General features: G+C 72.6%; 195 protein-coding genes, 8 tRNA genes, 7 pseudogenes and 1 riboswitch. Of the genes and pseudogenes, 102 read left to right on the forward strand and 108 right to left on the reverse strand.

Going from position 1 to position 227,628, the window contains the following annotated elements; translation table 11 throughout:
- Positions 1-180 precede the first annotated feature (180 nt).
- Positions 181-744 (forward strand): GNAT family N-acetyltransferase, encoded by a 564-nt coding sequence (locus tag ACIOJE_RS10930; protein WP_400775150.1) that lies wholly within the window; start codon positions 181-183, stop codon positions 742-744.
- A 17-nt stretch (positions 745-761) separates the two neighbouring features.
- Here the strand turns inward: ACIOJE_RS10930 and ACIOJE_RS10935 are convergent.
- Positions 762-1,175, reverse strand: a pseudogene (locus ACIOJE_RS10935) (LuxR C-terminal-related transcriptional regulator); the annotation flags it as partial.
- An 87-nt stretch (positions 1,176-1,262) separates the two neighbouring features.
- On the reverse strand, positions 1,263-1,598 hold the full coding sequence (locus ACIOJE_RS10940; protein ID WP_400775497.1) for an NUDIX domain-containing protein: 336 nt from the start codon (positions 1,596-1,598) through the stop codon (positions 1,263-1,265).
- Here ACIOJE_RS10940 and ACIOJE_RS10945 point away from each other — a divergent pair.
- Positions 1,547-2,329: pseudogene (locus ACIOJE_RS10945) on the forward strand (IS5 family transposase); the annotation flags it as partial. The gene ACIOJE_RS10940 and the pseudogene ACIOJE_RS10945 overlap by 52 nt on opposite strands.
- An 18-nt stretch (positions 2,330-2,347) precedes the next feature.
- Here ACIOJE_RS10945 and ACIOJE_RS10950 read toward each other — a convergent pair.
- Together ACIOJE_RS10950 and ACIOJE_RS10955 are read right to left on the reverse strand one after the other, a co-directional pair.
- Positions 2,348-3,112: a maleylpyruvate isomerase family mycothiol-dependent enzyme gene (locus ACIOJE_RS10950; protein ID WP_400775152.1), complete on the reverse strand. Its 765-nt coding sequence runs from the start codon at positions 3,110-3,112 to the stop codon at positions 2,348-2,350.
- Positions 3,113-3,174: 62 nt separating this feature from the next.
- A pseudogene (locus ACIOJE_RS10955) lies at positions 3,175-3,369 on the reverse strand (IS5/IS1182 family transposase); the annotation flags it as partial.
- A 103-nt stretch (positions 3,370-3,472) separates the two neighbouring features.
- Here ACIOJE_RS10955 and ACIOJE_RS10960 point away from each other — a divergent pair.
- Entirely contained in the window at positions 3,473-4,177 is a 705-nt protein-coding gene (locus tag ACIOJE_RS10960) for a hypothetical protein (protein ID WP_400775154.1), read from the forward strand.
- Positions 4,178-4,287: 110 nt separating this feature from the next.
- Here ACIOJE_RS10960 and ACIOJE_RS10965 read toward each other — a convergent pair whose 3' ends face one another.
- Positions 4,288-4,746 (reverse strand): hypothetical protein, encoded by a 459-nt coding sequence (locus ACIOJE_RS10965; RefSeq protein ID WP_400775157.1) that lies wholly within the window; start codon positions 4,744-4,746, stop codon positions 4,288-4,290.
- A 339-nt stretch (positions 4,747-5,085) separates the two neighbouring features.
- Here ACIOJE_RS10965 and ACIOJE_RS10970 point away from each other — a divergent pair, with 339 nt between their 5' ends.
- Complete coding sequence (locus ACIOJE_RS10970) at positions 5,086-5,655, forward strand: peptide deformylase (RefSeq protein ID WP_280673499.1); 570 nt, start codon at positions 5,086-5,088, stop codon at positions 5,653-5,655.
- Between the two features lie 295 nt (positions 5,656-5,950).
- Here ACIOJE_RS10970 and ACIOJE_RS10975 read toward each other — a convergent pair whose 3' ends face one another.
- Entirely contained in the window at positions 5,951-8,407 is a 2,457-nt protein-coding gene (locus ACIOJE_RS10975; RefSeq protein ID WP_400775501.1) for a sodium-translocating pyrophosphatase, read from the reverse strand.
- Positions 8,408-8,785: 378 nt separating this feature from the next.
- Between ACIOJE_RS10975 and ACIOJE_RS10980 the strand changes: the two genes are divergently transcribed.
- Complete coding sequence (locus ACIOJE_RS10980; protein ID WP_218205006.1) at positions 8,786-9,268, forward strand: inorganic diphosphatase; 483 nt, start codon at positions 8,786-8,788, stop codon at positions 9,266-9,268.
- A gap of 296 nt (positions 9,269-9,564) precedes the next feature.
- Here the strand turns inward: ACIOJE_RS10980 and ACIOJE_RS10985 are convergent, their stop codons facing one another.
- The 3 genes from ACIOJE_RS10985 to ACIOJE_RS10995 all read right to left on the reverse strand — a co-directional run bounded on the left by ACIOJE_RS10985 (position 9,565) and on the right by ACIOJE_RS10995 (position 14,186).
- Complete coding sequence (locus ACIOJE_RS10985; RefSeq protein ID WP_400775160.1) at positions 9,565-11,649, reverse strand: SpoIIE family protein phosphatase; 2,085 nt, start codon at positions 11,647-11,649, stop codon at positions 9,565-9,567.
- 678 nt (positions 11,650-12,327) lie between these two features.
- Positions 12,328-12,996: a response regulator transcription factor gene (locus tag ACIOJE_RS10990; RefSeq protein ID WP_280673507.1), complete on the reverse strand. Its 669-nt coding sequence runs from the start codon at positions 12,994-12,996 to the stop codon at positions 12,328-12,330.
- Positions 12,993-14,186 (reverse strand): sensor histidine kinase, encoded by a 1,194-nt coding sequence (locus ACIOJE_RS10995; RefSeq protein WP_400775163.1) that lies wholly within the window; start codon positions 14,184-14,186, stop codon positions 12,993-12,995. Before ACIOJE_RS10995 ends, ACIOJE_RS10990 begins: the two co-directional genes overlap by 4 nt.
- Positions 14,187-14,339: 153 nt before the next feature.
- On the opposite strand from ACIOJE_RS10995, the gene ACIOJE_RS11000 reads away from it, so the two are divergent.
- From ACIOJE_RS11000 to ACIOJE_RS11010, 3 genes are read left to right on the forward strand one after another with little or no spacing between them, the layout of a single operon-like run.
- On the forward strand, positions 14,340-15,281 hold the full coding sequence (locus ACIOJE_RS11000; RefSeq protein WP_280673511.1) for an ATP-binding cassette domain-containing protein: 942 nt from the start codon (positions 14,340-14,342) through the stop codon (positions 15,279-15,281).
- Positions 15,278-16,786, forward strand: a complete 1,509-nt coding sequence (locus ACIOJE_RS11005; RefSeq protein WP_400775165.1) for a hypothetical protein — start codon at positions 15,278-15,280, stop codon at positions 16,784-16,786. The genes ACIOJE_RS11000 and ACIOJE_RS11005 overlap by 4 nt, the downstream gene beginning before the upstream one ends.
- Positions 16,783-17,583: an ABC transporter permease gene (locus ACIOJE_RS11010; RefSeq protein ID WP_400775168.1), complete on the forward strand. Its 801-nt coding sequence runs from the start codon at positions 16,783-16,785 to the stop codon at positions 17,581-17,583. Before ACIOJE_RS11005 ends, ACIOJE_RS11010 begins: the two co-directional genes overlap by 4 nt.
- A gap of 331 nt (positions 17,584-17,914) precedes the next feature.
- Here ACIOJE_RS11010 and ACIOJE_RS11015 read toward each other — a convergent pair whose 3' ends face one another.
- The gene (locus ACIOJE_RS11015) at positions 17,915-18,730 is read right to left on the reverse strand and encodes a helix-turn-helix domain-containing protein (RefSeq protein ID WP_400775171.1); all 816 of its coding nucleotides are present in this window, start codon (positions 18,728-18,730) and stop codon (positions 17,915-17,917) included.
- Positions 18,731-18,868: 138 nt separating this feature from the next.
- On the opposite strand from ACIOJE_RS11015, the gene ACIOJE_RS11020 reads away from it, so the two are divergent.
- A complete protein-coding gene (locus ACIOJE_RS11020) occupies positions 18,869-19,246 on the forward strand; it encodes a VOC family protein (RefSeq protein ID WP_280673519.1) in 378 nt (125 codons plus the stop codon).
- Between the two features lie 23 nt (positions 19,247-19,269).
- Positions 19,270-19,686, forward strand: a complete 417-nt coding sequence (locus tag ACIOJE_RS11025; protein WP_400775174.1) for an SRPBCC family protein — start codon at positions 19,270-19,272, stop codon at positions 19,684-19,686.
- 80 nt (positions 19,687-19,766) lie between these two features.
- Here ACIOJE_RS11025 and ACIOJE_RS11030 read toward each other — a convergent pair whose 3' ends face one another.
- Complete coding sequence (locus ACIOJE_RS11030) at positions 19,767-20,303, reverse strand: MarR family winged helix-turn-helix transcriptional regulator (RefSeq protein ID WP_400775177.1); 537 nt, start codon at positions 20,301-20,303, stop codon at positions 19,767-19,769.
- A gap of 105 nt (positions 20,304-20,408) precedes the next feature.
- Between ACIOJE_RS11030 and ACIOJE_RS11035 the strand changes: the two genes are divergently transcribed.
- The 4 genes from ACIOJE_RS11035 (at position 20,409) to ACIOJE_RS11050 (ending at position 25,769) form a co-directional block, all read left to right on the forward strand.
- The gene (locus tag ACIOJE_RS11035) at positions 20,409-21,251 is read left to right on the forward strand and encodes an NAD(P)H-binding protein (RefSeq protein ID WP_280673525.1); all 843 of its coding nucleotides are present in this window, start codon (positions 20,409-20,411) and stop codon (positions 21,249-21,251) included.
- 49 nt (positions 21,252-21,300) lie between these two features.
- Entirely contained in the window at positions 21,301-22,704 is a 1,404-nt protein-coding gene (locus ACIOJE_RS11040; protein WP_400775179.1) for a DHA2 family efflux MFS transporter permease subunit, read from the forward strand.
- Positions 22,705-22,722: 18 nt separating this feature from the next.
- Positions 22,723-23,136, forward strand: a complete 414-nt coding sequence (locus ACIOJE_RS11045) for a MarR family winged helix-turn-helix transcriptional regulator (RefSeq protein ID WP_400775182.1) — start codon at positions 22,723-22,725, stop codon at positions 23,134-23,136.
- Positions 23,137-23,318: 182 nt separating this feature from the next.
- The gene (locus ACIOJE_RS11050) at positions 23,319-25,769 is read left to right on the forward strand and encodes a helicase C-terminal domain-containing protein (protein ID WP_400775185.1); all 2,451 of its coding nucleotides are present in this window, start codon (positions 23,319-23,321) and stop codon (positions 25,767-25,769) included.
- 162 nt (positions 25,770-25,931) lie between these two features.
- Here the strand turns inward: ACIOJE_RS11050 and ACIOJE_RS11055 are convergent, their stop codons facing one another.
- Complete coding sequence (locus ACIOJE_RS11055) at positions 25,932-26,390, reverse strand: MarR family winged helix-turn-helix transcriptional regulator (RefSeq protein WP_280673532.1); 459 nt, start codon at positions 26,388-26,390, stop codon at positions 25,932-25,934.
- A gap of 125 nt (positions 26,391-26,515) precedes the next feature.
- Between ACIOJE_RS11055 and ACIOJE_RS11060 the strand changes: the two genes are divergently transcribed.
- From ACIOJE_RS11060 to ACIOJE_RS11070, 3 genes are all read left to right on the forward strand, one after another.
- The gene (locus ACIOJE_RS11060; protein ID WP_400775189.1) at positions 26,516-27,772 is read left to right on the forward strand and encodes an alpha/beta hydrolase; all 1,257 of its coding nucleotides are present in this window, start codon (positions 26,516-26,518) and stop codon (positions 27,770-27,772) included.
- Positions 27,773-27,873: 101 nt separating this feature from the next.
- A complete protein-coding gene (locus tag ACIOJE_RS11065; protein ID WP_400775191.1) occupies positions 27,874-29,142 on the forward strand; it encodes an ATP-binding protein in 1,269 nt (422 codons plus the stop codon).
- A gap of 210 nt (positions 29,143-29,352) precedes the next feature.
- Complete coding sequence (locus ACIOJE_RS11070; RefSeq protein ID WP_400775194.1) at positions 29,353-29,931, forward strand: DUF5994 family protein; 579 nt, start codon at positions 29,353-29,355, stop codon at positions 29,929-29,931.
- A gap of 70 nt (positions 29,932-30,001) precedes the next feature.
- Here ACIOJE_RS11070 and ACIOJE_RS11075 read toward each other — a convergent pair whose 3' ends face one another.
- The 4 genes from ACIOJE_RS11075 to ACIOJE_RS11090 all read right to left on the reverse strand — a co-directional run bounded on the left by ACIOJE_RS11075 (position 30,002) and on the right by ACIOJE_RS11090 (position 32,520).
- Entirely contained in the window at positions 30,002-30,253 is a 252-nt protein-coding gene (locus tag ACIOJE_RS11075) for a hypothetical protein (RefSeq protein WP_280673540.1), read from the reverse strand.
- A gap of 97 nt (positions 30,254-30,350) precedes the next feature.
- On the reverse strand, positions 30,351-30,596 hold the full coding sequence (locus tag ACIOJE_RS11080) for a hypothetical protein (protein ID WP_280673541.1): 246 nt from the start codon (positions 30,594-30,596) through the stop codon (positions 30,351-30,353).
- A 56-nt stretch (positions 30,597-30,652) separates the two neighbouring features.
- Positions 30,653-31,144 carry a DUF5994 family protein gene (locus tag ACIOJE_RS11085; RefSeq protein ID WP_280673543.1) on the reverse strand — a complete coding sequence of 164 codons (492 nt, stop codon included), beginning with the start codon at positions 31,142-31,144 and terminating at the stop codon, positions 30,653-30,655.
- 170 nt (positions 31,145-31,314) lie between these two features.
- Positions 31,315-32,520: a PP2C family protein-serine/threonine phosphatase gene (locus tag ACIOJE_RS11090; RefSeq protein WP_280673545.1), complete on the reverse strand. Its 1,206-nt coding sequence runs from the start codon at positions 32,518-32,520 to the stop codon at positions 31,315-31,317.
- Between the two features lie 381 nt (positions 32,521-32,901).
- Between ACIOJE_RS11090 and ACIOJE_RS11095 the strand changes: the two genes are divergently transcribed.
- Both ACIOJE_RS11095 and ACIOJE_RS11100 read left to right on the forward strand, forming a co-directional pair.
- On the forward strand, positions 32,902-34,398 hold the full coding sequence (locus ACIOJE_RS11095) for an MFS transporter (protein WP_280673547.1): 1,497 nt from the start codon (positions 32,902-32,904) through the stop codon (positions 34,396-34,398).
- Positions 34,395-35,012: a helix-turn-helix domain-containing protein gene (locus ACIOJE_RS11100; protein WP_280673549.1), complete on the forward strand. Its 618-nt coding sequence runs from the start codon at positions 34,395-34,397 to the stop codon at positions 35,010-35,012. The genes ACIOJE_RS11095 and ACIOJE_RS11100 overlap by 4 nt, the downstream gene beginning before the upstream one ends.
- A gap of 69 nt (positions 35,013-35,081) precedes the next feature.
- Here ACIOJE_RS11100 and ACIOJE_RS11105 read toward each other — a convergent pair whose 3' ends face one another.
- Complete coding sequence (locus ACIOJE_RS11105) at positions 35,082-36,050, reverse strand: helix-turn-helix transcriptional regulator (RefSeq protein WP_400775199.1); 969 nt, start codon at positions 36,048-36,050, stop codon at positions 35,082-35,084.
- Positions 36,051-36,124: 74 nt separating this feature from the next.
- Between ACIOJE_RS11105 and ACIOJE_RS11110 the strand changes: the two genes are divergently transcribed.
- Together ACIOJE_RS11110 and ACIOJE_RS11115 are read left to right on the forward strand one after the other, a co-directional pair.
- Positions 36,125-36,592 carry a hypothetical protein gene (locus ACIOJE_RS11110; RefSeq protein ID WP_280673553.1) on the forward strand — a complete coding sequence of 156 codons (468 nt, stop codon included), beginning with the start codon at positions 36,125-36,127 and terminating at the stop codon, positions 36,590-36,592.
- The gene (locus ACIOJE_RS11115) at positions 36,589-37,203 is read left to right on the forward strand and encodes an NIPSNAP family protein (protein ID WP_400775201.1); all 615 of its coding nucleotides are present in this window, start codon (positions 36,589-36,591) and stop codon (positions 37,201-37,203) included. The genes ACIOJE_RS11110 and ACIOJE_RS11115 overlap by 4 nt, the downstream gene beginning before the upstream one ends.
- Positions 37,204-37,408: 205 nt before the next feature.
- Here the strand turns inward: ACIOJE_RS11115 and ACIOJE_RS11120 are convergent, their stop codons facing one another.
- Positions 37,409-38,938 (reverse strand): MFS transporter, encoded by a 1,530-nt coding sequence (locus ACIOJE_RS11120; protein ID WP_400775204.1) that lies wholly within the window; start codon positions 38,936-38,938, stop codon positions 37,409-37,411.
- 216 nt (positions 38,939-39,154) lie between these two features.
- Here ACIOJE_RS11120 and ACIOJE_RS11125 point away from each other — a divergent pair, with 216 nt between their 5' ends.
- Positions 39,155-39,910 carry a TetR/AcrR family transcriptional regulator gene (locus ACIOJE_RS11125; protein ID WP_280673559.1) on the forward strand — a complete coding sequence of 252 codons (756 nt, stop codon included), beginning with the start codon at positions 39,155-39,157 and terminating at the stop codon, positions 39,908-39,910.
- Positions 39,911-39,917: 7 nt separating this feature from the next.
- Here ACIOJE_RS11125 and ACIOJE_RS11130 read toward each other — a convergent pair whose 3' ends face one another.
- Positions 39,918-40,790: an isocitrate lyase/phosphoenolpyruvate mutase family protein gene (locus ACIOJE_RS11130; RefSeq protein ID WP_400775207.1), complete on the reverse strand. Its 873-nt coding sequence runs from the start codon at positions 40,788-40,790 to the stop codon at positions 39,918-39,920.
- Between the two features lie 157 nt (positions 40,791-40,947).
- On the opposite strand from ACIOJE_RS11130, the gene ACIOJE_RS11135 reads away from it, so the two are divergent.
- On the forward strand, positions 40,948-41,634 hold the full coding sequence (locus ACIOJE_RS11135; protein ID WP_400775208.1) for an ArsR/SmtB family transcription factor: 687 nt from the start codon (positions 40,948-40,950) through the stop codon (positions 41,632-41,634).
- A gap of 32 nt (positions 41,635-41,666) precedes the next feature.
- On the opposite strand, the gene ACIOJE_RS11140 is transcribed toward ACIOJE_RS11135, so the two are convergent.
- Both ACIOJE_RS11140 and ACIOJE_RS11145 read right to left on the reverse strand, forming a co-directional pair.
- The gene (locus tag ACIOJE_RS11140; RefSeq protein ID WP_400775209.1) at positions 41,667-44,204 is read right to left on the reverse strand and encodes a germacradienol/geosmin synthase; all 2,538 of its coding nucleotides are present in this window, start codon (positions 44,202-44,204) and stop codon (positions 41,667-41,669) included.
- Positions 44,205-44,380: 176 nt separating this feature from the next.
- On the reverse strand, positions 44,381-45,172 hold the full coding sequence (locus ACIOJE_RS11145; RefSeq protein ID WP_400775212.1) for an SDR family oxidoreductase: 792 nt from the start codon (positions 45,170-45,172) through the stop codon (positions 44,381-44,383).
- 148 nt (positions 45,173-45,320) lie between these two features.
- On the opposite strand from ACIOJE_RS11145, the gene ACIOJE_RS11150 reads away from it, so the two are divergent.
- Both ACIOJE_RS11150 and ACIOJE_RS11155 read left to right on the forward strand, forming a co-directional pair.
- A complete protein-coding gene (locus ACIOJE_RS11150) occupies positions 45,321-45,893 on the forward strand; it encodes a helix-turn-helix domain-containing protein (protein ID WP_280673570.1) in 573 nt (190 codons plus the stop codon).
- Positions 45,894-46,168: 275 nt separating this feature from the next.
- Positions 46,169-46,804 carry an HhH-GPD-type base excision DNA repair protein gene (locus ACIOJE_RS11155; RefSeq protein WP_280673572.1) on the forward strand — a complete coding sequence of 212 codons (636 nt, stop codon included), beginning with the start codon at positions 46,169-46,171 and terminating at the stop codon, positions 46,802-46,804.
- Between the two features lie 162 nt (positions 46,805-46,966).
- On the opposite strand, the gene ACIOJE_RS11160 is transcribed toward ACIOJE_RS11155, so the two are convergent.
- Positions 46,967-48,451, reverse strand: coding sequence for an MFS transporter (locus ACIOJE_RS11160; protein ID WP_400775216.1), 1,485 nt, complete (start codon positions 48,449-48,451; stop codon positions 46,967-46,969).
- Positions 48,452-48,556: 105 nt separating this feature from the next.
- Between ACIOJE_RS11160 and ACIOJE_RS11165 the strand changes: the two genes are divergently transcribed.
- Positions 48,557-49,522, forward strand: coding sequence for a helix-turn-helix transcriptional regulator (locus tag ACIOJE_RS11165; protein ID WP_400775217.1), 966 nt, complete (start codon positions 48,557-48,559; stop codon positions 49,520-49,522).
- Here the strand turns inward: ACIOJE_RS11165 and ACIOJE_RS11170 are convergent.
- Together ACIOJE_RS11170 and ACIOJE_RS11175 are read right to left on the reverse strand one after the other, a co-directional pair.
- Positions 49,519-49,911, reverse strand: coding sequence for a hypothetical protein (locus tag ACIOJE_RS11170; protein WP_400775219.1), 393 nt, complete (start codon positions 49,909-49,911; stop codon positions 49,519-49,521). The genes ACIOJE_RS11165 and ACIOJE_RS11170 overlap by 4 nt on opposite strands.
- Before the next feature lie 5 nt (positions 49,912-49,916).
- On the reverse strand, positions 49,917-50,435 hold the full coding sequence (locus ACIOJE_RS11175; RefSeq protein WP_400775221.1) for a YbhB/YbcL family Raf kinase inhibitor-like protein: 519 nt from the start codon (positions 50,433-50,435) through the stop codon (positions 49,917-49,919).
- 259 nt (positions 50,436-50,694) lie between these two features.
- On the opposite strand from ACIOJE_RS11175, the gene ACIOJE_RS11180 reads away from it, so the two are divergent.
- Entirely contained in the window at positions 50,695-51,861 is a 1,167-nt protein-coding gene (locus ACIOJE_RS11180) for a hypothetical protein (RefSeq protein ID WP_280673582.1), read from the forward strand.
- Between the two features lie 21 nt (positions 51,862-51,882).
- Here the strand turns inward: ACIOJE_RS11180 and ACIOJE_RS11185 are convergent, their stop codons facing one another.
- On the reverse strand, positions 51,883-53,439 hold the full coding sequence (locus tag ACIOJE_RS11185; RefSeq protein WP_400775224.1) for a helicase HerA-like domain-containing protein: 1,557 nt from the start codon (positions 53,437-53,439) through the stop codon (positions 51,883-51,885).
- Positions 53,440-53,629: 190 nt separating this feature from the next.
- Between ACIOJE_RS11185 and ACIOJE_RS11190 the strand changes: the two genes are divergently transcribed.
- Together ACIOJE_RS11190 and ACIOJE_RS11195 are read left to right on the forward strand one after the other, a co-directional pair.
- Positions 53,630-53,926, forward strand: a complete 297-nt coding sequence (locus ACIOJE_RS11190) for a type II toxin-antitoxin system VapB family antitoxin (protein ID WP_030061387.1) — start codon at positions 53,630-53,632, stop codon at positions 53,924-53,926.
- Between the two features lie 253 nt (positions 53,927-54,179).
- Positions 54,180-54,851, forward strand: a complete 672-nt coding sequence (locus tag ACIOJE_RS11195) for a LytR C-terminal domain-containing protein (protein ID WP_348534048.1) — start codon at positions 54,180-54,182, stop codon at positions 54,849-54,851.
- A gap of 76 nt (positions 54,852-54,927) precedes the next feature.
- On the opposite strand, the gene upp is transcribed toward ACIOJE_RS11195, so the two are convergent.
- Positions 54,928-55,563 carry a uracil phosphoribosyltransferase gene (gene upp, locus ACIOJE_RS11200; RefSeq protein ID WP_189913140.1) on the reverse strand — a complete coding sequence of 212 codons (636 nt, stop codon included), beginning with the start codon at positions 55,561-55,563 and terminating at the stop codon, positions 54,928-54,930.
- A 188-nt stretch (positions 55,564-55,751) separates the two neighbouring features.
- Here upp and ACIOJE_RS11205 point away from each other — a divergent pair, with 188 nt between their 5' ends.
- The 8 genes from ACIOJE_RS11205 to ACIOJE_RS11240 all read left to right on the forward strand — a co-directional run bounded on the left by ACIOJE_RS11205 (position 55,752) and on the right by ACIOJE_RS11240 (position 60,782).
- Entirely contained in the window at positions 55,752-55,988 is a 237-nt protein-coding gene (locus tag ACIOJE_RS11205) for a hypothetical protein (protein WP_280673591.1), read from the forward strand.
- Positions 55,989-56,259: 271 nt separating this feature from the next.
- A complete protein-coding gene (locus tag ACIOJE_RS11210; RefSeq protein ID WP_280673594.1) occupies positions 56,260-56,823 on the forward strand; it encodes a tRNA adenosine deaminase-associated protein in 564 nt (187 codons plus the stop codon).
- A gap of 51 nt (positions 56,824-56,874) precedes the next feature.
- On the forward strand, positions 56,875-57,402 hold the full coding sequence (gene tadA / locus ACIOJE_RS11215; protein WP_280673596.1) for a tRNA adenosine(34) deaminase TadA: 528 nt from the start codon (positions 56,875-56,877) through the stop codon (positions 57,400-57,402).
- A gap of 95 nt (positions 57,403-57,497) precedes the next feature.
- Positions 57,498-57,584, forward strand: a tRNA-Ser gene (locus ACIOJE_RS11220).
- Positions 57,585-58,035: 451 nt separating this feature from the next.
- Entirely contained in the window at positions 58,036-58,200 is a 165-nt protein-coding gene (locus ACIOJE_RS11225) for a hypothetical protein (protein ID WP_280673602.1), read from the forward strand.
- 113 nt (positions 58,201-58,313) lie between these two features.
- On the forward strand, positions 58,314-58,607 hold the full coding sequence (locus tag ACIOJE_RS11230) for a Dabb family protein (RefSeq protein ID WP_280673604.1): 294 nt from the start codon (positions 58,314-58,316) through the stop codon (positions 58,605-58,607).
- 343 nt (positions 58,608-58,950) lie between these two features.
- Positions 58,951-59,733 (forward strand): RNA polymerase sigma factor SigF, encoded by a 783-nt coding sequence (locus ACIOJE_RS11235; RefSeq protein WP_400775504.1) that lies wholly within the window; start codon positions 58,951-58,953, stop codon positions 59,731-59,733.
- Between the two features lie 143 nt (positions 59,734-59,876).
- Positions 59,877-60,782, forward strand: coding sequence for an RNA polymerase sigma factor SigF (locus ACIOJE_RS11240; protein ID WP_400775229.1), 906 nt, complete (start codon positions 59,877-59,879; stop codon positions 60,780-60,782).
- Here ACIOJE_RS11240 and ACIOJE_RS11245 read toward each other — a convergent pair.
- Positions 60,769-61,767, reverse strand: a complete 999-nt coding sequence (locus ACIOJE_RS11245; RefSeq protein WP_400775232.1) for a tyrosine-protein phosphatase — start codon at positions 61,765-61,767, stop codon at positions 60,769-60,771. The two genes, ACIOJE_RS11240 and ACIOJE_RS11245, sit on opposite strands and share 14 nt — an antisense overlap.
- 414 nt (positions 61,768-62,181) lie before the next feature.
- On the opposite strand from ACIOJE_RS11245, the gene ACIOJE_RS11250 reads away from it, so the two are divergent.
- The 8 genes and pseudogenes from ACIOJE_RS11250 (at position 62,182) to ACIOJE_RS11285 (ending at position 72,388) form a co-directional block, all read left to right on the forward strand.
- A complete protein-coding gene (locus ACIOJE_RS11250) occupies positions 62,182-64,533 on the forward strand; it encodes a hypothetical protein (protein WP_400775234.1) in 2,352 nt (783 codons plus the stop codon).
- Between the two features lie 115 nt (positions 64,534-64,648).
- Complete coding sequence (gene pelF, locus ACIOJE_RS11255) at positions 64,649-66,163, forward strand: GT4 family glycosyltransferase PelF (protein WP_280673611.1); 1,515 nt, start codon at positions 64,649-64,651, stop codon at positions 66,161-66,163.
- Positions 66,160-67,683 carry a hypothetical protein gene (locus ACIOJE_RS11260; RefSeq protein ID WP_400775236.1) on the forward strand — a complete coding sequence of 508 codons (1,524 nt, stop codon included), beginning with the start codon at positions 66,160-66,162 and terminating at the stop codon, positions 67,681-67,683. Before pelF ends, ACIOJE_RS11260 begins: the two co-directional genes overlap by 4 nt.
- 157 nt (positions 67,684-67,840) lie before the next feature.
- Positions 67,841-68,833, forward strand: coding sequence for an SDR family NAD(P)-dependent oxidoreductase (locus ACIOJE_RS11265; RefSeq protein WP_280673614.1), 993 nt, complete (start codon positions 67,841-67,843; stop codon positions 68,831-68,833).
- Between the two features lie 73 nt (positions 68,834-68,906).
- A pseudogene (locus tag ACIOJE_RS11270) lies at positions 68,907-69,608 on the forward strand (NDP-sugar synthase); the annotation flags it as partial.
- Positions 69,609-69,733: 125 nt separating this feature from the next.
- A complete protein-coding gene (locus ACIOJE_RS11275; protein WP_280673616.1) occupies positions 69,734-70,651 on the forward strand; it encodes an NAD(P)-dependent oxidoreductase in 918 nt (305 codons plus the stop codon).
- Positions 70,648-71,343: a spherulation-specific family 4 protein gene (locus ACIOJE_RS11280; protein ID WP_280673618.1), complete on the forward strand. Its 696-nt coding sequence runs from the start codon at positions 70,648-70,650 to the stop codon at positions 71,341-71,343. Before ACIOJE_RS11275 ends, ACIOJE_RS11280 begins: the two co-directional genes overlap by 4 nt.
- 22 nt (positions 71,344-71,365) lie before the next feature.
- Entirely contained in the window at positions 71,366-72,388 is a 1,023-nt protein-coding gene (locus ACIOJE_RS11285; protein ID WP_400775239.1) for an endo alpha-1,4 polygalactosaminidase, read from the forward strand.
- A gap of 60 nt (positions 72,389-72,448) precedes the next feature.
- On the opposite strand, the gene ACIOJE_RS11290 is transcribed toward ACIOJE_RS11285, so the two are convergent.
- Positions 72,449-72,652, reverse strand: a complete 204-nt coding sequence (locus tag ACIOJE_RS11290; protein ID WP_400664665.1) for a hypothetical protein — start codon at positions 72,650-72,652, stop codon at positions 72,449-72,451.
- A 154-nt stretch (positions 72,653-72,806) separates the two neighbouring features.
- Between ACIOJE_RS11290 and ACIOJE_RS11295 the strand changes: the two genes are divergently transcribed.
- From ACIOJE_RS11295 to ACIOJE_RS11310, 4 genes are all read left to right on the forward strand, one after another.
- Complete coding sequence (locus tag ACIOJE_RS11295) at positions 72,807-73,772, forward strand: aldo/keto reductase (protein ID WP_400775241.1); 966 nt, start codon at positions 72,807-72,809, stop codon at positions 73,770-73,772.
- Between the two features lie 174 nt (positions 73,773-73,946).
- Positions 73,947-74,351 (forward strand): type VII secretion target, encoded by a 405-nt coding sequence (locus ACIOJE_RS11300; RefSeq protein WP_400775244.1) that lies wholly within the window; start codon positions 73,947-73,949, stop codon positions 74,349-74,351.
- 12 nt (positions 74,352-74,363) lie between these two features.
- On the forward strand, positions 74,364-76,574 hold the full coding sequence (locus ACIOJE_RS11305; protein WP_400775246.1) for a hypothetical protein: 2,211 nt from the start codon (positions 74,364-74,366) through the stop codon (positions 76,572-76,574).
- On the forward strand, positions 76,574-77,650 hold the full coding sequence (locus ACIOJE_RS11310) for a hypothetical protein (protein WP_400775249.1): 1,077 nt from the start codon (positions 76,574-76,576) through the stop codon (positions 77,648-77,650). Before ACIOJE_RS11305 ends, ACIOJE_RS11310 begins: the two co-directional genes overlap by 1 nt.
- A 64-nt stretch (positions 77,651-77,714) precedes the next feature.
- On the opposite strand, the gene ACIOJE_RS11315 is transcribed toward ACIOJE_RS11310, so the two are convergent.
- From ACIOJE_RS11315 to ACIOJE_RS11340, 6 genes are all read right to left on the reverse strand, one after another.
- The gene (locus ACIOJE_RS11315) at positions 77,715-78,755 is read right to left on the reverse strand and encodes a C40 family peptidase (RefSeq protein ID WP_400775251.1); all 1,041 of its coding nucleotides are present in this window, start codon (positions 78,753-78,755) and stop codon (positions 77,715-77,717) included.
- Positions 78,752-80,023, reverse strand: coding sequence for an SPFH domain-containing protein (locus ACIOJE_RS11320; protein ID WP_400775254.1), 1,272 nt, complete (start codon positions 80,021-80,023; stop codon positions 78,752-78,754). Before ACIOJE_RS11320 ends, ACIOJE_RS11315 begins: the two co-directional genes overlap by 4 nt.
- A gap of 194 nt (positions 80,024-80,217) precedes the next feature.
- Positions 80,218-83,430: an Ig-like domain-containing protein gene (locus ACIOJE_RS11325; RefSeq protein ID WP_400775257.1), complete on the reverse strand. Its 3,213-nt coding sequence runs from the start codon at positions 83,428-83,430 to the stop codon at positions 80,218-80,220.
- A 385-nt stretch (positions 83,431-83,815) separates the two neighbouring features.
- Positions 83,816-83,891 (reverse strand) — tRNA-Arg (locus ACIOJE_RS11330).
- Positions 83,892-83,924: 33 nt separating this feature from the next.
- Positions 83,925-84,000: transfer RNA gene (locus ACIOJE_RS11335), tRNA-Arg, on the reverse strand.
- A gap of 219 nt (positions 84,001-84,219) precedes the next feature.
- A tRNA-Ser gene (locus tag ACIOJE_RS11340) sits at positions 84,220-84,313 on the reverse strand.
- Between the two features lie 178 nt (positions 84,314-84,491).
- Between ACIOJE_RS11340 and ACIOJE_RS11345 the strand changes: the two genes are divergently transcribed.
- Positions 84,492-87,965, forward strand: coding sequence for a PAS domain-containing protein (locus ACIOJE_RS11345; RefSeq protein WP_400775260.1), 3,474 nt, complete (start codon positions 84,492-84,494; stop codon positions 87,963-87,965).
- Positions 87,966-88,030: 65 nt separating this feature from the next.
- Here ACIOJE_RS11345 and ACIOJE_RS11350 read toward each other — a convergent pair whose 3' ends face one another.
- Together ACIOJE_RS11350 and ACIOJE_RS11355 are read right to left on the reverse strand one after the other, a co-directional pair.
- On the reverse strand, positions 88,031-89,692 hold the full coding sequence (locus ACIOJE_RS11350; RefSeq protein ID WP_280673637.1) for a long-chain fatty acid--CoA ligase: 1,662 nt from the start codon (positions 89,690-89,692) through the stop codon (positions 88,031-88,033).
- A 166-nt stretch (positions 89,693-89,858) separates the two neighbouring features.
- Positions 89,859-90,728, reverse strand: coding sequence for a DUF1906 domain-containing protein (locus ACIOJE_RS11355; protein ID WP_280673639.1), 870 nt, complete (start codon positions 90,726-90,728; stop codon positions 89,859-89,861).
- Between the two features lie 152 nt (positions 90,729-90,880).
- On the opposite strand from ACIOJE_RS11355, the gene ACIOJE_RS11360 reads away from it, so the two are divergent.
- Positions 90,881-91,945 (forward strand): DMT family transporter, encoded by a 1,065-nt coding sequence (locus tag ACIOJE_RS11360; RefSeq protein ID WP_280673641.1) that lies wholly within the window; start codon positions 90,881-90,883, stop codon positions 91,943-91,945.
- Between the two features lie 44 nt (positions 91,946-91,989).
- Here ACIOJE_RS11360 and ACIOJE_RS11365 read toward each other — a convergent pair whose 3' ends face one another.
- The 7 genes from ACIOJE_RS11365 to ACIOJE_RS11395 form a co-directional block, all read right to left on the reverse strand.
- On the reverse strand, positions 91,990-92,778 hold the full coding sequence (locus tag ACIOJE_RS11365; protein ID WP_280673643.1) for a pyridoxal 5'-phosphate synthase: 789 nt from the start codon (positions 92,776-92,778) through the stop codon (positions 91,990-91,992).
- A gap of 489 nt (positions 92,779-93,267) precedes the next feature.
- Complete coding sequence (locus ACIOJE_RS11370) at positions 93,268-93,597, reverse strand: hypothetical protein (protein ID WP_280673645.1); 330 nt, start codon at positions 93,595-93,597, stop codon at positions 93,268-93,270.
- 136 nt (positions 93,598-93,733) lie between these two features.
- Positions 93,734-93,988, reverse strand: a complete 255-nt coding sequence (locus ACIOJE_RS11375) for a hypothetical protein (protein ID WP_400775265.1) — start codon at positions 93,986-93,988, stop codon at positions 93,734-93,736.
- A 63-nt stretch (positions 93,989-94,051) separates the two neighbouring features.
- Complete coding sequence (locus ACIOJE_RS11380; protein ID WP_400775268.1) at positions 94,052-95,416, reverse strand: FAD-binding oxidoreductase; 1,365 nt, start codon at positions 95,414-95,416, stop codon at positions 94,052-94,054.
- A gap of 188 nt (positions 95,417-95,604) precedes the next feature.
- Positions 95,605-96,432, reverse strand: a complete 828-nt coding sequence (locus tag ACIOJE_RS11385) for a MerR family transcriptional regulator (RefSeq protein WP_280673649.1) — start codon at positions 96,430-96,432, stop codon at positions 95,605-95,607.
- 118 nt (positions 96,433-96,550) lie between these two features.
- A tRNA-Ser gene (locus ACIOJE_RS11390) sits at positions 96,551-96,638 on the reverse strand.
- A gap of 63 nt (positions 96,639-96,701) precedes the next feature.
- Positions 96,702-98,618 carry a trypsin-like peptidase domain-containing protein gene (locus ACIOJE_RS11395; protein WP_400775271.1) on the reverse strand — a complete coding sequence of 639 codons (1,917 nt, stop codon included), beginning with the start codon at positions 98,616-98,618 and terminating at the stop codon, positions 96,702-96,704.
- Between the two features lie 247 nt (positions 98,619-98,865).
- Positions 98,866-99,013: riboswitch (TPP riboswitch) on the forward strand.
- Between ACIOJE_RS11395 and ACIOJE_RS11400 the strand changes: the two genes are divergently transcribed.
- The 4 genes from ACIOJE_RS11400 to ACIOJE_RS11415 all read left to right on the forward strand — a co-directional run bounded on the left by ACIOJE_RS11400 (position 99,006) and on the right by ACIOJE_RS11415 (position 103,371).
- Positions 99,006-100,436 carry a cytosine permease gene (locus tag ACIOJE_RS11400; protein WP_280673650.1) on the forward strand — a complete coding sequence of 477 codons (1,431 nt, stop codon included), beginning with the start codon at positions 99,006-99,008 and terminating at the stop codon, positions 100,434-100,436. It overlaps the preceding riboswitch by 8 nt.
- Before the next feature lie 161 nt (positions 100,437-100,597).
- Complete coding sequence (locus tag ACIOJE_RS11405) at positions 100,598-101,422, forward strand: glycerophosphodiester phosphodiesterase (RefSeq protein WP_400775274.1); 825 nt, start codon at positions 100,598-100,600, stop codon at positions 101,420-101,422.
- Between the two features lie 275 nt (positions 101,423-101,697).
- A complete protein-coding gene (locus ACIOJE_RS11410) occupies positions 101,698-102,282 on the forward strand; it encodes an ATP-binding protein (RefSeq protein ID WP_400775277.1) in 585 nt (194 codons plus the stop codon).
- 105 nt (positions 102,283-102,387) lie between these two features.
- Positions 102,388-103,371 (forward strand): DUF5926 family protein, encoded by a 984-nt coding sequence (locus ACIOJE_RS11415; RefSeq protein WP_280673653.1) that lies wholly within the window; start codon positions 102,388-102,390, stop codon positions 103,369-103,371.
- A gap of 267 nt (positions 103,372-103,638) precedes the next feature.
- Here ACIOJE_RS11415 and ACIOJE_RS11420 read toward each other — a convergent pair whose 3' ends face one another.
- Positions 103,639-104,316, reverse strand: coding sequence for a bifunctional DNA primase/polymerase (locus ACIOJE_RS11420; protein ID WP_280673654.1), 678 nt, complete (start codon positions 104,314-104,316; stop codon positions 103,639-103,641).
- A gap of 616 nt (positions 104,317-104,932) precedes the next feature.
- On the opposite strand from ACIOJE_RS11420, the gene ACIOJE_RS11425 reads away from it, so the two are divergent.
- Both ACIOJE_RS11425 and ACIOJE_RS11430 read left to right on the forward strand, forming a co-directional pair.
- Positions 104,933-106,366: a PP2C family protein-serine/threonine phosphatase gene (locus ACIOJE_RS11425; protein ID WP_400775281.1), complete on the forward strand. Its 1,434-nt coding sequence runs from the start codon at positions 104,933-104,935 to the stop codon at positions 106,364-106,366.
- A 125-nt stretch (positions 106,367-106,491) separates the two neighbouring features.
- On the forward strand, positions 106,492-107,991 hold the full coding sequence (locus tag ACIOJE_RS11430) for an aminopeptidase P family protein (protein ID WP_400775284.1): 1,500 nt from the start codon (positions 106,492-106,494) through the stop codon (positions 107,989-107,991).
- A 68-nt stretch (positions 107,992-108,059) separates the two neighbouring features.
- Here the strand turns inward: ACIOJE_RS11430 and ACIOJE_RS11435 are convergent, their stop codons facing one another.
- The 3 genes from ACIOJE_RS11435 to ACIOJE_RS11445 form a co-directional block, all read right to left on the reverse strand.
- A complete protein-coding gene (locus tag ACIOJE_RS11435; protein ID WP_400775287.1) occupies positions 108,060-109,328 on the reverse strand; it encodes a hypothetical protein in 1,269 nt (422 codons plus the stop codon).
- Between the two features lie 262 nt (positions 109,329-109,590).
- Positions 109,591-111,057, reverse strand: a complete 1,467-nt coding sequence (locus tag ACIOJE_RS11440) for a hypothetical protein (RefSeq protein ID WP_400775289.1) — start codon at positions 111,055-111,057, stop codon at positions 109,591-109,593.
- Complete coding sequence (locus tag ACIOJE_RS11445) at positions 111,054-111,731, reverse strand: RNA polymerase sigma factor (protein ID WP_400775291.1); 678 nt, start codon at positions 111,729-111,731, stop codon at positions 111,054-111,056. Before ACIOJE_RS11445 ends, ACIOJE_RS11440 begins: the two co-directional genes overlap by 4 nt.
- 233 nt (positions 111,732-111,964) lie before the next feature.
- On the opposite strand from ACIOJE_RS11445, the gene ACIOJE_RS11450 reads away from it, so the two are divergent.
- Complete coding sequence (locus ACIOJE_RS11450; RefSeq protein ID WP_400775294.1) at positions 111,965-112,747, forward strand: DJ-1/PfpI family protein; 783 nt, start codon at positions 111,965-111,967, stop codon at positions 112,745-112,747.
- Positions 112,723-113,019: a helix-turn-helix domain-containing protein gene (locus ACIOJE_RS11455; protein WP_400775296.1), complete on the forward strand. Its 297-nt coding sequence runs from the start codon at positions 112,723-112,725 to the stop codon at positions 113,017-113,019. Before ACIOJE_RS11450 ends, ACIOJE_RS11455 begins: the two co-directional genes overlap by 25 nt.
- A gap of 50 nt (positions 113,020-113,069) precedes the next feature.
- Here ACIOJE_RS11455 and ACIOJE_RS11460 read toward each other — a convergent pair whose 3' ends face one another.
- The 8 genes from ACIOJE_RS11460 to ACIOJE_RS11495 all read right to left on the reverse strand — a co-directional run bounded on the left by ACIOJE_RS11460 (position 113,070) and on the right by ACIOJE_RS11495 (position 120,217).
- Positions 113,070-113,843, reverse strand: coding sequence for a MerR family transcriptional regulator (locus ACIOJE_RS11460; protein ID WP_400775298.1), 774 nt, complete (start codon positions 113,841-113,843; stop codon positions 113,070-113,072).
- A gap of 155 nt (positions 113,844-113,998) precedes the next feature.
- Positions 113,999-115,225, reverse strand: a complete 1,227-nt coding sequence (locus ACIOJE_RS11465) for a hypothetical protein (protein ID WP_400775300.1) — start codon at positions 115,223-115,225, stop codon at positions 113,999-114,001.
- Positions 115,226-115,440: 215 nt separating this feature from the next.
- A complete protein-coding gene (locus tag ACIOJE_RS11470) occupies positions 115,441-116,649 on the reverse strand; it encodes an LPXTG cell wall anchor domain-containing protein (protein WP_400775303.1) in 1,209 nt (402 codons plus the stop codon).
- 429 nt (positions 116,650-117,078) lie between these two features.
- A complete protein-coding gene (locus ACIOJE_RS11475) occupies positions 117,079-117,657 on the reverse strand; it encodes a flavodoxin family protein (protein ID WP_400775305.1) in 579 nt (192 codons plus the stop codon).
- A gap of 108 nt (positions 117,658-117,765) precedes the next feature.
- Positions 117,766-118,650, reverse strand: coding sequence for an NAD(P)-dependent oxidoreductase (locus ACIOJE_RS11480; protein ID WP_280673669.1), 885 nt, complete (start codon positions 118,648-118,650; stop codon positions 117,766-117,768).
- Between the two features lie 65 nt (positions 118,651-118,715).
- Positions 118,716-119,129 (reverse strand): hypothetical protein, encoded by a 414-nt coding sequence (locus ACIOJE_RS11485; RefSeq protein ID WP_280673671.1) that lies wholly within the window; start codon positions 119,127-119,129, stop codon positions 118,716-118,718.
- A 43-nt stretch (positions 119,130-119,172) separates the two neighbouring features.
- Positions 119,173-119,589, reverse strand: a complete 417-nt coding sequence (locus ACIOJE_RS11490) for a PPOX class F420-dependent oxidoreductase (protein WP_400775506.1) — start codon at positions 119,587-119,589, stop codon at positions 119,173-119,175.
- A gap of 70 nt (positions 119,590-119,659) precedes the next feature.
- Positions 119,660-120,217: a heme-binding protein gene (locus ACIOJE_RS11495; RefSeq protein WP_280673673.1), complete on the reverse strand. Its 558-nt coding sequence runs from the start codon at positions 120,215-120,217 to the stop codon at positions 119,660-119,662.
- Positions 120,218-120,382: 165 nt separating this feature from the next.
- On the opposite strand from ACIOJE_RS11495, the gene ACIOJE_RS11500 reads away from it, so the two are divergent.
- On the forward strand, positions 120,383-121,804 hold the full coding sequence (locus ACIOJE_RS11500; RefSeq protein WP_400775310.1) for a sensor histidine kinase: 1,422 nt from the start codon (positions 120,383-120,385) through the stop codon (positions 121,802-121,804).
- Positions 121,805-121,988: 184 nt separating this feature from the next.
- Positions 121,989-122,627: a response regulator transcription factor gene (locus ACIOJE_RS11505; protein WP_280673677.1), complete on the forward strand. Its 639-nt coding sequence runs from the start codon at positions 121,989-121,991 to the stop codon at positions 122,625-122,627.
- 597 nt (positions 122,628-123,224) lie between these two features.
- On the opposite strand, the gene ACIOJE_RS11510 is transcribed toward ACIOJE_RS11505, so the two are convergent.
- Positions 123,225-123,743, reverse strand: coding sequence for a hypothetical protein (locus ACIOJE_RS11510; RefSeq protein ID WP_400775313.1), 519 nt, complete (start codon positions 123,741-123,743; stop codon positions 123,225-123,227).
- A gap of 307 nt (positions 123,744-124,050) precedes the next feature.
- On the opposite strand from ACIOJE_RS11510, the gene ACIOJE_RS11515 reads away from it, so the two are divergent.
- Complete coding sequence (locus tag ACIOJE_RS11515; protein WP_400775315.1) at positions 124,051-124,833, forward strand: alpha/beta fold hydrolase; 783 nt, start codon at positions 124,051-124,053, stop codon at positions 124,831-124,833.
- Positions 124,834-125,036: 203 nt separating this feature from the next.
- Positions 125,037-126,152, forward strand: coding sequence for a nucleotide disphospho-sugar-binding domain-containing protein (locus ACIOJE_RS11520; protein WP_400775317.1), 1,116 nt, complete (start codon positions 125,037-125,039; stop codon positions 126,150-126,152).
- Positions 126,153-126,746: 594 nt separating this feature from the next.
- Here the strand turns inward: ACIOJE_RS11520 and ACIOJE_RS11525 are convergent.
- Together ACIOJE_RS11525 and ACIOJE_RS11530 are read right to left on the reverse strand one after the other, a co-directional pair.
- Positions 126,747-129,284, reverse strand: coding sequence for an ABC transporter permease (locus ACIOJE_RS11525; RefSeq protein ID WP_400775320.1), 2,538 nt, complete (start codon positions 129,282-129,284; stop codon positions 126,747-126,749).
- 5 nt (positions 129,285-129,289) lie between these two features.
- A complete protein-coding gene (locus ACIOJE_RS11530) occupies positions 129,290-129,991 on the reverse strand; it encodes an ABC transporter ATP-binding protein (RefSeq protein ID WP_400775323.1) in 702 nt (233 codons plus the stop codon).
- Between the two features lie 507 nt (positions 129,992-130,498).
- Here ACIOJE_RS11530 and ACIOJE_RS11535 point away from each other — a divergent pair.
- The gene (locus ACIOJE_RS11535; RefSeq protein WP_280673687.1) at positions 130,499-130,720 is read left to right on the forward strand and encodes a hypothetical protein; all 222 of its coding nucleotides are present in this window, start codon (positions 130,499-130,501) and stop codon (positions 130,718-130,720) included.
- Complete coding sequence (locus ACIOJE_RS11540) at positions 130,692-131,795, forward strand: tyrosine-type recombinase/integrase (RefSeq protein WP_400775327.1); 1,104 nt, start codon at positions 130,692-130,694, stop codon at positions 131,793-131,795. The genes ACIOJE_RS11535 and ACIOJE_RS11540 overlap by 29 nt, the downstream gene beginning before the upstream one ends.
- A gap of 427 nt (positions 131,796-132,222) precedes the next feature.
- On the opposite strand, the gene ACIOJE_RS11545 is transcribed toward ACIOJE_RS11540, so the two are convergent.
- From ACIOJE_RS11545 to ACIOJE_RS11560, 4 genes are all read right to left on the reverse strand, one after another.
- Entirely contained in the window at positions 132,223-132,780 is a 558-nt protein-coding gene (locus tag ACIOJE_RS11545; RefSeq protein WP_280673691.1) for a hypothetical protein, read from the reverse strand.
- A 22-nt stretch (positions 132,781-132,802) separates the two neighbouring features.
- Complete coding sequence (locus tag ACIOJE_RS11550; RefSeq protein WP_400775329.1) at positions 132,803-134,449, reverse strand: alpha/beta hydrolase; 1,647 nt, start codon at positions 134,447-134,449, stop codon at positions 132,803-132,805.
- Positions 134,446-134,757, reverse strand: coding sequence for a hypothetical protein (locus tag ACIOJE_RS11555; RefSeq protein ID WP_400775331.1), 312 nt, complete (start codon positions 134,755-134,757; stop codon positions 134,446-134,448). The genes ACIOJE_RS11550 and ACIOJE_RS11555 overlap by 4 nt, the downstream gene beginning before the upstream one ends.
- Positions 134,758-135,352: 595 nt before the next feature.
- Positions 135,353-135,426: transfer RNA gene (locus tag ACIOJE_RS11560), tRNA-Gly, on the reverse strand.
- 278 nt (positions 135,427-135,704) lie between these two features.
- Here ACIOJE_RS11560 and ACIOJE_RS11565 point away from each other — a divergent pair.
- A complete protein-coding gene (locus tag ACIOJE_RS11565) occupies positions 135,705-135,926 on the forward strand; it encodes a hypothetical protein (protein WP_153461495.1) in 222 nt (73 codons plus the stop codon).
- A gap of 72 nt (positions 135,927-135,998) precedes the next feature.
- Positions 135,999-136,574 carry a dCTP deaminase gene (gene dcd, locus ACIOJE_RS11570; RefSeq protein ID WP_280673742.1) on the forward strand — a complete coding sequence of 192 codons (576 nt, stop codon included), beginning with the start codon at positions 135,999-136,001 and terminating at the stop codon, positions 136,572-136,574.
- A 73-nt stretch (positions 136,575-136,647) separates the two neighbouring features.
- Here dcd and ACIOJE_RS11575 read toward each other — a convergent pair whose 3' ends face one another.
- The 4 genes and pseudogenes from ACIOJE_RS11575 to ACIOJE_RS11590 form a co-directional block, all read right to left on the reverse strand.
- Positions 136,648-137,538 carry a metal-dependent hydrolase gene (locus ACIOJE_RS11575; protein ID WP_280673744.1) on the reverse strand — a complete coding sequence of 297 codons (891 nt, stop codon included), beginning with the start codon at positions 137,536-137,538 and terminating at the stop codon, positions 136,648-136,650.
- Positions 137,539-137,678: 140 nt separating this feature from the next.
- Entirely contained in the window at positions 137,679-138,524 is an 846-nt protein-coding gene (locus ACIOJE_RS11580; protein ID WP_400775333.1) for a YIP1 family protein, read from the reverse strand.
- 480 nt (positions 138,525-139,004) lie between these two features.
- A pseudogene (locus ACIOJE_RS11585) lies at positions 139,005-140,078 on the reverse strand (sugar phosphate nucleotidyltransferase); the annotation flags it as partial.
- A 378-nt stretch (positions 140,079-140,456) separates the two neighbouring features.
- Positions 140,457-142,679, reverse strand: a complete 2,223-nt coding sequence (locus ACIOJE_RS11590; protein ID WP_280673748.1) for a (Fe-S)-binding protein — start codon at positions 142,677-142,679, stop codon at positions 140,457-140,459.
- 369 nt (positions 142,680-143,048) lie between these two features.
- On the opposite strand from ACIOJE_RS11590, the gene dnaK reads away from it, so the two are divergent.
- The 5 genes from dnaK (at position 143,049) to ACIOJE_RS11615 (ending at position 148,639) form a co-directional block, all read left to right on the forward strand.
- Positions 143,049-144,887 (forward strand): molecular chaperone DnaK, encoded by a 1,839-nt coding sequence (gene dnaK / locus ACIOJE_RS11595; protein WP_280673750.1) that lies wholly within the window; start codon positions 143,049-143,051, stop codon positions 144,885-144,887.
- On the forward strand, positions 144,884-145,513 hold the full coding sequence (grpE, locus tag ACIOJE_RS11600) for a nucleotide exchange factor GrpE (RefSeq protein ID WP_400775337.1): 630 nt from the start codon (positions 144,884-144,886) through the stop codon (positions 145,511-145,513). Before dnaK ends, grpE begins: the two co-directional genes overlap by 4 nt.
- Positions 145,514-145,737: 224 nt before the next feature.
- The gene (dnaJ, locus tag ACIOJE_RS11605; RefSeq protein ID WP_400775339.1) at positions 145,738-146,895 is read left to right on the forward strand and encodes a molecular chaperone DnaJ; all 1,158 of its coding nucleotides are present in this window, start codon (positions 145,738-145,740) and stop codon (positions 146,893-146,895) included.
- Between the two features lie 7 nt (positions 146,896-146,902).
- Complete coding sequence (locus tag ACIOJE_RS11610; protein ID WP_400775340.1) at positions 146,903-147,427, forward strand: heat shock protein transcriptional repressor HspR; 525 nt, start codon at positions 146,903-146,905, stop codon at positions 147,425-147,427.
- 129 nt (positions 147,428-147,556) lie between these two features.
- A complete protein-coding gene (locus ACIOJE_RS11615) occupies positions 147,557-148,639 on the forward strand; it encodes a helix-turn-helix domain-containing protein (protein WP_400775342.1) in 1,083 nt (360 codons plus the stop codon).
- A gap of 43 nt (positions 148,640-148,682) precedes the next feature.
- Here the strand turns inward: ACIOJE_RS11615 and ACIOJE_RS11620 are convergent, their stop codons facing one another.
- A complete protein-coding gene (locus ACIOJE_RS11620) occupies positions 148,683-148,874 on the reverse strand; it encodes a hypothetical protein (protein WP_280673760.1) in 192 nt (63 codons plus the stop codon).
- A 349-nt stretch (positions 148,875-149,223) separates the two neighbouring features.
- Between ACIOJE_RS11620 and ACIOJE_RS11625 the strand changes: the two genes are divergently transcribed.
- Positions 149,224-149,850, forward strand: a complete 627-nt coding sequence (locus tag ACIOJE_RS11625; protein ID WP_280673761.1) for a hypothetical protein — start codon at positions 149,224-149,226, stop codon at positions 149,848-149,850.
- A gap of 7 nt (positions 149,851-149,857) precedes the next feature.
- On the opposite strand, the gene ACIOJE_RS11630 is transcribed toward ACIOJE_RS11625, so the two are convergent.
- The 3 genes from ACIOJE_RS11630 to ACIOJE_RS11640 all read right to left on the reverse strand — a co-directional run bounded on the left by ACIOJE_RS11630 (position 149,858) and on the right by ACIOJE_RS11640 (position 153,664).
- Positions 149,858-150,844: a LuxR C-terminal-related transcriptional regulator gene (locus ACIOJE_RS11630; RefSeq protein WP_400775343.1), complete on the reverse strand. Its 987-nt coding sequence runs from the start codon at positions 150,842-150,844 to the stop codon at positions 149,858-149,860.
- A 143-nt stretch (positions 150,845-150,987) separates the two neighbouring features.
- On the reverse strand, positions 150,988-151,977 hold the full coding sequence (locus tag ACIOJE_RS11635; RefSeq protein WP_280673764.1) for a LuxR C-terminal-related transcriptional regulator: 990 nt from the start codon (positions 151,975-151,977) through the stop codon (positions 150,988-150,990).
- A gap of 568 nt (positions 151,978-152,545) precedes the next feature.
- On the reverse strand, positions 152,546-153,664 hold the full coding sequence (locus ACIOJE_RS11640) for a TDT family transporter (protein ID WP_280673765.1): 1,119 nt from the start codon (positions 153,662-153,664) through the stop codon (positions 152,546-152,548).
- A gap of 70 nt (positions 153,665-153,734) precedes the next feature.
- Here ACIOJE_RS11640 and ACIOJE_RS11645 point away from each other — a divergent pair, with 70 nt between their 5' ends.
- The 7 genes from ACIOJE_RS11645 to ACIOJE_RS11675 all read left to right on the forward strand — a co-directional run bounded on the left by ACIOJE_RS11645 (position 153,735) and on the right by ACIOJE_RS11675 (position 163,498).
- Complete coding sequence (locus tag ACIOJE_RS11645; protein WP_400775344.1) at positions 153,735-154,667, forward strand: LysR family transcriptional regulator; 933 nt, start codon at positions 153,735-153,737, stop codon at positions 154,665-154,667.
- A gap of 93 nt (positions 154,668-154,760) precedes the next feature.
- Positions 154,761-157,367, forward strand: coding sequence for an ATP-dependent chaperone ClpB (clpB, locus tag ACIOJE_RS11650; protein WP_400775347.1), 2,607 nt, complete (start codon positions 154,761-154,763; stop codon positions 157,365-157,367).
- 301 nt (positions 157,368-157,668) lie between these two features.
- The gene (locus ACIOJE_RS11655; protein WP_280673768.1) at positions 157,669-158,229 is read left to right on the forward strand and encodes a YbjN domain-containing protein; all 561 of its coding nucleotides are present in this window, start codon (positions 157,669-157,671) and stop codon (positions 158,227-158,229) included.
- Between the two features lie 695 nt (positions 158,230-158,924).
- The gene (locus ACIOJE_RS11660; RefSeq protein ID WP_280673769.1) at positions 158,925-159,326 is read left to right on the forward strand and encodes a hypothetical protein; all 402 of its coding nucleotides are present in this window, start codon (positions 158,925-158,927) and stop codon (positions 159,324-159,326) included.
- Positions 159,327-159,330: 4 nt separating this feature from the next.
- The gene (locus ACIOJE_RS11665) at positions 159,331-161,091 is read left to right on the forward strand and encodes an alpha/beta hydrolase (protein WP_400775349.1); all 1,761 of its coding nucleotides are present in this window, start codon (positions 159,331-159,333) and stop codon (positions 161,089-161,091) included.
- 17 nt (positions 161,092-161,108) lie between these two features.
- Positions 161,109-161,654 (forward strand): hypothetical protein, encoded by a 546-nt coding sequence (locus tag ACIOJE_RS11670; RefSeq protein ID WP_280673771.1) that lies wholly within the window; start codon positions 161,109-161,111, stop codon positions 161,652-161,654.
- Between the two features lie 683 nt (positions 161,655-162,337).
- Positions 162,338-163,498 carry a pyridoxal phosphate-dependent aminotransferase gene (locus ACIOJE_RS11675; protein WP_400775352.1) on the forward strand — a complete coding sequence of 387 codons (1,161 nt, stop codon included), beginning with the start codon at positions 162,338-162,340 and terminating at the stop codon, positions 163,496-163,498.
- Positions 163,499-163,523: 25 nt separating this feature from the next.
- Here the strand turns inward: ACIOJE_RS11675 and ACIOJE_RS11680 are convergent, their stop codons facing one another.
- A complete protein-coding gene (locus ACIOJE_RS11680) occupies positions 163,524-164,108 on the reverse strand; it encodes a TetR/AcrR family transcriptional regulator (protein ID WP_400775354.1) in 585 nt (194 codons plus the stop codon).
- Positions 164,109-164,200: 92 nt separating this feature from the next.
- Between ACIOJE_RS11680 and ACIOJE_RS11685 the strand changes: the two genes are divergently transcribed.
- The 5 genes from ACIOJE_RS11685 (at position 164,201) to pyrE (ending at position 170,323) form a co-directional block, all read left to right on the forward strand.
- Positions 164,201-165,628 (forward strand): amidase, encoded by a 1,428-nt coding sequence (locus tag ACIOJE_RS11685; RefSeq protein WP_400775356.1) that lies wholly within the window; start codon positions 164,201-164,203, stop codon positions 165,626-165,628.
- A 457-nt stretch (positions 165,629-166,085) separates the two neighbouring features.
- Positions 166,086-166,616, forward strand: coding sequence for a DUF2617 family protein (locus ACIOJE_RS11690; protein WP_400775359.1), 531 nt, complete (start codon positions 166,086-166,088; stop codon positions 166,614-166,616).
- Between the two features lie 139 nt (positions 166,617-166,755).
- Complete coding sequence (locus ACIOJE_RS11695; protein WP_400775362.1) at positions 166,756-168,396, forward strand: polyamine aminopropyltransferase; 1,641 nt, start codon at positions 166,756-166,758, stop codon at positions 168,394-168,396.
- A 336-nt stretch (positions 168,397-168,732) separates the two neighbouring features.
- On the forward strand, positions 168,733-169,755 hold the full coding sequence (locus ACIOJE_RS11700) for an SRPBCC family protein (protein ID WP_400775365.1): 1,023 nt from the start codon (positions 168,733-168,735) through the stop codon (positions 169,753-169,755).
- Positions 169,756-169,786: 31 nt separating this feature from the next.
- Positions 169,787-170,323: an orotate phosphoribosyltransferase gene (gene pyrE / locus ACIOJE_RS11705; protein ID WP_280673778.1), complete on the forward strand. Its 537-nt coding sequence runs from the start codon at positions 169,787-169,789 to the stop codon at positions 170,321-170,323.
- Positions 170,324-170,463: 140 nt separating this feature from the next.
- Here the strand turns inward: pyrE and ACIOJE_RS11710 are convergent, their stop codons facing one another.
- The gene (locus ACIOJE_RS11710) at positions 170,464-171,189 is read right to left on the reverse strand and encodes a DedA family protein (protein WP_400775367.1); all 726 of its coding nucleotides are present in this window, start codon (positions 171,187-171,189) and stop codon (positions 170,464-170,466) included.
- Between the two features lie 342 nt (positions 171,190-171,531).
- Here ACIOJE_RS11710 and fbaA point away from each other — a divergent pair, with 342 nt between their 5' ends.
- Complete coding sequence (gene fbaA / locus ACIOJE_RS11715; protein WP_280673780.1) at positions 171,532-172,554, forward strand: class II fructose-bisphosphate aldolase; 1,023 nt, start codon at positions 171,532-171,534, stop codon at positions 172,552-172,554.
- Between the two features lie 102 nt (positions 172,555-172,656).
- Here fbaA and ACIOJE_RS11720 read toward each other — a convergent pair whose 3' ends face one another.
- Positions 172,657-173,076 carry a DUF3151 domain-containing protein gene (locus ACIOJE_RS11720; protein WP_280673781.1) on the reverse strand — a complete coding sequence of 140 codons (420 nt, stop codon included), beginning with the start codon at positions 173,074-173,076 and terminating at the stop codon, positions 172,657-172,659.
- 121 nt (positions 173,077-173,197) lie between these two features.
- Between ACIOJE_RS11720 and ACIOJE_RS11725 the strand changes: the two genes are divergently transcribed.
- Positions 173,198-174,079 (forward strand): DUF3152 domain-containing protein, encoded by an 882-nt coding sequence (locus ACIOJE_RS11725; RefSeq protein WP_400775370.1) that lies wholly within the window; start codon positions 173,198-173,200, stop codon positions 174,077-174,079.
- Between the two features lie 94 nt (positions 174,080-174,173).
- On the opposite strand, the gene ACIOJE_RS11730 is transcribed toward ACIOJE_RS11725, so the two are convergent.
- From ACIOJE_RS11730 to purS, 4 genes are all read right to left on the reverse strand, one after another.
- A complete protein-coding gene (locus ACIOJE_RS11730; protein WP_400775372.1) occupies positions 174,174-175,001 on the reverse strand; it encodes a sterol carrier family protein in 828 nt (275 codons plus the stop codon).
- A gap of 81 nt (positions 175,002-175,082) precedes the next feature.
- Positions 175,083-177,338 carry a phosphoribosylformylglycinamidine synthase subunit PurL gene (gene purL, locus ACIOJE_RS11735; RefSeq protein WP_400775375.1) on the reverse strand — a complete coding sequence of 752 codons (2,256 nt, stop codon included), beginning with the start codon at positions 177,336-177,338 and terminating at the stop codon, positions 175,083-175,085.
- Positions 177,338-178,015: a phosphoribosylformylglycinamidine synthase subunit PurQ gene (gene purQ, locus ACIOJE_RS11740; protein ID WP_280673785.1), complete on the reverse strand. Its 678-nt coding sequence runs from the start codon at positions 178,013-178,015 to the stop codon at positions 177,338-177,340. Before purQ ends, purL begins: the two co-directional genes overlap by 1 nt.
- On the reverse strand, positions 178,012-178,266 hold the full coding sequence (gene purS / locus ACIOJE_RS11745; RefSeq protein ID WP_045692676.1) for a phosphoribosylformylglycinamidine synthase subunit PurS: 255 nt from the start codon (positions 178,264-178,266) through the stop codon (positions 178,012-178,014). The genes purQ and purS overlap by 4 nt, the downstream gene beginning before the upstream one ends.
- A 466-nt stretch (positions 178,267-178,732) precedes the next feature.
- Between purS and ACIOJE_RS11750 the strand changes: the two genes are divergently transcribed.
- From ACIOJE_RS11750 to ACIOJE_RS11780, 7 genes are all read left to right on the forward strand, one after another.
- Positions 178,733-179,050: an Lsr2 family protein gene (locus tag ACIOJE_RS11750; protein ID WP_280673786.1), complete on the forward strand. Its 318-nt coding sequence runs from the start codon at positions 178,733-178,735 to the stop codon at positions 179,048-179,050.
- Between the two features lie 140 nt (positions 179,051-179,190).
- Positions 179,191-179,263, forward strand: a tRNA-Gly gene (locus ACIOJE_RS11755).
- A 39-nt stretch (positions 179,264-179,302) separates the two neighbouring features.
- Positions 179,303-179,378 (forward strand) — tRNA-Gly (locus ACIOJE_RS11760).
- Positions 179,379-179,592: 214 nt separating this feature from the next.
- Entirely contained in the window at positions 179,593-180,603 is a 1,011-nt protein-coding gene (locus ACIOJE_RS11765; protein WP_400775378.1) for an ABC transporter ATP-binding protein, read from the forward strand.
- Positions 180,600-181,445: an ABC transporter permease gene (locus ACIOJE_RS11770; protein ID WP_280673788.1), complete on the forward strand. Its 846-nt coding sequence runs from the start codon at positions 180,600-180,602 to the stop codon at positions 181,443-181,445. Before ACIOJE_RS11765 ends, ACIOJE_RS11770 begins: the two co-directional genes overlap by 4 nt.
- 100 nt (positions 181,446-181,545) lie before the next feature.
- Positions 181,546-182,775: a sensor histidine kinase gene (locus ACIOJE_RS11775; protein ID WP_400775381.1), complete on the forward strand. Its 1,230-nt coding sequence runs from the start codon at positions 181,546-181,548 to the stop codon at positions 182,773-182,775.
- 27 nt (positions 182,776-182,802) lie between these two features.
- Entirely contained in the window at positions 182,803-183,423 is a 621-nt protein-coding gene (locus tag ACIOJE_RS11780; protein WP_280673791.1) for a response regulator transcription factor, read from the forward strand.
- 33 nt (positions 183,424-183,456) lie between these two features.
- On the opposite strand, the gene ACIOJE_RS11785 is transcribed toward ACIOJE_RS11780, so the two are convergent.
- The 4 genes from ACIOJE_RS11785 to purD form a co-directional block, all read right to left on the reverse strand.
- The gene (locus ACIOJE_RS11785) at positions 183,457-184,356 is read right to left on the reverse strand and encodes a phosphoribosylaminoimidazolesuccinocarboxamide synthase (protein WP_400775383.1); all 900 of its coding nucleotides are present in this window, start codon (positions 184,354-184,356) and stop codon (positions 183,457-183,459) included.
- 101 nt (positions 184,357-184,457) lie between these two features.
- A complete protein-coding gene (locus ACIOJE_RS11790) occupies positions 184,458-185,996 on the reverse strand; it encodes a N,N-dimethylformamidase beta subunit family domain-containing protein (RefSeq protein WP_400775386.1) in 1,539 nt (512 codons plus the stop codon).
- A 218-nt stretch (positions 185,997-186,214) separates the two neighbouring features.
- A complete protein-coding gene (locus ACIOJE_RS11795; RefSeq protein ID WP_400775389.1) occupies positions 186,215-187,798 on the reverse strand; it encodes a hypothetical protein in 1,584 nt (527 codons plus the stop codon).
- A 554-nt stretch (positions 187,799-188,352) separates the two neighbouring features.
- A complete protein-coding gene (gene purD / locus ACIOJE_RS11800; RefSeq protein ID WP_280673799.1) occupies positions 188,353-189,600 on the reverse strand; it encodes a phosphoribosylamine--glycine ligase in 1,248 nt (415 codons plus the stop codon).
- A gap of 368 nt (positions 189,601-189,968) precedes the next feature.
- Between purD and ACIOJE_RS11805 the strand changes: the two genes are divergently transcribed.
- Positions 189,969-190,754: an SLATT domain-containing protein gene (locus ACIOJE_RS11805; protein WP_400775391.1), complete on the forward strand. Its 786-nt coding sequence runs from the start codon at positions 189,969-189,971 to the stop codon at positions 190,752-190,754.
- A 103-nt stretch (positions 190,755-190,857) separates the two neighbouring features.
- Here the strand turns inward: ACIOJE_RS11805 and ACIOJE_RS11810 are convergent, their stop codons facing one another.
- The 3 genes from ACIOJE_RS11810 to ACIOJE_RS11820 form a co-directional block, all read right to left on the reverse strand.
- Entirely contained in the window at positions 190,858-191,505 is a 648-nt protein-coding gene (locus ACIOJE_RS11810) for a hypothetical protein (protein ID WP_280673803.1), read from the reverse strand.
- A 115-nt stretch (positions 191,506-191,620) separates the two neighbouring features.
- Positions 191,621-192,739, reverse strand: coding sequence for a GntR family transcriptional regulator (locus ACIOJE_RS11815; protein ID WP_400775394.1), 1,119 nt, complete (start codon positions 192,737-192,739; stop codon positions 191,621-191,623).
- Between the two features lie 58 nt (positions 192,740-192,797).
- Positions 192,798-193,595: a carbon-nitrogen family hydrolase gene (locus ACIOJE_RS11820; RefSeq protein WP_280673805.1), complete on the reverse strand. Its 798-nt coding sequence runs from the start codon at positions 193,593-193,595 to the stop codon at positions 192,798-192,800.
- A gap of 173 nt (positions 193,596-193,768) precedes the next feature.
- On the opposite strand from ACIOJE_RS11820, the gene ACIOJE_RS11825 reads away from it, so the two are divergent.
- The gene (locus tag ACIOJE_RS11825; protein ID WP_280673807.1) at positions 193,769-194,590 is read left to right on the forward strand and encodes a maleylpyruvate isomerase family mycothiol-dependent enzyme; all 822 of its coding nucleotides are present in this window, start codon (positions 193,769-193,771) and stop codon (positions 194,588-194,590) included.
- A gap of 198 nt (positions 194,591-194,788) precedes the next feature.
- Here ACIOJE_RS11825 and ACIOJE_RS11830 read toward each other — a convergent pair whose 3' ends face one another.
- The 3 genes from ACIOJE_RS11830 to ACIOJE_RS11840 all read right to left on the reverse strand — a co-directional run bounded on the left by ACIOJE_RS11830 (position 194,789) and on the right by ACIOJE_RS11840 (position 198,863).
- Positions 194,789-196,132 (reverse strand): nitrate/nitrite transporter, encoded by a 1,344-nt coding sequence (locus ACIOJE_RS11830; RefSeq protein ID WP_280673809.1) that lies wholly within the window; start codon positions 196,130-196,132, stop codon positions 194,789-194,791.
- Between the two features lie 73 nt (positions 196,133-196,205).
- Positions 196,206-197,435: a M64 family metallopeptidase gene (locus tag ACIOJE_RS11835; protein WP_280673811.1), complete on the reverse strand. Its 1,230-nt coding sequence runs from the start codon at positions 197,433-197,435 to the stop codon at positions 196,206-196,208.
- A gap of 204 nt (positions 197,436-197,639) precedes the next feature.
- Positions 197,640-198,863, reverse strand: coding sequence for a benzoate/H(+) symporter BenE family transporter (locus ACIOJE_RS11840; RefSeq protein ID WP_280673813.1), 1,224 nt, complete (start codon positions 198,861-198,863; stop codon positions 197,640-197,642).
- 206 nt (positions 198,864-199,069) lie between these two features.
- Here ACIOJE_RS11840 and ACIOJE_RS11845 point away from each other — a divergent pair, with 206 nt between their 5' ends.
- Positions 199,070-200,059: an LPXTG cell wall anchor domain-containing protein gene (locus ACIOJE_RS11845; RefSeq protein ID WP_280673815.1), complete on the forward strand. Its 990-nt coding sequence runs from the start codon at positions 199,070-199,072 to the stop codon at positions 200,057-200,059.
- 81 nt (positions 200,060-200,140) lie between these two features.
- On the opposite strand, the gene ACIOJE_RS11850 is transcribed toward ACIOJE_RS11845, so the two are convergent.
- From ACIOJE_RS11850 to pdhA, 3 genes are read right to left on the reverse strand one after another with little or no spacing between them, the layout of a single operon-like run.
- Positions 200,141-201,577: a dihydrolipoamide acetyltransferase family protein gene (locus ACIOJE_RS11850; RefSeq protein ID WP_400775400.1), complete on the reverse strand. Its 1,437-nt coding sequence runs from the start codon at positions 201,575-201,577 to the stop codon at positions 200,141-200,143.
- A gap of 14 nt (positions 201,578-201,591) precedes the next feature.
- Positions 201,592-202,566, reverse strand: a complete 975-nt coding sequence (locus ACIOJE_RS11855; protein ID WP_400775403.1) for an alpha-ketoacid dehydrogenase subunit beta — start codon at positions 202,564-202,566, stop codon at positions 201,592-201,594.
- Positions 202,566-203,720 carry a pyruvate dehydrogenase (acetyl-transferring) E1 component subunit alpha gene (gene pdhA, locus ACIOJE_RS11860; RefSeq protein WP_400775404.1) on the reverse strand — a complete coding sequence of 385 codons (1,155 nt, stop codon included), beginning with the start codon at positions 203,718-203,720 and terminating at the stop codon, positions 202,566-202,568. Before pdhA ends, ACIOJE_RS11855 begins: the two co-directional genes overlap by 1 nt.
- A 426-nt stretch (positions 203,721-204,146) precedes the next feature.
- Here pdhA and ACIOJE_RS11865 point away from each other — a divergent pair, with 426 nt between their 5' ends.
- Positions 204,147-204,806 carry a response regulator transcription factor gene (locus tag ACIOJE_RS11865; protein ID WP_280673821.1) on the forward strand — a complete coding sequence of 220 codons (660 nt, stop codon included), beginning with the start codon at positions 204,147-204,149 and terminating at the stop codon, positions 204,804-204,806.
- Between the two features lie 67 nt (positions 204,807-204,873).
- On the forward strand, positions 204,874-205,974 hold the full coding sequence (locus tag ACIOJE_RS11870) for a phosphotransferase enzyme family protein (protein ID WP_400775406.1): 1,101 nt from the start codon (positions 204,874-204,876) through the stop codon (positions 205,972-205,974).
- 20 nt (positions 205,975-205,994) lie between these two features.
- On the opposite strand, the gene ACIOJE_RS11875 is transcribed toward ACIOJE_RS11870, so the two are convergent.
- The 11 genes and pseudogenes from ACIOJE_RS11875 to ACIOJE_RS11925 all read right to left on the reverse strand — a co-directional run bounded on the left by ACIOJE_RS11875 (position 205,995) and on the right by ACIOJE_RS11925 (position 217,586).
- Positions 205,995-207,563 (reverse strand): protein kinase, encoded by a 1,569-nt coding sequence (locus ACIOJE_RS11875; RefSeq protein ID WP_400775508.1) that lies wholly within the window; start codon positions 207,561-207,563, stop codon positions 205,995-205,997.
- 337 nt (positions 207,564-207,900) lie between these two features.
- Positions 207,901-209,355 carry a protein kinase gene (locus tag ACIOJE_RS11880; RefSeq protein ID WP_400775409.1) on the reverse strand — a complete coding sequence of 485 codons (1,455 nt, stop codon included), beginning with the start codon at positions 209,353-209,355 and terminating at the stop codon, positions 207,901-207,903.
- 257 nt (positions 209,356-209,612) lie between these two features.
- Complete coding sequence (locus ACIOJE_RS11885) at positions 209,613-210,221, reverse strand: bacterial proteasome activator family protein (protein WP_280673829.1); 609 nt, start codon at positions 210,219-210,221, stop codon at positions 209,613-209,615.
- Positions 210,222-210,443: 222 nt separating this feature from the next.
- Positions 210,444-211,253, reverse strand: a complete 810-nt coding sequence (locus tag ACIOJE_RS11890) for a hypothetical protein (protein ID WP_400775412.1) — start codon at positions 211,251-211,253, stop codon at positions 210,444-210,446.
- Positions 211,254-211,410: 157 nt separating this feature from the next.
- The gene (locus ACIOJE_RS11895; RefSeq protein WP_400775415.1) at positions 211,411-212,388 is read right to left on the reverse strand and encodes an NAD(P)H-quinone oxidoreductase; all 978 of its coding nucleotides are present in this window, start codon (positions 212,386-212,388) and stop codon (positions 211,411-211,413) included.
- A 48-nt stretch (positions 212,389-212,436) separates the two neighbouring features.
- Positions 212,437-213,483 (reverse strand): NAD-binding protein, encoded by a 1,047-nt coding sequence (locus ACIOJE_RS11900; protein WP_280673835.1) that lies wholly within the window; start codon positions 213,481-213,483, stop codon positions 212,437-212,439.
- Between the two features lie 91 nt (positions 213,484-213,574).
- On the reverse strand, positions 213,575-214,828 hold the full coding sequence (locus ACIOJE_RS11905) for a molybdopterin molybdotransferase MoeA (RefSeq protein ID WP_280673837.1): 1,254 nt from the start codon (positions 214,826-214,828) through the stop codon (positions 213,575-213,577).
- Positions 214,825-215,106, reverse strand: a pseudogene (locus tag ACIOJE_RS11910) (DUF6457 domain-containing protein); the annotation flags it as partial. The pseudogene ACIOJE_RS11910 and the gene ACIOJE_RS11905, both read right to left, overlap by 4 nt.
- A 114-nt stretch (positions 215,107-215,220) precedes the next feature.
- Positions 215,221-215,792 (reverse strand): annotated as a pseudogene (locus ACIOJE_RS11915) (molybdenum cofactor guanylyltransferase); the annotation flags it as partial.
- A 31-nt stretch (positions 215,793-215,823) separates the two neighbouring features.
- Positions 215,824-216,828 (reverse strand): MBL fold metallo-hydrolase, encoded by a 1,005-nt coding sequence (locus tag ACIOJE_RS11920; RefSeq protein ID WP_280673839.1) that lies wholly within the window; start codon positions 216,826-216,828, stop codon positions 215,824-215,826.
- Between the two features lie 122 nt (positions 216,829-216,950).
- Positions 216,951-217,586 (reverse strand): FMN-dependent NADH-azoreductase, encoded by a 636-nt coding sequence (locus ACIOJE_RS11925; protein WP_280673841.1) that lies wholly within the window; start codon positions 217,584-217,586, stop codon positions 216,951-216,953.
- 107 nt (positions 217,587-217,693) lie between these two features.
- Here ACIOJE_RS11925 and ACIOJE_RS11930 point away from each other — a divergent pair, with 107 nt between their 5' ends.
- A complete protein-coding gene (locus ACIOJE_RS11930) occupies positions 217,694-218,089 on the forward strand; it encodes a helix-turn-helix domain-containing protein (protein WP_280673843.1) in 396 nt (131 codons plus the stop codon).
- 115 nt (positions 218,090-218,204) lie between these two features.
- Here ACIOJE_RS11930 and ACIOJE_RS11935 read toward each other — a convergent pair whose 3' ends face one another.
- Complete coding sequence (locus ACIOJE_RS11935) at positions 218,205-218,969, reverse strand: polyprenol monophosphomannose synthase (protein WP_280673845.1); 765 nt, start codon at positions 218,967-218,969, stop codon at positions 218,205-218,207.
- A 328-nt stretch (positions 218,970-219,297) separates the two neighbouring features.
- On the opposite strand from ACIOJE_RS11935, the gene manA reads away from it, so the two are divergent.
- Positions 219,298-220,488 carry a mannose-6-phosphate isomerase, class I gene (gene manA, locus ACIOJE_RS11940; RefSeq protein ID WP_280673847.1) on the forward strand — a complete coding sequence of 397 codons (1,191 nt, stop codon included), beginning with the start codon at positions 219,298-219,300 and terminating at the stop codon, positions 220,486-220,488.
- A gap of 77 nt (positions 220,489-220,565) precedes the next feature.
- On the opposite strand, the gene ACIOJE_RS11945 is transcribed toward manA, so the two are convergent.
- Positions 220,566-221,930 (reverse strand): acyltransferase, encoded by a 1,365-nt coding sequence (locus ACIOJE_RS11945; protein ID WP_280673849.1) that lies wholly within the window; start codon positions 221,928-221,930, stop codon positions 220,566-220,568.
- Positions 221,931-222,045: 115 nt separating this feature from the next.
- A complete protein-coding gene (dnaB, locus tag ACIOJE_RS11950; RefSeq protein WP_280673851.1) occupies positions 222,046-223,695 on the reverse strand; it encodes a replicative DNA helicase in 1,650 nt (549 codons plus the stop codon).
- Positions 223,696-224,147: 452 nt separating this feature from the next.
- Here dnaB and ACIOJE_RS11955 point away from each other — a divergent pair, with 452 nt between their 5' ends.
- The gene (locus tag ACIOJE_RS11955; RefSeq protein ID WP_400775422.1) at positions 224,148-225,488 is read left to right on the forward strand and encodes an MATE family efflux transporter; all 1,341 of its coding nucleotides are present in this window, start codon (positions 224,148-224,150) and stop codon (positions 225,486-225,488) included.
- 68 nt (positions 225,489-225,556) lie between these two features.
- Here ACIOJE_RS11955 and rplI read toward each other — a convergent pair whose 3' ends face one another.
- From rplI to rpsF, 4 genes are all read right to left on the reverse strand, one after another.
- The gene (rplI, locus tag ACIOJE_RS11960) at positions 225,557-226,003 is read right to left on the reverse strand and encodes a 50S ribosomal protein L9 (RefSeq protein ID WP_280673856.1); all 447 of its coding nucleotides are present in this window, start codon (positions 226,001-226,003) and stop codon (positions 225,557-225,559) included.
- 17 nt (positions 226,004-226,020) lie between these two features.
- On the reverse strand, positions 226,021-226,257 hold the full coding sequence (gene rpsR / locus ACIOJE_RS11965) for a 30S ribosomal protein S18 (RefSeq protein ID WP_030304537.1): 237 nt from the start codon (positions 226,255-226,257) through the stop codon (positions 226,021-226,023).
- A gap of 79 nt (positions 226,258-226,336) precedes the next feature.
- Positions 226,337-226,951 carry a single-stranded DNA-binding protein gene (locus ACIOJE_RS11970; RefSeq protein ID WP_280673858.1) on the reverse strand — a complete coding sequence of 205 codons (615 nt, stop codon included), beginning with the start codon at positions 226,949-226,951 and terminating at the stop codon, positions 226,337-226,339.
- 96 nt (positions 226,952-227,047) lie between these two features.
- Entirely contained in the window at positions 227,048-227,338 is a 291-nt protein-coding gene (gene rpsF / locus ACIOJE_RS11975) for a 30S ribosomal protein S6 (RefSeq protein WP_063348486.1), read from the reverse strand.
- Positions 227,339-227,628 lie beyond the last annotated feature (290 nt).

A 227,628-nucleotide genomic window follows, 5' to 3' on the forward strand; every position in this document is an offset into this window, starting at 1 on the left:
TCAGCCGGACGGGCGTAGACCATCCGGCCTACGCCCACCAGGAAGATCAACAGCTAGGCCAACCGGGTGCCGTACACCTAGATCGTGATAGTCCCCTGTAAAAAGAACGCCAGCTGTGCGGGGGTGGGTGGTGCCGTAAATGCGTTGAGGGTCTCAGGTGGTTCGTGAATGATCCGCTGCGTGACCATCTATCTGGAGACCAAGCGCCTGACGCTGCGCCGATTCACTGCTGACGACGCGGACCTGTTGATTGAGTTGGACAGCGATCCGGCGGTGATGCGCTTCCTGTCCGGCGGGGAGGGGACGCCTGCGGAGGTCGTCCGCGAGAGCCATCTGCCGAACATCATCGCCGGCTACGAGAGGTGGGGCGGCGAGCTCGGGTTGTTCGCCGCGTTCGAGAAGGACGGCGGGGCGTTCATCGGCTGGTTCTGCCTGCGACCCGAGAAGGACGGCCCGAAGGACGAGGCCGAGCTCGGGTACCGGCTGCGGCAGGCGGCCTGGGGCAAGGGCTACGCCACCGAGACCTCGCTGGCCCTGCTGCGCAAGGGGTTCGGCGAGCTCGACCTGCGCATGGTCTGGGCCGCGACGATGGTGCTGAACCGCAGTTCGCGCAACGTCATGGAGAAGGTGGGCATGACGTTCTCCCATCCCCTCCCCACCCCGGACGGCATGCTGATGGTCGAGGGCGCCGACCTCGGCGGCGTGCAGTACGAGATCACGAAGGAGCAGTGGGAGCAGCGCTGACCTCCCGCCCTGTCCGGCTATGAGGCGCGGAGGTGGGTGAGGACGGCCAGGACGCGGCGGTTGCCTTCGGTGGGGTCGAGGTCGAGTTTGGTGAAGATGTTGCCGCAGTGCTTCACCACGGAGGCTTCGGTGATGGAGAGCCGCGCCGCGCTGGCCTGGTTGTTGAGGCCCTCGGCCATGTGGGAGAGGACTTCGCGCTCGCGGGGGGTGAGGCGGGTGAGGGGGTGGGCGGCGGTCTGGGCGCGGAGGAGGATGCGCACGACGTCGGGGTCGATGACGGTGTCACCGGACGCCACACGGCGCAGGGCGTCGAGGAAGTCGGCGACGTCGCCGACGCGGTCCTTCAGGAGGTAGCCGAGGCCCGCGGGTTGGGCGCCGGCGGCGGAAAGGAGGCGGGTGGCGTAGGGGGTGGCCACGTACTGGGACAGGACCCGGTCACCCGCTGGATGGCCGCCCGCAGAGCTTCGGTCAAGCAGAGGTCCCGGTAGCGGCAGCCACCCTTGCGCCTGGCCCGCCTATCACGCCGTGGTGGCCGACCATCCGTAGCGGGAGAAGGAGGGACTTCCGTCCCGGTACGCGACCAGGGCCTGCGTAGCTGTCGGGAACGCGGGCTCAGGGAGGCGGTCCCCAGAGACCCACTGGGCAGCCAGGTGTTTGTCCGGCTCGGTATTGGTCAGTTCGCCGGTCCACGTGTCGGTGGCGAAGACGAAGAGGACGAACTGCCCTGCCTGGTCGAAGCCCTGTTCGACGTGGATGGCGTGGACGAGTACGAGATCGGCCGGGCAGACGAGGAGGCCGGTCTCCTCCTCGAGCCGAGAGCCATCCGCTGGGTTGTCACCGGCGACGGGTTCCAGACCGGACCGTCTTCGAGTACATCGTGCTCGCGCTGGTCCACGGCTCCGGCTACGAACGGATCGCTGGCGCCGGATGCTCCGACCGGACCATCCGGCGCCGCGTCAAGCAGTGGGCTGAACTGGGGATATCCGAGAAGGTCCATGCCCTTGCACTCGAGGCCTACGACCGCATGATCGGCCTCGGGCTGAGCGAGATCTCGGTGGACGGCTGCATCACCAAGGCCCCGTCCGGTGGGGACAAGGCCGGGCGCTCCCCGGTGGACCGGGGCAAGCAGGGGCTGAAACGCTCCGTCGCGTCCGATGCCTGTGGTGTCCCGCTCGGGATCCTCTCCGACGGGGCCGACCGGCACGATTCACCCCTGCTCGGCCCCACTCTGGACGCGGCACAGGCACAGGTCGGCGCGATGCCGGAGACCGTCAACGTCAACCTCGACCGCGGCTACGACAGCGCCAAGTCCCGTCTGCTGATAGCCGGGTTGGGCTTCACTGCCGAGATCGCCCGCAAGGGCGTGCCCGCCCCGATCCAAGCCGGAAAACGCTGGGTGGTAGAGCGCACCCACTCGTGGATGAACGGCTACGGAAAGCCCCGTCCCTGTACCGAGAGGAGCGGCGAGGTCGTGGACTTCTACCTCTACCTCGCCGCCACTCTCGTCACGCTCCGCATGCTCATCCGACGCTCGACGAGCCGCTACCGCTGGGACGGCCGCCCCACCACCCGACGCCTCAAGTGATCCATTTGCCGGTCGGTCCTAGCCCCAGTTCTGCAGCTGCTGGAGCAGGTCGGCGTCGCCCTCCATCCGCAGCGAGCCGGCCGGGATGCGCATGTACATGAGCAGGGCCATCTCGCTCGCCGTGCCGTAGATGGCGGCGGTGGGCTTGCTCTCGGCGGCCTCCGCCGCGGTGAGGCGGGTGAAGCGGGAACCGGCGGCGTCCACCGTCTGGCGCCAGGAGCCAGCCTCGGCTGCGTGGTAGTCCATGGTGGCGGGCTCGCCCGGCCACGGGACCGTGACGGTGCAGACGGTGGCGAGGAACTCCTCGATGGCGTCGACCGCCTCGGTCGTCGGCAGCTCCTGCGGGGTACCGGAGGCCAGCTGGGCGTCGTAGGTGTGGATCAGCGACTCCGGGACGCGGCGGCGGGCCACGGCGGCCACCGTGTGCGGCGAGGCCAGCGGCTCCCACCAGGCCCAGCAGCCCCGGTCCGGGCCGGCCTCGCGCAGGGCAGTAAGCAGCTGCTCCGTCGAGTCGGCCAGCCAGGTTATGAGGGCCTCGCGCTCCCTGGGCGCCGCCAGCCCGTCCTTGCTCGGCCGCTCGTCGCCCGGCGCGGTGTTCAGCACGATGTAGGCCCAGAAGCGGTCCCCCTCACTGAGGTGGTTCGCCAGGTCGTACAGCGTCCAGCCCGGGCAGGACGGGACGTCGGCGTCGAGGCTGGGGGCCGCGGCGACGGCGGCGCGGAACGCGGCGGACCGCTCGTCAATCATCCGCAGCAGGGTGGAGAAGTGGAGATGCTTAGTCACGCAGACCTTGTATCACCCGGACCGGGACTCTCGCACTCGATTAAGACCGACCGGCAAATGGATCACTTGAGGCGTCGGGTGGTGGGGCGGCCGTCCCAGCGGTAGCGGCTCGTCGAGCGTCGGATGAGCATGCGGAGCGTGACGAGAGTGGCGGCGAGGTAGAGGTAGAAGTCCACGACCTCGCCGCTCCTCTCGGTACAGCGACGGAGCTTTCCGTAGCCGTTCATCCACGAGTGGGTGCGCTCTACCACCCAGGACGTCTTCGCCGACCGGGCCGGGCACGGTGTGGACCCGAACGCGGGGAAGGCGGTGCCAGCGTTCGAGCACCGCGTCGTCCAGCGGTGCACCGCAGACCAGGACGTGCAGCGGCTCGGTGATGCGGGCCAGGGCGGCGTCGACGGTGGCGAGGTCCTTGTACGGCCACCAACCGCCGACCAGGCACACGGCCGTCGCACCGGTGGGAATGGTGAAGGCGGAGCGGGCGCCCTGGCGTTCGGCCTCGGTGAGGCGCCGGCCGTCGTCGACCGCGAACGCCCGCACCCGGCCGGGCAGATGGGGGAAGCCCTGCTGGAACTGATCGCGGACCGCAGTGGTCGGGAACAGCGCGACCACGCGCTTCTCGCCCTGGCCTGCGAGCCGACCCAGCCAGCGGACCGGTCGGTCCTCGGTGGTGACGAGCTCGTGGATGAACCGCAGGTGTCGGCCGCCGCCGAGCAGGGCGGCCATGCCGTGCAGGGCCTCGCTCACGCCGAGAATCACCACCGCCCCGGGCTGCGGGGCGATGCGGCGGGCGGTGCGAAGGCATGCGGCCTCGGTCAGGCAGCGAGCGATCAGGGTGACCTGGTGCGGCAGCCGACGCAGGCCCAACGGCCAGCTGCGCGAGGCGAAGAGCCGCTGACCGGCGGTCGAGACGCGTGCCGCCGCTCGCGCACCGGCCAGCAGAGCCTTCGCCGCCGGGCGCACCGGCCAGCAGAGCCTTCGCCGCCGGGCGCACAGGGCCTGCGGCGATGCAGGCGCCGGCCCGCAGCAGCGGACCGGGCCCGCCTGCGATCCCCTGCGGAGTGATGACCACGGAGCCTGGGCGGGCGGCAGCGAGCGCGGCAGCGTGCGCTGGTGGTGCCCGCCGCCGAGGTGGGCGTACGGCTCGATCAGGACCAGCGGCCCGGTCCTGGCGCTCATCCGGCGATCGCCTGCTCGTCGTGCAGCGCGGTGAAGTGCCGGTGCAGCCAGGTCGGGTCGTTGAGCGCCTCGGGCCGCTTGGGGTCGCGCGCCGTTAGGTGGGCGAAGTCGCACCCGTCGCGGGCGCCGGCTGCCGCGTAGTGGGCGAAGTCGCCGTCCTCGCTGGCCGTCCAGGCCAGGATGCGTTCCTGGGCGGAGGTGTCGGTCATGCCGTACTCGCTGCCGCGCGCGAGCATCGCGCACTCGCGGAAGCCTGCCTTCCAGGCATGGAACGGGGTCTGCTTGAACAGCGTGGTGCCAGCGGTCTGCTCGCTGAACTCGACGCGTCCGGGCAGCGCGGCCAGCACGTCGACCGCCTGGCCCATCTCGCGCAGCGCGCTGGTGCGGATCAGCTTGAGGCCGCCGTAGCCGTAGGTAAGGCCGTTGACCGGGTTGACGGCACGCCAGACCCGCATCGACACCCCATCGGCCAGCGACTCCACCTCGGCAGCGGGGAACGCGGGGTCGATGGCGAAGTCCCCGTCGGCGAGGAAGAACTGGTCGGTGTCGCCTGCCCACCGAGCACCTGGAAGTCGAACTCGCCTTCCCCGCCGAGCTCGACCCGGCGGTCTGGGGCACCGAGACTTCGATGACCGCCGAAGCGGTACCGCTGCGGACCGCCCCGATTCGGCGCGACCAGGCCGGTATGCAGGTCTTCTCCTGGAGCACGTCCACGCCTACCCTCCATGCCCGGTACCGTCTGGAATGGCGATTCCGGGCCGACCCGAACGCGACACGAACCAAGGGGAGTTCAGGTGATCCAGGTGCGGCCCAGCGACCAGATGCGCGACCTCGGTGTCGTCCAGGAGGGCGCGCCCATCCTCGCCGAGCCCGCCCGACCGTTCGACCTGCCCGCCGAGCGCGAAGCCGCCGAGCAGGTCGTCGAGAAGCTGTTCACCGCGATGGAGCGCATCGGCCAGGTCCACCCCTTCGCCAAGGGCATGGGCATCGCGGCACCGCAGATCGGGATCGGCCGGGCCGCCGCCATCGTCCAGCCCGCCGACCCTGACAGCCCGCCGATCGTCATGCTGAACCCGCGCATCACCGACCGCTCCGACGAAGCGGACGAGCAGTTCGAAGGCTGCCTGTCCTTCTTCGACGTCCGCGGCCTGGTCCCCCGGCCACTGCGGATCACCGTGGAGACCACCAGCCTGGACGGCCAGGCGATGGTCACCACCTACGAGCGCGGGCTCGCGCGCCTGCTCCACCACGAGATCGACCACCTCGACGGCCTGCTGTACACCGCACGGATGCGGGTCGACGTCGTGCCCATCCCCGTCGAGCAGTACCGGCAGACCGGCCGCGCCTGGTCCTACGACCAGTAGCGACGAGGGCCCCGCGCTGGTCTCAGTTTTGGTCTCATTCACCCCCGTCCAGCCGGGTTCAGCCGCCGCCCAGCGGTTCGCTCCGCCGCAGGTCAGGATGGGTGTGAACGCTGACGGACGGCGTTCGGGAGAATTGGAAAGCGTGTTGGGGGCAACCCCTCACGAGTTCGAATCTCGCATCCTCCGCCACGGCTGACCAGCCGAAACGAAGACCCCGATCGCGATGCGGCCGGGGTCTTCGCCGTTTCCTGGTCTCAGTAGTCCGCAGGCTTGCTCCCCGCACTCAGGATGCGGACTACGGGACGGGGGCGGGCTCCTCCGGCGCTCGGGTGTCGGTGGGTGTTTCGTCGGGGCCGACGGTGATGCTGCGGCGTTTGGAGATCCACACTGCGGTGATGACGACGGCCAGGGCCACCAGGGCGATAGTCAGCCGGAGGCCGAGGTTGGCGTGCGAGCCGAAGCCGAGTTTGACGATGGCTGGGGCGACCAGAAGGGAGACCAGGTTCATCACCTTCAGCAGCGGGTTGATGGCGGGTCCTGCGGTGTCTTTGAAGGGATCCCCTACGGTGTCACCGATGACGGTGGCGGCGTGGGCGGGGCTGCCCTTGCCTCCGTGGTGGCCGTCCTCGACCAGTTTCTTGGCGTTGTCCCAGGCGCCACCGGAGGTGGCCAGGAAGACGGCCATCAGGGTGCCGGTGCCGATGGCGCCGGCCAGGTAGGAGCCAAGCGAGCCGACGCCGAGGAGGAAGCCCACGGCGATCGGGGCCAGCACGGCGAGCAGACCCGGGGTGGCCAGTTCGCGCAGTGCATCGCGGGTGCAGATGTCCACCACCCGGCCGTACTCGGGCCGCTCGGTGCCGTCCATGATGCCGGGGCGGGTGCGGAACTGTCGACGGACCTCATAGACCACTGCACCGGCGGAGCGTGAGACGGCGTTGATGGCCAGGCCGGAGAAGAGGAAGACGACGGCAGCGCCGAGCAGCAGGCCGACCAGGTCGTTGGGCTGGTCGATGGCCAGGCTCAGGCTCGAGCCGTGGGCGGCTGGGCCGATCTGCGCCTCGGTGGTGTTGATGGCGTCGGTGTAGGAGCCGAACAGCGCGGTGGCGGCAAGCACTGCCGTGGCAATGGCGATGCCCTTGGTGATCGCCTTGGTGGTGTTGCCGACCGCGTCCAGCTCGGTAAGCACCTGCGCGCCGGCGCCGGTGACGTCGCCGGACATCTCGGCGATGCCCTGGGCGTTGTCGGAGACGGGGCCGAACGTGTCCATGGCCACAATCACGCCCACGGTGGTCAGCAGCCCGGTGCCGGCCAGTGCGACCGCGAACAGGGACAGGATCAGGGAGCCGCCGCCGAGGAGGTAGGCGCCGTAGACCGCGGCGCCGATGGCCACGGCGGAGTACACGGCCGCTTCCAGGCCGAGCGCGATACCGGAGAGCACCACGGTGGCCGGCCCGGTGAGTGAGGTCTTGGCCACGTCCCGCACCGGCCGGCGGGTGGTCTCGGTGAAGTAGCCGGTCAGTTGCTGGATGGCGGAGGCCAGCACGATCCCGATGGCCACCGCGGCCAGGGCGAAAAGTCGTGGGCTGCCCGCGTGCCGGGTGATCTCGGCCGGTACCCCGTGCAGACCGGAGAAGTGGGCCGGTAGGAACGCGAAAACCGCGCCGGCCACCAAGGCGAGCGAGACCAGCGCGGAGGCGAAGAACCCACGGTTGATGGCGGTCATACCGCTGCGGTCCCCGGGCCGTGGGGAGACCGCCACGATGCCCAGCACTGCGGTGAGCACCCCGATCCCGGGTACTACCAGCGGGAAGGCCAGCCCGAGGTCACCGAAGGCGGCCCTGCCCAGGATCAGCGCGGCGACCAGGGTCACCGCGTAGGACTCGAACAGGTCGGCCGCCATCCCCGCGCAGTCCCCCACGTTGTCGCCCACGTTGTCGGCGATCGTCGCCGCGTTGCGCGGATCGTCCTCCGGGATTCCCTGCTCCACCTTGCCCACCAGGTCCGCGCCGACGTCTGCGGCCTTGGTGAAGATCCCTCCGCCCACCCGCATGAACATCGCCAGCAACGCCGCACCGAAACCGAACCCCTCCAGCACCTTCGGCGCGTTCGTCTGGTAAATCAGCACCACCGCGGCCGCCCCCAGCAATCCCAGCCCCACGGTGAACATGCCCACCACCCCGCCGGTGCGGAAGCCGATCCGCATCGCGCGATGCGAGACCGTACGCACCAGCGGTGCCGCCGTCGGCCCCTCCCGATCACCTGCCGCAGGAACCGGCGGTGTTGCCGCCCGCGCCGCTGCCGCTACCCGCACATTGCTGCGTACGGCCAACTGCATCCCCACGTACCCGGTCGTCGCCGAGAACGCCGCCCCGACCAGGAAGAACACCGAACGCCCCACCCGCTGCCCCCAGTTGTCCGCCGGGAGCAGCAGCAGCACGAAAGGCACCACCCCGGCGAACACCCCCAGGGTGCGTATCTGGCGCGCCAGATACGCGTTCGCGCCCTCCTGGATCGCTGCGGCGATCCGCCGCATCGCCGGCGTGCCCTCGTCCGCGGCCAGCACCTGCCTCACAAACACCCAGGCCACCACCAGTGCACCGGCCGCGATCAGCGCGACCACCACCACCAGGGTTCGGCCCGACCCGGTCAGCACAGGTGCCACTGCGGCTGGAGCACCGAGCCGGCTCCGCCCAGGGACAAGCGCGGCGGTGTACTGCACAGCGGATGCGCCGGCGAGAACGAACCCAGCCATTCCGTCCTCCTCGACGTCGTGCTGGTGCGCCGGGCGCACTGAACCGCTCGGCTGCGCGGGCGAGTCGCGCGATCTGCGAATAGCCTGGCTTACTTCGACCGGATCGCTGCCGGAGAATCCCTCTTTGTCGACTCCTGCGGAGTGGCTCTGTCGAACGCGCCGCCCGGGGACAAACGCGCCGCCCGGGGACAAACGCGCCGCCCGGGGACAAAGCGGACGAAGCCCTGTTCAGACAGAGGCTAACCCGGGGCGTTGAAGGTCTGCAGAGCTAGAGAGTGCAACCGGGTGGCCGCGATGCGGCCTCGGCTGATCCGCCGGAGAATGAAGACCTGGAGTCGTCGCGGCACCGGACGCCCGGGATCGCGGAAGGAGGCCGACATGGACTTCGAGGTGATCGTCGAGATCCCCCAAGGCTCGCGCAACAAGTACGAGATGGACCATGCAGCCGGGCGGATCCGCCTGGACCGGATGCTGTTCACGGCCACCCGCTACCCAGCGGACTACGGGTTCATCGAAGACACCCTCGGTGGGGATGGCGACCCTCTCGACGCCCTCGTCCTCGTCGGCGAGCCCACCTTTCCGGGATGCGGCATCACATGTCGCGCCATCGGCATGTTCGTCATGACCGACGAGAAAGGGCCGGACGAGAAAGTGCTCTGCGTGCCCGCTCACGACCCGCGCTTCGCACGGCTGCAGGACATCGACGACATGCCTCCGTTCGACCTGCAGGAGATCACCCACTTCTTCGAGGTCTACAAGGACCTCGAACCCGGAAAATCCGTCGAGGGCTCCCACTGGGAGAACAAGGCCGGCGCCTACGCCGAGATCGAAGCCTCCCGTTCCCGAGCCGCCGCCGCGTAGCGGGTGATCTCCGCCGGTGTCACGGGAAGCTCTCTGGGTCCTCAGTTCAGCAACCCGGCGGGCTTGTGCACGGCCGGCCCCGAGCGGCGATCGCGCTCGGGCAGCAAGAGCGCCCAATCGCAGGTCGGGACGCCCGCACCCGCCCCTGAACAGCCGGACGAACAGTTGGAAAGCGCGTTGGGGGGCAACCACTCACGAGTTCGAATCTCGTATCCTCCGCAGTGCCTGAGCAGGCAAGACGAAGGCCCGGACCGCTCACAGCGCTTCTTTCACGGCCTCTGCGGCGCCGGCCACTGTCACGTGGCGGTGAGAACCAGCACGGCCTGGTCGTCGATGGTGGAATCAGCTGCGAAGGCGGCGACTGCGGCGGTGACGGTCTCAATGAGGGCGGTGGCGGTGGGGGACGTGGTCCCAAGCGTGACGAGGGCCTCAGCCAAGCGGTCCTCACCGAAGAACTCGCCGTCCGCTGAGCGTGCCTCGGTGATGCCGTCGGTGACCAGGATCAGGGCGTCGCCCGGATACAGGTCGATACTGCTAGCAGACCCGTCGGGGTGGGGGCCGATACCCAGGAGTATGCCCGGTTGGGCGAGTTCTTCGACCGTGCCGTCGGCGCGGCGTACGAGTGGGGGTACGTGGCCGGCGCGAATCAGGTTCAGTGCGAGGTGGGATACGTTCTGCCGCAGTTCGGCGTAGACGAGTGAAACGAAGCGGTCCTCGTCGGCGGTGCTATCCGCCAGAGCGTCGTTGATGGCGGCGACCACCGCCGCCGGGTCGTTCAGGAGACGGGCGGCGGCGCGTGCGGTGTGGCGGACCACGCCGGTGGTGGCGGCGGCCAGAGCACCGCGCCCGCACACGTCACCTATCATGAGCGCCCAGCAGTCGTCGGACAGCGGGAAGACATCGTAGAAGTCTCCACCAACGTCGAGTCCTTCGCCGGCGGGATGGTACGAGGCCGCCAGAGTGGTGCCGGGAATCCTGGGCAACTCGGGAGGCAGCAGGCCTGCCTGCAGGTCGCGGGCCAGTTGGACGCGGTCGGAAAACTGGTGGGCGTTGTCAGCACTGGATGCGGCCCGGCGGGCGAGCTCCTCGGCTAGGGCGACGATGTGGCTGTCCATCGGCCGGTCAGTAGCCAGCAGGGTCAGTACGCCGAAGGTGCCGCCGCGAGTGGCCAGCGGCGCGCACACGTAACCGGTGACGCCGAGCTGCGCAAAGAGACCGCCCGTACGGGCGCCGAAGTGGTCGGTCTCGGTGGTGCCGGAGGCCAGTACACGAGCAACCGCGTTGTCGACCTCGTCGCTCAGTTCGGGGGAGGCGAGGAGGCCTTCCTCGGCGCGGGTGGAGGCGGCCACGGCGATCCGCCGGGTCTGGCCACCCTCGACCACGTGGACGGCACACAGTGGCGCCAAGGTCGGCACGGTCAGCCGGGCCAGGCACTGCAGGCAGTCGAAATAGTGCAGCTCGCGCGTGATGGCGGTGCTGGCGTCCAACACGAAAGCCAAGTCCTCACGGGCCGCTTTCTCACGCTGCTGGGCGGCATGGCCTGCCTCCACCGCGCGGTGGCGTTCGATGGCCAGGGCGGCAATGCGGGTGAACGCGGCGCTGAGCGCCACGTCCTTGTCCTCGGGGGCCTTGGGAATGCGGTGGTATATCGCGAAGGTGCCCAGCAGCCGACCGTCCAGTCCTTCGATCGGGGTGGACCAGCATGCCGCGACCTCAGCCCGCTTTGCCAGGTCGCGATAGCCCTCCCACCGGGGATCGGTGGCGATGTCGGTGACGATCACTGGCGCGCGCAGGAAGGCGGCCGTGCCGCACGAGCCGACGCCGTCGCCGATGGCGATCCCGTCGATCGCCTCGTTGTAGAAGGCGGGCAGGGTCGGGCCGGTGCCGTGCCGCAGGTGTCGGCCGTCGGCATCGACAAGCAACACCGAGACGATCATTTCCGGGGACAGGTCCTCGATGGCCCTGGCCATGCCGCTCAGGATCTCGTCCAACGGGGCGTCGCGCGCGATCTGCTCCAGCAGGATGCGCTGCTCGGCGGCCAGGAGCTGGGCATGGTGGTACGCGGTGGTCTCCACCGCGATCACCACCACTCCGTCGACCTGGCCGACCAGGTCTCGGCGGGGCTCGTAGGTGAAGTCGAAGAACCCCTCCCGCTCCGCCCCCGGCTCACCGAGCACGAGCCGCCTGCCTTGGGCCCGGTACGCGGTGCCGGTGTGGTACACCGCATCGAGCCGGTCGAGGACGCCCTGCGAAGCCAGTTCCGGAATCAGTTCTCCGATCGGCACGCCGGTGCGCCTGCGGTCGCCTCCGCAGGCCTCGAAGAACGCCGAATTCGCTGCCTCCAGCACATGCCTCGGGCCGCTCAGCGCAGCGAAAATCACCGGAGCCTGCCCGAACAGGTCCGCGTACTCCCTGCTCCGCCACTGCGGGGACCTGAGATGTGTCGCGGCAGGGCCAAGGTGATCAGGCTGTAGGGACATGACAGCTGCCCTCTCCTGCATTAGCCGACCGCGCCGTCGCGCCCTACCCCCACGATGACACACCGCTACGCGGATTCCAGGCCCCGGATCCGACCCGCCCTGAAGATGGGGATCCCTGCGGCTCCGACGGCGAGAAGATCCCGTCGGCTCCGCGAGTCCAGCCGGCCGGCCCGTTGGCGCAACCGTCCCCACACTGCCCCTGCCGACCCGCCTCGCCAAGGCACTGGACGCATCACTGAACATCGGCCTGGACGGCGACACCTCCACCGTCGCCTTCGGACCACACGTGGCCTGACCCCATCCCGGCCTCGGTTTCGGTCTCAGTTCTGGGCTCATTCATCAACGTTCAGCGGCGTCCACAGGCCCCTCCACCGACCTCTCCGCCGCAGGTCAGGACAGTTCCGGACCCACCCGTACACCCGCGTGCAGAATTGGAAAGCGTGTTGGGGGCAACCCCTCACGAGTTCGAATCTCGTATCCTCCGCCGGCAGAAGGCCCGGACCGCACAGCGGTCCGGGCCTTCGTCGTCAGCGGGTCGCCGCTGCCGCGAGTAGTGCGTCGGCGGCTCGCAACCGGCGGTCACTCTCCCGAGTCGGCGATCCGGTAGCCGACCGTGGGCGTGGTGGCGATCACAGGTGGTTCGCCGAGCTTGCGTCGGAGTCTGCCGATGGTCACCGCGACGGTGTTGGTGAACGGGTCGGCGTGCTCGTCCCACACCTGCTCCAGCAGGGCCTCCGCACTGAGGAATGCGGGGCTGGCCTGCAGCAGGGCGGCGAGGACCTCGAACTCCTTGACCGAGAGGTCGAGCCGTCGCCCGTCCCGCGTGGCGGCGCGGCGGACGGGGTCGAGTTCGATGCCGGCCGCGCGGAGCACTCGGGCGCGGGCGTAGGGCCGCCGGCGGGCCAGGGCCCGTAGCCGGAGAACGAGTTCGGGGAAGTGGAAGGGTTTGACCAGGTAGTCGTCGGCCCCCAGACTCAGGCCGCCGACGCGGTCACCGGGCGAGTCGGCGGCGGTAAGCATCAGCACCATCGGCCTCTCGTCCCGGTCGGTGACCATCTGGCAGAGCGCGTCGCCGTGGATGCCTGGCAGGTCGCGGTCCAGCACGATCGCCTCATACGCGGCGGTGTCCAGTTTGGCGGCGGCCTCCAGACCGTCATAGGCGACGTCCACCGCCATGCCCTGGTCGCGCAGGCCCTCGGCCACGAGGTCAGCGAGCACCCGCGCGTCCTCGACCACCAACACCCTCATGCCGTGGCCTCCTGGTTGCCGCCGGCCTGCGGCAGGGTGACGGTGGCCCGCAGACCACCCCCGGAGCGGGCATGCAGCTCCAGCGTGCCACCGTGCGCCTCGGCGACCGCCGCGACGATGGCGAGCCCGAGACCCGATCCGTCGCTGCCGCGGGTTCGCTCCGCGCCGATCCGGCGGAACGGGCGGACGAGCTGTGCCGCCTCGTCCTGCGTCAGCGCCAGTCCGCCGTTGTCCACGACCAGGTGGACGAGCGCGTCGCTATCGGCGTGGACGGCGACGCGTAGCCAGCCGTCGGGCTCGTTGTGCTGCGCCGCGTTGTCGACCAGGTTCTGCACCAGTCGGCGCAGCAGGGTCCGGCTGCCGTACACGCGAACGGCGGAGCCGCTCTCGCGGGTTGCCGTCAGACCGCGGCGAGCGATGGCGTCGGCCCGCTCGTCGAGGGCTTCGGCGGCGAGCTCGTCCAATCGGACGGTCTCGGAACCCGGCAGCACGCCGTGCTGGGCGCGGGCCAGGGTCAGCAGGCCGTCCAGCAGCCGGTCGACCTGGTCGAGCTCAGCGCGGACCCGGCCCGCCAGCCTCCGCGTCTGCTCGGGGAGGGGGCCCGGCTTGGCGAGCGTCACGTCCACTGCCGCCCGCATGGTGGCCAGCGGGGTACGCAGTTCGTGGGAGGCATCGGCGACGAATCGCCGCTGGGCCGTGAACGCGCCCTCCAGGCGCGCCAGCAGCCCGTCGATGGTGTCGCCGAGGTTCCTCAGCTCGTCGCGCGGGCCCTGGACGGCGAGCCGCTCGTGCAGGCTGTCGGCGGAGATCCGGCGGGTGGCGGCGGTCATCGCGCGCAGCGGGTGCAGCACCCGCCCGGCGGCATACCAGCCGAGCACGACCGAGACCAGGCCCATCACTGTCAGGCCGACAGCCAAGCCGAGGAGCAGTTGGTGCGTCTGCTGGGTGTGGGCCTCGGTGAGTTGGTGCTCAAGGCTGGCGATCCGCTCCTGGGCACCAGACGGGACGGGCCCGGTCCCGTTGTCCGGGGCAGGCGCGACGGCCACCGAGCCGCCCGCGATCAGCCCGACCACCGCCAGCGTCGTGGCACCTGAGGCCACGAAGAGGGTGGAGTACAGGGTGGTGAACTGCCAACGGACGCTGCGGCGGCGCAGCACCGATGGCGTGAGCAAACCCTGGTCCACCGTCATCGGTCCTCTCTCTCCCCCGCCACCTGGCTGCCTGATCAGGCTAGGCGAGGCGCCCTAACAGCGGCATGACAGCGCCCGTTCCGCCCGTGTCACGCAGGCGCACGCAACGTGGTGCCCGGAGTCGAAGACTGAGGGAGAGGACGGGCGGCCGCGATGAGGGACGACGTCGGGATCGAGGTGGCGGGCCTGCGGAAACGCTTCGGGGCGACGCAGGCACTGGACGGGATGACGTTCGCGGTCCGGCCCGGTCGGGTGACCGGGTTCGTGGGTCCGAACGGCGCGGGCAAGTCCACCACAATGCGGGTGGTGCTGGGTCTGGACGCACCCGACGCGGGCCGCGCACTGGTCGGCGGCCGGCCGTACCGGAGCCTGCGCAGTCCGTTGACGCGGCTGGGCTCGCTGCTGGACGCCGGAGCGCTGCAGCCCAGCCGGACCGCCCGTAACCACCTGCTGTGGCTGGCGCATTCACAGGGCCTGCCGGCGCGCCGGGTGGATCAGGTGCTGGAGCAGGTGGGGCTGGCCGACGCGGCACGGCGCCGGGCGGGCGGCTTCTCGTTGGGCATGCGTCAGCGGCTCGGCATCGCGGCGGCGCTGCTCGGCGACCCGCCCGCGCTGATGTTGGACGAACCGTTCAACGGCCTGGACCCGGAGGGTATCCGGTGGATCCGCGGCCTGCTCACCTCGCTGGCGGCCGAGGGCCGCGCGGTACTGGTCTCCAGCCACCTGATGGGCGAGCTGGAGGACGTCGCGGACCACTTGGTGGTGGTCGGGCGCGGCCGGGTCGTGGCCGACACCGGTGTGCGCGAGCTGCTGGCCGGGGTCGCGGCCGGCCGGGTGATGCTGCGCACCTCCGAACCGCTCGCTGCCGCCGAGGTGTTGTCGCACACCGGCGCCACCGTGCAGGTGACCGGACCCGGGACCCTCGGCATCACCGGGCTGCCAGGCGAGGCGATCGTTGCACGCCTCACCGCGGCGGCGGTGCCGTTCGCCGAAGTGGCCACCCACCGCGTGACGCTGGAGGAGGCCTATCTCGCGCTCACCGGGGATGCCGTCCAGTACCGGAGTGCCGATTCGGCGGCGGGGGTGGAGCGATGAGGGCGCTGCACGCCGAGTGGACCAAGTTCCGCACCGTGCGCGGCTGGGTGCTGGGCTCCGTCGGCGCGATGCTGGCGTCCGTGCTGTTCCTGCTGGTCGGCACGGCCTCGTCGAACCAGCACCCACAGGGCGTGACAGCGCTCCCGGTCGGCCCCGGCGGCGAGGCGGTCAACGACAGCTTCTACTTCGTGCACCAGGCACTGACCGGCGACGGCAGCATCACAGTCCTGGTGACAGCGCTGACTGGCGTACTGGCTGATCCGGCGGGTGGGCCGGGCGGAAACACGTCCGGCGTCACCCCGTGGTCCAAGGCCGGGATCCTGGTCAAGGAGAGTCTCGACCAGGGTTCACCCTACGCGGCGATGATGGTCACCGGCGCGCATGGGGTGCGGATGCAGAACGACTTCACGCACGACCGCGCGGGCCTGGCCGGAAGCCCCTCGACCGCCGAGCCGCGCTGGCTGCGGCTCGTCCGGACGGGCAGGACAGTCATCGGCCTTGACTCAATCGACGGCGTGCGTTGGACCGAGGTCGGCGCCGCGCGGCTCCCCGAGCCGGCGACAACGGTGCAGGTGGGGCTGTTCGTCGCCGCCCCGGCGGCGGTACAGGCGAGTGGTGGCGGCAGCAGCAGTCCGGCCACGGCCACGGGAGACTTCCGTCGCGTAACGCTCAGCGGCGCCTGGGGGCAGGCGGCCGGAGGCTGGCAGGGCGGGCAGGTGGGCGGTGACGCCGGGACCTCGGGCAGCTACGCGCCCGGCACCATCGGCGGCTGGACGGCGACGACCGGCGAGGGCTTCACCGTCACCGGCGCGGGCGACATCGCCCCCGTGGTCGGCGGGCCGGCGCTCGGACCGGCATTCACCGTGGAGACCTTCCTCGTCGGCACGTTCGTGGGCTTGATCGTACTGACAGTGGTGGCCGTGCAGTTCGTCACCACCGAGTACCGCCGCGGGCTGCTCGGACAGACCCTCGCGGCGACACCGCACCGCAGCAGGACACTCGCTGCAAAGGCCACGGTGGTCGCGACGGTCGCCTTCGCCGTCGGTGCGGCAGCCGCCACCGTGAGCATCCCGCTCGGTGAACTGCGGTCGCACGCCACCCACTTCGCCGTGCTCACCGTACCCACGGCGGTCCAGGCGCGCGCGGCACTCGGCACGGGGCTGCTGCTGGCCGCGACGGCGGTCCTGTCGCTGGCCCTCGGTGTGGTGCTGCGGCGCAGCGCCACAGCGATCACCGCGGTGGTGGCCGCGACGGTGTTCCCGTACCTACTCGCCTTTGGTGGCATGCTTCCGAGCGGCCCGGCCGAGTGGGTGCTCCGGCTCACCCCGGCGGCGGGCTTCGCCGTCCAGCAGACCCTGCCGCGCCACGACCAGGTGCTCAGCGTCTACGCTCCCTCGTCGGGTTACTTCCCGCTCTCCCCCTGGGGAGGCCTCGCCGTGCTCGGTACCTGGAGCGCGCTCGCTCTCGCGGCGGCAGCCATGCTGCTGCGCCGGAGGGACGCATGAGTGGCGTCGACACCATCGGGTTCCGCCGGGCCTGCCGCGCCGAGTGGACGAAGCTCCGCACCGAGGCCGGACACGGCTGGCTGCTGCTCGGCCTGGTTCTCGTCACGGTCGGCGTCGGCGCGGCTGTGTCCGCGAGCGTCCCGTGCCCGGCGTCGGGCTGCGGTCAGGACCAGGTGCGACTCAGCCTGGCCGGGGTGTCGGTGAGCCAGGTGCTCGCCGCTGTCACGGCCGTCCTGCTCGTGGGCGGCGAGTACGGCACCGGCCTGATCCGCACCACGCTTGTGGCACTGCCCAGGCGCGGCACGGTGCTGGCAGCGAAAGCCACCGTGCTCAGCGGAACGGTCCTCGCAGTCGGAAGCGTCGCCGTGCTCGCCTCCATCCTCGCGGGACACCTGCTCCTGCCGGGCGCCGGGTACACCCCCGCCCACGGCTACACCCAGCTCTCCCTCGCCGACGGGCCGACCCTGCGCGCGGCAGCCGGCTCGGTGCTCTACCTGGTCCTAGTGGGCCTGCTCACCCTCGGCGTCGCCGTCGCGGTTCGGGACGCGGCGGTCGCGGCGGGCGCCGTGTTGGCGCTGCTCTACCTCTTCCCGCTGCTCAGCCATGTCGTCACCGAGCCGCACCTGCAGCGGCTGCTGGCACGGCTCGGCCCGATGCCGGCGGGCCTCGCGATCCAGGCGACGACGAACCTGAGCCATCTCCCCATCGGCCCCTGGGCGGGCCTCGGCGTTCTGGCCCTCTGGGCGGCGACCGCGCTGTTCCTCGGGGGCACGATCCTGCGGCTGCGGGACGCGTGAATCCACACGCGCGGCGCCGGCCCGGACACTTCTCGTGCCCGGGCCGACCTCGTCACGGTGGTGAAGTTGCCGCCCGTGGTCTCAGTTCTGGTCTCATTCACCGCAGTCCAGCGAGGTTCAGAGCCTGGGCAGCGCCCCGCTTCACCCCAGGTCAGGACGAGTACGAACCCCGGCGGACAGCGTTCGGGAGAATTGGAAAGCGTGTTGGGGGCAACCCCTCACGAGTTCGAATCTCGTATCCTCCGCCGGCAGAAGGCCCGGACCGTTTCGACGGTCCGGGCCTTCGTCGTTCTCCGTCTCGGTCGGCCCCGCCCCGCCAAGGTCGGCATGGTCAGTGTGCGGACGCCAGGAGCCGTCGCACCGCCGTCGGCGTGTGGCCCAGGTAGTGGCGCATGGTCCGGGTCAGATGAGCCTGGTCGGCGTAGCCGAGGTCGGCGGCGAGGGTGCTGAGGCTCTGTTCGCCTGCCTCGATGCGGTCGAGGGCCCTGCCGATACGGACGCGGTGACGGTAGCGAGTCACCGACACGCCCAGCTCACGCGGGAAGGCCCGGCTCAGCCGGTAGGGAGAGACGCCGAGCAACTCGGCCAGGGAGAACAGCGTGTCCGAGGCCGGGTCTGCTTCGGTGATCGCCTCGCGGGCGGCTGCCACGAGGCCCTGGTCGTGTCTGGCGCGCGCTCCGGCGATCGGTGTCCGGCCGGGCGAGATCCGGCCGATGGCGGTCGACAGGAGAGCCAGCAGTTCCTCGGAGAGCGCGTAGTCGACATCTCCCGACTCAGAAGCGGCGAGCAGCCGGCGATGGGTCAGGTCCAGGCTTGGGTCGACGTAGACCGTGTGTGCGGCCTGCCCTGCGATCTCCCCGGCCAGTGAGCGCCACAGCTTCGGCGTCACGCTGATCGCCGTGCAGACGTCGCCGCCGGCGGGGTGGGCGAAGCTCTCCTCCTCTCCCGGGATCCCCACGTAGGCCAGCGTCGCGTCGATCTCGGCGGGCACGCCGGCGGCCATCCTGCGGAACCGGCCTCGGCGCACGAGCACCACGCGGTAGTCGCCCCGGACTTCCGGTACCGACCAATGAGTGTGGTCGTCGCGGCAGGTCACCGAGCTGATGCCGAAGTCGGGACGGGTGGCGACAGGAACGGCAGTGAGCACCCTGCGGACGCTACGCGGCGGGTCTGACAGCAGCGCAAGGATGTTCAAGACGAGGGCCTGCCGCCGGGAGCACGCTGGCGGGGTGCGAGGGGCCGTTTCCTTCGCACCTCGCCAGTACCGACATCAGGAGTCATCGGCATGCCCGTGCTCAAGCAGCTCAGCACTGTGGTCATCGACTGCGTCGATCCGGCCGCGCTGGCCGCGTTCTACCAAAAGGCCACCGGGTGGGAGATCACCTACAGCGACCAGGAGTTCGCGTCGCTGGGCGACGGCGACGGCACCCCGGTCCAGCTCGCCTTCGTCCGCGACGAGGGCTACCAGGCGCCCGGCTGGCCCGACGGCGCCAAGCACATGCACCTCGACTTCACCGTCACCGACCTGGACGACGCGACCGGGGAACTGCTCGGCTTCGGAGCTTCCCGGCCCGAGTTCCAGCCGGGCGACGGTCAGTGGATCGTCCTCACCGACCCCGAGGGCCACCCGTTCTGCCTCACAGCCGCCACCACCCGCAACTGAGCCCGCGCAGAGGAGACCAACCCATGGCATCCATCCACCGCGACATCCTGATCGACGACTCCCCCGAAAACGTCTGGGCCGCCATCCGAGACTTCGGTGAGGTCCACAAACGCCTCGCGCCGGGCTTTGTCACCGATACCCGCGTCGAGGGCGACATCAGGATCGTGACCTTCGCGAGCGGGATCGTGGTGCACGAGCTGATCGTCGACCTTGACGACGAGGCCCGGCGCATCGCCTACGCGGTGGTCGGCGGCTCCCTGGAGCCCACGCACCACCACGCGTCCATGCAGGTCCTCAGCGACACCGAGAACCGCAGTCACTTCGTCTGGATCATCGACGTGACGCCGGACAGCCTCGGGGAGCCCATCGCCGAGATGGTCGACCAGGGGATCCGAGTGATCAAGCGCACCCTTGATCGAGAAGCCGCTCCGACCCACTGATCAGCAGGCCGTCGACGGCGGTTTCCAGGGGCCTTCGTCGTGCCCGCAGTTCACCGTCCAGGGCAAGCCGCCGGGACGGCTCAGCGTGGAGCGTCCTCACCGGGGAGTCGGTGGCGGAGGGTGTCCTGGGAGTCGACGTACTTGAGCATGAGGCGGGCGAACTCCAGGCGCTCCCGCTCGGTCCAGTCGGCGGTGATGTACTCGAAGGCCGAGCGCTGGTGGCGGCCGAAGCGGGCCATCAGCTCACGGCCGTCGGGGCTCAGTCGGAGGACGGTGCGGCGGCCGTCCTGCTGGGAGGCCGCACGGATCAGATAGCCGGCCGAGATGCAGTCGGAGACCATGCGGCTGGCCACCGACGGGTCCACGCCCAGGTGCCGCGCGACCGCGCCGACGGTGATCTCGCCGGCACCGGGCTGCCCGGCCAGCCCGTTCTCCGGGACGCTCTCCGGGACGTTCTGCTCGGCCTCCAGGACGATCCTGAGCACCAGCGTGCGACTGAGGTCCTTCTGGGAGATCGGGTCCTCGACCTCCAGGAGCGAGGAGCGTCGCAGCTTCCCGAAGGCCGGACCCACGGCGTCCAGCAGCTCGTCCGCCGTCTTCGGCTCGCGCTTCGTCATGACCCCCATCGTACAGACATGGATGACTCCACGAAGGCATGTGTTGACTTACAAATGTGTGCATGGAAGCATGCATATGTCGTTAAGCAGCGAATGGAGCCCCTCATGACCATCCTCATCACCGGCGCCCGCGGCAAGGTCGGCCAGGCCGTCATCGGCCGCCTGCACTCCGCCGGCCTCACCGTCCGCGCCGCCAGCGCCAGCCCAGCCGAACTGACCGTCCCGGCGGGCGTCGAGACCGTCGAGCTCGCCCTCGACCGGCCCGAGACCTTCGACGCCGCGCTCCGCGGCGTCCGACAGGTCTTCCTCTACCCCCAGCCCGCCGGCGTCCACGAGCTGGCCAAGGCCGCCGAGGCCGCCGGCGTCGAGCACGTCGTCCTGCTGTCCTCGTCCTCCGTCCTCGGCCCGGACGCCGAGAACGACCCGATCGCCGGCCACAGCCTCCAGGTCGAGCGCGCCCTCGCCGCCTCCGATCTCACCTGCACGTTCCTGCGCCCGGACGCCTTCGCCAGCAACTCCCTCGGCTGGGCCTACGTCATCGGCCGGTCGATGCCGATCCAGCTCGCCTACCCGGACGCGCACATCGCGCCCATCCACCCCGAGGACATCGCCGACATCGCCGTTGAGGCCCTGACCGGCACCTCCCTCACCGGCCACTCGGTCACCCTGACCGGCCCCGAGTCGCTCACCTTCCGCGAGCAGCTCGCCGTCCTCTCCGACGTCCTCGGCCGTGAGATCCCGGTCGAACGGATCACCCGTGCCGAGGCCCAGCAGCAGATGGGCGACTACATGCCCGCGCCGATGGTCTCCGCACTGCTCGACCTGTGGGAGGCCGCCGACCACGGTCCGGCGGCCATCGCCGACACCACCGAAACCCTCCTCGGCCGCCCCGCCCGCACGTACCGGCAGTGGGCCCACGAGAACGCCCCCGCCTTCACCCAGCACTGATCCGGACGGGCCCGCACCACAAGGCCCGTCCCTCCACCCGAGGGATTCCATGTCCACGGCCTTGACCCAGGCCCCCGCCACCCCGCAGACCACGACCGACCGCCGCCGCTGGGCCGTCCTCGCCGTCGTCCTCCTCGCCGCCGTCCTCGACCTCCTCGACGCGACGATCACCAACGTCGCCGCCCCGACCATCGCCACCGATCTGAACGGCGGCGACGCCCTCGTCCAGTGGCTCGGCGCCGGTTACGCCCTGGCCATGGGCGTCCTGCTGGTGGTCGGCGGCAGGCTCGGTGACAAGTTCGGACGCCGCCGCCTGTTCCTGATCGGCCTCACCGGCTTCACGCTCGCGTCCGTCGCCTGCGGCCTGGCCTTCGACCCCGCCTCCGTCATCGGCTTCCGCCTGCTCCAGGGAGCCTTCGGTGCCCTCGTGATCCCCCAGGGCTTCGGCATCCTCGGCGCGGTCTTCCCCCCGCACGAACTCGGCAAGGCGTTCGGAGTCTTCGCCCCCTGCCTCGGTCTGTCGGCGATCAGCGGTCCGGTCCTCGCCGGGTTCCTCATCGACGGCTTCGGCTGGCGCTCCATGTTCCTGATCAACATCGCGCTCGGCGGCCTCGCGATCGTACTGGCCACGCGGCTGCTGCCCCGTGACAGCGGCGACCGGACGGTCACCGTCGACGGTCCGGGCTCCGGACTGCTCGCCACCACGATGCTCGGCCTGCTCTACGGCCTGATCGACGGCTCCAGCCACGGCTGGACGCCCCTCCCGATCCTCTCCCTCACCGCCGGAGCCCTGCTCTTCGCCCTGTTCTGCCTGCGCCAGCGAAGCGCCGCCAGCCCGCTCATCGAACCCTCGCTGCTGAAGAACCGCGGCTTCACCTCCGGCCTGATCCTTGGCCTCGTCTTCTACGCGGCGGTCGCCGGCCTGCTCCTCGTCCTGTCCCTCTTCCTCCAGAACGGGCTGCACCGCACCCCGACCCAGGCCTCGCTCGGCCTCGCCCCGATCGCCGCCGGCATCATCCTCGCCTCGATCGCCGCGCACCGTCTGACGGCCCGCCTCGGCCGCACGCTCATCCTCGTCGGGTTGCTGCTCACGCTGGCCGGGACGCTGTCGCTGCTTGTCCTGATCCAGGCCACCACCCCGACAGCAGGGATGCTCATCGCCCCGGTCCTCGTCACCGGCCTCGGCCTCGGCACCTGCTTCGGCACCGTCTACGAGGTCACCCTCGGCGGCGTCGGCCCGAAGGAGTCGGGCAGCGCCAGCGGTTCCCTCTCCGCCGTCGCGCAACTCGCCAACAGCATCGGCGCCGCAGCCGTCACCACCGTCTACTTCCACACCCCCGGCGGCTCCACGAACGCAGCCGTCCACAGCCTCGCCGTGGTCGCCGTCGCCACTCTTGCCTGCTGCGCCCTCGTCTGGCTGCTGCCCCGCAACGCCCGACCCCGGCACCACTGACCCACCCGGGAGCACCGCATGAAGCCCATCGGCTACTGGCTCAACCGCACCGACAAGGCCCTCACCACCGCCATGAACTCCATGCTGGCCGAGTTCGGCCTCACCCGACTCGCCTGGCAGGTCCTCAACGTCGTCGGGGACGACCCGCAGGCCACCGACACCGACGTGCTGACCGTCCTGGCCGCCAACGCCGATGCCACCGCCCTGACCGACGCCATCGGGACGGCCGTCGCCGACGGCTGGGCCGCCCGCCCGGAGCCGGGCCGCCTCACCCTGACCGACGACGGCCGCGCCCGCCTCGCCGAGGTCGCCGAACGCGTCGACGCCTTCCGCGAGCTGTCGACGGCCGGCATCACGCGCGAGGAGTACCGGATCGCCGTCACCGTCCTGGAACGGATGACCCACAACCTGGAGGACGGAGCGGAACGATGACTCCACCCACGCCGCGGCTTCGTCATGGGTAGCCGCATTGCCAGGGCGCCCGATCCGGCCCCGGTTGCGGTTCTGGTTGCGGTTCTGGTTGCAGTTCCGGTTGCGATCCACGTCCTCCGTGTGGTGCGCCATTCTTGAGGTGCCCGGCCGAGGCCGGGACAGGACGGTTCCTACCCGGCGAGGTGTTCCCCATCAGCAAGAAGAACGGATCGACTCTGGCCACGTGGCTGCGCAGCCTCGGCGCACCCGAGTTGGAACGGGTCCTGGCGGCTCGCCCGGACGCTGCGGCGGCTCCGGAGCCGCGATCGGTCGGTGAACTGGCGGACCGCCTTCAGCGTCCGGCGTCGGTGGCGCTGGCGCTGCCCCGGCTCGCGCTGCCGTGCCTTCAGGTGGCGGAGGCCGTCGCCGCGTTGACGGCCGCATCGCGGGACGATCTGGCAGCTCTCCTGGACGCGACGCACGGTGAACGCGCCCACGGATTGGCCGCCGTCCTGGCGGCGCTGGCCGATCGCGCTCTGGTGTGGCCGGCCGGCAACGGCCTGCTGCACATGGCGGCGCCGCTGCGGAACGCGTGGGGCTCGCCGCTGGGGCTCGATGTTCCGCTCGTGCGTCTGCTCGCGGGCTCGAACTCCGACGATCTGGGCCGCATGTTGGCGAAACTCGACGTCAAACCCGCCACCAACCGGAAAGAGCAGCGGCTGGCGGCGCTGATCGACCATCACAGCGATCCGGTTCGGGTCGCCGCCCTGGTGGCCAAGGCCCCTGCGGCCACCCGGAAGCTCCTTGAGCGGCGGGCGGCCGAGGCTCCGGAGCGACCGGCCTTCATCATGTTCGGAAGTTCGCCGGCCGACTCCACACCCGGCGAACAATGGGCGGTGGAACGGGGACTGCTGATCCGGGACCGGCACCGGTACGGGCCGGCCCGCATGCCCGCGGAGGTGGCGCTCGCACTGCGCGGCCCCGACTGGCACGCCCCGTTCACGCCCGTCCCGCCCGGTGTGCGGTCGGTGCCCGCCATCGTCCCCTCGATCGAACGGGAGGCCACGGCCGCCTCGATGGCGTTCGCCGCCCACGCCGCATCCGTCCTCGGGGTGTGCGCCGCCGCTCCACCGGCCCGGCTCAAGGCCGGCGGAATCGGTGCCCGCGAGCTGTCCCGGATCGGCAAGGCGGCGCAGTGCGACGAGATCCTGGTACGCCTCGTACTGGAGGCGGCGAGCGCGGCCGGGCTGCTGGCCCGGGACGACGACCGGGTCGCGGCGACCGCCGCCTACGACACCTGGGCCGAGGAAGAACCGGCCGACCGGCTCGCCGTGCTCCTCCAGGCCTGGTGGACACTGCCGCTGACCCCAGGCGGGAGCCGCGACGAGGACGGGAAGGCGCTGCCCGTCCTCGCCGGGGCACCGCCCTGCGGAGGCTGTGTCCAGGCCCGGCACGGACTGCTCACCGCCGCGTCACAGCTCCCGGCCGGCGAAGGCGCGGCGACCCCGGCCGACCTGGGGGCGCTGCTCGTGTGGCTCCGCCCGCTCGCCGACGAACTCCCCCAGGACACCGGACCGTTCGCCACCCTGATCCGGGAGGCGGAACTGCTCGGCGCACTCGCCCTCGGAGCCGTGTCCCCGATCGGGGCCGCCCTGCTCGCCGACGACGCCGACGCGCTGACCGACGCCTGCCGACGGCTACTGCCCACCGCCAGCGGGACCGCCCGGTTCGGCAGCGATCTGACGGCCGTGGTCTCCGGTACACCGTCGGCGCACCTCCTCACCCTGCTGGAGTCCGCCGCGGACCGGGAGAGCGCCGGTGCGGCGTCCGTCTGGCGGTTCAGCCCGGCCAGCGTCCGCCGTGCCCTCGACGCGGGCCTGACCCCCGACGCCTTGACGGCCGATCTGGCCGACGTCGCCGTCGAACCGCTCCCCCAGCCGCTCTCGTACCTGATCCACGACACCGCGCGCAGCCACGGCCGGGTGCGCGTCGTCTCCGCCGCCTGTGTGATCCACGGTGAGGAGCCCGCCCTCATCGCCGAGTTGGCCGCCCACCGCAAGCTCACCCAGCTCGGGCTGCGGCAGCTGGCACCGACGGTGCTGATCAGCCGGACCCCGCCGGACCAGACGCTCTCGGCACTGCGGTCCGTCGGCTACGCCCCCGTCGCCGAGAAGCCGGACGGGTCCGTCCGGATCGAACGGGCCCAGCGTCACCGCGCGGCGAGCCCGGTCCCGCCCCCGCGCCCGCCCGGCGGCCCGTCCCGGCCACGGCGGACGGAGGCCCGTGCGGCCGACGCCCGGACGACCGTCGACCTGAGCTGCCTCGCCGCCCGACTGCTGGCTGCCCCGCAGGACGTCCCGGAGCCCGATCCCTGGGACGGACGCCCCTACGACAGCGACACCGAGGAGATCATCGCCGGGCACGCGCGCAACCTGTCCTTCACCGACGTCCGCCAGTTGGCCCATGCCGTCAACGACGGTCAGGCCATCACGATCGAGTACGTGGCCACCTCGGGCACCACGACCGTCCGCACGCTCAGCCGACTCGAACTGGATGCTCCCCACCTCCACGCCTGGTGCCATCTGCGGAATGCCGACCGGGTGTTCACCATCTCCCGCATCCACGGGGTGATGCCCACGGAGCGACACGGCTGACTGGTCCCGGTTCCGGTCTCATGCACCCCGGTCCAACGGCGGCCTTCTGCGTTCACCGGCTCGTCCGTCGCCCCGACGATCCCGATCGGGGCGGAAACGGGCCGCCGGTCGGGGCCGCCGTGCCCGCGAACAATCGCCGGGCCCGGCCCGGCGGCACCGTGGTCACAGCCGGTCGTAGACGGCGGCCAGTTGCCGCAGCACATCAGTCGCGATGCCCAGGTCAACGGCATCGTGATGCGCGAGTGCAGTGTCGAGCGCCCGGGCCAGGACGGCCTGACGTTCGTGGTGGCGGCGCCGGCCGGCGTCGGTGAGGGTGACCATGACCGACCGCTTGTCGCCCGCAGGGCGTTCACGGGTGACGTAGCCGGCCGCGACAAGGCCGTTGACCAGCTGAGTGGTGGCGGCGCCGGTGGTCTCGGCGGCGGCGGCCAGTTGGCCGATCGGCAGCGGGCCCATCTCGACCAGGACGCGCAGTGCTCGCGCGTGCGTGAGGGAGAGCGCACCGGGCGTGCGGGTGGCGCGTCCGCGCAGGCGGGAGTCGGCGGCGCTGAGGCTATAGGCGGCACGAGTGAGCTCGTCGAGGGCGTGATCGCGAGTGGGGACGGACTGCGGCTCGGGCATGAGGTGACTTCCGTGGGGCGGGTCGGCGGGTGAGTTGACAACAGTTTAGCCTAAGTACTTAATAGATAAGTACTTAGGCACTGCGCGGCAGCTGCCGAGCACCCCATCGAGAGAGGACATCCGTGATGACTGTTCGTTCGACCGGCCAGAGCTGGGCCCTGGACATCGCCCTCGCCCAGGGCGGTTTCGACGCCCTGCACCCTCAGGCCAAGGGCACCCTGGAGCAGCTCGGCCACGACCACACCGACTTCGACAAGGTCTTCGAGCTGGTGAAGAGCGGCGCGATGCTCCCCAAGGCCTGGGCCACCGTGGCCGGCCAGGCCGAGGAGCGCGCCGCCCACCACGAGCGGGGCGGCTTCGCCCAGACCGCCGCCGACCTGTACGTGCGCGCCGCGGTGATGTGGGGCCGCGCCCAGTACTCCGTCTTCGACGCCACCGACCCGCGCAAGCTCGCCTTCCGCGAGCACGCCGACCACTGCGTGGAGCGCCTTGGCGCGCTGCGCGACAACCGGGTCCGCCGGGTGGTCCTGGACTTCGAGGGCCACCAGGTCTTCGGCCTGCTGCACCTGCCGGCCGGCGAGGTGCGCAACGCCCCTGCGGTGATCCTCGGGCCGGGGATGGACATGATCAAGGAGGACTACATCTACGCAGCCGAGCGGTACTACACCTCGCGCGGGATCGTCGCCCTCTCCATCGAGGGCCCGGGCCAGGGCGAGAGCCGGGCCAACGGGCTCACCGTCGACCTCACCAACTACGAGCGGGCGATCAGCCGCTACATCGACCACCTGGCCTCGCTCCCGGAGGTCGACCCGGCCCGGATCGGCATGTTCGGCATCTCGATGAGCGGCTACTGGGGTTCGCGCGCCGCGGCCACCGACCGCCGGCTCGCCGCGCTGGCCGCCTTCGAGGCAGTCACCGGCGACTTCCGGACGATCTTCGAACGGGCCCAGCCGACCTTCAAGAACAACTACATGTTCATGGCCGGCTACACCGACGAGGACGCCTTCGACCGCGAGCTGGTCGACCGCATGCCGCTCGGCGACCTCGTCCAGGAGATCACCTGCCCGGTCCTGTACGGCATCGGCGAGTTCGACGAGCTCACCCAACTCGAGCAGGCCCTGGCCAACTACGAGCGGATCCGCGCGCCCAAGGAGATCCGCGTCTACGAGAACGAGTTCCACCCTCTGGGCGGGGCCGCCGCCGAGGTGTTCCGCTTCGGCGCCGAGTGGATCGAGCGCGCCCTGAACGGCGCGTTCCACGAGCCCGGCCGCGACGTGCGCCACTACGTGCACCGCGACGGCCGCACCACCGACGGCACCGCCAACCCCACCTGGTGGCTCGGCACCGTCCCCGCCCGGATCGCCGGCGCCCGCCAGGCGTGACGCCGACGCGGACCGGCCGTGGCCGCTCGTCCGGGCGGGCGGCCACGCCGGGGTCGGCCCATGATGGAAGTCCGGGAGCACGCGACGTTCGAGAGCGGCACATGGCTGTATGGCATGTCCGGGACTTCACACCGGACGACCTCGAAGCGGTGGTCCGGCTCGACGCGGAGAGCGCCACCACGGACCGCACCGCCGTCTTCCGCCTCTCCGACGTGGTCGCCGCGTTGCAGGCCCGTGATCCGAGCGTCGTCGTGGTGGCCGGCGGGCGGGTCGTGGGCGCGGCGGTGGGCCGGGTGGACGGGGACCGGGCGTGGGTGCTGCGCATCGCCCTGCACCCCGGCTGGCGGAACCTGGGCATCGGCACCGCCCTGCTGTCCGCACTGGAGCACCGTCTGCGGGACGCCGGTGCCAGGATCGTCGCAGCGGTGCTGCCCGAGGAGGAGACCGGCGCCACCGCACTGGTCAACTCCGGGTTCCACCCCCACCGCGGGCTCACGTACTTCGAGAAGTCGGAGGTCGTCAGCACCCAGGGCCCGACGGTCCTGGCGGCGCTGGGCGCGGTCATGCCCGAAGCCCACCTCTGGGAGCGGCTCACCGGCATGGCCGACGAGAAGCGGCTCATCGAACGGCGGCTGGTGCTGCCCCTGGCGAACCCCGAGCTGGCGGACGCCCACGGAGTGGAACCGCCCCGCGCGGTCGTACTGTTCGGTCCGCCGGGCACGGGCAAGAGCACGTTCGCCAAGGCCGTGGCCGGTCGGCTCGGCTGGCCGTTCATCGAGCTCTTCCCCTCCCGGCTCGCGTCCGAGGACGGGTTGGCCACCGAACTCGGCCGCCGCTTCGAGGAGGTGGCGCAGCTCGACCACGTGCTGCTGTTCATCGACGAGGTCGAGGAGGTCGCCGGTACGCGCAGCCTCGCCGCCCCCGCGTCGGTCGGCGTGGTCAACGAACTCCTCAAGTCGATCGTGCGGTTCCGTGACCGCGACGGCCGGCTCCTCGTCTGCGCCACCAACTCGGTGGCCGCCCTGGACCCGGCGTTCCTGCGCCACGGCCGGTTCGACTACGTCCTGCCGGTCGGGCCACCCGACGCCGCGGCCCGCGACGCGCTGTGGGCCGGCTACACGGCGAAGACGGGTACCGCCGCCGACACGGCGGTCCTCGCCGAAGCCAGCGAGGGCTTCACTCCCGCCGACATCAGGCAGGTCGCCATGGCGGTCGCCCAGAGCACCTTCGAACACACCCTCGACACGGGGGAACGGACCCAACCCGGCACCCAGGACTATCTGGACGCCATCCACCGCACCCGTCCGACCGTTTCCGAGGAGATGGCCCGGGAGTTCGCCGACCAGGCGATCCGCTACGGGCGGGTCTGAGCGGCCGCCGCCCGTTCCGCCGTGTCCGTCCGAAGGCGCCGGGCGGGGAACCCCACCGCCGTGACCATGCCGGGTCCGGGCCGGACCGAGAGTGGCCTGGACATCACCGAAGGCATTCCGCATGCCGGCACCGGGTACTGGCGTCGTCTCCGGCGAACGGCAATGCCGGACCCGGCCTCACGGGCCGGGCCCGGGGACAGGTCCTTGATCATGACCACGATGCTCGATCGTGCGACGACGCCCGCCGCCCCGGATTCCACCGCACGGCTCTCCCTCACGCCCAGTGGCGTGCGACCCGGCCGCCTGGACGGGGCCTGGTGGCCCCGCTCGCGTGATCTCCTCCTCGAACTCCCCGCCCTGGCCGCCGCACTCGACGAACGGTGGGGCCGGGTCACCCGGATCACCGTGAACCCCGCGCAGTGGCCCGTCATCCCCCGGCGGATCCCGGTCACCGGGCACACCGTCCACGCGGGCTGGTTCACCACCGAGCAGGACGAGCACACGATCGCGGTGTTCTCGTACGCCCCGCGCCGGCTGAACCTGCTGGTCGTCCCGCCGGAGACGGACGCCGTCGATGCCGCCCGGCTGATGGCCGAAGCCGCCCGTCCCGCGAACACCATGGCCGCGAGCGGTCTGCTCGCCGTGGAGACGGGTGGCGGCACGCAGGGGCCGGAGTCCCGTTCCGACTTCCTGCCGTCGGCCGTCGCTCCGTCCGGCGGCGCCGGTGAGGCCCTCAGGCGGGCGGATGTCGCCCGCAGCCGGGCCACCTCCTGGCCGGTACCCGCGTAGCCGGCGGGGCGGGAGCCGCCCGCCACGGCCGCGGAGCCGGGTGTGTCACTCGCGTGACCATTCGGCTGTGTCACTCGCGTGACCATTCGGCCTCGGCCTGGGGCCGGCCGGCGATGTCGGCCCCGTCCCAGAGGCGGATCCTGATCGCCCGCGGGCCGGGCGCGGGCAGGGAGAGCGTGCGCACGAACACGTCCCGCAGGTGGTTGGCCGCCCGCTGGGGTGGCCCGTCGTACTCCAGCGGATCCGGCATGGGAGCGCCGTCCCGCCGGGACCAGCGGCCGTCGTCGTCCTGCGTCTCCAGAACCCATCGGTAGTGCCGCATCCTGGCCTCCCGTGCCGACGTTCCCGCCCCCGGACACGACGGTAGGGGCGGGGCGGATCGGCCGCGACCGGTGGACCGCGCCCGGAACGGACCGCCGTCAGTACTCGGCGCCGCCTCGCAGGTAGCTGCCGACGACCTGGAGCCATGCCCCGGGGCCGAAGCAGACCTCGATCCGGTACGGCGTGTCCTCGAAGACCCGCAGGACGCGCAGCGCACCGCTCGGATGCAGGTCGTACTCGAAGGTGACGCCGTCCGCACCGTCCTCGTACTGCATGTCCAGCGGACCCTTCGAGGGCTCCTCCGGCGCCCGGGCGTCGGCCGAGAGTTTCACGTAGACGGACATCTCGCTGCCCAGCCTTTCCTGTCTGCCCGAGGAGCCCGGCCCGCGAGGCCCGTCCCTCAGGACCCTTCGCCCGGCGGGTCGGCGCCGATGCCGGTGGCGACGAGGATCTGCCGTGCCGAGTCGGTTCCGTCGGCCTCGACCGCGCGTGCCATCGCGGACAGGGCCGCCTCCTGGCTCGCCTGCGGGGGAACGACGAGCAGGCTGAAGTGATCGCGGTCGCCCCGCGTGACGATCACCGTGTCGTCACCGACCGGGTACCGGTCGATGTGCACCGACCGGCCGTCGACGACCAGCCGGGCCGGCACGTCGTCCCAGGCTTCAGCGTCCAGCCCGACGCTCGCCACGGGGCCGAGGTGTTCGGTCAACGCCCTGACCAGACCTGGCAGTTCGACTCCGATGTCCCGCGAGCGCGGCCACCACGCGCCGTCGAGCACACCCTCGCGCGACTGTGTGGTCTCCAGGCGCAACAGGACCGTCCCCGGCTTCGCGGCCTGCCGGAACCGGTCCGGCAGAAGTCCCGGGAGCGCAGCACCGGTTTCGTCCGACATGGCTCGCCACCTGTCCGTGGACACACGCCGACCCCACCGAGCGGGGGCCGACCGTTGGGGAGCGGCGGCCGGGCCGCCCCGATATCCCCACGGTACTCCGCCCGCACCGCGCCGATCGGGCCGGTCGGGCCGGTCAGGGGTGCCGGCGCGGGGGTGCCGACCCGCTCAGCTCAGCGCCACTCGATCAGGAACAGGGTGGCGTCGTCGCTCGTGCGCCCGCCCCGCTTCTCCTTCAGGACATGGGAGAGCGCGCGCACCACGGCCCGCACCCCGGCCTGCGAGCGCTCGACCCGGTTGACCCAGTCGATGAGCTGCTCCTCCCCGAACTGCTCCCCGCCGGGCTCGCGCTCCTCGACCAGGCCGTCGGTGAAGCACAGGACCCGGTCACCGTGCCGCAGTACCCGCTCGCTGATCACCGGCTCCTCGCCGCCGAAGCCGACCGGCAGGGTGGTCTCGCTCTCCAGCCGCTCGACGACGACGTGGTCGCGGATCAGCAGCGGCTGGGGATGGCCGGCGTTGACCCACTGCAGGTGGCCGGTCAGGGTGTCCAGGCGCATCATCTGCGCGGTGACGAAGTGGTCCGGCCCGAACTGCTCGGCGATCGCCCGGTCCATGAACGCGTAGATCTCGGCCAGTCCGATGTCGGCGCGCCGGGCGTGCCGGTACGCGCCGATGGCGACGGTCGCCATGGTCGCGGCGTCGAGCCCGTGGCCCATGGCGTCGATCGTGGCCACGTGCAGGAGGTCGTCGTTGAGCGCGTAGTCGAAGCTGTCACCGGCCACCTGGTAGGCGGGTTCGAGGATGCCGGCCACGGCAACCCGGTGGACGGTCATCGACAGCGGCGGCAGCAGCGACCACTGGATCTCGGCGGCCACACCCATCGGTTCGAGGCGCCGGGCCTGGAAGATCCGGTCGGTGTAGCCGCTCTTGGTGACCAGCAGATCGGCAGCCAGGGCGGCGAGGCGCCGCAACAGCCGCCGGTCCTCGTCATCGACGGTATCCAGCGTGAGGGCCAGCACCCCCACCTCGTCGCCGCCGTCCAGCAACGGCAGGTACACCCGCACCCCGTCGGCCTGCGCCTCCTCGACGGAGGCACCGCGCAGGAACGCCGCACCCGCGGGGGAACCGTCGATCGGCACCGGCTCCCCGGCGGCCGACCCCAGCCCCGACAGCGGCGCCAGCACCAGCTGGCCGTAGTCCTGCAGCAGGAGCGCCGGGTCACGGCCGCCGAGCCCGCGCACCACGTCGGCGACCAGCGGGGCGATCAGCTGGGGCGGCAGCTCATGGGCCCGATCGAGCAGCGCGCCCAGCAGACGCTCGCCGCGCCCCTCCGACCAGTCCGGCCCCGCTGCGCCGGACGACCGCTCACCGCGCATCCTCGCTCACCGCCGTCCTCCTCCCGTCGCGGCACTCGGCACCGGCTCGATCGGCCCGACACCCCGGCGCAGTTCGCCGGGGCGGGTCCTTCCATTACGCCCGACGGCAGTGCATCGCGCCCCCGGTCGCCCGCCGGTACGGCCGCCGGGTCGGGCGGAGCACAGCCGGCGGTCCGGGCCTTAGTCGTTCCCAGGGCTGCGGATCACGCTCTTCCTTCCGTCCTCCTGCGGCCTTCTGTCCGGCGGCCGGCGTATGTCATCATCTGAAGACATCAACTGATGACATCGCGCGCTGCGCGCATCCCCGGGATGCCCGGACGGCGGGTGCGGCGTGCGGTCTCCGGTTCAGGCAATCGATCTCCGGCAAGGGAGGGCGCGTCCATGGAGAGCCCCAGCGGACGTGAGCGGGCTCTGGTGCCCGTCCTGGTGTTCCTCAGCGCCGTGGTGGCGGTGATCAGCAGCCTCGGTGCGCCGATGATCCCGACCATCGCGGCCGTCGACCACGTGTCGCTCTCCGAGGCGCAGTGGTCGCTGACCATCACCATGCTGGTCGGGGCCCTCACCACTCCGGTGCTGGGTCGCCTGGGCGACGGCCCGGCCCGGCGTACGGTCACGCTCACCGCGGCCGCGGTCGTGGTCCTCGGGAGCGTGCTGGCCGCACTGCCGCTCGGCTTCGGCTGGCTGCTCGTGGGACGCGCACTGCAGGGTGTCGGGCTCGGACTGACCCCGCTGGCCATCGCCACCGCGCGGGACAGCCTGCCCGCCGCGGCCTCCCGCTCGGCGGTCGCGCTGCTCTCCATCACCACCGTCGCCGGGGTCGGCCTCGGCTACCCGATCACCGGCCTGATCGCCGAATCCTTCGGCATCCATGCGGGCTTCTGGTTCGGCGCCGTGATCAGCGCCCTGGCCCTGGCGCTGGCCGCCCTGGTCCTGCCGCCGACCACGGACCGTGCACGGCGCCCGCTGGACGCGCTCGGCGCCGCGCTGCTCGGCCTGGCGCTGGTCGGACTGCTGCTGGTGCTCAGCGAGGGCGAGACCTGGGGGTGGGCCAGCGCCCGCCTGTGGACGGTGGCCGCCGTCTCCCTCCTGCTGCTGATCACCTGGATATGGCACGAACTGCGCACCGCCCACCCGCTGGTCGACCTGCGCAGCCTGACCAACCCCGTCGTGCTGACCGCGGACGTGGCCGGCCTGGTCGCGGGCGTCGGGATGTACCTGCTGATGTCGCTGGTGATCCGCTACGTCCAGACCCCGACCGGCACCGGCTACGGCCTGGGCGCCTCGGTCGTGGTCGCCGGCCTCGTGCTGCTGCCGTTCTCGGCGCTCAGCCTGCTGTCCAGCAAGGTGGTCCCGGTCCTCGCCCGGCGCACCTCGTCCGCCCTGGTGCTGCCGCTGGGTTGTGCGATCTCGCTGGTCTCGATGCTGTTCTTCCTGTTCGCCCGCGACCACTTGTGGGAGCTCCTGGTGGTGATGGGGATCGCCGGACTCGGTGTCAGCTGCACCTTCGCCGTGATGCCGGGGTTGATCGTCAACGCGGTACCCGCCCACGAGGTCGGCAGCGCGGTCAGCTTCAACCAGGTGCTGCGCTACGTCGGCTACTCCACCGGCAGCGCGCTGTGCGGCGCCGTGCTCCAGGCGCACACCGAGCCCGGACGACGACTGCCCACTGACGGCGGCTACCGGGACGCGGCGCTGATCGGCTGTGCGGTGTGGGTGGTGATCGGGCTGGTTACGATCGTCCTGCCGCGGCTCAGTGCCGTGACCGCCTCCCGCAGGGGTGCGTGCGTGGACGAGGAGCTGATGGTGGACGAGAGCATCGCCGACGGCGTGGCCGGCGAGGGCGAGGTGCCCGTCCTGCGGGCCGGGGCCGAGCGGTGACCGAGGCCGCCCCCGGGACCGACCCCACCACCCCCGGCGGCGATCGGCCGGAGCCGGGGGCACCCCGACGCCGGGACGCCGCCCGCAGCCGGGAGCTCCTGATCCGGGCGGCGATGGAACTCTTCGCGGATCGCGGTTTCGAGCGCACCACCACCCGGGAGATCGGTGAACGGGCCGGTGTGGACCCGGCGTTGATCGCCCGGTACTTCGGCGGCAAGACACAGCTCTACCTGGCCACCGTCCGCGTCGAGCTGGGCGACTCCGTACCTGCCGACCTCCTGGAGGAGGACCGCTTGCGCGGTCTGCTGGAGCGTTTCTCCCAACGCGGGCCCGGCCCCTCCTTCCAGGCCGCGGTCCTGCCCGGCGACCGGACCGAGGTACAGCAGGCCGCCCGCACCTACCTCCACGAGCGGCTGGTGGAGCCGCTGCGCGACCGCTTCGCCGCCGAGCAGGTGGACCGTCCGCAGTTGCGGGCCGAACTGGCGGCGGCAGCCTTCGCAGGGATCATCCTGGCTCGATCCAGCGGGGCCTTCGGCGAACTCGCCGCGGCCGAACCCGAGGAGTTGCTGCCGCTTCTGCACGACCTGCTGGCCGCAAGCCGCCCGACCCGGTAACGGAGTCCGGCCCCGGATCCAGGCACCACCAGCCGAAGGGCGCGGCGAGCGGCGACCCGCCGGTGGTCCTCAGGCATAGCGAGCCGCGAGGGTGCGGACGGTGGTGGCGATCCGGGCTCGCAGGGACTGCGGTTGGAGGACTTCCAGGTCGGTGCCCAGCTTGAGGAATTCGCCGTGGGCGTGGTCGACCGACTCGATGGGGACGGTCGCCACCGTCCAGCCGTCGGTGTCCAGGGCGCCGGTGGTGGCGACCGCATCGGCAACCGCGTGCCCGAGCTGCTCCCGCACCCGACCGACCCCGCGCGGCGACAAGCGCACCACCGCCTCTCCGGTGTGCAGTCGCGCGTGGAAGTCGGACAGCTGCGCCTGCCAGTGCGCGCCCAGATCGAAGCCAGGAGGCGTCGAGAACTCCTCGTCCAGCAGCCGCAGTTCGAGGATCTTGTCGACCCGGTAGGTACGCAAGTCGCCCCCGCTCGCCGCCACCAGGTACCACCTCCCGGCCTTGAGCACCAGCCCGTACGGCTCCAGCCGCCGCTCGACCTCCTCCGGTGCCGTCCACCGGCGGTAGCGAACCGAGATCACCCGTCGCCCCCACACCGCCGCCGCCACTGCCGGCAGGTGCGGCGTCTCGTCGCCGTTCCCGTACCAGCCGGGCGCGTCCAGGAGGAAGCGTTCCTGGATCCGCCCCGCGCGTTCGCGCAGTTCGGCCGGCAACGCGGCCCGCAGCTTCAGCTGAGCGGCCGCCAACACCTCGCCGAGACCCAACTCGGCCGCCGGCCCGGGCAGCGCGGCCAGGAACGCCGCCTGTGCCTCGTCCGCCGTCAGCCCGGTCAGCCGGGTCCGGTACCCGTCGAGCAGCCGGTACCCACCCGCGTGCCCCGCCTCCCCGAACAGCGGGATGCCGGCCGTACCGAGCGCCTCCACGTCCCGGTAGACCGTCCTCACGGAAACCTCCAGCTCCTCGGCGAGCTGCTGCGCGGTCATCCGTCCACGGGTCTGCAACAGCAGCAACAGGGAGATCAACCGGTCGGCACGCATGACGGCAAGTATCCGCCGGTGCTTCTCCCTCACCTGACAGGAGATGTCAGTGAAGTACTCCTACTCTCCACCGCATGGACGACTTCGACTTCCTTCACGGCGTCTGGGACGTGGCCAACCGCCGCCTCGCCGAGCCGCTGTCCGACCGGAGCGACGACTGGCAGGAGTTCCCCGGTCGGGCGTTCGTGCGCCCGCTGTTCGGTGGCGCCGGAAACATCGACGAGATCACCTTCCCGACGCTCGGCTACCAGGGCGTGACGCTGCGCCTGTACGACCCGGAGCGGAAGCAGTGGGCCATTCACTGGTCGGACAGCCGCAGCGGCCGGCTCGACCCGCCGGTGACGGGCTCGTTCACGGGAGACCGGGGTGATTTCCACGGGGATGACGCGTACGGGGGTCGCGCCATCCGGGTCCACTTCACCTGGCTCCGGCTCGGCCACGACACGGCCCGCTGGGAGCAGGAGTTCTCGGCGGACGGCGGTCGCAGCTGGGAGCGCAACTGGGTGATGGACCTCAGCCGCGTCCGGGGAGCGGAAGCGTGAGCATCGTCGAGCTGCGCCAGTACACCCTCCACCCCGGAGCGCGGGACACCCTGGTCTCCCTGTTCGAGCGGGAGTTCGTGGCCGGACAGGAGTCCGTCGGCATCACGCTCGGCGGCCGTTTCCTCGACGTGGACGACCCGGACCGCTTCGTCTGGCTGCGGGCCTTCCCCGACATGGCGGCCCGCGCCCGCGCGCTGAGCGCGTTCTACCACGGTCCGGTCTGGCAGGCCCACCGGGACGAGGCCAACGCGACCATGCTCGACTCGGACAACGTCCTGCTGCTCGACGGCCCCGGCTTCACCGCGCCACCGGACGCCGAGGCGGTCACCCTCACCATCTGTCACCCGAGGCAGCCGGATTTCGCCGAGTACTTCACGCGGCACGTACGCCCCGCGCTGGCCGCCGCCGGCCTGCCGCCACTCGGCGTCCACCGCACCGAACATGCCGAGAACAACTTCCCGGCCCTGCCGGTCCGCACCGGCGAGGACGTCCTCCTCTGGTTCACCGCCGGCGCCGCGGCACCCGCCCTGCCCTGGGCCGATGAGCTGCCGCCCCGACTGCACACCGCTCCGCGGCAACTGCGCCTGGAACCGGTCGGATCGACGTGGTGACCGTGGTGACCGTGGTGACCGGCTGACAGGGTGATTCACCCTGCCGAGGCTCGCGATCGTCCGGTCGGGGTGTCCGATTCGTTCAAGACGAGGCGTTCGGGCGCCGCGTACGCGGGGAGCACGGCGCGTTCAGGGGCCATGGGACAAAGGCTACGGGCCCGGGTACCGGCGTCGCCGCCGGTACCCGGGCCCGCTCCCGACAGGCTCAGCCCGCCGTCTGCACGGCCGGCTCCGCCGCCCCGGCCGCACTCTCTGCCTCGGCCCCGGTCGGGCCGGGCTTGCGGCCGTCCCGCATCAGCACCAGGGTCAGCGCCGCGGCCGCCAGGACGGAGATCCCGCCCGCCGTGAAGGTGACGGAGGTCGCGGTGTTGAAGGCGTCGCGGGCGGCGGCGGCCAGGCCACCGTCCCCGGTGCTCGCGGAGAGGGCCAGCGCGTCCGTGATCGCGTGCCTCCCGGCGGCGGGCGCGTCGGCGGGCATCGCGCCGGTGTAGGTGCTGGACAGGACGGTGCCGAGGATCGCCACGCCCAGCGCGGAACCGGACTGCTGGATGGTGTCGTTGAGCGCGGAGCCGACGCCGGCGTGCTCGGCCGGGATCGCGCCCATCAGCGCGTTGGCCGCGGCCGGCATCCCGACGCCGGAGCCGACGCCCAGCACCAGCATGGCCAGGGCGACCTTGGCGAAGCCGTCGCCGACCGAGAGCGTGGCCAGCAGCCCGAACCCGGCCGCCATGACCAGCATGCCGGCCGAGACCATCACCCGCGGGGCGACCTTCTTGCCGAGGGCGGCGCCGAGCGCGTTGAACACCAGCGAGGCGACGGCCAGCGGGATGAACGCCAGGCCGGTGTCGGTGGGCGAGAACTCCAGCACGAACTGCAGGTACTGGGTGAGGACCAGCATCAGGCCGCCGGTCGCGAAGGCCAGCAGGACGAGCGAGAAGCTGGCTCCGGTGAACACCCGGTTGCGGAACAGCTTGAGCGGGACCATCGGCGACTCGGCCCGGACCTGGCGCACCCCGAACCCGACCAGCGAGACCACCGCGACGGCGAGCGCGCCGAGCGTGCCGGGGCTGGTGATGCCGTCCCGGGGCAGCACGATGATCGACCAGACCAGCGCGGTCATCCCGATCATCGAGAGCAGCATGCCGGGCAGGTCCGGCCGGCGCCACGGCCCCTTGGACTCCGGCATCAGCACGGCCGCCGCGAGGATGGCGACCACCGCGACCGGCACGTTGATCAGGAAGACCGCGCCCCACCAGAAGTGCGCGATCAGCGCACCGCCGAGCACCGGCCCGCCGACCAGGCCGAGCATGGCCACCGCGCTCCACGCGGCGATCGCCTTGGGCCGTTCCTGGTCGTCGAAGACGGTGATCAGGATGGAGAGCGTGCTCGGCATGACCAGTGCCCCGCCGACGCCCATCAGGACGCGCCCGGCGATGAGCTGCCCCGGGCTGTCGGCGACGGACGCGACCAGGGAGGCCGCACCGAACAGCACCAGGCCGATGATCATCACCTTCCGCCGGCCGAACCGGTCGGAGAGGCTGCCCGAGGTGAGCAGCAGGCCCGCGAAGACCAGGATGTAGGAGTCGATGATCCACTGGATGTCCTGCGCCCCGGCCTTGAGGTCCTCCGCGATCTGCGGGATGGACACCGTGAGCACCATGTTGTCGACCACCAGCACCAGGCTGCTGAGACAGAGCACGATCAGGATGAGCCAGCGCCGCGGATGACGGTCCACCGCGATCCCCCTTCGAAGTGAGCGCGCCGGCCTCGGGCCGGGCGGAAGTCTGCGCGGGCACGCCGCGCCCCGTCCCCGCGGGTGCGGTGTGCGCCGCTCCGCACACTGTACGGACGCCGCACACCGTTCGCAATGCCGTACACTGTTCGTCGCGGCTTATGCTGAACGGAGCGAAGCCGAGCCGAGCAGGCCGGCGAAGACCGAGAGGAGGGCCTGATGACGGCCAGGCCGAAGGACGCGCCGGGCGCCCTGTGGAGCCGCCCCCAGCCCGCGCGGCGCGAGCAGCCGCCGCTCAGCCGCCGGCAGATCGTCGCGGAGGCCCTCGCGATCCTGGACGGCAACGGCATCGAGGCCCTCAGCATGCGCAAGCTCGGCGCCCGCCTCAACGCCGGCGCCACCTCGATGTACACCCACGTCGCCAACAAGGACGAGCTGCTCGCGCTGGTCGTCGACGAGGTGTTCGCCGAGCTCCCGCTGCCCGCGACGGGCGACGCCCAGCGCCCGGACGCCTGGCGCGAGGCCGTCGCCGAGTGCGCCGAGGGCGTGCGCTCGGTCATCCTGCGCCACCCGTGGATGGTCTCGGTGATCGGCGACGTCGGGATGGTCTACCTCGGTCCCAGCTGGATGCGGCTGTCCGAGGCGGTGCTGACCATCCTGGAGGAGTCCGGCTTCGGCCTCGCCGAGGCCAACGACGCGATGGGCGCCGTCCTCGGCTACACCATCGGGACGGCCAGTGTGGAGGCCTCCTGGCTGAGAGCGCTGGCGCGGCACGGCCGGGAGGAGCAGGAGTGGATGGACCAGCTGCTGCCCGCCGTCATCGACGCCACCAAGGACTACCCACGCCTGCACCGGCTGTACACCACCCAGGTGCGGCAGGAGATCTCCGACGGCCGGGACAGCGAGTTCACCGGCGGCATCCGGCTGATCCTGGACGGCATCGAGGCCGGCCGGCGGACCCGCCAGGAGACCTGACGCATCGTCACTCTCCGCTCAGCGCCTGGATCTCGGCATACCCCGGCACCGGACCGACCGCACCGCCCGCGGCGACGGCCGCCGCCGTGGCCACCGCCGCCGCCAGCGCGGAGCGGTACAGCAGCGAACCGAGGCTGACCCTGGCCACCCCCAGCGCGGCGAGTTCGGCGAAGCTCGGGCCGGTCGGCGTCCAGAGGATGTTGAGCGGGACGGCGAGCCGGCCGACCAGGCCTGTGATGGCCACCGGATCGGCCAGCCCCGGGACGAACACGCCGTCCGCGCCCGCCTGCTGGTAGGCCTCCAGGCGGCGGACCGTCTCCGGCCCGGGGTCGCGGCTCCCGGCCCAGTAGGTGTCGGTGCGGGCGTTCACGAAGAGCCCCGGCGCGGCCGCCTTCACCGCCGCGATCTTCGCCGCGTGGACGGCCGACGGCGCCAGGGTGCCGTCCGCCCGACCGTCCTCCAGGTTGACGCCGACCGCCCCGGCCTGCGCCAACTCGATGGCCAGGGCGGCGACTTCTTCGGGGTCGTCGCTGAATCCGGACTCGGCGTCGACGCTCAGCAGGAACCCGTCACGGCCGAGCCGGCGGGCCAGCCGTACGGTCTCGGCACGGGTGGCGGCCGCGCCGTCGGGCAGGCCGGCGGCGGCCGCCACCCCCAGGCTGGTGGTGCCGATCGCGGTGTACCCCTCGGCGGAGAGGGCGGCCGCCGAGGCGTGGTCCCAGGCGTTCGGGAGCAGCAGCGGGCGGCCGGGGCGGTGGTGCAGGGCGGCGAAGGCGGTCATCGGGTTTCCTCCGGGCGTCACCGGGTCAGGGCCAGGGGTCATCGGGTCAGGGCCAGGGGTCATCGAGTCGTAGCGGGAGAACACCGTGGGATCGCTCATACCGGTCATCCTGGATCCGGCTCGTTTCGGCCCGCGCCGAAGTGTGCCGCCCCGGTTCGCTTCGGCCCGCGCCCTCAACGCTTCGGCCCGCGCCGCCCGGACCCGCCCCGACGACGCTTCGGCCCGCGCCGAACCGTGCCGGGGCGACCATGGAGGCATGTCGCTAGCCGCCTTCGCCGCCCTGCTCGCCGACCCCACCCGCGCCGCGTTCTGCACCGCGCTGCTCGACGGCCGCGCCTGGACCGCCGGCGAGCTGGCCCGGCAGGCGGGCGTCGCGCCGTCCACGGCCAGCGAGCACCTGTCGCGGCTGATCGCGGGCGGGCTGCTGGCCGAGGAGCGGCAGGGGCGGCACCGGTACGTCCGGCTGGCCACCCCGGCGGTCGCCACCCTGATCGAGGACCTCGTCGTCTTCGCCGACCAGGGCGACGCCCCCACCCCGCACAGCCTGGGCGCGGCCACCCGGCAGAGTGCCGAGGCCCGCGCCCGCACCTGCTACGACCACCTGGCCGGCCGCCTCGGCGTGGCCGTCGCGGACGCGCTGCTCGCCCGCGGCCTGCTCACCGACGACGCCGGCCTCGCCGTCACCGGGCGCGGCCGGGCCTGGCTGACCGCGCAGGCGATCGAACTGCCCGAGCGGGCCGGCCGCCGGGGCGGGCGGCCGGTGGTGCGCAGCTGCCTGGACTGGACGGAGCGCCGCAGCCATCTCGGCGGTGCGCTGGGCGCGGCACTCTGCCGGACGGCGCTGGACCGGGCCTGGGTGGAGCGGATCGGCTCCGGCCGGGCCCTGCGGGTCACCCCGGCCGGCGACCGCGCACTGCGCGAGCTCCTCGGCGTCGAGCTCTGAAGCGTCGCGCGCCGAGGAGCCCGGCTCGCCGATCAGCCCAGGGCCACCGCCCCGCCGGCCGGGGCCGCACCGGCCAGCGGCGGGCGCAGCGAGGCCGTCCCCAGACCGGTCGGCCCGACCGGCACACCGCCGGCGGGCACCGCACCACTCGGGGCCTTCGGCGCGGACACGGCCTGAGCGGACACGACCGGCGCGGACACGACCGGCGCGGGCACCGCCGGCACCGGAGCGGCCGGCGCCCGGAAGGCGGGTACGGCCCTCGCCTCGGCCGCCCGGCCCGCCCCCGCCCTCAGCTCCCGCTGCTCGCCGAAGTGCCGGAGCAGGTCCTCCTCGCGGTACCGACGGCAGTCCCGGTGCCAGACCAGGATGCCCGCGAGCCAGTTCTCCAGCTCCTTCACGTACCCGTCCAGCATCTCCCTGGCAGCCGGCTCCAGCGCGAAGTCGTCGTACAGGACGGGCAGTTCCTTCGCCGCGACGTGCTGGAACTGGTCCAGCCGGGAGTGCATCAGGTCGTCGACGATCCGGACGGCGGACGGGTAGTCGCAGTTGAAGAAGTTCTGCACCACCAGGACGGCGTTGTGCACCTCGCCCTCGTACTCGACCTCCTTCTGGTACGAGAACAGGTCGTTCATCATGCACGCGTAGTCCGCGGCCGAGTTCTCCAGCGAGCGCATCGAGCCGTGCTCGTAGACGCCCGGCGGCACGACCTGCCCGTGGGCGAGCCGGCACAGGCTCATGGTGAGGTCGGAGCCGAAGGTGGCGCGGCGCATCTCCAGGTAGTCCACCGGGTCCGGGATCCGGTTCTGCACCTGGTTGTTGAGCTCCCAGATCCAGCTCGCGGTCATGTCCTCGATCGCCTTGCGGAACCGGCGCCGGGCGTCGGCCGTCATCGGGCCGGCGGTGCGCTCCCAGATGTCGGCGAGGCCGCGCTCCAGGGCGTTGGCCGGCTCGGGCGCGGGGCTGCCGTCGACCGGCATGAACAGCGGGAGCCGCTCGTTGGCGAGCTTGGCGCCGGCCAGGTCGCGGGTGCGCCCGAAGACCACCGGGTAGTAGTCGTCGGCCCAGGTGCCCCAGGCCAACCAGGCGGAGGAGACGTCGAGTTGGTCGGCGTTGGCGTCCGGGTGGATGCCGGCCGCGCAGAGCGGGAGGTCGTAGTCCCGCATGGACTCGGCGTCCCAGATGCCGGATCCGGGGATGCCGGGCTGCTCCTCCAGCATGCCCATCCGCTCGGCCCACTCGATCACCCGCTCCCGCGCGCCGTCCAGGTGCGGGCTCAGCGTGGCGGTGAACGGCAGCTTGAACTCGGGCAGTCGGGACGGACCGACGGGCCGGAACGGCACGTGGCCGTGCGACCGGGCCCGCCGCACCGCGGGCCCGACCCCGCCCGCACCGGCCGCACCGGCCGCGGGAGCGCCACCGGAACCGACCGCGGGAGCGCCGCCCATCGCCCCGCTGCGCAGGATGTCCAGCGCCGAGGTGCCCACCCCGCCGATCGCGAACGGGTCCCACCAGTTGCCGGTGCCGGGCAGCGCGCCGCCCGTCCCCGCCGCGACGCGGCCGCCCGAACCGGCCGCCGCGCCACCGCCGTTCATGTACCGGCTGGAGCGCATGTGCCACTCGTGGCCGCCGGACTGCCAGTCCTGCAGGCCCTTGACGTACGCCATCACCCGGGCGCGGTCCTCGGGGCCGAGCCCGGTCTCGGCGAACAGCACGGGCAGTTCGGTGAACACCGTGTTCTCGAACTGCTGGAGCCGCGAGGTGAGCAGGTCGTTGACCGCCTCGGCGGCCTCCTGGGTGGAGCACTCCAGGAACTTCTCCAGCACCAGGATGCCGTTGCTCAGCTCGCCCTCGTCCTCCACCTCCCGCTGGTACGAGAAGATGTCGTTGCGCAGGTGCACGCCGTCGGCGAAGGCGTCCATCAGCACCCGCAGCGCGCGCGAGCCGGAGACCTCCTTCGGGACCTCGGCGCCGGCCGCGTACTCGACCAGCTGGGCGGACCAGGGCGCCCCGCCGACCTTGCGGCGCATCTCGATGTACTCGACCGGGTTGGCGACCCGGCCCGCATCGATGTTGGCGAGCTCCCACAGCGACTCGTTGAGCAGGTTGCGGGTGCTCTCGGCGAAGCGGATCCGCCAGTCCCCGCCCATCGCCGGCACGGTGCGCCGCCACAGGTCGGCCAGGCCCGCCTCGACCGGGTTCTCCGGCTCCGGCACCGGGGTGGTCGGGTCGGCCGGCATGAACAGCGGCAGCCGGTCGAGGTGCGCCTTGCCGGCCTCGCGGTCGTTGGTGCGCTTGTACATGTCGAGGAAGTGGTCGTCGAAGAAGAAGACCCACACGTACCAGTCGGTGACCAGGGAGAGCGCCTCGGCGGAGGCGTCGGGGTGGGTGTAGGCGCAGAGCAGGCCGTAGTCGTGGGCGTCCAGGTCGGCCTGGTCCCAGATGCCGGATCCCTCCAGCATGCCCATCTCCCGGGCCCAGACGGTGGAATGGGCCCGGGCCTCGTCCAGATGGGGATTGAGGCGTGCCGGGTGCGGCACGTAGAAGGACGGCAGTTCGAACGGCTGAGTCACGGCGGGCGGGCCTTTCTGGACGCGTCGATTGGACCAAGAATGGCGCGCGCGGGCGGTGCCGCACCGGCGCAACGGAAACAGTCATATGAAATGACCCACTTGCTCGAACCCGCGCCGAACTTCCGCCCGAGTGAACGGTCCGGGCTGGATCGTACGTACGGAGCCCGGCCCTCCGGTCACACCGTCTTGACCGCGCCGCCGTCGATCAGGTGGTCCGCTCCGGTGATGCTCCCCGCCAGCGGCGAGGCCAGGTACGCCACCAGCGCCGCCACCTCCGCCGGCTCGACCAGCCGGCCGGTGGTCATCCCGGCCGTCCCCGGCAGCGCCGCCAGCAGCTGCTCCTGCGGCAGGCCCAACGCCCCGGCCAGCGCGGCCCCGTAGCCGTCCGGCGCCTCCCACAGCGCGGTACGCACCGGACCCGGCGAGACGGTGTTCACCCGCACCCCGCCCGGCCCGAACTCCTCGGCCAGCGCCTTGCCGAAGGCCGTCAACGCCGCCTTCACCGTGGCGTACGGGACGGGCCCGGCGTGCGGCAGCCGGGCGCTGTTCGACGAGACGTTGACGATCGCGCCCCGCCGCCGGACCAGCCCGGGCAGCGCGGCCCGGGTGGTGCGGACGGCGGCCATCAGGTTGAGGTCGAAGGACTGCTGCCACTGCTGGTCCGTGAACGACAGGAAGCCGCCCACCTGCCGCTCGCCGCCGTCCCCGCCGCCGACGTTGTTCACCAACAGGTCGAGATCGCCGCCGAGTTCGGCCACCGCCGTCTCCACCAGCCGCCCCGGCCCGTCCGGCGTCGCCAGATCCACCGACACCGCGACCGCCCCGGTCCGCGCCAGCTCCGGTGTCACCGTCCGGGCGCCCGCCACCACGCGCACCCCCTCCGCCACCAGCGCCTCCACCACGGCCAGCCCGATCCCCCGGCTGGCCCCGGTCACCACGGCGGTCTTGCCGTTCAGCTGCAGGTCCATGGATGTCCCCTCCACACAGGCCACGAAATTGCGTCACTCCTGACGCAGAAAACGTAGAACATGCATCACCCATGACGCAACTAACCATCGATCGGCAACACCGCTGTAGCCTGTCCCCCGACCAGAGCCGCCACCCGGGAGAACCGCCATGCCGACGCCGCCACGCCCCCTCCGCGCCGACGCCGAGCGCACCGTCCGGGCCATCCTGGAAGCCGCCGAGCGCGTCCTGAGCGCCAATCCGGCCGCCACCATGGAGCAGATCGCCGAGGCCGCCGGGGTCGCCCGCACCACCGTCCACCGCCGCTTCGCCACCCGTGAGGCCCTGCTCGCCGCCCTCTGCGCCTGGGCCGCCCGCCAGTTCCACGCCGCCGTCGAGTCCGTCAGCGACAGCACCCCGCCCCTGGTCGCCCTCCACCAGGCCACCGCCAACGTCCTCCAGGTGAAGATCAGTTGGGGCTTCGCGATGAACGCCGCCGGCGACGACGACCCGGAGACCGCCCGGATCCACGCCGACGTCCTGGCCCGCTGCGACGCCCTCTTCCAACGCGCCCGCGCCGCCGGAGTGCTGCGCCCCGACACCGACCTCGACTGGGCCCGCCGCGTCTACTACGCCCTCATCCACGAGGCCGCCACCGCCGACCGCCCCGGCACCCCCGCCACCCCCGAAGCCCGCGCCACCCTCGTCCTCACCACCCTCCTCAACGGCCTCGGCACCCCCTGACACTCCCTCGACCGGATTCGCCGTCCGGCCGCACACCTTCAGGAGAGGCCGACCGGTCGGCGGGCTCGGCCGTGGGGGCGAAAAATATGCCGTGAATTCCCCCGACCGATGGAGCGAACGCCTCCGGCAACCGCTCCGCCAACGAACAAACCAGGCATGACAAGGCCCTGGAACTCCAAGAGTTCCCCGGCTACGGGCGTGTTGACAGCCCCCGCCCCGGCCCCGTCCACCAGACTGGGCGCCGACCCGACGTCAACTCCGAGGAGGGCAAGCCCATGAACGTCACCGTCCGGCTCGCACAGCAGCCCGAGGCCGACGAACTACTCGGACGCAGTGCGCTGGCCGCGCTCGTCGGCATGCTGCTCGACCAACAGGTGCCGATGGAATGGGCGTTCACCGGCCCGTTGACCATCGCCCGGCGGCTCGGACGGAACGACCTGGACGCCCGGGAGATCGCCGTGTACAACCCGGAGGAGTTCGTCGCCCTCCTCTCCGCGAAACCCGCCGTGCACCGCTACCCGGCGGCGATGGCCAAACGGGTGCAGCAGCTCTGCCAGTTCCTCGTGGCGCAGTACGACGGCGAGGCCTCCGCGCTGTGGAAGGACACCCGCACCGGCAAGGAGCTGCTCAGCCGCCTCAACGCCCTGCCCGGCTTCGGCAAGCAGAAGTCGCAGATCTTCCTGGCCCTGCTCGGCAAGCAGTACGGCGTGCGGCCGGAGGGTTGGCGGGAGGCGGCCGGCGCGTACGGCGAGGAGGGCTCGCACCGCTCGGTCGCCGACATCACCGGACCCGAATCCCTCGACCTGGTACGGGAGTTCAAGCAGGAGATGAAGCGCGCCGCGAAGGAGGCGAAGTCCGCGGCGAAGACCATGACCCGGACGACGGCGGCGAGCGCGGCCGGGGTGCGCTGACCACCGCCCGCCCCGCCCTGCGCCGCTCCTGATCCAGGCCGCTCGCGCGCAGCACCGAGGAGTCCACCACCGTACGGTTCATGGCCCTCCCGGTGTGCGCCGAGGACCCCGGTCGCGCGGCGCGACCGGGGCCCTCGACAGCAGAACGTCACCGGCAGACCGTCAGGCCAGCGCGGGCTCCCGCGCCTCCGCGGCATCCGCCGCCGCCACGACGACCGGACCGGCCGCCTTGCGCCGCGGCAGCGCGAACATCAGCAGGAACACCACCAGCAGCGCCCCCGCGACCCACCACATCGCGTTGGTGAACGCCCCGCCGAACGCGGTGCCCACCGCCTCCGGCGCGACGACGTCGTCCATCGCCCCGAAGAACGCCACCGACACCAGCCCGAGCCCGAGCGCGTTCCCCATCTGCTGGACGGTGTTGATCAGCCCCGACGCCGAGCCGGCGTGCTCGCGCGGCACCTCCGCCAGGATCGCGTCCGTGATCGGCGCGACGATCAGGCCCATCCCCAGGCCCATCACCACCAGCGGAAGCACCATCTGCCAGGACGCGATCGCCGTGCCGTACCGGTCCGCCTCCCAGATGTACGTCAGCACGCCCGCCGCCATCACCAGCGCGCCCGTCTGGAGCACCCGGCGCCCGAACCGCGGCACCAGCTTCTGCACGGACAGCCCGGCCGCCGTGGAGACGGCGAGCGAGAACGGGATGCCGGTGGAGCCGGCCTTGAGCGGGCTCCAGCCGAGCCCCACCTGCATGTACAGCGTCCAGACCAGGAAGAAGATCCCGCAGACCACGCCGAAGGCCAGCTGCACGCCGATGCCGGCCGCGAAGCTCTTCACCCGGAACAGCGACAGCTCGACCAGCGGCGAGCCGTCCCGCCGCGTCTTGGCCTTCTCGTACGCCACGAACAGCGCGAACACCGGCAGGCTGCCGGCCATCGACAGGTACCCCCAGAGCGGCCAGCCGGCCTCCCGCCCGTGCGTCAGCGGGTAGATCAGCATCAGCAGGCCGACGCTCGCCAGCGCCACCCCGACCAGGTCCAGCTTCAGCGCCTGCTCGGCCTTCGACTCGTCGATGAAGCGGCGTCCGAGCAGCAGCCCGGCGATGCCGACCGGCAGGTTGATCAGGAAGATCGGACGCCAGGCCAGGCCGAACAGGTCCCACTCGGTGAGCAGCGCGCCGATCAGCGGCCCGGAGACGGCTCCCAGCCCGACCACCGCGCCGAACATGCCGAACACCTTGCCGCGCTCCTCCGCCGGGAAGGTCGCGTGGATGATCGACAGCACCTGCGGCACCATCATGGCCGCCGTACCGCCCTGCAGCAGCCGCATCGCGACCAGCATCTCCGGGCCGGAGGCCAGACCGCACAGCGCGGACGCCACGGTGAACCCGCCGATGCCGATCAGGAACAGCCGCTTGCGGCCGTAGATGTCGCCCAGCCGGCCGCCGGTGATCAGCCCGATGGCGAAGGCCAGCGCGTAACCGCCGGTGACCCACTGGATGGCGCTGAAGGAGGCGCCGGTGTCCTCCTGGATGCTCGGGATGGCGATGTTGACGATGGTGACGTCCACCAGGTCCATGAAGGAGGCGACCATCACGATCGCCAGCGCGATCCACCTCCGCCGGTCCGTGTCCGCGGTCTTCATTCGGTACTCCTCATCCGTCCTGCTCGTCCTGCTCGTCGGCACGTCCGCGACCCTACGGGGGATGTAGGTCAGATCCTGTCCCAGTTGCCCGGCATGCTGGACGGCATGACCGATACGCCGGCCCGCCTGCTGAACCTGCTCTCCCTGCTGCAGACCCCGCGCGAGTGGCCCGGCAGCGAACTCGCCGAGCGGCTCGGCGTCAGCCCCCGGACGATCCGGCGCGACGTCGACCGGCTGCGCGACCTCGGCTACCCGGTGCAGGCCACCATGGGCGCGGTCGGCGGCTACCGGCTGGTCGCGGGGACAGCGATGCCGCCGCTGCTGCTGGACGACGAGGAGGCCGTCGCCATCGCGGTCGGACTGCGGGCGGCGGCCGGGCACGCGGTGGTCGGCATAGAGGAGGCCTCGGTCCGCGCCCTCGGCAAGCTGCTCCAGGTCCTGCCGGGCCGCCTGCGGCACCGGGTGGGCGCGCTCAACGCCGCCACCGTGCCGCTGCTCACCGGCGACGGCCCGACCGTCGACCCGGACGACCTCACCCTGCTCGCCGGCGCCGTCACCAACCGGGAGCGGGTGCGCTTCGCCTACCGGGCCGGCGACGGCGCCGAGACCAGGCGCAGCGTCGAGCCCGAGCGGCTGGTCTCGGTCGGCAGCCGCTGGTACCTGGTCGGCTTCGACCTGGACCGGGACGACTGGCGGCTGTTCCGCGTCGACCGGCTCAGCGAGCCCCTCGCCACCGGCGCCCGCTTCACCCCGCGCCCGCTCCCGGCCGAGGACGCCGCCGCGTACGTGGCGGGCAAGCTGCACCGCCCGTCACCGGCCCGCGCCCTGCTCGCCACCGTGCACACCCCGGCCGCGCACGTCCGGCGGCGGTTCCACCAGGGCGACGCCGAGATCGAGCCGATCGACGAGCACAGCTGCCGGCTGCGCTCCCGCACGGACTCCGTGGAGTGGACGGCGATGCGGCTGCTGATGCTGGACTGCGAGTTCGAGGTGCACGAGCCACCGGAGCTGATCGCCCACCTGCGCGACCTCGCCGCCCGCGCCAACCGGGCGACGGATAACGCTGGTTAGGGTCGGACGTCGTCGCCGAGCACGAGCTCCGCGGTGCGGGTCCCGTCGGCGCCGTACACGGCGGCGTTGGTCCGCCAGTCCGACCCGACCTGCTCGGCCCGGTAGCCGGCCAGCAGCATCCGGTTGCCCGGCAGCAGCGCCAGATGGTCCGGTGGGACCTCGGCGCCGGACAGCGGCACCCGCCGCGCCCCGCGCGGGTCGGCCACGACCACCTCGCCGTCGAACGGCAGCCGGACCGGCGGCCAGGATCCGGCCGGCTCCAGATGCTGCTCCGGCACCAGCAGGACGGCCAGGTCCCCGCCCGGCCCGACCGTCCAGGCCACGGCCCGGCGACCGGCCCGCCGATCCTCCTCGGACAGCCGCCAGACCTCGACCGGATGGGCGATCAACGCGCTCAGACCCCGTACTCGGCGGTCAGCAACGCCCGCCCCAGCGTGTGGAAGGTCAGGTGGAAGCCGATCTGGGCCGCCGGGGTGTCGGCGGAGACGCCCAGCTCCTCGACGTCCAGGGCGTGCACCGCGAAGACGTACCGGTGCGGGGCGCCGGGCGGCGGGGCGGCGCCGTCGTACTGGTTGCCCGGGAAGTCGTTGCGGCCGTGGAAGGAGGCCGCGCCCGGCAGGGTGTCGTCCGAGGAGCCCGCGCCGCGCGGCAGCCCGGTGGTCCCGGCGGGCAGGTTGAGGGCGAGCCAGTGCCACCAGCCGGAGCCGGTGGGCGCGTCCGGGTCGTAGCAGGTCACGGCGATGCCGCGGGTGCCCTCGGGCAGGCCCGACCAGGCCAGCTGCGGCGAGAGGTTGCCTGCGGCGTGGACGAACTCCTGGGCCAGCGTGCCGCCGTCGGTGATGTCCTGGCTGGTCAGCGGGAAGGACGGCACCTGCGGCAGGAAGTCGTACGGCAGCGGCGGGCGGACGCTCATGGGGTGGTCACCTCTCAACGGGCCGGGGGCGGCCTCGGGCCGGAACGGCGCCGAAGGCCGCCGGAATGACACGGCTCACTGTAGTGGGGGTGCCCCGCCGATCCGGCCGCCCCTACGGTCGGGCCTTGGCCTCCGCACTCCCGGGCCAGCGGCCTGGGCGACCTCGGCCGCCGAGCCGTCCGAACCACCAGGTATAGACCAGTCCGGCCCCTGCGGCTAGCGTGAGCAGCGCACCCGCCCCCTGCTCCGGAGCCGCACCGTGGAGTCGTCCGTCCTCGCCTTCGCCACCGACCTGCTCGACGAGGGCGCCGACACGTTCTTCGGCAACCTCACCGACCGCGCCGGGGTCGGGGGCGTCACCCTCGCCTCGGTCTACCACGAGGCCCGGGACGTCTTCCCGCACAACCCCCGCCGGGTGATCCGCTACCTGGAGCCCGGCGCGGCGTACTTCCGCCCCGATCCGGCCCGCTGGCAGGGCCGCCGCCTCGCCCCCGTCCCGTCCACCGCGATCGGCGACCGCGACCCCTTCGCCGAGGCCGCCACCGAGGCCCGCCGCCGGGGGCTGAAGCTGCACGCCTGGACGGTGTTCTGCCACAACGACCGGCTCGGCTTCGCCCACCCGGACTGCGCCCCGGCCAACGCCTTCGGCGACCGCCACCTCACCGAGCTCTGCCCGGCGAACCCGGAGGTCCGGGAGTACGCGCTGACCCTGGTCACCGAGCTGGCCCGGTACGGCGTGGACGCGATCCGGGCCGAGTCGCTGCACTTCCACGGGCTGCGCCACGGCTACCACCACGAGCGCTACTTCGAGGAGCTGGGCCCGACCGCCGAGGCGCTGCTCGGGGTCTGCTTCTGCGCGCACTGCCGCGCCGCCGCCACCCGCGCGGGCGTCCCGGCCGAGGAGGTCGCGGAGGCCGTCCGCACCGAGCTGCGCCGCCGGCTGGCCGACGAGGCGGCCGCCGCCGAGCCCGGCGCCCTGGACACCCTCGCGGACGGCGCCTTCGCCGCCTACGTGGACGCCTCCGCCACCACCGTCACCGCGCTCGCCGCCGAACTGTCCGAAGAGGCCCGGCGCCACGGCATGCGGCTGAGCTTCATGGACGGCGGCGGCCCGGGCAAGGGCTGGCTGTCCGGCATCGACCTGCCCGCGCTCGCCAGGGCGGCCGACCAGATCGAGACGCTCGGCTACGCGAAGACCCCGGAGGCCGTCCGGGAGAAGATCGCCGCGTTCGCCCTGCACGGCGTCCGCCCGCAGGGCCTGGCGGTGATCCTGCGTCCGATGGCCTCGGACTGCGACGGCCCGGCGAACCTCGCCGCCAAGATCACCGCCCTGCGCGAACTGGGCATCCCCGAGGTCGAGTTCTACAACTACGGCCTGATGCGGCTGTCCTCCCTGGACCGGATCGGCGCCGCACTGGCCGGGTAGCGGCCACCGGGCCCCGCAGCGCTACCGCCGCCGCTTGGACGTCCCGAACAGGCTGCGCGAGATCTCCTGCCCCAGCTGCTTCCCGGCCGAGCGGGCGAAGTTCTTCACCGTCGGGTTGCTGAGCAGCGACCCGAGCAACCCGCCCGCGCCCGTCGGCTCCTTCGGTTCCTTCGGGTCCGCGCGCCGCCGCGGGGCCTCGTCCACCGGGGCGCTCTGCGGCCGCGCCGCCCGCGCCGCCAGCTTCTCGTACGCCGACTCCTGGTCGATCGCGTCCCGATAACGGGCCGTCAGCGGCGAGGCGTCGACGACGGCCCGCAGCGCGCCCGCCTCGACCGGCCCCATCAGCGACTGCGGCGCCCGCAGCCGGGTCGCCGCGACCGGCGTCGGCGCGCCCTTCTCGGAGAGGACGGTCACCACGGCCTCGCCGGTACCCAGCGAGGTGAGCACCGCGCCGAGGTCGTACGAGGAGCGCGGGAAGGTCGAGACGGTGGCCTTGAGCGCCTTGGCGTCGTCCGGGGTGAAGGCCCGCAGCGCGTGCTGCACCCGGTTGCCCAACTGGGCGAGCACGTCGGCCGGGACGTCGCGCGGGGTCTGGGTCACGAAGAAGATGCCCACGGCCTTCGAGCGGATCAGCCGCACGGTCTGGGTGATGGCCTCCAGGAAGGCCTTGGAGGCGCCCTTGAACAGCAGGTGCGCCTCGTCGAAGAAGAACACCAGCTTGGGCCGGTCCAGGTCGCCGACCTCGGGCAGCTCCTGGTAGAGGTCGGCGAGCAGCCACATCAGGAAGGTGGAGAACAGCCGCGGCCGGTCCTGCACGGCGGGCAGTTCCAGCACCGAGACCACGCCCTTCCCCTCCGGTGTGGTCCGCAGCAGTTCGGCGGTGTCGAACTCGGGCTCGCCGAAGAACGCCCCGGCGCCCTCGTTCTCCAGCACGGTGAGCGCACGCAGGATCACCCCGGCGGTGGCCGCCGAGAGGCCGCCGATGGTCCTCAGCTCCTCCTTGCCCTCGGGCGAGGCGAGGAAGGCGATGACGGCGGTGAGGTCCTTGAGGTCGTACAGCTCCAGGCCCTTGGTGTCGGCGTAGTGGAACACCAGGCTGAGCGAGGACTCCTGGGTCTCGTTCAGGTCCAGCACCTTGGCGAGCAGCAGCGGCCCGAAGCTCGTGACGGTGGCCCGGATCGGGATCCCGGCGCCCTGGCCGCCGAGCGCGTAGAACTCGACCGGGCAGCCCTGCGGCGTCCACTCCTGCCCGACCTCGGCCGCGCGGGCGGTGGTGCGCTCGCTCGGCGCGCCGGGCGCGGCGATGCCGGAGACGTCCCCCTTGATGTCGGCGAGGAACACCGGCACGCTCTGTGCGGAGAGCTGTTCGGCGATCAGCTGGAGGGTCTTGGTCTTGCCGGTGCCGGTCGCACCGGCGACCAGCCCGTGCCGGTTGAGCACACCGAGCGGGATGCGCACCGGGGCGTCCGGGTAGGCGACGCCGTCCAGCAGCACCGCGCCGAGGTCGAGGGCGGGCCCGGTGAAGGCGTACCCATCGGCGATCTCCCGGACGGTCGGCGGGGTGGGGGCGGAGGACATCGGGGCACACTCCTGGGCGGGGCGGGATCGGAACCCGGTCCTGAGCGGGCCGGAGCCCGATCGGAACCGGGGCGATGTTCGCGACATTTCCCATCAAACAGCCGCAATCACCCGCCCGCAGCTCACACCCGAGCGCGTGGCGACGCCGCGGCTGCTGCGCCATCCGCCGCCCAAACGGTAGGCTTTCCGTGTGATCTTCAAGCGCATCGGCAATGGGCGGCCGTACCCGGATCACGGCCGGACGAGCACCCGCCAGTGGGCTGACGTCGCCCCACGTCCGGTGCGGCTCGACCAGCTGGTGACCACCAAGGGGCAACTGGACCTCGAAACCCTGCTCGCCGAGGACTCGACCTTCTACGGGGACCTCTTCGCCCACGTGGTGAAGTGGCACGGCGACCTCTACCTGGAGGACGGGCTGCACCGGGCCGTACGGGCCGCGCTGCAGCAGCGCCAGGTCCTGCACGCCCGGGTCCTCGAAATGGAATGACGAACCCTCGCAGCGGGTTTTCGGACCGCCCCCTCGCCACCCGGCGGAGGGCGGTCCGCGCGTACCCGGGTACCTCCTTTCGGGTACCGAGGTACTCCAGACGATGATCGTTTAGTACCTTCGCAGCCGGACGGCACTACGCTGCTGACTACGGCCGCGACCAGGGGATCCACCCGCACCAGGGGATCCGCCCGCTGCGTCCGATCCGTCATCCCGACCCCGCCCTGGCACGAGGGGGAGACAAACCGTGAGCATGTTGACTCCCCAAGGCCTCAAGGGGAAGCAGTACCGCATCACCGGCAACGCCTATCCACGGCTCGGCCGTCCTCCGAAGAAGAGCCGCAAGGTGATCGCCGCGCTCGCGGCCCTGCTCGCCCTGGCGCTGATCGGCCTCGGCGGCGTGCAGCTCTACGACATCTTCAGCGGCAAGAACAAGAACGCCTCGGCCCAGGCCTGCGCGACGCCGTCCGGCAAGCCGCTGGCCGCCCCCGGCCCGGGTGATCCGGCGGCCTCCGGCGCCCCGGCCGCCGCCCAGGGCGACCCGCACGCCATCCCTCAGCCGGCCGCCGTCACGGTGAACGTCTACAACGCCACCGCCAAGAGCGGTCTGGCCGGGCGGACCGCCGAGGAGCTCAAGAAGCGCGGCTTCACCATCGGCAAGGTCGGCAACGCCCCGGCCGAACTGGACAAGAAGGTGCCCGGCACCGCCCAGGTGATCGCCGGCCCGGCCGGCGCCGGCGCCGCCACCCTGCTCGGCTCGCAGATCGCCGGTGCCACCGCCACCGCCGACGCCCGCACCGACGGCACCGTGGACTTCGTGATCGGCGACAGCTACAACGCCCTGCTGGACGAGACCCAGGCGGCCGCCGCCCTCGCCCTCGCCACCAAGCCCTCCCCCGCCCCGACCGCCACCGGCAGCTGCTGAGGCCCGGCCGGCACGCAGACGCAGGAGAGCCCCCCGGCACCGCGCCGGGGGGCTCTCGTCCGTTCGGGGGGTCCGCTCAGCCGGCGGTGCCGTACAGGCGGTCGCCCGCGTCGCCGAGGCCGGGCACGATGTAGCCGTTCTCGTTGAGCCGCTCGTCCAGGGCGGCGGTGACCACGGTGACCGGCAGGTCCGCCAGCTCGCGCTTCATCACCTCGACGCCCTCGGGCGCGGCCAGCAGCACCACGGCGGTGACGTCGGTGGCACCGCGCTCGATCAGCATCTTGATCGCCGCGACCAGGGTGCCGCCGGTGGCCAGCATCGGGTCGAGCACGTAGACCTGGCGGCCGGAGAGGTCGTCCGGCATCCGGGTGGCGTAGGTGGAGGCCTCCAGGGTCTCCTCGTTGCGCACCATGCCGAGGAAGCCCACCTCGGCGGTCGGCAGCAGCCGGGTCATCCCGTCCAGCATGCCGAGGCCCGCCCGGAGGATCGGTACGACCAGCGGGCGCGGATAACTCAGCCGGGTGCCGAGCGTGACCGCCACGGGCGTGGTGATCTCCACCTCGTCGGTGCGGACGTCCCGGGTGGCCTCGTAGGCGAGGAGGGTCACCAGCTCGTCGGTCAGGCGACGGAAGGTCGGCGAGTCGGTGCGCTCGTCGCGCAGGGTGGAGAGCTTGTGGGCCACCAGGGGGTGGTCGACGACGTGGAGACGCATGTACCGAGGTTAGCCCGGGTCTGCACGCCTGTACGACTCGCCGCGTGCCACCGGCCCCTCCGCCCCACCTCGGCGACCCGCCCCGGCGGGGTTCACGCTGCCGTGACACGCCGTGACGCACCGCGAATGTCCGGGCGCGAGCGCCCTCCCGTGGTATCAATCCGGCCGATCTGGGAATGTCACCTCTTATGACGAGCAACCCGAACGCCGGGGACGGCTCGGCGGACGAGCCCACAGGCCGGTCGGGCGATCGCCCCGGTCCGCCGCAGGACCCCCCGGAGACCGAGGCGGAGCGGCGCAGGCGGCGGGCCGTCTTCCTGCGCGAACTCACCGAGGCCCGCGAGCTCCGGGAGCGGGTCCAGCCCCGGCGGACCAAGGAACGGCGGATGCGCGAGGCCATGCGAATGCGAACCTTCCGGATCTGACACGGATTCGACGCGGTTCCGGCGCGGTTCCGGCGCGGTTCCGGCGCGACGCGCCCAGCGGTTCCGGCGAACCCCGGGCGGCGCGGCCGGGGCTTCACCGGCCGCCGGCCAGCCCTTCCGACACGACCTGCAAAGACGCGCTGCCGAACACCCCCCGCAAGGGCGGGCTTTCTGTCACGATTCCGATGGGACGGTCCGAACGAGCGGACCGCCTCTGGCGCGGGGGCGGCCAGTTTTCCGCGTTGCCCGAACGCGCCGACAGCCGAGACCGATGATCTTGGGAGTGTCCCTGGTGGCGTACTTCGCTGCAGTGCTTGCTCGCACCGAGGACGGGTGGGATGTGAGCGAGACGGAGCTCGACGACGTCGAAACCCTCGCCGACCTGACCGACCTGGCCCGCGACTCCACGCAGGACGACGACAGCGTCCTGATCTTCATCGAACAGGAGGATGCCTGGTTCGCCATCGTCCGGGTGGACGGCGAGGAGGACCCGCGGATCTTCGTGTCCGACGGCGCCGCCGCCGCCCGGAGCTCCTACGGCTCCGTCCTCACCGACGAACTGGTCGACCAGGCCGGCGAGAGCGAGTTCGGCGACCTGGACCACCTGGTCGTCGAGCTGGAGGACAGCGAGGAGGAGGAGTCGGAGGAGCCGGACGAGGACGCCCGCGGCGGCGTCCCGGTCGGCCCACTGGGCGACGCCCACCTGCTGACCGAGTTCGGCCTGGCCGCCGACGAACTCCTCGCCCTCAGCGGCGAGGGCGCCGTCCCGGGCGACGCCCTGGAGGAGATCGCCGAGGCCCTCGGCTGCGGCGAGGTCCTGGAGGCGGTCCGGTAGCGGTCGGTGGCCAGGCCGGTGCCCGTCGCCGGATACCCGACACTGGATTCCATGCAGCCCGCATCCGTTCCGCAGACCGTCCCCCGGATCGCCCCCCTGCCCGCCCCCGTCCGCCCCGACCCGGTCCGCGACCGTTGGGCGGCGCCGATGCGCCTCGCCATCGCCGAGGCCGCGCTGGCGCCGGCCACCGGGGACGTCCCGGTCGGGGCGCTCGTCCTGGGCCCGGACGGCGAGGTGATCGGACGCGGCCACAACGAGCGCGAGGCGGTCGGCGACCCGACCGCGCACGCCGAGGTGGTCGCGATCCGGCAGGCGGCCGAGCGGATCGGGGCATGGCGGCTCAGCGGCTGCACCCTGGTCGTCACCCTGGAGCCCTGCACGATGTGCGCCGGCGCCATCGTGCTGTCCCGGATCGACCGGGTGGTCTACGGCGCCCTCGACGAGAAGGCCGGCGCGGCCGGCTCGCTCTTCGACGTGATGCGCGACCGCCGGCTCAACCACCGCCCCGAGGTGATCTGGGGCGTCCTCGCCGACGAGTGCGGCGAGCAACTGCGCGAGTTCTTCGACACCCACCGCTGACGCCCGCCGCCGACACCCGTCGCCGACACCCGCGGCCGGCCGCCCCGGCGATACGGATTTCGTGACCGCGCCACCCGTCCGGTAGAGTTCCCCTCGGTAGCGTGTCCGAGCGGCCAAAGGAGCACGCCTCGAAAGCGTGTGTGGGGGCAACTCCACCGTGGGTTCGAATCCCACCGCTACCGCTTGGAAAGCCCGAGGGCCCGTCCGATCCGGACGGGCCCTCGGCGTTTCCGCGCACCCTCGAACGCGGAAAGGCTCCGTACTCAGGGCCGATGACCACCAACGCCCGGAGAGTACGGAGCCTGGAGGGGGGAGCGGCTCGGGGGGACTGACCGCTCCCCCGGCGGAGTCCCACAACCGGTGCCGCGTCGGGGGGAAACCGCGGCGCCCGGTCCCACAGCGGGGAACTCCGGATCCACGCACCGGGGATTCCTGCCAGATCCTCGGTACGCCTTCCATCCTGCCGCCCGGGCCGCGGACGGGCACCCGGAGAAAGGCCCCACTCACGGGGACCTTCGTCCCGCCAGGCGAACGCGTCGCACACTTGATAGCCCGTCCGGTGGATAAGCTGCTTCCGCAGGGCCGCTCGGGGACCCGGATGGCGGCGGCCCACAGCAGGGAGGAAGGCACCCGATGGCGCAGGCGAAGAAGATCGGCATGGTCCTCCTCCTCATCTTCGTCCTCTACTCGATCATCAGCTCACCGGCCCGCTCCGCCCAGCTCGTCCAGCTGGGGTTCGAGGGCATCTCGAACGCGGCCAAGGCGGTCGGCACCTTCATGACCGGACTGATCAAGTGACCGGGCCCAGCACGTGACCGGTCCGGCCATCTAGCGGGCGGCGGTCGTCCGGCCCCGGCACACCGGCTACGGTGAGCGGGACCCTCTGCCCCCGTCCGCGAGGAGCGGCAATCGTGATCCGCCATCTGGTCCTGTTCAAGCTCAACGAAGGCGTCGCCAAGGACGACGAACGCGCGCTCGCCGGCGCCAAGGCGTTCTCCGAGCTCGGTTCGCTGATCCCCGAACTGCGCGCATGGGAGTGCGGCTGGAACACCACCGAGCGGGACATCGCCTACGACTACGCGATCAACAGCCTGGTCGAGGACCGCGACGCCCTTCAGGCCTACCTGACCCACCCGGCCCACCAGGCCGCGGCCGGCCAGTGGCGCGAATTCGCCACCTGGGTGATCGCCGACATCGAGGTCTGACCCCTCCCAGGTACCCCGGCCCGTCCCCCGGACGGCCCGTTGCGCCCCGTCCGGTCGCCGGACGGGGCGCCTTGCTCTGCCCCGGAACGATCCTTGCGGCGCCTGGTCGGGAGGCCGGGCGAAGCCCCGACGCAGCACCAACACACCTCCATCGGGTGCTTGCCCGACCTGCGCCCACCTTGTGATGCTATGACCGGTTTTGCCGGACATGGCGAGGTGGTGAACCAGCCGCGACACCCGATCCGCAGGGCCCGTCGTTGTCGACTGAGGGAGGGGTGACGTGTCCGTGGACGAAGTACTGGCGGCGATCATCAGTCCGGCCGGCGAACTCCGCCCGGACGGTCTGCGCGGCCCCGGCGGCCGCCCCGTACTGGACGTCCGGACGCTGACCCGGGTGTTGTTCGAACGGCTCGCGGAGCTGCCTCCGGACGCCCCCGAGCGGGAGCGGGTCCGGGCCGCCCTGATCGAGGTGAACATCCCGCTGGTGCGCTACGCGGCCACCCGCTTCCGCAGCCGCAGCGAGCCGATGGAGGACGTCGTCCAGGTCGGCACCATCGGCCTGATCAACGCGATCGACCGGTTCGACCCCGAGCGCGGGGTCCAGTTCCCCACCTACGCGCTGCCCACCATCCTCGGCGAGATCAAGCGCTACTTCCGGGACAACGTCCGCACCATGCACGTCCCGCGCCGGCTCCAGGAGCTGTGGGTCCAGGTCAGCGGCGCGATGGAGGAGCTGACGGTGCTGCACGGCCGGGCCCCCAAGGTGCCGGAGATCGCCGCCAGCCTGCGGATCCCCGAGGAGGACGTCCGGGCCTGCCTGGACGCCGGGCGGGCCTACAACGCGGCCTCGCTGGAGGCGGCGCAGGAGCACGAGGGCGGGCTCGCCCTACTGGACCGGCTCGGCTACGAGGACGCCGCGCTGGCCGAGGTCGAGCACCGGGACATGGTCCGCCACCTGCTGGTCCAACTGCCCGAACGGGAGCGACGGATCGTGATGCTGCGGTTCTTCGCCAACCTGACCCAGTCGCAGATCAGCACCGAACTCGGGATGTCCCAGATGCACGTCTCGCGGCTGCTCTCGCGCATCCTGACGAGGCTTCGGACCGGCAACTCCTGGGAAGACTGAGATTGCAGCGCGTTACCCCCGCGTGACATCTTGCGACGTTCGGGTTTGCCGTGGACCGTGTTCCGGTATGGAGGGGGAGGGCCCCGCCGGGAACCACCGTGCGACGGCCCCCGTTCAAGTGTCAGTCACAAGGGGGTGGGTGCATGTCCGGAGAGCTGGGCACTGCGGGGATCCACGCTGGTCAGGCCATTGGTACGGCGGTCGCCGAGGACCGGATCCCGCTCCAGCGGGTCCCGGCCGCCGCACCGCCCGGCCCCGAGGCGCCGCCCGAGACGCCGACCGGCTCCGGGTTGGACACCCGGACGCTGTCCCGCTCGCTGTTCCTGCGGCTGGCCGCCCTGGAGCCCGGCAGCGAGGAGCACACGTACGTCCGCGACACCCTGATCGAGCTCAACCTGCCGCTGGTCCGGTACGCCTCCGCGCGCTTCCGCAGTCGCAACGAGCCGATGGAGGACATCGTCCAGGTCGGCACCATCGGCCTGATCAAGGCGATCGACCGGTTCGACCCCGAGCGCGGGGTGGAGTTCCCCACCTTCGCGATGCCCACCGTGGTGGGCGAGATCAAGCGCTTCTTCCGGGACACCAGCTGGTCGGTCCGGGTGCCCAGGCGGCTCCAGGAGCTGCGGCTGGCGCTCACCAAGGCCGGTGACGACCTGTCCCAGCGGCTGGACCGCTCCCCCACCGTCGCCGAGCTGGCCGCCTGCCTGGGGGTCAGCGAGGAGGACGTGGTCGAGGGCCTCGCGGTGGGCAACGCGTACACCGCCAGTTCGCTCGACTCCAGCCCCAGCGAGGAGGACGGCGACGGGCCGCTGGCCGAGCGGCTGGGCTACGAGGACCTCGCGCTGGAGGGCGTCGAGTACCGGGAGTCGCTGAAGCCACTGCTGGCCAAGCTGCCGCCGCGCGAGCGCCGGATCATCATGCTGCGCTTCTTCGGCAACCTCACCCAGTCACAGATCGGCGAGGAGATCGGCATCTCCCAGATGCACGTCTCCCGGCTGCTCACCAGGACGCTGACCCAGCTCCGCGAGGGCCTGATCAGCGAGGGCTGACCGGGTCGGCCGAGGCCGGACTCCCGCCGCCGTCCAGCAGGTTGGCCCGCAGGCCGGCCAGGACGGCGGCGTCCAGGCCGAGGCCGTCCCGCCAGAACGCGTCGAAGTCGGACCAGCCGGCCCCGACCTCGTCGAAGGCCGCCGCCAGGTAGCCGGGGTCGGCCCGGAACACCGGCTGGAGCAGCCGCGGCTCGCGCATCAGGCCGCGGGCCTCCAGGTCGCCCATCACCCGGCGGACGACCGGGGCCGAACGCTCGTTGGTGAGCAGGTAGTCGGCGAGGACGGTCTCGCGGTCGACACCGAGGGCGGTCAGCACGAGGGCGGCGGCCCAGCCGGTGCGGTCCTTTCCGGCCGAGCAGTGGAACAGCAGCGGCGGCCCGTCCGGGGCCGCCAGCAGCCGCAGCAGGATGGCGAAGCGCTGTCGGGCCACCGGGTCGGTGACGAACCAGCGGTAGAGGCCGACCATCATGGCGGCCGCCCGGCCTTCGCCGAGCAGGGCGCGCTGCTTCTTTGGGCTGCGGTCGGCGAGGGCGCTCCGGATTGTCGCATAGATGTCGAAGTCCTTTGCGAGCAAAGGGAGATGATGAAGGGTGACACCATCCGGCGCGGCCGCCTCGACGGTCACCGCAGTGCCCGCGGTGACCGCGGGGGCGGCCGCGGCGAGGTCGGCGACGGGAAGTCCGGGCAGCCGGTCCGGTCCGGTCTCGCGGACCTCGTCGAGGCTCCGGAGGTCGACCACCCGACGCAGGCCGAGCGCGCGCAGCGGCGCGAGATCCTCGGCGATGACATGGTTCAGGCCATCGCTTCGCAGGGCCACACCGCGCCGCAGCACCCGTCCGTCGGCCGTCCGGTAGCCGCCCAGATCGCGGGCGTTGACCGCACCGCGCAGTCCGAGACTGCGCCCGACCAGCGCCGTTCCGGCCGGCTCCGGTACCGCATTCCGTCCGCCCCCGATTGCACCGGACTCGGTCCGCTGATCGGCCACGCAAGCGCCTCCATTGCATATTCGGACTGTCACATGGCACAGCGGTGTCAGATATTGCATGAACCTGCCCGACGGACCGGCAAGATGTGCAAGAGTGTCATGCGCGACGACGACAGTGTAGGTGTCCGCGCGACCCGCCCAAGCCGCACGGGCGGTAACCAGGTGTAGCCCTCAGCTTCCGCTTTTTCATTCTCAATTCATTATTTGCATGGCCGGTCCGGTTCCGGTCACAATCAGCGCCTTCATGACTTCGCCATGAACGTTGGTAACAGGTTCGCTGCACTCTCGCCCAATTGGTCCCGCGCGGAGCCACCCCTCGACCAGGATGGGCGCCGGGCAGCCTGCTGCCCGCGAACAGCTACAGGGCAGGCGAGCGCTGAGCAGCGAGGCGCCTACCCCAAGGGGAGGATCACCATGGGTCGAGCGACCCGAAGAGTTGCCGCGTGCGCGGCGGCAGTTCTGCTGGCCAGCGGCCTGCAGACCACCCTGGCCCACGGCGCCACGCCGCCCAGGATCGACCTCACCATCCTGGTCATCGACGACGGGGGCCCGTCGGTCGCGGCGATCACCGCCGAACTCAAGAACCAGGGCACCCCGTACAAGGTCGTCAACCTCAATGACACCAACCGTCCCGTCATCACCTCCGCTTTCCTGAGTGACACGGTGAACGGCCAGCCCCGCGGGAAGTACCAGGGCATCGTCCTGCCCAACGAAAACCCCTTCCCCAACAGTGCGGCCGAGATGACGGCGATCGCCGGCTACGAAGCCGCATTCGGAATCCGGCAGATCGACGCGTACACGTTCGCAAGTCCTGCAGTGGGCCTGAACTACGCTCAGAATCCCGGTTACTACGGCACGTTGGACGGTTTCCAGGGCGCGACCACGGCGGCCGGCACTTCGGGCCCGTTCGGCTACCTGAAGGGCAGCGTCCCGTTCGAGGACAACGACCCCACCGTCAGCGAGAGTTACGGATACCTGGCCACGCCGCTGGCCAACCTGCCGGCCGGCGCCTCGTTCGTTCCGCTGGTCGACGCCGCGATCCCGAGCACCACCTCGCGCGGTTCGCTGGTCGGTGAGTACACCCACGACGGCCGCAAGGAGCTGGTCGTCACCTTCGTCTACAACCAGTACCAGCAGCAGTACCGCCTGCTGGCCCGCGGCATGGTCGACTGGATCACCCAGGGCGTCCACCTCGGCTACGACCGCAACTACTTCGCGGCCCACGTGGACGACGTCTTCCTGGCCGACGACCGCTGGGACACCGTGCTCAAGTGCACCCCCGGCGACGTCACCTGTCCGCCCGGCACCCCGGACACGGCCAACCCGATCCGGATGACGCCGGACGACGCCCAGCACCTCAAGCAGTGGCAGACGGCCAACAACTTCACCCTGGACATGGTGTTCAACGGTGGCGGCAGCGAGGACTGGAAGGCCGACCACCAGACCACGGTGGACCCCACGGCCAACCAGATGATCACCGACCAGAACAGCTACCGCTGGGTCAACCACACCTACAGCCACCCGTACCTGGGCTGCGTCCAGGACGTCACCGTGGTGCCGTGGCGCTGCACCAAGGACGCCTCGGGCAACACCGTCTGGACCGACCAGGCCACCATCTCGGGCCAGATCAAGGACAACTTCGACTGGGCCGCCAAGAACGGCCTGAAGGTCGACCCGCAGGCCCTGGTCACCGGTGAGCACTCCGGTCTGCTGACCGCTCCGCAGGAGAACAGCGACAACCCGAACCTGGCGCCGGCGCTGGCCGCCAACGGCATCAAGTTCACCGGCAGCGACGCCTCCCGCGAGTCCGGCCAGCGGGCCGTCGGCTCGTCCACGCTGACCGTGCCGCGCTACCCGATGAACGTCTTCTACAACGCCGGCACGGCGAAGGAGGAGGCCGACGAGTACAACTGGATCTACACCAGCAAGGCCAACGGCGGCAGCGGGATCTGCGAGAACAACCCGAACTCCACCTGCCTGCCCCAGCCGCTGGACGTCAACACCGGCTACCAGTCGTACATCGTGCCGCTGGAGGCCCGGATCGACCTCGGGCACGTGCTGAGCAACGACCCGCGGCCGCACTTCATCCACCAGTCGAACCTGTCCGAGGACCGGATCCTGTACCCGGTGCTGGAGAAGATCCTCGGCACCTACCGGTCGCTGCACGCCGACAACACCCCGATCGTGAACCTCGGCGAGCGGGAGATCGGCCAGGAGTTCCAGCGCCGCGGGGCCTGGAACGCGGCCGTCGCGGCCGGTCAGGTCACCGCCTACCGGGTCGGCAACACCGTCACGGTCAACGCTCCGGCCGGTGTTCAGGTCCAGGCCACCATGCCGACCGGAACTTCTCAGAAGCTGGTCATCGGATCGACCGCCTTCGGTTCGTCCTACGCCGGTACGCTCTCCGGTTGGGTGTCTCCGGGCACCCTGCAGAGCAGCGTCGCCCTGCAGCTCCCGTCGAGCGCCGCCCCGGCCGCCCCGGCCGCCGTCGCGCCCGGCGCCGCGGCCAAGTCCGTCCCGGCTCCGGCCCCGGCGGACAAGAAGGTCGTCCCGCAGGGTGTCGCCACTCCCGTCCCGGTGGGCCCGGGCGACACCGGCCGCACCAGTGCACCGTCCCTGGTCCCCGGTAGCGGAACCCCGGTGCCCGGCAAGGACGTCGCCACCAACGGCAACGGCGCGACCGCCGCGGCCACCAAGAGCGGTAAGGCCACCGGGGGGGCGGCCTCGCTCGGCACCAGTACCACCGGACGCTCCGGCAACCGGTAACCCGCAGCACCCGACGGCGGGGCCGGGCCGGTCGCCCGGCCCTGTCTCGGGTACCGTTCCGGCCACCCAGGCCGGACACCGACGCAAGGAAAAGGAACAGGAGGGGGGACAGGAGATGCGCGTCACCCTGCTCACCGAGGGGACGTATCCGCACCAGCACGGCGGCGTGAGTGTCTGGTGCGACCAGCTCGTTCAGGGCATGCCGGACGTCGACTTCGACGTCATCGCCGTCACCGGTACCGGCCACGAACCACTGGCCTGGGAGCTGCCCGCCAACGTGCGGTCGGTCACGACCGCACCGCTGTGGGGCCCCGCCTCCGAGGCCGGGCCGCCCCGCGGCAAGGAGATGCGGCGCTTCCTCAACGCGTACGAGCGCTTCCTGCACTCCGTCCTCGATCCGGTCTACACCACTCACTTCGGCACCGAGCTGTACGGCTTCGCCGACCTCGCCCGGCGCGGGCTGCTCAGCCCGGCGCTGCGCAGCGAGCGGGCCCTGCGCACCCTCCAGCACGTCTGGACCCGCGACTACCTGCCCACGGCCGTCTCCCGGCCGACCATGCACGACGCCCTGAACGCCACCGACCTGCTGGAGCACGCCCTGCGGCCGCTCTCGGTCGAACCGCCCAAGGACGGCGTCGCGCACGCCGCCAGCGGCGGCCTGGCCACCCTGCCGGGGCTGATCGCCGCACAGCAGTACGGCGTACCGTTTCTGCTGACCGAACACGGCATCTACCTGCGCGAGCGCTACCTCGGCTACCGCACCGGCCCGTACCGCTGGCCGGTCAAGGCGCTGCTGCTCGGCTTCTACCGGATGCTCGCCGAGGAGAGCTACCGGCAGGCCGCGCTGGTCACCCCCGGCAACCGGTACAACCGGCGCTGGGAGGAGCGCGGCGGCACGCCGTCCGCGCACATCCGCACCGTCTACAACGGCGTGGACCCGGCGGCCTTCCCGCCCGCCGGGCCCGAGCCCGAGACGCCGACCCTCAGCTGGGCCGGCCGGGTCGACCCGATCAAGGACCTGGAGACGCTGATCCGGGCCTTCGCCATCGTCCACCGTGAGATCCCCGAGGCGCGGCTGCGGCTCTTCGGTGGAACTCCCAAGGGCGGCGAGGCCTACCGGGACGGCTGCATAGCCCTGGCCGCCGAGCTCGGCATCGCCGAATCGGTGGCCTTCGAGGGCCGCGTCGCCGACATCACCGACGCGTACGCGGCGGGCAACGTGGTCATGCTCTCCAGCATCAGCGAGGGCTTCCCGTTCACCCTGATCGAGGCGATGTCCTGCGGCCGCTCGACCGTCTCGACCGACGTCGGCGGCGTCCGCGAGGCCGTCGGCGACACCGGGCTCGTCGTCCCGCCCCGCGAACCCGAGCCGATGGCGGCCGCCGCGATCGAGCTGCTGCGCGACGCCGAGCGGCGCGCCCGGCTCGGTGAGCAGGCCCGGCTGCGGGTCATCGAGCAGTTCACGCTCCGCCAGAACATCGACGGCTTCCGGGGCATCTACACCGAACTCCTCGGCACCGCCCGCTGGATGCCGGACGGCGTGATGGCCGTCACCGACCAGTCCCCCGCCCCGGACTGGGACCAGCAGCTCGCCGCCGCCAGCCCGCAGCCGAGCGAGGTGGGAGCGTGAGCGGGCCCCTGCGCCTCGTGCCGGACGAGGGCGGCTCCGAGCGGACGATGCAGCTGCGCACCCTGCCGCTCAAGCGCCGCCGCCCCGCCGGGCCGGCCCAGCCCGAGCCCGAGCCCGAGGAGCAGCTCGACCTCTCCGCGGACCCGCTGGACGAGCTCGCCGAGCGGCTGCACGACATCTGCGCCGACGCCGTCCACCCGTACGAGATCGCCGCGTTCCTGGAGTCCGACGGCCTCTCCGACGAGCAGGCCGCCCTGCTCTACGGCCGGCCCGACTCGTTCACCCTCGCCGAGGAGCTGTTCGAGAAGGTCGAGCGCCGCTACCCCGGCCCGAGCTCCGAGTTCGCCAACCCGTGGCGGGCCGACCCCTGGCGCTGCGTGGTGCGCGGCCTGGTGTTCGCCCTGCCCGGGCTCGGCTACCTGCTCGGCGCCAACCTGTTCGCGGCCACCCGGATGCGCTTCGGCCTGCCCTCCGGCATGCTCGCGCTGTCCGTCGCGACGCTGGTCAGCTGGGGCTTCAACCAGGCGCTGGCGCACCGCTCGTACCGCTGGCTCGGCCGGCTGCGGCGCTGGGAGGCCGCGATCTGCCTGGCCGTCGGGGCGCCGCTCGGCGCGCTGGTCGCGTCCGCGGCCGCCTACGTGGTCGGCGGGCCGCTGGGCGCGCTCTGGTTCGCCGCCGGGCAGTCCCTCTACCTGGGCGCGGCCACCGTCCTGCTGGTGCTCGGGCGGGAGAAGTTCCTGCTGCTGGCCCTGGCCCCGGCCTCGGTGGGCGCGGGCGTGGTGCTGGCCACGGACGTCCCCCCGGTCGTACGGACGGTCGTGCTGCTCGTCTCCCTGGTGCTGGCGGTCGGCCTGGCCGCGCGGGAGCTGCTGTTCTGCATCCGCGGCGGCGAGAAGGAGTCCGTCGCGATGAGGCTGCCGATCCGCCAGGAGATCCCGCACCTGCTGTTCGGCTTGGCCTGCGGCGCCCTCACGCTGATCGCCGGCCTCGGCGAGACCATCCACCAGGCGGTGCAGACCGGCGCCGCGCACGACGCGAAGGCCACCCCGACCGGGCCGGCCATGATCGCGCTGACGCTCAGTCTCGGCCTCGCCGAGTGGCTGCTCTTCCGCTACCGGGCGATGGCCGTGGCCGCGCTGCGCACCAGTCACACCAGCGGCCAGTTCACCCGCCGCACCGGCGGGATCCTGCTCGGCTGCCTGTTCATCTACCTCACCACCGTGGCCGCGCTGGACGCCGCCGCGACCGTGCTGTGGCCCGGCGCCCCCGCGCTCGGCGTGCCGCAGCTCGGCGCGATGCTGCTCCTCGGCGGCTCGCTCTGGCTGGCGCTGCTGCTGAACGCCTTCGGGTTCAGCTGGAGCACCGCCCTCATCTGTCTGGCCGCCGCGGGTGCCGAGAGCACCGGGCTGCTGACCGGTGTGGATCCGATCGTCCTGCAGCTGACCGGCTGCGGGGCGGCCGCGCTTCTCCTCACCGCCATCGCCGGGCCCGTGCTCGGCCGCACCACCCAGCACCGCTGAACACCGAAATCACGCACGCCCACATCGCGTGCACCGCAGGACCCGCTCCACCTGAACAGCACTTCACCTGAACATGTTTCACGGCACAGCTGAACCACCACCGGCCGGTCACCACCGAGAGTCCGGCTGTTCCCAAAATCGAGAGAGCGAATCACGCATGAGCAGCGTCGCGGTCACCGGAGCCGAGGGCTTCATCGGCTCCCACCTCGTCGAAACCCTGGTCGCCGACGGGCACCACGTCCGGGCGATGGTCCAGTACAACTCCTTCTCCTCCTTCGGCTGGCTGGAGACCCTGTCCAAGGAGGTGCTGGAGTCGGTCGAGATCGTCCTCGGCGACGTCCGGGACCCGGGCTCGGTCAACGGCCTGGTCAAGGGCACCGAGGCGGTCTACCACCTGGCCGCCCTGATCGCCATCCCGTACTCGTACCGGGCCCCGCACTCCTACGTCGACACCAACGTCACCGGCACCCTGAACGTGCTGGAGGCGGTCCGCCACCAGGAGATCCCGCGCCTGGTGCACACCTCCACCAGCGAGACGTACGGCACCGCGCAGACCGTGCCGATCACCGAGGACCACCCGATCAACACCCAGTCCCCGTACGCCGCCTCCAAGGCCGGCGGGGACCGGCTGGCCGACAGCTACCACGCCAGCTTCGAGACCCCGGTCGTCACCCTGCGCCCGTTCAACACCTTCGGCCCGCGTCAGTCGATGCGCGCCGTCATCCCGACCGTGATCGCCCAGCTCGCGGCCGGCGAGACCGAGATCACCCTCGGCGACCTGCGCCCGACCCGCGACTTCATGTTCGTCAAGGACACCGCCCACGCCTTCCGCACGGTCGGCACCGCACCCGCCGAGACCGTGGTCGGCCGGACCTTCAACGCCGGCACCGGCGGCGAGATCTCGGTCGGCGACCTGGTCACCCTGGTCGGCAAGCTGATGGACGTGGACGTCGTGGTGAAGGAGGACGAGCAGCGCATCCGTCCGACCAACTCCGAGGTCATGCGCCTGGTCGCGGACGCCACCCGGCTGCGCGAGGCCACCGGCTGGGCCCCGCAGTTCACCCTGGAGCAGGGTCTGGAGCAGACCATCGAGTTCTTCCGCGACCCGGCCAACCTGGCCCGCTACAAGACGGACATCTACAACGTCTGACCGCCGTACCGATCATGCCCGTCCTGGTAACCAAGGTTCGTGTCCTGCACATCCTTTCCGTGGGGGAAACACCATGCATGCAGTGATCCTGGCCGGCGGTAAGGGCGTCCGTCTCCGCCCGTACACCACCGCGCTCCCCAAGCCGCTCGTCCCGATCGGCGACCAGCACGCGATCCTGGAGATCGTGATGCGCCAGCTCGCCGCCGCGGGCTTCAAGACCGTCACCCTGGCCATCGGCCACCTCGGCCACATCATCCGCGCGTACGTCGGCAACGGCTCCCAGTGGGGGCTGCGGGTCGGCTACGCCGTCGAGGACAGCCCGCTCGGCACCATGGGCCCGCTGCTCACCATGCAGGACCGCCTGCCGGAGCACTTCCTGGTGATGAACGGCGACATCCTGACCGACCTGGACTTCGCCGGGGTGCTCAAGCACCACGAGGCGTCCGGGGCACCGCTCACCATCGCCACCTACGCCCGCCAGGTGAAGATCGACTTCGGCGTGCTGACCACCGAGTCCGGCACCATCACCGGCTTCCAGGAGAAGCCGAGCATCGACTACCGCGTCTCGATGGGCGTGTACGGCGTCTCGCGCTCGGCGCTCGCCAAGTACACCCCCGGCCTGCCGCTCGGCTTCGACGAGCTGGTGCTGGACCTGCTCGCCGCCAAGACCCCGCCCGCCGCCTACGACTTCGGCGGCTACTGGCTGGACATCGGCCGCCCGGACGACTACGACCGGGCGAACGCCGAGTTCTCCTCCATCCGCCCGGTGCTGATGCCCTTCGAGTCGGCCGACGCCGTCCCGGGCGTGGCGGAGCTGCCGATCCCGGCCGCCCGCACCGCCCCGGACGACACGGCCGAGGTGCCCGCCGCAGCCGGTGCCCAGAGCGACGGACGGGCCGCGTGAGAATCCTGCTCCTCGGCGGCGACGGCTTCCTCGGCCGCCACGCCACCGCCGTCCTGCGGTCACTGCCCGGTGCCACCGTGCTGACCGCGGGCCGGCGGCCCGCCCACGACCTGCGGCTGGACCTGGCCACCGTCCAGGCCGGCCCGCTCGGCGAGGAACTGGCCGCGCTGGCCCCCGACGTGGTGGTCAACTTCGCCGGCGCGGTGGCCGGCAGCGCGGTCAAGCTCGCCGAGGTGAACGCGCGCGGTCCGGCCGTGCTCTGCGAGGCGCTGCAGCTCGGCGCCCCGAAGTCCCGGCTGGTGCACATCGGTTCGGCCGGCGAGTACGGCGTCTGTCCGGCGGGCAGCTCGCTGTCCGAGGACTCCGACGCCCGCCCGGTCGGCGTGTACGGCGCGACCAAGCTGGCCGGCTCCCTCGCGGTGGCCGGCTCGGCGCTGGACGCGGTGGTCCTGCGGGTGTTCAACCCGGTCGGCCCGGGGGCCCCGGTGGGCTCGCTGCCCGGACGGCTGGCCGCCGAGCTGCGCCGGGTGGCGCCCGAGGGCGCCGACGGCGTGATCACGGTCGGCGACCTCTCCGCCTACCGCGACTTCGTCGACGCCCGGGACATCGCCCGCGCGGTCGGCCTGGCCGCCGCCGCGGACCGTCCGCTCCCCCGGGTGCTCAACCTCGCCTCCGGGCAGGCCCGGCAGGTCCGGGCGATCGCGGACGGGCTGGTCGCCGCGGCCGGCTTCACCGGCCGGATCGACGAGAGCGGGGCGGGCTCCGAGCGCTCGGCCGCGGTCTCCTGGCAGCAGGCCGACGTGTCGGCCGCCGCCCGGGAGCTCGGTTGGCACCCGGAGACGGACCTCGCCGACACCCTGCGCGACCTGTGGCTCGACACCGCCGAGCCCGCTACCCACCCGGTCGTCGCATGACCGGCGGGATCATCCCCGACGGCCGCCTGCTGGTGCCGCTGTACGTCCACCCCGCGGTGGACCCGGCGGCCTGGCAGGCGGTCGCCGCCGCCGACCCCGGACGGATCGCCGCCGTCGTGCTCAACCTCGCCGACGGGCCGGGCGAGAACCCGGACAACGTCTTCGCCGAGGCCGCCGACCAACTCCGCGCGGCCGGCCTGCCGTTGGTCGGCTACGCCGACACCGACTACGGCCGCCGACCGCACGCGGCCGTGGTCGCCGACATCCTGACGTACCGTCAACGCCACGACATCACCGGCGTCTACCTCGACCAGGTGACCACTCACCCGGGCGCGCTGGCGCACTACCGGCGACTGGCCACGGCCGCCCGCGCGGCCGGCTGCGGCACCGTGATCTTCGGACACGGCGAGCACCCGGACCCGGGGTACGCCGAAGTCGGCCTGGCCGACCTGCTGGTCACCTTCGAGGGCGACTGGGACACGTACCGCGCGATGACGCTCCCGATGTGGACCGGCCGCCACGCGGCCTCCCGCTTCTGCCACCTGGTGTACGACGTCCCGGCCGAGTACGCCGAGGACGCCACCGCGCTGATCGCCGCCCGCCGGGCCGGCGTCGGCTGCGCCGTACCGGGCGCCGGGGAGAACCCCTGGCGCACCCTGCCCTACGGCCTGACCGCCGCTGAACTGACCTGACCCGATCCGGAGTTCGACTACCGTGAACCGCCGTACCCGGCTCCTGCCGGCCGCCATCGCCCTCGCCGCCGCCATGCTGGCGACCTCGTGCAGCAGCTCGGGCTCAGACGACGACAACGGCTCCTCGGCCGACGGCTCGCCGAGCAGCCCGCCCGCGGCCACCGCCCCGGCCACCCCGGACGGCGGCACCACCCCGGCCACCCCGCCGGACACCGGCACCGCGACCGCCACCCCCGGCACCCCCAGTGCCCCCGGCCCGCCCACCGCGCCCGGCGCCGCCACGCCCCCGGGCGCCACCCCCGCCCCGGGCACCCCGGGCGCCACCACCGCCCCGCCGCCGGCCGGCGCCCGCTGGCAGCCCACCCCGGGCCTCGCCTGGCAGTGGCAGCTCGGCGGCACCGTCGACCAGTCGGTGGACGTCCCGGTCTACGACATCGACGGCTTCGAGAACGACGCCTCGGTGGTGGCCGCGCTGCACGCCAAGGGACGCAAGGTGATCTGCTACATCAACGCCGGGTCCTGGGAGAACTTCCGCCCCGACTCCGCCACCTTCGCCAAGTCCCTGCAGGGCTCCGACACCGGCTGGAAGGGCGAGAAGTGGTTCGACATCCGCAAGCTCGACCAGCTCAAGCCACTGATGGCGGCCCGCTTCGACATGTGCAAGAGCAAGGGCTTCGACGCCATCGAGCCGGACACCATCGAGGCTTACAACCAGAACAGCGGCTTCCCGCTGACCCCTGACGACCAGCTCAGGTACAACCGCATGCTGGCCCAGCTCGCGCACGAGCGCGGCCTGGCCATCGGTCTGAAGAACGACCTCGACCAGATCCCGGCGCTGCTGCCGGACTTCGACTTCGCGGTCAACGAGGAGTGCTCGCAGTTCGACGAGTGCGACCGGGTCGCGCCGTTCGTCAAGGCGGGCAAGGCGGTGTTCCACGTCGAGTACAAGCTCGACACGAACCAGTTCTGCACCAAGGCCAAGTCGCTCGGCTTCAGTTCGATGCAGAAGAAACTCGACCTGAACGCCTGGCGCAAGCCCTGCTGAGCGCCCACGCGCCGGTTTCCGTCGCGCGGGTGACCCTCGTCCGGGTCACCCGCGCGAGGATCACTTGACCGCCAGCCAGATGACGCCGCCCAACACGGCCAGCACGATGACGGCGACCAGCGCGATCACGCCGGTGCGGTTACCGCCACCGCTGCTGCGGCCGTAGGTGGAGACGGAGCCCGGAGCCTGCGGAGCCGGAGTCTCGTCGACGAACGCCCGGAACATCTGAGTGCTGCCGGCGGGGTCGTAGTCGTTGTCAGCCATGGCACGGACTCTAACGAATCCGCCCACCTCAGGGACACCCCGGACCCCTCCCCCGCAGGCCCCACCACCCGGCCGTGCAACGGCACTACGGCAAGCGCGTGAAGTCCGCCCGACGCGCGGAATGCCGCGCGGCGTGATCCGGTTTACTGCGACCATGACCGGAAACCACAGCGACGCCCCGGGCCGGGTCCGCCTCGGCGCCTCCGACCTGTCCGTCTTCCCGCTCTCCCTCGGCGGCAACGTCTTCGGCTGGACGGCCGACGAGCAGCAGTCCTTCGCCGTCCTGGACGCCTACGCGGCGGCCGGCGGCAACTTCGTCGACACCGCCGACGTCTACTCCGCCTGGGTTCCCGGCAACACCGGCGGCGAGTCCGAGACCGTCATCGGCAACTGGCTGCGCAGCCGCGGCAACCGCGAGGACGTCGTGGTCGCCACCAAGGTCGGCCTGCACCCCGAGGCCCGCGGCCTGAGCGCGGCCAACATCAAGGCCTCGGCCGAGGGTTCGCTGCGCCGCCTGGGCGTCGAGCGGATCGACCTGTACTACACCCACCAGGACGACGACACCCCGGTCGAGGAGTTCGTCACCGCGCTGGACGAGCTGGTCCGCGAGGGCAAGGTCGGCGCCGTCGGCGCCTCCAACATCGGCGCCGAGCGGCTGGCCGAGGCGCTCGCCTTCGCCGAGCGCGAGGGCCTGGCCAAGTACGTCGCCGTCCAGCCGCACTACAACCTGGTCTCGCGCGGCACCTTCGAGGGCCCGCTGGCCGACGTGGTCGCCGAGCACGGCCTCGCCACCGTCCCGTACTACGCGCTCGCCTCCGGCTTCCTCACCGGCAAGTACCGCCCCGGCGGCCCCGGCGTCGACAGCGCACGCGCCGAGGGCGCCGCCCGCTACCTGGACGACCCGCGCGGCCCCAAGGTGCTGGAGGCCCTGGACACCGTCGCCGAGCAGCACGGCGTCGCCCCCGCCACGGTCGCCCTCGCCTGGCTGGCCACCCGCCCGACGGTCGTCGCCCCCATCGCCAGCGCCCGCACCGTCGACCAGCTCCCGCCCCTGCTGGCCGCCCCCGCCCTCCGCCTCACCCCCGAGCAGACCACCCTGCTCGACACCGCCTCCGCCTGACCCCACCACCCCCCGCAGGCTGCGAACCCGCCCCCACCCGGCCCCCGTTCGCAGCCTGCACCCGTTTCCCGCCGAACCCGTTCCCCTGAAACCACCGACTGCGGTGGATAGTCTTGGTCAACGAATGACCAAGCACAGTCAAAGTTCTCACCGGCGAGCAGTCATGGGGGCAGCGTGGCCGGAAATCCCGCCTGGGACGGACTCTTCGACGACGAGGACCGGAGGAAGTACGCACGTCTGACCCTCAACTCCGCCGGCGGCCCCGGTGCGAACGGCAGTACCGGCAAGGTGACCGTCGGCCCGGCCGACCTGAGGGCCCGCGCCGGCACCGTCGAAGAGATACAGGCGAACTTCCGGACGGTCGACGACTCCGCCCAGGAGAAGACCGCCACCGCATACGGCTCGCTCACCAGTTGGCAGACCGGACCCGAACTGCGCACTCGCTCCATCCGGTGGGACAACCAGGTGGCAACCCTGGGAAACCTCCTCCACGACATCGCCAAGCGGCTGCGCACGACGGCCGACCGCTACACGGCGACAGAGAGCGCGAACAAGCAGAACGTGTCCGGCGGACAGTGAGTGGGTTGATCCATGCTGAGCTACGAGGTCGTCGCGACCGCCAAGCTGGACGCGCTGCGCGGGGCCGCCGACGAGTGGAAGACCCTACGGAGCCGCTACCTCGGTCTGAAGGACCGGCTGACCACCGAGGTCGTCGACAAGCTGGCCGACGGTTGGGACGGTGAGGCAGCCACCGAGGCCCGGGCGCTGATCACGAAGGCCGCCGAACAGATCGACGCCGCCGGCAAGGAGTCCGCAGACATCGGTGGCCTGCTCGCCGATGCTGCGAGGCAGTTCACCGACGCACAGAGCCGGCTCAAGAAGATCGCCGACGAGGAGGCCCCCGCCCACCACCTGAAGGTCTCGTCGACCGGGACGGTCACCGACGTCCACCCGCTGCTCCATGACCAGAGCGCCCAACACGATGCGGACTACGAGAAGGTCTTCCTGCCCCAACGCAAGCGGGCCGTCGAGGACCTGGTCCACACCATCGAGACGGTCCTCAAGCAGGCCACCGAGGCGGACGAGGCCGCCGCCTGGGCCCTGCGCTCCGACCCGAACGGCGCCGACGACAACTCCTTCAACGCCAACGGCTACCACGACCTGAACGAGGCACGGGAGGCCCGCAAGGATCTCGGCGAGGCCCTCAGCCTGGCTGGTAAGGGCGGAGGAAACCTCTCCGTCGACGAGCTGACCAGGCTGCACGCCCTGCTCGACAGACGCAAGAACGACCCGGCCTTCGCCGAGCAGTTCGCCACCGCACTCGGCCCCCAGGGCACACTGGAGTTCTGGCGCGACGTCAACGACCCGGCCACGTTCGGCGCGTACAGCAAGGAACGCAACGATGCCGTGAAGAAGCTCCAGGCCTCGCTCGGCGCGACCCTCGGCACCGCCACCCAGAACCGCACCAAACCCATGCAGGACTGGGAGAACGAGATGATCGAACTCGGCCCCAGGGTGCTGAACCGCGAGGGCGGCGGCCCGACGCCTCTCGGCTACCAGCTGCTGAGCAGCCTCATGCGTTCCGGCACGTACGACACCGACTTCCTCAACGCGTACGGCGACAGCCTGCTCACGTACGAGCGCGGCGCCAGGACCGACCCCCAGGTCGTCTGGGCCCCCGACTCCACCCAACCGAAGTGGGACCACCTCGGCGAGGGCCGTGGCGGCGACGCGGTGGCCGGCTTCCTGGACGCCCTGGGCCACAATCCGCAGGCCTCCACCCGCTTCCTGGACCCGGGCGACCCCCGGCACAACGATCACCTGAAGTACCTTCTGGGCGAGCGCCGTTGGCCGAACGAGCTGGTCGACGGCCACCACGCCGACGGCCGCCACTCGCTCGGCCTGGCCATCGAGGCGGCCGCCACCGGTGAGCGCGCGGGCCAGGAGGACGTGGTCAAGCACCACACCGAGGCCCAGGCCCGGGTCATGCGCGACACCATCACCCTGCTGGACGACGGCATCGACCACCAAAGGCTCCCGGCCGGCATGCAGCGCCCGATCGCCAACGCGCTGGCCGACTACGCCGCCGACACCCACGACATCCTCTCCGGCACCAACCGGGGCGCCAAGGACCACGCGGGTGGGGACGTCAGCGGTGTCTGGGTCGACCCCGACACCGGCGAGACCAGGATGGCCACCGGCAAGGGCGCGCTGATCCGGCTCATGCGCGGCATCGCCGACGACCCGGAGTCCCACCACATCGTCCAGCAGGCCGAGATGGTGCACGTGGCCCAGCAGCTGTCGGAACTGCCCACGAACGTCAGCGAGAACGACTGGAAGGGTCTGATGGCCAACTCCTCCGTCGCCCTCGGCGCCATGGACGCCGTCCAGGCCGACGCCATCCTCGACCAGCGCGACGACGAAGCCAGGGTCGCTGCCTGGAAGGCCAAGGGCATGTACGCCGGTGTCGGCACCCCGCTCAAGCTCATCCCCGTCCCCGGGATGGGCGAGGCGGCCCAACGCCTGCTCGGCGCCGGGATCACGGAGTGGCAGACCAACGCCACCGACGAGATCAACGCCACGGCGGCCGGCCGGATCGAGCAGAACACCCTGACCGGTGCCAACGGCAGGAGCGGCCACGAGGGGATCAGCGCCATGGTCGAGAAGTGGCAGGCGGAGCGGAAGCACCGGAACCCCGACGCCCTCAGCGTCGACTGGGACGAGCAGCAGATGCGGGCGGCCTACAACACCGGCCGCTCGGACGCTGCCGCCGCCCTCGGACGCGGCACGGAGAACACGTAGTGGCCGGGCAGTCCGACTGGCGGATCGGCGATCCCGATCCGCGCATCGAACGCCTGCGGCGCCGCCGCCGGCTGACCGCCGCCGGCGTCGTCGCGGCCGTGGCCGTGCCCGCGGTCCTTTACTTCAGCGGGGCGTACGACCGCTGGCAGGACGGCCGCAGCCTGAGCGGTTTGTGCCACGGCAGCGTCGACACCGCAGAGGTCAAGGAGTTCCTCGGGCTGGACCGGATGCGCGGCCGGAACGCCGTCGCCCCCGAAGGCCTGGCGTCCTGCTCACTCGTCAACCCGGAGCGCGCCGGCGGCAGCCTCTCCGTCCGCGCCGGCTGGAGCCCCCAGGCCGCGGGGCCGGCCCTGACCGCGCTCGGCCGGATGCGGCCCAATCTGGCCACCACCATGGCCAGGCCCCTCGGCCGGGGCCACCCGGGCGTCCTGGACCTTGAGGACCCCGCCAAGGGTGTCGCCGTCCTCGCCCTGGACTGCCCCGGCCGTACGGACGGGAACCTGGTCGTCACCGTCGAGGGCCGGCCACGCCCGGACACCTTCGCGGACGCCGCCCAGCGGGCCAGGTTCGCCCGCATCGCGGCCCGCGCGGCCGACGGGGCCGCCCGGGTCTGGGGCTGTACCGTCCCGCCCGGACAGCCCATCACCGACATCCCGGCGGACTCCTGGTCCACCCCCGTTCCGGCCGGCCGGGCGGTCGGCACCTGCGCCGGGATCGATGCCACGACCCGTGGGACGGCGGCGGACCCGAGAGCCCCCATGGAGGACTGCTTCCTGTCCGCCGACGACCACGACACCGCGCGGTACCGTCTCGGGGCGTACTACCCACCGTTCGCGCGTGCCCTCCCGCAGGTGGCGATGGGCGCCCCGATCACCGGGGCCACCGGCGGCAAGGACGGCCTGTTCTGGGGCACCGCGTCCTGCCCCGGCGGCGGTACCGCGCTCTACACGGTGGACACCGTGAACGACGGGGACCGCACCGCGGCGGCGAACCCCGTGGTGGAGCAGGACGCACTCCGGGTCTTCGCCACGCGCTCGGCCGAGCTCCACGGCTGCACCGACCTGAAACTCCCCTGACCGACACGCGGGCCCCCGGCGGATCACACCCGCCGGGGGCCCGAGCCATGAACCGTGATCCGCGCTACGGCCGCCCGAAGTGGGTCGGGTAGTAGCCCGAGTTGAGCGTGGAGACCCGGACCGTCTTGCCCGGCCGCGGCGCCTCCACGAACGTGCCGCCACCCAGGTAGATCCCCACGTGATGGATCCCCGAGGCCCGGCCGCTGTCCGACCAGAACACCAGGTCACCGCGGCGCAGCTGCCCCGCACTGATCGGTGTGGTGGCCGCGTACTGGTCGTCGGCCACCCGCGGCAGGCTGATCCCGCTGCGCCGGTAGGCCTGCTGGACCAGCCCCGAGCAGTCGTAGCCGGACGGACCGTTGCCGCCCCAGACGTACGGCTTGCCCAGCTGGGCGAGCGCGTAGCCGATGGCCGACTCCATACTGCCGGAGGCCGACGCCTCGTCCGTGGACAGCCTGGCCGCGGTCCGGGCGGGAGCCGGGTCCGACTCGCCGCCGGACTGGCCGGTACGGCTGACATAGACGTCGTAGTGGCTGGTCCACCGCCACTCGCCGCTGCCGCTCTTGAACCAGTACTTCGACCCGTCCCAGCCCTGGCGCAGCCCGGAGGACGAGGCCGAGCCGTTGGACACGGCGGCCGCCTTGACACTGGAACCGCTGGAGCCGCCCGAACCGCCGGACTGGCCGGTGCGGTTCGCATAGACGTCGTAGTGGCTGGTCCACCGCCACTCGCCGCTGCCGCTCTTGAACCAGTACTTCGACCCGTCCCAGCCCTGCTTCCCGGCCGCGGCGTGCGCGGATCCGGCACCGGCCGTCAGGCCGACCACGCCGGCGCCCGCCAGCACGGTGGTGGCCAGGCAGGTACTTCGCACGGCGCGGTGTATCCGGCTGCCGCCGGCCGCCGTCGCGGGGCGGGCGGCGCGCGGCCGGGCCGCGCAGTTCGGGCAGCCGCAGCCCGCGATCGCGGGGATGCTGCCGGTGCTCTCCTCGAACCCGATCAGGTCCCGGCCAAGGGTGTCGAAACCGGCGTCGAAATCGGCGTCGAGGTCTGCGTCGACATCGAGGTCGAGACCGGGCTCGGCGTACGCGCCGGTGGCTATCCTCATGCGGGTCGTCCTTCCTTCCGCCCGGCCCGGGCGGCCGGGGGCGGTACCGAGGCGGCCACTCCGGCCGGGGCGACGAAGGCGACCAGCAACTGCTCCATCAGCGCGCTGCGGGCGGCCTCGTCCAGTTCGTGGGTGGTGGCGCGCTCCAGGCGTCGGACAGCGAGCGCCGCCGCCTCGACCGCGTCGTCCACCAGCACCGTCCGCAGACCGGCGTCCAGGTCGGCCAGCCGGCGGCGGCGCATCGACTCGGCGACCTCGGGCGCGTAGTCCAGCGCCAGCGGCTGCGCCGAGTACACCTCCAGGCCCGCCGGGGCGACCTCGGCGGCCAGCGCCCTGGTCAGCTCGTCGGCGAACCACTGCCCGTCGCGCAGCGCGGGCCCGGGCGCCGCGTTGCTGTCGCACGGCAGGGTCGACGCGGTGCGGGTGAGCACGGCCTGGACCTGCTCGCGCAGGTAGCTCTCGTGGTCCTCGATCGCCATCAGCGCCCGCGCGGTGTCCTTGACCCGCCAGACGATCAGCAGCCGGACCACGATCGGCGTGCCGGTCCGGTCGACCACCTTGACCAGTTCGCTGCGCCAGTGCCGCAGCCGCACGTCCACCCGGCGCCGGCGCAGCAGCGGGTTGACCCACACCAGGCCGGTGCGGCGGACGGTGCCCCGGTAGCGGCCCCAACGGGTCAGCACCCGGGTCTCACCGCCGGCGTTGGCCAGCAGCCCGGCGAGCGCGAACACCGCGAGCAGGCTGGTCGCGCTGACCGCGGCGATCGACCCGGCGTCCGCCTCGGCCCGGCCGCTCGCCTGGGCGGCGGCGCTGCGCAGGTCGGGCAGGACGTCCCAGTACGGGATGACGCCGTCGCGCAGCATCATCAGCAGCACGCCGGCCACACCGACCAGCACCACCAGCAGGGCGATCCAGCCCGGCAGGAAACTGGCACCGTACTCGCGCAGCGCCTGGTCGGCGCGCGGGGGGCGGCGGGAGGTGGCGGCGGCAGGAGCTCCGACCGGGGTGGCCTCGGGGATCTCGGCGGTCTCCGACGCGGCCTTCTCCAGCGGGTCGCGCAGGTCGGCGGCGCCGACGGCCGGGCCGGGGACGACGGCCAGCGGGGTGGTCACCGGGCCGCCGTCGGCCGGGCCGATCGACTTGGCCGTCTTGACCGCCGCGGCCTTGACCAGCGGGCTGGCGCCGGAGGCGGAACGTTCCGGCAGAGCCGGAGGGAGCGCCTTGGGCAGGTTGTCGGGTCGCTGCGAAGAATCGCGGGTGACGTCCATGCACGGATCCTCGGGGTCGGTGTGTCGCGCAACGGGCGGCCCGGATCTGACGGGCAGTGCCAGAGTCAGGCTAAGTTCATACGTCATCAAATGCGACATTTAAGGTGAGGTGTGTCGACATTTACTGACGTATCGTCCGAATCTGACCTGACGCGCAGACACATGCGCGGATGGTCGGGATGGTTCGGCGCGGGTCAGCGCCGCCGAGCACCGGGCCCCCAGGTGAACACCCGACGGGTGATCAGCCCGATCCCGGTGAGCACCAGCAGGCCCCCGGCGAGCCCGTCGCGCCAGCCGCTCGCGGCGGCCCGTTCGGACGCCGCGGGCGGGGCCTCCACAGGGGCACCCGCGGGCGACACACTCGGCGGCGGCAACGGCAACGGCCGGGCGTTGTCCGCGGCGGACGCGGCCGGTTCAGCCGTCGGCGCCGGTGCCGGGGTGGAGGTCGAGGTCAAGGTCGAGGTCGGGGTCGGGGTCGGGGTCGGAGACGACGCGGCGACACCGACGGCCGCCCGGGACGGACTGGCACCCGGGGACGGAACGGCACCGGGAGTCGTTGGGACGGAGAGAACGGGAACGGTCGGGGCTGCTGAAGTCGCAGGAGTAGCGGGTACCGACGCGGAGGGCACGGCCACCGCCGCCTGCGGCGGAGCCACCGCCGGGACGACGATCGGCAGCAGCCCCGCCGGCACCGCCGTGAGCACCGGCGCATCGGGTGCCGCCGCCGCAGCCGGGCTCGGCGAGGCGACTACCGTCGCCGAACGCACAGGCGTGGGCGTGGGCGTGGGCGTGGGCGTGGGCGTGGGCGTGGGCGTGGGCGTGGGCGTGGGCGTGGGCGTGGGCGTGGGCGTGGGCGTGGGCGTGGGCGACGCCGCCGGACCGGACGGGGAGGCGGCCACCGGAGCGGACACACTGGCCGAGGGCACCACCGGCACCGCCACGCCCGGATTCGGCACCGCGGGGACCGACACCGCCGGGCTGGGCACCGCGGGACTCGACACCGCCGGGCTGGGCACCGCGGGACTCGACACGGCCGGACTCGGCACCGCGGGACTCGACACAGCCGGTGCCGACACCGTAGGGCTGGGCAGCCCAGAACTCGGCGCCGTAGAGCTGGGCACCACCGGAGTCTGCACCGCGCCGCTTGGCGCCACCACGCTTGGCACCGCCACGCTTGGCACCGGGCTCGGCGCCACCGGCGCCGGCACCACCGGCACCGCCACGCTCGGCACCGCCGGGCTCGGCGCCGACGCCGCGACGTGGACCGGCACCGCGTCCGCCGCCGCCCCGTTCCCCGCCAGGTCCGTCGCCGTGACGACGAGCCACTGCTCACCGTCCGTCAGATCCCGGTTGGCGGTGCAGGTCCAGCTTCCGTCGAGGGCCGCCGTCGCCCCGCACAACACCGTCCGCTCGCCCGAGGCCGATGCCGATGCCGAGGCCGCCCCCGCCGAACCACCCGCCCGCGCCGTGACCAGCACCTTCGAGCCCGGCTCGGCCCGCCCGGTGAACTTCGGCCGGCTGACTCGCAGGGTCTCCCCGGCAACCGGCGCGCCGAGCACCGGCCTGTCCGGCGGAACGGTGTCGACGACCAGCGCGATCGCCTGCCCGGCCGTCCGGTTCCCGGCCGCGTCGATCGCGACGGGGGTGAGCAGGTGGCGCCCGTCCACCAGGTTCTCCACCGGCAGGCAGGACCACTGGCCGTCCGCCCGGACGGCGCTGCTGCACAGTTCGGCGGACTGGTCGGTGACCGAGACGATGCTGCCCGCCTCGCCGGTGCCGGTGAGCTGCAGCCCCGGGTCGTTGGTGTACTCCGGGAGGGTGAGGACGGGCGGGGCGGGCGGCGCCGTCTTCACGGTGACCCGGACGGGCTCGCCGCGCAGCACCACGCCACCACTGGTGATCTCGACCGGGGTGAGGGCGTGCGGGCCTGCGGTGAGCGCGCCATCCGGCCGACAGGACCAGTCGCCGCCGCGCTCGACCCGGGCCCGGCAGACGGTGGCTTCGCCGTCCCTGATCTCCACCGAGGCGCCGGCGACCGCGCCGGCGCCGTGGATCCGCGGGCGGGCGTCGGCGAGGGCAGCGCCGTCGACGGGTTCGGCGATCTCGGGCCGGGCGGCGCCGACGGTCATCTTGATCCGCTGGTCGGCGACCTGCCCGGAGTCGGCGAAGCCGCCGGAGGAGACGAGTTGGCCGGCGTCCCGGGCGATCCGCAACCGGGCCCAGGTGTCGCCCGAGGCGGCACCGGCCGGGACGGTCCACTCCAGGGTCGCGGTGTCGGCGCCGGCCGGGACCTCGGTCTGCACCCGCTCGGCGGGGTCGAAGCGCCCGTTGTGGTCGAAGTCGACCCAGCCGGCCAGGGTCGCGGGCTGGTCGTCCACCGCCACCGGGACGGTGAGCCGGTAGTAGCGGCCGATCGCGGCCTCGGTCGGGAAGCTGATCGACGGGTCGGCGCCCTGGTACTCGCCGCGGCCGGGCTGGAGCTCGGGCGGCAGCGGGCTGGCGAAGACGCTGCGCCGACCGGCCCCGTGGTCGAGTTGGACCAGCGGCTCACCGTCCTGGCCGGCCGAGCCCGGGGCGGCGGCGGGCCTGGACCGGGCCCGCCGGGTCGCATTGCCGGCGTCGGCGCCGAGGAACAGGTCGGAGACCACGTGCGAGGTGTTGCCGTAGCCCTGCGGGGCGGTGCCGAGGTCCTCGTCGACGGTGACGGTGTAGGCCTGGCGCAGGACGGGCGGCGCGGTGGTGCTGCCGACCCGGGCGGTGGCGCGTTGCTCGACCCGGAAGACCGCGGTGCGCAGGGTCCCGGCGAGTTCCAGGGTGCCCTCGGCGGCGGAGCCGGCCGCGCCGTCGGAGCCGCCGTCGGCGCCGGCGGGCGCGAGGGTGTTGGCGTCGACCGTCCAGCCGGGCCAGTCGGTGCGGTTAACCAGGGTGGGGGCGGCGGGTGAGCCACCGGTGACGGTGAGCCTGGTCGCGGTGCTGGTGGTGCCGGATTTCCCGGTCGCGGTCGCGGCCATTCCGCTGAGGTGCAGCCGGGGATTCCGGACCGGTCGGGAGAATGTCAGCCGGAGTGTTCCGACGGTGCGCCAGGATCCGTCCGTCTGCGGACGCTTCTCGGTGACGCTGAAGGTCTGCGCAGGGTCTCCGGGGTGCATTCCGTCCGCGTACAGGCCTGCTGCGCGCCCCCCTCCGGCGCGGTCGGCCAGTTCGCCGGCCTCGGCCGTCACCCCGGCGCCCGGGGAGACGGCGAATTCGAACTGGACGGAGAGGCCGGAGGGCAGGACCGCCCGGTGCTCCCCCGACCAGGCGTCAGGGGATTGCTGGGCCACCGAGAGTGGGGCGTTCCAGCCGGTCAGCAGCCCGGCCGCGAGGACGGCCAGGGCGGCGGCCGTGCGGGGAAACTGTCGGCTCATCCGGCTCTCCTTCGCAGTCGGCTGCCGGGGTGCCGGGCAGTCTTGGTACAAGATCTGACAAAAAGGAATCACGATCCTGAACCGGTCATACTGCGACACCTGCGCTTCTGGCCGTGTCCCACCCGATTGGCGGTCATCCGAGCGGCAGGACGGGATGTACCCGAAACAGATGCATTTCATCCATTAGGCCCGCAAACCCGGCACGAACCGGACGAGGCGTCCTACAACGGTTACCCGGGGTACGAGCGGCACGCGGGGTGCGAACGGCACGCGGGGTGCGCGGCGAGCCGAGCCCGGCCGCCGCCCGGCCGGAGGCCCGACCACCCGGACGGCCCCGGGGCCGGAAACGGGAGAAGCCCCCGGCCGGTGGCCGGGGGCTTCTCGCTGGTGCGCTCAGCAGGATTCGAACCTGCAACCTCTTGATCCGTAGTCAAGTGCTCTATCCGTTGAGCTATGAGCGCAAGGAACGGGCGAACCCGATCTTGCGGAGGTTTTGGTGCGCTCAGCAGGATTCGAACCTGCAACCTCTTGATCCGTAGTCAAGTGCTCTATCCGTTGAGCTATGAGCGCTCGCCCTGGTGAACAGTGCCAGCGGGGCGGTGCGGGGACAACATTACATGACCTGCGACGCGGGGCGAAATCGATTGCCCCGGGGCCCCCGGCCGACCCCCTGGAGCCGCCTTGGCGCCCGCGGTCGGCCACGGTCGCCCGCGGTCGGCCACCGGCCCGGAACCGGCCCCGAGATGCGGAAAAGCCCCGCCGACGGGACCGTCGACGGGGCTTTCCGACTGGCGGAGGCTGAGGGATTTGAACCCTCGATGGGCTTTAAGACCCAAACCGCATTAGCAGTGCGGCGCCATAGACCGGACTAGGCGAAGCCTCCTCCACATGGACCACGCCCGCGTGAGCGGACCCGTTCCGTGTGCCTGAGATGATGCCACAACCGTGGGGCTCGGCACCAACCACCGCCCACGTTACTAGGCGGGTCGTCCCCGCCGCAAAGAAGAATGAGATACTGCCGTCTCCGGAGGAGCTGCCCTGAGCCGAGGAGACCTGTCGACGTGAGCAGCAGGCCGATCCGAGGCGCTGCTCGCCTCGCCGCCATACTCGACGCCCTGCCCGACGCGTTGTTGCTGGTGAACAGCAACGGCACCGTCGTGGACGCCAACAGCGCGGCCGTCCAGGCGCTCCAGGCGCCCGGCACCTCGCTGGTCGGCATGGGCGTACTCGACCTCCTGCCCGAGTTCGACCCCAGCCGGATCCCCGGCTCGATGCGCCCGGCGGCCCGCGACGGCGACGAGCCCGACCGCCCGGTCCGGATGACCGCCCGGCGCACCGACGGCACCAGCTTCCCGGTCGAGGTCTCCGGCAACGACTTCCCCGACGACGGCGTCGGCGAGGGCCGCGGCTACGGGCTCGCCCCGTACGACCCGTACCGCGAGCGCTCCCGCCCGTCCTCGCCGAGCGACCTGCTCCTGCTGCTGGTCCGCGACCTCTCCAGCCGGCTCGGCGTCGAGGCCGAGCTGCGCCGCCAGCACAAGCAGACCGAGATGATCCTGCGCGCCGCCGCCGAGGGCGTGCTCGGCGTCGACCTCGAAGGCCGCTGCGTGCTGGTCAACCCGGCCGCCGCGCACATCCTGGAGTACCGGGCGAGCGAACTGGGCGGGCGCGAGCTGCACCCGCTGATCCAGCACTCCCGGGCCGACGGCACCCCGCTGGCGCTGGAGGAGTCCGCGCTGCTGGACACCCTGACCTCCGGGCGCAAGCACCGGGTGCGCGGCACCGTGCTGTGGCGCAAGGACGGCCGCCCGGTCACCGTCGACCTCACCACCGCCCCGGTCCGGGACGGCGACCAGTTGGTCGGCGCGGTGATGACCTTCACCGACCGCAGCCGCGAACTCGCCCTGATCGCCCGTAACGAGCACCTCACCGCCGTACTGGAGAGCGAGCTCGGGGGTGCGCTGACCGCGCTGAACCAGCGGCTGGACGCGCTCGCCGCCGACCCGGCCGGGCAGCTGTGGCCCGAGGCCAACTGGACGCTGCGCCGGCTCGCCGACGAGTGCCGCCGGTACGGCCGGCTGATCGAGGGCGTGCTCGCGCACCAGCGCTCCGAGGCCGGCGAGGCCGCCCCGGCGGACGGTAAGGACGACAAGGCCGGCACGGACACCGAGGACGGCAAGGCCGGTCGCCGGCCGACCGAGCGGCGGGTGCCGGTCGGCCTGGACAAGGTGGTCCGCCGGGCCGTCGAGGAGGCCGGCGAACTGGTCGGCCCGGGCCGGGTGCGGTTCTCGGTGCACGCCGCCGCCGTCGAGGTGATCGCCGACGAACGCCGGCTCGCCCAGGCGCTGGCCCACCTCGTCGCCGACGTCAGCGGCGTCGGCCTCGCGCTGGACGCCCCCAAGGCCCCCTCCCCCGGCCTCAGCGCCCCCGGCGCGCCGGCCGCGCTGCCGTCCCCCGGCGAACCACCCACCGTCGTCCTGGCCGCCGCCCAGCGCGGCGAGGTCGCCCGGGTCGAGATCCGCGGCCCCGGTCTCGGCGGCAGCCCCGTCCACCTGCCGATAGCCCGCGCGGTGGTCGAGCGCCACGGTGGCGTGCTCCAGCCGCACGAGCTGCCCGGCAAGGCCGGCACCACGTACGTCGTCGAGCTGCCGCTGGACCCGGCCGCCGCGAAGGCCGCCGCCGAGCGCGCGGCCGCCGAGGGCCGCTCCGACCGGCCCAAGGAGGGCGACAGCGCCGTCCTGCCCGACCTGCCGGGCATCCCGCAGCTGCCCAGCAGCGACGAGGCCGCCGAGTCGGAGGCCGACGGCGGCGAGCAGCCGGGCCGTGAAGCCCCGGCCCCGGAGGCGGAGCGCGCCCCCGCCGCGGAGCCCGTCGCCGAACGCCGCGGCCGCCGTGGCCGACCCGCCGCCGAGACCCCGGCCCCCGCCTCCCCCGCCGTCCCCGCCGACCAGTGGCCAAACGCCCCGGCCCGGATCGAGCGGGCCGTCCCCGAACAGTGGAACGGCACCGGCAACGACCCCGCGTACGGGCGCCAGGGCCTGGCCGGCCCGGACGGCGTGCAGCGCGACCCCTGGGGCAAGGACGACGGCCGCTCCGGCCCGGCCTACGCCGTACCCGTCGGGGGCGAGCGCCCGCAGCCGAACCGGACCGGCGGGCGCGAACCGCTCGCGCTCGGCCCCGGCACCGGCGGCGCCCCGGCGGGCGGCACGCCGGCGGGCGGCACGCCGACCGCGGAAGGCGCCCCGGCCGCCGACGGCGAGACCAAGCCCCGCAGACGCCGCGCCCTGCCCGCCACCGAGGACTCCTCCGGCGGCTTCGCCCTGCCCGGCGTCGCCGACACCCCGGTGTACCCCGGCCTGGAGCACGCCCTGCCGGCCTCTCCGGCGCCCGCACCCACCGAGCCCGCCGCCGCGCCGACCGGCCGCCGCCGCCGTCTGGCCGTGCCGCCCGGCCCCGGCCCGGAGGCCCCGGCCGGGCCGTCCGCTCCGGACGCCCAGCCGGCCCAGCCCGTCCGGAGCGGCCAGGACGCCCCCGGCGGCCCCGCCGCGCTGGAGTCGGCCCGCCCCGCGCTGCCCGCCGCCGAGGACCCGTCCGGCCCGCGCCCGGTCGGCACCGGCCTCGCCGAACTCGCCCCGCCGCGCCCGCTCGGCGGCTCGCCGGTGCCCGCCGTCGCACCGCAGCCGCCCGTCCCGGCCGAGGCCAGGACCGCCCCGCGCCCGATGGCCGAACTGCCCCCCGCCACCGGCGACCGGGCCGGCACCGAGCAGCCGCAGGTCGCGACCGGCACGACCGGCGAGGACGGCGGCACCCGCCGGCTGCTGGTCTGGCCCGAGCCCGACCCGGCCACCCGGCAGGCCCTCCAGGAACGCGGCTACCGTCCGGTGATCGTCCGCTCCCGCGAGGAGGTGGACGCCCAGGCCGGCGGCTTCCCCGCGGCGCTCTTCGTCGACCCGCTGACCAGCCCGATCACCCGCACCGCGCTGCAGTCGCTGCGCACCGCCGCGCTCAACAGCCGCATCCCGGTGCTGGTCACCGCCGGCCTCGGCCAGGCCACCCGGGACGCCGCGTACGGCGCCGACCCGGCCGTGCTGCTGCGTGCCCTCGCGCCGCGCGACGGCGAGCACCACGCCCCGCGCGTCCTGCTGGTCGAAGGCGACCCGGACATCGCCGCCGCCATGATCAGCAGCCTGGAGCGGCGCGGCATGCACGTCGAGCACGCGGTGGACGAGAACGACGCCGTCGCCCGGGCCAGCAGCGTGCAGCCCAACCTGGTGGTGATGGACCTGCTCCAGATCCGCCGCCGCCGGGTCGGTCTGCTGGACTGGCTGCGCGCCAACGACCGGCTGCACCGCACCCCGCTGGTGGTCTACACCTCGGTGGACCTCGACCCGCGCGAACTGCCCCGGCTGCGCACCGGCGAGACGGTGCTGTTCCTCGCCGAGCGCTCCACCAGCGCGGACGTCCAGTCCCGGATCGTCGACCTGCTCGGGCGGATCGGCGCGATGGGTGAGGCGGGCGTCGCCGCGGCGGGCTGAGCACGTCCGAGGGCCGGTCACCCCGTTCCAGCGGGGTGACCGGCCCTCCGTGTTCCACCGGGCGGCTACTCCTTGCCGAGCACCGTCACGTCCAGCTCGTCCGCCGCGTAGCCGGCCCGGATCACCTTCTTGTCGAACTTGCCGACCGAGGTCTTCGGCACCGACTCGACGATCGACCAGCGCTCCGGCAACTGCCAGGAGGCGACCCGCTCGGCCAGGAACGCCCGCAGCTCCCTCAGCCCGACCGTGGCGCCCGGGCGCAGCACGACCGTGGCCAGCGGGCGCTCGCCCCACTTCTCGTCCGGGACGGCGACCACGGCGGCCTCGGCCACCTCGGGGTGGGCCATCAGCTGGTTCTCCAGCTCGACCGAGGAGATCCACTCGCCGCCGGACTTGATCACGTCCTTGGCCCGGTCGGTGAGGGTCAGGTAGCCGTCGGCGGTGATGGTGCCGACATCGCCGGTGCGCAGCCAGCCGTCCTCGGAGAACTTGTCGTCCGGACGGACCGGATCCTGCCCGGCACCGCCGTAGTAGGCGCCGGCGATCCACGGGCCGCGCACCTCCAACTCGCCCGCCGCGACGCCGTCGTGCGGCATCCGCTCGCCGGCCGGGCCGATCAGCCGGGCCTCGACGGAGGCCGGGAAGATGCCCTGGGTGACCCGGTACGGCCACTCCTCCTCCGGGGTGAGGCCGCCGGGCGGCTGGGCGAAGGAGCCGAGCGGCGAGGTCTCGGTCATGCCCCAGGCGTGCAGCACGCGGATGCCGTGGCGCTCCTGGAAGCCCTGCATCAGCGAGGGCGGGCAGGCGCTGCCGCCTATGACCACCATGCGCAGGCTGGAGGTGTCGTAGTCGCCCGCGTCGAGTTCGTCCAGCAGGCCGCTCCAGATGGTCGGGACGGCGGCGCTGACGGTGGGCCGGGCGGCGGCGATCATCTCGGCCATCGGCTTCGGCTGGAGGAAACGATCCGGCATGAGCAGGTTCGCACCGGACATGAAGGCGGCGTGCGGGATGCCCCAGGCGTTCACGTGGAACATCGGGACCACCGGCAGCGCGGTGTCGCGCGGGGTGAAGGCGAAGTTGTCGCCGGTGTTGACCTGCAGGCAGTGCAGGTACACCGAGCGGTGGCTGTAGAGCACGCCCTTCGGGTCCCCGGTGGTGCCGGAGGTGTAGCAGAGCACGGCCGCCTGGCGCTCGTCGATGTCGGTCCGCCACGGGTAGGCGGTGGGCCGGCCGGCGAGCAGCTCCTCGTAGTCGTGCACGGTGCCCGCGAAGCCGGCCAGCAGCGAGCGGTCGCCGGGGCCGCTCACCACGATGTGCTTGAGCGTCGGGGCCAGGTCCGGCAGGACGGCGGCGAGCAGCGGGAGCACGCTGCCGTTCACGATGACGACGCGGTCGGCGGCGTGGTTGACGATGAACGACAGCTGGTGGGCGGGCAGTCGCAGGTTGAGCGTGTGCAGCACGGACCCCATCGCGGGGACGGCGAGGTAGGCCTCCAGGTGGACCGAGTTGTTCCACATCAAGGTCCCGACCCGGTCGTCCCCGGTCACCCCCAGCTCGTCACGCAGCGCGTGGGCGAGCTGCGCGGCCCGCGCGCCCACCTCGGCGTACGTTCGCACGACCGGCCCGGTGCCGTCCCAGGTGGTGACGGTGGACCGGCCGTGGACGGTGGACCCGTGCTCCAGAATCCGGGCGACGGTGAGCGGAACGTCCTGCATCGTGCTGAACACGGGTCCTCCTTGACCTGGCGGCACTGGCGGCTGCGCCTGCGGCACCTACCCGGCGGTAATGCGCGCGGACGTGCCCGATTGTCCCGCTCCGCCCGTCCGCTGTCAGCATCCCGACCCCGTTGAACGGATCACGGCCCCGCCCCGGGCCCTCCTCCCACGTGGTGCGTCAGTCGGCCGTCGGGCCGTCGACGTGGTTGCGGTCGATGGTGAGGGTGGCGCCGCCGTAGGTCTCCTCCACATTGCCGCGGTACTGGTGGACGCGCTGGTGGGAGCCCCAGAGGTCGGGGCTGAGCGCGCCGGAGCCGGCGGTGTCGGCGTGGTCGTCCCAGCGGGCGTACCAGAGGGCGTCGGGCAGCGGGGAGCTGCCGGCCCGGGCGGCGGCGGCCAGGTCGGCGATGCCGGAGTCGAGGCTGGAGTAGAAGCCGGAGCCGTAACCGGCGGTGTGCAGGGTCTGGGTCCAGCTGACGGCGAAGTCGACCACGGCCTGGCCGCAGGCCGGGTCGCGCATCGGGTACGCCTCGATGTCGAGGTAGACCGGGCTGCCCTGATCGAGTCCGAGCGAGCGCAGCGCGTGGACGGCTTCGGTGGCCTCGTCCCGGCCCTGCTGCACGGCGTGGGCGGGATCGATCCGGCGTGGTTTGCGGCTGAGTTCGCTGCACGGGGCCTGGAGCCCGACGTGCACCGGCAGGAACCGCCAGCCCAGGGCGCGGGCCTGATGCACCCACTCGGCGGTGAGCTGGGACTGTCCGCAGGCACGCTGGGCGCCGCTGACGTAGACGCCGAGCGCGCCGTACGGGGAGGCGCCGTGCCAGGCCCGCAGGGTGTCGAGGGGCGGCGCGGAGCAGGCGTCGAAGGCGGGGCCGGTGAAGCCGTCGCGGATCTTGGGCGGGCCGGCCCGGTCGGGCAGGGTGAGGGCCCGGATGCGGGGGAGGGCGGCGGCGGCCGGGTCGGCATCGACGCTCACGCCCGTCCCGTCGGTGGCCAGCAGGAGCACGAGGGAGGCGGCGAGCAGGGCCGCGGGGCGGAGATAGCGCACCCGCCCTTGCTACTGACGGACCATCGGACGAACACCGCAACCACGCCGCACGCTCCGGGCGAGCCCACCCTTTCGGGCGCACCCGTCCGCATCCGTCCCGATAGTTGTAACGAGCTTGCCCGTTTGTCACTCCTTACGGCAAACTCGCCCATATGCCCACCTCCCATCCCAGCGAAACCGCCGCCCCGACGCCGGCCGCCGCCGTCGCCGAGGCACTTGCCATGCCGCCCGCCCCCAAGGGCGAGCCCGCCGGCGAGCGGGGCAGCTGGCGACGAGGCGGGGCACCCGGCTCCACGGCACCGCCCGACGCGCACCCCGGCCGGCCCACCGGCCGGTTCCCGAAGGTCCTGCGGCGCCCGGAGCAGATCCCGGCGCCGCTTCTCTGTCTGACCGCGATGTTCCTGGTGCAGACCGGGATCGCCCTGTCCAAGCCGCTCTTCGGCCCGCTCGGGGTCAGCGGCACCACCTTCCTGCGGCTGGGCTTCGCGGCGGTCATCCTGCTCGCCGTCACCCGGCCCCGGCTGCGCGACAAGCGCCCGCGCGACCTCGCCGCGGCCGCCCTGCTCGGCATGGCCTCGGCCGGGATGACCTTCCTGTTCGCCGGGGCGATCGACCGGCTGCCGATGGGCACCGCCGCGACCATCGAGTTCCTCGGCCCGCTCGCGGTCGCCCTGGTCTTCGCCCGGCGCGCCAGCCACCTGCTCTGGGCGCTGCTCGCCGCCGCCGGCGTCGTCCTGCTGACCCTGCTCGGCGAGGGCGGCGACGGGGGCGGGCTCGACCCGGTCGGCCTGCTGTACGCCTTCGGGGCGGCCGCCTGCTACGCCGCGTACATCCTGTTCACCGACAAGGTCGGCGCCGCCTTCCAGGGCTTCCAGGGGCTGGCGGTGTCGATGACGGTCGGCGCGCTGACCCTGGCGCCGTTCGGGCTCGGCCAGGCCTGGGACGGGCTGACCGCGCCCGGCGCCTCGCCGGTGGCGCTGCTGGCCGCGGTCGCCGGGGTGTCGCTGCTGCTGCCGGTGATCCCGTACGCGCTGGAGATGACCGCGCTGCGGCGGATGCCGCAGCGGGTCTTCAGCGTGCTGGTCAGCCTGGAGCCGGCGGTCAGTGCGCTGGTCGGCCTGGTGGTGCTCGGCCAGCTGCTGGGCGTGCCGCAGCTGGCCGGGATCGGCTGCGTGGTGGCGGCCAGTGTGGGCGCCACGCTGACCGGGCGGCGGTAGGGGCCCGCGCGGTCGGGCGGCCACCCGGCGCGGTCGGGCGGTCGTTACGGCCAGAGCAGGGTGCGCGACCATTCCGGGGTGCGTACCGGGCCGGTGCGGGTGTAGCGCAGCCGGACGTGCCGGCGCTGCGCGTCGCCCTGCCAGTACTCCACCTCGTGCGCCCACAGGGTGTAGACCGCGTGCCCGGCCGCGACCGCGTCCGGGGTGGCCTCCAGCCGGCGGCGGGCGACGGCGACGGCCTCGTCGTACTCGGCGAGCGAGCTCATCGGCTCGCTCTGCCGCCCGACCAGTGCGCCGACCCGGGCGGCCGGCGAGCGGGTGGCGAACTCGGCGGCGGCGACCAGGTCGGCGGCCCGCTCGACGGTGCCGCGGACCCGCACCTGACGGCCCAGCTGCGGCCAGTAGACGCTCAGCGCGGCGGCCGGGTGGTCGGCGAGCTGGCGGCCCTTGGGGCTGTCGGCGGCGGCGGAGAAGTTCCAGCCGGTGCCGGCCGCGTCGACGTCGCGCAGCACCAGCACCCGGGCGTCCGGCATGCCGTCCGCGTCGACGGTGGAGAGGGTGAACGCCTGCGGGTCCAGCACCCCGGCGGCCAGCGCGGTGGCGAGCCAGTCCACGAACAGCGGGCCGGGCTCGGCGGGGGCGGCCTCGGCGTCGAAGGACGGCAGCGGGCGGGCCATCGGCGGGCGGCCGAGCAGCAGCTCGGGCACGGACCTCGGCTCGGGCCGGTGCTCGGGCCCCGGGCGTACGTCCGACCCCGATCCCGATCGCGGATCCGGCTCCGGTGCAGGCCAGGCCTCGTCCGGGCCGGTCAGGCCCTCCTCCTCCGCCGCCATCGCGCGCCCTCTCCTCCGGTTGCCGCGGTCGCCGCCCCGGCCGGGCCGTTCTTCCCGGGCCCGGGCACGTGGTGCGCTGTCGGAGCGCAACCGTACCGCCGAGGGCCGACGGCTCCGGGCGCGGGCCCTCGATGGACGCGTTCGGCCCGCCCGGGCGGGCGTCGGAGGGCGGGCGCGGACGGCCGGCACCAAGGGCCGTTGCGGGCGGGGCGCCGCCCAAGGGCCACGACGGGCGGGGCGCCGCCCAGGGGCCGTTGCGGGCGGACCCTCGCGTCCGGCTCCGGACGCACTCGTGGGCGGTGCCGATGGCGGCACCGCCCACGAGGCCGGTTTCGCGGCGACCCTTTCCGCTGGCCGGTCATGCGCTTTTCTGATCCGCGCCCGGACGGGAATCCCGCCCGGAGACTGGTTCGAGCCCCTCCGCGAACGCTCAGCTCACCCGCGGTCACCCACCTCCGGCGCCCCCGCCGTCGGTGGTGCCCGATCGGATCAGCTGAAGATCGGAGCGAACACGACGTTGATGTTCTTGTTGGACTGCCCGGCCAGGATGGTGCCCGAGTTGTCCTTCACCGCGAGGGTGTTGTTCTGGTTGGAGGCACCGGCGCCGGTGGCGGTCTGCTGGGTGGAGATGTAGTTCCCGTCGACCGAGCCGAAGACGTTGCCCGTGCCGACGTTGGACACCACGCCGGCGTTGGAGCCGGCCCCGGCGCCCGCGCCGTTGTCGGCGGCCGCCGCGCCGGCACCGGCCAGCAGCAGGCCGGCCGCGAGCGGGGCGGCGAGCAGGAGTCCGGCCACCCGACGGGTGTGGATGCGAGCCATCAGAGCCTCCAAAAAGCTGTAAATCGTGCAATGTCGAGCATGGTGTGCGGGAGTTCGCCGGCCAGACGAACACCTGCGGGCTGCGACGCCGAGAGACAGACTTCCGCAACAAATCGACAAAGCACTAGCTCGTGGATCATTTTTCGCCCGTTTGCGTGATATCCACCAGGGCTGCGCATATCGGACCCAAAAACGGAGAGCACACCGATCCACCGCCGATGAGCTGGTATTTTGCCCGAACGGCGACCGTCCGGACACTCCTCGGGATGCGGCGCTTCGGCGCTGCACGAACCACCAGGCGCACCACCCAGCGCAGAGTGCGGACGGACGCGCTCCCCCAGAAAGTTTGATTGCCCTTCCATGTCGACATTTCCAGCCATGCGTAGACCATCGGAAAGTCATACCTAAAACGTCGACGAAAGGGCCCGAAAAGCTCCGTGCGGTCGGATGAAAATCAGACCATCTTGCCCGGGTTCAGAATTCCCAGCGGGTCGAAGACCGCCTTCAACTGCCGCTGCAGGTCCAACGCCACCGGCCCCAGCTCGCGCGCCAGCCAGTCCCGCTTGAGCAGCCCCACCCCGTGCTCCCCGGTGATCGTGCCGCCCAGCTCCAGCCCCAGCGCCATGATCTCGTCGAAGGAGCGCTGCGCCCGCGCCGCCTGCTCCTCGTCCGAGCCGTCGAAGATCACGATCGGATGGGTGTTGCCGTCCCCGGCGTGGCTGACCACCCCGATGGTCAGCGCGTGCCGCTCGGCGATCACGGCCACACCGTTCAGCATCTCTGCCAGCCGGGAGCGCGGCACCGCCACGTCGTCGATCATCGTGGTGCCCAGCCGGTCCAGCGCGGGCAGCGCCAGCCGCCGGGCCTCCAGCAGCAGCGCCGATTCGGCCTCGTCCTCGGCGGGCACCACCTCGGTCGCCCCGGCGGCCCGGCAGAGCTCAGCCACCCGCGCCAGTTCGGCCTCCCGGTCCGGCCCGTCGAAGGCCACCAGCAGCAGCGCCTGGGTCGACTCGGGCAGCCCCATCCGCCCCAGCTCGTTGACCGCCCGCACGCTGACCGCGTCCATCAGCTCCATCAGCGACGGGGTCAGGCCGTGCGCCATCACCTCGCAGACGGCCGCACCGGCCGCGTCCGCGCTCGGGAACTCCGCCGCCAGCGCCAACTGCGGCGCCGGCGCGGGCCGCAGCGCGAGCACCGCCCGGACCACCACGCCGAGCGTGCCCTCCGAGCCGACCAGCAGCCGGGTCAGGTCGTACCCGGCCACGCCCTTGGCCGTCCGGCGGCCGGTGGACAGCAGCCGTCCGTCCGCCAGCACCACGTCCAAGCCGAGCACGTACTCGCTGGTGACGCCGTACTTCACGCAGCACACCCCGCCCGCGCCGGTGCCGATGTTGCCGCCGATCGTGCAGGACTCCCAGCTGGACGGGTCCGGCGGGTAGGACAGGCCCAATTCCTCGGCAGCACGGGAGAGTTGGGCATTCACCACGCCCGGCTCGACCACCGCGATCCGGTTCACCGGGTCGAGCTCCAGGATCCGGTTCAGCTTCACCGTCGACAGCACGATGCAGCCGTCCACGGCGTTCGCCGCCCCCGACAGCCCGGTCCGCGCACCCTGCGGCACCACCGGCACCCGCAGTCCGGTGGCAGTGCGCAGCACGTGCTGCACCTGCTCGACCGTCTCCGGGAACACCACCACCGCGGGCGTACCGGCCGCGCAGAACCCGGCCATGTCATGACGGTAGGCCTCGGTCACATCCGGATCCACCACCACCGACCCGGCCGGAAGACCCTGCGCCAGTCGGTCCGTCAGGTCACTCATCGCCGCCTCCACTCGCCGCCCGCCGCCTCCACCGCACTCTGCCCGCCCGCCGGGGGCCGGGCAAGTGGGCCCCGGCGGGCGGGGCGGCGGCCCCGGCACCCCCGGTCAGGCCCGGCGCAGCGCAGGGGCGACCGGGGCCACCAGGCCGGCGAGGCCGGTGGCGAGCGCGCGGAGCAGCGTCGGCAGCACTACCGGCGGACCACCGGCTCCTGGAACTCGGTGACCCACCCCGCCGGGTCGTCCGGGCACTCCAGGTAGAGCTCCCGGGCGTAGCCGACCGAGCGGTAGCCGTTCGCGTCGATGAAGCGGGCCAGCTCCTGGAAGCTCCCCATCGCCTCGTCCATCGAGCCGCGGTGCACGATCGTCGCCGCCTGCTCGATCGGCGGCAGGTCGAGCACCTCGAAGTCGTGCCGACCCGGCTCCACCGACGGCCCGACCGGGACGGCCACCCGGATCAGCACCGTGCCGTCGCCCTCCGGCACCTCCTCGTACCGGGCGACGGACGGGCCGGTCTCGGCGATCCCGGCCTCGGCCAGCCGCCCGCACAGCTGCGCGAACAGCGGGCCGATCACCGGCCCGATGTCCTCGGGCTGGTAACTCGCGGCCACCCCGGTCAGTTCGGCCACCCGGACGGACGGCACCCGCTTCACCACGACATCGTGTGCGGACATGGTCCCCTCGCTCTCGATCGTCCGGAGCCTCGCCTCCACCCGGGCCAGCCGCTGCTCGTCCGCCGCGATCGCCTCGGCGAGTTGGGCCCGCCGCAGCCGCAGCATCCCGCGCAGTTCGGCCGCGTCCACCTGCTCGTCCAGCACGGCCCGCACCTGGTGCAGCGTGAAGCCGAGCTCCTTGAGCGCGATCACCCGGTTGAGCCGGGCGAGTTGGGCCGCCTCGTAGGAGCGGTACCCACTGACCGGGTCCACCCGGGCGGGCCGCAGCAGCCCGATCGCGTCGTAGTGGCGCAGCATCCGCACCGACACCCGGCCGTGGCTGGCGAAGTCTCCGATGTTCAACATGGTGCCCCCACTCCACCCCCTGCCGCCGTGTCAGGGTCAACCCCGCCCGCCGCAAACACCGAGGGCGGGTACCGACTCGATGTCGGCACCCGCCCTGAGCAGGTGGTTCCCCTACCAGCGGAGAGCGTGGGATTCGAACCCACGGTGACGGGTCACGCCACGACAGTTTTCAAGACTGTTCCCTTAGGCCGCTCGGGCAGCTCTCCAGGCGGGGGCCAGCCTAACGGGTTCGGCGGGGTTCGGTGCACACCGTTTCGCGCGGGTGGGGATCAGCCGTTGTCGCCGTCCCGCTGGCCGAGGGTGACCTTGGTGGTGAACTGCTGACCGTTGCGGGTGTACTCGACGTCGACGATCTCGCCGGGCTTGTGCGTCCAGATCCGGCTGACCAGGGCGGGGCCGTTGTCGATCGGCACACCGCCGAGCTTGGTGATGACGTCGCCCGGCTTGAGGCCGGCCTTGTCGGCGGCGCCGCCGGGGGTGACGGCCGGCTGGCCCTGGATGTCGCGGGTCTGGATCTGCGCGCCATCGCCCTTGTAGTCGTCGTTGCGCAGCACGTCGAGCTTGGCGTAGACCGGCTTGCCGGTCTTGATCAGGGTGTCGGCGACCCACTTGGCCTGGTTGATCGGGATGGCGAAGCCGAGGCCGATGCTGCCGGCCCGGCCGTTGGCGGAGGCGTTGGACTGGATCGCCGAGTTGATGCCGATCACCGCGCCGCCGGAGTCGAGCAGCGGGCCGCCGGAGTTGCCGGGGTTGATCGAGGCGTCGGTCTGCAGGGCGTTCATGTACGAGGACTGGCCACCGGTGTCGTCGCCGGAGGCAACCGGACGGTCCTTGGCGCTGACGATGCCGCTGGTGACGGTGGACTCCAGGCCGTACGGCGCGCCGATCGCGACGGTGGCGTCGCCGACGTTGACCTTGTCGGAGTCGGCCAGCGGAAGCGGGGCCAGCTTGCTCTTCGGCGGGTTGTCGATCTTGACCACGGCGACGTCGTAGCCCTCGGCGTGGCCCAGCACCGAGGCGTTGTAGGACGTCCCGTCGGCGAACTTGACGGTCAGTTTGCCGCCGTTGAGGGTCGGCGCGACCACGTGGTTGTTGGTGAGGATGTGGCCCTCGGTGTCGAAGACGAAGCCGGTGCCGGTGCCCGACTCGCCGTTGCCCTGCGCCTTGATGGTGACGACGCTGGGCAGCGCCTTCTGCGCGATGCCGGCGATCGAGCCGGGGGCGGGCTCGTTCTTCTGGGTGTTGCTGGCCTGGACGGTGGTGCTGCGGTGGTCGTCGGCACTGGTGCTGCTGTCGTTGCGGTCCGCGACGGCCACGCCGAGCGCACCGCCGGCCACACCGGCGACCAGCGCGACGGCGGCGATCAGGGCGACCAGGCCGCCGCGCTTCTTGCGCGGGCCGCCGGGGCCGCCGGGGCCGCCGGGGTAGTCGGCCGGGTAGCCGAGCGGACCGGCCGGGCCGCCGGGATAGCCCGGGCCGCCGCCGGCGGCGTCGTGGGCGGCGCCCCAGCCGCCGAGCGGCTGGCCGGCGCCGAACGGGTGGTGCGCGGGCGCGGGGTGCGCGGCGGGGGTGCCGTACGGGTCGTGCGGTGCGGGCTCGGCCGGGGCGCCGTACGGGTCCTGCGCGCCGGCGGCGGGGACGCCGTGGGCCGGGGTGGCGTACGGGTTGGCGACCGGCGGCAGGGCCGGGCTCTCGGCGGCGGGCGCGGCGGGCGCCACGGGCGCGGCCGGCGGGGCGGGCGGCAGGGCTGGCGGCGGCGCGTCGATGTAGCCGGTGGCGGGGTCGACGGGGACGGCGGGTGCCTCGGCGGGGGTGGCCTGCGGGACCGCCTCCGGCGCGGGGACCTTGCCGAAGGCCACGGTGGGCCGGTGCCCGCCCTGGGCCGGAACAGCCTCAGCCGGTACGCCCTCAGCCGGTACGTCGCCGGCCGGCGCCGCCTCGGGCTCGGGGACCCGGCTGAACGCCATGGTCGGCTGGTGCCCGCCGTCCGCCGACGCCGCCTCGGCCTCGGCCGGGGCGGGCGCCTGCGACGGGGCCGCTCCCGGCTCGGGAACCCTGCCGAAGGCCATCGTCGGCTGGTGCCCGCCCGAGGCGGAGCCGTCGGAAGCGGGAACAGCCGCCGCCTGGCCGCCCGAGGGCTGCTCCCCCTGCGGCCCGGTGGGCCCAACCTCGCGCTCGGTGCTCACGGACGACCTCCATAGCTGACAGAACCAAGGACCATAGTTTTTCGCACTGTCGATTCGATTGCCGTAAGGACCCCTCTGAAGAACTCATAAGAATCCTTAGCCGGCACCGACAGTCAACGCCGACGACCAGCGCCGACGGCCGACACCGACGGCCGGAGACTCCCCCACCTCCGTCGGACGTCCCGCGATGCGGACCGCACACCCCGTGGCCTTGGCGTTCAACCCCGTGCCGGTTAGCCTGGCGCTCTAACTGACACGCGGGAGCTTGGACCTTCCAGGCTGAGAGTGCGCTGGTCGACCGTACGCCACGGGATCGTGGGCGGACCGTCGAGGGGGCGCAGACCGCCGGAACCTGTCCGGGTAATGCCGGCGTAGGGAGTATCGGCCATGCCGCCTGCTTCGCCATCCTCTTCTTCGGACGCGTCCGCGTCCAAGGGTTTCCCCGATCCGTCCACGGGCGCCCCCGCCGGAGCGGCGACCGCCGTCCTGGACCGCCCGGAGCGTACCGAGGCACCGCTCGTGCTGGACACCGAGCCGCCGCGCACGCTGCGCTTCCGGGACCACTTCGCGCTCTGGATGAACCTGGGCGTCAGCCTGATCGGCTTCTCCACCGCCGCCACCGTGCTCGGCGCCAAGGGCAGCGAGCTGTCGCTGGCCGCCGCGGTGACCGCGATCGTGGCCGGCACCGTGGTCGGCACCGCGATGCTCGGCGTGGCCGCGCTGATCGGGGCCCGCACCGGCGCGCCCGCGATGGCGAACCTGCGCGGGCTGTTCGGCACCCGGCTGTCGTACGTCCCGACGGTGCTGAACATCGTCCAGTGCGTCGGCTGGGGCGTGTTCGAGCTGCTGACGATCGCGGCGGGCGCGCAGACCGTCGCCCACACGGACGGCTACCGCTGGCTGTTCGTGGTCCTGGCGGGCGCGCTGACCACCGCACTGACCATCTGGCCGCTGGGCTCGATCGCGGTGCTGCGCCGCTTCGTGGCCGGTGCCGTCGCCGTCGCGATGGTGTACTTCACCGTCCAGCTGGGCCGCCAGGGGGTGCCCGACCCGGGCGCCGGCAACTGGCACGGCTTCCTGGGCGCCACCGACGCGATGATCGCGGTGTCGATCTCCTTCGTCCCGCTCGCCGCCGACTACACCCGGCACTCGCGCACCCCGCGCTCGGCGTTCTGGGGCAGCTTCTCCGGCTACACGATCGCCCAGGTCTGGTGCTACGTGCTCGGCCTGATGGCCCTGCTGCAGTCCGACGGCGACCCGAACCGGATCTTCGACTCCTTCCTCGGCGTCTGGGCCGGCTGGCTGTTCCTGCTGGTGCTGGTGCTGCGCGAGACCGACCAGTCCTTCGCCAACGTGTACTCGACGGCGATGTCGGTGCAGAACCTGCTGCCGAAGGTGGACCGCCGGGTGCTGACCGGCGGGATCGGGCTGCTGATCACCGTGCTGGCGCTGCAGATCGACAAGTTCACCGACACCTACACCAACTTCCTCGGCCTGATCGGCTCGGTCTTCGTGCCGCTGCTGGCGGTGCTGGCGGTGGACTACTTCTTCGGCGCCGGCCGGCACGGCTGGAACCTCTCCGCCGACGCGCCGTCGCGCCCGCTGATGGTGCTGCCGTGGGTGCTGGGCTTCGCGGTCTACCAGTTCATCGCGCCGACCCCGGTGGCCGGCTGGTGGACGGACTTCTGGACCTCCGTCCAGCACGCCCTGCACTTCACCCCGCAGGAGTGGACGTCCGCCTCGCTGTTCGCCTTCCTGGTGCCGGCCCTGGCCACCTGGGCGCTCACCGCGCTGGCCCGCCGGACGGCGCGGAGCTGAGCGAGCGGCACCGCGGACGGAACCGCGCGAGCGACACCGCGCGGACGGAACCGCGCGGACGGAACCGAGCACACGGAACCGGGCGAGCGACACCGAAGACGGCCCCGCAGGTTGGGGCCGTCTTCGCCTCCGCGTCACTTCGGCCGCCTATCGTGAGCCCTGTGACCAGCCCAGACCCGTCCTCGGCGGCGGCGCGCACCGCGCCGGCCGTCCAGGTGATCGCCCACCGCGGTTCCTCGCACGCCCTGCCCGAACACACCCTGGCGGCGTACCGACGCGCGCTCGACGAGGGCGCGGACGCGGTCGAGTGCGACGTCCGGCTGACCCTCGACGGCGAACTGGTCTGCGTACACGACCGCCGGATCGGCCGGGTCTCCAACGGGCAGGGCACCGTCTCGGCGATGACGCTCGCCGAGCTGGAGGCGTACGACTTCGGCGCCTGGAAGACCGGTCGCCCCAGCACCGACCCCGAACTGCGCGGCGTGCTGCGGTTGGAGCGGCTGCTGGAGCTGGTGGTGGACTGCGGCCGCCCGGTGGACCTGGCGATCGAGACCAAGCACCCGGTGCGCTACCGCGGCCGGGTGGAGGCCGAACTGCTGCGGACGCTCGAACAGTTCAAGATCGGCGCGACCCGGGAGGCCGAGCGCCCCGCGGCCCGGATCATGAGCTTCTCCTCGGTGGCGCTGGACCGGGTGGCCGCCGGGGCGCCGGACTACCGGCGGGTGTTCCTGTTCGAACGGACCCTGCCGCTGCTCGGCCGGCTGCGCCCGGGCTCCCCGCTGCCGGGCGGGGCGCGGATCGCCGGTCCGGGCATCGAGCTGGTGCGGGCCCGCCCACAGCTGGTGGCGCGACTGCGCGAGCTGGGGCACGAGGTGCACGTGTGGACCGTGGACGAGCCGGCCGACGTGGAGCTCTGCCTGGAGCTCGGGGTGTCCGCGATCATCACCAACCGGCCCGCCGAGGTGCTGGCGCAGCTCGGGCGGTGATCCGCCGCCGGCTTGGGCGGTGATCCGCCGCCGGACCGGCAATGTCACCCGCAAAGCCCGGGACGCCATCCACTCCTTCTGGTCGGCAGTCAAACCTTCCGGGCACGTTATTGCCGGAATGCATGCGTCGGCGCGACGGAGGGTGAGCGGGGAATGACCTGAGGCCACCCTCGGTCGCCTCGCTTGAAATGTCCTCGCGGGATCGTCCGGTGGTCGTTTCCGACGCATTACCAAGGGGCATCCATCCCTCGGCATACGCTGAAGGAGGTCCGGGGGTGGCGTTGATGGTGGCGCGTGAAGTGCCGACTTCATCGACCATGGCAGTGCCGCACGGCCCAGCGAGTGTCGGGGTCGCACGGCGCCGACTGCGTCGAGATCTTGGCGACCGGGAGATACCCGAACCGGTCATTGATGATGCCGTATTGATCCTTTCCGAACTGTTGAGCAACGCCTGTCGGTACGCCCGTCCGCTCGGCCCGCTGCGGGCCCTGGGCCGCAGCGCCCGGGCCGAGGTGGTGGACCAGCTGCTGGTCGGCGTCCCCACCGGGACGCACCCCGCGCCGGGCGGCCGGGAGCGCGACGAACCCGGCGGCGGAACGGACGACGGCGTACTGGTCCGCTGGCAGATGCACGCCGACGGCGTGCTCACCCTGGAGGTCACCGACGGCGGCGCGACCACCCGGCCGCTGCCCGCCAGCCCCTCGCTGACCTCGCGCGGCGGCCGCGGCCTGAGCATCGTCGACCAGTTGGCCAGTGACTGGGGCGTGCGCGACGCGCCCGGCGAGGTGACGGTCTGGGCGGCGCTGCCCGCCCACGCCCGGCACGCCCGGCGCACCGGTGGTGACGCCCGCAGCGCCTGAACCGACGCGCGCCCCGCCCGGCCGCCCAGCGCGTGCCCGCGCGCAGGGGGGAACGTCAGTAGGCTGCCCGGAGCAAAGGACCACCGTTCCCGGGAGAGCCGCACCATGGGCAAGAAGGCCGCCAAGAAGGCGCCGCAGCGTCAGTCCACCACCGCCGTCACGGGTGAGATCCCCGTGGTCGGGGCCCGCGAGAACTGCCCCTGCGGCTCGGGCCGCCGGTACAAGGCCTGCCACGGCCGGGAGGCCTCGCACGCGGTGCAGGAGCTGGTGCACCGCCCGTTCGAGGGCCTGTCGGGCGAGGCCGACTGGGTGGCGCTGCGCGAGCTGGTGCCCGCCGCCACGGTGCCGCTGACGCTTGCCGCCGGGGTGGCCGAGGGCGCCAACGGCGAGGTTCCGTCGGTGACCCTGGCCACCGTGCTGCCGCTGGCCTGGCCGGCCCTGCGCCGCCAGGACGGCTCGATCCTGCTCGGCCTGCAGACCCAGTCCGCCTCCGGCGACCTCAGCCGCGACCTCGCGGACGCCCTGGAGCTGGCGCTGGCCACCGAGCCGGGCACCCCGGTGCCGTCCCGCCGGACCGAGGCGGGCGGACGCCGGCTGCAGGACCTGCTGGACGTCACCGCCGAGTTCACGCCCGCCGTGCACGCCGGCTTCGAGTTCTGGCTGGAGGACGCCGAGACCGCCACCGGCGAGGTCGCCGCCTCCCTGGAGCGCGCCAACGCCTCGGCCATCCCGACCGAGAAGCTGGACAGCGTCGACGCCGCCTACTGGTGCGGCACCCCCGACAAGAACCACCTGCGCTGGGTGATGACCGTGCCCGAGGAGCGGCTGCTGGACGCGCTGGCCCGGCTGACCGCCGCCGACCGGTCCTCGCTCGGCCCGGACACCCGCCTGGTCGGCTCGTTCCGCGCGCACGGCCTGACCGTCCCGGTCTGGGACCTCCCGCTCGCCATGACCGCCACCGACTGCGAGAAGCCGGCCGCCGAGTTCGCCGAGCGGCTGACCGCCGTGCTCGCCGACGAGACCCCGCTGACCGCCGAGGAGCGGCGCGCCCGCGCGAACCTGGTGAACCGTCAGGTCACCTTGAACTAAAGCGCACGGGATCCGGGTGATACGCGTCACATTGTCGCCGTGAAGCCGCAATTTCCGGGCGTGCAGGGGGTCTTGGAAATTGGCGCGGGCGCGGATCCTTGTTACTGTCTAAAGAGTCCGGCCGCTGGTGCATCCCCCGTCGCCAGCGGCCGGATCTTTTGTTTTTCCGCCCGGCCCGGGAGCGTCACCAGGGGTGACCCCGAAGCGGACTCCGGCGGATCCCGGCGGATCAGTGCGCCGGACCGGTACGCCGAGCCGTACGCCGCGTCAGTACGCCGAGCGACCGCTGTCCAGTCGGACCGTCGCCTCCACCAACTCGCCCAGCAGTGGCCCGACCTGCGGCAGCCACACCCCGCCGTCGGCGGCCGGGCGCGGGGGCAGCACCCAGCGCACCCGCCCGGCCGCGCCCCCGGGCGGCAGCGGCAGGAAGCCGCCCGGCCCGTGGTAGCGCAACGAGCCCGGTACCCAAGGGAGTTGGGAGAGCATCTCGCCGAGCGCGTCCAGCGAGTACGGGGCCACCAGCAGCGCGTACCGGCCCGGCATCGCCGCCACCGGCCCGAGCGGCAGGCGCAGTGCGCCCAGGTGGACCAGCGCGCGGGCGCCGGCCGCCGCGGGCAGGCTGACCGCCGAGAGCACGGAACCGGTGGCGGCCAGCACCGGCGCGTCCGGGCTCTGCCGCTCCCACCACCAGCGCACCATCCGGGCGTCCGTGGTGGCGGCCAGCAGCGACGGGTCGTGCGGGTGCCCGCCCGGCACCGCGCAGTCCTGGTCCCCGCAGGAGCAGTGGCCACCACGCAGCACGGTCCCCGGCACCACGGGCCAGCGGTGCTCGACGGCGGCCGTCAGCGCCGCGGCGAGGCGGTCCGGGCGGTGCCGGGCGGCGTCCTCCTGGGCGGGGCCGTGGTGGGTGACGGGCGGACACGGATCTTTCGGGTTCTCACGCATGGCGCTCGTTCCTTTCCCTGACCGCTCGGTTCGCTCCGCCCCGCCGGCACCGTCGGTTCCCGCCACGCGGACCCGCGGCGGCACGGCCCCGGCGGCGCGAAGGAGGGCGGGCGGCATGGCGGGCGGCGCGGCGACGGCGTGGATCACGGTGTGGAGCACGACATGAGAAGGGCCGCGCACTGGAACAGCCCCTGGAACGAGAATCCCGTATGCGACCGGATGGACGCCGCCCGGGCGCGCTTGGTTCCACCGTACGAGTGAGAGACTTCCGGCCGACCCGGGCCCCGGGCGGCGCGGGCATACGATCCGGACGGCCGCCGGGTCCGTCCCCTCCGTTCTGCCCGCTCCCGGTCCGCTCCATGCCTCCCGGCCGGACCGGCGCGCGCACGAACCGTACGCGCCCCCCGACCGGGTCGTGGAGATGTGGAACCGGCCACCGCATCGTCCTGGATCTGGACATGCCCCAAATGGCCTGTGTAGAAGTGGTGGCATTGCTGTCGATCAATGACGAGTAGTAGCGAATCGAGGCGAAACGCGCCCTTTGGCCGTACTCGCTCCACCTCGGCCGTACCTGGGGGTTCCGCATGGCACGAAGCACCGCGTCAGGAGTGGCGGCATGACCGAGTCCCACCCGTCGTCGACACCCTCCGAGCCGGGCGAGCCCGGCAGCGCCGGCGGGCTCACCGTCCTCGACCCGCCGGGCTTCCCCGGCCCCACCGACGCGCAGGACGGCGCGGCGGACCTCCGCACGGCACCGTCCGCCGGGATGCAGGACCGTTTGGCCGGACGGCTGTCCGATTTCACCAGGCTGCACCGGCACACCGAGCAGCTCGCCCGCGCCCGCAGCCTCGCCGCCACCCTGGACACCGTCCTCGCCTCCGGCGCCGCCCTGCTCGGCGCCCGCCGCGGCGTCCTGGTCACCCGGATGCCGGGCGGAAGGCCCGGCCAGCCGGTCGGCCTCGGCCTCGACCGCGCCAGCCTCGGCGCGCTGGAGACCGTCCCGCCCGACCAGAGCCTGCTCGCCCGGCTGCTGCGCGAGCAGGACCGGCCCGAGCGGCTGCACTCCCCCGACCTCGCCGGGGACCCGGCCACCGGCGACCGGCTGCGCGAACTCGCCGCCCACCTCGGCCTCGGCGGCTGCTACGGCCTGCCGCTCGCCACCGAGGAGGACGGCCCGCTCGCCGCCGCCCTCTGGTTCTACGACGAGCCCGCCGAACCCACCGAGCGCCAACGCGAACTCGCCCACCGCTACTGCGAGATCGCCGCCCCGATGCTCGCCAGGCAACTGGAGGCGGACCGGGTCCAGCGCACCACCGAGGCGCTGCGCCGCGGCCTGCTGCCCGACCGGCTCCCCCAGCCCGCCGGCCTGCGGCTGGCCGCCCGGCTCGTCCCGGCCGGCCTGGACCGCTCCTGCGGCAGCGACTGGTACGACGCCATCCCGCTGCCCGACGGCACCGTCGGCCTCACCGTCGGCTCCGTCTCCGGCGACGGCCCCGGTGCGGGCCCCTGCTCCGCCCCCGGCGCGGCCGCCGCGATGGGACGGGTCCGGGCCGCGCTGCGGGCGTACGCCGTCCTGGAGGGCGAGGACCCGGTCTCCGTCCTCGGCGACCTGGAGCTGCTGCTCAAGACCACCGAGCCGGCCCGCACCGCCACCGCCGTCTACGCCTGGGTGGAACCCGGGGAGCGCCGGATCACCCTGGCCGGCGCCGGGCACTGCCCGCCCGTCCTGGTCAGCCGGCACGGCGCCGAGTTCGTGGAGACCTCGCTCTCCGCCCCGCTCGGCATGCTGACCTGCTGGGAGGCCCCCGGCGTCGAGCTCACCGCCGAGCGCGGGGACACCCTGCTGCTCTACACCGAGGGCCTGGCCCGCCGCTGCGGCCCGACCCTGCACGCCGGCCAGGCCAACCTGCGCCGGGCCGCCGCCGACGCCCCGCGCGACGTGCGGATCGACCCGGACCGGCTCTGCGCCCACCTGCTGGCCGTCTGCCCCGTCCCGGAGGCCGGACCGGCCACCGACGACCTGATGCTGCTGGCGGCCCGGTTCGAATAGCCGCCCCGACCCCGAAAGGGCGAGCGGCCGGGCGTCCGTACCATGGACGCACGGCCGCCCGCGCGTGTCGCGATCCGACACTCCCCCGAGGGGCGGCCGGTACCACCCCCAAGGAGGCGTTACCCGTGACCGAGGACCGCACGCCCGCAGTGGCCGAGAACCCCGAGTCCGCCGGCGGCGAGGAGCCGCAGCAGTTCAAGGGCCGCAAGAACGGCCTGTACGCCGAGATCTCCGACGAGCTGGCCGCTTCGATGAAGACCGGCTGGGCGGACACCGAACTGCACGGCCTCACCCCGGTCGCCCAGGCCCCGTACGCGGCCGAGCGCCGCGCCCGGCTGTCCGCCGCCTACCCCGGCGAGCGGCTGGTCGTCCCGGCCGGCAACCTGCGGGTGCGCTCCAACGACACCGACTACAGCTTCCGCGCCGCCAGCGAGTACGTGCACCTCACCGGTGACCAGACCGAGGACGCCGTGCTGGTCGCCGAGCCCACCGGCGACACCGGCCACGCGTTCGCCCTCTACCTGCTGCCGCGCTCCGACCGCGAGAACGGCGAGTTCTGGCTGGACGGCTACGGCGAGCTGTGGGTCGGCCGCCGGCACAGCCTGACCGAGCAGGAGCAGCTGCTCGGCCTGCCGGTGCGCGACGTCCGCAAGGCCGCCGAGGAGCTGGCCGAGCGCGCCAAGGACTCCGCCGCGCCCACCCGGATCGTCCGCGGCTACGACGCCGGCCTGGAGAAGGCGCTGGCCGACGCGCTGGACGCCGACCGGGACGCCGAGTTCACGGAGTTCCTGAGCGGCCTGCGGCTGGTCAAGGACGAGTGGGAGATCGGCGAGCTGCGCGCCGCCTGCGACGCCACCGTCAAGGGCTTCACCGACGTGGTCCGTGAGCTCGGCCAGGCCGTCGCCACCTCGGAGCGCTGGATCGAGGGCACCTTCTGGCGCCGCGCCCGGGTCGAGGGCAACGACGTCGGCTACGGCACCATCGCCGCCGCCGGCCCGCACGCCACCACCCTGCACTGGGTCCGCAACGACGGCGACGTGCGCCCCGGCGAGCTGCTGCTGCTGGACGCCGGCGTGGAGACCAACACCCTCTACACCGCCGACGTCACCCGCACCCTGCCGATCGGCGGCCGCTTCGACGACCTGCAGCGCAGGATCTACGACGCCGTGTACGAGGCCCAGGAGGCGGGCATCGCCGCGGTGAAGCCCGGCGCCCGGTTCCGCGACTTCCACGACGCCTCGCAGCGCGTGCTCGCCGAGCACCTGCTCGCCTGGGGCCTGCTGGACGGCTCGCTGTACGACGTCGAGAAGGTCCTGGAGCTGGGCCTGCAGCGCCGCTGGACCCTGCACGGCACCGGCCACATGCTCGGCCTGGACGTCCACGACTGCGCCCACTCGCGCCGCGAGGAGCACGTCGACGCCCTGCTGGTGCCCGGCATGGTCCTCACCGTCGAGCCCGGCCTGTACTTCCAGCAGGACGACCTGACGGTGCCCGCCGAGTACCGGGGCGTGGGCGTCCGGATCGAGGACGACATCCTGGTCACCGCCGACGGCAACGAGAACCTCTCGGCCGGCCTGCCGCGCCGCTCCGCGGACGTCGAGGCGTGGATGGCCTCGCTCGCCTGAGCCTCCGGCCAGCGCGCCGAGGGCCCGGCTCCCCGCAATGGGGGCCGGGCCCTCGGGCGTCCGCGGGATCAGCGGACGTCGGGCCGGACCGTCACGGTGTCGCCGTAGTGGTCGTCCGACCCGGCGCCCACCCGGAGCTCCAGCGGGCCGCCCTGCCACGGCTTCGCCATCCCGACCCGGAAGGTGTACGAGACCGGCGCGCCCGTCATCACGCCGACCAGCTGGGACGGGGCCACCCGGTACCGGCCCTCGCAGTCCTGGTCCAGCTCGAAGGACTTCCACTCGTCCCCGACCTTGGCCTCGATGGTCACGTCCTCCGGGTTCACCCGGTCGCTGCCGGGCGAGGCCAGCACGACCACCGGGCGCAGACCGGCGGCGCCGTCCGGCGACGAGACCTTGAAGGTGAACTCGGTCGGGGTCCGGCCGACGACCATCGCGGTCGGGGTGGACACCGAGGTCACCACCGGGCGGTGGTGGTCGACGACCGCCACGTTCAGCACGCCCCGGGCCATGTCCCGGAAGGACGTGACGAACGGCACCGGGGCGTCCGCCTCGATCGCCAGCCGGCCCGGGTGGTTGGCCGCGTCCAGCCGCATCCGGTACTCGACCGTCCGGCTCTCGCCCGCGCCCAGTGTGAAGGCGGCGTCGTTGCCGGTACCGGCGTAGTCCATGCCGCCGCCCTGGCTGAGCGAGGGCAGGCTCTTCCAGCCCGAGGCGTCCTTGCGCTCCAGGGTGCCCCGCGCCATGGCGAGCACCACCTGGCACGGCGCGCCCTCGAACTGTCGGGTCGCCACCACCGGCGCCACCGCGCGGCTGCCCGAGGCGTCGTTGTTCTTCCAGGTCACCGAGAACGACACCAGGTCGCCCACCTCGACGCTCTGACCCTCGCCGAGGCCGTTGAAGGTGATCCCGACGCCACCGGCCGCGACGGGGGCGGGCTTGGCGGCCGGCTTGGGCTCCGTCGTGGCGGTGGGGTTGGTGGCGGGCTTGGCGGCCGGCTTGGGCTCCGTCTTGGCGGCGGGGTTGGCAGCGGTCTTCGACGCGGCCTTGGCCTTGGCGGCCGCGACGGCGGGGACCTCGACACTGGCGGCCGGCGTCTCGGTGGTGGGCGCGGGCGCTGCGGTCGACGCCGTGGACGGGTCGGCCGACGGGGTGGCGACCGGGGTCTGAGACGCGGAGACCGCGGGGGCCGGGGCCGGCACGCTCGCGGCGGAGCGGACGGCGGTCGGGGCGGCCAGCGCGCCGGTCTCCGGCGAACCGCAGGCGGCGACACCGACGGCGGCGACGATGGCCAGCGGAACAATCTTCACAATACGGGCGATAACGGACGCGTTCATGTGACAGTCCCCCCAGAGGACAGAGCGATGGCGTGATGGTGTGATCGAAGAGGCGGCGCGTTCCTCGCGCCCCGAGAAGCCGGCCCGAGCTCCGGCCCCTGCCGGCTCGCCCTCCCCGCCTCTCACCCTGATAGACGCGCATCCCCCCGAGGGGTTGCAGGTGGATCCAGACGTTTTCCCGCGACGTCGGCCCGGAACGCCGAAAGGCGCCGTGAGCAGGGCCTCCCCTGCTCACGGCGCCTCAACGACGGCACGTCGCGCGCTACTTCACGACGCGCACCGGCACGCTCTTCTCCCCGATCACGGTCAGGCTCGTGGTGCCGTCGTACGGCAGCGTCGCCCGGGCCGTCACCGGCATCACTCCGGCGCCGTCGGCGGCGTCGAGCGCCATCCGGTACTTCACCGTCCGGCTCGCGCCCGGTGCCAGCGGGAAGGAGGCCGCCTTGCCCTGCATCGCGTAGTCCGTGCCGCCGCCGGGCGAGAGCGGCAGCGGGACCCAGGCGTCGCCGTCCTGGCGCTCCAGCTTTCCGGCGTTCATCGGGATTGTCTGGTTCTGCGGCGTCCCCGCGTAGGCCTCGGTGTAGACCAGCGGCTGGACCAGTGCGTACGAGGTCTGGCTGGTGTTCTTGTACGTCACCGAGAAGGCGACCGGGGTGCCCTTCGTGGACACCTGCTGGCCGACGCCGAGGCCGTCCAGCGTGATGGCGACGTCATTGCCGTTCGACGAGGTGAGCGGCGCCTGGCGACCACTGAGGTCGAGGGTGTCGAGGATCGACACCAGGCCCGCCTGGTAGTCGGACTTGAGGCCGTTCGCCACGATGAACACCTGGTCGTCCTTCAGCCCCCACATCTGGCCGGTGAAGTCATCACCCGGCTTGCAGGTGACCTGCCACTGGGTCTTGGCGATCGGCCGGCCGGCCACGATGTCCCTGGTCCGGACCGGCGTGCCGACCTTCGCGTAGGGGCCGGTGGGGACGTAGGGGTGGCCCCAGACCGGGCAGTCGGCCTGGCGGCTCCAACCTCCGTCCGAGTCCAGGTCGTTCATCGTCGGCCAGAGCGCGTTCTTGACCTCGTCGGCGGTGTTGTAGGCGACGATCCAGACGCCGTACGGCTCGCAGGCCTGCGGGGTCCAGTCACCTTGGGCGCCCGCCGACGCGCCCGGGCTCAGGATGCAGACCCGGTCGTCCGTCGACTTCGGCGGCACCACCGACCAGCCGGCCGGGACCTTGAACTTGACGCCGCGGAAGGTGTACGGCGTCGCCACCGACGAGGTGGGTGGCGAGCTCGGCGGCCCGCTCGGGGTCGGGGTGTTGTCGGCTAGCGGCACCTCGGTCTGGGACGGCGCCGAGGGGGTGCCGGTGTCCGTCGGGGTGGCGGCCGGGGGCGGGGTCGGAGTGGGGGTGGCGGTCGGCTCGGCGGTCGGGCTCGGCGAGGTCGACAGGGTGGCGGCCGGCGGGGGGACGTCCTGCCGGGCCACCGGATCGCCGTGGAAGGTGAGCAGGCCGATCGCCAGGGAGGCGGCCAGGGCGAAGATCGGCACGGCCGTCAGGTACACCGGGCGCAATCGGCGCACCCGGCGGTTCGGCGGCTCCGCCGGACGCAGGTCGTGTGCGGTGATCAGCGAGGCGCGGGCGTTCATCGCCTCGCGCAGCAGCCGTTCGGTCGGTGTCTCGGCCGGCCCGTCACCGTCCCGGCCTCCGCTCTTTCGGCCGGGAAGCTTGTCGGTCATCGAACCTTCTCCAGATGCTTTTCCAAGGCGTCCAGGGCCCGGCTGGCGGTGGACTTCACGGCACCCCGGGACAGCCCCAGGGTCTCGGCTATCTGCGCCTCCGACAGGTCGGACCAGTAGCGCAGCACCAGCACCTCACGCTGGCGGGTAGTCAGCTCCTGCATGGCCACGAGCACCCGCCGGTGCTCGTCGTTGAGCACCGCGTGGTCCTCCGCGGAGGCGGCGTCGGGCTCGTGCGGCGGCACGTACTCGCGGGCGGTCTTGCGGCGGCGCAGCATCGAGCGGGCGCCGTTGACCACCGAGGTGCGCAGGTATCCGAGCGCGTTGTCCAGGTCGTCCAGCTCCTCGCCGTGCCGCTGGTAGAGCTGGGTGAAGGCCTCCTGCACGACGTCCTCGGCGAGGTCCTGATGGTCGACCAGGAGCACCGCCATCCGGACCAGGCCCAACCGGTGGGCGTGGTAGAGGTCGGTCAGGGTGGGCCGGTCCTCGACGGGCTTGCGTCCGCCGCGCAGCAGCCGGAAGCCGGAGCGCCGCTGCGCCGCGGTCTGCTCACCGCTCGGACCGGCGGGTTCCGCACCGGCCTCCTGTGCGCCGAACAGCAACCCGACCAGTCCGCGGACGGAGAAGCCGCGCCCCCTCGTTGGAACGGCGATCGGCCCGATGGCCATGGACATGTACGTTCTGCTTTCCCCCAGGACGGTGCGCGCGGCTCCGCGAGCGCCCGTCAGGACACCTGTCAGTTCGTGATCGAGGGAATCCTGCCAGCGCCCCCTGCCCCGGCAACCGTCACCCCCTATCGATGGACGTCCGGGCCGGGCTGAGGTTGCAGGCGACTGCGCAGGGATTTCCGACTGGCCGGAACGGCTACACTCACCGCCATCCCGCCACTTGTCAGCAGGGGGTCCGTATGGCCGAGCAGCACGTCGAGGGCCCGGTCGCCACCGGGTCGGGCCCGGTGGCCGTCACCATCGGCCGGCGCCCGGAACCGGTGCACGACGTCGCGGTGTACGCCTTCGAGGGCATGGCGCCCTTCGAACTCGGCGTGGTGGTGGAGGTGTTCGGGCTGGCCCGGCCCGAGCTGGGCGGGCTGCTGGCCGCACCCTGGTACGGACTGAAGGTGTGCGCCGACCGGCCCGGGACGGCGCTGGACGCGGTGGGCGGGTTCACGCTGACCGCCCGGCACGGGCTGGACGACCTGGCCGCGGCCGACACCGTGGTGGTCCCCGGGGTGGCGAACGCGTTCAGCGGCGAGGTCTCCGCCGGGCTGGTCACGGCGCTGCGGACGGCGCACGAGCGCGGCGCCCGGATCGTCTCGATCTGCTCGGGCGCCTTCGCCCTGGCCGCCGCCGGGCTGCTCGACGGACGCGAGGCGACCACCCACTGGCGGTACGCCGACCTGCTCCAGCAGCGCCACCCGGACGTGCGGGTCACCCCGGACGTGCTGTACGTGGACAACGGCGACGTGCTCACCAGCGCGGCGCCGCCGGGATCGACCTCTGCCTGCACCTGGTCCGTCGGGACCACGGCGCCAAGGTCGCCAACAGCGTGGCCCGCCGCTTCGTGGTGCCGCCGCACCGGGACGGCGGGCAGGCCCAGTTCATCGAGGCGGCGATCCGCCCGGTCGAGGAGGAGGACGACGGGGTCGCCCGCAGCATGCGGTGGGCGATGGACCATCTGGCCTCCCCGCTGACCATCTCGCTGCTGGCCCGCGCCGCCCGGATGTCGGACCGCTCGTACCTGCGGCACTTCACCGCCCGCAACGGCACCAGCCCGATGCGCTGGGTCGTCACCCAGCGCATCGCGGCCAGCCTGCCGCTGCTGGAGTCCCCGGAGGGGACGGTGGAGGAGATCGCCGCGGCGGTCGGCTTCGAGAGCGCCGCGACCTTCCGCCACCACTTCGGCCGGGTGATGCGCACCTCCCCGACCGCCTACCGGCGCTCCTTCGGACGCGGGGTCGCGTAGCCCCCCGACCACGCGGCTCCGTGCCCGGCCTGCGCGGCCCCGTACCCCGGCTACGCGTTCTCGTGCCGGTCCGCGTTGGCGAGGATGGCGTCGTGCAGCCACTGCGCGAGGCCCGGGGCGAGGTTCTCGTAGGTGGTGGTCCACCGCGGGTCGGAGACGTACAGTCCGGCCAGGCCGCGGTGGATGGTGAACGTGCAGTCGTAGAAGTTCTGGCAGATGTGCTGCCGGTGCGCCTCGGCGAGGTCCATGGCGGCGGCCCCGTCGGCGGGCTCGCCGGCGGTGAGCGCCTCCACCAGGCGGGTGTTGAGGTCGGTCATCTCGGCCTGGATCCGCTGCCAGTCGGCCTTGCCGTAGCCGCCGGTGCGGCGCTGCGACTGGGCCCAGGCCTCGGTGTTGCCCCAGCGCTGCTCGGCCTCCTGCTCCCATTCCTCCTGGTAGCCCTCGCCGAAGATCTCGAACTTCTCTTCCGGGGTCAGCTGAATGCCCATCCTGCGTGCCTCCATGGCGTGTTCGACGGCCGTGGCGAGGTCCTGGAGGTGCCTGATCCGGTCGGTCAGCAGCGCGTGCTGCCGCCGGAGGTGCTCGCTCGGGCTGACCGAGTCGTCGTCCAGGATCGCCGCGATCCCTTCCAGGGGGAACCCGAGTTCGCGGTAGAACAGGATCTGCTGCAGCCGGTCGAGGTCGGCGTCCACGTACCGGCGGTAGCCGGCCCGGGTGCGGCCCGCGGGGGACAGCAGGCCGATCTCGTCGTAGTGGTGCAGGGTGCGGACGGTCACCTTGGCGATCTTGGCCACGGCACCGACCGAGTAGCCCTCGCTGCTCATCCGGTGTTCCTCCTTCGTGCTGACCACCACCCTCCGGTCTCACGCCGCGTGAGGGTCAAGCCGTCGTCGCACGGTCGGCCGGGGCCGCCTCGGAGGCCGGGCCCGGCCGGTCGGGCCTCCGGCGGTCGGGGCCCGGGCGGACGGGCCCGGACGGGTCAGGCCCCGGTGCCGGCCAGGACGCGCTCGCGCCGCCGCGAGGAGCGGCGCCGCCCCTCACCGTCCGCCGGGGGCCGCGGGCGGCGGGTCTGCTGGGTGGGCCAGAACAGCACGTACGCGGCGGAGACCACGACGAAGGCCAGCCGGACGAGGCCGCGGGCCGAGTCGGACGGGATGAACAGCGTCCCGCCGTACAGCGCGGCCAGCGCTATCCAGCTCCACCACGGGACGAGCCGCTTCTGCCCGACCGCGTCCCAGAGCAGGGTGCCGAGCAGGATCGAGGCGGTGTAGTAGGTGTAGACGCTCGGGTCGAGCAGGATCCGGGCGTCCGCGCCGAGCAGCACCACGGCCGGCCAGCGGCCGCGCCAGACGGCGACGGTGCCGAGGCCGAGGCCTAGGGCGAACTGGGTCGGGCGGTCCCACCAGGGGGTGGCCGGGTCGGTGACCCCGAACCAGCGCAGTGCGGAGGCCGGCTGGTTCGGGATGGTGAACTTGGCCGCGGCCAGGGTGTCCAGGTTGCCCAGGTAGAACGGCAGCCAGGCGATCGCCACCAGCCCGACGAACCAGATCGCGGTGCGCAGCCAGGCGGGCCTGGGCAGCGCCAGGATCAGCGGGGCGAAGGCGATCGCCCAGGGCTTGGAGTCGACCGCCAGCGCCAGGTAGACGCCGACCATGGTGGGCTTGCCGCGGGCGAGGGCGTGCGCGGCGAGGGTGGTGAAGAACAGCGCCAGGACGTCGTCCAGGTGCGCGAAGCGGACCGAGACCTCGACCCACATCGGGATGAACGCCAGCCCGGCGATCAGCAGGCGCTGCTGGAGCCGGCGGTGGTTGATGCCGGTGCCCAGGTAGTACAGGGCGGCGGTCCTGCCGATCAGGACCAGCATCACCAGGCCGAGCCCGGACATCGCCGCCTCGGCGATCAGCTGGCCGACGTGCGGCGAGAACGGGGCGGTGAGCCGGGCCGCGGCCAGGCTGACCGGGCCGATCTGCAGCTCCGGATGGTGGGCGTAGATCGCCAGCCCGCCGTCCGGCTGGCCGCTGAAGAGCAGCTGCTCGCCCTGGCGCAGGTAGTGCCAGGAGAAGCCGCCGCTGGGCTCGACCAGGAAGAACCAGAGCACCGTCCAGACGACCAGCAGAACGTGGTGTCTGCGCAGCGGCAGTCCCGCGATCCGCCCGGTCGCCGCCTCGTAGTCGGTGGCAGCCCGTGCCGTGCGTGATTCCCGCACCTGTCCCTCTCCCCGCCGGTTCCGCCCCCCTCCGGCCGGACATCCTATGTGACGGAGGTGTACCGTCCGCGCCGCCCGGAGGTCCGTGGGACGGACGGCCGGGCGACGCGGACGGCATTCAGGCGGTACCGCCTCGGTGTGGCGGCAGGGCTTGTCCCACAATTCGCGTCACATCAGCGCGCGGCGGGAATTGTGAGACAAGCCATAGGCCGCGATCAGCCCTGCTGGGCCGACTTGCGGCGGCGCAGCACCACGAGGGTGCCGACACCGGCCAGCAGCACGGCGCCGCCGGCGGCGGCGATGGCGGTGGTGTCGTCACCGCCACCGGTCTGGGCCAGGGCCTTGTCGCCGCTGTCGGCGGCGGCCTTGGCCTTGGCCACCACGGCCGGGGTGAGCGGCGGGGTGGGGAGGGTCGGGACGGCCACCGGGAAGTCGATCGGGCCGGCCGTGTCGCCGTTGCCGTCGCCCGGGGCCGGGGCGGCGGTCGAGGCGGAGGCGGAGGCGGAGGCGGAGGCGGACGGCGCGCCGGTGGCCGGGGTGGTCGCCGGGGCCGAGGTCGACGGCGTGGTCGGCCCGGTGCTCGGGGTGGTGGTGGCCGTCGCGGTGGCGGTGGCCGTCGGCGAGGTGCTCGCGCTGGGCGAGGTGCTCGCGGTCGGCGAGTGGCTGGCCGTGGGCGAGGTGGAGGCCGTCGGCGAGTGGCTGGCCGTGGGCGAGGTGCTCGCGGTCGGGCTGGGCTTGCCGGTGTGGGTCGGGCTGACGGTCGGGCTCGGCTTGCCGCCACCGCCGGCCTTGATCACGAAGCCCGCGCCGCGGACGCCGTCGCAGCTGAGGCGGCCCTGGTCGACCGGCTCATGGGTCTCGTCGTCGAGCTCGGCGGAGAACACCACCGGGACGACGCCCGCCCGGCCGAGCGGTGCCTCCGAGGTGAAGGAGACCCGGACCTTGATCGAGAAGCTCTTGCCGCGGTTCACGACGAGCAGGTCGTCGCCGGTGGGGTTGCCGTCCGGGCCGAGGGCGCCGAGCAGGGTGAGGACGGACTTGTCCTCGTCCTCGCTGCCGTCGGGGGCGACCGAGCCGGTCTGCCACTGGCCGCCCGGCAGCTGGTACTGGACCTTGAGGTCCTTCGCCCTGAGCGAGTCGGCCTTGTTCTTGAACTTGAGCAGCGGCAGGAAGATGAAGTCGTGGTTCGTCGAGTTGTCGACCTTGAAGGTGAAGTCGCGGGCGTCGCCGCCCGCGATGAAGGTGCCGGGCACCCCGTTCACCGAGAGGTCGAGGCTCTGGTGGGAGCCCTTCCCGGCCTGCTGGGCGGCGGCGGACGGAGCGCCGGTGGTGCCGACGGCCATGGCGCCCTGGGCGCCGGACAGCACGAGCGAGGACGTGAGCGCGGCGGCGCCGGCAAGGGCAAGACTGCGACGTATGGACAAGGGAGACCTCACGGAAGAGTCCGGGCGAGGCCCGGGGCGCGGTGGGGCGGCCGTGGACGCCGTGAACCCCCGCGAAGCTTGAAAGTCCGACGGAGATTACCGAAAGATCCGGCCACTCCGGAAGGCGGGTGTCACACGACGGTCCGCTCATGGGACAGGGGTGCCCGAATCGTCCAACTCCGTCCGTCGATAAGGCTTTTGCTCTTTACCGAAAGATGACCGGAGAGTGACGGGTACACGCCCGGACGACCGTATCGCACGGGCCCGGCATGGCTGGAAGCGATCGGTCGTGTGAACGTCCGGCGAACGCCCTGCGGTCGACCGCCTGAACATCCCGTGCACGCCGGTCGGAGTGTTCTCGTGCTCGGACCGCGACGAAGCGCGCGCTCAGTCCGGGTTCTCGTGCTCGGGCCGCGAAGAAGCTCGCGCTCAGTCCGTGAAGAAGGACTTGGCGGCGATCAGCGCCCGCTCGTCGCGCAGCACGTCCCCCGGGCGGGTGCCGTTGCCGAGCAGCGCGCCGCCCCACCGCATCCCCAGGTACTCGGCCGTCAGCCGGAGCGTACCGATCAGCGGCTCGGCCTTGTCGTCCTCGGTGGCGAGGGCGGTGACACCCCAGATCGTGCCGCCGCGCATCCGGGCGCGGAAGTCCGCCCCGGGCAGCCGGAGCCAGGCCGACCAGTGGTCGAGGTAGAGCTTCGCGCTGGTCGGCAGCGAGTACCAGTACAGCGGTGCGACGAAGACCAGGTCGGTGGCCGCCAACGTGGCCTCCAGCAGCGTCCGTTCGTGGCCGACCGGCTCGGGGTAGCAGCCGTCCCCGGTGTGCCGCAGATCCTCGAAGGGCGGCAGCGGGTGCTCGCGCAGCCGCAGCCAGCGCTGCTGCGCCCCGGTCGGCAGGCTCGCCCCAGCGGCCAGCCGGGCGAGCTGCTCGGAGTTGCCGTCGGCGCGTGAACTGGCGTTGAGGAACAGGAAGCTGCGCGGCGCGTCGGCGCCGGCGTGCTGATCGGCCATCGGTACTCCCCCGGTCTGGTGGTGCGATCGGAGGTGCGAGCACGCCGTGCGCCCCGGTTATTCCGGGCCGGGGCCCCGGAGTCCGCTTGGGCCGGACGGGCCCAAGCGCTAGTCGGGCAGGCCGGCCCGGCGGCGGGCGACGGCCGCGACGGCCGCCCAGTCCTTGTCGGCGTCGCCGTGGGCCAGCGCGTCCAGGAAGGCGTCCCGCAGGATGCCGCCGAACGGCAGCGGGACGTTCCGCGCGGCCCCGGCCTCCAGGGCGAGGCCGACGTCCTTGAGGCCCAGCGGCAGCCTGAACCCGGCCGGCTCGTAGCGGCGTTCGGCGACCATCGCGCCGTACCCGGAGTAGACCGGCCCGGGGAACAACGTGCCGGCGAGCATCTCGACCAGGTCGGTCGGCCGGACGCCGTGGGCCTCGGCCAGGCTGCACGCCTCCGCCATCGACTCGATCGCGCAGGCCAGCAGGAAGTTGGTGCTGATCTTGGCGGTGTTGGCCTGCCGCGGGCTCGCCCCGAAGTGCCAGGTGCGCTCCCCCATCGCGGCGAACAGCGGCTCCGCCCGGGCCAGCAGCTCCGGCGCGCCCGCGGCCAGGATGTTCAACCGGCCGGCCGCCGCGACCGGGGGCCGGCCGAGCACGGGTGCGGCCAGGTAGCCGATGCCGTGCTCGGCGTACACCGCCTCGGCGCGCTCGGCGAGCCCGACCGAGACGCTGGCCATGTTGACGTGCAGGGTCGCGGCGGCGCCGGAGAGCAGGGCGGGGTCGAGCAGCAGCCGCTCGACCGCCTCGTCGTTGGCGAGCATGGAGACCACCGTGTCGGCGGCGAACACCTCGGCGAGCGTGCCGGCCGCCTCGGCACCCTGGGCCGCCATGACGGCCACCGGCTCGGGCGAGCGGTTCCAGACCCGGACGGTGTGGCCGGCCCGCAGCAGGCTGCCGGCCATGCCCTGCCCCATCGCACCCAGCCCCACGAAGCCGACCGTCGTCCCGGCCATCCCACACTCCCGTCGCCGTCACCGCGTCTGCGGCCGACTGTACGTCAGGTGCGGGCGGACCGCGTTCACGCGCAGGCGCGCTCCGGCAGGCGGACGCGGCCGCGCTCCAGTTCGGTGACCACCCGGTGGCGCAGCAGCTCGTACTGGGCCTGGAGCCGGCCGGGGCGGGCCGGGCGGGCCACCGGACGACCGGGGCTGACCAGCTCGTCCGGCCCGAACTGCTCGCGGGTGAGGTCGATCTCGAAGCCGGTGGCGAAGCGGTTCCACCAGTGCAGGTCCGTCCGGATCCCGCCGACGTGCACCTCGCCCATCATCAGCTCGCCGCCGAGCAGGTCGTGCACCACCATCGCCGTCACCCCGCACTGACCGCGGGCGGGGTTGTCGGGACGCCAGTGGGCCAGATCCTCGGGCGCACAGGTGTCGACACCCCAGGAGGAGCGGATCGCACGTTCGATGTCGTTGAGGGTCCACGCCGTCATAGCGGGAAGCCTGCCATGCACCACTGACAGCAGCACCGGCTTTTCAGAGGGCCACCCCGTGTTCTGCGGAGACCTTCTCGATCTTCACCCGAACGAGCAGTTCCCCCGGCACGCCGTTCCGGGCCCCGTACTGCTCCGCGAGGTCCTCGCCCATGTACCGGGCGGCGATCCGGGTGGCCCAGGCGCGCACCTCGGCCAGGTCCTCGCTCAGGCGGGCGGTGCCCTGCAGGAGGACGTACGAGAAGGGCGGCCGGTCGTCGTCCACGCAGAGCATCACCCGGCCGTCGCGGGCCAGGTTGCGGCCCTTGACGGTGGCGGCGCCGGTGTTGAAGACGAGCTCGTCGCCGTCCAGCAGGAACCAGATCGGCGCGACGTGCGGGCGGCCGTCGGCTCGGGTGGTGGCGAGCTTGGCGGTGCGGGTGCCCTCGGTGAGGAACGCCCGCCACTGGTCATCGGTCATCGTCGGCATGGCGCCCATCCTGGCCCGTCGGTCCACCCCGCGCATCGGGGACGGACCGACCGGCCGGGGGTCACTTCGCCAGCGCGGCGACGCCCGCCTGCGCGAACTGCTCGTCCAGGTCGCCGCTGGGCGCGCCCGCGACACCGATCGCCGCGACCGGGGCGCCCTTGGACTGCACCGGGGCGCCGCCGGCCAGGAACAGCGTGCCCGGGATGTCCTTGAGGGTCGGGGCCTGGGCCAGCCGCTTGGTCAGCTCCGAGGTCGGCGCGTTCCAGGAGACCGCCGTGAACGCCTTGCGCTGGGCCGACTCCGGGGACTGCGGGCCCGCGCCGTCGCCCTTGAGCAGCACCCGGGTGACGCCGTCCCGGTCGACGACCGCGACCGAGACGTGCTGGCCCGCCTTGGCCGCCGCGTCCAGGGTGGCCTGGGCCGCGCGGGTGGCGGCGTCGATGGTCAGGCCGGTGCTCTGGGCGAGGTTCTTGTTCTGGGTGTCGACCTTCACCGCGGCGGGCGCGGCCGGGGTCTCGGAGGTCTCGGCGCTGGCCGAGACGGCGCCCGCGGTGGCGGCGAGCGCGGCGGCGGCGAGGGTGCCGGTCAGCACCCGGGTGCGCACGGAGATCTTCTTCATGGTCCAGCTCCTCAGCGGGTCGGCGAACGGGATCGGGGACGCCGGGCGGCAGGGGGTCCGTCCGGCTCTGCCTCGATCCTCCGGCCGCGACCGGCCCGGCCACATCGACGCTCCGGCGCGACCGCGCGGGCATGATGGAGGACACCGGCGTCAACCGATCGGCTGATGCGGGACCGGGCCGGACGGGTCACCATCGAGGGATCGGTGCAGGTCAGTGCGCCGAGCTTCCGTCCAGGCACCGGGCGTCCGTCCAGGTACCGGGTGCCCGCCCGGCACCGGGCGTCCGTCCAGGTGCCGGGCGCCCGCCCGGAGCCCGAGCGCCCGTCCAGCCAGGAGCCACCCGTGCAGCAGTCCCGCCCCGCCGCCGGCCGCGACAGCGAGCTTGGCAGTGACGGCCCGGACGCGGGCCGGCTGGCGCTGTTGCTCGACTCCGCCTTCCTGCTGCTGCTCGCCGCCGCGCTCAGCCGCTACCTCTCCCACCACGCCGGCAACCCCTGGACCCCCTGGGTGATCGGGCTGAGCGCCGCGCTGGCCGTCGCCCAGCCGGCCGGCTCCTGGCTCGCGCACCGCCACCCGCCCGAGCCCGGGCCCGGGCCCGGTGGTCGGGCCCCGCGTCGGCGCCGGTGGCCGCTGGCGATGGTGGTCGCGCTCTGGGTGGTGCTGGTGCTGCTCGCGCCGAGCTTCGCCTGGTGCGCCGTCCCGCTGGTCTACACGGCGCTGCGCACGCTCCCCGCCCGGGCCGCGATCCCGCTGGTGGCGGCCCTGACGCTGCTGGTGGTGGTCGGCGAGATCCGGCTCCCCGGCGGGGCGGACGCCACCCTCGTCCTGCTGCCGCCCGCGGTGGCCGCGCTCGCCACCGGCGTGTTCCTGTTCATGGCGCGGCAGGACGCCCGGCAGCGCGCCCTGATCGCCGACCTGGTCCGCACCCGGCGCGAACTCGCCGCCACCGAGCGGCGGGAGGGCACCCTCGCGGAGCGCGAGCGGCTGGCCATGGAGATCCACGACACCCTGGCACAGGGACTGTCCAGCCAGCAGATGCTGCTGCAGGCCGCCGAACGCACCTGGGACACCGAGCCGGCGACCGCGCGCACCCACGTCCGGACCGCCGCCGACGTGGCGGCCCGCAACCTGGCCGAGGCCCGCCGCTTCGTCCATGACCTCGCGCCGGCCGAACTGGCCGACGGCCGTCCGCTCGACCGGGCGCTGGCCGCGCTCGCCGAGCGGGAGGCCGCCGAGAGCGGACTGCCCGTCCGCTTCCACCTGGACGGCACGCCCGTCCCGCTGCCCGCCGCCGCGCAGTCCGCGCTGCTGCGGATCGCCCAGGGCGCGCTGGCCAACGTCCGGGAGCACGCCGGAGCGTCGGCCGCGGCGATCACGCTGTCCTTCCTCGGCGACCAGGCCGTCCTGGACGTCGCCGACGACGGACGGGGTTTCGACCCGCGGGCGGTCGGGGCGGCCGGCGGCCGCGGGTACGGGCTGCCGGCGATGCGCGCCCGGCTGCGGCAGTTCGGTGGCACGCTGACCGTGGAGAGCACCCCTGGCGAAGGCACCGTCGTCTCCGCCGCGATCCCCCTGGAGCACCAGTGAGCGAACGAAGCCAACTCGTCCTCGGCAGACGGGCGGTGGGCCCTTCCCGCCGCCCGGTGGCGGCGCTGTCGGCCGACGGCCGCCGTGGCAGCGGGCGCGACGAAGTGAGCGGGTGCGGCGGGGTGGGCGGGCTCGGCGGGGTGGGCGGGCGCGACGAAGTGAGTGGGCGCGACGGGGTGTGCGTATGAGCACCGCCGGCTCCCCCGTCCGGCTGCTGGTCTGCGACGACCACGCGGTGGTCCGTGCCGGGCTGCTGGCGCTGCTCGCCAGCGCGGGCGACATCACGGTGGTCGGCGAGGCGAGCACCGGCGAGGAGGCGGTCGCGCTGGCCGCCCGGCTGGCCCCGCAGGTGGTGCTGATGGACCTCCAACTCGGCGACGGCATCGACGGCGTGGAGGCCACCCGCCGGATCACGGCCGCCGCGGGCGGCCCGCACGTGCTGGTGCTCACCACCTACGACACCGACGCCGACATCACCCGGGCGATCGCCGCGGGCGCCACCGGCTACCTGCTGAAGGCCGAGCAGCCGGAGGAGTTGTTCGCCGCCGTACACGCCGCCGCGCGGGGCCGCACGGTGCTCTCGCCGCCGGTCGCCTCCCGGGTGATGGCGCAGATGCGGGCGCCCGCGCCGCAGCTCACCGAGCGCGAGCAGGACATCCTCGCGCAGCTGGCGCAGGGGCTGGGCAACCGGGAGATCGCCCGGGCGCTGTTCATCAGCGAGGCCACCGTGAAGACCCATCTGGGCCGGATCTACGACAAGTTGGGGGTGGACACCCGGGCCGGCGCGGTGGCGGTGGCCAAGGAACGCCGGCTGCTGCGCTGACGGCACCTCACCTTCGGCCGCGTCACCGGCCATACCGCGCACCGCGACCCGCCCGACCCGCGACCCGCCCGAGCCGGCTCGACCACCCGCCGACGAGCCGCTCGACCGCCGACCGGCCCGTCGGCTGCGCTCAGCGCTCGCGCGGTGTCACTGCGTGCTGCCATGATGATCGGAGTGTCGGATTCCACCGCCGCCCGTGTCGAGCGCGCGGCCCGTACGGTCGCTCGGCGCGCGCGTCACCGTACGGTCGGCGGATGCCCCGCGGTACTCAACCCGCTGGTCCGACGCCTTCCGGGACCTTCCGGGCCGACCGTCACGTTTGTGGATTTTTCGTGGATCCCGCTATTGACAAACCAACCACGCGGTTTGTTAGCGTGATACCAACGACGTCCCCGGGGGTGGGGGCTCGCCGGGGCCTGTGCGGACCGCTCTCGCCGGAGGGTGCTGCCAGGGGGGAACGGCGAGGCTGCCGGGGAGTCGGGGGGAGCGGCAGCGCCGAAGCCGCGCGACGAGGCGGTGCGGAGCGAGTCCGGGGGGACTCGCTCCGCGCCTCCCCTTCCCCCTCCCGTTTCCAGCCTTCGGCCCGGCCCGGCCCGGCTAGACCATCGCGCTCCAGTACGGGCAGCACACGTGCGGCAGCGGCGCGGGGCCGCGACCGCCGGCGCCCTGCAGCGGCGGCAGCCGCTCCGAACGGGCCACCCCGGGCGAGTCGGCGGTCAGCCCGGCCTCGCCCAACTCGCCGAAGCGCAGCGCCAGTCGATAGCCGTCCAGGGTGACGGCGGCGACTCCGGGGCGGTCCCGGCAGGCGTTCAGCGAGGTGATCGTCCAGCCGCGCTGCCGCCAGTGCCGCTCCACCGCGCCCACCAGCGCCGGCCGGCGGGCCGCCGAGACGATGGTGAGGATGTCCCGCCCCCGGGTGACGTACCAGAGCACGTCCGAATCCGGCCCCGGCAACGGCAGCCGCGCACCCGCCCCGGGTGCCGCCCCTTGCCAGGCCGGCGCCGGCCGAACGGCGTCCAGGGTGTCCTGGAGAAGCGTCTCGCAGCGCTCGGCGGCGTCGAGTTGATCGACCGCCACCGCGGGGCCGGGCCACCGGGCGGGCGGCACGACCGGCACACCGCCTCGGCCTCCGTTCGGGAGTCCGACGTTGAGTTCGGCACCACCTGGCTGCACTGGGCCCCTCCGCTCCTCCCGGCGTTCAGGCCGGGCAGGGATTCCGTCACTGCTTGGACGGCGGACGCGGGTGGACAGTTCCGCCCTCACCGTTCCCACACCCTCCCCCGCGCCCCTCCGGTGCGCCCTTCACGCCCCCTTCATTGCACTACACGGTGCAGTTGAATCACTGATCTGCACCGTGTAGTTTACTTCTCGTCGACGGAAACCGCCCGCCGACCGCCCGACCAGCCGGAAAGGCCCAACACCCATGCCCACCATCACCGTCGGCACCGCCCGCATCCCCTACCGCGTCGTCGGCTCCGGCCCCGACACCCTCGCCCTGGTCCACGGCACCGGCCCCGGCTCCGCCATGTGGGACGGCCTGCTGGACGCCTTCACCGACCGCTACACCGTGCTGCTGCCCGACCTGTCCGGCAGCGAGGCCGCCGAGGACGACGGCGCCGCGCTCACCCTGGAAACCCTCGCCGCCCAGGTCAACGCCGTCATCGACGCCGCCGGCCGCGGACCCGCCGACATCCTCGGCTTCTCGCTCGGCGCCGTCGTCGCCACCGCGGCCGCCGCCCTGCGCCCCGACCAGGTCCGCCGCCTGATCGCCGCCGCCGGCTGGATCAGCGCCGAACAGGACGAGTACCTGCGCCTCTCCATGGCCACCTGGCTGTCGCTCGCCGACCACCCCGCAGCCTTCGGCGGCTACGCCACCCTCACCGCGTTCAGCCGCGGCTTCCTCGACCGGATCGGCCGCGAGGCCGTCGAGGCCAACGCCGCCTACCTGCAGCCGACCCCCGGCACCCTGCGGCACATCGCCCTCGACCTCAGCCTGGACCTCGCTCCGCTGCTCCCCCGCGTCCAGGCCCCCACCCTGGTGATCGGCTGCACCCAGGACGCCACCATCCCGGTGGAGAACACCCGCCGCCTGCACGCCGCCCTGCCCGGCAGCGAGTACGCCGAGTTCGACACCGGCCACATCGTGATCGCCGAGGAGACCGCGAATTTCACCAGGACCGTCCGGGACTTCCTCGCCGCCGCCTGAACGCCGCGACCCGGCCGACCCGTCTGACCAGGGACGCCGTCCCGTCAGAGCACACCGAGCGCACCTTGGCAAGACCCGTGACAGAACGTCCGATAACCACGCCCCCACACAAGTTCGAATTGACCGATCGTCAGCTCGCGAGGAGAGACTGATTTGACCGCCGATGTTCGCACACAACCCGCGATTCCGACCGGGAGACCACCATGCGCATACTCTTCACCGGCCCGGCCGCCGCCGGCCACCTCTTCCCGATGGTGCCCACCGCCCAGGCCCTGCGCGCCGCCGGACACGACGTCCTGTTCGCCAGCGCGCAGCCGCTGGAACAGCTCCGGTCCGCCGGATTCCCGATCGTCGAGATCGGCGACGGACGCGGCCTGCGGGAGATGTTCCAGGAGTTCCTCGGCGAGGAGATCCAGTACGTCTCCCCCGAGCGACCGCAGGCCGAGATCCTCGCCAACGCGGCCCGCGCCTTCGCCCACGGCTCCCGACCCGCCGTCGACCACCTGCTGGAGGTCGCCGCCAGCTGGAGCCCCGACCTGCTCATCCACGACTCCTTCCACGCCGCGCCCCCGCTCGTCGCGGCCAAGCTCAAGATCCCCTCGGTGGTCCACAACTTCGGAGTCACCCCCGGCGGCGCCATGGTCAAGCTCCTCGCCGAGAGCTTCACCGACGTCTACGAGCGGCACGGCCTCACCGGGCCGGCCGAGGCCACCGCGCTGAACCTCGGCCCGCTCGGCGGCGACCCGGACGGCCTGCGGATGCGCTACGTGCCCTACAACGGCGGCGGCGTGGTCCCCGCCGAGTTCCTGCACGCCGCCGACCGCCCCCGGATCACCATCACCCTGGGCACCGTCCTCACCGAACTCGACGGCGTCAACGCGGTCGTCCGCCTCGTCCAGGCCGCCGCCGAGGTCGACGCGGACTTCCTGCTCGCCGTCGGCGGCGCCGACCTCACCCCGCTCGGCACCCTGCCCGCCAACGTCCGCGCCCTGCCCTGGGTGCCGCTCAACGAACTGCTCGGCCGCTCCGACGCCCTGATCCACCACGGCGGCTCCGGCACCATGCTCACCGCCCTCCAGGCCGGCCTGCCCCAGCTGCTCCTGCCCCAGGGCGCCGACCACTTCGCCAACGCCGAGGCCCTCACCGCCGCCGGAGCCGCCCTGCGCTCCACCTCCGACACCGTCGACACCGCCACCCTGAACCGTCTCGTCACCGACCCCGACCTCCGCGCCGCCGCCCGCTCCGTCCAGGCCGCCAACACCGCCCTCCCGACCCCCGCCGCCCTCGTCCCCGCCCTCGAAGCCCTCACCACCTCCTGACTCCCGCCCCACCCCGAGGAAGCCGCAGGCCGCCAACCTGCGGCTTTCCGCACACCCTCTGACCTCGCGTGGATTCTGCTCAACTCCCCCGCAGCACCTCGGCCCTCGGCCCGACTCACAGCCCCATGGACCTTCGTCCAGACGAAGTACCGCCGAGGTTTCTCGCCTCACCGCGATACGTCGACACTTCCGGCTTCAAGATCGGACACAGCGGCCACAGCGGCCCCGAAGTCCTCCACCCGAACATCTGGCACGGCCACGGCCCCGGCCAGGTCCCTCTCTGGCTGGACAGGGCCAGACGGGCCGGGCTCGCCCTCGTCGACCCGCTCGAAGGTTGGCGTCAGGCCCTGATCGCCGCGGACGTGGTCCTGGGCGACTTCGGCTCGGTCAGCTCCTACGCGGCCGCGTGCGGCACCCCCGTACTGCTGGGAGCCGCCGGACTCGATGCGCTCGGGGAGTCGTCACCCGTCGCGGCGTTCATCCGGTCCGCCCCCCGCCTCGATCCGTACGGCCCGCTGTTGCCCCAGCTGGACAAGCTGCTCGCCGACCACCGCCCCCTCGACGGGCCGGCCGAGTCGACGACCTCGGTTCCCGCTACTCGCGCAGTCCCATGGCCTCGACCGGCTCTCTGCGCAGCGCCAGCCGGGTGGTCAGCAGCACCGTGCCCAGACCCAGCAGCGCCGCCCCGCCCAGCACCGCGGCCGCCCAGGCCGCGGGAACGGAGGGCCAGGCCGAGCCGGTGAGCGCGAGGCTGACGGGCACCAGGACGGCGGCGGTGACCGCGGCGCCGAGGACGAGGGCCACGCCGACCGTGATGCCGCCCTCCCAGACCATCATGCGCAGGATCTGTCGGCGCGTGGTGCCCACCAGGCGCAGCAGGGCGAACTCGCGCAACCGCTCGGTCGTGGCCATCACCAGGGTGTTGACGACGGCGATGGCGGTGAAGAGGCTGATCATGCCGAGGAGCAGCCGGCCGACGGCCGTGGCCGACTCCTGCCGGTGCCTGCGCGCGTTGTCGTACGTGGCCCGGTCGCTCGTACGGGCCATGGGGTAGGCGGAGGCGAGGTTCTGGAGTTCCCGGCCGACCTGCTGAGGGTCGGCGTCGGGGGCGGACCGGACCAGGACCGTCGGCGCGAGAAAGTTCGGCGTGTGGGCGGCCGCGAACTCGGTGGGCAGGAGCGCGTCGGCGAACCGCAGGTCGCGGTCATAGACGGCGGCCACCGTGGCGATGCTCTCGGTGCCGTCCGGCCAGCCGATCCGGACCTCGGTGCCGACGCCGGCGCCGAGGGCGGAGGCGGACCGCTGCCCCAGCGCCACGCCGTCTCCGCGTAGTTGGGCCAGCGAACCCGCAGTGACCCCGGGGTCGAGCAGCTCGGACAGATCCTGGGGATCGACCACCTGGGCGTCGATCCCCTGCGAGCCGGCGGTGCCGGGCGACGCGGCGGACACCATGGTCATGGTGGGGACGACCCCACTGACCGCCTTCACACCGGGCAGTCGGCGAGCGGCGGCGACGAAGTCCGGGGGCAGCCCGATCCCGTCGGCCTGGACCACGTGATCGGCCCGCAGCCTTCGACCGTCCTCGGTCACGGCGGCCTGGGCCTTGACGCCGGGGACGAACAGCACGGTGCTGGTAAAGGCCACGGCCAGCGCCAGCGGGGTGACGGCGGCGGCGAAGCGGCGAGGCTGGGTGCGCAGGGCTGCGGACGCGAGGAACCCCGCTACGGGGAAGAGCCTGCCCACTGGTCCACCGATCACCACACTGGCGACCCGCCCGATCACCGGTCCGAGGAGTGCCACCCCCAGGAGGAGGAGCAGCACCATGCTCTCGGCCGTGCCGGCCCCGCTGCGGCTGCCTGTGGAGGACGACAGCACCACGGCGCACACGGCGAGCGTCCCGGCCCCGAGCACCGCCCGTACCCAGCCGATCCGTGGCGCGGGCGCAGAGGACTCGCGCAGGGCCTGGGTCGGTTCGACCCGGGACGCCCGGCGCGCGGAGGCCCACACGGCGAGTTGCGCGGTGACGACGACCCCGCCGACGACGGTCAGCAATGCGGTGGGCCCGACGTGGAACGGTACGTCGGAGCGGACCACACCGCGGTCGACGAGTGCGCCGCGGAGCAGCGAGGCGACGCCGACCCCGACCGGGCATCCGACCAGCGCGGCGCCGAGGGTCAGGACCAACGTCTCCATCGCGATCATCCGCCGCACCTGTCCCGAGGTGGCGCCCACGGCCCGTAGCAGTGCCATCTCCCGCAGGCGTTGCTGGACGGTGAGCGCGAGCGCTCCCGCCACCACGAACACCGAGATGAGCAGGGACAGGATCCCGACGGTCCCTGCGAGCGAGGCCAGGCCGTCCCCGGGCCCGGGTGTGTTCGAGAACTCCCACTCGCCCCGCTGGGCACCGGTGTTCACCCAGGGCCCGGACCAGAGCTCCGTGCCAGTGGCCGGGAAGGTCTCGGCGAGGACCTGTTCGGCCTGCGCGGCCAGCGCCCGCGGGTCGGCTCCGTCCCGCGCCGTGATGCCGATCGCGTCCGCGCCCCTGGTGGTACCCGCGAGCCGGGCTGCCTGGTCGGGGCTGAAGAAGAGGACCGTCTGGCGTGCCAGCTTCCTTGGGGGTGAGGCCAGTCCGGCCACCGTGTAGGCGCGGGGGGCCGTGGTGGTGGCCAGCCGTACGGTGTCGCCGGGCTTCAGCCCTCCGCGTGCCGCCGTCGCGCTGTCGAGGACCACCTCGTCAGGGCCGGTCGGCGGGTGACCGGAGGTAAGTTCGAAGGGGGCGAGGACGGCGCTGGTCCAGGAGTGCCCGAGGGAGGCTCCGCCCTGCGGGCCGGAGAGAATCTGCCCCGATTCGGTGATCACAGCGGCAGGGAAGGAGACCTCCGGGGCTGCAGTCCCGGCGCCGGGCAGCGCGGCCAGCTGTCCGATCAGCGGATCGACGTCGGCCATACGGGTCGAACCGCCGATCACGACCGGGGCCGCGGCGTAACGTTCGGTGGGGGTGCCCGCGCGCAGAGCGGACTCCAGCAGGACGCCGCACGCGGCGGTCAGGACGAGGGCGAACGACAGTGCGGTGAAAGCCCCGGCGAAGCCCGCTTTCCGGGCGCGTACCGTCTGCCAGGCCAGTAGGAGCATGCCGTTCAGCGCCTTCCCAGGTGGGTCATCCGGTCCGCGACCTGCTCGGGCGAGGGGGCGGCAAGGGCCTCGGCGAAGGAGCCGTCCGCCAGGAAGAACACCTGGTCCGCGTAGGAGGCGGCGACCGGGTCGTGCGTCACCATGATCACGGTCTGCCCCAGTCCGTCGACCACGTGCCGCAACAGTCGGAGGACCTCTGTTCCGGTGGTGCTGTCCAGGGCGCCCGTGGGCTCGTCCGCGAAGACGACCTCGGGCCGTGTCACCAGGGCCCGAGCAATCGCCACTCGCTGCTGTTGGCCGCCGGACAGCTGTGTGGGCAGGTGCCGCACCCGGTCGGCGAGGCCGGTCCGGTCGAGGATCTCCGTCAGCCATGTCCGGTCCGCCCGGCGCCGGGCCAGTCGCAACGGCAGAGTGACGTTCTGCTCGACCGTCAGGGACGGCAGCAGGTTGAAGGACTGGAAGACGAAGCCGATCCGCTGCCGGCGCAGGACGGTCAGCTCGGTGTCGCCGAGCGTCCCCAACTCCAGTCCAGCCAGCCGGACCTGCCCGGATGTCGGGCGGTCGAGTCCGGCAGCGCAGTGCAGGAACGTGCTCTTCCCGGACCCGGAGGGGCCCATCACCGCGGTGAACCCACCCCGCCGGAATTCCATCGACACCTCGCGCAGGGCGTGCACGGCCCCCGCTCCGCGCCCGTACACCTTGCTCACCCCGTCGAGCCGGACCGCCAGGTCCGGTTCCGAAGTGGAATGGATCTGTTCCGGATCGCTGAAATCCGCAGTCCGAGAGAAAACGGGAATCCCCTCCTCGATGTGGCACCCTGCCCTCATCGACCGCAAGCCTAGCCAAATCCACACCGCCCGCCTGAACCTCCGGCGACTTCCGGACAGCGGCCGGGCGGCGGCACCGGGAGCATTTCCCCAGGTCATCCGGTCGCCAAGTCTGCCGATTGCCCGGGAGGGTCTGGAAGTGGACAACCCATGGACACATTCATGTGAATCGCATGGGGCATTTCATGGAGCACCTCGTAGCCAAAAGCGCGCCCGGATGCCGGGATCGCACTTGTTCAAAATAATCAAACGCGAACCTCCGGAATGCGGCGGAAAAATCTTCCAGTCCGACTGCCCGGACTTCCGACGGTTCGGCCGATCATTGCCTTGGAGTACTTCAGAGAAGTCACGGGGGCGGCAATGCCTCGGCATTATGACGTGTATTGCATGGCCGATCCGACATTCTTCGACTCGCCCGTCGAGCTGAAGGAGGAGGGCCTGGATTTCGCCCTGTCCGACCGGGCGGTACCCGAGGGCTGGAGCCGGATCCAGAACGGTGACTGGGTGATATACCGCCCCGAGGGTGGCACGCCGCTGCCCAAGCAGGGCTGGAAGATCCACACGTCCGGCCGGGCGGAGAATGCCGGCACGGCGCCCCGGCGCTGGTAGCTTCCAGGCTCGGTACCTCGACGCGAACGGCATCCTTCAGCCGGCGCCGGAGACCTTCGAGACCAAGACCGACGCGGATGACTGGCTGGCCGAGATGCAGACCAGCATCCGGAAGAAGGACTGGCGTGACCCCGACGCCGGGGCGGTCAACTTCGCCAAGTACGCCGACGCCTGGACCACCGAGCGCGGCCTGATGCCGACCACGCTGGAGCTGTACCGCCGACTGCTCCGGCTGCACCTCGAACCGGCCTTCGGGGAGCTCGACTTGGACGAGATCACGCCTCCGCTCGTCCGTGCTTGGCGGGCCGAACTCCGGGCCACCGGCAAGCACACCACGGCCGCGAAGGCGTACCGCTTGCCGAAGTCCGTCATGGCAACCGCTACCGATGATGAGCTGATCCGCCGGAACCAGTGCCGGCTCAAGGGTGCGGGCAAGGAGTCGGCCGAGGAGTGCGGCATCGCCAGCATCGAGCAGGTCTACGAGCTGGCCGAGTTGGTGGGGCCACGTTGGCGCGCCATGGTCCTGCTCGCTGACTTCACGGCGCTCCGCCCGGAGGAGCTGGCTGAACTCCGGCGCAAGGACATCAACCTCGTGGCCGGTACGGTCCAGGTCCGGCTCGCGACCCCCGAACTCAACACCGGCCGGCGCGCGCTCGGCGACACCAAGTCCGAAGCGGGCAAGCGGGTCGTCACCATCCCCGCGGCTGTCCTCCCTGATGTCCGGCTGCACCTGGAGCTGTTCGCGGGGAAGGAGCAGGAGGGTCTGCTGTTCGTCGGCGAGAAGGGCGCCCCGTTCCACCGGACCACCTTCGGCCGGGGCGTGGCGCAAGGCACGCGCCAAGGCGGGCATGCCGGGCTTCCGCTTCTACGGCCTCCGGCACACCGGCACACCCTGGCCGCCGCGACCGGGGCCAGCCTCAAGGAACTGATGGCGCGCATGGGGCAGTCCTCCGTCCGATCCGCGCTGATCTACCAGCACGCCACCCGCGAACGGGATCAGAAGATCGCAGACGGCAGGGACGCCGAGATCAACCGCACCCTCGGTCGGGGCGCGACACCGCCCGACGAGTCATAGGGGCATGCAGGGGGCACGAGAGCCCAGAAACGCGAAAGGCCCGGCTCGGGGATCACGCCCCTGAGCTGGGCCTTTACTGCTGGAGCGGGCGACGAGAATCGAACTCGCGCTCCAAGCTTGGGAATCTTTGGACCTTCGAGCCCGAAAGGCCTCTGACCTGCGGCGATGCTCGACAGTCGAAGTACTGGCGCGGCTGGCCCAGCCCCCTGCCGACCGCTGTCTTCCGCTCGTTCTGGCACGGATCTGGCATGGGACTGTCGCGAGACGCCGCTATCCGTGCCAGTTGGCGCCAGTGCTGGCGTCGACCGGTGCTCAGCTCAGGTCGCTCGTTCCTCCACGTTGCGGTTGTGCGGTCGCACAGCCGCAACGCCCCGGAGAACGGGAGCAAGTGCTTGCGGATGGGGCGTTGCAACCGGCGACGGACCGGTCAAGGGGTGGGGGCAGGCGATGCGGACGGGGGCATCAGGCACGGGGTGGTGACGCTCAGGACCATGCGGTCGTTGCCCGCGGTGCTGGCGACGTCGACGACGTACCGGCTGCTGGGGTGGCGTGCGCTGACGGTGGAGTCCGGTTCCGCGCCTTGCGTCTCCTGGTATTCGGTGATCTTGAGGCCCTCGCTCGTGAGGCGGTCGCGGACCTTGCGGACGACATCGTTGTGCTGGGCGTTGGGGACGTTGCTGTGGACGCCGTAGATCAGGATGTAGCGGTCGTCCGGCGCAGTTTCGCCGTTCTTACCGATGCACGAGGTGAAAACGGGGTCGGCGGGTTCGTCGTTGATCCGGATCCCGGCGGTCTGGGCCAGGTGCTCGGTGAGCTGCTTCGCCCAGTCGAGTGTCTCCTGGCGGGTTTTGACGGGCAGGGGGTCGTTCTTCCCTGTTCCGGGGCTGGACATGCAGGCTCCGAGAGTCGTGACCATCAGCGCCGTTGCCAGGAGCTGCTTCAGCCGGGTGCCGATGACAGGCGGGTGGGTGGTCAGGTTGCGCATGGGATTCTTTCCGGTCAGCGGTTCAGTGGGGTATCGAACCCCAGAGCGGATCCTCCTTCCATGTGGTGTGGGGTGGCTTCCCGGCGATGATCTTGCCCTGGTTCTTCAGGCTGTCCGAGTTCTCATCCCAGTAGCCGCCGTGTCCGGACGTGTCGATGTTGATGTTGTTCCCGCCGAATCCCGCGATGTGCGGGCTAGGACCGAGCGAGAAGCCGCCGACCAGACGTGTGGGGTCGTCAGTGGCCTCGCCGATCCAGAGGTGATCGGGGTTGACATTCAACTGTTCGGCAGTGAGCACGCCCATGCCCGGGCTACCGAGGGTGACGATGTCGTCGGCGTCCAGGCCGTGGCTTCCTCCGCTGTCGGCGACGCCCACGGCGAAACTGCCGTAGCTGTGCGCGATGTAGCTGAGGTGAGTCCTCGGCTCGCCGTGCGCCGCCCTGAGGCCGTTGGAGAAACGGCGCATGTCCTCGGCGCCGTCGAGTCCGCGCATGGGACTCGACGCCCCGGGGAGACTCTCCGGGGCGTCATAGCCGAGGTAGGAGATGACCGAAACGGTTTCGCCGGCCTTGGCGTACTGCTTGCCATAGCCCTGCAGCTGTCGGATGCGGTCGATCTGGCCCGGCACCCCGTTGAAGTCGGTGTTCGTTCCGGGCACGAATACCGAGGTGTGGCTCGCCTTGTCGGGGTTGCCGGTCGCAACGATCGCGCGTCCGTCGCCCCCGTACGCCTCTGGGTCGATCGCGAGAAGGAACAGCTGATGCTCCTCGTCCTTCGCGTTGGCGTTTTCCTCGAGCTTCTTCTTGATCTCCGCCAGAGCGGCCTTGCGCTTGTCGTACGCGGCCTGGTCGAGGCCCAGAGAGGTAGGCGTCCCGGCCTGGAGGGCATCGAGTTTCTGATCGAGGACGAGGCGGTTGGCCTCGTCGCGGGCGCTCGCCGGAATACCGTCCAGGTTTCCGATCTGGGCCGCGTTCAGGGCGAGGTAGGTCTCTTGCTGGTCGGGTGTGAGGCCCTTCCACCAGTCGGCGTTCTTCTGCGGGTCCTTGCCGTCAGGAATGTACGGATCGACCAGCCCGAGATCCTTCATGACATCGGCGACGTCGGTGCGAGTCTCGGCCATGGCGCCGTTCGCCCGCTGGTCGCCGAGGATGTCGGCGCCGAGATGGCCGAGGGCCTTGTTGCCCTGGTCACTGGCCGCCTGTGCGTCCTTGATGGCCGTGTTGATCCGGTCCTGGAAGCCGCTCTTGAGATTAGCGAGGCTACGACGCGCGGCCTGCGCATCGGGGTCGTTATGCTCCCCCGGGCCTTCGGGTGGGAGATCGACGATCCCGTCGGCGGACACCGTCAACTTGGCATCCAACGCGCGGTGCACGGCGTTGGTCAGGTTGGTCTGCGCCTGGTACATCCGGTCCGCGACGGTGTTCAGAGTCAGCGCGGCCGCCTCCGCCTCGACCCGGACGACACCGAGTCGCTGCTCGGTCCGGTCCATGAATGGAAAGGCGGCATCGGCGTCCGCGCCCTTCCACCCACGGCGCAGCGGGCCGTTCACCTGGTTGCGATGCCGCGTGCTCGCACTCTCCATACTGTGGGCAAGGGCCTTCCACGCCTTCGCCGCGTCGCGCAGCCCGTGCGGGTCGAACGCGACCAGCAGTTCGTAGGCACTACTCACTGCGCCGTCTTCTGCTGGCTCCACGCGCCTGCGGTCGCCTGCTCGTTGTGCGCGTGGGCGTCGGCGTTGGCCTGCAGGTTGGCACTGGTGTCGGAGAGTCGTTTCCGGAGCGCGTCAAGCGGCGCGGTCCAGTCACTGCCGATCTTTCCGAGCCCTTGGGCAATCGACCAGCCGGCGAGCTGACCAGAGGCGGTAGTGGCCGAAGTCAGCGCGTCCTTAACAGGTTTGGCGACTTCCTCGGCGAGGTTCTTCGCCACTCCCGAGGAGGCGATGAGCGCTTGTGGATCAACGGTGACGGTGTCCGCCAAGGCGATTCCCCCCAGAATCAGATGATGAGCGTGTGCATGGACCAGCTCGACGGCATTCCGTTGGCACGGCGTTAGGCATCCATACAAACACTGAGATGATATGAGCATTAGGGGGTGCTGCGGTACGCCTTCTGCCCGTCCAGCCTCAGCACGAGGTGCGGCCCGGGCGACTGCGAGGGGGAAGGCGGAGAGCCGGACGGCCAGGGATGGCGGCGAAGACGGCCTGCTGTTCGTCGGCGAGCACGGTGCCCCACAACCCTCGCACCGTCCGCTTCGGACTCTCACCCGACCAGGACGCCCGCCCCGCCCAAGCCCTCGGTACCGCCGGCCGACTACGGCCCCTGACAATCCCACCGAGCACACGACTCATGGAGACAAGTGGGTCTTGCCGTTCTTGTGATCGACGAGTGGCCGGCAGCAAGTAGATCTCGCCATTGGAAGAAGATCGCCACTCGCCCGCCCAGGGTGCACGGCCCCGAGTAGAAATCCGTTGATCAGACCCAGCGGCAGCCTTCCAGCACGGGGCTAACAGGCATGCCCCGATTGGCCCAGACAACGCGAAAGCCGCAGGTCAACTGACCTGCGGCTTTCGGTATGGAGCGGGCGACGAGAATCGAACTCGCGCTCTAAGCTTGGGAAGCTCATGTTCTACCATTAAACTACGCCCGCCTGATGAGCTGTCAGAGACCGCTCGATCCAGTGTCACTGTACCCCATCCGTGACTGTGGTTGCACGGCCCGCCCGGGGACGTGGCGGAGCGGGGTGGAGGCGGGTGAGGGGCGTACTGTGTGGGCCGCGTACGAGTGCTCCGGTGGGGTGGGGTCGGGGCGGCGAGCCATGGTGTGGAATGTCCGGAACATCCCCTAATGTGACGCTGTCCCGGGGCTCGGTCCGCCGGGGCGCGATGAGTACGGGTGAGTACTGGGTTAGGGATGGGAAGGGGATCGATGGAGCAGCGCGCCGTCGTTCGTTGTGCCGAGGGGCACCTGTTCAGCACCACCACGTTCCCGATGCAGAACCTCGGTCCGGGCCGGCTCGGGCCCGGGCGGCTGATCCGCTGTCCGCAGTGCGGACGGCTCAGGAGTTCGGTGCTGGCCGACGTGCAGGAGCTGTCGGCGCCGCAACTGGCGCGGGCGATGCGGCTGGAGGCCGCGGAGTTCCTGGCCTGACGGTCGACGCGAGGACGGAACGGGCCCCGGGCGGATTCGTCCGGGGCCCTGTCGTGCACGTAACCTCGAAGCGTGCTGCTCTCTGACAAGGACATCCGGACCGAAATCGACCTGGGCCGGGTCGTCATCGACCCGTTCGACCCGGCGATGATCCAGCCGTCGAGTATCGACGTGCGCCTCGACCGCTTCTTCCGCGTGTTCGAGAACCACCGCTACCCGCACATCGACCCCTCCGAGGAGCAGCCGGACCTGACCCGGCTGGTGGAGCCCGAGGGCGACGACGCGTTCATCCTGCACCCGGGCGAGTTCGTGCTGGCCTCGACGTACGAGGTCATCTCGCTGCCCGATGACGTGGCGTCCCGGTTGGAGGGCAAGTCGAGCCTGGGCCGGCTGGGCCTGCTGACGCACTCGACGGCCGGCTTCATCGACCCCGGTTTCAGCGGCCACGTGACGCTGGAGCTGTCGAACGTCGCGACGCTGCCGATCAAGCTGTACCCGGGGATGAAGATCGGGCAGCTCTGCCTGTTCCGGCTCTCCTCGCCGTCGGAGCACCCGTACGGCTCGGAGCGGTACGGCTCGCGCTACCAGGGCCAGCGCGGCCCGACGCCGTCCCGCTCGTACCTGAACTTCCACCGCACCGAGGTCTGACCCGCAACAGAGCGCACCGGACGGGCGGCCATCCCTCGACGAGGGGTGGCCGCCCGCGGCGTTGCTGGGCGGCTCAGGCCCGCTTGGGGCGGGTGACGGCGACCAGTTCGGTGCCGTCCTCGGAGAGCCGCAGTTCGGTGCGGAGTTCGGCGAGTTCGCCGAGGTGGTGGAGGTGGGTGCCGCCGCAGAAGATCTGCGCGCCGCCTTCGGGCAGCTCGCAGTGCCACTGGCGGCGGGCGGTGAGCTCGGGGCCGGGGACCTCGATGCGGACCGGGGCGTCGGAGGCGACCCAGGCGGCGAGCCGGGTGTTGACGGCCTCGGTGAGGGCGGGCAGGGCGTCGGCGAGCGAGGGGAGCTCGTCGGTGGCGTCCGCCGTGAAGCCCTTCTTCTTCAGCGACTTGCCCAGCCGGTAGGTGTCGGTGCTGGCCTCGGTGTCCATCACCGAGGTGGCCATCGCGAGGCTGTCGAAGTCGGGGTTCCCGAAGGCGTCGGAACGGCCCGGGTCCTTGCGCCAGCGCGGGGCGAGGGCTTCGTTGAGGGCGAGCGCGAGCAGGTGGCAGCCGCTGTGCGAGGCGCTGAGGGCGCCCCGGCGGTGGGCGTCGACGGTGAGGACGGCGGTCTTGCCGGCCAGGTCGCCCGGGTCGCCGTCGACCACGTGCAGGACCAGCCAGGACCACTCCTCGTCGCCGCGGCGGACCGGGATGTCGGCGCCGACCAGGGGGGCGCCGCCATCCGGGCCGACCGCGCCGGTCAGGCAGTCGACGACGGCCAGTTCGGCGCCGTCCACGGTGAGGGTGCCGAGGTCGGCGGGCTGGTCGGGCCAGGTGTGGTCGAGCGGGTGGAACGGGGTGGCGGCGGTCACGACGGCGTACCGGCCGTCGGCCAGCGAATGCACCGCGAGCACCGGGGACTCCCCGGTCACCGCCCCGGACGGGAAGCTGACGTGGGTGCTGGGGAGGGTCATTCCTGGCTCCGGTGACGTGAAACGACGAGGGTGGACGGGGCCCGGTACGACCGGGCCCGTCCACCATTCTGCCGTCCGCGGTGCGGCGCCTTGATCAGTACGGGGTCGGCAGCTCGATCAGTACGGGGCCAGCGGTTCGATCAGCCCAGGGTCGGCAGCTTGATCAGCACCAGCAGCGCGAGCAGTTGCAGCGCCGAGGCGGCGGCCGCCTTGCCCCAGGGCAGGTCGTGCACCCGCCGGACCATGCTGGTCAGCAGGAACGCGCAGAGGGCCCAGGTGGCCCAGCCGGCGACCTGGACGACCGCGCTGCCCGAGGGCAGCACCAGGTCGAGCAGCAGCCGGGGTGCGTCGGTCAGCCAGCCGATCAGCGCGGCCAGGCCGACCGTCGACTTCCACGGGCCGTCCCCGCCGAGCTGGCGGGCCAGCGCGTAGGTGACCCCGCCGAAGATCGCTCCGGCCACGGCGAAGCCGATCGCGGCGGCGACGATGCCGGTCAGCGCGACGGTGAAGGTCGAATTGACGATGTCGTCGTGGGTCAGGCCGATGCCGAGCACCGCGAGGGCGCCGTACAGCATCGAAACGGTGAGCGCCGGCAGCCAGACCTGGTGGTCGCGGGTGCGGTCGAAGGTCGCGGTCGGGGCGCGGAAGATGCCGAGGAGCAGCTCGCGCCAATGCGGGCGGGGCCCGGCGACGTGCGGGGCGGACTGGCCGCCGGCCCGGTAGACGGTGACGTTGTCCTGGCCGTACGGCTGCTGCTGCGAGCCGTAGCCGCCCTGGTCGTGGCCGTCGCCCGGCGGGTACCCGCCCTGGTCGTAGCCCTCCGAGCCGTACCCCTCCTGCGGGTACCCGGCGTACTGGCCCTGGTCGTAGTACCCCTGGTGGGGCGGCTCCTGGCCGTACGGGTCGCCGCCGGTCGGGAAGGCCCGGGTGCTGCCGGGCCGGTCGGCGGCGTACGGGTCGTAGCCGCCGCCCTGTGGTCCGGGCACGCCGCCCGGCCCCCCGGGTATGCCGTCGGGGCCGCCGGGCGCAGCCCGGTGCGGGGCCGTGAAGTACTCCGGCCCGTCCGTCTGCCCGTGCCCCCCGGGCGTCCCCGCCGGCGGCGGAGGGGGCGCCCACCCGCCGTGGGGGTCGGCGCCCTGACCGCTGTCGTATCGATTACCAGCCACGCTCTGACGGTACCCGTCCGGCCCAATCCGCGTACGGCCTGGACGGAGCCGGGGCCGGTTTGCAGCGAGCCTGAGACGAACGCGGCCGAAACCCGGCCTCCCCGGCGGAGCCACGGCCGTTCGGCGGCCCCGCCTCGGACACCAGCGGCCGTACCGCAGCCCTACCGCTACGCAGCCCTACCAGCCCGCAGCCTTACCGCTGCGCGGCCCCACCGGCCCGCGGTCCTACCGCTGCGCGGTGACCGAGGGCCCGTGCACCGCGGCCGCCGCGGCGGTGCCGGCCGGGCAGCCGCCCGGGCCGGCCGAGGTGCGGACCGCGCCGACCGGCAGCAGGGTGCCGCAGGCGATCCGGATGCCGTTCGGCAGCTCGTTGTCGGACTCGACGATCGCGCCGTCGCCGATCACCGCGCCGTCCAGCGCCGAGCGGGCGCCGACGGCGGCGAAGGAGCCCACGATGGAGTCCTTGACCAGGGTGTCCGGGCCGATCACCGCGCCCGGCAGGATCACGCTGCCCTCGACGATCGCGCCGGCCTCGACGACCGCGTCCGCGGAGACCACGGTGCCGCCGCTGAGCACCGCGCCGCGGTGGACGGTGGCACCGGGCAGCAGCAGGGCGTCGCCGGTCGGCCCGGGGACGGCCGGGGAGTCGACCTTGCCGAGCACCAGGTCGGCCGAGCCGCGGACGAACGCGGCCGGGGTGCCCAGGTCGAGCCAGTACGAGGTGTCGACGACACCGCGCAGCAGCGCGCCGGTGGCCAGCAGTTCGGGGAAGGTCTCGCGTTCGACGGACACCTCCCGGCCAGCCGGGATGCGGTCGATGACGGACCGGGTGAAGACGTAGCAGCCGGCGTTGATCTGGTCGGTGACGATCTGCTCCGGCGTCTCCGGCTTCTCCAGGAACTCCAGCACCCGCCCGTTCTCGTCGGTCGGGACGAGGCCGAAGGCGCGCGGGTCCTCGACCCGGGTGAGGTGCAGGGTGACGTCGGCCCCGGCGGCCACGTGGCCGTCGCGCAGGGCGGCGATGTCGACACCGGAGAGGATGTCGCCGTTGAAGACCAGGACGGGCTCGTCGGGGCCGCAGGTCAGCCCGGTCGCGGCGTTGCGGATGGCGCCGCCGGTGCCCAGCGGCTCGCGCTCGGTCAGGTAGACCAGCTCTATGCCGTACGGGGTGCCGTCCTGGAAGTGGTCCTCGAAGACCTCGGCCAGGTACGAGGTGGCCAGCACGACGCGGGTGACGCCGGCGGCGGCCGCGCGGGCCAGCTGGTGTGCGATGAACGGGACGCCTGCCACCGGCAGCATCGGCTTGGGGGTGTGGGTGGTCAGCGGACGCAGTCGCGTGCCCTTACCACCGACCAGCATGATCGCCTCGGTCATGGTTTGCGCTGTTCCCCTTGTGGTCTCTGCGGCCCGGCCCGGCGGGCCGATACCTCCGTCGGTGGTCTGGACCCGTTCCGGGCGTCCGGAACGGGTCGACCGGCACGAGGCCGGTCTGGCGCCTACTGTATTTCCTTCCAACCGGGGCGCACTCAGGCGGCCGTGCGATTGGCACCACTCCCCCACGGGTCCAGCCGCGCCTCCGGCCCGCCGCCCGCTCCGCGCCGGACCCCGAACAGGGCCCCAACAAGCGCCGAACGGGCCCCGAACAAGCCCGCGACAGGCCCGCCGCAGGCGCCCCAAAAGCCCGGCCCGGCGGGCGCTCTCGCGGCGCCCACCGGGCCGGGCAGTTGTAGCAGAACTGTCGAACAGGGGTCGCTACGCGTCCACCGTCGCGGGCTCGTCGGCCGCGGCCGGCGGGGTCGCCTTCACCGAGTCGAGCAGCAGCTGGGCGACGTCGACCACCTTCAGGTGCTCCTTGGCGGCGCCCTCGTTCTTCTTGCCGTTGACCGAGTCGGAGAGCATCACCAGGCAGAACGGGCAGGCGGTGGAGACGATGTCCGGGTTGAGCGACAGCGCCTCGTCCACGCGCTCGGTGTTGATCCGCTTGCCGATCCGCTCCTCCATCCACATCCGGGCACCGCCGGCGCCGCAGCAGAAGCCGCGCTCCTTGTGCCGGTGCATCTCCTGCTGGCGCAGCCCCGGGACCTTGTCCATGATCTCGCGCGGCGGGCTGTAGACCTTGTTGTGGCGGCCCAGGTAGCAGGGGTCGTGGTAGGTGATCAGGCCTTCGACCGGGTTGACCGGGACGAGCTTGCCCTCGTCGATCAGGTGCTGCAGCAGCTGGGTGTGGTGGATGACCTCGAAGTGGCCGCCCAGCTGCGGGTACTCGTTGGCGATGGTGTTGAAGCAGTGCGGGCAGGTGGCGACGATCCGCTTGACCGGGGCGTCCTCCAGGGCCGCGTTCAGCGTCTCGACGTTCTGCGCGCCGAGCATCTGGAAGAGGAACTCGTTGCCCAGACGGCGGGCGGAGTCACCGGTGCAGGACTCCTCCTTGCCGAGGATGGCGAACTTCACGCCCGCGGTGTGCAGCAGTTCGGCGAAGGCCTTGGTGGTCTTCTTGGCGCGGTCCTCCAGGGCGCCGGCGCAGCCGACCCAGTAGAGGTACTCGACCTCGGCGGGGTCGATGTCCTCGCCGATCACCGGCACCTCGATGCCGGTCTCCTTCTTGAGCTCCTTGACCCAGTCCAGGCGGGCCTTGGTGGCCATGCCCCACGGGTTGCCCTTGTTCTCCAGGTTCTTGAGCATCGTCCCGGCCTCGGTCGGGAACGAGGACTCGATCATCACCTGGTAGCGGCGCATGTCGACGATGTGGTCGATGTGCTCGATGTCCACCGGGCACTGCTCGACGCAGGCGCCGCAGGTGGTGCAGGACCACAGGACGTCCGGGTCGATGACGCCGTTCTCCTCGGCGGTGCCGATCAGCGGGCGCTCCGCCTCGGCCAGGGCGGCCGCCGGGACGTCCTTGAGCTGCTCGGCCGTCGCGCGCTCCTCGCCCTCCATGTCCTTGCCGCCACCGGCCAGCAGGTACGGCGCCTTGCCGAAGGCGTGCTCGCGCAGGCTCATGATCAGCAGCTTCGGCGAGAGCGGCTTGCCGGTGTTCCAGGCCGGGCACTGCGACTGGCAGCGGCCGCACTCGGTGCAGGTGGAGAAGTCGAGGATGCCCTTCCAGGAGAAGTGCTCGACCTGGGAGACGCCGAAGACGGCGTCCTCGGCCGGGTCCTCGAAGTCGATCGGCTGGCCGCCGCTGGTCATCGGGCGCAGGGCGCCGAGCGCGGTGCCGCCGTCCTCCTCGCGCTTGAAGTAGATGTTGAAGAAGCCGAGGAAGCGGTGCCAGGCCACCCCCATCGAGGGGTTGATGCCGATGGTGGCCGCCCACGCGAACGAGATGCAGATCTTCAGCATCGCGAACAGGTAGATCAGGTTCTCCAGCGTGCCGTGCGACAGCCCGCTGAACGCGGAGACCAGCGGGTACGAGACCAGGTGCTCCGGCCCGTAGGAGTCGACGCCGTTGAGGGCGCCCTCCAGCGCGCGCAGCATCAGGATGCACAGGCCGATGCCGAGGATCGTGTACTCGACGTAGAAGGCCTGCCAGGCGATCGAGCCGGCGAAGCGGGACTTGCGGCCGGACCTCGACGGCAGGCTCATCAGCCGGATCACCATCAGCGTCGCGATGCCCAGCGTGGTGAGGGTGCCGACCAGTTCGACGAAGAGCTGCCACAGCATCCAGTGGCCGATGATCGGCAGCGCGAACTCGGCGTCGAAGAGCTGGCCGAAGGCGTTGACGATGGTCAGCACCAGGCTGAAGAAGCCGACCGCGACGAACCAGTGGGCGATGCCCACGATCCCCCAGCGGTTCATCCGGGTGTGGCCGACGAACTCGACCGCGACGGTCTTCACCCGCTGGGCGGGCTGTCCGAAGCGGCTGGAGTCCGGCTGGCCGGTCCGCACCACCTTGTAGATGTACAGCGCCGCACGGGCGGCGAGCGCGGTGCCGATCACGAACGTGACCAGCGAGATGACGATCGCTGCTAGCTGCATCGGCTCTCCGTCTCCTGCGGCTTGCTGTTGAGCAGTCTCTTGGTTCTGACGGTGGTTCTGGAGGTGGTTCTGAAGGTGCTTCCGAAAGAAGTGTACTCGTCGGTAACTTTCCGGGCCGACGGCCCGGACAATACCGCCCACCGACAGTTCTCCAGAAGGTTCCCAAGCTATGGCGACAGTCACGTGGCGCCACACGTGACGCCACCCGCGCCGCCACCCGCGCCGCGATCCCGGGGCGCGGCCGTCCACACCCGGGCCCGCACCCGCTCAGAAAAGTTGAGTGGGTCCGGCTCATACCTGTTGACGGCGCCCGCCCCGTCGTGCATCCTTGAGCCTGTAAAGCTCAACTCTTCCGTGGAGGTACCTACGATGGCACGCGCGGTCGGCATCGACCTCGGCACGACGAACTCGGTCGTCAGCGTTCTGGAGGGTGGCGAGCCCACCGTCATCACGAACGCCGAGGGCGCTCGGACCACGCCGTCCGTCGTCGCCTTCGCCAAGAACGGCGAGGTCCTGGTCGGCGAGGTGGCCAAGCGCCAGGCGGTCACCAACGTCGACCGGACCATCCGCTCGGTCAAGCGCCACATGGGCACCGGGTGGAAGATCAACCTGGACGGCAAGGACTTCAACCCCCAGCAGATCAGCGCCTTCGTGCTGCAGAAGCTGAAGCGGGACGCCGAGGCGTACCTGGGCGAGACGGTCACCGACGCCGTCATCACCGTCCCGGCGTACTTCTCCGACTCGGAGCGCCAGGCCACCAAGGAGGCCGGTGAGATCGCGGGCCTCAACGTCCTGCGCATCGTCAACGAGCCGACCGCGGCCGCCCTGGCCTACGGCCTGGACAAGGACGACCAGACCATTCTGGTCTTCGACCTCGGCGGCGGCACCTTCGACGTCTCCCTGCTGGAGATCGGCGACGGGGTCGTCGAGGTGAAGGCCACCAACGGTGACAACCACCTCGGTGGTGACGACTGGGACCAGAAGGTCGTCGACCACCTGGTCAAGGTCTTCCAGGCCGGCCACGGCGTCGACCTGTCCAAGGACAAGATGGCCCTGCAGCGTCTGCGCGAGGCCGCCGAGAAGGCCAAGATCGAGCTGTCCTCGTCCTCCGAGACCTCGATCAACCTGCCGTACATCACGGCCTCCGCCGAGGGCCCGCTGCACCTGGACGAGAAGCTCACCCGGGCCCAGTTCCAGCAGCTGACCTCGGACCTGCTGGAGCGCTGCAAGGTCCCGTTCCACAACGTGATCAAGGACGCCGGCATCTCGCTCTCCGAGATCGACCACGTCGTCCTCGTCGGCGGCTCGACCCGTATGCCGGCCGTCGCCGAGCTCGTCCGCGAGCTGACCGGCGGCAAGGACGCCAACAAGGGCGTCAACCCGGACGAGGTCGTCGCCATCGGCGCCGCGCTCCAGGCCGGTGTCCTCAAGGGCGAGGTCAAGGACGTCCTGCTGCTCGACGTCACCCCGCTGTCCCTCGGCATCGAGACCAAGGGCGGCATCATGACCAAGCTGATCGAGCGCAACACCACGATCCCGACCAAGCGCTCGGAGATCTTCACCACGGCCGAGGACAACCAGCCGTCCGTGCAGATCCAGGTCTACCAGGGCGAGCGCGAGATCGCCGCGTACAACAAGAAGCTCGGCATGTTCGAGCTGACCGGCCTGCCGCCGGCCCCCCGTGGCCTGCCGCAGATCGAGGTCACCTTCGACATCGACGCCAACGGCATCATGCACGTCGGTGCCAAGGACCTCGGCACCGGCAAGGAGCAGAAGATGACCGTCACCGGCGGCTCCGCGCTGCCGAAGGACGACATCGAGCGCATGATGCGCGAGGCCGAGCAGTACGCGGAGGAGGACCACAAGCGCCGCGAGTCGGTCGAGACCCGCAACTCCGCCGAGCAGCTCGTCTACTCGACCGAGAAGTTCATCGCCGACAACGCCGACAAGCTCCCCGCCGACGTCAAGACCGAGGTCGAGACCGCCATCGGCGAGCTCAAGGAGGCCCTGAAGGGCGAGGACATCGCGAAGATCCGCGAGGCGTCCGAGAAGGTCTCCACCACCGCGCAGAAGCTCGGCCAGGCGCTGTACGCCAACGCCGACGCCGCCGGTGCCGCCCCGGCCGGCGAGTCCGCCCAGGCCAAGGACGACGACGTCGTCGACGCCGAGATCGTGGACGACGAGAAGCCCAAGGGTGGTGCGGCATGACGGAGAAGCCGCAGGGCGGCAAGCCCGGCGACGACTCCGCCGCCGACGAGGCCGTGATCAAGGCCGCCGAGGAGGCCGCCGCGGCCGGTGCCGCCGAATCCGGTTCCGGTTCGGACGAACTCGCCACCGCCAAGCGGGAGTTGTCCGAGCGCACCGGCGACCTGCAGCGCCTGCAGGCCGAGTACCAGAACTACCGCAAGCGGGTCGAGCGCGATCGGCTGACGGTCCGCGAGATCGCGGTCTCCAACATCCTGGAGTCCCTGATCCCGGTGCTGGACGACATCGGCCGCGCCCGCGAGCACGGCGAGGTCACCGGCGGCTTCAAGTCCGTCGCCGAGTCCCTGGAGACGGTCGTCGCCAAGCTGGGCCTGCAGCAGTTCGGCAAGGAGGGCGAGCCCTTCGACCCGACCATGCACGAGGCGCTGATGCACAGCTACTCCTCGGACGTCACCGAGGACACCTGTGTGCAGATCCTCCAGCCCGGCTACCGGATCGGCGAGCGGATCATCCGCCCCGCCATGGTCGCCGTCGCGGAGCCCCAGCCGGGCACCCAGACCACGGCCGCGCCGGACGGCGAGGCGAAGTCCGGGGACGCGGACAAGTCCGACGGTGGCTCGGACAGCTGACAACCCGTGACAGCTGAAAACCAGTGCGCTGCGGAGTCGTACGCCGGCCAGTACGGCGGCCGGCTCCGCAGCGCGTTGTCAGCGGCGGCCGGCGGACGGGCTGTTGACAGCGCAGCGACGATGGACATCGGGAGGTGGCGGCAGCTGATGAGCAGGCGCAGCGAGCGAATCGTTGGCAGGTGCGTGTTGCGCGAAGCGGCTGCCGAGCGGAGCGAGGTGGACGCATGAGTGGCAAGGACTACGTGGAGAAGGACTACTACAAGGTCCTCGGCGTGCCCAAGGACGCCACCGCCGCCGAGATCAAGAAGACCTACCGCAAGCTCGCACGCGAGTTCCACCCGGACGCCAACAAGGGCGACACCAAGGCCGAAGAGCGGTTCAAGGACATCTCCGAGGCCTACGACGTCCTGTCCGACGAGAAGCGCCGCAAGGAGTACGACGAGGCCCGCAGCCTCTTCGCCAACGGCGGCTTCCGGGCCGGCGGCCCCGGCCAGGGCACCGGCAGCTACAGCTTCGACTTCGGCGACCTCTTCAGCGGCAGCCAGAACACCGGCAGCGGCGGACTCGGCGACGTCTTCGGCGGACTCTTCAACCGGAGCGGCGGCCGGCAGGCCCAGCCCCGGCGCGGCACCGACGTCGAGACCGAGGTCACCCTCGCCTTCGACGAGGCCGTCGACGGCGCGACCGTCCCCCTCCGGATGACCAGCCAGGCCCCCTGCCGCAGCTGCAACGGCACCGGCGCCAAGTCCGGCACCACCCCGCGGGTCTGCCCGACCTGCGTCGGCGCCGGCACCGTCAGCCGCGGCCAGGGTGCGTTCGCGCTCTCCGAGCCGTGCAAGGACTGCCGCGGCCGCGGCATGATCGTCGACGACCCGTGCGCCGACTGCCACGGCAGCGGCCGGGCCAGCTCCGCCCACACCATGCAGGTGCGCATCCCGGCCGGCGTCCAGGACGCCCAGCGCATCCGGCTCAAGGGCAAGGGCGCCCAGGGCGAACGCGGCGGCCAGCCCGGCGACCTCTACGTCACCGTGCACGTCGACCCGCACCCCGTCTTCGGGCGCAAGGGGGACAACCTCACCGTCACCGTCCCCGTCACCTTCCCCGAAGCCGCCCTCGGCGGCACCATCGAGGTGCCCACGCTCAACGGCCCCGCCGTGAAGCTCAAGCTGCCCCCCGGCAGCGCCAACGGCCTCACCATGCGCGCCCGCGGCAAGGGCGCCACCCGCAAGGACGGCACCCGCGGCGACCTCCTCGTCACCGTCGAGGTCGTGGTGCCGCAGCGCGTCTCCGGCGACGCGCTGAACGCCCTGGAGCAGTACCGCGAGGCCACCGCCTCCGACGACCCACGAGCCGCCCTCTTCCGGGCGGCGAAGGGAGCGTGACGACCAGATGATCCCCGACAGCCCCATCGGCCCCGGCATCGGCCCCATCGGGCCCGGCATCGGCGAAGGCCTGCCCGGCGACAGCCGCCGCACCCGGCGCCCCGCCGCCCCACCGCAGTACGTACTCACCGAGGACACCCCGGTGTACGTCATCTCCGTCGCCGCCGAACTCTCCGGCCTGCACCCGCAGACCCTGCGCCAGTACGACCGCCTCGGCCTCGTCTGCCCCGACCGCACCGCCGGCCGCGGCCGCCGCTACTCCGCGCGCGACATCCAGCAACTGCGCGAGGTCCAGCGGCTGTCCCAGGACGAGGGCATCAACCTGGCCGGCATCAAGCGGATCATCGAGCTGGAGAACCAGGTCACGGCCCTCCAGTCCCGCATCACCGAGCTCGTCGACTCCCTGGAGGGCGCCGCCACCGCCCTCCAGCAGCGCGAGGCCGCCGTCCACGCCTCCTACCGCCGCGACCTCGTCCCGTACCAGCCCCCCACCCAGTCCAGCGCCCTCGTCGTCTGGCGCCCCAAGCGCTGACTTGGCTGAACACCTCCAGCCGCCGGCTCCCCTCCACCCGGGGGGTGCCGGCGGCTGGTGTGTAGTGAGAGAGTGCCCCTGTGCCGCAGCAGCGCCCGGAGTTCGCCAGGACACCCGGGAGTGGATTTGGTGCCTAAGATCCTCATCGAGCGCCGCACACCTAAGCTGCAGAGCAGTCCAGTCAGTGACGAGGAGCCACCGATGAGTGGGACCGAGGATCCCGGGGTGACCACGGGCGGATTGGGCGTACTTTCCTCCGAGGCCCGGGCTCTGTACCGAAACACCGTGCTCACCGGGGGAAGAGTTGTCACCGCGGATGTCAGCAGCGACGACAAGGACCGTCTCGCGGAGCTACTCGACATCGGGCTGCTCGTCGCGGACATCGACGCTCCCGGCGTGCTCATCGCGGTCGACCCGGCACAACTCTCCAAGGGGCTAAGCGCCGCCTGGCAGCGAAAGGCGCTCAATCTGCTGACGCGCGCAGCTGCACTCCCCGGTGATCTGCAAGAACTCGCCGACACTTATCACCGACCGGAGCAGGCCGGTGGAACCATCGAATACATTCGGGGGAAGGTTCTTATCAACCAGCGGCTGCACCAGCTGGTGACCAGCGCCTCCGAGGAGATACTCGCGGCGCAGCCCGGTGGCCCGCGGCCACCCGAGGCGTTGACCACGGTCATAGGCCGCGACCTGGACACGCTCCGCCGGGGCGCCTCACTGCGGACGATCTACCACCCCAGCACCCGCTACCACGCGCCCACGCGCGAGTACGTCGCCACCGTCACCTCGGCGGGCGCCCAGGTGCGCACCCTGGACGAGCCCTACACCCGGCTGTTCGTGATCGATCGCCGGTCGGCCGTCATACCGGTGATCGAGGACCTCAACGTGGCCGCTTTCATCCACGACCGGGCCATCGTCAGCTACCTCGCCGACGAGGTCTTCGAGCGCAACTGGAGCCGGAGCCTGGACTTCGACGGCTCGCGTGCCGTTCCGCAGGAGGTCGTCTCAAGCCTTCGCCAGGCGATCATCGACCTGCTCCTCGACGGCGTGAACCACCGCGTCATCGCCCGCAGACTGGGGATCAGCGAACGGACCCTGGCCCGGCACCTCGCCGAGATGCGCGAGGACTACCAGGTCGAATCGCTCTTCCAGCTGGGGTACGTGCTGGCGCGTTCGGCGATGTCGGACGCGGAGAAGGACTCGTTCGGCTGACGCGGCCCGCACTGGCCGTCGACACCACCCCCGCTCAACAGGCTTAGGTCCAGGCCGTGTCGGACTCGGTCTGCATGGCGGCGACGATGTGCGTCGAAGCACTCCCGGCGCCCTGGTCGGCCCGGACGAACGACCAGTAGGTGTCGTCCCCAGGTGTTCCACCGGAAACACCGGCGACGAAGGCAACTGCAACCGAAACGATGACAGCCGCGGCAAACCTGCGTATACGAGACATCCGAGACTCCTTCTCAGTACCTTCCAAGCTCGCACGCTCCGGCACGTCGAACAATCGACCACATAATGCCGCAGACAAGCGGCTCGTGTCACCAAGGCCCTGACCCATGAGTGCGTCATCTCTCTGCCATGCAGAGAGATGACACCGTGCGGCGGTGGACTCCCGAGCCGCCCACTAGGGACGATCAATGGCACGCTGACGCCACCAGCTCGATCACGAAGACAAAGCAGAGCAGCAATGCATCATGGCCGCGACAAAAGTAGTCGGCGTTAATTCCACCACAAATCGTTCAAAACGTCGCCAAATGCCGGGAATTGACACAACTCGGCGCCCCTCCCCCGGAGTCGACATGACTGAGCCCTACCTGCGTCACCACGACAGCCAGGCCCCCGAGGGCCGGCGTGCACGTGTGTTTCTGGCCGCGCCGCTGATGCGGTTGACCGGGCCCGCGGACAGCGTGGTGACGCTCGCCAGCCGGACGCGGCTGACGACGCTTCGCACCACGCTGCTCCGCAGCGGTGCCGCCGTGTACAGCGCGCACCACAGTGATGCCTGGACCGTCGCCGGTCAGGCGCCGGAGCCCCGGGTCCCGTCCGACTTCCGGGCCCTGCAGTCCGCGGACCTCGTGTTCGCCTACGTCGGGGCGCCGCTGTCGGCCGGGGTGAGCCTGGAGCTGGGGTGGGCGTCGGCGCTGCGGAAGCCGATCGTCCTCCTCGTCGACGAGGCCATCACGCACAACCCGCTGATCGCCACCATCGAGCAGGTCGCCCCCGTCCTGCCGCTGGTCTTCGACGACACCTGGTCGCAGGAGGCCCTCAACCACACCGTGGAGACCGCGCTCGACTGGGCCGGCATGGCGCTGTCCCTGCGCGAGGGCTTCTGGACCGCCCCCGGTGAGCAGTTCAACGTCCCCCGGCAGCAGCCCCCCGTCGCCGGCCGGGCCGGCTACTGGCCGACCAGCGCCGCCACCGGCTGAGCGACGCTCACCCACCGGACTCTCCGTCCCCCGTCCGGGATCCCCGCATCTGCCAGCCCAGTTGGAACAGCGTCTCCGCGTCGTACAGCTCACGCAGCCGGGCGATGTGACCGGCCACCGTACGCTCGCTCAGCCCGAGACGGCTGGCGATCGCCCGCTGCGTGAGCCCCTGCGCGAGCAGGCGGCCGACCTGCTCGTGGATGGTGGGCTCCGCCCCGCCGACGGCGAGCGCGGCCCAGTTCACGCCCTCGGCCTGCCGCCAGTGCAGCTCGAAGTCCCGCACCAGGAAGTCGACCACGGCCGGATCCTCGACGAAGGCCGCGCTGCCGTGGTCCGAGGCGGCGGGGATCACGGCGACGGCCCGGCCGAAGATCATCAGCCGGGTGAACGAGACGGGCAGGACCCGGATCGCGGCGCCGAGCTCGGTCGACCTGGCCGCGAAGGCGACCGTCGCCGGATCGAGCCGGGCTGACACCTCGTAGATCGTCCGCAGCGTGCCGCCTCGTGCGAGGTGGCGTCGGCTCTGCTCCAGCCCGTCGTCCATGAGCGCGGAAGGACGAGCACCCCCGGGCTGCATGGCGAGGGCCTCGCTCGGGTGGTCGTTCTGCACCTGGGCGATCCGGTGACGGATCTGCAGCATTCCGGCGACGTACTCCACTCCGGGCGAACGCTCGGGGTAGCGGCGCGGCACCGCGTCGTAGGCCTGGGTCAGGTCGTCCAGCATCCTCGGCAGGAGCGCCGCCCGGGTGATCAGCCGGGCGCCCTCCTCCCGGAGTTCGGTACCGATCCGCTCACTGACGGCTCGTGGGTTCATCGCCGAGTAGACGCCGTCCGCGGCCCGCAGGACGAGCAGGCCGAGGTCGGTGAGCTGCTTCACCGCCGCCTCGTCCTCGGGGCGGATCTCGCCCACCCGGATCCGGCCGCCCTCACCCAGGATCGCCCGGTAGAGGTCGCGGGCGGCGTCGTCGGGAGGGTCGAGTACGGCTTCAGGCATCGCGGTCTCCCCTCATCTGCCGACCGAGGGGGAAGAGGGTGTGGGCGCCGTAGTGGTGGCGGAGCCGGGCGATGTGGCCGGCGACCGTAGGTTCGCTGAGGCCGAGGCGGGTCGCGACGGCGGGCCGCTCGGCGGGGCCGGGTTCATCGGTCATCGCGGGCGCCTCTCATCAGCCAGCCGAGTTGGAAGAGGGTCTGGGCGCCGTGGCGGTCGCGCAGGCGGGAGACGTGGGCGGCGACGGTGCGTTCGCTGAGGCCGAGGCGGGTGGCGACGGCGCGCTGGGTGAGGCCGCGGGCGAGCAGCCGGCCGACCCGGTCGGGGATGGTGCGGGTGGGGCCGAGGGTGGCGGCGGTCTCGGCGGTGTCGGCGCGGGCCCAGTCACGTTCGAAGGCGCCGACCAGGAAGGTGATGGCGGCCGGGTCGGTGATGAAGGCGGCGGTGCTGTTGTCGTCGTTGGCGGAGATCACGGCGACGGTGCGGTCGAAGACGAGCAGCCGTTGGAACGGTTCGTCGAGGACGCGGATGAGGGAGCCGTGCCGGGTGACCTCCTCGGCGTAGGCGCGGGCGGGCGGGTCGGCGAGGGCGACGGGCTGGTAGATGGTGCGCAGGGAGCAGCCGCGCTGGAGGAGTTGGACGTCCTGGAGGAGGGCGACCTGCAGGGTGTCGGCGGGGCGGTGGCCGGGTTGGGCGGCGAGGACTTCGGAGCGGCAGTCGGAGACGAGCTGGGAGATCCGCTGGCGGATGTGGACGTGGCCCTCGACGTGGACGGCGCCGCCGGCCCGGCCGGAGGGCCGGGGCATCGCGTCGTAGGCGCGGGTGAGGCCGTCGAGGGCGCCCGGGAGGTTCTCCGCGCGGACCAGCAGCCTGGTCGCCTCGCTGCGGAGTTCGGCGCCCAGGCGGTCGCTGACGGAGCGTGGGCTGATGGCGGTGTAGCAGTGGTCCATCGGGTTGGCGATGAGCAGGCCGAGGTCGATGAGCTGCTGGAGCGCGGTCTGGTCGGCGTCCTGGGTGTCGGTGAACGGGATGCGGCCGCCCTGGGCGAGGGTCGCCAGGTACAGCTGCCGGGCGGCCTCGTCGGGCTCCTCGCCCGGGGGCTGTCCGTGCCGCGGCGCGACCGCCGGTTCCGCCGTCACGTCGCACACTCCCTGCCGGACTCTTCTCCCCTGGTGCCGCCTTCGCGCCGTCCGGCGCGGGGCTCGGCGGTCACGGTACCGGCCGGACGGCAGGCCCCCGGGGGCCGGGTGCCGTCGCACTCCGGGGCGTCCGGGGGCCGCCGTCGCCACGCCATGGCCTGGCGCCTTCCGTCGAGGCGGAGCAGCAACGCCTCGACGGCTCCGGTTCCGGGGGCCATCACCACACATGGCGCCCCGGCCGGCGCTCTTCCCCCCCGTTCCACAGGTACGGGTCGTTGCACCTGCAGTCAGTTCCGAAGAGCAAGTCGCCACCATCGGGCTGCGGTGCCCGGACGGCCTGGCGTGACTCCCACCCTCACAGCGTGACGGCCGGTGAACAAGTGGCGCCCGAGTGCATGTTCGCGCAATTGCAGCTATCTGCACGGGGGGCTGGGCGGGGCGGGCCGAGCGGTGGGCCGGGTTCCGGTAAAGGCCGAGGCCAGCGGGGTGGGTGGGCGGAGCCCGCCCGTACGGTCGGTTGGCTGCGTACGGTCAGGTTGCGGGGCGGGTTCCTGCAACGGCGGCGTGCTCAGCGCGCCAGCAGCCGCCCGCGGGCGAGCCCGGCGGCCGTCCCGCCGGCGGCGAACACCCAGGCGACGGCCAGCAGCAGGTAGAGCCCGGCGGCGAGCGCGGTGAAGCCGCCGAACCCGGTGTGCCGGGCGAGCGCGGAGGCGCCGGTGACGCAGGTGCCGATCGGGAAGGTGTACGCCCACCAGGTCATCGCGAACGGCATCCCGGCCCGGCGGGCACGCAGGTTGGCGGTGAGCGCGACGGCCAGCCAGAGCATCGCGACGCCGATCACCGCGACGCCGTACAGCTCGGCGAAGGGGAGCATGGCGGGCGCCAGGGTGGGCAGCACCGGCCGGGCGGCATCGGCGAGTTGGTGGACGGCGGTGACGGACTGGCCGAGCGGGCCGAGCACCAGGAACAGCGAGGGGGTGAGCACCAGGGTGGGCAGCTTGCTGTGGAACAGCCCGGTGAAGACCACCGGCAGCAGCACCAGGGTGGCCAGCAGGCCGACCCCGAAGAGGGCCCAGCAGCCGTACAGCATCGCCTGCTGCGCCGGCCCGGCCGGCAGGTGCGGGATGAGCGCCGGGCCGGTGGCGGAGGCGACCAGCGGGGCGACCACCGGCAGCAGCCAGGTCGGGTTGGCCTCCAGGGCGGAGATCGGGTGCCGGGTGATCATCAGGTACGGGATGCCGCCGGCGACGGCCAGCGCGTACAGGGTGCCGACGCCCCACAGCACGGCGTCGACGGCCACCGCGGGGCCGGTGCCGATCACCCGGGAGCCGAGCAGCAGGGTGCCGAGGCCGACCGAGAGCAGGGCCATCGGCGGGCAGCCGTAGAAGACGGCGGTGGCCGGGTTGTCCAGCAGTTGGGTGCGGGCGGCCTCGCGGTGCCGGGTGAGGTGGACCAGCCGGGCCGCGCCCAGCACCAGCAGGGCGGCGAGTCCGAGCGCCCACATCACCTCGCCGAAGCCGGTGAGCCCGGGCAGCCGGACCGGCAGGACGGCGGCGCCGTTGCCCAGGATCGCGGTGCCCATGACGGCGGCGTACCAGTTGGGGCCGAGCTGGGCGAGGTCGAGGCGGGCGAGGCGGGAGTTCAGCGCGGGGCGGGCGAGCGGGCGGGCATCGGCCAAGGTGGACATGGTTCCACCGTGCCGATCCGGGCGGGGCTCCGGTAGCGCCGCGGGCTCTATGAGGACATAGCCTGAACCTATGGCCCTCTCCCCCCGTGTCCCCGAGCTCGGCGCCCTGGAGCTGCTGCTCGCGGTGGCCCGGCTGGGCAGCGTCGGACGGGCGGCGGCCGAGCTGGGCGTCAGCCAGCCGACCGCCAGCGCCCGGATCAAGGGCATGGAGCGGCAGGTCGGCGTCCCGCTGCTGGAGCGCTCCCCGCGGGGCAGCAAGCCGACCGAGGCGGGCCAGCTGGTGGTCGAGTGGGCCCGGCAGGTGGTGGAGGCGGCCCAGTCGCTGGACGCCGGGATCGACGCGCTGCGCGAGCGGCGGGACGCCAAGCTGCGGGTGGTGGCCAGCCTGACCGTCGCCGAGTACCTGATGCCGGGCTGGCTGCTGGCGCTGGCCGAGGTCAGTCCGGGGACGTCGGTGACGCTGCGGACGGCGAACTCGGCGGAGGTCGCCGGGCACGTGCTGGCCGGGGACGCCGAGCTCGGCTTCGTCGAGGGCCCGTCCACCCCGCCCGGGCTGGCCGGCGCGGTGGTGGCGGCGGACCGGCTGGTGGTCGTGGTGGCGCCCGGCCACCCGTGGGCGCGCCGCCGGACGCCGCTGACCGGGCCCGAGCTGGCCGCCACCCCGCTGGTGCTGCGCGAGTCGGGCTCCGGCACCCGGGAGGTGCTGGAGATGGCACTGGCGCCGTACGGGGGCGCGGTGCGGCCCCGGCTGGAGCTGGCCTCGACCACCGCGTTGAAGGCGGCGGCGATGACCGGGGCCGGGCCGGTCTGCCTGAGCGAACTGGCGGTGGTGGAGGAGCTGGCCACCCGGCGGCTGGTGGCGGTGCCGCTGGCGGAGGGGCTGGACCTGCGGCGGCCGCTGCGCGCGGTGTGGCCGCCCGGGCAGCGGCCGAGCGGGCCGGCCCGGGAGCTGCTGGTGCTGACCCGCCGGACGCCCCGGACGCCCCGGTCGAAGCGGTCCTGAGAACGCGAGGTGAAAACTTGAGCGGAATAGACTCAACTTAGTGCATGCTGTAGGTAGCAGTACTGAAGGACGACGAGGGAGGATCCCCCAGCAGTGGACGCCAGCAAGTTCACCACCAAGACGCAGGACGCCCTGTCCGCCGCGATCCGGCAGGCGGGCGCGGACGGAAACCCGGACGTCAAACCGGTGCACATCCTGATCGCCCTGCTGGAGCAGCCCGAGGGCATCGCCCGGCCGCTGCTGGAGGCCGTCGGGGCGAACGTCACCCGGATCGACGCCGAGGCGCGCCGACAGCTGGCCGCCCTGCCCACGGCGATGGGCTCGACCGTCGCCGCGCCGCAGCTCGCCCGGGACACCCTCGCGGTGCTCACCGAGGCCGGCAAGCGGGCCGACGACCTGGACGACCAGTACGTTTCCACCGAGCACCTGCTGGTCGGCCTGGCCGCCGAGGGCGGGCCGGTCGCCGAGCTGCTGGTGCAGCAGGGCGCGACGGCCAAGGCGCTGCTCGCCGCGTTCAAGGACGTGCGCGGCAGCGGCCGGGTCACCTCGCCGGACCCGGAGGGCACCTACAAGGCGCTGGAGAAGTACGGCACCGACCTGACCCAGGCCGCCCGGGACGGCAAGCTCGACCCGGTGATCGGCCGGGACCAGGAGATCCGCCGGGTGGTCCAGGTGCTCTCCCGCCGGACCAAGAACAACCCGGTGCTGATCGGCGAGCCGGGCGTCGGCAAGACCGCCGTGGTCGAGGGCCTCGCCCAGCGCATCGTCGCCGGCGACGTGCCGGAGTCGCTGCGCGGCAAGCGGCTGGTCGCGCTGGACCTCAGCGCGATGGTGGCCGGCGCCAAGTACCGCGGCGAGTTCGAGGAGCGGCTGAAGGCCGTCCTGAACGACATCAAGCAGAGCGACGGCCAGGTCGTCACCTTCATCGACGAGCTGCACACCATGGTCGGCGCGGGCGCCGGCGGCGACTCCGCGATGGACGCCGGCAACATGCTCAAGCCGATGCTGGCCCGCGGCGAGCTGCGGATGGTCGGCGCCACCACGCTGGACGAGTACCGCGAGCGGATCGAGAAGGACCCCGCCCTGGAGCGCCGCTTCCAGCAGGTGCTGGTCGGCGAGCCCAGCGTGGAGGACTCGATCGCGATCCTGCGCGGCCTCAAGGGCCGGTACGAGGCGCACCACAAGGTGCAGATCGCGGACGCCGCACTGGTCGCCGCGGCCACCCTGTCCAACCGCTACATCACCTCCCGCTTCCTGCCGGACAAGGCGATCGACCTGGTCGACGAGGCGGCCTCCCGGCTGCGGATGGAGATCGACTCCTCCCCGGTCGAGATCGACGAACTCCAGCGCTCCGTCGACCGGTTGCGGATGGAGGAGCTGGCCCTGGAGAAGGAGTCGGACGCCGCCTCGATCGACCGGCTGGCCCGGCTGCGGCGCGATCTCGCCGACCGGAACGAGCAGTTGAGCGCCCTGAACGCGCGCTGGGAACAGGAGAAGAAGAGCCTCAACCGGGTCGGCGAGCTCAAGGAGCGGCTGGACGACCTGCACGGCGCGCTCGAACGGGCCCAGCGCGACGGGGACTTCGAGCGGGCGTCGAAGCTGATGTACGCGGAGATCCCGGCCGCCGAGAAGGAGCTCACCGACGCCCAGGAGCGCGCCGCGGACCAGGACGCCTCCGCCTCGATGGTGAAGGAGGAGGTCGGCCCGGACGACGTGGCCGACGTGGTCGCCTCCTGGACGGGCATCCCGGCCGGCCGCCTGCTGGAGGGCGAGAGCGCCAAACTCCTGCGCATGGAGGAGGAGTTGGGCCGGCGCCTGATCGGCCAGGCGGAGGCCGTGCAGGCGGTCTCGGACGCGGTGCGCCGTACCCGTTCCGGCATCGCCGACCCGGACCGCCCGACCGGCTCGTTCCTCTTCCTCGGCCCCACCGGCGTCGGCAAGACCGAACTCGCCAAGGCCCTGGCCGACTTCCTGTTCGACGACGAGCGGGCCATGGTCCGGATCGACATGAGCGAGTACGGCGAGAAGCACTCGGTCTCCCGCCTGGTCGGCGCCCCGCCCGGGTACGTCGGCTACGAGGAGGGCGGCCAGCTCACCGAGGCGGTCCGCCGCCGCCCGTACAGCGTGGTGCTGCTGGACGAGGTGGAGAAGGCCCACCCCGAGGTCTTCGACGTCCTGCTCCAGGTGCTGGACGACGGCCGGCTCACCGACGGCCAGGGCCGCACGGTGGACTTCCGCAACGCGATCCTGATCCTGACCTCCAACCTGGGCAGTCAGTTCCTGGTGGACCCGGCCACCCCGGAGGACCGCAAGAAGGCCCTGGTGCTGGACTCCGTCCGGGCGACGTTCAAGCCCGAGTTCCTCAACCGGCTGGACGACATCGTGGTCTTCGACCCGCTGGGCACCGCCGAACTGAGCCGGATCGTCGACCTCCAGGTGGCCCGCCTCGGCGAGCGGCTGCGCGAGCGGCGGCTCACCCTGGACGTCTCCGAGGCCGCCCGCGACTGGCTGGCCCTCACCGGCTACGACCCGGCGTACGGCGCCCGACCGCTGCGCCGGCTCATCCAGTCCGCGATCGGCGACCAGCTGGCCCGGGCGATCCTGTCCGGCCAGGTGCACGACGGGGACACCGTCCTGGTCGATCGGGACGAGGAAGGCGACCGACTCACCATCCGCAGTCGCGGCCCGCTGGAGAAGTAGCGCCGCAGGTCCGGGCCGCCCGCACAGTCGAGCGGGCGGCCCGGACAACCTCTGTGTGGCACCGCACAGTTGAGGCGCGATGCGCCGGCGGACGGGCCGACCGACACCCTCGCCCGGACGCCACCCGACCGGACACTCTCCGTCACCAAAGCCCCGTCCACCAGGCGTCGGAACGCCCCGATCGAAGATCGACGCGTGCCCGGGTGCCCCTGTGAGGCGAGCCCCGAATGAGGCAGGATGGGAGGTGGAAAGGGCGGCCTCTCATTGCCGGCCACCACGTGCACTGAGGAAGAGGACCCCCATGAGCATCGACCCGTCGTCCATCCCGTCGTTCGGCGCCCCCCAGGGCGGTCAGCCCGGCGGCCAGGGGCGGCCGGCCGGCCCGCCGCCGATCATCGTCCCGGACCAGGGCCTGGTCACCCAGCTGCTGGACCAGATGCAGCTCAAGCACGTCGTGGACGAAGAGGGCGACCTCACCGCCCCCTGGGAGGGCTTCCGCGTCTACTACATGTTCCGCGGCGAGCAGAAGGAGCTCTTCGCGGTGCGCGCGTTCTACGACCGCGCGTACCCGCTGGAGAAGAAGGGCGAGATCCTCGACCTCATCGACGAGTGGAACCGCGAGACCCTCTGGCCCAAGGTCTACACCCACACCCACGAGGACGGCGTGGTCCGCCTGATCGGCGAGGCCCAGATGATCGTCGGCACCGGCGTCAACCTGGACTACTTCGTCACCACCACCGCCAACTGGACCCAGGCCTCCGTCGGCTTCGAGCAGTGGATCGTCGAGCGCCTCGGCCTGCAGAACGACATCGAGGGCGAGGACGGCGAGGGGGGGACCCCCGAGGGCACCAACGAGGCCTGACCCCTTCCCTGCACGCGAGCACGGCCCGACCACTTGGCCCCAGGTGGTCGGGCCGTCCTTGTCCCCGGCCCCCGGCTGTCCCAGGATGGGGCCGACGACGACGCGTGAGGAGCCACCGATAGGTAACAGGCCACTGCTGAACCGCAGGCTGGCGGGTATGGGCACGACCATCTTCGCCGAGATGTCGGCGCTGGCCACCACCCCATCGCCGCTCTGCCCGGCATGCGCGAACGCACCGTCGCCATCTCCTCCGCCGGCAAGACCTTCTCCTTCACCGGCTGGAAGGTCGGCTGGGTCAAGCCCTGCTCGGCTGCCTATTCGCTGGCGACCTGAGGACGAATGCGGTGGCCCTGCCGAGATGCCAGGTCAGCCTGCGAACGCTCCCATGCCTTGGTTGAAGGCCGAGAGCGGCATCTGCTGAACCACAGGGTTCGAGGACGCCGCCAAGAGAGTCCCCCGGATCCGCCGCCCATGTTCCTCAGTCAACCCTCACTTGGATCGGCGCTGGTGTCGGTCTGCTCCAGGATGTCCGCGTCCTGAACAAGGTCCACCCGCTGGGTCTCGGAAAGTGCATGCCAGCGCCCGGGTCCGCCGATCGCAGCCAGGAGCAACCGATTACTATCCGACAGTAATCATTTCTGGGGGGGAATGCGGGCGACGGGCAGCGCCCGTGAGCCGGCTACAGGGGGGAACACATGGCGGATCCTGATCTGGCCTTGGAGTTCAAGGTCAATCCGGCCGAGCTGGACGGCTGCGGACAGAGCGCCCAGCACATAGGCGGTCTCATACCGGGCGAGACCGCGAAGATCACCGATCCGTGCAGCCAGGCCGCCTCCGGCCTGCAGGGCTTCCTCTCCGCCGCCGCCATCACGAACTGCGGCACGAACTGGAAGACGCTGCTGGACAAACTCGGCGGCGACATGGGCGACGTCGGTACCAAGCTCGCCGCATCGGCCGCCTACTACCGCCAGGTCGAGAAGGACGTCCACACGAGCATGAGGAACCCGGCCGCACCGATCCCGGACGAGCCGGACCCCTTCGGCACGACCGTCGTGCCGGGCCCCGTGAAGCCCGCCAGCGCGAAGGCGGCCGAGTAGCCCAATGGACATCAAGACCCTTCACGACGCCGACGTCATCGGCATCACCACCGCGAAGAACGCCTTCGACACCCTGGCCACCGCCTTCGGCCAGCACAAGGACAACTGGCAGAGCGAGGTCGTCGACCGGCTGAACCGCTCCCAGTGGACGGGCACCGCCGCCGGCCACGCCCAGGCCCGGATCCAGCTCCTGGAGAACGAGCTCCAGGCCGCCCAGCAGGAGATCGGCCTCGTCAGCAGGGCCCTGCAGGACGCCTACGACGGCTTCGCCGCCGCCCAGGCACACCTGATCAGCGCCCTCGACGACGCCAAGACCCACAAACTGACCGTCGCCGCCGACGGCGGGATCACCTGGGACAAGGACCCGAACTCCGCGAACTTCGCCGGCACCGACGCCGAGAACCAGGCCAAGCAGATCCAGGCCCGGATCACCGCCGCGCTCAACGAGGCCGACCACACGGACCAGACCATCAGCGCCCGGCTCGCCCACCTCGCCACCAACGCGAGCAGCGGCACCGGCCTCGACTCCGCCACCGCGAAGACCGACCTGGACGCCGCGAACGCGCTCCAGCAGATCCCCGCCGCAGGCACCGACCCGAACAGCGTCAAGGCCTGGTGGAACGGCCTGACCGACGACCAGCAGCAGCGGATGATCCTCAACCACCCGGACCAGATCGGCAACCTCGACGGCATCCCCGCCGTCGCCCGCGACCAGGCCAACCGGACCAACCTGAAGAACCTGATCCAGGACCGCCAGCGCCAACTCGCCGACCTCGGCCCCGAGCCGAAGAAGATGCTGAGCGTCGCCGAGACCAACGGCGGGCCCGTGGAGAACCCCGACTACACGGAGTGGAAGCGCAAGCGCGACGCCCTCAAGGAGAAGCTCGCCGGCTTCCAGAACATTCAGAAGCGGCTCGACGGCAAATTCGACGATGGTGGCGGGCCGAACTCCGACCCGCCGCTGCTGTTGCTGGGCATCGGCGATCAGGGGCAGGGCCGCGCGATCCTGTCCTGGGGCGACCCGGACAAGGCCAAGAACGTCTCGTCGTTGGTGCCCGGGCTGAACAGCACTCTGGCAGGCGTCGGAGCGGGCGACGCCTCCACGGCGAAGCGCGTCTACCAGTCAGCCACGACCGCTGCGACGGCCAACGGTGACGTGCCCCCGAGCGTCGCGTCCGTGTTCTGGCTGGGGTACGACGCCCCGCAGCTGGAGGGCTCCGGCTCCTCGGTGCTCATGCAGGACCGGGCGGAGGAGGGCGGGGCCGCGTACCAGAAGTTCCTGACCGGACTCCGGGCCACTCACGAGGGGGTGCCGGCGCACATGACCGCGCAGGGGCACAGCTACGGCTCCCTGGTGGTCGGGAAAGCGACCCAGCAGCCCGGTGGCCTGCCCGTCGACGACATCGTCCTGGTCGGCAGCCCGGGTGTCGGGGTGGACAAGGCGTCACAGCTCGGGGTCGGCGCGGATCACGTGTACGTCGGCACGGCCAAGTACGATCCCGTCGCGGCCGCACCGGCCCCCGGGATGTTCGTTCCCGGTTGGGCTGCGTACGAGGCGATCACGAATCCCGACGGGTTGTGGCACGGCACGGACCCGGCAAGCCAGAGCTTCGGCGCGCAGCGCTTCTCAGTGGCGGACGGGACCGTGACCGACTCCCACGACAACTACTTCGGGAAGCACGACAAGGGCGGCGACTCGCTCCCCAACATCGGGAAGATCGTGAGCGGCCACGGGAACACGATCACCCGGGAGGATCCGAGGTGAGGGCCACGGTATGGCGCATGACCGTGCCAGGGGTACTGCTGGCGCTCCTGGTCGGCTGGTACGCCTGGCCGGAGCCCGAGGAACCCACCGTGCCGGTCGAGCAGGCGCAGCACCGGATCGAGGCCGAGCTCGCCGACGTCGCGGGGGCCTTCCACCCGGGGCTCCAGTGGACCGAAGCGAGGTACTACAGCCTGGCCGACACCACTGGGTTCTGCGGTACCCAGGGATGCAAGAAGACCGGCCGCGCGGAACTGCTGGCCGAGCAATGGGGCCGGGTCCGGATCGGGCCGGGGAAGCAGAATGAGCGGCTCGACGAGGTACAGAAGCTCTGGACCGCGAAGGGGTACGCGGTTCGACGTGAGCAGCGGCTGCTGGAGGTGAAGGATTCGCAGCAGCACCTCCAGTTCCTGATGGGCGCGGACGGCTGTGCCGAGCTGCATGTCTCCGTGGTCGATGTCGCCGACTCCACCGAGCCCGACGGCTCAGGCGGATTCGCGCAGGGGCCACCGGAGTCCGTCAAGGCGGAGTGCGCGACGGTCGACGACTCCTACTGGTCACACTGATACCGCCGAGCCCGCCCGGGTCGGCTGGGAGTCGGCGCTCCGTGGGCCCAACCGGCGGGCCATACGCGCGGCTGTCTCCGGTGCCACCAGCTCCACTCGGCGGCGGAACAGCCCCTTGACCACGAAGAAGCACGAGAACTTCCCGTACGGGCCGATCTCGCGACACCCGTAGAGGCCGAAGCGGCCAGCCATACGGCTGGCCGCTTCGGCTGAGAAACGTACGCGCGTACACGTACCACTCGTTCGTGCCGCGGATCTTGGCAACCCAGCCAACCGAGACGGGGCAGATAAGGCACTGGGGCGTGATGGACACGTCTGGAAACGGGGCGGCGGGATCCGCACTCGCAACGTCAAGGGGCACATCAAGCGCCGCGGTCGATGCGGCGGTCCACTCGGCGGTGGCGTGCCGTGCGCACACCCCTGGGTGCTCGCCAATGCCGTACCAGGGCATCAGCTCGTTGCGGCAGCGAGTTCCTGCCTTCGTCGTGGTCGTGCACTGGTTCACACGCCTCTCCCCCAACCAGCCGTTCGACCTTGGCGGCGGTGATCCCATCTGCCCGGACCGCCGTCGGTCCGGCTGCGACACCAACTGGACTACTGCTTCAGGCGGGTTGCAGATGCTTGTCCATCACTCGCCAGTCATCAGAGGATGGCCCTGACTACGAGCCGTGAGGAGCCTTCGCATGGGAACCAGGCCGCTGCTGAACCGCCGACTGGCCGGGATGGGCACGACGATCTTCGCCGAGATGTCCGCCCTGGCCACGGCCACCGGTTCGATCAACCTCGGCCAGGGGTTCCCCGACACCGACGGGCCCGAGGAGATCCGCGAGGCGGCCGTACGGGCCCTGCGCGAGGGCCACGGCAACCAGTACCCACCCGGCCTCGGCATCCCGGAGCTGCGGCAGGCCATCGCCGAGCACCAGCAGCGCTTCCACGGCCTCACGTACGACCCGGACACCGAGGTGCTGGTCACCGCCGGCGCCACCGAGGCCATCGCCGCCACCCTGCTCGCCCTGCTGGAGCCCGGCGACGAGGTGATCGCCCTCGAACCCTTCTACGACTCCTACGCCGCCTGCATCGCCATGGCCGGCGCCACCCGCGTCCCGCTCACCCTGCGCGCGCCCTCGTTCCGCCCGGACCTGGACGAGCTGCGCACCCTGATCACCCCGCGCACCCGGCTGCTGCTGATCAACACCCCGCACAACCCCACCGGCACCGTCCTCACCGCCGACGAGCTGGCCGCCATCGCCGCCATCGCCGTCGAACACGACCTCCTGGTCGTCACCGACGAGGTCTACGAGCACCTCGTCTTCGGCGCCACCCACCACCCCATCGCCGCCCTGCCCGGCATGCGCGAACGCACCGTCGCCATTTCCTCCGCCGGCAAGACCTTCTCCTTCACCGGCTGGAAGGTCGGCTGGGTCACCGCGAGCCCGGCCCTGGTCTCGGCCGTCCGCACCGCCAAGCAGTACCTCACCTACGTCAGCGCCGGCCCCTTCCAGTACGCCGTCGCCGAGGCCCTCCGCCTCCCCGACGACTACTTCGACGGCTTCCGCGCCGACCTGCTCCGCAAGCGGGACCTGCTGGCCGACGGCCTCACCTCGGCCGGCTTCCGGGCGTTCACCCCCGAGGGCACGTACTTCATCACCACCGACATCACCCCGCTCGGCGAGAAGGACGGCATCGAGTTCTGCCGCTCCCTGCCCGAGCGCTGCGGCGTCGTCGCCATCCCCAACGCCGTCTTCTACGACAACGCCGAGGCCGGCCGCAGCCTCGTCCGCTTCACCTTCTGCAAGAAGGACTCCGTGCTGGAGGAGGCGGTGTCACGGCTGCAGCGCCTCTGATCCGACGGCCGGCCGGCGGGAACGGTCAGACCCGCCCTGGACCAGCCAGGTGGGCGTGCAGGATCGCCCGGGCCTCGGGGGCGGTGAGGCGGCCGACGAGGACGTGCGTGGTGAGCCCGTCGGCCAGGGCGAGCAGTGTCCTGGCCTCCCGGACGGCGTCCGGGCCGGCGGTCGGCGACGCCTCGGCGATCAGCCGGGTGAACAGGCCTTCCAGGGCGGCGTAGTCGGCGTTCAGCGGCCCGGCCAGCCGTTCGTCGACGGCGGCCTGGGCGACGAAGGCCAGCCAGACCCGCGCCTCGGAGCGCTGCCCCTCGCCGAGCAGCGCCACCTCGGTGGCCGCGTGCGCCAGGGCGGCGGCGGCCGTGGGCGCCGGGTCGGCGGCGGGGGGCGTCCGGACCCGGGCGGTGATCCGCTCGCCGACGTAGCCGAGGGCGAAGCGCAGCATCTCGTCCTTGGTCCGGAAGCAGCGCTGGACGGCGCCGGCCGAGACCTGCGCGCGGTCGGCCACGTCGCGCAGGGTCACCCCCTCCAGGCCGCGCTCGTCGGCGAGCCGGCAGACGGCCTCGGCGATCCGCCGGCGCCGGCTCTCGTGGTCCACCTGTCTGGGCACGGGCCCCGCCTCCGGTTTATTCGATGCGCTCGTATCGGTTCCCAGGCTACGGTACCGATACGAGTGCATCGGTACGAAGAGGGGAGCACATCATGCCGGACGCCCTGTGGCGCCTGACGGCCACCGCGCAGGCGGCGGCGGTACGCAGCGGAGAGGTCTCGGCCGTCGAGCTGCTCGACAGCCACCTGGAGCGGATCGGTGCGGTGAACCCGCAGGTCAACGCCGTCACCCAGGTCCTGGCGGAGCGCGCCCGCGCGCAGGCGCGGCGGCTCGACCGGGCGCGGGCCGCGGGCGAGGAGCCCGGCCCGCTGGCGGGCGTGCCGTTCACGGTGAAGGAGACCACCGCCGTCGAGGGGGTGGCGACCACCTTCGGGGTGCCGCGCTTCCGCGACCTGGTGGCGCGGGCCGACGCTCCCCCGGTCGCCCGGCTCCGCGCGGCCGGGGCCGTACCGATCGGGCACAGCAACATGCCCACCATGATCCTGGCCGGGATGCACACCCGCAGCGAGCTGTACGGGGACACCGCCAACCCGTGGGACCGCGGCCGCACCCCGGGCGGGTCCAGCGGCGGCGACGGCGTGGCCGTCGCGACCGGCCTGGCCGCACTCGGGCTCGGCAACGACTCCGGCGGCTCCATCCGCGTCCCGGCCGCGTTCTGCGGGGTCGCCGGGCTGAAGCCGTCCACCGGCCGCTTCCCCGCCGACCACCGCGCGTTCGGGCCGCAGGACCCGGGCCCGGCCTCGCAGTGGCTGGTCACCGACGGCCCGCTCGCCCGGAGCGTCGCCGACCTGCGGCTCGCCTACGAGGTGCTGGCCGGCCCCGATCCGCGCGATCCGCGGGCCCTGCCCCTGCCGCGCTACGGCGAGCCGCTGCCCGGGCCGGTGAAGGTCGCGGTCGTGGCGGACCCGGGCGGGCACGGCGTCCACCCGACGGTCCGGGCCGCGATCGAACGCGCGGCGGCGGCGCTGCGGGACGCCGGGTACGACGTGCGCGAGGTGGCGGACGTCCCACGGATCGACGAGACCCTGGACGTGTACGACCGGATCGTCATGACCGAGTTCGCGCCGATGTGGCCCTCCGTACGCACCCTGCTCGGCCCGGGCGGCGACCGCTTCATCGAGCTGACGATGGCCCGGACCCCGCCCGCGACGGCCGCCGAACTCATGACGCTGATGGGGAGTTGGCTGGGCATCCGCCGCTCCTGGGCCGAATTCCTTGACGAGTACCCGCTGTTGCTCGGACCGGTGTTCACCGAACCACCGGTCGAACCGGGCGTCGAGTCCCGGGACGCGGCGGGGCGGGAGCTGGTCCGCACGGCGATGCGGCTGTGCGAGGCGACCAGCTTCGCGGGGCTGCCCGCGGTGGCGGTGCCCACCGGCCTGGCCGACGGCCTGCCGACCGGGGTGCAGCTCGTCGGACGGGCGTTCCGGGAGGACCTGTGCCTGGAGGCGGCCCAGGCGGTCGAGGACCGGCTCGGGGTCCTCGCGCCGATCGACCCCCGGCCGCGGGGGGAACAATGATGGCCCGGCGAGCGGGCTGAATTTGCCTCAACTCGCCTGGCACCTATGCCAGATTGATGCCCGTGAGGCAATTCTGCCGACCTCTCCGGAACGCTCCGACCGCCCTGCCCGCCCGGCGCGTGCAGGGCGGCGGCGCGTGAGGCGAGCGCACGGCGCACTCCCAGCGTGCACGGCGCACGATTCAGCGAAAGGGGCGCGCGCTGTGCAGAGTCGCACACCGGCTCGATCAGAGCCGCGAAGCAGGCGCGCTCGAAACAGTGAATGCTTGACAAAGTTGGGTAAATCACCGACGGACCCGGCGTATTCGTGCTTCTCTGCTGCTGAATCTCCAGCCGGAATCCTTCCTTCCACGGTCGGCCGCGCCCAGGGCCGCACAGCCACGAACAGCCTCGCCATCGCCTAGGCGTACTCGATGCTGCTCGGCGGGCGCGCACGGAGCTGAAACGCGGAGCCGAGCATGCTCACCACACTGCAGACCTCCTACACGGACACCCGCGCCGGTGACCTGGCCTGGTGCCTGGGCGGCGAACCGCTGCCCGCTCTCGCGGTCCGCGACCTGAGACTCGACGGCGGCGGCCGCCCGGGCACGTCCGACACCCTCCAGTTGCGGCTGCTGGGCGCTTCGCACCAGGTGGTGATCGCCGCCGGCCCGGGCAGGTGCCTGGAGACCGTCGCCTGCCTGCCCGGCCGTCGCACCCCGCTGCCGGCCCGGGTGGCCAAGCAGGTCGGCGGCTGGGAGTACGAGTTCGCGGCCCGGATCGAGGCACTGCCCCCGCACGACTTCGCGGCCCGCGCCCAGGAACTGCTGGCCCTGGTCGAGGGGCACCCGCGCGGCCTGGCCGGGGTGTTCCCGGGCGACCCGAGCGCCTTCACCGCGCTGGTCACCCAGGGCGGCGCGGACCGGCTGCTCTGGCGCACCTGGCACGCCTACCCGCAGGAGGGCCAACTGGTCTGCACCCGGTCCTCGCTGGTGGTGCCCGAAGCATGACGGCCGCCGATCCGACCAAGGGGGCCGATCCGACTACGGCCTACGAATCGTACGCAGGAACGGTTCGTCAATGCGGCGTTCTGCACTGTCCGTCGAATGGGCGCAGCTATCCGTCCCGAACGTCCCCTAGCGTTTGTTCGTGATCAACCATCCGGCCGGTCCACCCGCCCGCTCGCGAGTGGACCTCGACGACGGCGCCCCACCCCGGCCCGCGCGGAGCCTCGCCCCCCTGCCCGCCCGCCGTCGGTCCCGGCTGCGCTCCCACCCCCGGCTGGCCCGCCTGACCGTCCTGCTGGCCGCGTTCGTCTGCGCGGCCTGCGGACTCGTCTACGAACTCGAACTCGTGGCACTCGGCGACTACCTGCTCGGGGACTCGGTCACCCAGACCTCCGTCGTGCTCTCCGTCATGGTGTTCGCGATGGGCCTCGGCTCACTCCTCGCCAAACGCCTCACCCGACGGCCCGCCACCGCCTTCGCCCTGGTCGAATGCGCCCTCGCGCTCACCGGCGGCCTCTCCGTCCTCGCGCTCTACTCCTGCTGGGCCTGGATCGGCCGCTACCAGGCCGCCATGGTCGGCCTCACCTGCCTCATCGGCATCCTCATCGGCGCCGAGATCCCGCTCCTGATGACCCTCATCCAGCGGATCCGGCGCGAGGACGCCGGACGCGCCGCCGCCGACCTCTTCGCCGCCGACTACGTGGGCGCGCTGATCGGCGGCCTCGCCTTCCCCTTCCTCATCCTCCCCGGCCTCGGACCCGGCACCGGCGCCCTCGTCACCGGCGCCGTCAACGCCGTCGCCGGAGCCGCCGTCGTGCTCTGGCTCTTCCGCGAGGAACCCACCCCCCGGATACGACTCCTGCTCTGGGGCGGCTGCGCGCTCGTCCTCGCCCTGCTCGCCGCGGCCGCCGCCGGCTCCGACGCCATCGAACGCTCCGCCCGGCACGCCCTCTACGGCGCCCAGGTCCGCTTCGCCACCCGCAGCCACTACCAGGAGATCGTGCTCACCGGCCCGGCCGAAGGCCCGCTCCGGCTCTACCTCGGCGGACGGCTCGCCGTCTGCGGACCCGACGAGTACCGCGGCAACGAAGCCCTGGTCCACCCGGCGATGGCCGCCGGACCGGACGCCCGGATCCTGCTCCTCGGCGGCGGCGACGGGCTCGCCCTCCGCGAGGCGCTCCGGCACCGCGGCGTCCGCTCCGTCCGGCTCGTCGACGCCGACCCCGCACTCCCCCGGCTCGCCCGCACCGACCCCGGACTCGCCGCCCTCACCGGCCACTCCCTCGACGACCCCCGGGTCCACACCACCGCCTCCGACCCGATGGCCTGGCTGCGCAGCGGCGCCGCCACGGCCGACGGCACCTACGACGTGGTGCTCGCCGACCTGCCCGCACCCGCCGACGGCGGACCGGTCACCTTCCACTCCCAGGAGTTCTACGGCCTCGCCACCCGGCTGCTCTCCCCCGGCGGCCGCGTCGCCGTCCGGGGCGGCGGCGACGTGGGTGGCCTCTGGCAGATCGAGTCCGGCCTGCGGACGGCGGGGCTGCAGACCGTCCCGTACGCCGTCCAGGGCGGCGCCACCGCGAGCTGCCGCGCCGACCCGCCGGACACCGCCCAGAACTTCCTCCTCGCGGCCGCCGCCCAACCCCCGCTCGCCCTCGCCCCCGACGCGCCACCGCCCCGCGCCCTCACCCCCGACGGCCTCCTCAGCTCGGCCACCCGCCTCACCGCTCTCCGCCCCGCCCGCCCCCCGGCCGCCCTCACCCTGCTCGGGCCCCGCTGAGGGCAGGACGGAGCCGTGTGAGGCGGCGGCGTGCCCGCCACGACGGCCCGGCGGCGGGCGGCGGGAGATGCCGAGCGGCCGGCGCGGCGGCACCGACGGAACGGCGGCCGGGCGGGAGCGCCACGGCGGCCCGGGGGCGTACGTGGCGCGAGACCCCGACGGCCCCCACCGAGCGAGCCCGATGAGGCGGCGGCCGGTGCCCGCCACGGCGACCCGGGGCTGTCCGGCGGCAGGAGGTGCCGGCCGGGGGCGCGCCGAGGCCGCCGGGGGCGGGACGGGGAAGTCGGGTGGCGGTAGGTGGGGACCGTGCGGGGTTGGGTCGGTAGGCTCCGTGGCATGGAGCATGAGGTTGTCGTCCCGATGTCCGCCGAGTTGGTGCGGCAGGCCCTGCAGGATCCGGCTCTGCTGGCCCGTAGCGTGCCGGGGCTGAGCACCGAACCGGCCGCGGTCGGTGCCGGGCCGGCGGAGGAGATCGGCGGCCGGCTGAAGCTGCGCATCGGCGGCTCCACCATCACCTACAAGGGCGTGCTGTCGCTGATCGAGGGGCGCGAGGGCGTGCTGACCGTGTTCGCCGAGGGCCAGGAGGCCCGCGGCAGCGGCGAGGCGACCGCCACCGTCCGGGTCAGCGTCGCGGACGGCGCCGAGGACGGTACCGCGGTGGTCCGCTTCACGGGTGACCTGAGCGCCACCGGCCGGCTCACCGAGTTCGACGAGGAGACCCTCGACGCCGCCGGCCGCCGGCTGCTGGACCGCTTCGCCGCCGCGCTCGCCTCCCCGGACGCCGAGCAGGAGCCGGAGAGCGACGGCGAGGGCGAGGGCGCCCCGGAGACAGGCACCGACGCCGACACCACGGCCGACACCGACGCGGACACCGACAGCGCCGACGACGCCGACGACGCCGACGTGGTCTTCATCGAGGAGCACCAGGACCAGCCCGGCGACGACCTCGACGACGACCTGTCCGACCTGATCGCCTTCTCCGACGCCGACGCCGAGCGCTTCGGCCTGCCCACCGGCGCCACCGGCGACGACGGACACGAGGAGGGCGTCGCCGAGGAGCTCCCCGCCGAGCCGCTGTTCGAGTACGAGGACGAGCCGGCGGGCGGCGGCCCGGTGCGCCGCAGCATCGTCGGCCGGTCGGCCGAGGAGGTGGACCACGCCCCGCCGCGCGGACGGTACGCCCCGGCGCTGCCGGCCCGCAGTGCCCGGGCCCGGGCGGCGTCCCGCTGGGGCGGCGAGGCCGGCGGGATCGTGGTGCCGGGTTCGGGCGGCCGGAGCGCCGTGCCGTGGGTGATCGGCGGCGGGGTGGCCCTGCTGGGCGGCGCCGTGGTGCTGGTCAGGGCCTTGCGTCGCCGCTGACCGACCCAGGAGCGGACTAGACTGAACGCTCATGAGCAACGACCGCGACGCCCTGCTGGCACAGATCAAGGACAAGGCCGTCGTGCACGGCAAGGTCACCCTTTCCTCCGGCAAGGAGGCCGACTACTACGTCGACCTGCGCCGGATCACGCTGGACGGCCAGGCCGCCCCGCTGGTCGGCCGGGTGATGCTGGACGCGACCTCGCACCTGGAGTACGACGCCGTCGGCGGTCTGACCCTGGGTGCCGACCCGGTGGCCGCCGCGATGCTGCACGCCGCCGCCGCGCGCGGGCGTGAACTGGACGCCTTCGTGGTCCGCAAGGCGGGCAAGGCTCACGGCCTGCAGCGCCGGATCGAGGGCCCGGAGGTCAAGGGCCGCCGGGTGCTGGCGGTCGAGGACACCTCCACCACCGGCGGCTCGGTGCTGACCGCCGTCGAGGCGCTGCGCGAGGCGGGCGCCGAGGTGGTCGGCGTCGCGGTGATCGTGGAGCGCGGCGGCGCGGCCGCGGTCGAGGCGCAGGGCCTGCCCTACGTGACCGCGTACACCCTGGACGACCTGGGCCTCTGAGCCCGACCGGCCCGACGCACGGCCGGCCCGACGCACGGACGGCCCGGCGCACAGACGCCTGACACACACACGAGGGGCCGGGTCCTGTTTCACGTGAAACAGGACCCGGCCCCTCGGCATGTGCCCGGAAGCCCCGGTGCTCAGCCCCGCCGGTGGCGGCCGCCGCCGCTCTGCACGGTGTCGGTGTCGGTGTCGGCGCTCTCCACGCCACCGGCCTTCTTCTTCTTGCGCTCGCGCAGGACCTCGATCAGGATCGGCGAGACCGAGAGCAGGACGATCAGCAGCACCGCCGGGATCAGGTACTTGTCGATCACCGGGGCGAGCGCGTCGCCGAAGAAGTAGCCGATCAGCAGCATGGACTCGGTCCAGAGCACACCGCCGATGACGTTCCACAGGAAGAACGTCCTGGCGGGCATCTCCAGGGTGCCGGCGACCGGGTTGAGGAAGGTGCGGACGATCGGCATGAAGCGGGCCAGCACCACGGCCTTGCCGGGCCCGAACTTGTTGAAGTACTCCTCCGCCTTCAGCACGTACTCGCGCCGGAAGATCTTCGAATCGGGCTTGTCGAACATCTTCGGCCCGACCTTGACCCCGATCAGGTGCCCGAGCTGGGCGCCGGCGATCGCGGCCACCGGGGTCCCGATGAGCAGGACGGCGATCGGCAGCTTGGCGCCGTCGCCGAGCACCGACGAGGCGGCGTTCGAGGCGGCGACGCCCGCGATGATCAGCAGTGAGTCACCCGGGAAGAAGAACCCGACCAGCAGGCCGGTCTCCGCGAAGATGATCGCGATCAGCCCGATGGCGCCGAGGGACGAGATCAGTGATTTGGCGTCGAGCAGGTTGACGGCCAGCAGGTTGTAGTCCACGGGCGCAGGATAGCGGGCCGTCCTGTACGAAGGCTTCGCCCAGCGGGTGGATCCGGTGTCCTCCCGGCGTCGCACGCGGGGCGGTCCGCACCGCCGGCGGCGACGGTCCGACTGGCGGGCTCCTGCTGACCTGCGGGCACGAGTCTGGGAAGATGGCCCAGGCGTCCGGTCCGCAGCGGCACACCACCCTCATCGCCGTACCGCGGAGGTCGCCTCGAACCTTGGTGCCGGAGAGCCACACCGCAGCGCCGCGCGTCGGCGGCCGGCACGGAGTCGTACCGAAGGCGTACACAGCGTCGGACAGCACCGTCCGTACGCCGCAACCCGACAGGAGCGGATCGCATGCCCATCGCAACTCCCGAGGTCTACAACGAGATGCTGGACCGGGCCAAGGCGGGCAAGTTCGCCTACCCGGCCATCAACGTCACCTCGTCGCAGACCCTGCACGCCGCACTGCGTGGTTTCGCCGAGGCCGAGAGCGACGGCATCATCCAGATCTCGACCGGTGGCGCGGAGTTCCTGGGCGGCCAGCACAACAAGGACATGGTGACCGGCGCCGTGGCGCTGGCCGAGTTCGCGCACATCGTCGCCGCCAAGTACGACATCACCGTCGCGCTGCACACCGACCACTGCCCGAAGGACAAGCTGGACGGCTACGTCCGCCCGCTGCTGGCGATCTCCGCCGAGCGCGTGGCCAAGGGCCAGAACCCGCTGTTCCAGTCGCACATGTGGGACGGCTCGGCCGAGACCCTCGCCGACAACCTGGCCATCGCCCAGGAGCTGCTGGCCCAGGCCGCCGCCGCCAAGATCATCCTTGAGGTCGAGATCACCCCGACCGGCGGCGAGGAGGACGGCGTCACGCACGAGATCAACGACGAGCTGTACACCACCGTCAACGACGCCGTGCGCACCGCCGAGGCGCTGGGCCTGGGCGAGAAGGGCCGCTACCTGCTGGCCGCCTCGTTCGGCAACGTGCACGGCGTCTACAAGCCGGGCAACGTCGTGCTGAAGCCGGAGCTGCTGCGCGAGCTGCAGGACGCGATCGGCAAGCAGTACGGCAAGACCGACCCGTTCGACTTCGTCTTCCACGGCGGCTCGGGCTCGACCGCGGCGGAGATCGCCACCGCGCTGGAGAACGGCGTCGTGAAGATGAACCTGGACACCGACACCCAGTACGCCTTCACCCGCCCGGTCGTGGACCACATGTTCCGCAACTACGACGGTGTGCTGAAGGTCGACGGCGAGGTCGGCAAGAAGAGCACCTACGACCCGCGCACCTGGGGCAAGCTCGCCGAGGCGGGCATGGCCTCCCGCGTGGTCGAGGCCGCGCAGCAGCTGCGCTCGGCCGGCAACCGCCTGAAGTGAGCCCGGTGGCCGGGCTGAGAGCCCGGCCACCGTGCGAACGCGGAGGTGCCCCCCGGTGAGTCCACCGGGGGGCACACGTGTGTGGGTCTCCTACTGCTACTGCTACTGCTTCAGCTCCGCGTACGCCTCCGCGCTGCTGTCCTTCAGGAACTGCCAGCAGCGGGCCTCCTCCTCGGTCTCCTTGATCGCGCCGGCGGCCCGCGCGAGCGCCGCCAGGCAGCGCAGGAAGCCGCGGTTCCCGCGGTGCTCCCACGGCACCGGCCCGTGGCCCTTCCAGCCGTTGCGGCGCAGCGCGTCCAGGCCGCGGTGGTAGCCGGTGCGGGCGTAGGCGTAGGACTCGACGTAGCGGCCGGCCGCGTAGGCGTCGTCGGCGAGCATCGCCCAGGCCAGGCAGAAGGTCGGGAAGTCGGCGGCCACCTGGGTGGGTGAGGCCGACTCCTCCGCCAGCATGCGGTAGGGCTGCTCGTCCTCCGGGAGAAGGGTCGGGTCGGGGCCGTCGAGAAGATTCCGGTGAATCGCCATGCAGGCAGTCTGCCACCCGAGGCGCTGGGGTCAACCGCCCTCCCGGGTTCGGCACCGGGTGACGGTGCCTGCATACCCGGTATGTGGACATTCACCCGTTCGCCATGCCAGGGTGTCGATCGTGCCCGCAGCCCGATCCGCCGCCCGACGCAAGAACACCCAGGGCGGCCGCCGACGCCGACGGCAGCGGCGCAGACTCGGGCCTGGCATGCTCGCGGCACTGGTCACGGCGGTGGCGGTGCTGGGCGGTACGGCGGTCGTGCTGAATCGTTCCTCCGGTGCGCCCGACGCCGGGCCGACCGCCCAGGCACGGGTCGCCCCACCCGCCGAGCAGACCCCCGTGCCCGCCACGCCGACGCCGACCGCGGCCGACACCCCGAGCGCGCCGCCCGCCCCGGCCCCGGACCCCACCCCCATGCCCACTGCGCCCGACCCGGGCCCGGCCAAGGGCGCGGGCACCTTCAGCATCGCCCCCGCCACCGCCCAGCCGGTCGGACGCGGCAACGTGCGCCGCTACCGGGTGGAGGTCGAGGACGGCATAGGCATCGACGCCCCGGCCGCCGCCACCCAGATCCACGGCGTCCTCGGCGACAAGCGCGGCTGGACCAACGACCGCAAGAACGGCTTCCAGCTGGTCGCCGACGGCGGCTACGACTTCACCGTGAAGATCGCCTCACCGGCCACCGTGGACAAGATCTGCGGCGCCTCCGGCCTGGACACCCACGGCGAGGTGAACTGCAACGTCGGCAACCAGGTGCTCGTCAACTCCAAGCGCTGGAACACCGGTTCACCGCAGTTCAGCGGTCCGATCGACGAGTACCGGGCGCTGATCGTCAACCACGAGGTCGGCCACCGGATAGGCCACGGGCACGAGGGCTGCCCCGGCCCGGGCAAGCCGGCACCCGCGATGATGCAGCAGATCTACGGGCTCAAGGGCTGCGCGCCGAACGCCTGGCCGTACTCGGAGAACGGCACCTACCTGAGCGGGCCGTCGGTGCCGTAGCCCGGAGCGCCGCGAACCGGTGAGCCGCTGCGCAAGGCCGCCCAGCCGGGCCCCCGCCGAGGCCTCGGCGCACCGGCCCCGGCCCCGGCCCCGGCTACCCGAGCACCGGCAGGTAGGCCCGCAGGTCGCTGCGCTCGCCGGAGGCGGAGACCGCCGCGGCGTCCACCGCGGCCGCCCAGTCCGCCCGGCCGGTGGCCAGTCGGATCCAGGTCAGCGGATCGGTCTCGACCACGTTCGGCGGGGTCCCCCGGGTGTGCCGGGGCCCCTCGACGGCCTGCACGACGGCGTACGGCGGGATCCGCAGCTCGACCGCGCCGCCGGGGGCGCGCTCGGCGAAGGCGTCGGCCAGCAGCCGGGTGACGGCGGCGACGGCCTGCCGGTCGTGCGGGAAGCCGTCGAGGCCGAGCGCCGCCGCCAGGTCGTCGGCGTGCACGACGGTCTCCACCAGCCGGGTCACCAGCATGTCGGCGAGCGTCATCGAGCCGAGCCGGATCTCGAACCGGCGCTGCGGGTCCCGGACTTCGTCCTCGGAGAGCAGCTGGACCAGTCCGCTCGCGGCCCGGTCGAAGGCCTGCGCCACCGAGACCGGATCCCCGGCGAACTCGCCCCGGGCCGTCGCCCGCGCCTGCTCGTCGAGCAGCGGCGCGACCGTGCCGACCGCGGCCACCCAGCCCGGCAGGTCCAGCGGCGGCCGGCCCTCCTGCGGATCGTCGAAGTGCGCCGGGACCCAGTCGATCTGGACGGCGAGGTGGGCGAGCAACTCGCGGACCGTCCACGCCCCCAGCCTGGTCGGCCGGGCCAGCCGCTCCGCGGCGTCCGGGCGGGCGCAGAGCTCGTGGACGGCGGTACGCAGCGCGCCGGTCTGCGCGACCAGGGCGGCGATCACCTTCGCGGGCTGGTACGTACGGGGTTTGGGAGGCATGGGCCCCAACATACGCCGAGGGGCGGACGGTTCGACCGAACCGTCCGCCCCTCGGAGGCCGCCCACGCGGGGCCGCCGCGATCAGGCGAGCAGAGCCTCGATGACGCCGGTGTGGGCGTCCTTCAGCTCGGCCAGCGAGACGGTGAACTGGCCCTGGACGTCCAGGGATTCGCCGTCCACGACACCGATGCGGGTGGCCGGCAGGCCGCGCGCGGTGCACATGTCGTTGAACCGGAGCTCCTCGCTGCGCGGCACGGCCACGACGGCGCGGCCGGCCGACTCCGAGAACAGGAGGACGAACGGGTCCATGCCCTCGGGCACGATGATCCGCGCGCCGCGGCCGCCCTTGAGGCAGCTCTCGACGAGCGCCTGGCCGAGGCCGCCGTCCGAGAGGTCGTGCGCGGCGTCGATCATGCCGTCGCGCGAGGCGGCGATCAGGATGTCGCCGAGCAGCCGCTCGCGCTCCAGGTCGACCTTGGGCGGCAGGCCGCCGAGGTGGTCGTGGACCACCTGCGACCAGGCCGAGCCGCCGAGCTCGTCCGCGGTGTCACCGAGCAGGTAGAGCAGCTGCCCCTCCTCGGTGAAGGCGATCGGGGTGCGCCGGGTGACGTCGTCGATGACGCCGAGCACCGCGACCACCGGGGTCGGGTGGATGGCGACCTCGCCGGTCTGGTTGTACAGCGAGACGTTGCCGCCGGTGACCGGGGTGCCGAGCACCAGGCAGGCGTCGGCCAGGCCGCGGGTGGCCTCGGCGAACTGCCACATCACGTCCGGGTCCTCGGGGGAGCCGAAGTTGAGGCAGTCGGAGACCGCGAGCGGCTTGGCGCCGCCGGCCGCGACGTTGCGGTAGGCCTCGGCGAGGGCCAGCTGGGCTCCGGTGTACGGGTCCAGCTTGGCGTAACGGCCGTTGCCGTCGGTGGCGACCGAGACGCCGAGGTTGGTCTCCTCGTCGATCCGGATCATGCCCGAGTCCTCGCCGACCGAGAGCACGGTGTTGCCGAGCACGTAGCGGTCGTACTGGTCGGTGATCCAGGACTTGGAGGCCTGGTTCGGGGAGCCGGCGACCTTCAGCAGGTCGGCCTTGAGGCCCTCGCCGGTGGTCGGGCGGGCCAGCCGCTCGCCGGTGGGGGCGTCGGCCTGCAGCGCGTCCTGCCAGCTCGGGCGGGCGTACGGACGCTGGTAGGTCGGGCCCTCGTGGGCGACGGTGCGCGGCGGCACGTCGACGACAAGCTCGCCGTGCCAGAAGATCTCCAGGCGCTCGCCGTCGGTCACCTCACCGATGACGGTGGCGATGACGTCCCACTTCTCGCAGATCTCCAGGAAGCGGTCGACCTTGTCGGGCTCGACGATGGCGCACATGCGCTCCTGCGACTCGCTCATGAGGATCTCCTCCGGCGAGAGCGTGGTGTCGCGCAGCGGCACGGTGTCCAGCTCGACCCGCATGCCGCCGGAGCCGGCCGAGGCCAGCTCGCTGGTGGCGCAGGACAGGCCGGCGCCGCCGAGGTCCTGGATGCCCTTGACGAGCTTCTCCCGGAAGATCTCCAGGGTGCACTCGATCAGGAGCTTCTCCTGGAACGGGTCGCCGACCTGGACCGCCGGGCGCTTGGTCGGCTTGGTGTCGTCGAAGGTCTCGGAGGCGAGCACCGAGACCCCGCCGATGCCGTCGCCGCCGGTGCGGGCGCCGTACAGGATGACCTTGTTGCCGGCGCCGGAGGCCTGCGCGAGGTGGATGTCCTCGTGCTTCATGACGCCCACGCACAGCGCGTTGACCAGCGGGTTGCCCTGGTAGCAGGAGTCGAAGACGACCTCGCCGCCGATGTTCGGCAGGCCCAGGCAGTTGCCGTAGCCGCCGATGCCCGCGACGATCCCGGGCAGCACGCGCCGGGTGTCCGGGTGGTCGGCCGCACCGAACCGCAGCGGGTCCATCACGGCGACCGGGCGGGCGCCCATCGCCAGGATGTCGCGCACGATGCCGCCGATGCCGGTGGCCGCGCCCTGGTAGGGCTCGATGTACGACGGGTGGTTGTGCGACTCGACCTTGAAGGTCACCGCGTAGCCCTGGCCGACGTCGACCACACCGGCGTTCTCGCCGATGCCGACGAGCATCGCGTCCGAGTCGGGCTTCTTCTCACCGAACTGCTTCAGGTGGACCTTGCTGCTCTTGTACGAACAGTGCTCCGACCACATGACCGAGTACATCGCGAGTTCGGCGCCGGTCGGGCGGCGGCCGAGAATCTCCCGGATGCGCGCGTACTCGTCCTCCTTGAGGCCGAGTTCGGCCCAGGGCTGGGCGACGTCCGGGGTCTGCTCGGCGTTCTTGACGGTGTCGAGGCTCATCAGGCGTTCACCAGCTGCTTCAGGACGGAAGTGAAGAAGCCCAGGCCCTCGACGGTCGGACCGGTGAGCGGCTCCACGGCGTGCTCCGGGTGCGGCATCAGGCCGACGACATTGCCGGCGGCGTTGGTGATGCCTGCGATGTCGCGATACGAACCGTTCGGGTTGACGTCCAGGTAACGGGCGACCACCCGGCCCTCCGCCTCCAGTTCGTCCAGGACGTGCTCGTCGGCGACGAACCGGCCCTCGCCGTTCTTCAGCGGAACGACGATTTCCTGGCCCGCCGAGTAATCCCGGGTCCACGCGGTGCCGGCGTTCTCGATGCGCAGCTTCTGGTCGCGGCAGACGAAGTGCAGCGAGTCGTTGCGGGTGAGCGCGCCGGGCAGCAGGTGCGATTCGCAGAGCACCTGGAAGCCGTTGCAGATACCGAGGACCGGCATTCCCAGCTTCGCCTGCTCGATGACGGTCTCCATGACCGGCGAGAAGCGGGAGATCGCGCCGCAGCGCAGATAGTCGCCGTAACTGAATCCGCCCGGCAGGACGACGGCGTCGACCTGGTGGAGATCCTTGTCACGGTGCCAGAGGGCGACCGGCTCGGCGCCGGCCAGACGGACCGCGCGCTGGGCGTCGCGGTCGTCGAGGGAGCCGGGGAAAGTGACGACGCCCACGCGGGTGGTCACTTCGCCGCCTCCTCGACCCGGACGGTGAAGTCCTCGATCACGGTGTTGGCGAGAAAGGTCTCGGCGGCTTCGCGGATACGGGCGAGCGCGGCGTCGTCGACCGGGCCCTCCACTTCCAGCTCGAAACGCTTGCCCTGGCGGACGTCGGCGATCCCGGTGAATCCGAGGCGGGGCAGTGCACGCTGCACCGCCTGTCCCTGGGGGTCGAGGATCTCCGGCTTGAGCATGACGTCGACTACGACGCGTGCCACTGGCACTCCCGGTGGTGTCTTCGGTGAGGCGGGGGAACCCCAGACTACCGGGGGTTTCGGGCAGGATTGCTGGCCGGGGAGGGCGACGCGCGTAGACCCGAGACCCTTACGCGGCAAGGGATCCAGGCCCGCCGGCCCCCGCCCGGGCCGACCGGTTTCAGTGGATTCGGCCCCCGGAACGAGAACACCCGAAGAACACCCGAATACGGCACTCCGGGACAGATCGACCCGTCGGCACTCCGGTATCCGGCATCCCGGCGAAGACACGTGAATATCCGGAAAAGAATGCCGGACTCTTCGATTTCGACCCCCTTCGGGTGCAGAATAGGGCCACCTGTCGCGGCAAGTGCTGCGTATCCGGCAGGCCACCAGGCCTGCCCGTATGCACTTACGCGAGTGGTGCACATCAGGCCCCCGGACGCACCCCGCGGACCAGCGGCCGAATTGCCCGAGAGGATTGACACCCATGGCTCAGCGTGTAGTTGTCACGCTCTCCGACGACCTGGACGGCGGCGCCGCGGCGGAAACCGTCCACTTCGGCGTCGACGGGAAGTCGTACGAGATCGACCTGTCCGTGGACAACGCGGAAAAGCTGCGGGAGGCCCTCGCTCCGTTCGTCGCGGCCGGCCGCCGCCAAAGCCGTACCGGAAAGTCCTTCCGCCGCACCGCGCTCACCCCGGACCCGGCCGCAGTCCGCGCCTGGGCCCAGTCGCGCGGCATGGAGCTGCCGGCCCGCGGCCGCATCCCCAAGCACGTGTACGAGGAGTTCGCCGCGGCGAACTGACCGCCCCGGGTACCGCCCCGGTCGCCCCGCCCGCCTGGACCGAAAGGGTGGGGCGACCACCCCGAACGATGCTGTAGAGTATTCCTCGTCGCCGCAAAGGAGTGATCCGGAGAGGCGGCGGGTGCCCCACCAGGCACCGTGCGGACGTGGCTCAGTTGGTAGAGCATCACCTTGCCAAGGTGAGGGTCGCGAGTTCGAATCTCGTCGTCCGCTCGCAGTGCGCGAGCACAGCACAACTCCATAGTTTGACCTGCGGACGTGGCTCAGTTGGTAGAGCATCACCTTGCCAAGGTGAGGGTCGCGAGTTCGAATCTCGTCGTCCGCTCCACAAGGAAGGGCCCCCTCGATCGAGGGGGCCCTTCGGCATTCCCGCCGAAGTGGCGCCGAAGTCCCGCCCAAGGACAATCCGGCCGAACCGCATTCCCGCTCCGGCCACGGCGGCCCGGCCCATGACATTTGTCACCGCCGACCCGTGGATCCCCACCCCCAGGTCATGACGGCGCGCACTGCCCGCGCGGCCGGGGCGGCGGAAGGCTGGAGGCATGGAAACGAGCCAGCCCTTCCGCTCCGGCGACAGCGTGATCGAGGTCACCGACCTGCACCGCCACTACGGCACCGGCACCACCGGCTACCACGCCGTCCGCGGCGTCGACCTGGCCGTCGGCCGCGGCGAGCTGTTCGCCCTGCTCGGCACCAACGGGGCCGGCAAGACCTCCACCATGGAAGTCATCGAGGGCCTGGCCGCCCCCACCGGCGGCACCGTCCGGGTGCTCGGCCACGACCCCCACCGGGAGCGCGCCGCCGTCCGCCCGCGGATCGGCATCATGCTCCAGGAGGGCGGCTTCCCCGGCGACCTCACCGTCGCCGAGACCGGCCGCAGCTGGGCCGGGATGACCAGCGGCGCCCGCCCGGTGGAAGAGGCCCTGGAGCTGGTCGGCCTCGGGCACCGCCGCGGCGTCCGGGTCAAGCAGCTGTCCGGCGGCGAGCGGCGCCGGCTCGACCTCGCGATGGCCCTGCTCGGCCGTCCCGAGGTGCTCTTCCTGGACGAGCCCAGCACCGGCCTCGACCCGGAGGCGCGCGCCGCCGTCTGGCGGCTCGTCCGCGAACTGCGCGCCCAGGGCACCACCGTGCTGCTCACCACGCACTACCTGGAGGAGGCGGAGGAACTCGCCGACCGGCTGGCCATCATGCACGGCGGCCAGGTCGTCACCACCGGCACCGTCGCCGAGGTGATCGCCGGCCGGCCCTCCCGGGTCAGCTTCGAACTGCCCGAGTACACCGGGACGGCGCTGCCGGTCCTCGCCGGGGCCGAGATCACCGTCGACGGCCGCAAGGTCACCGTGCAGACCACCGGCCTCCAGCGCACCCTCTTCGACCTGCTCGGCTGGGCCCAGCAACACGGGATCGCGCTCGGCGCCCTGGACGCCCGCAGCGCCTCGCTGGAGGAGGCCTTCCTCGCCATCGCCTCCGAGGCCGCCCACCAGGCCCCGCCCCGGTCGCCCGCCACCACCGCCCGCACCGCCCGCCGCCGCCTGATCGGATCCGCCCGATGACCACCGCCGCCACCTCCGGACAGACCGCCACCACCGCCGTCGGCCCGCAGAGCACCGCCGCCCGGCGCCTGCTCTCCCTCGGCCGCGCCGAGGCCACCCTGCTGCTGCGCAACCGCACCGCCCTGTTCACCGCCCTGCTGCTGCCGTTGCTGCTGATCGCCGGCCGGCGCAACATGCTCAAGCAGCAGGCCGAGTCCCACCCCGGACTGGACGTCGACACGCTGCTGATCACCGGCACCATCGGCGGCATCCTGGCGTTCGTCGTCTACTACAACCTGACCGCCGCGTACGTCGCCCGCCGCAACGAACTGGTGCTCAAGCGGCTGCGCACCGGCGAGGCCCGGGACGTGGAGATCCTGGCCGGCACGGCGGTGCCCTCGGTGACCCTCGCGCTGCTGATGTGCGCCGTGGTCTCCGTCGGCGGCGCCGCCGCCCTCAAGCTCAGCACGCCGGTGAACCCGCTGCTGCTGGCCGCCGGGCTGGCCCTGAGCATCGGCACCATGATGGCGCTGGCCGCCGTCTCCAGTGCCTTCACCAAGACCGTCGAGACCGCCGGCATCACCACCCTCCCGGTGCTGCTGATCTCCCAGTTCGGCTCCGGCCTGCTCATCCCGCTGGAGGTCATGCCCCCGCAGCTGGCCGACTTCTGCCGGCTGCTGCCCACCACCCCGGCCTTCCAGCTGATCCGCATCGGCTGGACCGGCACCGACGGCTCGGCGGCCGCCACCGGCTTCGCCGGTACCTGGTCCACCGCCGCCCCGCACCTGGTCACCGGCGCCGTCTGGCTCGGCCTGGCGGTCTGGGGCGCGGTGCGCTACTTCCGCTGGGAGTCGCGCCGCTGACGCCCCGGCGGACACGGCTTCGAGATCCGAAGGTTCTGCTCCCGTTCCGCCTCTGATATGAAGGCAGCGACAGGGTAGTGATCGAACGGGGAGCAATTCGATGGACGTCCGGGGGCCGGTCCGCCGGTGGAAGGGCTTCGGCAAGGCGCAGCGCGCCGAGCTGTACTTCCGCTGGTCGCTCTACCTGATGGCCTGGATCATGCTGCCGGTGAACCTGCTGGCCAGCGCGTCCACCGTGCAGGTCCCGCAGTCCGGCACGGCCGTGCAGGTCGCCCTGGTCGTCTCGCTCGCCTCCACCCTGGTCACCCTCCGGGCGTACCGCACCTCGCTCGACCACTACCTGCGGCGCCCCAGCGAGTACCTGCGCTGGCTGATCGTCAACGGCACGCTCACGGTGGTCGGTTCCTGGGCCGTCCTGCTGCTCGGCCCGTCCTCCGCCGGACCGTCGAACCCCCACGGAGCGCCGTTCACCGCGGTGATCGCCACCTGCCTGCTGGGCGCGAGCGTCGGCCCGATGAGCGTGGGACTGCCGCTGCGCTGGGCCTGCCTCGGCGGACTCGGCCTGCTGCTGCTGCTCGCCCCCGCACTGCTGCTCGCCGGGGTCGGCGCCGCCACCACGGCCGGGCTGCTGATCGGAGCGGCCCTCGGGATGGCCCTGCTCGTCGGCAGCTGCCGCAGCTTCGCCTGGATCACCGCCATCGTCTGGGAACTGGACGCCGCCCGCGAGGCGCAGTCCCGGCTCGCCGTCGCCGAGGAGCGGCTGCGCTTCTCCCGCGACCTGCACGACGTGATGGGCCGCAACCTCACCACCATCGCGCTCAAGAGCGAACTCGCCGTCCAACTCGCCCGCCGCGGGCGCCCGGAGGCCGCCGACCAGATGGCCGAGGTGCAGAAGATCGCCCAGGAGTCGCAGCGCGAGGTCCGGGACGTCGTCCGCGGCTACCGCACCGCCGACCTGCACGCCGAGGCGATCGGCGCCAGCGCGGTGCTCCGCTCCGCCGACGTGGCCTGCGAGATCGACCTCGGCGAGGACGCCGACCACCTGCCGCCCCCGGTCCAGTCGGTGCTCGGCTGGGTGATCCGCGAGGCCACCACCAACGTGCTCCGGCACAGCGAGGCCCGCCGCTGCCTGATCCGGCTGCACCAGGAGGACGGCCGGGCGGTACTGGAGCTGGAGAATGACGGGGTGCCCGCCGCCCCGCTCCCCTCGCAGGGCGGCGGCACCGGGCTGCGCGGGCTGCGCGAGCGGCTGGCCGCCCACGGCGGCGACCTGACCGTCCCGCAGGCCGCTCCGGGCACCTTCCGGATGCTCGCCTCCGTCCCGCTCTGACCCGACTCCACGGAGGAAGACCCGCCGATGACCGACACCGCGCCCGTGCGCATCCTGCTCGCCGACGACGAGCACCTGATCCGGGGCGCGATGGCCGCGCTGCTCTCCCTGGAGGAGGACATCACCGTGGTCGCCCAGGCCGGCTCCGGCCCGGAGGCGCTGGCGATGGCGCAGGCCCACCGCCCGGACGTCGCGGTGCTGGACCTGCAGATGCCCGGCAAGGACGGCATCGAGGTGGCCACCGAGCTGCGCCGGCTGCTGCCGGACTGCCGCTGCATGATCGTCACCGGCCACGGCCGCCCCGGCTACCTGAAGCGGGCGCTGGAGGTGGGGGTGCGTGGCTTCCTGCCGAAGACCGTCTCGGCGGCCGACCTGGCCGGCATCATCCGGACCGTCCGGGCCGGCGGCCGGTACGTGGACCCGGAGCTGGCGGCGGACGCGATCAGCGCCGGCGAGACCCCGCTCACCCCGCGCGAGACGGACGTCCTGGAGCTGGCCGCCGACGGCACCTCGATCGCCGAGATCGCCGAGCGGGCGGCGCTGTCCCCCGGCACCGTCCGCAACTACCTGTCCTCGGCGGCCACCAAGCTGGGCGCGGAGAACCGGCACGCGGCGGTGCGGATCGCCCGCGAGCACGGCTGGATCTAGCGGGTCCAGGCCCGGCCCGCGGGCGGTCGGGCGTCAGGCCCAGGAGGTGCCGGTCAGCCGCTCGTACACCTCGGTGTACTTGGCCCGGGTCTGCTCGACCACCTCGGCCGGCAGCTCCGGCGGCGGCTGCTCGCTGTGGCGGTCCCAGCCGGAGGCCGGGGAGACCAGCCAGTCGCGGATCAGCTGCTTGTCGAAGGACGGCTGCGAGCGGCCCGGCTGCCACTCGTCGGCCGGCCAGTAGCGGGAGGAGTCCGGGGTGAGCACCTCGTCGCCGATCACCAACTCGCCGTCCAGCAGGCCGAACTCGAACTTGGTGTCGGCCAGGATGATGCCGCGGTCGCGGGCGATGTCCCGGGCCCGGGCGTAGACGTCCAGCGTGGTGCGGCGCAGCTGGGCGGCCAGCTCGGCGCCGATCCGGCGCGCGGTCTCCTCGTACGGGACGTTCTCGTCGTGCTCGCCGACCTCGGCCTTGAGCGCCGGGGTGTAGATCGGCAGGGGCAGCTCGGAGCTGTTCTCCAGGCCCTCCGGCAGGGCGATGCCGCAGACCGTACGGCTCTCCTCGTACTCGGCCAGGCCGGAGCCGGCCAGGTAGCCGCGGGCGACCGCCTCGACCGGGATCATGTCCAGGCTGCGGCAGATCAGCGTGCGGCCCTTCCAGTCGGCGGGGGCGCCGGCCGGGACCTCGGTGGAGATCACGTGGTTGGGGATGATGTCGGCGATCCGCTCGAACCACCACAGGGACAGCTGGGTGAGGATGCGGCCCTTGTCGGGGATCTCGTTCGGCAGCACCCAGTCGTGGGCGGACATCCGGTCGCTGGCGACCATGACCAGTTCGCCCGACTCGGTGCGGTAGAGATCGCGCACCTTGCCGGTGTGCAGGTGGACCAGGCCGGGCACCTGGACCGGCTCAGGCTTGGTGACAAATCCGCTCAACGTGTCTCAGTCCTCAGGGGTCGTTCGCGGGCGCGAGCCCGCGAAAGGGGAGGTCACTGCCCCGGCAGTCTTTCATGCCCCCTGAGCCCCCGGGCCTGGTGCTAGTTCTTGGCGAGGTGGTCCAGCAGGTTGGCGGTGGCGCGCTGGATGCGCTCGTCGGTGAGGCCGGGGCGGCCGAGCGCGGGCGACCAGGCGAAGGTGCCGGCCGCGAACACGTACGCGCCGCTGGGCGCCCGGTACAGCGAGGTCTCCTGGTAGCGGGTGCGGCCGGCGAGGTCCTGGTACGGCGAGTGCGCGAGCAGCACCCGCTCGGTGTGCTCGGGCAGCGCCACCTTGGGGTAGTACCGGTCGGCCTCGCCGGCGACCAGGCCGGGCAGTTCGTCGCCCTCCTGCAGGCCGGTGCCGTCCCACAGCCAGTGCGCGGTGTGCCGGGCGACCAGCGGGACGGGCGCGGCGACCCGGCCCGAGTACTGGACGCCGAGCACGTGCTGCTCGGGCTCGCCGGCGTCCCGCCACAGCGCGCTGGCCGAACCGGGCACCCCGGCGGCCGGGCTGCCGGGCCCGACCTTCTGCCGTTTGCGGCAGTTGAGCAGCCGGTTGGGTTCGCCGGAGGCGGCGGCGGTCAGCTCGACCCGCCAGTACATGGTGTTGGCGGACAGGAACACCAGCGAGGTGCCGTCGTCCCTGGCCTGCTCGACGGCCCGGCGCATCGGCTCGGACCAGTACTCGTCGTGGCCGGGGAAGATCAGCGCCCGGTGCCGCCCCGGGTCGACCAGGCCCGCGTGCAGGTCGGTGGCGGTGGCGTAGGAGAGGTCGTAGCCGTAGCGCTCGGCCCAGCGGATGAAGTCGTACGCGTGGCCGACGTGCAGCGGCAGCCCGGCGGTGGCGTGCGGGCGGTCGAAGGAGACCGTGACGGCCGCCTCCGGCTCGCCGACCAGGCCGCCCCGGCCGTCCCAGGCGTGGTAGAGGCTGGCGCCGCTGCGGCCGTCCTCGGGGAACAGGTTGTAGGCCTGCCAGGTCACGTCCGGGACCACCAGGAGCAGTTCGGCGGCGTGCTCCCGGTCCTCGAAGTCCCTGACCGTGAACGGGATGTGGCTGCGGTGCAGCGTGTCCGCGGTGGTCAGCACGGCGACGTACGCGCCGGGCTTCCAGTGCACCGGGATCTGCAGCCGCCAGGAGTGCCACCAGTGGTGGCAGGAGACCGTCCGCTCGACCACCAGCGGGGCCGGCTGGGCCAGCCCGGCGATCAGCGGGCTGGACGTCATGTGGCTGGCGCCGTCGCCGCCGTAGTGGCCGATCCGGAAGACGTCCACGGTGAACTCGCGGGGCGGGTTGACGGTGACCCGGAAGTCCACCGAGCCGCCGGGGCGGATCACCCCGGCCGAGGCGAAGCCCTTGATCTGCTGGTCCACGTCGTTGGCGCTCTGCGGGGTGCCGACCGGCGGCTTGGGCCGGGCGCCGGCCGCCAGCGGCCGCTGGCCGGGCGCGTCCACCGAGACGTACCAGGGGATGGCACCCTCCGCGCCGGCCAGGTACTGGTCCGGGCTGCGCAGCCAGGGCAGCGGACCCTGACCGAAGGGGTCGGAGACGCTGTAAGCGTGCGTTCCGGACTCCCAGCGGCGGTTGGGTTCGGTCTCCACGCGCCCCTCCCAGGTGCACTTCCGCCCGGTTGGCACGTGCCCCCCGGATGTGCGTGCGGACTAATACACCACAGAGTGCAGGCGCTCCGTCACCCTGCGGTCGCAATTCGTGCCGGGAATCTCACGGCCGCCCCGGACCAGGCCTCCGGCCTGCGGAGACGGCCGCCCGCGGAACCGTTCGGGGGCGCGCGCCGGAGCGCCGAGCGCCGCCTGCCGGCTCACAACCGGACGGGTTTCTCCAGGCGGACGTCGGCGGCGTCCAGCCAGGCCCGTAGCGGGCCGTCCTGGCCCTGCTCGACGGCCTGGGCGACCGGCCCGGCCAGATCGGTGCGGCGGATCCCGCCGAGCAGCAGCACCGGGCCGTCCAGCCAGTCCAGGCCGGGTGCGCCCCCCGCGGTGTCGACGGCGGCGCAGCAGACCATCGCGGTGACGTGGTCGACCAGCAGGTCGCGACCGCTACGGGCGGGTTCGAGCAGCGGGGCCGGGGCGGTGGTGCGGGCCAGCTGGGCGGTGAGCGCCGCGGCCAGCCGCTCGCCGTCGCCCTCGGCGAGCCGGCCCAGCAGCCGGGTGAGCGTCGGGGCGCCGGGGCGGGCCTGCGGGGCGAGCCGGTCCAGGGCGGCCTGCAGGACGGCGGCGCGGGCCCGCCAGCCGGCGTCCACCACGTCGGCCGGATAGTCGCCCCACTCCAGCTCGTGCCAGGCTCCGGCGGCCGGACGGCCGAAGAACAGCTCGGCGGCGAGCCGGGAGACCGCCCGGTCGACGGTGCCGGGCTCCTCCAGCAGGTCGCAGGCGGGGCGGTCCCCGAGCCGGTTGCCGTAGCCGTCGGCCAGCCGGTCGCGCCGGGACAGCTCGGTGAGGGCGGCGACCACGCCGGCGTTGAGGTGGGCGGGGTGGCGGCCGAGCCGCCAGGCGGGCAGCGCGACCCGGGTGAGCAGCCGGTCCCAGCCCGCGTAGGCCAGACCGACCTGCTCCTGGGCGGCGATCCGCAGGCCGTAGTCCACCGCTCTGGCCTGCTCGGAGGCCCAGCTCGCGACGGACCGCTCCAGTTCGGCGGCATGGCCGCGGCAGGCGCCGAGCAGCCGGCGGGTGATCCCGCCGGTGATCCGCTCGGCGAGCGCGGCCAGGCCGCGACGGGGCGGCCGGGGCGGGCTCGCCAGGGTGCCGCCGCCGAGGCCGGGGGCGGCGACCTCGCCGCAGTCCAGGCTGGCGTCCAGGCCGCGCAGGAAGCGACGGGCGGCGGCGATCTCCGGGTCGGCGGAGGCGGCGGCGCCGGCCACCACGGGGGCGAGCAGGGCGCGCAGTTCGCCGGCCCGCATCCACCACAGGAACGGCGAGCCGATCACCAGGACCGGGCCGGGCGGCTCGGGGTGCGGCCGGAACAGGCGGGCCGGCCGCACGGGCGGGACGTCCTCCAGCCAGCTGTCGCAGTCCGGGGTGAGCGCGACGGCGGAGGGCGCGGGCACGTCCAGCCGGTCGGCGAGTTCGTCGATCAGCCGGTACAGCTCGGGGGCCTCCGCGCGTTTCAGCGGGATGGCCGGGGTCTGGGGCGGGACGGCCGCGCGGTAGCCGCGGGCGGTCAGCCCGGCGACCAGGAGGGTCAGCGCGGCCACCGCGCAGACCACCCAGCGGGCGGCGTCCCACCCGGCGGTGTCGGCGGAGCCGGGCTCACCGATCCGCCCGGTGAACCGGCCCGCGAGCAGGACCACCGCGACGGCGGCGGGCATGGCGGCGGCGGCCAGGGCGAGACCTCGGACCCGCAGGACCGCCTGAGCGTGAGCGCGCGCGGTGTCGACTGCGGCCATACGGTGCGGCACCCCCTTCGGAGCCCTCGGGCGCCCGGCGACGGGCCCTGAGCCGACTCGAAACGATCAGTTCCGACCGGGAAGCGGAGGCGTCCGATCCCCGGTAGTGCATGCTGTGTGGCGCTTCTGCCATTTTCGACGCCCGGGCCCGGGTGGGTGTTCCGGATCGCTCCGGTTTCCACTCGTCCCGGTGACACCGCCCGGATTCCGGACGGCCGCGACCGGTCCGGTGCGAAGCACCCGGGCACCCGCCCGGCCGGACGCCGTCCAGCATCCCCCCGCGGGAGCGCCGCTACCCGGCGGCGACCCCGGCGCACGGCCACGTCGCACTGCGATCCAGCGCACCATAAGGCCGGGCGCCCGGTTACGTCAGCTGGATGCTGGTGCTGTCACCCGATGGGCTGGATTCCGCCCGCCGAACGGTGCGCCGGCCCCCGGAGCCACTCCCGCCCCGGAAACCCGCAGGGCGCTGCGTCCATGGGGGGAAATCCCACGATGCGCAGCGCCCTGCGGGCGGGTGCCGGGAGTATGCGAACGGCCCCCTGGGACAGGCCCTAGGCGGTGGCCGCCTTCAGGGCGATGTCGGTGCGGTGCTGGCCACCCTTGAGGGTGATCCGGTCCACGGCGGCGTACGCGCGGTCGCGCGCCTCGACGAGGTCGGTGCCGGTCGCGGTGACCGACAGGACGCGGCCGCCGGCGCTCAGCACCTGGCCGTCCGCACCGGCCCTGGTGCCGGCGTGCAGGACGAACGCGGTCCCGTCGGCCTCGGCCTCGGCCAGGCCCTCGATCGGGTCGCCGGTGCGCGGCGCGGCCGGGTAGCCCTCGGAGGCGACGACCACGGTGACGGCCGCGCCCTCGTCCCAGCGCAGCGGCTCCAGCTGGTCCAGGGTGCCGGTGGCGGCGGCCAGCAGGACGGCGGCCAGCGGGGTGCGCAGCCGGGCCAGCACGACCTGGGTCTCCGGGTCGCCGAAGCGGGCGTTGAACTCGATCACCCGGGTACCGCGCGAGGTGAGCGCCAGGCCCGCGTACAGCAGGCCGGAGAACTCGGTGCCGCGGCGGCGCAGCTCGTCGACCGTCGGCTGCAGGACGCTCGCCTGGACCTCCTCGACCAGCCCGGCGGGCGCCCACGGCAGCGGCGAGTAGGCGCCCATGCCGCCGGTGTTGGGGCCCTCGTCGCCGTCCAGCGCGCGCTTGAAGTCCTGCGCGGGCTGGAGCGGGACGACGGTGGTGCCGTCGGTGATCGCGAACAGCGAGACCTCGGGGCCGTCCAGGAACTCCTCGATGACCACGCGCTCGCAGGAGGCGGCGTGCGCCAGCGCGGCCGCGCGGTCGGAGGTGACCACCACGCCCTTGCCGGCGGCCAGGCCGTCGTCCTTGACCACGTACGGCGGGCCGAAGGCGTCCAGCGCCTCGGCCGCCTCGGCGGCGGTGGTGCAGACGTAGGACAGGGCGGTGGGCACGGCCGCCGCGGCCATCACGTCCTTGGCGAAGGCCTTCGAGCCTTCCAGCTGGGCAGCTGCCGCGGACGGGCCGAAGACCGGGATGCCGACCGCGCGCACGGCGTCGGAGACGCCCGCGACCAGCGGGGCCTCCGGACCGACGACGACCAGGGCGGCGCCGAGCCGCACGGCCAGGTCGGCGACCTGCGCACCGTTCAGCTGGTCGACCGGGTGGACCGTCGCCACCTGCGCGATCCCGGCGTTGCCCGGGGCACAGTGCAGCTCGGACACGGCGGGATCTTGGGACAGAGAGCGGCACAGGGCGTGTTCGCGGGCGCCGCCGCCGATGACGAGGACCTTCACGGTTGGCAAGGGTAGTCGGTGGCCAGTTCCGGCCGCTCTCCGGTCCCGTCCGATCCTCCAGGAGAAGAGCTCCGTACGCCGACGAAGTCGGAGGAACCTCCAAACCCGCCCCCGGTCGGTGCGCGCCGGGTGGCCGAGTCAGGACGGCGGGTCACCGGGCCCTCGCTCGGACGGGTGAAATCTCGCCGACCCCCGCATCCCTCCCACCTCGGGTTCCGGTGGCCGAATCCGGTAACGATCACCGGGGAAGCGTCCCCATGGTCAGCCATTTGGCGGTAAGAAGTGCTGTTGGACAACCACCGGCAGACGCCGCGTCAGTCGATGGACCGCCAGACCCAGCAGTCCGCCCGCCACAGGGAGCCCCACAGGTGAGCCAGCCGGAAATGCAGCCCGAGGAGAGTGCCTGGGGCAAGGAGATCGGCGAGGAGGACCCACCCGCCGCGACCGTCGCCCACCAGGCGTCCACCCGCCGACGGGCCGATCTGAGCGCCCGCCAGTTCCCGCTCGGGGACTGGGGTGAGCCCGCCGAGCGCCTGGAGGAGCTGTACCGCTGGTCCGAGGAGCGGGCGGTCGAGGCGATCGACTGGTACCGCAAGGACCGGGTCTGGAAGCGCCGCTGGGCGCGCCTGCTGCGGTTCGGCACGGCCGGCTTCGCGGTGGGCGGGGTGACCGCCCCGCTGGTCGACCTGACCGGGGCGGTGTCGCACGGCACCAGCTGGGGCTACGTCGGCCTGGCGCTCGCCGCCGCCTGCTACGGCACCGACCGGGTGTTCGGCCTCACCTCCGGCTGGATGCGCGACGTCAGCACCGCGCAGGCGCTGCAACGCCGCCTGGAGGCCTTCCAGTTCGACTGGGCGTCGGAGTGCGTGCGCGAGGTGCTCGGCCCGACCGAGGGCACTGCGGGCGAGGCCGCCGAGCGCTGCCTCGGCGTGCTGCGCCGGTTCTGCGAGGACGTCTCGGACATGGTCCGGACCGAGACCTCGGAGTGGATGCTGGAGTTCCGCGCGTCCATGACCCAGCTGCCCACCCAGGCCCCGGGGACCTGGAGCGGGCGCAGCGAGACCGGGGGGGGCGCCCAGGTGCGGGTGCTGCCGTCACCGGGCACCCGGCCCACCATGCCGCGCCAGCGGCCGCCGGAGGGGCCGCTGCGGTAGCGGGCGGCCGCGGTAGCGGGTGCCGGAGGGCCGCTGCGGCAACGGGCGGCCGAGGGGCCGCTGAGGGGCCGCTGCCGCGAAGGGGCAGCGGCCTGCTGAGGCTTCAGGCGAAGACGACCATCGAGCCCTGGGTGAGGCTGCGGGTCGCCGCCGCGTACAGGCCGGCCCAGGCGTGCCGCTCGCGGGCGAAGGGGTGCAGGTCGTCCAGCGGCGGCCCGAACGGCTGCTCCAGGCCGGTCGGGCCGAGCGGCCGGGTCGGGTCCGGCGGGTTGAGCGGGTCGATGCCCAGCACCGGGGCGACGGCCTGCAGTTCGCGCAGCAGCCCGTGACTGGAGCCGAGCGGACCACCGGAGGCGAGCAGCGCGTCGTCCACCAGCGGCGCCGGGAACTCGATCGGCACGTAGGCGCCCGCGTGGTCGAAGTGCCAGACCAGGTGCGACTGTTCGGCGCTGCTCTCGAACATCTCCAGCAGCTGCTCGTAGTCGCCGCCGAGCGAGTCCACCGGCGTGATGTCCAGCCCGGTGAGGCCCAGCAGGTAGGCGCGGCGCAGGAAGTGCAGCGAGTCGTAGTCGAAGGCGGCTATCGGCTCGACCGCACCGCTGATCCCCGGCACGAACTGGTAGACCGGCACCTCGGGCAGCCCGCGCGATGCCAACACGGCGTTGTAGAGGGCGAGATCGTCCCGGAAGGGGTTGTCGGGGCTGTGGCTCAGCACGTCCACGAGCGGGACGAGCCAGAGGTCGCAGGCCATGGCCGGCAGTTCCTCTCCGGGTGGCGGGGTCGCCCGCAGGGCGGGACGACGACGGGGGCGGGGTCGGTACCCGGACGGCCGTTGTGCGGAGCGCCCGGTTCGACGACCGCCCACCCTACCGGCCCGGGGCCGGGTGCGGGTCGGGCCGTCCCTGCGGGGCGTCCGGGGGCGGCTCGGGCAGCCGCCGGCCGAACCGGCTGTACGGCACCGCACGCGGCTGCGGCACCAGGCCGAGGCCCAGTCCGAGTTCGCGGCCGAGCTCCCGGCCGACCTCCTCGCCCGGTCGGCGCCGACCCGACCCGACCCGACCGGCGGCCGCTGTGGCAGCCGCCTGGGCCGCCGTGGGCTGGGCGGAGACGGGCGGGGCAGCGACAGGCTGGGCGGAGCCGGGCGGGGCCGGTGGCGCGGGCTCGTCGTCCACGAGTTCGGTGAGCAGCGCCAGCACCGTCACCGACTCCAGCGGCCGTCCGGCCAGCCCGGCCAACAGCCGGGCGGTGTACAGGTTGTACTCGCAGATGATCCGGTGCGCGCCGGCCAGGTCACCCGCTCCGATGGCGTCGACCAGGTCGAGGTGGCGGTCCCAGCAGACCCCGGCCAGGACGGGCATCTCCCGCAGGTAGGGGGCGGCGAACATCCACGACTGCACCCGCAGCCAGTCCAGGTAGTCGCCGATCCGGCGGTTGCCGATCAGCGCGGCGACCTCCTGCCAGAACCGGCGGTCGCAGCCCACCATCACGTCCAGGTTCCCGGCCCGGGCCGCCCGGACCGCCGCGTCGGCCCGGCGGCGCAGCGAGGGCAGCCGGGTGAGGTCCGGCAGCGCCCGGCGGGCGGAGAACTGGCGGTAGTAGCTGTCGGTGACCAGGACCCGGGACTCGAAGATCTCCAGGAAGTCGTCCCAGCCCAGCGCGGGCACGGTGAATCCGCGGTGGTGCTCGGCCCGCAACAGCCCCTGCGAGCCGAGGTCCACCAGCGCCTCGCGGGCCGGGGTCGCCGAGACGCCGTACAGCTCGGCGATCTCCTTGACGGTGAAGTTGCGACCGGCCGCCAACCGGCCGGCCATCATCTCCTCGCGCAGTGCGCCGGCGATCTGCTCGCGCAGGCTGTTGCGCTGGATGACGGGGCGGGTGTCGCCTGCGCCGTTGCCGGACATGCGCGCGGCCTCCTCGGGCGGGCCGACCAGGCCGACCCTCGGTGGACCGGCCATCGAGCGGCGGGGAACACGACGAGTGCTCATCTTCTCAAACCCGCCCCGAGAAGGTACAAACCAACCCCCCGGCCGGCCCCGCCCGGGGTCAGCGCTGGACCGGCGCCGGGATCCCCAGCAGGCGGTCCCGCAGCACCGGGAACTCCTCGCGGGCCTTGGCCACCTCGGCCGGGTCGAACTCGACGGTCAGCACCTGCTCCTCCGTACCGGCCTCGGCCAGCACCCGGCCCCACGGGTCCACCACGATGCTGTGCCCGGCCTGCTCGACCCCGGCGTGCGTCCCCGCGGTGTTGCAGGCCAGCACGAACGCCTGCTCCTCCACCGCGCGCGCCCGGGCCAGCAGCGTCCAGTGCTCGCGCCGCCGGGCCGGCCAGGCCGCCGGGACCACCAGCAGCTGCGCGCCGGCGTCCAGCAGCGCCCGGAACAGCTCCGGGAAGCGCAGGTCGTAGCAGGTGGCCAGGCCCAGGGTGGCGAACTCGGTGGGCGCGGTGACGATCTCCTGCCCGGCACCCATCACCACCGCCTCGCCGCTGTCGAAACCGAAGCGGTGGATCTTGCGGTAGGTGTGCACCAGCTCGCCGTCCGGCGCGAACAGCAGCGAGGTGTTGTAGATCGGCCCGTCCGGATCGCGTTCGACGATCGAACCGGCGTGCAGCCAGACCCCGGCCGCCCGGGCGGCGGCCGCCATCGCGTCCGAGGTGGGCCCGTCCAGCGTCTCGGCGCCGTCCGACCACAGGTCGTACGCGAAGCCGCCGAGCGGCCACAGCTCCGGCAGGACCACCAGGTCCGCACCCTGCTGCGCCCGGACCAGGGCGGCGGCCCGGGCCCGCCGCTCCGCGGGCGGCTCGGCGTCGGAGACCGCGAGTTGGATCAATGAAGCGCGCACAGTACCACCGTCCACGGCAAGAGACCTACGATCGTCACCCGAAAGCGCTGCCCAGCTGTCTCCCGGCAGCGTAACGTGCGGTTAGCGTGTGCGCCCGGAAGCCGGACCAACCCGGCCGACCGGGGAGGCCGGGCGCAGAGGGCAAGGAAGCTGACGGAAGGCCGGAAATTCCCGTGACGGACAACCAGACCGTGCAGGCTTACACGGAGGCGTGGACCCAGAGCATCGAGTCCATATCGGAGCTGGTCGCCCCCCTCCCCGAGGGCTCCTGGAACCGGGCCACCGAATGCTCCGGCTGGTCGGTCCGGGACGTCGTCTCGCACGTCATCGCGGTCGAGTCCGAGCTGCTCGGCGACCCCCGCCCGATCCACTCGCTGCCGCGTGACCTTCGCCACGTGACCACCGAGTTCGCCCGCTACATCGAGCTGCCGGTCGACAAGCGCCGCTGCCACACCGCGCTGGAGATGACCAGCGAGCTGGAGTACACGATCATCCGCCGCTCCCGGGCACTGCGGAACGCCAAGCAGACGCCCGAGGAGCCGGTGCGCTGGCCGGCCGGCCCGCACAGCCGCGACGTGCCGTACCACGAGCTGCTGCGCCTGCGAGCCTTCGACGTCTGGGTACACGAGCAGGACCTGCGCCGGGCCCTGGACACCCCCGGCAACCTGGACGCCCCGGCCGCCCTGATCACCCGGGACGTGCTGCTGGGACTGCTGCCCAAGGCCGTCGCCCACCAGGCCGGCGCCCCGGCCGGAACGGCCCTGGTGCTGGACGTCACCGGCCCGGTGGAGTTCCTGCGCACCGTCCGGGTCGACGCGGCCGGCCGTGGCACCGTCGACGAGTCGATCAGCCTGGCCCCGGACGTCCAGCTCACCATGGACTGGGAGACCTACCTCCGGCTCGCCTGCGGCCGCGGTCGCCCCGGACCGGTGACCGTCGAGGGCGACAAGGAACTGGCCGACCGGGTCCTGGCCGCCTTCACCGTCACCGTCTGACCCCCGCCGCATCCGACCCCTCCGAATGATCGCCGGGGAGCCGTGGTCCGTCACGGCGGACGTGTGCGCGGTGCCCGGAGGGTTGAACCCGAGCCGGGTGCGCCACGTCGTCGACGCGGCCCGCCCGCGGGTCGTCGACTCGCGCTCGGTCAACCTCGCTTTCGGGCAGGTTGATCACGTTTCCACCGGTCGGAAACCCTACGCCGCCGCCGCAACCTTCCGCCGGAGCCGCAGGATCATCACCGTGCCGACCACCAGCGGGGCGTACTGCCAGCAGAACGCCCAGCGGAAGGCGTCGGCCGAGTACTCCCCGGCGCCGGCCGGCGAGAGCCCGTCCAGCAGCACGCCGATGCCGAACAGCGTGATCATCGTCCCGATGAAGCCGCCCATGTTGACGATCCCGGAGGCGGTGCCGAGGCGCTCCACCGGATTGCGCGCCCGGGCGTAGTCCAGGCCGACCAGTGAGGCCGGGCCGTTGCTGCCCATCACCACGATGATCCCGGCCAGCAGCCAGCTCGGCGGGTGCCCACCGGGCCAGGCCAGCACCAGCGCCCAGCCGAGCCCGGTGGCCGTGATGACGGTGAGCACGATCGGCATCCGGGCCCGCGCCGAGACCGAGAGCACCCGGCCGAACAGGAAGCCGAAGGCCATGTTGCTGAGCACCAGCAGGGTCAGCAGCCCGCCGGCCTCGGCGCGGGACATGCCCTGCGCCTCCACCAGGTAGGGCAGGCCCCAGAGCAGGCCGAAGGCGTTGCCGGGGAACTGGGTGGTGAAGTGCACCCAGAGGCCGAGCCGGGTACCCGGCTCGCGCCAGCAGGCGCGGACCTGCCGCCCGACCTTCGGCCGCGCCGCGGACGGCTGCTCCGGCGGCCGGGCGGCCGGCGCCGCCGGGGCCTCCTTCAGGAAGAGCGCGACCAGCGCGAAGACCGCGACGCCGAGCAGCGCGATCGCGGTGAAGGTGGGCGTCCAGCCCTCGTGGTGCAGGGCCTGGGCGAGCACCACGGTGGTGACCAGGTTGCCGCCCATCCCGGCCAGGCCGGTCAGCTGGGCCACGAACGGGTTCCGGGCGGCCGGGAACCACCGGGCAGCGATCCGCAGCACGCTGATGAAGGTCATCGCGTCGCCGCAGCCGAGCACCGCCCGGGAGGCCAGCGCGGGGGCGAAGGAGGAACTGAAGGCGAAGGCCAGCTGGCCGGCACTCAGCAGGACGATGCCGAACAGCAGCACCCGGCGCGGCCCGAACCGGTCGACCAGCAGGCCGACCGGTATCTGCATGGCCGCGTAGACCAGCACCTGGAGGATCGAGAAGGTGGAGAGCGCGGAGGCGCCGATGCCGAAGCGGTCGGCGGCGTCCAGTCCGGCCACGCCGAGGCTGGTGCGGTGGATCACCGCGAGGATGTAGACGCTGACGCCGATGGACCAGGCCAGCCAGGCCGCGCGCCCGCCGGGCGGGGAGGGGGCGGGGACGGCCGGGGGCTCGGCCGCGGTTCGGGGAGTGGAGACGGACAGGGGCGCGGCTGAACGGGCGGGCTCCACGGTCATAGTGCGACCAGATTAGTCATCCCATGATGGGAGGCCTGGCACGGGGTGCGGTCGATCGGGCACGAACCCGGCCTCAGCCGGTCACCGTCCAGGACACCGACCGGGTCATGTAGCGGTCCCGGAAGGCCTCGTCCCGTACCCAGTCGGTGGTGTCCCGGACGGTCGCGGTCACGGTGGCCGTCCGCCCCGGGGCCAGGTTCAGCTGGGCGGTGTCCAGCGCACCGCCGCCGGCCTGCGGCACCACCGGAACGCCGTCCACCGTCCACTGCACCTGCAACTGGCGCGAGCCGGCCAGCGGCAGCGGCCGGACCTGCAACCGGGGGCGCCCGGCCACCTCGCCGGGCGGCGGCGTCGGGGCGTCGGTCGGCCGGACCCTGCGGTACAGCTCCTCGATGATCGCCTCGCGCGACGGCAGGTTGTACGCGCTGCCCAGGGTGCGCATCACCGAGTCGGGGGTGGGCCGGTAGAGGCCGTTGGCGCTGCGGTAGGCGCCGACCGTCCCGGCGCCGTCCGGGGACTCCACGCCCAGCCAGCGCCACCACTTGGTCTGCTTCTTGCGCATGTCGTCGGCGCCGAGGGTGGAGAGGTTCGGGTACTCGGCGTCGTCCGGGGCGCTGTCGTACTCGTCGCCGAGGTCCCCCACGGTGTGCCCGATCTCGTGCTGGATGATCCGCCCGGCGTCCGGGCTGCCGCCGGCCAGGGTGGTCACCCCGGTTCCGCCGGCGCCGCCGTACTCGCTGGAGTTGGCCAGCGCGATCAGGTACTGCGGCCCGGAGCCGTCCCCCGCGTACCGGGCGGTGGCGGCCTCGTCGGCGCAGAGCAGCCGGGCGGTGCCCTCACACCAGAAGTGCATGCCGAGCGGGGTGGCGGGATTGCGGCCCCGGCTCTCGGTCTCGGCTATCCCGGAGACCGGGGAGACCACCTCGACCCGCCGTATGTTGAAGTACCCCTGGTAGGTGCGGAACGGCTCGATGTCCATCAGCGCGCGCCAGGCCCGGTCCGCCTGCTGCCGGAACAGGTCCTGTTCGGCACCCGTGTAGCCGTCGCCGAGCAGGACCAGGGTGATCCGGTTGGCCGGGTCACCGGTGCGCCGTATGTCGACGGTCGGGGCGGCCGCGGCCGGCCGGTGGTCGGCGCGCTGGACTGCGTGCGGCGGCACCGCCCGGTCCGCGGGGGCGCCCGGCCCGATCGCGCCGAACGGCGAGGGGCCGACCAGCTCCAGGGCGGAGGGGAGTACGGCGGTGGACACCAGCACGAGCGCGGCCAGACTCCGGACGAGACGGCCAGGGTTGCCAGGCGGCATACGGGTGCGTCCTCGGGGCTCCGGTCACCCGGCGTCGCCCGGGTGGTGGAGCGGAGACGTACCCGTACGGGTGTGTCGTCCCTACCACTCCCCGAAAAAGTCACCGACCTGGCCGAATGACTCACCCCACACCAGTCATTCCAATGACTGGAACAAGCATCAGAGCAACCGCCCGAACCGCGACCGGGGAACGCCCTTGCCCCGTCAGCGCTTGCGGAGGTTCAGCACCAGATGGGTGCCGAGCCCGAACAGCAGGCCCCAGAAGGCCGAGCCGATCCCGAACAGGCTCATCCCCGAGGCGCTCGCCAGGAAGGTCACCACCGCCGCGTCCCGCCCCTTCTCGTCCGCCACCGCCGCCGCCAGGCTGCCCTGCAGCGAGGCCAGCAGGGCGACCCCGGCGATCACCGCGATCAGCTCCTTCGGCAGGCCGGTGAACAGGCTCACCAGCACCCCGCCGAAGCTGCCCACCAGCACGTACAGCGCGCCCGAGGACATCCCCGCGACGTAGCGGCGGCGCGGGTCGGGGTGGCTCTCCGGGCCGGAGCAGATCGCCGCCGTGATCGCCGCCAGGTTCACCCCCGGCGAGCCGAACGGCGCCAGCAGCAGCGACATCACGCCGGTCGACCCGATCAGCAGCCGGTCGTCCGTCCGGTAGCCGAAGGCCCGCATCACCCCGAGGCCCGGCGCGTTCTGCGAGGCCAGCACCACGATCGTGAGCGGCAGCGCCAGCCCCACCATGGCCGCCCAGGAGAACGCCGGCACGGTGAACACGGGCCGGGTCGGCCCGCTCGATCCCAGGTGCAGCGGCAGTCCGACGGTCAGCGCCGCCAGCACCCCGCCCGCCAGCAGCGCCACCGGCACGGCGTACCGCGGTGCCAGCCGCTTGGCCAGCAGGAACGCCGCGAAGCTGCCCACCACCAGCACCGGCGCGCTGTGCACGGCGCCGAAGATCCCGGCGCCGAAGGAGAACAGGATGCCCGCCAGCATCGCGTTGACGATCCCGGCCGGCACCGCCGCGATCAGCCGGCCGAACCAGCCGGTCACCCCGAACAGCGTCACCACCACGGCGCTCACCAGGAACGCCCCGACCGCCTCCCGGTACGGGTACGCGCCCAGGCTGGTCACCAGCAGCGCGGCCCCGGGGGTGGACCAGGCGGTGATCACCGGGGTCCTGGTCCACCAGCTCAACGCGAAGCCGCTCAGCCCGCTGCCGATGGACACCGCCCAGATCCAGGACGCCGTGTGCGCCGCGTCCAGCCGCCCGGCGGCCGCCGCCGCGAGCACCACCACCAGCGGCCCCGAGAACGACACCGCGATGCAGACCAGCCCCGCCAGCAGCGCCGGCCCCGACACGTCCCGCCGCAGCGACCGACGCTCCCCGCCCCCGTCCGACCCCGTCTCCGGTCGGACTGTCAGCTCCTCAGTCATTCCGGAAGTATCCCGAACGCCGCGTCCAAGGCTCCCGAGAAAACTTTTGAACCCACCTGCAACCACCGCCGGGGATGCGCGTCTATACGGATGAAGGCACGGAGAGCGAGACCGGCGAGACCGGGGGGCGCTCCCACTCGACACCGAGCGGGCCCGGTCGTCTTCACCCACACACCGTCAGACCCATGACCCTGGGGAGTCACGTCATGCGCACGTCCGTTATCACCCGTTTCGCGAAGAACGACCGCGCCTTCTCCGGCCGCCGCCGCATCGCCACCCTCGCCGCCGCCACCGTCCTCGCCGGCGGCGTCCAGTTCCTCGCCACCGACTCCGCCTGGGCCTGCGGAGGCCCGGACAACGCGGCCGTCGCCGACCAGAGCGGGCCCGCCGCGGGCGACCAGGGGGACGTGCGCACGGGCATCAGCGCCGGCTTCCACATGACCCCGCCCGGCCAGACCATCACCCCCGGCGGCCCGAAGCTCGAGATCGGCGACAGCGTCGGCAACTTCACCGGCGCCACGGTCCAGAACGCCTCCCCGCTGCTCGCGATCTACAACCCGCGCGGCGGCCTCCGGCCCCAGGACTTCGTGGTCGAGGTCTCCTCCGACCAGGGCTGGAAGACCGTGCCCCTGCGCCACGGCTGCGACCCGACGCTGTGGGCCGACGCCCCCTCGGCGAAGGCCGACCGCCTGGAGACCGGCCGCGTCGCCAACTTCATGTACCGCGTGCGCCTGTCGGCACAGGCGCCGAAGGACCTCACCGAGCTCCAGGTCACCGTCGGCGGCCGGGCCAAGGGCTTCCCGGTGGAGACCAGCGAGGCGCGCACCGTCCGCGTGGTGCGCCAGGCCGAGAACCCCGCCCCGGCCCCCAAGCCCACCACCACCGCGAAGCCGACCACTCCGGCCAAGCCCGCCCCCGCCAAGCAGGACAAGCCCGCCCCGGCCAAGCCCGCCGCCGACCAGACCTCGGCCCCGGCCGCCACCAAGGCGCCCGCCGCCGCGCCCACCAAGGCCCCCGCCGCGCCGAGCGCGACCCCCAGTGCCGCCCCGGCCACCACCGCGCCGGCCGGCACCCCCGAGCTCGCCCAGACCGGCTCCAGCTCCTCCAACACCTTCCTCCTCGCCGCCTCCGCCGCCCTGCTCGCCCTCGGCGCCGGCGTCCTGATCGCCGTCCGTCGGCTCCGTCCCCAGCGCTAGTCGACGGGCGGGCACAAGCGAAGGGGCCTTCCCCCCACACGGCGGTGTGGGGGGAAGGCCCCTTCGTGACGTTCCGGGCCGTCAGCCCCAGGTGATCAGGCGCTTCGGGCGCTCCAGCAGGGCGGCCACGTCGGCCAGCACCTTGGAGCCCAACTCCCCGTCCACCAGCCGGTGGTCGAAGGAGAGCGCCAGCGTGGTCACCTGACGCGGGACCACCTTGCCCTTGTGCACCCACGGCATGTCCCGGATCGTGCCGACGGCGAGGATCGCGGCCTCGCCGGGGTTGAGGATCGGGGTGCCGGTGTCGACGCCGAAGACGCCGACGTTGGTGATGGTGATGGTCCCGCCCTGCATGTCGCCCGGCGAGGTCTTGCCCTGGCGGGCGGTGTCGATCAGCTCGCCCAGCGCGACGGCGAGGCCCGTGAGGGTCTTGCCGCCGGCGTCCTTGATGTTGGGGACGATCAGGCCGCGCGGGGTGGCCGCGGCGATGCCGAGGTTCACCTGGCCCTTGATGACGATCTCCTGGGCCGCCTCGTCCCACTGCGCGTTGATCTCGGGATGCCGCTTGACCGCGGTGAGCAGCGCCTTGGCGACCAGCAGCAGCGGGCTGATCCGGACGTCCCGGCCCAGTTCGCCGCTCTCCTTGAGCCGACGGACGAACTTCATCGTGCGGGTCACGTCGACCTGGACGAACTCGGTGACGTGCGGGGCGGTGAAGGCCGAGGCCACCATCGCCTGCGCGGTCGCCTTGCGGACTCCCTTGATCGGCACCCGGACGTCGCCCGTGGTGCCGACCGGCGCCGGCAGCGCCTCGACCGGCGCGGCCTCGACGGGCCGCTCCGCCGGAGCGGCCTGCGCGGCGGCCAGGGCCGACGCGTGGGCGTGCACGTCCTCGCGGGTGATCACGCCGTCCTGGCCGGTGGCGACGACGGCGCGCAGGTCGATGCCGAGGTCCTTGGCCAGCTTGCGTACCGGCGGCTTGGCCAACGGCCGTCCCCCGACGGGCTGTTCGGCCACCACGGGCGCGACCTGCGCCGGCACCGGAGCGACCGGAGCAGCCGGCGCGGCCGGAGCCGGCGTCGCGTTGACGGTGGTCGTGGTCGTACGCCGGGCCCGGCGCTGGGCGGTGCCGGTGCGCGGGCCGTAACCGACCAGCACCTCGCGCCGCTCGGGCTCGGGCTCGGCCGACGCAGCGGCCGGAGCGGCGGCCTCGGCGGCGGGAGCAGCCGGAGCGGCGGCAGGAGCCACGGCCCCGGCCTCCCCGGCGACCGCGACCGAGATGATCGCGGTGCCGACGTCGACGGTCGCGCCCGCCGGGAAGAAGAGCTGCTCGACGACCCCGTTGAACGGGATCGGCAGCTCCACCGCCGCCTTGGCGGTCTCCACCTCGCAGACGACCTGCCCGTCGGTGACGGTGTCACCCGGCTTGACGTACCAGCTGAGGATCTCGGCCTCGGTCAGGCCCTCGCCCACGTCGGGCATCTTGAACTCGCGGAGCGAGCGAACTTCGGTGGTCATCTTCGCTCCCCGGATCAGTACGCGAGCGCGCGGTCGACGGCGTCGAGCACACGGTCCAGGTCGGGGAGGAACGCCTCCTCGACCCGGGACGGCGGGTACGGCGCGTGGTAGCCGCCGACCCGCAGGACCGGCGCCTCCAGGTGGTAGAAGCACCGCTCGGTGAGCCGGGCGGCCAACTCGGCGCCCATGCCCAGGAAGACCGGCGCCTCGTGCACCACGACGGCCCGCCCGGTGCGCTTGACCGACTCCTCCAGGGTGGTGAAGTCCACCGGGGAGAGCGAGCGCAGGTCGACGACCTCCAGTCGGCGGCCGTCCTCCTCGGCGGCCGCGGCGGCCTCCAGGCAGACCTTGACCATCGGGCCGTAGGCGAGCAGCGTGGCGTCGGTGCCGGGCCGCACGATCCGGGCGTCGTGCAGCGCGAGGTCGGCGGCGGGGCCGATCTCGCCCTTGTCCCAGTACCGGCGCTTGGGCTCCAGGAAGATCACCGGGTCGTCCGAGGCGATGGCCTGCCGCAGCATCCAGTGCGCGTCGTGCGCGCTGGACGGGCTGACCACGCGCAGGCCGGCGGTGTGCGCGAAGTACGCCTCGTGCGACTCGCTGTGGTGCTCGACCGCGCCGATGCCGCCCGCGTAGGGGATGCGGATGGTGACCGGCATCTTGACGTGCCCGAGCGCGCGGGCGTGCATCTTCGCCAGCTGGGAGACGATCTGGTCGAAGGCCGGGTAGACGAAACCGTCGAACTGGATCTCCACCACGGGGCGGTAGCCGCGCAGCGCGAGGCCGATCGCGGTGCCCACGATGCCGGACTCGGCCAGCGGGGTGTCGATCACCCGGCCCTCGCCGAAGTCCTTCTGCAGGCCGTCGGTGATCCGGAAGACGCCGCCGAGCTTGCCGATGTCCTCGCCCATCAGGACGGTCTTCGGGTCGTTCTCCAGCGACTTGCGCAGCGCGTCGTTGAGCGCCTTCGCGATGCTGAGCTGACCGGCCATCAGTGGTTCTCCCCCGCCTCGAAGGAGGCCGCGTACTCGACGTATTCGGCCCGTTCCTCATCAACCAGCGCGTGCGGCTCGCTGTACACGTGGTCGAAGATCAGCGTCGGGTCCGGGTCCGGCATGCCGCGCACGCCCTCGCGCACCCGCAGCCCCAGTCGCTCGCTCTCCGCGTCGATCGCGGTGAAGAACTCCTCGTCCGCCAGGCCCTCCTTCTCCAGGAGGGTGCGCAGCCGCAGGATCGGGTCCTTGGCCTTCCAGGCCTCGGTCTCCTCGGTGGCCCGGTAGCGGGTGGGGTCGTCGGAGGTGGTGTGCGCGCCCATCCGGTAGGTGAAGGCCTCGATCAGCACCGGGCCGTTGCCGCTGCGGGCGTGGTCGAGCGCCCAGCGGGTGACCGCGAGGCAGGCCAGCACGTCGTTGCCGTCGACCCGGACGCCCGGGAAGCCGAAGCCGGAGGCGCGGCGGTACAGCGGGATCTTGGTCTGGGTGGTGGTGGGCTCGGAGATCGCCCACTGGTTGTTCTGGCAGAAGAACACCACGGGGGCGTTGTAGACCGAGGCGAAGGTGAAGGCCTCGTTGACGTCGCCCTGGCTGGAGGCGCCGTCGCCGAAGTAGGCGATGACCGCGTCGTCGGCGCCGTCCTTGCTGACGCCCATCGCGTAGCCGGTGGCGTGCAGGGCCTGCGCACCGATCACGATGGTGTACAGGTGGAAGTTCTTCTCGTTCGGGTCCCAGCCGCCGTGGTTCACGCCGCGGAACATGCCGAGCAGGTTGAGCGGGTCGACGTCGCGGCACCAGGCGACCCCGTGTTCGCGGTACGTGGGGAAGGCGTAGTCGCCGGTGCGCATGGCGCGGCCGGAGCCGACCTGCGCGGCCTCCTGGCCGAGCAGCGAGGCCCACAGGCCGAGCTCGCCCTGGCGCTGGAGTGCGGTGGCCTCGCCGTCGAACCGGCGGACCAGCACCAGGTCGCGGTAGAGGGCGCGCAGCTCCTCCGGAGTGGTGGTGAGCGGGTAGTCCGGGTGCTCGACCCGCTCGCCTTCCGGGGTGAGCAGCTGTACGAGCTCCGGCTGGGCGTCCGTCCCCGTGGCGCGGAGGGTGTCAGGGACGCCGGGGGCCGCCTTCTTGCGAGCCCTCGCCGTGCTTTTGACGGTCACGTTCACTCCTCGGTCTGTCCGGCCGCCCGGGGTCGCCGGTGACCGGTCCGGTCACCGCCTCGCGGGGCGCGCGTGGGTGTGCGCACCTACTGCGGGGCAGGTGGTGATCCTGTTCCGACGGCGTCCCTCACGAGAACGTTACCCAGCGTCCGCCCTTGGCGCGCTTGCGCTAGGACGTCCTACTTGTTCAGGGCCTACAACCCCGAGGGTGCCGCGGGTAGCGCGCCGTCGGAAGGGTGGGGGTGACGGACCGCGTGACGCAGCTCTCAATTCGGGCGCCTTCAGGACACCAGCGCACGTTATCCGGGCAGCGGCCCGTACGTAAGGGGGTTCTCGGTATCGGTTTTGGAGCGCTCCGGCCGGATCGCGTTGCCGTGGTGATAGGGAGGATAGGTCTTTCGTGCGGTGGTATGGGAGTCTTTGGAGGTGACTGATAACGGACAAATCAGGGTATTCCTGCTCGACGATCACGAGGTGGTCCGGCGGGGCGTGCACGATCTGCTCTCGGTCGAGGACGACATCGAGGTGGTCGGCGAGGCCGGCACCGCCGCCGAGGCGCTCACCCGGATCCCGGCGGTGCACCCGGACGTCGCGGTGCTCGACGTCCGACTGCCGGACGGCAACGGGGTCGAGGTCTGCCGGGAGGTCCGGTCCCGGCTGCCGGAGATCAAGTGCCTGATGCTGACCTCGTTCTCGGACGACGAGGCACTGTTCGACTCGATCATGGCGGGCGCCTCCGGCTACGTCCTGAAGGCGATCCGCGGCACCGACCTGATCACCGCCGTCCGGGACGTCGCGGCCGGCAAGTCGCTGCTCGACCCGGTCGCCACCAGTCGGGTGCTGGCCCGGCTGCGCGACGGCGGCGAGAAGGAGGACGAGCGGCTGGCGCAGCTCACCAAGCAGGAGCGCCGGATCCTCGATCTGATCGGCGAGGGGATGACCAATCGTCAGATCGGCAACGAGTTGCACCTGGCCGAGAAGACGGTCAAGAACTACGTCTCCAGTCTGCTCGCCAAGATGGGCATGGAGCGGCGCACCCAGGCGGCGGCCTTCGTGGCACGGCACCAGGCGGACCAGCAGCACTGATCAGAACAGCAAGCACAGATCTGATGCTCTGTCAAGGGCCCCCGCACGGGGGCCCTAACCTCTGGCTGTGACTTTCAGCCAGACCCTCTCCTGCTCCCCGGCCCGCCCCGACCTCTCCGCGCCGCCGATAGGGACCCTCAGTCCGCCCGTCCCGCGCGCCGCACTCGCCGAGGTCCTGGGCCGTTACCGGGTAGGGGGGCTGCTGGCCGCCGAACCGGTCGCGGAAGGCCTGCTGAACCGCGGGTACCGGGTCACCACCGAGACCGGCGGGTACTTCCTGAAGTGCTACGTCGACGCCGCCACCGCCAGCCGTCCGAAGATCGTCGCCCACCACCGCGCGATGGCCGGGCTGCAGGCCCTCGGGCTGCCCGTCGCACCCCCGCTGGCCTGCGCCGAACGATCCGGCACGGTGGCCGGCTACGGCGGCCGGCTGTTCGCGCTGTTCCCCTGGGTCGATGGCCGACACCGGCACGGTACCGACCTCTCCCCGCCGCAGTGCGACGCGCTCGGCGCGCTGCTCGGCCGACTGCACGGCGCGCTCGACGACGTGTGCGCCCCCCTCGATCAGCCCGCCGGCTACCGCGCCGCCAACCCCCTCGACAGCGCCGACCTCGCCCGCGACCTGCGGCGGCGCGCCCGCGACCACCGCCCGTACGGCGACCTGGACGCGCTGATCGAACTGAGGCTCACCGAACGGCTGGAACTGCTCGCCGAACACGCCCACCGCCGCCCCGACCCGCAGACCGCCCCGCCCACCGGCTGGACCCACGGCGACTTCCACGGGCTGAACCTGCTGTACGGCGACGGCCCCGACGGCGGCCCGGTCGCGGCCGTCCTGGACTGGGACAAGCTCGGACCGCAGCCGCGCGCCGAGGAGGCCGTCCGCGCCGCCACCCTGCTCTTCAACGACCGGACGTCCGGCACGCTCGACCTGGTGCGGGTCCGCCACTACTCGCAGGCCTACCGGGCCACCGGGGCCGCCACCGCCGAGCACCTGGCCGCCGCCGCCCACCGGGTCTGGTGGGAGCGGCTGAACGACTTCTGGATGCTCCAGTGGCGCTACCAGCGGGCCGACCACCGGGCCGACCCGCTGTACCCCGCCTCCGCGGGCCAACTGGCCTGGTGGTGCCAGGAGTACGAGCAGGTCCTGGACGCCTTCGCCAACTGACCGGCGTCAGCCCGGACCGATCAGGGCGTCGCCGGCGGCTGTGTCACCGGCGGGGCCGTCACCGGCGGAACCGACTTGCTCGGCGGCGGCGGCGAGGTGGCCGTGTTGCCACCGCCGCCGGTGCTCGGGGTGGTGGGCGCCGTGGTGGGCGGGTTGGTCGTCGTCGAAGGGGCCGTCGGCGTGTGGCTGGCGCTCCCGGTGGGCGTCGGAGTCTGCGTGTGCTTGCCCGAACTCGACGACGGCGACATGTTGTTGTTGCCGCTGTTGTTGTTGCCGCTGTAGTTGCCGTTGTCGGTCGGCTGCTGCGGGCGCCGGGTGCCGGTGCTGGGCGCGGGCGGGCTCTGGGTGCCGCTCTGGGTCGGCGTGGTGGGCTCGGTCGTGCTGACCACCGGTGCGGGCGTCGGCGGCACGACGTGCGAGGTCCCGCCGTCGCCACCGCTGAACGCGAACGCCATGCCGACCCCGGCCGCGACCAGCACGGCCGCCACTCCGGCCACCCAGCCCCACGGCCCGCGCCGACGACCGGAGCCGTCCCCGTCACCGCCGTCGCCCTCACCGCCACCGCCACCGCCACCGCCGTAGGGGCCGCCGGCCCCCGGGTAGGGCGTCGACGGGGTGTGCGGTCCGCCGGCCCCCTGGCCCGTCCCCGGGTAGGGCATCATCGAGGTCTGGTCACCGGGGCCGATCGAGCCGAAGGCCGCGGTGGCCGCGGTCTGGTCCGGCCGGATCACCTGGGTGGCGCCGGTGTTCCCCTGCCCCGCGGCGGCCAGCCCGGCCGCCGCGCCCGCCCAGCCCGCACCGGCCGCGCCGTGCATCTCGCGCAGCGCGTGCTGGATGTGCGCACGGAACTCGTCGGCGTCCTGGAAGCGGTCGTCCGGGTTCTTGGCCAGCGAACGCAGCACCAGCGGGTCCAGCCCGGCCGGCACCCGGCCGTTGGCGTGCGAGGGCGGCACCGGCATGTCCTGGACGTGCTGGTAGACCACCGAGAGCGGGGTGTCGCCGGTGAACGGCGGGCGCAGCGTCAGCAGTTCGTAGAGCATGCAGCCGGCCGCGTACAGGTCGGAGCGGTGGTCGACCGGCTTGCCGAGGGCCTGCTCGGGCGACAGGTACTGCGGGGTGCCCATGACCATGCCGGTCTGGGTCATGGTGCTGGCGGTGCCGGTCAGCGCCCGGGCGATGCCGAAGTCCATCACCTTGACCGCGCCCGCGGTCGTGATGATCACGTTGGCGGGCTTGATGTCCCGGTGGACGATGCCGTGCCGGTGGCTGTAGGCCAGCGCCTCCAGGACCCCGGCGATGATGATCAGCGCCTGGTCGACCGGCGGCGCCTGCTCGTCCACCAGCAGCTCGCGGACGGTCCGGCCCTCGACCAGCTCCATCACGATGTACGGCGTGGACTCGTCCCCGACGTACTCCTCGCCGGTGTCGTAGACGGCGACGATCGAGTGGTGGTTGAGCGCCGCGACGGCGTGCGCCTCACGGGTGAACCGCAGCCGGGCGATGTCGTCCTGGGCCAGCTCGCCGCGGAGCAGCTTGACCGCGACGGTCCGGCCCAGCCGGACGTCCTCGGCGGCGAACACCTCGGCCATGCCGCCGCGGCCGAGCCGGTGGGTCAGCCGGTAGCGGCCGTCGCCGACCGTACCCAGCGGGGCGGCGGTGCCGCGACCGGGGGTGTGCGGGCCGCCGGCCCCGATGACCGGCGGGAACGCGGTGGTCGCGGCGTCGCTGCCGGGCTCGGGAATCCTCGGCGTCCCGCCGGTCCGGCCGTTCGCACCGGCTCCCGTGTCGTCGTCCGGCTGCTGCGTCTGTGCCATCGCTCCTCGCCCCGGGCGTTCGCTCGGATCGCGGTGCCCTGTCGCTTACGTATCCCCGAACGCTACCGCTTCCGGCCCGGACCCGTGGCACGCCCGAACCGGCCGGAAAGCGTCAGAGCAGGCCATACCGGTCGGCCGGAAGGTCCACCACCAGCACCGCCGCGGGCCGCTCGCCGCTGGTGTGCCCGGTCTTGGTCTTCGTCTTGTTGTCCTGCGCCTTGTTGACCACGATCGCGATGATGATGCCGGCCAGCACGAGCACGCCGACGATGATCCCGATGACCACCGCGGCCGTCGAGCAGCCACCGCCGCTGGGCGCCTTCGGCTGCTGGTACGGCGGCATCGGCTGCGGCGGCGGGGTGTGCGCCTGCTGCGGCGCCCCCTGCTGCAGGTACTGGGGGTGCGGCGTGTGCGGGCCCTGCTGGTGCGGCGGCTGGAAGGCCGGCGGCGGGGTCCGGTACTGCGGCTGCTGCGGCGCCCCCTGCTGCAGGTACTGGGGGTGCGGGGTCTGCGGGCCCTGCTGGTGCGGCGGCTGGAAGGCCGGCGGCGGGGTCCGGTACTGCGGCTGCTGCGGGTACTGCGGCTGCGGCGTCTGCGGGGCCGGCGGCGCGGCGTGCACCGAGCGCGGCCCCTCGTTGATCACCAGCGGCGTGCTGGCCTGCAGCGGGTGCCCGCTGCCGCCGCCCTTCGCGGCCGCGATCAGCCGCTCCGCCTCGTCCCGCATCGCCGCCGCGCTCTGGAACCGGTGGGCCGGGTCCTTGCGCAGGGCCTGGGCGACGAAGGCGTCCACCACCGGGATGATCGACCGGTTGAGGGTGGACGGCGCCGGCGGCTCCTCCTGGACGTGCTTGTAGGCGATCGAGAAGGCCGAGTCGCCGTCGAAGACCAGCTGGCCGGTGAGCATCTCGAAGAGCATCACGCCGACCGAGTACAGGTCCGAGCGGGCGTCCACCGGCTTGCCGAGCGCCTGCTCGGGCGACAGGTACTGCGGGGTGCCGACCACCATGCCGGTCTGTGTCATCGACGTGACGCCCGATTCCAGCGCCCGGGCGATGCCGAAGTCCATGACCTTGACGTTGCCCTTGCGGTCGAACATGACGTTGCCGGGCTTGATGTCGCGGTGCACCAGGCCCATGTCGTGCGAGGCCTCCAGCGCGTTCAGCACGCCGACGATGACCTTCAGGGCCTCCTCGGTCGGCATCGCGCCGAACTGGGCGACCGCCTCGTTGATCGCCTCGCGCAGGCCCTTGCCGTCGATCAGCTGCATGACGATGTACGGCGTGCTGGAGCCGTCCGGGGCGACGTCCTCGCCGCTGTCGTACACCGTGACGATGTTCGGGTGCTCCAGCCGGGCCACCGCCTGCGCCTCGCGGCGGAACCGCTCCTTGAACGAGTCGTCCCGGCCCAGCTCGCTGTGCATGCTCTTCAGCGCGACCTGCCGGCCCAGCACGCTGTCGTACGCGAGGTGCACGGAGGCCATGCCGCCCTCGCCCAGCAGCCGCTGCAGCACATAGCGGCCGTTGCCCAGGGAGGAGCCCTCGACCGCCGCGTTGCCGTGCTCGCTCATGGTCCTCTGCTCCCCCTCGGCGCGGCCGTGGCGCCGCGACCGTGACGTTCGGTCTCGTCCGTGCGTGGTGGGCCCGGCCCGCTGGCCTGGCGGACCCCTGCCGCGGCGGTACGACCGGCCTGCGACAGGGGTCAGGGTATCGGCTCACGCCGACGGTGATCGGTCCAGGGCCGATCCTGGCCCCGGGCCGCCGACGCCGTCCGGCGGCGCCTCGATCCGGGGCGGATCGTCGTGGTACGTCCGGTTCCGACGGCCCGCTACAGGTACGGGCCGGACCGGATGCCGCGGCCCTGGCCCGGCTCGTCCTCGTCCGGCTCGCCACCGTTCAGACCGGGCGGCAGCGCCCGCCGCATCTGCTCCAGCTGGGCCCGCGCCGCCATCTGCTGGGCGAACAGCGCGGTCTGGATCCCGTGGAACAGGCCCTCCAGCCAGCCGACCAGCTGGGCCTGGGCGATCCGCAGCTCGGCCTCGGTCGGAATGCTGTCCTCGGTGAACGGCAGCGAAAGCCGCTCCAGCTCGGCGACCAGCTCGGGGGCCAGACCGAGCTCCAGCTCCTTGATCGAGCTGGCGTGGATGTCCTTCAGCCGGGCCCGGCTGGCCTCGTCGAGGGGCGCCGCCCGGACCTCCTCCAGCAGCTGCTTGATCATGCTGCCGATCCGCATGACCTTGGCGGGCTGCTCGACCATCTCGGTCACCGGGAGCTCACGCGGCAGGTCTCCCTCGTCGTCGCCCGCCGAACCGGCGAACCCCTGGCCCACCGGCAGCCCGTCCGGTCCGACGATCAGCACCTTCTGGCCGTCCTGCGACTGCCCGCCCGCGGCCTGGAAGGGCTGCTGCGACGAGCGCTCGTTCATCGGATTCGTCATGAACAACATTCTCTCTCACTGGGGTTGGTCGGGCGGAAGCCCCCGTACGCCCGCCGTCCTGCGCCGCCGCTGACGACGGTACGCCGACGCGCGCCGCCCCGGGCATCCGTACGGATACTCAGTTTCCGCCCCGGCCCACCACGCCCCGGCCCACCTACGGCCGCCACACACCCCTCACCGAACCTCCCCCCACCACCCGGCGCAACCGCTCCACCGCGGGGTTCACCCCCGTCGCAACCGCAACCCGATCAACCCGAGCCCGCACCCGATCATCCCCAGCCCCGCGCCCAGCGGGAACTGCAGGGTGGAGGCGTCACGCCAGCGGGCGGGCAGGACGGTGGGGGCGGCGGCGGCCACGGCCTGGTCGGTCGCGGCCGTGGCGGTGTCCAGCGCGGCGTCGTCGGCGGGAGCCGTCGCGTCCGGGGCGCCCTGGTCGGCCTCGGGCGCTTGATCCGGGGCCTGCGCAGGAGCCTGCACAGGGGCCCGGTCCGGCACTCGCTCCGGCACCTGCTCCGGGACGGCTTCGGCACGCTGGGGTGCCCACACGCTCCGGTGGCGATGCGCCCGGGGGCCGCCACCGTCCGGGTGCGGGCGGGGTACCGGGTGCTGCGGCGGCGCGGCCGCCGGAACTGCCGCGTCGGTCGGCACAGGAGTCGGCGCCGCCGAGACCACCGGGGCCGTCAGCACGGCGGCCACGGCCACCGCCGGCGCGGTGCCCGGCGTGGCGCTCCCGCCAGGCGTCGTCGCCGGCGTGCCGGGCCGGGTCGGGCCGGTGGTCGGCGCCGCAGCCGGCTCCACGATCGTCTCTGCGGTCGGCTCCGCCTGATCGCTCGCCTCGCCCGTCGGCAACGGGTACAGCGCGGGGGACGGCGCGGCGACGGCCGCCGAAGCGGCGGCCAGCGGGAGCGTGAGCCCCAGCACGGCCGCCGCGATCAGCCGATGGGCCCGGCCCGGGCGGGTGCGGTGGTGGTGGGGACGACGGTGGTGTGGCGCGGAGGGCAGCGGCCCGAAGAGGTGTGTAGGTGCGGCCACGGTCGGAGGTCCTTCCGACGGCCGACCGCCCGCGGGCGGGTCGGCGGCGGGACAGCTCGGGACCAGCCTCACACATTCGGCCAATTAGAGCATTTCGGACCATTCGCACCAGGACCCAGCCCTCAGCACTCAGGCCTCAGACCTCAGACCTCAGGCCTCAGACCCGCAGCACGACCTTGCCGACCTGCTCCCCCGCCGCCAGCACCCGGTGCCCCTCCCCGGCCTCGGTCAGCGGCAGCACCCGGTCGACCACCGGCTTCACCACCCCGGACTCGACCAGCGGCCACACGTGCTCGCGCACCGCCGCCACGATCGCCGCCTTCTCCGCCAGCGGACGCCCGCGCAGGTTGGTGGCGATCACCGCGGCGCGCTTGCGCAGCAGCGCGTTGAGGTCGAGTTCGCCCTTCACGCCGCCCTGCAGCCCGATGATCACCAGCCGCCCGTTGACCGCCAGCGCGTCCACGTTCCGCTGCAGGTACTTGGCGCCCATGATGTCCAGGATCACGTCCACCCCGGTCCCGCCGGTGGCCTCCTTGACCACCTCGACGAAGTCCTGCTCGCGGTAGTCGATCGCGATGTCCGCGCCGAGTTCGGTGCACCGGGCCAGCTTCTCGGCGCTGCCCGCGGTGACCGCGACCCGCGCGCCGACCGCCTTGGCCAGCTGGATCGCCATGGTCCCGATGCCGCTCGCGCCACCGTGCAGCAGCACCGTCTCGCCGGGCCGCAGGTGGGCGGTGAGGAACACGTTGGACCACACCGTGCAGGCGACCTCGGGCAGCGCGGCGGCCTCCTCGAAGCCCAGGCCCTTGGGCAGCGGCAGCAGCTGCCCGGTCGGCACCGCGACGCGCTGCGCGTACCCGCCGCCGGCCAGCAGCGCGCACACCTCGTCGCCGACCGCCCAACCGGACACGCCCGCCCCGAGGGCGACGACCCGCCCGGCGCACTCCAGCCCGGGGTAGGGCGAGGCGCCGGGCGGCGGGTTGTAGTTGCCCTGCCGCTGGAGCAGGTCGGCACGGTTGACGGCGGTGGCCGCCACCTCGACCAGGACCTCGCCCTCGCCGGGCACCGGGTCGGGCACCTCGGCCCACACGAGCGCCTCGGGACCGCCGGGTACGGGAATCGTCATCGCATACATGTCTCGAACCTACTGCGCGTCAGGGCGCGGCGGCGGGCAAGGCCCGCGTCAGCCGGTCGACTTGATCACGATCACCCGGTCGGTGAGCTGGAGCACGGCGGCCTCGGGCTCGGTGTAGTTGAGCACCCGCCGGCCACGGACCACTGCGACCACCAGGTCCTCGCACTCGCGCGGGCTGTGCCCGGCCTCGGCGCGGGTGACGGGGCGCTCGACCACGTCCAGGCCGTGGCCGTAGGTGAGCAGGTCCTCCATCACGGCGCCGGCGTGCGGGCTGAGCATCGACAGGCCGAGCAGCCGCCCGGCCGAGCTGGAGCTGGTGACGACGACGTCGGCGCCGCTCTGCCGCAGCAGCGGGGCGTTCTCGTCCTCCCGGACGGCCGCGACGACGGTGGCGCCCTTGTTCAGCTGGCGCGCCGTCAGGGCGACCAGGACGGCGGTGTCGTCCCGTTCGGGCGCGATCACGACCCGGGCCGCGGTGGGCAGGGCGGCGCGCAGCAGGGTGTCGGTGCGGGTGGCGTCGCCGACCACGCCGACCAGGCCGTGCCGGGCGGCCTGCTCGATCACCTTGCGCTGCGGGTCGACGACGACGATCTCCTCCTTCTTCACGCCCTGTCCGAGCAGGGTGTCGACGGCACTGCGGCCCTTGGTGCCGTACCCGATGACGACGGTGTGCTCGCGCACGGTGGACCTCCAGCGGTTCAACCGCCACTGCTGGCGGGTGCGTTCGGTGAGCACCTCCAAGGTGGTGCCGACCAGGATGATCAGGAACACCACGCGCAGCGGGGTGATCACGAAGATGTTGGTGAGCCGGGCGCCGTCGCTGTACGGGGTGATGTCGCCGTACCCGGTGGTGGAGAGCGTCACGGTGGCGTAGTACGCCGCGTCCAGGAAGCTGAGCCCGCCGCCCGCGTTGTCGTTGTAGCCGTCCCGGTCGACGTAGACGATCAGCGTGGTGGCGACCAGCACGGCGAGCGCCAGCAGCAGCCGCGAGCCGACCTGCCGCCCGGCGGGCGCGGTCCGGCGGGCGGGCAGCACGATGCCGGCGTCCGCCCACGGCTCGCTGCCCGGGGCGGCCACCCTTCGCAGCCTGCTCATCCGCCCACCTCTCCCCCGGCCGTCGGCCGCGGGTACCCCCGCCGTCCGGCGGCCGCTCCGCACGACACCTGCGCCGCGACGGTTCGCCCGTTCACGGCGCCTCCAGCAGTTCGACGGGCTCGCCGGCCGCCGCGCCGCCGGGCGGGACCACGGCGAGCGCCTCGGCCCGGGCGAGGCCGCGCAGCATCGCGGGCCCGTCGAAGGCGAGCGGCACGACGCCGTCGGCGGTGCGCCGGACGGGCAGCAGCCGGGTGTCCACCGGGTGCCCGGGCAGTCCGACCGCGGCGGGCGCGAGGGCCGGCGCGGGGGCGGACCGGCCGCTGCGGGCGTGCAGCAGCGGCAGGGCGAGGGTGACCGCCCCGGCGACGGCGGCCAGCGGGTTGCCGGGCAGGCCCACCAGGTGCCGCCCGCCCGGGAGCCCGACCGGGGAGGCCTCGGCCGACGGGAGTCCGGTGGGCGGGAGTTCGGCCAGCAGCATCGGGTGTCCGGGGCGGACGGCCACACCGTCCACCAGGAGCCGGGCACCGGCCTCGGCGAGTGCCCGGTGCAGGAAGTCGACCGGGCCGGCCGCCGTTCCGCCGGTGGTGACGACGACGTCGGCGGTGGAGTGCCGCAGTGCGTCCCGGAGCAGCCCGAAGTCGTCCCGGACGAACCGGACTTCGGCCACCTCGGCGCCGGCCGTCCGCAACCAGGGCGGCAGCAGCGGCCCGAGCGCGTCCCGGACCAGGCCCGGCCCGGGGACGCCCGAGGCGAGCAACTCGTCGCCGAGGACGAACAGTTCGACCACCGGGCGGCGGCGGACGGCGAGCCGGTCGTGGCCGCAGGCGGCGGCCAGCCCGAGCACGGCCGGGCCGACCGGGAGGCCACCGGGCAGCAACACCTCGCCGCGGCGGCACTCCTGGCCGCGCGGGCGGACGTCCTGGCCGGTGGTCAGCGGCTGGCGGCCGCGGTCGTGCAGCAGCGTGCCGTCCGTCCAGCCGTGCTCGCGGCGCAGTACGGCGGTGGCGCCGGACGGCAGTTGGGCGCCGGTGGCGATCTCGACGGCCCTGCCGTCGGCCAGCGGCGCGGCCTCGGCCCGGCCGGCCAGCACCTGCCCGGCGACCCGCCAGGGGCCGGGCCCGGCAACCGCCCAGCCGTCCATCGCGGAGGTGTCGAAGGCCGGCAGGTCGGTCAGCGCGGTGAGCGGCTCGGCGAGGGTGCGGCCGAGCGTCTCGGCGAGCGGCAGCCCGATCGCGGGCAACGGGCACAGCCCGGCCCGGCGGGCGGCCTCGCGGGCCTGCGGCCAGCTCAGCACGCCCGGCCCGGCGGGCGGGGCGGCCACGGTGACCTGCCCGACGGCGCTCACGGCTCGCCCGGCCCGGCGGCGGCGCTCCAGCGCTCGGCGAGCGCGGCGGTCCGACGGGCGGCCTCGGCCACGGCCTCCGGCCCGCCGCCCTGCTGGGCGGCCGCGTAGCCGATCAGAAAGGCGGTCAGCGGTGCGGCCGGGCGGGCCACTCCGTGCGCGACCACCCGGGTGAGGTCGAGCAGTCCCCGGACGTCGACGTCCAGGTCGATGCCCAGGTCGGCCCTCACCTCGGCGATCCAGTCTTCCAGCGTGCGCTCCATGCGCCCATGCTGCCTGATCGGCGGTTTCCCCGAGGTGTTCGCCCCAGGTGCAGCGCGCGTCGTTTCCCGCCCGGGCTCCCGCCCGGGCCGTGCGCGAGCGCCCTGAGACGCCCTGGCAAGCGCTAGGACCGGTCGCGCTCCCGGGCCTGTTCGAGGTCCTCCCAGGTGTCGCAGTCGTAGGCGACGTTGTCGGTGTCGGCCACCAGCAGGCGGGCCAGGCCGCCGGTGAGGCGGCGCAGCGGAAGGCCGGCCGGTTCGCCGATGGCGGCCAGCGCGGTGCGCAGCGGGGCGGTGCGGTAGGCGGCGGCGAGCGGCTGGTCGCGCCCGCCGGCGTCGACCAGGACGGCGGCGGCGACGGCCGGTCCGGCCTCGGCGAGGGCGGTGGCCAACCGGTCGACCGTCCGCCGGTCCAGGAACGGCAGGTCGGCGGCGAGGAGCAGCACGGTCGGCGCGGTGACCAGGTCGAGCCCGGCCGCGACGGCGGCTACCGGCCCGCCCCCGGGCGGCTGCTCCCTGGTCCAGCGGACGCCGGTGTGCGTGGTCGGCCGGGTGGGGCCGACCACGACGGTGCTGCGGGCGCCCGCGCAGGCGGCGAGCACCCGGTCGAGCAGGGTGGTCTCGCCCACGGTCAGTCCGGGTTTGTCGGTCCCGCCGAGGCGCCGGGCGGCCCCGCCCGCCGGGACGATCACGTCGTACGGCGTCATGCGGACAGTATCCGCCCTACTCGGCTTCGCCCTACTCGGCTTCGCCCTTCTCGGAGCCCTCGGAGCCCTCGGAGCCCGTGTGCTCCTCGGACTCCGCGGGCTCCTCGGACCCCGTGTGCTCCTCGGACTCCGTGGGCTCCTCGGCGGCCTCCGCCGCCCGCCCGGTGTTGGCCGCGGCGCCCAGTTCCAGGATGGCCGGCAGCGTCAGTTCCCCGTACCGCTCGTTCATCGCGGTGACCAGCGCCTCCGGGTCGTCCGGGTGCTCGGCCAGCAGCCGGTCGAAGTCCTGGAGGTACTCGCCGGTGAAGGCGAGCACCCGGGCGGCCTCGTCGCCCTGTTCGGGGGCGCGGTGGCCGGCGATGACCCGGTCGACGCCGAGCTCGGCGATCCGGCCGAGGTTGTGGCCCCAGGTGGTGCGCTGGGCCGGGGTGGTGTCGGCGGTCCAGACGTGGGTGCCGTTGTAGGCGAAGTCCCCGGCGATCACGGTCCGGATGCTCGGCACGTGGACGACCGTCGAATCGCCGCAGTCGCCCTGGCCGAGCAGCAGCACCGGGATGACCTGGCGGTCGAGCATGAGCGGCTGCGGCAGCAGCGGGGCGGGGATCAGCGGGTGGTCCGGGATGTCGTCGCCGTAGACCGGCTTCCACTGGGCGACCTTGGCGGCGGCGGTGCGCCGGATGCCGTCCACCACGACGGGTGCGGCCAGCAGCCGGGCGTCGGGGAAGAGCTTCAGCACCTCCTCGGCGCCGAAGTAGTGGTCGGGGTGCTGGTGGGTGACGACGATGGCGAGCAGTCGGCGGCCCTTGCCGGCCACCCATTCGGCGAGTTCGCGGCCGGCGCTGCGGGTGAGCTGGGCGTCGACCAGGATCGCGGTCTGCTCGCCGAGGATCAGGGTGGAGGTGGCGAAGAAGGCCGATTCGGGGCCGGTGAAGACGGCGACCTCCAGCGGGCGGGCGGGCCGCCCGGCGGCCGGGGCGGCGGCCTCGGCGTCCGTACGCTCCGCGCCGGTGCCCTCCTCGGGCGGGGACGACGTCACTGGCTGCTCCCTCTGGTCGGCGGTCGGATCTCCTGCGCCCTACAGCATGGGAGCACCGGCGGCCGATCGCGCGGAAGGCGCGCCCGGCGGGGCGCGCCTTCCGGCTCAGGTCACATCGGGGCTCAGACGGCCGCCACCTTGGCCCGGTGGGCGGCCTGCTCCAGCGCCTGGGCCTTGGACTCGGCGGCCTGGGGCACGAAGTCGGACAGCGCGGGGACGATCGGCGCCAGGGTGAACTCGGGGACGATGAAGTCGACCTCCAGCCCGAGCATGCCGGTCAGCACCTTCTCCAGGTAGGTGGTGACGAACTCGTACGGCTCGCGCGGGGCGCCGGGCGCGTAGGAGCCGCCGCGGGCGGCGACGACGGTCACCGGGGTGCCCTTGGCGGAGGGGGCGTCGCCGGCGGTGCGGCCGACCAGGATCACCTGGTCCAGCCAGGCCTTGAGGCTGGACGGGATCGTGAAGTTGTACATCGGGCTGCCGATGACGACGGCGTCGGCCTGCTCCAGCTCGGCCATCAGCTGCTCGCGCAGGGCGAAGGCGGCGGCCTGCTCGGCGCTGCGGCCCTCGGCCGGGACGTACGAGGCGGAGATGCCGTGGATGTCCAGGTGCGGCACCTGCTCGACGGCGAGGTCGCGGTAGACGACCGTGCCCTCGGGGTGCTCGGCCTGCCAGGCGGCCCGGAAGGCCGCGGTGACCTCGCGGGAGACGGAGCCGTCGGCGACGGCGGAGGAGTCGATGTGCAGAAGCGTGGGCATGACGGAACCTCCATAGGATTAGCAGCTGCTCTTTCCCCCGCAGCTGCAACTACCGTAGCAGCTTACTTTTCTGCAGTCACTACGGAAGGGTCGGGTACGCTGGAGCCATGTCCGAGCAAGAGCTAGCGACCGACCGGCTCCAGGGCCCGCCCGGTGTGCCCACGGGACACTGTGCGGCCGCCTCCCCCGCCCTGACCCGGGTCTTCGCGCTGCTCGGCAAGCGCTGGTCCGGCATCGTGGTCGCCGTGCTCAGCCACGGGCCGGCCTACTTCTCCGAGCTGCGCCGCACCATCCCCGGCATCAGCGAACGGATGCTCTCCGACCGGCTCACCGAGCTCGCCGACGCCGGGCTGGTCCTGCGCGAGGTCGACGCCGGCCCGCCGCTGCGGGTCAGCTACCGCCTCACCGAGGCCGGCATCGCGCTGAAGCCCTCGCTCACCGAACTCGCCCTCTGGGCCGACCGCCACCTGCCGGAGCGCCCGCTGCCCCCGGGCGGCTGCTGATCCTGCCGCGCAGGCGCGCGCACCACACGCGAAGCCGCCCGGAGAGCGTCCGAGCGCGCAAACGCCCGGGGCCCGTCCGTTGCGAGAACGGACGGGCCCCGGGCGTACGGGAAGCTCAGCGCCGGGCGGCGCCACGCAGGCGGGCCAGCCGGTCGGCGACGCCCCAGGCGGTCACCCGCCACAGCGCCTCGACCACGATGTTGCGGCTCATCTTGGACGCGCCCAGCTCGCGCTCGACGAAGGTGATCGGCACCTCGGCCACCTTGAACCCGGCCTTCACCGTGCGCCAGGCCAGGTCGACCTGGAAGCAGTACCCGGCCGAGGCGACCTCGTCCATGCCCAGGCCCTGCAGGGTCTCCTTGCGGAAGGCCCGGTAGCCGCCGGTGACGTCCCGGATCGGCACGCCCAGCATCAGCCGCGAGTAGGTCGAGCCGCCGCGGGAGAGCAGCAACCGCGACTTCGGCCAGTTCACCACCCGGCCGCCCGGCACCCAGCGCGAGCCCAGCACCAGGTCGGCGCCGCGCAGCGCGCCCAGCAGCCGGTCCAGCTCCTCGGGCTGGTGCGAGCCGTCCGCGTCCATCTCGACCAGGACGTCGTAGCCGTTGTCGATGCCCCAGCGGAAGCCCGCGAGGTAGGCGGCGCCCAGGCCCTCCTTGCCCTTGCGGTGCATGACGTGCACGTTCGGGTCCTCGGCGGACAGCTTGTCGGCCAGCTCGCCGGTGCCGTCGGGGCTGTTGTCGTCGGCGACCAGCACATGGGCCTCGGGCACCGCGGCCCGCACCCGGCCGACGATCCGCTCGACGTTCTCCGCCTCGTTGTAGGTCGGAATGATCACCAGGACCCTGCCGAGATCAGCAAAACTCTGCTGGTTCACGGTCACGTACAAACCTCTCGGCCGATGACGGGGAGTGTCAGAACACCGTCGCCCGCACTCTGGAACGCGGCTCCGCCGGCAGCCCGCCGACGGGATGACCACGGTGGAATCTGCTGCGCAGGGCGGAGACTACTGCGTCCTGGCATCCTACTACCGCGCCCGGGAACCACCGGTCCGGCCAGGGCACTCCCCTCCGGCACCGGCCGTTTCCCCGGTGGCGGCACCGGTCGGCTAGGGTCGATGCCCTTGCCTGTGCCCGGACCCCCGCACCGCCGGTCCCGTTGCCCGGCGATCCGGCACACCCGCCACCCAGCGAAGGAGTAGGACCGCGCGCATGGACAGGCTCGTCAACACCGTCCGCCCGTACGCCTGGGGGTCGCTGACCGCCCTGCCCGACCTGCTCGGGCAGGAGCCGACCGGCGAACCGCAGGCCGAGCTGTGGATGGGCGCCCACCCCGGCGACCCGTCCCGCGCCGACCGCGGCGACGGGCCCCGCCGACTGGACGAGCTGATCGCCGCCGACCCCGAGGGCGAACTCGGCGCCGCGACCGTCGCCCGGTTCGGCCCGACCCTGCCGTTCCTCTTCAAGGTCCTGGCCGCGGGCATCCCGCTGTCCATCCAGGCCCACCCCACGCTCGACCAGGCCCGCGCCGGGTTCGCCGCCGAGAACGCCCTCGGCATCCCGCTGGACGCCCCCGAGCGGAGCTACCGCGACGCCAACCACAAGCCCGAAATGGTCTGCGCGCTGGGCGAGTTCGAGGGCCTGTGCGGGTTCCGCCGGCCCGCCGAGGCGGCCGGGCTGATGGCCGGGCTCGCAGTGCCCGGGCTCGCCCCGCTGATCGATCTGCTGGCCGTCGAGGACGAGTCCGCGGCACTGCGCGGCACGCTGGCCGCCATCCTCACCATGGACGGGACGGCCGCCGAGGAGACCGTCCGGGAGACGGCCGAGGCACTGGCCGGCACCGACCCGGAGGGGATCTACGGGCCGTACGCCCGGATCGCCAAGGACTTCGCGCAGGACCGCGGCCTGATCGCAGGCCTGCTGCTCAACCACGTCCGGCTGCGGGCCGGCGAGGCGCTCTACCTGGGCGCCGGGGTGCCGCACGCCTACCTGGCGGGCGTCTGCGTCGAGCTGCAGGCCAACTCCGACAACGTCCTGCGGGCCGGCCTCACCCCCAAGCACATCGACGTCCCCGAGCTGCTGAAGGTCGTGATCTTCGAGGCCGGCGCCCCCGAGGTGCTGCACCCGGCCGCCGTCGAGGGCACGCCCGGCGAGGAGCTCTACCCCGTCCCGATCGACGAGTTCCGGCTCTCCCGCTTCACCCTGGACGGCCGGGACCGCGAGATCGACGGCCGCACCCCGCAGATCCTGCTCTGCACCGCCGGCACCGCCCGGCTCACCGGCGCCGACGGCACCACCCTGGACCTCGCCCGCGGCCGGTCGGCCTTCCTCCCCGCCACCGGCACCCCCACCCGCCTCTCCGGCACCGGCACGACCCTCTTCCGCGCCACCGTGACCGTCTGACCGCACCACGCCCGGAAACCGGCCAGGGCCCGTGCCCCCTCGTGGGGGTACGGGCCCTGGCCGTGTCGCGAGGCCGGTCAGCCGCTCCGGGAGCCCGCCTCGACGGGAACCCTCGGCTCGGCGGGCCCGGCCTGCTCGACCGCCGGCGCGGGCGCGGGCGCCGGAGCGGGCGCGATCCGTTCGAGCGCCTTCAGAGCCTTCTTGCCGAGCTTCTGGAAGGGCAATTCCACCAACCGGTACATCAGATAGGCCGCCACCAGCGTCACCGCCAGGAACTCGACCGTCCACAGCACCTTGGCGCCGGTCTCGGTGGGCCGCGGCGGAACGCCGACCAGCGGGCCGATCGTGTGCAACAGGTGGACGTGCAGCAGGTACACCGAGAAGCTGACCGCACCGAGCCAGGTGAGCACCTTCGGGAAGCGCTTCTTGCGCAGCGCCATCGCGCCCAGGAAGGTCGCCCAGGCGCCGGTGTAGGAGGCGCACCAGGCGATCCAGCCGGAGTTCCAGGTGTAGTTCTCCATGCCGTTGCGGTTGTACATCCACCCCATGGCCACCCCGGCGACGATCACGAAGCCGCAGCAGATCCAGGCCTGCGTCCGGTCGATCTGCCCGTGCTCGGCGCGGTAGAGCACCGTGCCGGCGAACATCGTCGCGAAGATCAGCATGGTCTCGAAGCCGGGTGCCCGGCTGTTGGTGAACAGCAGCACCGCGGCGAGGCAGCCCACCAGCAGACCGCCCAGCTTGGTCAGCGCCGGGTTGCCGCTGAGCATGCAGACGAAGCCCATCACCACGACCAGGGCCGCCGCCAGCACCAGGTGCCGGGTGGAGTCCAGGTCGTGGCCGAAGGTGTCGGCGGCGAGCACGCCGCCGAAGACCAGGCCGATCGTCGCGAAGCCGACCGCGATCACGCTGCTGCGACGATGCCAGCCCACCGAGAACAGGCCGGTGACCAGGAAGTAGAAGACCATCTCGTAGGTCAGCGTCCAGGTCACGCCCATGCCGTTCACGACGTTCAGCATGTCCTGGAGCATGGTGGCGTTGGCCACCAGCGAGATCAGGTTGTGGCCGGTGCGGAACAGCGCGACCGAGCCGTCACCCTCCGGCAGGATCATGATCGCAACCACGAAGGTGGCGATCAGCGCCGGGTAGATGCGGAAGAGCCGCCCCACCCAGAACGCCCGTACGTCGCCCCGGCGTTCCAGCGAGGCCGGGATGATGTAGCCGCTGACCAGGAAGAACACCATCACGCCGTACAGGCCGAGATCGAAGTGCGACCAGACCGCGCCACCGAACGGCAGCATTTCGAGGATGCCGAAGTGATGCAAGGCCACCACGAGGGCGGCCAGGCCGCGTAGGGCGTCGAGCCAGCCGAGACGGGATCCGGCGGCCGTAGCGCGCGCGGTACCGGCTCTGCCGGACGGCCACAGTCGTATCTTCTTCACCGCAGGGACAGTAGTCCATACCCGACGGCCCATCGTTCCCGAAGCGCCCCGCACACCACGTCTCGCCCGTCCTCCGCCCGTTCTCCGCGCGGAGGACGGGGGGTGAAAACAGGCCCTAGTCGCGGGTCATGTCGACGAAGCGGGAGTAGTGGCCCTGGAAGGCCACCGTGATGGTGGCGGTGGGGCCGTTACGGTGCTTGGCGACGATCAGGTCGGCCTCGCCGGCGCGCGGGGACTCCTTCTCATAGGCGTCCTCGCGGTGGAGCAGGATGACCATGTCGGCGTCCTGCTCGATCGAGCCGGACTCGCGCAGGTCGGAGACCATCGGCCGCTTGTCGGTGCGCTGCTCGGGGCCACGGTTCAGCTGGGAGAGCGCGATGACCGGGACTTCCAGCTCCTTGGCCAGCAGCTTCAGGTTTCGCGACATGTCGGAGACCTCCTGCTGGCGGTTCTCGGCCCGGCGGGAGCCGCCGGACTGCATCAGCTGGAGGTAGTCGATGACGACCAGCTTGATGTCGTTGCGCTGCTTGAGCCGGCGGCACTTGGCCCGGATCTCCATCATCGACAGGTTCGGGGAGTCGTCGATGAACAGCGGCGCCTCGCTGACGTCGGGCATCCGGCGGGCGACCCGGGTCCAGTCGTCGTCCGTCATGTTCCCGGAGCGCATGTGGTGCAGCGCGACCCTGGCCTCGGCGGACAGCAGGCGCATGGCGATCTCGTTGCGGCCCATTTCGAGCGAGAAGATCACGCTCGGCAGCTTGTGCTGGATCGAGCAGGCGCGGGCGAAGTCCAGCGCCAGGGTCGACTTGCCCATCGCGGGGCGGGCCGCGATGACGATCATCTGGCCGGGGTGGAGGCCGTTGGTGAGCTGGTCGAAGTCGGCGAAGCCGGTCGGGACGCCGGACATCTGGCCGTTGCGGGAGCCGATGGCCTCGATCTCGTCGAGGGCGCCCTCCATGATGTCGGCGAGCGGCGCGTAGTCCTCGTTGGTGCGCTGCTCGGTGACGGCGTAGATCTCCGCCTGGGCGGCGTTGACGATCTCGTCCACGTCACCCTCGGCCGCGTAGCCCATGCCGGCGATCCGGGTGCCGGCCTCGACCAGCCGGCGCAGGACCGCGCGCTCGTGGACGATCTGGGCGTAGTACTCGGCGTTGGCGGCGGTCGGGACGGAGTTGACCAGGGTGTGCAGGTAGGAGGCGCCGCCGACGCGCTGCAGTTCGCCGCGCTTGGTCAGCTCGCCGGCCACGGTGATCGGGTCGGCCGGCTCCCCGCGGGCGTACAGGTCGAGGATCGCGCCGTGGACCATCTCGTGCGCGGGCCGGTAGTAGTCGGCCGGCTTGAGCACCTCGACCACGTCGGCGATGGCGTCCTTGGACAGCAGCATGCCGCCGAGGACGGACTGCTCGGCGGCGAGGTCCTGCGGGGGGACCCGCTCGAAGCCGTCCACACCGCCCTGGCCCTCGTCGTCGCCCCGGCGCTGCCAGCCGCCCTCACGCTGCGAACCGTCGCGCTGGGAGCCGTTCCGGCCGCCCTTGCCGCCCTGGGAGCCGCCCTTCTGGAAGCCGCCCTCGCGGCCTCCGCCGCCCTGGCCGCCACCCTGGCCACCGTTCTGGCCGGCGCGGCCGCGGGAGACCGGGAGCCGGTCGCCGGGCCCGTCCGGGAAGGGCGCGTCGTCGAAGGCGCCGGCCGGGAAGGGGTCCTCGGCGGTCTGCCACTCCTCCTCCGGCGGCGGGGCGTCGTGGTCGTCGTACTGGGGGCCGGTCACGCGTGTTCCCCGATCAGCGAGTGGTGCGAGTTGGAGCGGGCCTTGCCGGTGGCTGGGTGGAACGGAGCCGCTCCTCTTTGTACGCCACGGCACCGACAAATCGGACGCCGGGGCGGGCGGGAGTGTCGGGCGGAGGGCCCACGCTAAGGCGCCGGGAGCCGTTCAGCCAAGACGGTTATCCACAGGGGGTGTGGACGAGTGGCCCTGGGCTGTGGAGAAGTGCCGCAAAGCTGTGGACACCCCTGTGGAAGGTCCTGTGGATAACCAGACCATCCGTCCACCGTCAACCCACTGACCAGGTATTACCTCTTACCGGGCCTGTGCATGAGAAATTCTTCACACGCCGCCGGGTGACTGTGGGCGCACAGCGGGCCGAGTGCGTCGCTCAAGAATTCGAGTAATGACCAGATGCCCCTAGCACTCATTACCTGTGGATGAGTAGCCTGGAGCCCATGACCGCCTCTCCCGCAGCCCCGACCCCCGCCAGACGCCGGCACGACCGGGAGATCCTCGCGCTGGCCGTTCCGGCCTTCGGAGCGCTGGTCGCCGAGCCGCTCTTCCTGATGGCCGACTCGGCGATCGTCGGCCACCTCGGCACCCCGCAGCTGGCCGGCGTGGGCGTCGCCGCCGCCGCGCTCTCCACCGCGACCGGCGTGTTCGTCTTCCTCGCCTACGCCACCACCGCCGCGGTGGCCCGCCGGATCGGCGCCGGGGACCGCCGGGGCGCCGTCCAGCAGGGCGTCGACGGCATCTGGCTCGCCCTCGGCCTGGCTGTCCCGGTGGTGCTGCTCACCCTGCTGCTGGCCCCCTGGGCGGCCGACGTCCTGGGCGCCTCGCAGACCGCCGCCCCCTATGCAGTGACGTATCTGCGGATCAGCTCCCTGGGCATCCCCGCGATGCTCATGGTGATGGCCGCCACCGGAGTGCTGCGCGGACTCCAGGACACCCGCACGCCGCTGCTGGTGGCGATCGCGGGCTTCACCGCCAACATCGGCCTGAACGCCGGCCTGGTGTACGGCGCCGGGCTCGGGGTGGCCGGCTCGGCCTGGGGCACCGTGCTGGCGCAGACCGGGATGGCCGCCGCCTACCTGGTCGTGGTGGTGCGCGGGGCACGGCGTGAGCACGCCTCGCTGCGGCCGGACACGGCCGGCATCCGGGCCAGTGCGAAGGCGGGCGGTCCGCTGCTGGTCCGGACGGTCAGCCTGCGCGCGGTGCTGATGATCGCCACCGCGGTGGCCGCCCGACTGGGCGACGACCAGGTGGCCGCGCACCAGATCACCATGACGCTGTTCAGCTTCCTGGCCTTCGCCCTGGACGCCATCGCGATCGCCGGCCAGGCGATCATCGGCCGCTACCTGGGCGCCTCGGACGCCCCGGGCGCCAGGGCCGCCACCCGCCGGATGGTCGAGTGGGGCATCGGCTCGGGCGTGCTGCTCGGCCTGCTGGTGGTGGTCGCGCGCCCGCTGTACGTCCCGCTGTTCACGCCCGATCCGGCGGTGCAGGGGCAGCTGGACACCGCCCTGCTGCTGCTCGCGCTCAGCCAGCCGGTCGCCGGACTGGTCTTCGTGCTGGACGGGGTGCTGATGGGCGCCGGGGACGGCCCCTACCTGGCCTGGGCCGCGCTCGCGACCCTGGCGGTGTTCATCCCGGCGGCCTTCGCGGTGCCGACCACCGGCACCGGGCTGGCCGGGCTGTGGTGGGCGATGAACCTGTTCATGCTGGTCCGCGCGGCCTTCCTGGTCGGACGGGCCCGCGGCGGCCGCTGGCTGGTCACCGGGGCCGTCCGGAGCTGAGGGCCCCGGAGCACGACCGAGGGCCGGGCTCCCGGAGGAGCCCGGCCCTCAGGCCACTGCTACGGAACTCAGGCAGCGACGACGGCGACGTCGAGGTTGGCCTGGACGTCGGCGTGCAGCTTGACCGAGACCTTGTGGGTGCCCACGGTCTTGATCGGCGAGCCGATCGCGACGGCGCGCTTGTCCACGGCCGGGCCGCCGGCGGCCTTGATGGCCTCCACGACGTCGGCCTGGGTCACCGAACCGAACAGACGGCCGGCGTCACCCGAGCGAACGGCCAGCTTGACCTGGACGCCCTCGAGCTTGCCCTTGACCTCGTTGGCGGCCTCAAGGGTCTGGATCTCGTGGATCTTGCGGGCGCGACGGATGGCGTCGACGTCCTTCTGGCCACCCTTGGTCCAGCGGATGGCGAAGCCACGCGGGACCAGGTAGTTGCGGGCGTAGCCGTCCTTGACCTCGACGACCTCGCCGGCGGAGCCGAGACCCGGCACCTCGTGCGTGAGGATGATCTTCATTACTTGGTCACCCTCTCTTAGCGCGCGGTGCTGGTGTAGGGCAGCAGCGCCATCTCACGGCTGTTCTTCACGGCCGTGGCGACGTCACGCTGGTGCTGGGTGCAGTTGCCGGTGACCCGGCGGGCACGGATCTTGCCACGGTCGGAGATGAACTTCCGCAGCAGGTTCGTGTCCTTGTAGTCAACGTAGTTGACCTTGTCCTTGCAGAAGACGCAAACCTTCTTCTTCGGCTTGCGAGCAGGCGGCTTCGCCATTGTGTGCTCCATTTGGGGTTCACGGCCCGGCGGGCGTCCTTCGACGCCGGCGGCCGGGCCGCACGAAATCTGTCAGCTCTTAGAACGGGGGCTCTTCCGAGAAGCCGCCACCGGACGGGGCACCCCAGCCACCGCCACCGCCGCCCTGCTGGCCGCCGGAGGGAGTGCTGGACGCCCACGGGTCGTCGGAGGGGCCGGACTGGCCGCCGCCGGAGTTTCCACCCCAGCTGCCGCCGCCCTGCTGGCCGCCACCGCCGCCGCCCCAGCCGCCCTGCTGGCCGGCGCCGCCGCCCTGCTGGCCGCCGAAGCCGCCACCGGGGCCGCCGGACCGGTTGGCCCGGGTGACCTTGGCGGTCGCCGAACGCAGGCTCGGGCCGACCTCGTCGACCTCGACCTCGAAGACCGTCCGCTTCTCGCCTTCCTTGGTCTCGTAAGACCGCTGGCGCAGTCGGCCCTGCACGATGACGCGCATGCCGCGCTGCAGCGACTCGGCCACGTTCTCCGCCGGCTGCCGCCAGACGTTGCACGTGAGGAAGAGGCTCTCGCCGTCCTTCCACTCGTTCGTCTGACGGTCGAAGGTGCGGGGGGTGGACGCGATACGGAACTTCGCGACCGCCGCACCCGACGGGGTGAAGCGCAGCTCGGGGTCGTCGACGAGATTGCCGACGAGGGTGATGACGGTCTCGCCTGCCATGGTGGTGATGACCTCTCGGGAAGATGTCCGTTCACCGCTGTTTCACGTGAAACAGCGGTCGCGAGCTACCCGAGACCCGAAGGCCTCAGAGGTGGCTCAGTGGGTGTCCGGGCGCAGGACCTTGGTCCGCAGAACCGACTCGCTCAGGCCCATCTGGCGGTCGAGCTCCTTGACGACCTCAGGCGTGGCCTTGAGGTCGATGACCGAGTAGATGCCCTCGGACTGCTTGTTGATCTCGTAAGCCAGACGGCGACGACCCCAGGTGTCGACCTTCTCCACCTTGCCGCCCGCGTTGCGGACGACGGTGAGGAAGTTCTCGATCAGGGGGGAGACAGCGCGCTCCTCGACCGAGGGGTCGAGGATGACCATCACCTCGTAGTGACGCATGGGTAACCCACCTCCTTTGGACTCAACGGCCACGGTCTCTCCGTGGCAGGAGGGTTGTGCAGCGTCGGCACCGGAGCAGTGACGACACCGGCCCACCGTAGCGGCCGGGTCCGACAGTCGGCCCCCACTCACCCGGTGGGGCGGTCGCCCGGAAGAGGGCGCAAGGGGGCACAACTACACCAGTGCAGAGGGCACAGCCTACCCGCACCCGTACGGCCGAACAAAACGCATAGGGGTTGTGAGACCGGCCCAACCGCCGCAATCTGGACGGAACGGGATTCCTGCCCGTT

This window comes from Kitasatospora sp. NPDC087861, assembly GCF_044742585.1.
GTDB lineage: Bacteria > Actinomycetota > Actinomycetes > Streptomycetales > Streptomycetaceae > Kitasatospora.

Bases quoted from the DNA above. Each gene is read 5' to 3' on its own strand.
- ACIOJE_RS11840 (WP_280673813.1), bottom strand. From the start codon at position 198,863: ATGACTGAGGAGCTGACAGTCCGACCGGAGACGGGGTCGGACGGGGGC.
- ACIOJE_RS11460 (WP_400775298.1), bottom strand. From the start codon at position 113,843: ATGAGCAGCGAGGGCTACTCGGTCGGTGCCGTGGCCAAGATCGCCAAG.
- ACIOJE_RS11155 (WP_280673572.1), top strand. From the start codon at position 46,169: ATGAACGTCACCGTCCGGCTCGCACAGCAGCCCGAGGCCGACGAACTA.
- ACIOJE_RS10975 (WP_400775501.1), bottom strand. From the start codon at position 8,407: ATGGCTGGGTTCGTTCTCGCCGGCGCATCCGCTGTGCAGTACACCGCC.
- ACIOJE_RS11625 (WP_280673761.1), top strand. From the start codon at position 149,224: ATGACTGAGCCCTACCTGCGTCACCACGACAGCCAGGCCCCCGAGGGC.
- ACIOJE_RS11665 (WP_400775349.1), top strand. From the start codon at position 159,331: ATGGACATCAAGACCCTTCACGACGCCGACGTCATCGGCATCACCACC.
- ACIOJE_RS11000 (WP_280673511.1), top strand. From the start codon at position 14,340: ATGAGGGACGACGTCGGGATCGAGGTGGCGGGCCTGCGGAAACGCTTC.
- ACIOJE_RS11205 (WP_280673591.1), top strand. From the start codon at position 55,752: ATGACGAGCAACCCGAACGCCGGGGACGGCTCGGCGGACGAGCCCACA.
- ACIOJE_RS11775 (WP_400775381.1), top strand. From the start codon at position 181,546: ATGGACGTCCGGGGGCCGGTCCGCCGGTGGAAGGGCTTCGGCAAGGCG.
- ACIOJE_RS11280 (WP_280673618.1), top strand. From the start codon at position 70,648: ATGACCGGCGGGATCATCCCCGACGGCCGCCTGCTGGTGCCGCTGTAC.
- ACIOJE_RS11655 (WP_280673768.1), top strand. From the start codon at position 157,669: ATGAGCATCGACCCGTCGTCCATCCCGTCGTTCGGCGCCCCCCAGGGC.
- ACIOJE_RS11105 (WP_400775199.1), bottom strand. From the start codon at position 36,050: ATGCGTGCCGACCGGTTGATCTCCCTGTTGCTGCTGTTGCAGACCCGT.
- ACIOJE_RS11490 (WP_400775506.1), bottom strand. From the start codon at position 119,589: ATGACCGATGACCAGTGGCGGGCGTTCCTCACCGAGGGCACCCGCACC.
- rplI (WP_280673856.1), bottom strand. From the start codon at position 226,003: ATGAAGATCATCCTCACGCACGAGGTGCCGGGTCTCGGCTCCGCCGGC.
- ACIOJE_RS11450 (WP_400775294.1), top strand. From the start codon at position 111,965: ATGGCCGAGCAGCACGTCGAGGGCCCGGTCGCCACCGGGTCGGGCCCG.
- ACIOJE_RS11445 (WP_400775291.1), bottom strand. From the start codon at position 111,731: ATGTCCATGGCCATCGGGCCGATCGCCGTTCCAACGAGGGGGCGCGGC.
- ACIOJE_RS11375 (WP_400775265.1), bottom strand. From the start codon at position 93,988: ATGGTCTACGCATGGCTGGAAATGTCGACATGGAAGGGCAATCAAACT.
- ACIOJE_RS11620 (WP_280673760.1), bottom strand. From the start codon at position 148,874: ATGTCTCGTATACGCAGGTTTGCCGCGGCTGTCATCGTTTCGGTTGCA.
- tadA (WP_280673596.1), top strand. From the start codon at position 56,875: ATGCAGCCCGCATCCGTTCCGCAGACCGTCCCCCGGATCGCCCCCCTG.
- ACIOJE_RS11240 (WP_400775229.1), top strand. From the start codon at position 59,877: ATGTCCGGAGAGCTGGGCACTGCGGGGATCCACGCTGGTCAGGCCATT.
- ACIOJE_RS11720 (WP_280673781.1), bottom strand. From the start codon at position 173,076: ATGGCGATTCACCGGAATCTTCTCGACGGCCCCGACCCGACCCTTCTC.
- ACIOJE_RS11250 (WP_400775234.1), top strand. From the start codon at position 62,182: ATGGGTCGAGCGACCCGAAGAGTTGCCGCGTGCGCGGCGGCAGTTCTG.
- ACIOJE_RS11010 (WP_400775168.1), top strand. From the start codon at position 16,783: ATGAGTGGCGTCGACACCATCGGGTTCCGCCGGGCCTGCCGCGCCGAG.
- ACIOJE_RS11225 (WP_280673602.1), top strand. From the start codon at position 58,036: ATGGCGCAGGCGAAGAAGATCGGCATGGTCCTCCTCCTCATCTTCGTC.
- ACIOJE_RS11895 (WP_400775415.1), bottom strand. From the start codon at position 212,388: ATGTATGCGATGACGATTCCCGTACCCGGCGGTCCCGAGGCGCTCGTG.
- ACIOJE_RS11080 (WP_280673541.1), bottom strand. From the start codon at position 30,596: ATGTCCGTCTACGTGAAACTCTCGGCCGACGCCCGGGCGCCGGAGGAG.
- ACIOJE_RS11675 (WP_400775352.1), top strand. From the start codon at position 162,338: ATGGGAACCAGGCCGCTGCTGAACCGCCGACTGGCCGGGATGGGCACG.
- ACIOJE_RS11415 (WP_280673653.1), top strand. From the start codon at position 102,388: ATGGGCAAGAAGGCCGCCAAGAAGGCGCCGCAGCGTCAGTCCACCACC.
- ACIOJE_RS11955 (WP_400775422.1), top strand. From the start codon at position 224,148: ATGACCGCCTCTCCCGCAGCCCCGACCCCCGCCAGACGCCGGCACGAC.
- ACIOJE_RS11360 (WP_280673641.1), top strand. From the start codon at position 90,881: ATGCCCACCTCCCATCCCAGCGAAACCGCCGCCCCGACGCCGGCCGCC.
- ACIOJE_RS11525 (WP_400775320.1), bottom strand. From the start codon at position 129,284: ATGCTCCTACTGGCCTGGCAGACGGTACGCGCCCGGAAAGCGGGCTTC.
- ACIOJE_RS10965 (WP_400775157.1), bottom strand. From the start codon at position 4,746: ATGCGGGTCTGGCGTGCCGTCAACCCGGTCAACGGCCTTACCTACGGC.
- ACIOJE_RS11385 (WP_280673649.1), bottom strand. From the start codon at position 96,432: ATGTTGAACATCGGAGACTTCGCCAGCCACGGCCGGGTGTCGGTGCGG.
- ACIOJE_RS11540 (WP_400775327.1), top strand. From the start codon at position 130,692: ATGCCGGCACGGCGCCCCGGCGCTGGTAGCTTCCAGGCTCGGTACCTC.
- ACIOJE_RS11040 (WP_400775179.1), top strand. From the start codon at position 21,301: ATGTCCACGGCCTTGACCCAGGCCCCCGCCACCCCGCAGACCACGACC.
- ACIOJE_RS11610 (WP_400775340.1), top strand. From the start codon at position 146,903: ATGATCCCCGACAGCCCCATCGGCCCCGGCATCGGCCCCATCGGGCCC.
- ACIOJE_RS11325 (WP_400775257.1), bottom strand. From the start codon at position 83,430: ATGAGCCGACAGTTTCCCCGCACGGCCGCCGCCCTGGCCGTCCTCGCG.
- ACIOJE_RS11370 (WP_280673645.1), bottom strand. From the start codon at position 93,597: ATGGCTCGCATCCACACCCGTCGGGTGGCCGGACTCCTGCTCGCCGCC.
- ACIOJE_RS11195 (WP_348534048.1), top strand. From the start codon at position 54,180: ATGTTGACTCCCCAAGGCCTCAAGGGGAAGCAGTACCGCATCACCGGC.
- ACIOJE_RS11085 (WP_280673543.1), bottom strand. From the start codon at position 31,144: ATGTCGGACGAAACCGGTGCTGCGCTCCCGGGACTTCTGCCGGACCGG.
- ACIOJE_RS11505 (WP_280673677.1), top strand. From the start codon at position 121,989: ATGAGCACCGCCGGCTCCCCCGTCCGGCTGCTGGTCTGCGACGACCAC.
- ACIOJE_RS11815 (WP_400775394.1), bottom strand. From the start codon at position 192,739: ATGAGCACTCGTCGTGTTCCCCGCCGCTCGATGGCCGGTCCACCGAGG.
- ACIOJE_RS11065 (WP_400775191.1), top strand. From the start codon at position 27,874: ATGGCTGTATGGCATGTCCGGGACTTCACACCGGACGACCTCGAAGCG.
- purL (WP_400775375.1), bottom strand. From the start codon at position 177,338: ATGAGCCTCGACACCGTCAAGAACGCCGAGCAGACCCCGGACGTCGCC.
- ACIOJE_RS11535 (WP_280673687.1), top strand. From the start codon at position 130,499: ATGGCCGATCCGACATTCTTCGACTCGCCCGTCGAGCTGAAGGAGGAG.
- ACIOJE_RS10980 (WP_218205006.1), top strand. From the start codon at position 8,786: ATGGACTTCGAGGTGATCGTCGAGATCCCCCAAGGCTCGCGCAACAAG.
- ACIOJE_RS11565 (WP_153461495.1), top strand. From the start codon at position 135,705: ATGGAGCAGCGCGCCGTCGTTCGTTGTGCCGAGGGGCACCTGTTCAGC.
- ACIOJE_RS11135 (WP_400775208.1), top strand. From the start codon at position 40,948: ATGTCGCTAGCCGCCTTCGCCGCCCTGCTCGCCGACCCCACCCGCGCC.
- ACIOJE_RS11420 (WP_280673654.1), bottom strand. From the start codon at position 104,316: ATGCGTGAGAACCCGAAAGATCCGTGTCCGCCCGTCACCCACCACGGC.
- ACIOJE_RS11020 (WP_280673519.1), top strand. From the start codon at position 18,869: ATGCCCGTGCTCAAGCAGCTCAGCACTGTGGTCATCGACTGCGTCGAT.
- ACIOJE_RS11130 (WP_400775207.1), bottom strand. From the start codon at position 40,790: ATGAGCGATCCCACGGTGTTCTCCCGCTACGACTCGATGACCCCTGGC.
- ACIOJE_RS11930 (WP_280673843.1), top strand. From the start codon at position 217,694: ATGTCCGAGCAAGAGCTAGCGACCGACCGGCTCCAGGGCCCGCCCGGT.
- ACIOJE_RS11810 (WP_280673803.1), bottom strand. From the start codon at position 191,505: ATGGCCTGCGACCTCTGGCTCGTCCCGCTCGTGGACGTGCTGAGCCAC.
- ACIOJE_RS11730 (WP_400775372.1), bottom strand. From the start codon at position 175,001: ATGCCTCCCAAACCCCGTACGTACCAGCCCGCGAAGGTGATCGCCGCC.
- ACIOJE_RS10995 (WP_400775163.1), bottom strand. From the start codon at position 14,186: ATGACGGTGGACCAGGGTTTGCTCACGCCATCGGTGCTGCGCCGCCGC.
- ACIOJE_RS11210 (WP_280673594.1), top strand. From the start codon at position 56,260: ATGATCTTGGGAGTGTCCCTGGTGGCGTACTTCGCTGCAGTGCTTGCT.
- dnaJ (WP_400775339.1), top strand. From the start codon at position 145,738: ATGAGTGGCAAGGACTACGTGGAGAAGGACTACTACAAGGTCCTCGGC.
- ACIOJE_RS11640 (WP_280673765.1), bottom strand. From the start codon at position 153,664: ATGTCCACCTTGGCCGATGCCCGCCCGCTCGCCCGCCCCGCGCTGAAC.
- ACIOJE_RS11295 (WP_400775241.1), top strand. From the start codon at position 72,807: ATGACCGGAAACCACAGCGACGCCCCGGGCCGGGTCCGCCTCGGCGCC.
- ACIOJE_RS11045 (WP_400775182.1), top strand. From the start codon at position 22,723: ATGAAGCCCATCGGCTACTGGCTCAACCGCACCGACAAGGCCCTCACC.
- ACIOJE_RS11885 (WP_280673829.1), bottom strand. From the start codon at position 210,221: ATGACGAATCCGATGAACGAGCGCTCGTCGCAGCAGCCCTTCCAGGCC.
- ACIOJE_RS11475 (WP_400775305.1), bottom strand. From the start codon at position 117,657: ATGGCCGATCAGCACGCCGGCGCCGACGCGCCGCGCAGCTTCCTGTTC.
- ACIOJE_RS11850 (WP_400775400.1), bottom strand. From the start codon at position 201,577: ATGACCACCGAAGTTCGCTCGCTCCGCGAGTTCAAGATGCCCGACGTG.
- ACIOJE_RS11090 (WP_280673545.1), bottom strand. From the start codon at position 32,520: ATGCGCGGTGAGCGGTCGTCCGGCGCAGCGGGGCCGGACTGGTCGGAG.
- ACIOJE_RS11055 (WP_280673532.1), bottom strand. From the start codon at position 26,390: ATGCCCGAGCCGCAGTCCGTCCCCACTCGCGATCACGCCCTCGACGAG.
- ACIOJE_RS11165 (WP_400775217.1), top strand. From the start codon at position 48,557: ATGACCGATACGCCGGCCCGCCTGCTGAACCTGCTCTCCCTGCTGCAG.
- ACIOJE_RS11520 (WP_400775317.1), top strand. From the start codon at position 125,037: ATGCGCATACTCTTCACCGGCCCGGCCGCCGCCGGCCACCTCTTCCCG.
- ACIOJE_RS11265 (WP_280673614.1), top strand. From the start codon at position 67,841: ATGAGCAGCGTCGCGGTCACCGGAGCCGAGGGCTTCATCGGCTCCCAC.
- ACIOJE_RS11925 (WP_280673841.1), bottom strand. From the start codon at position 217,586: ATGCCCACGCTTCTGCACATCGACTCCTCCGCCGTCGCCGACGGCTCC.
- ACIOJE_RS11845 (WP_280673815.1), top strand. From the start codon at position 199,070: ATGCGCACGTCCGTTATCACCCGTTTCGCGAAGAACGACCGCGCCTTC.
- ACIOJE_RS11365 (WP_280673643.1), bottom strand. From the start codon at position 92,778: ATGGCGGCGGAGGAGGAGGGCCTGACCGGCCCGGACGAGGCCTGGCCT.
- ACIOJE_RS11175 (WP_400775221.1), bottom strand. From the start codon at position 50,435: ATGAGCGTCCGCCCGCCGCTGCCGTACGACTTCCTGCCGCAGGTGCCG.
- rpsF (WP_063348486.1), bottom strand. From the start codon at position 227,338: ATGCGTCACTACGAGGTGATGGTCATCCTCGACCCCTCGGTCGAGGAG.
- ACIOJE_RS11480 (WP_280673669.1), bottom strand. From the start codon at position 118,650: ATGGCCGGGACGACGGTCGGCTTCGTGGGGCTGGGTGCGATGGGGCAG.
- ACIOJE_RS11150 (WP_280673570.1), top strand. From the start codon at position 45,321: ATGCCGACGCCGCCACGCCCCCTCCGCGCCGACGCCGAGCGCACCGTC.
- ACIOJE_RS11035 (WP_280673525.1), top strand. From the start codon at position 20,409: ATGACCATCCTCATCACCGGCGCCCGCGGCAAGGTCGGCCAGGCCGTC.
- ACIOJE_RS11500 (WP_400775310.1), top strand. From the start codon at position 120,383: ATGCGGGACCGGGCCGGACGGGTCACCATCGAGGGATCGGTGCAGGTC.
- grpE (WP_400775337.1), top strand. From the start codon at position 144,884: ATGACGGAGAAGCCGCAGGGCGGCAAGCCCGGCGACGACTCCGCCGCC.
- ACIOJE_RS11750 (WP_280673786.1), top strand. From the start codon at position 178,733: ATGGCTCAGCGTGTAGTTGTCACGCTCTCCGACGACCTGGACGGCGGC.
- ACIOJE_RS11455 (WP_400775296.1), top strand. From the start codon at position 112,723: ATGGACCATCTGGCCTCCCCGCTGACCATCTCGCTGCTGGCCCGCGCC.
- ACIOJE_RS11770 (WP_280673788.1), top strand. From the start codon at position 180,600: ATGACCACCGCCGCCACCTCCGGACAGACCGCCACCACCGCCGTCGGC.
- ACIOJE_RS11075 (WP_280673540.1), bottom strand. From the start codon at position 30,253: ATGCGGCACTACCGATGGGTTCTGGAGACGCAGGACGACGACGGCCGC.
- ACIOJE_RS11315 (WP_400775251.1), bottom strand. From the start codon at position 78,755: ATGAGGATAGCCACCGGCGCGTACGCCGAGCCCGGTCTCGACCTCGAT.
- ACIOJE_RS11485 (WP_280673671.1), bottom strand. From the start codon at position 119,129: ATGACGGCGTGGACCCTCAACGACATCGAACGTGCGATCCGCTCCTCC.
- pelF (WP_280673611.1), top strand. From the start codon at position 64,649: ATGCGCGTCACCCTGCTCACCGAGGGGACGTATCCGCACCAGCACGGC.
- ACIOJE_RS11425 (WP_400775281.1), top strand. From the start codon at position 104,933: ATGACCGAGTCCCACCCGTCGTCGACACCCTCCGAGCCGGGCGAGCCC.
- ACIOJE_RS11070 (WP_400775194.1), top strand. From the start codon at position 29,353: ATGACCACGATGCTCGATCGTGCGACGACGCCCGCCGCCCCGGATTCC.
- ACIOJE_RS11835 (WP_280673811.1), bottom strand. From the start codon at position 197,435: ATGCCGCCTGGCAACCCTGGCCGTCTCGTCCGGAGTCTGGCCGCGCTC.
- ACIOJE_RS11290 (WP_400664665.1), bottom strand. From the start codon at position 72,652: ATGGCTGACAACGACTACGACCCCGCCGGCAGCACTCAGATGTTCCGG.
- pyrE (WP_280673778.1), top strand. From the start codon at position 169,787: ATGAGCAACGACCGCGACGCCCTGCTGGCACAGATCAAGGACAAGGCC.
- ACIOJE_RS11685 (WP_400775356.1), top strand. From the start codon at position 164,201: ATGCCGGACGCCCTGTGGCGCCTGACGGCCACCGCGCAGGCGGCGGCG.
- ACIOJE_RS11305 (WP_400775246.1), top strand. From the start codon at position 74,364: ATGCTGAGCTACGAGGTCGTCGCGACCGCCAAGCTGGACGCGCTGCGC.
- upp (WP_189913140.1), bottom strand. From the start codon at position 55,563: ATGCGTCTCCACGTCGTCGACCACCCCCTGGTGGCCCACAAGCTCTCC.
- ACIOJE_RS11700 (WP_400775365.1), top strand. From the start codon at position 168,733: ATGGAGCATGAGGTTGTCGTCCCGATGTCCGCCGAGTTGGTGCGGCAG.
- ACIOJE_RS11110 (WP_280673553.1), top strand. From the start codon at position 36,125: ATGGACGACTTCGACTTCCTTCACGGCGTCTGGGACGTGGCCAACCGC.
- ACIOJE_RS11060 (WP_400775189.1), top strand. From the start codon at position 26,516: ATGACTGTTCGTTCGACCGGCCAGAGCTGGGCCCTGGACATCGCCCTC.
- ACIOJE_RS11185 (WP_400775224.1), bottom strand. From the start codon at position 53,439: ATGTCCTCCGCCCCCACCCCGCCGACCGTCCGGGAGATCGCCGATGGG.
- ACIOJE_RS11400 (WP_280673650.1), top strand. From the start codon at position 99,006: ATGCCGCCTGCTTCGCCATCCTCTTCTTCGGACGCGTCCGCGTCCAAG.
- ACIOJE_RS11025 (WP_400775174.1), top strand. From the start codon at position 19,270: ATGGCATCCATCCACCGCGACATCCTGATCGACGACTCCCCCGAAAAC.
- ACIOJE_RS11545 (WP_280673691.1), bottom strand. From the start codon at position 132,780: ATGCGCAACCTGACCACCCACCCGCCTGTCATCGGCACCCGGCTGAAG.
- ACIOJE_RS11495 (WP_280673673.1), bottom strand. From the start codon at position 120,217: ATGAAGAAGATCTCCGTGCGCACCCGGGTGCTGACCGGCACCCTCGCC.
- ACIOJE_RS11575 (WP_280673744.1), bottom strand. From the start codon at position 137,538: ATGACCCTCCCCAGCACCCACGTCAGCTTCCCGTCCGGGGCGGTGACC.
- ACIOJE_RS10990 (WP_280673507.1), bottom strand. From the start codon at position 12,996: ATGAGGGTGTTGGTGGTCGAGGACGCGCGGGTGCTCGCTGACCTCGTG.
- ACIOJE_RS11145 (WP_400775212.1), bottom strand. From the start codon at position 45,172: ATGGACCTGCAGCTGAACGGCAAGACCGCCGTGGTGACCGGGGCCAGC.
- ACIOJE_RS11005 (WP_400775165.1), top strand. From the start codon at position 15,278: ATGAGGGCGCTGCACGCCGAGTGGACCAAGTTCCGCACCGTGCGCGGC.
- ACIOJE_RS11880 (WP_400775409.1), bottom strand. From the start codon at position 209,355: ATGAGCGAGCACGGCAACGCGGCGGTCGAGGGCTCCTCCCTGGGCAAC.
- ACIOJE_RS11590 (WP_280673748.1), bottom strand. From the start codon at position 142,679: ATGCAGCTAGCAGCGATCGTCATCTCGCTGGTCACGTTCGTGATCGGC.
- ACIOJE_RS11125 (WP_280673559.1), top strand. From the start codon at position 39,155: ATGACGGCCAGGCCGAAGGACGCGCCGGGCGCCCTGTGGAGCCGCCCC.
- ACIOJE_RS11970 (WP_280673858.1), bottom strand. From the start codon at position 226,951: ATGGCAGGCGAGACCGTCATCACCCTCGTCGGCAATCTCGTCGACGAC.
- ACIOJE_RS11690 (WP_400775359.1), top strand. From the start codon at position 166,086: ATGCTCACCACACTGCAGACCTCCTACACGGACACCCGCGCCGGTGAC.
- ACIOJE_RS11670 (WP_280673771.1), top strand. From the start codon at position 161,109: ATGACCGTGCCAGGGGTACTGCTGGCGCTCCTGGTCGGCTGGTACGCC.
- ACIOJE_RS11855 (WP_400775403.1), bottom strand. From the start codon at position 202,566: ATGGCCGGTCAGCTCAGCATCGCGAAGGCGCTCAACGACGCGCTGCGC.
- ACIOJE_RS11765 (WP_400775378.1), top strand. From the start codon at position 179,593: ATGGAAACGAGCCAGCCCTTCCGCTCCGGCGACAGCGTGATCGAGGTC.
- fbaA (WP_280673780.1), top strand. From the start codon at position 171,532: ATGCCCATCGCAACTCCCGAGGTCTACAACGAGATGCTGGACCGGGCC.
- ACIOJE_RS11435 (WP_400775287.1), bottom strand. From the start codon at position 109,328: ATGAACGCGTCCGTTATCGCCCGTATTGTGAAGATTGTTCCGCTGGCC.
- ACIOJE_RS11515 (WP_400775315.1), top strand. From the start codon at position 124,051: ATGCCCACCATCACCGTCGGCACCGCCCGCATCCCCTACCGCGTCGTC.
- ACIOJE_RS11645 (WP_400775344.1), top strand. From the start codon at position 153,735: ATGGCCCTCTCCCCCCGTGTCCCCGAGCTCGGCGCCCTGGAGCTGCTG.
- ACIOJE_RS11875 (WP_400775508.1), bottom strand. From the start codon at position 207,563: ATGGCCGAGGTGTTCGCCGCCGAGGACGTCCGGCTGGGCCGGACCGTC.
- ACIOJE_RS11440 (WP_400775289.1), bottom strand. From the start codon at position 111,057: ATGACCGACAAGCTTCCCGGCCGAAAGAGCGGAGGCCGGGACGGTGAC.
- ACIOJE_RS11030 (WP_400775177.1), bottom strand. From the start codon at position 20,303: ATGACGAAGCGCGAGCCGAAGACGGCGGACGAGCTGCTGGACGCCGTG.
- rpsR (WP_030304537.1), bottom strand. From the start codon at position 226,257: ATGGCGAAGCCGCCTGCTCGCAAGCCGAAGAAGAAGGTTTGCGTCTTC.
- ACIOJE_RS11900 (WP_280673835.1), bottom strand. From the start codon at position 213,483: ATGAGCAGGCTGCGAAGGGTGGCCGCCCCGGGCAGCGAGCCGTGGGCG.
- ACIOJE_RS11380 (WP_400775268.1), bottom strand. From the start codon at position 95,416: ATGAGTGACCTGACGGACCGACTGGCGCAGGGTCTTCCGGCCGGGTCG.
- dnaK (WP_280673750.1), top strand. From the start codon at position 143,049: ATGGCACGCGCGGTCGGCATCGACCTCGGCACGACGAACTCGGTCGTC.
- ACIOJE_RS11160 (WP_400775216.1), bottom strand. From the start codon at position 48,451: ATGAAGACCGCGGACACGGACCGGCGGAGGTGGATCGCGCTGGCGATC.
- ACIOJE_RS11795 (WP_400775389.1), bottom strand. From the start codon at position 187,798: ATGGCCGCAGTCGACACCGCGCGCGCTCACGCTCAGGCGGTCCTGCGG.
- ACIOJE_RS11630 (WP_400775343.1), bottom strand. From the start codon at position 150,844: ATGCCTGAAGCCGTACTCGACCCTCCCGACGACGCCGCCCGCGACCTC.
- ACIOJE_RS11095 (WP_280673547.1), top strand. From the start codon at position 32,902: ATGGAGAGCCCCAGCGGACGTGAGCGGGCTCTGGTGCCCGTCCTGGTG.
- manA (WP_280673847.1), top strand. From the start codon at position 219,298: ATGGACAGGCTCGTCAACACCGTCCGCCCGTACGCCTGGGGGTCGCTG.
- ACIOJE_RS11830 (WP_280673809.1), bottom strand. From the start codon at position 196,132: ATGACCGTGGAGCCCGCCCGTTCAGCCGCGCCCCTGTCCGTCTCCACT.
- ACIOJE_RS11660 (WP_280673769.1), top strand. From the start codon at position 158,925: ATGGCGGATCCTGATCTGGCCTTGGAGTTCAAGGTCAATCCGGCCGAG.
- ACIOJE_RS11320 (WP_400775254.1), bottom strand. From the start codon at position 80,023: ATGGACGTCACCCGCGATTCTTCGCAGCGACCCGACAACCTGCCCAAG.
- ACIOJE_RS11780 (WP_280673791.1), top strand. From the start codon at position 182,803: ATGACCGACACCGCGCCCGTGCGCATCCTGCTCGCCGACGACGAGCAC.